The 230,686-nt window shown below is 68.9% G+C and carries 204 protein-coding genes, 5 tRNA genes, 1 other RNA gene and 1 pseudogene (1 of these 211 cut by a window edge); 136 read left to right on the forward strand and 75 right to left on the reverse strand.

The window, feature by feature from the left end; genetic code table 11:
- The coding region (locus VHB92_RS09030) for a helix-turn-helix transcriptional regulator (protein ID WP_325453419.1) at positions 1-188 on the reverse strand (188 nt) is incomplete at its 3' end.
- Between the two features lie 439 nt (positions 189-627).
- Between VHB92_RS09030 and VHB92_RS09035 the strand changes: the two genes are divergently transcribed.
- The gene (locus VHB92_RS09035) at positions 628-1,086 is read left to right on the forward strand and encodes a hypothetical protein (RefSeq protein WP_325453420.1); all 459 of its coding nucleotides are present in this window, start codon (positions 628-630) and stop codon (positions 1,084-1,086) included.
- Positions 1,087-1,584: 498 nt separating this feature from the next.
- On the opposite strand, the gene VHB92_RS09040 is transcribed toward VHB92_RS09035, so the two are convergent.
- Positions 1,585-3,345, reverse strand: a complete 1,761-nt coding sequence (locus VHB92_RS09040) for a hypothetical protein (RefSeq protein WP_325453421.1) — start codon at positions 3,343-3,345, stop codon at positions 1,585-1,587.
- An 803-nt stretch (positions 3,346-4,148) separates the two neighbouring features.
- Here VHB92_RS09040 and VHB92_RS09045 point away from each other — a divergent pair.
- The 3 genes from VHB92_RS09045 (at position 4,149) to VHB92_RS09055 (ending at position 5,534) form a co-directional block, all read left to right on the forward strand.
- A complete protein-coding gene (locus tag VHB92_RS09045; RefSeq protein WP_414653087.1) occupies positions 4,149-4,490 on the forward strand; it encodes a pilus assembly protein in 342 nt (113 codons plus the stop codon).
- A gap of 97 nt (positions 4,491-4,587) precedes the next feature.
- Positions 4,588-4,995: a hypothetical protein gene (locus VHB92_RS09050; RefSeq protein ID WP_325453423.1), complete on the forward strand. Its 408-nt coding sequence runs from the start codon at positions 4,588-4,590 to the stop codon at positions 4,993-4,995.
- Between the two features lie 134 nt (positions 4,996-5,129).
- Positions 5,130-5,534, forward strand: a complete 405-nt coding sequence (locus VHB92_RS09055) for a pilus assembly protein TadG-related protein (protein ID WP_325453624.1) — start codon at positions 5,130-5,132, stop codon at positions 5,532-5,534.
- 178 nt (positions 5,535-5,712) lie between these two features.
- On the opposite strand, the gene VHB92_RS09060 is transcribed toward VHB92_RS09055, so the two are convergent.
- The gene (locus VHB92_RS09060; RefSeq protein ID WP_325453424.1) at positions 5,713-7,077 is read right to left on the reverse strand and encodes a right-handed parallel beta-helix repeat-containing protein; all 1,365 of its coding nucleotides are present in this window, start codon (positions 7,075-7,077) and stop codon (positions 5,713-5,715) included.
- A 75-nt stretch (positions 7,078-7,152) separates the two neighbouring features.
- A complete protein-coding gene (locus VHB92_RS09065; protein ID WP_325453425.1) occupies positions 7,153-8,445 on the reverse strand; it encodes an MFS transporter in 1,293 nt (430 codons plus the stop codon).
- 217 nt (positions 8,446-8,662) lie between these two features.
- Between VHB92_RS09065 and prfB the strand changes: the two genes are divergently transcribed.
- The 4 genes from prfB to smpB all read left to right on the forward strand — a co-directional run bounded on the left by prfB (position 8,663) and on the right by smpB (position 12,834).
- Entirely contained in the window at positions 8,663-9,772 is a 1,110-nt protein-coding gene (gene prfB / locus VHB92_RS09070) for a peptide chain release factor 2 (RefSeq protein WP_325453426.1), read from the forward strand.
- Positions 9,773-9,910: 138 nt separating this feature from the next.
- Positions 9,911-11,293 carry a cell division ATP-binding protein FtsE gene (gene ftsE, locus VHB92_RS09075; protein WP_325453427.1) on the forward strand — a complete coding sequence of 461 codons (1,383 nt, stop codon included), beginning with the start codon at positions 9,911-9,913 and terminating at the stop codon, positions 11,291-11,293.
- On the forward strand, positions 11,290-12,204 hold the full coding sequence (gene ftsX / locus VHB92_RS09080; protein ID WP_325453428.1) for a permease-like cell division protein FtsX: 915 nt from the start codon (positions 11,290-11,292) through the stop codon (positions 12,202-12,204). Before ftsE ends, ftsX begins: the two co-directional genes overlap by 4 nt.
- A 153-nt stretch (positions 12,205-12,357) precedes the next feature.
- Positions 12,358-12,834, forward strand: a complete 477-nt coding sequence (smpB, locus tag VHB92_RS09085) for an SsrA-binding protein SmpB (protein WP_325453429.1) — start codon at positions 12,358-12,360, stop codon at positions 12,832-12,834.
- 107 nt (positions 12,835-12,941) lie between these two features.
- Here the strand turns inward: smpB and VHB92_RS09090 are convergent, their stop codons facing one another.
- Together VHB92_RS09090 and clpS are read right to left on the reverse strand one after the other, a co-directional pair.
- Positions 12,942-13,478, reverse strand: coding sequence for a DUF2017 family protein (locus tag VHB92_RS09090; RefSeq protein ID WP_325453430.1), 537 nt, complete (start codon positions 13,476-13,478; stop codon positions 12,942-12,944).
- On the reverse strand, positions 13,475-13,738 hold the full coding sequence (clpS, locus tag VHB92_RS09095) for an ATP-dependent Clp protease adapter ClpS (protein ID WP_414653095.1): 264 nt from the start codon (positions 13,736-13,738) through the stop codon (positions 13,475-13,477). Before clpS ends, VHB92_RS09090 begins: the two co-directional genes overlap by 4 nt.
- A gap of 173 nt (positions 13,739-13,911) precedes the next feature.
- Here clpS and ssrA point away from each other — a divergent pair.
- Positions 13,912-14,304: a transfer-messenger RNA gene (gene ssrA / locus VHB92_RS09100) on the forward strand.
- Between the two features lie 78 nt (positions 14,305-14,382).
- Here the strand turns inward: ssrA and VHB92_RS09105 are convergent.
- The gene (locus VHB92_RS09105; RefSeq protein ID WP_325453432.1) at positions 14,383-15,045 is read right to left on the reverse strand and encodes a VOC family protein; all 663 of its coding nucleotides are present in this window, start codon (positions 15,043-15,045) and stop codon (positions 14,383-14,385) included.
- A gap of 246 nt (positions 15,046-15,291) precedes the next feature.
- Here VHB92_RS09105 and VHB92_RS09110 point away from each other — a divergent pair, with 246 nt between their 5' ends.
- Positions 15,292-15,624 (forward strand): hypothetical protein, encoded by a 333-nt coding sequence (locus VHB92_RS09110; RefSeq protein ID WP_325453433.1) that lies wholly within the window; start codon positions 15,292-15,294, stop codon positions 15,622-15,624.
- 170 nt (positions 15,625-15,794) lie between these two features.
- Positions 15,795-17,237 carry an NAD(P)/FAD-dependent oxidoreductase gene (locus tag VHB92_RS09115; protein WP_325453434.1) on the forward strand — a complete coding sequence of 481 codons (1,443 nt, stop codon included), beginning with the start codon at positions 15,795-15,797 and terminating at the stop codon, positions 17,235-17,237.
- A gap of 15 nt (positions 17,238-17,252) precedes the next feature.
- Here VHB92_RS09115 and VHB92_RS09120 read toward each other — a convergent pair whose 3' ends face one another.
- The 4 genes from VHB92_RS09120 to VHB92_RS09135 all read right to left on the reverse strand — a co-directional run bounded on the left by VHB92_RS09120 (position 17,253) and on the right by VHB92_RS09135 (position 19,919).
- Positions 17,253-17,639, reverse strand: coding sequence for a TraR/DksA family transcriptional regulator (locus VHB92_RS09120; protein ID WP_325453435.1), 387 nt, complete (start codon positions 17,637-17,639; stop codon positions 17,253-17,255).
- A gap of 15 nt (positions 17,640-17,654) precedes the next feature.
- Positions 17,655-18,920, reverse strand: coding sequence for an Nramp family divalent metal transporter (locus VHB92_RS09125; protein WP_325453436.1), 1,266 nt, complete (start codon positions 18,918-18,920; stop codon positions 17,655-17,657).
- A gap of 230 nt (positions 18,921-19,150) precedes the next feature.
- The gene (locus VHB92_RS09130) at positions 19,151-19,528 is read right to left on the reverse strand and encodes an SHOCT domain-containing protein (RefSeq protein ID WP_325453437.1); all 378 of its coding nucleotides are present in this window, start codon (positions 19,526-19,528) and stop codon (positions 19,151-19,153) included.
- Between the two features lie 13 nt (positions 19,529-19,541).
- Positions 19,542-19,919, reverse strand: a complete 378-nt coding sequence (locus tag VHB92_RS09135) for an SHOCT domain-containing protein (RefSeq protein ID WP_325453438.1) — start codon at positions 19,917-19,919, stop codon at positions 19,542-19,544.
- A 199-nt stretch (positions 19,920-20,118) separates the two neighbouring features.
- Here VHB92_RS09135 and VHB92_RS09140 point away from each other — a divergent pair, with 199 nt between their 5' ends.
- Together VHB92_RS09140 and VHB92_RS09145 are read left to right on the forward strand one after the other, a co-directional pair.
- Positions 20,119-22,686 (forward strand): LuxR C-terminal-related transcriptional regulator, encoded by a 2,568-nt coding sequence (locus VHB92_RS09140; RefSeq protein WP_325453439.1) that lies wholly within the window; start codon positions 20,119-20,121, stop codon positions 22,684-22,686.
- 148 nt (positions 22,687-22,834) lie between these two features.
- Positions 22,835-23,035 carry a hypothetical protein gene (locus VHB92_RS09145; RefSeq protein WP_325453440.1) on the forward strand — a complete coding sequence of 67 codons (201 nt, stop codon included), beginning with the start codon at positions 22,835-22,837 and terminating at the stop codon, positions 23,033-23,035.
- Between the two features lie 19 nt (positions 23,036-23,054).
- Here VHB92_RS09145 and VHB92_RS09150 read toward each other — a convergent pair whose 3' ends face one another.
- Positions 23,055-23,849 carry an inositol monophosphatase family protein gene (locus tag VHB92_RS09150; RefSeq protein WP_325453441.1) on the reverse strand — a complete coding sequence of 265 codons (795 nt, stop codon included), beginning with the start codon at positions 23,847-23,849 and terminating at the stop codon, positions 23,055-23,057.
- Between the two features lie 96 nt (positions 23,850-23,945).
- Complete coding sequence (locus tag VHB92_RS09155; RefSeq protein ID WP_325453442.1) at positions 23,946-24,488, reverse strand: AAA family ATPase; 543 nt, start codon at positions 24,486-24,488, stop codon at positions 23,946-23,948.
- Between VHB92_RS09155 and VHB92_RS09160 the strand changes: the two genes are divergently transcribed.
- The gene (locus VHB92_RS09160) at positions 24,487-25,050 is read left to right on the forward strand and encodes a DUF6790 family protein (protein ID WP_325453443.1); all 564 of its coding nucleotides are present in this window, start codon (positions 24,487-24,489) and stop codon (positions 25,048-25,050) included. The genes VHB92_RS09155 and VHB92_RS09160 overlap by 2 nt on opposite strands.
- Here the strand turns inward: VHB92_RS09160 and VHB92_RS09165 are convergent.
- A complete protein-coding gene (locus VHB92_RS09165; protein WP_325453444.1) occupies positions 25,047-25,370 on the reverse strand; it encodes a helix-turn-helix domain-containing protein in 324 nt (107 codons plus the stop codon). The two genes, VHB92_RS09160 and VHB92_RS09165, sit on opposite strands and share 4 nt — an antisense overlap.
- Positions 25,367-25,771, reverse strand: coding sequence for a VOC family protein (locus tag VHB92_RS09170; protein ID WP_325453445.1), 405 nt, complete (start codon positions 25,769-25,771; stop codon positions 25,367-25,369). Before VHB92_RS09170 ends, VHB92_RS09165 begins: the two co-directional genes overlap by 4 nt.
- Before the next feature lie 105 nt (positions 25,772-25,876).
- Here VHB92_RS09170 and proS point away from each other — a divergent pair, with 105 nt between their 5' ends.
- The 3 genes from proS (at position 25,877) to VHB92_RS09185 (ending at position 29,001) form a co-directional block, all read left to right on the forward strand.
- Complete coding sequence (gene proS / locus VHB92_RS09175) at positions 25,877-27,298, forward strand: proline--tRNA ligase (protein WP_325453446.1); 1,422 nt, start codon at positions 25,877-25,879, stop codon at positions 27,296-27,298.
- Positions 27,299-27,827: 529 nt separating this feature from the next.
- Positions 27,828-28,145, forward strand: coding sequence for a hypothetical protein (locus VHB92_RS09180; protein WP_325453447.1), 318 nt, complete (start codon positions 27,828-27,830; stop codon positions 28,143-28,145).
- Positions 28,146-28,533: 388 nt separating this feature from the next.
- Positions 28,534-29,001 (forward strand): hypothetical protein, encoded by a 468-nt coding sequence (locus tag VHB92_RS09185; RefSeq protein WP_325453448.1) that lies wholly within the window; start codon positions 28,534-28,536, stop codon positions 28,999-29,001.
- Positions 29,002-29,021: 20 nt separating this feature from the next.
- Here VHB92_RS09185 and VHB92_RS09190 read toward each other — a convergent pair whose 3' ends face one another.
- Positions 29,022-30,191: an acyl-CoA desaturase gene (locus VHB92_RS09190; RefSeq protein WP_325453449.1), complete on the reverse strand. Its 1,170-nt coding sequence runs from the start codon at positions 30,189-30,191 to the stop codon at positions 29,022-29,024.
- Positions 30,192-30,666: 475 nt separating this feature from the next.
- Between VHB92_RS09190 and VHB92_RS09195 the strand changes: the two genes are divergently transcribed.
- Positions 30,667-31,170 (forward strand): DUF1269 domain-containing protein, encoded by a 504-nt coding sequence (locus VHB92_RS09195; RefSeq protein ID WP_325453450.1) that lies wholly within the window; start codon positions 30,667-30,669, stop codon positions 31,168-31,170.
- Between the two features lie 35 nt (positions 31,171-31,205).
- Here the strand turns inward: VHB92_RS09195 and VHB92_RS09200 are convergent, their stop codons facing one another.
- The 6 genes from VHB92_RS09200 to VHB92_RS09225 form a co-directional block, all read right to left on the reverse strand.
- Positions 31,206-32,177: a DMT family transporter gene (locus VHB92_RS09200; protein WP_325453451.1), complete on the reverse strand. Its 972-nt coding sequence runs from the start codon at positions 32,175-32,177 to the stop codon at positions 31,206-31,208.
- Between the two features lie 40 nt (positions 32,178-32,217).
- Positions 32,218-32,379 (reverse strand): hypothetical protein, encoded by a 162-nt coding sequence (locus VHB92_RS09205; RefSeq protein WP_325453452.1) that lies wholly within the window; start codon positions 32,377-32,379, stop codon positions 32,218-32,220.
- 336 nt (positions 32,380-32,715) lie between these two features.
- A tRNA-Lys gene (locus VHB92_RS09210) sits at positions 32,716-32,791 on the reverse strand.
- 132 nt (positions 32,792-32,923) lie between these two features.
- Positions 32,924-33,706, reverse strand: coding sequence for a class I SAM-dependent methyltransferase (locus tag VHB92_RS09215; protein WP_325453453.1), 783 nt, complete (start codon positions 33,704-33,706; stop codon positions 32,924-32,926).
- A 56-nt stretch (positions 33,707-33,762) separates the two neighbouring features.
- A complete protein-coding gene (locus tag VHB92_RS09220; protein ID WP_325453454.1) occupies positions 33,763-34,491 on the reverse strand; it encodes a VIT1/CCC1 transporter family protein in 729 nt (242 codons plus the stop codon).
- Between the two features lie 82 nt (positions 34,492-34,573).
- Positions 34,574-36,406: a glycoside hydrolase family 15 protein gene (locus tag VHB92_RS09225; RefSeq protein WP_414653088.1), complete on the reverse strand. Its 1,833-nt coding sequence runs from the start codon at positions 36,404-36,406 to the stop codon at positions 34,574-34,576.
- Between the two features lie 30 nt (positions 36,407-36,436).
- Here VHB92_RS09225 and VHB92_RS09230 point away from each other — a divergent pair, with 30 nt between their 5' ends.
- Together VHB92_RS09230 and VHB92_RS09235 are read left to right on the forward strand one after the other, a co-directional pair.
- Positions 36,437-37,813: a glucose-6-phosphate dehydrogenase gene (locus VHB92_RS09230; protein WP_325453455.1), complete on the forward strand. Its 1,377-nt coding sequence runs from the start codon at positions 36,437-36,439 to the stop codon at positions 37,811-37,813.
- 75 nt (positions 37,814-37,888) lie between these two features.
- Entirely contained in the window at positions 37,889-39,412 is a 1,524-nt protein-coding gene (locus VHB92_RS09235; protein ID WP_325453456.1) for an ATP-dependent DNA ligase, read from the forward strand.
- Between the two features lie 200 nt (positions 39,413-39,612).
- On the opposite strand, the gene VHB92_RS09240 is transcribed toward VHB92_RS09235, so the two are convergent.
- Positions 39,613-40,275 (reverse strand): hypothetical protein, encoded by a 663-nt coding sequence (locus VHB92_RS09240; protein ID WP_325453457.1) that lies wholly within the window; start codon positions 40,273-40,275, stop codon positions 39,613-39,615.
- 365 nt (positions 40,276-40,640) lie between these two features.
- The gene (locus VHB92_RS09245; protein ID WP_325453458.1) at positions 40,641-40,829 is read right to left on the reverse strand and encodes a hypothetical protein; all 189 of its coding nucleotides are present in this window, start codon (positions 40,827-40,829) and stop codon (positions 40,641-40,643) included.
- Between the two features lie 386 nt (positions 40,830-41,215).
- Here VHB92_RS09245 and VHB92_RS09250 point away from each other — a divergent pair, with 386 nt between their 5' ends.
- The 8 genes from VHB92_RS09250 to VHB92_RS09285 all read left to right on the forward strand — a co-directional run bounded on the left by VHB92_RS09250 (position 41,216) and on the right by VHB92_RS09285 (position 52,047).
- Entirely contained in the window at positions 41,216-42,730 is a 1,515-nt protein-coding gene (locus VHB92_RS09250; RefSeq protein WP_414653096.1) for an alpha,alpha-trehalose-phosphate synthase (UDP-forming), read from the forward strand.
- Complete coding sequence (otsB, locus tag VHB92_RS09255) at positions 42,727-43,497, forward strand: trehalose-phosphatase (protein ID WP_325453460.1); 771 nt, start codon at positions 42,727-42,729, stop codon at positions 43,495-43,497. Before VHB92_RS09250 ends, otsB begins: the two co-directional genes overlap by 4 nt.
- Before the next feature lie 251 nt (positions 43,498-43,748).
- Positions 43,749-45,443, forward strand: a complete 1,695-nt coding sequence (gene ilvD, locus VHB92_RS09260) for a dihydroxy-acid dehydratase (protein WP_325453461.1) — start codon at positions 43,749-43,751, stop codon at positions 45,441-45,443.
- Positions 45,444-45,492: 49 nt separating this feature from the next.
- On the forward strand, positions 45,493-47,313 hold the full coding sequence (locus VHB92_RS09265; RefSeq protein WP_325453462.1) for an acetolactate synthase large subunit: 1,821 nt from the start codon (positions 45,493-45,495) through the stop codon (positions 47,311-47,313).
- 3 nt (positions 47,314-47,316) lie between these two features.
- Positions 47,317-47,826, forward strand: a complete 510-nt coding sequence (gene ilvN, locus VHB92_RS09270) for an acetolactate synthase small subunit (protein WP_146318913.1) — start codon at positions 47,317-47,319, stop codon at positions 47,824-47,826.
- A 48-nt stretch (positions 47,827-47,874) separates the two neighbouring features.
- Complete coding sequence (ilvC, locus tag VHB92_RS09275) at positions 47,875-48,957, forward strand: ketol-acid reductoisomerase (protein ID WP_325453626.1); 1,083 nt, start codon at positions 47,875-47,877, stop codon at positions 48,955-48,957.
- A 310-nt stretch (positions 48,958-49,267) separates the two neighbouring features.
- A complete protein-coding gene (locus tag VHB92_RS09280) occupies positions 49,268-51,169 on the forward strand; it encodes a 5'-nucleotidase C-terminal domain-containing protein (RefSeq protein ID WP_325453463.1) in 1,902 nt (633 codons plus the stop codon).
- Between the two features lie 110 nt (positions 51,170-51,279).
- Complete coding sequence (locus VHB92_RS09285) at positions 51,280-52,047, forward strand: copper homeostasis protein CutC (protein ID WP_325453464.1); 768 nt, start codon at positions 51,280-51,282, stop codon at positions 52,045-52,047.
- Here the strand turns inward: VHB92_RS09285 and VHB92_RS09290 are convergent.
- The gene (locus tag VHB92_RS09290) at positions 52,020-52,478 is read right to left on the reverse strand and encodes a GNAT family N-acetyltransferase (protein WP_325453465.1); all 459 of its coding nucleotides are present in this window, start codon (positions 52,476-52,478) and stop codon (positions 52,020-52,022) included. The two genes, VHB92_RS09285 and VHB92_RS09290, sit on opposite strands and share 28 nt — an antisense overlap.
- The gene (locus VHB92_RS09295) at positions 52,475-53,398 is read right to left on the reverse strand and encodes an NAD(P)-dependent oxidoreductase (protein ID WP_325453466.1); all 924 of its coding nucleotides are present in this window, start codon (positions 53,396-53,398) and stop codon (positions 52,475-52,477) included. The genes VHB92_RS09290 and VHB92_RS09295 overlap by 4 nt, the downstream gene beginning before the upstream one ends.
- A gap of 256 nt (positions 53,399-53,654) precedes the next feature.
- On the opposite strand from VHB92_RS09295, the gene serA reads away from it, so the two are divergent.
- Positions 53,655-55,250 carry a phosphoglycerate dehydrogenase gene (gene serA / locus VHB92_RS09300; protein WP_325453467.1) on the forward strand — a complete coding sequence of 532 codons (1,596 nt, stop codon included), beginning with the start codon at positions 53,655-53,657 and terminating at the stop codon, positions 55,248-55,250.
- Between the two features lie 13 nt (positions 55,251-55,263).
- Complete coding sequence (locus VHB92_RS09305; protein WP_325453468.1) at positions 55,264-56,103, forward strand: PhzF family phenazine biosynthesis protein; 840 nt, start codon at positions 55,264-55,266, stop codon at positions 56,101-56,103.
- A 114-nt stretch (positions 56,104-56,217) separates the two neighbouring features.
- Here VHB92_RS09305 and VHB92_RS09310 read toward each other — a convergent pair whose 3' ends face one another.
- The gene (locus VHB92_RS09310) at positions 56,218-56,472 is read right to left on the reverse strand and encodes a DUF6458 family protein (protein WP_325453469.1); all 255 of its coding nucleotides are present in this window, start codon (positions 56,470-56,472) and stop codon (positions 56,218-56,220) included.
- A 257-nt stretch (positions 56,473-56,729) separates the two neighbouring features.
- On the opposite strand from VHB92_RS09310, the gene VHB92_RS09315 reads away from it, so the two are divergent.
- The 4 genes from VHB92_RS09315 (at position 56,730) to VHB92_RS09330 (ending at position 60,277) form a co-directional block, all read left to right on the forward strand.
- Complete coding sequence (locus VHB92_RS09315; protein WP_325453470.1) at positions 56,730-57,779, forward strand: 3-isopropylmalate dehydrogenase; 1,050 nt, start codon at positions 56,730-56,732, stop codon at positions 57,777-57,779.
- A 93-nt stretch (positions 57,780-57,872) separates the two neighbouring features.
- Entirely contained in the window at positions 57,873-58,982 is a 1,110-nt protein-coding gene (locus VHB92_RS09320) for a branched-chain amino acid aminotransferase (RefSeq protein ID WP_325453471.1), read from the forward strand.
- Between the two features lie 4 nt (positions 58,983-58,986).
- The gene (locus VHB92_RS09325; protein WP_325453472.1) at positions 58,987-59,760 is read left to right on the forward strand and encodes a fumarylacetoacetate hydrolase family protein; all 774 of its coding nucleotides are present in this window, start codon (positions 58,987-58,989) and stop codon (positions 59,758-59,760) included.
- Positions 59,761-59,788: 28 nt separating this feature from the next.
- On the forward strand, positions 59,789-60,277 hold the full coding sequence (locus tag VHB92_RS09330; RefSeq protein WP_325453473.1) for a hypothetical protein: 489 nt from the start codon (positions 59,789-59,791) through the stop codon (positions 60,275-60,277).
- A gap of 80 nt (positions 60,278-60,357) precedes the next feature.
- On the opposite strand, the gene VHB92_RS09335 is transcribed toward VHB92_RS09330, so the two are convergent.
- Entirely contained in the window at positions 60,358-61,401 is a 1,044-nt protein-coding gene (locus tag VHB92_RS09335; RefSeq protein ID WP_325453474.1) for an aminotransferase class V-fold PLP-dependent enzyme, read from the reverse strand.
- Positions 61,402-61,482: 81 nt separating this feature from the next.
- On the opposite strand from VHB92_RS09335, the gene VHB92_RS09340 reads away from it, so the two are divergent.
- From VHB92_RS09340 to VHB92_RS09350, 3 genes are all read left to right on the forward strand, one after another.
- Positions 61,483-62,451 (forward strand): LysR family transcriptional regulator, encoded by a 969-nt coding sequence (locus VHB92_RS09340; RefSeq protein ID WP_325453475.1) that lies wholly within the window; start codon positions 61,483-61,485, stop codon positions 62,449-62,451.
- 53 nt (positions 62,452-62,504) lie between these two features.
- On the forward strand, positions 62,505-64,040 hold the full coding sequence (gene gltX / locus VHB92_RS09345) for a glutamate--tRNA ligase (protein WP_325453476.1): 1,536 nt from the start codon (positions 62,505-62,507) through the stop codon (positions 64,038-64,040).
- Between the two features lie 169 nt (positions 64,041-64,209).
- A tRNA-Gln gene (locus VHB92_RS09350) sits at positions 64,210-64,281 on the forward strand.
- A 78-nt stretch (positions 64,282-64,359) separates the two neighbouring features.
- Here VHB92_RS09350 and VHB92_RS09355 read toward each other — a convergent pair.
- From VHB92_RS09355 to VHB92_RS09370, 4 genes are all read right to left on the reverse strand, one after another.
- Positions 64,360-64,755 carry a ChaB family protein gene (locus VHB92_RS09355; protein WP_325453477.1) on the reverse strand — a complete coding sequence of 132 codons (396 nt, stop codon included), beginning with the start codon at positions 64,753-64,755 and terminating at the stop codon, positions 64,360-64,362.
- Positions 64,756-64,869: 114 nt separating this feature from the next.
- Positions 64,870-65,202, reverse strand: coding sequence for a hypothetical protein (locus VHB92_RS09360; RefSeq protein ID WP_325453478.1), 333 nt, complete (start codon positions 65,200-65,202; stop codon positions 64,870-64,872).
- A gap of 81 nt (positions 65,203-65,283) precedes the next feature.
- On the reverse strand, positions 65,284-66,816 hold the full coding sequence (locus tag VHB92_RS09365; protein ID WP_325453479.1) for an SLC13 family permease: 1,533 nt from the start codon (positions 66,814-66,816) through the stop codon (positions 65,284-65,286).
- Positions 66,817-67,021: 205 nt separating this feature from the next.
- The gene (locus VHB92_RS09370; protein WP_325453480.1) at positions 67,022-68,674 is read right to left on the reverse strand and encodes a thiamine pyrophosphate-binding protein; all 1,653 of its coding nucleotides are present in this window, start codon (positions 68,672-68,674) and stop codon (positions 67,022-67,024) included.
- Positions 68,675-68,935: 261 nt separating this feature from the next.
- Between VHB92_RS09370 and VHB92_RS09375 the strand changes: the two genes are divergently transcribed.
- The gene (locus VHB92_RS09375) at positions 68,936-69,571 is read left to right on the forward strand and encodes a histidine phosphatase family protein (RefSeq protein ID WP_325453481.1); all 636 of its coding nucleotides are present in this window, start codon (positions 68,936-68,938) and stop codon (positions 69,569-69,571) included.
- 72 nt (positions 69,572-69,643) lie between these two features.
- On the opposite strand, the gene VHB92_RS09380 is transcribed toward VHB92_RS09375, so the two are convergent.
- From VHB92_RS09380 to VHB92_RS09395, 4 genes are all read right to left on the reverse strand, one after another.
- Positions 69,644-70,990 (reverse strand): NAD(P)/FAD-dependent oxidoreductase, encoded by a 1,347-nt coding sequence (locus VHB92_RS09380; protein WP_325453482.1) that lies wholly within the window; start codon positions 70,988-70,990, stop codon positions 69,644-69,646.
- Positions 70,987-72,801 carry a glycoside hydrolase family 15 protein gene (locus VHB92_RS09385; RefSeq protein ID WP_325453483.1) on the reverse strand — a complete coding sequence of 605 codons (1,815 nt, stop codon included), beginning with the start codon at positions 72,799-72,801 and terminating at the stop codon, positions 70,987-70,989. Before VHB92_RS09385 ends, VHB92_RS09380 begins: the two co-directional genes overlap by 4 nt.
- A 2-nt stretch (positions 72,802-72,803) precedes the next feature.
- Positions 72,804-73,571: a glucose 1-dehydrogenase gene (locus tag VHB92_RS09390; protein ID WP_325453484.1), complete on the reverse strand. Its 768-nt coding sequence runs from the start codon at positions 73,569-73,571 to the stop codon at positions 72,804-72,806.
- Positions 73,572-73,727: 156 nt separating this feature from the next.
- On the reverse strand, positions 73,728-74,366 hold the full coding sequence (locus VHB92_RS09395; RefSeq protein WP_325453485.1) for an MBL fold metallo-hydrolase: 639 nt from the start codon (positions 74,364-74,366) through the stop codon (positions 73,728-73,730).
- 93 nt (positions 74,367-74,459) lie between these two features.
- Between VHB92_RS09395 and VHB92_RS09400 the strand changes: the two genes are divergently transcribed.
- The 5 genes from VHB92_RS09400 (at position 74,460) to VHB92_RS09420 (ending at position 79,175) form a co-directional block, all read left to right on the forward strand.
- A complete protein-coding gene (locus VHB92_RS09400; RefSeq protein ID WP_325453486.1) occupies positions 74,460-76,634 on the forward strand; it encodes a heavy metal translocating P-type ATPase in 2,175 nt (724 codons plus the stop codon).
- Between the two features lie 141 nt (positions 76,635-76,775).
- A complete protein-coding gene (locus VHB92_RS09405) occupies positions 76,776-77,714 on the forward strand; it encodes a diacylglycerol kinase family protein (RefSeq protein WP_325453487.1) in 939 nt (312 codons plus the stop codon).
- 133 nt (positions 77,715-77,847) lie between these two features.
- Positions 77,848-77,920, forward strand: a tRNA-Glu gene (locus VHB92_RS09410).
- 326 nt (positions 77,921-78,246) lie between these two features.
- Entirely contained in the window at positions 78,247-78,609 is a 363-nt protein-coding gene (locus VHB92_RS09415) for a TA system antitoxin ParD family protein (RefSeq protein WP_325453488.1), read from the forward strand.
- Entirely contained in the window at positions 78,606-79,175 is a 570-nt protein-coding gene (locus VHB92_RS09420) for an AAA family ATPase (RefSeq protein WP_325453489.1), read from the forward strand. The genes VHB92_RS09415 and VHB92_RS09420 overlap by 4 nt, the downstream gene beginning before the upstream one ends.
- A gap of 177 nt (positions 79,176-79,352) precedes the next feature.
- On the opposite strand, the gene VHB92_RS09425 is transcribed toward VHB92_RS09420, so the two are convergent.
- Complete coding sequence (locus VHB92_RS09425) at positions 79,353-80,459, reverse strand: NAD(P)/FAD-dependent oxidoreductase (protein ID WP_325453490.1); 1,107 nt, start codon at positions 80,457-80,459, stop codon at positions 79,353-79,355.
- An 84-nt stretch (positions 80,460-80,543) separates the two neighbouring features.
- Here VHB92_RS09425 and VHB92_RS09430 point away from each other — a divergent pair, with 84 nt between their 5' ends.
- Together VHB92_RS09430 and VHB92_RS09435 are read left to right on the forward strand one after the other, a co-directional pair.
- Positions 80,544-80,996 carry a MarR family winged helix-turn-helix transcriptional regulator gene (locus VHB92_RS09430; RefSeq protein WP_325453491.1) on the forward strand — a complete coding sequence of 151 codons (453 nt, stop codon included), beginning with the start codon at positions 80,544-80,546 and terminating at the stop codon, positions 80,994-80,996.
- 162 nt (positions 80,997-81,158) lie between these two features.
- Positions 81,159-82,343 (forward strand): AI-2E family transporter, encoded by a 1,185-nt coding sequence (locus tag VHB92_RS09435; protein ID WP_325453492.1) that lies wholly within the window; start codon positions 81,159-81,161, stop codon positions 82,341-82,343.
- Between the two features lie 230 nt (positions 82,344-82,573).
- Here the strand turns inward: VHB92_RS09435 and VHB92_RS09440 are convergent, their stop codons facing one another.
- On the reverse strand, positions 82,574-84,007 hold the full coding sequence (locus VHB92_RS09440) for a lipase maturation factor family protein (RefSeq protein ID WP_325453493.1): 1,434 nt from the start codon (positions 84,005-84,007) through the stop codon (positions 82,574-82,576).
- Positions 84,008-84,239: 232 nt separating this feature from the next.
- On the opposite strand from VHB92_RS09440, the gene VHB92_RS09445 reads away from it, so the two are divergent.
- The 16 genes from VHB92_RS09445 (at position 84,240) to VHB92_RS09520 (ending at position 107,682) form a co-directional block, all read left to right on the forward strand.
- The gene (locus tag VHB92_RS09445; RefSeq protein ID WP_325453494.1) at positions 84,240-85,391 is read left to right on the forward strand and encodes a TerC family protein; all 1,152 of its coding nucleotides are present in this window, start codon (positions 84,240-84,242) and stop codon (positions 85,389-85,391) included.
- A complete protein-coding gene (locus VHB92_RS09450; protein ID WP_325453495.1) occupies positions 85,357-86,172 on the forward strand; it encodes a PP2C family protein-serine/threonine phosphatase in 816 nt (271 codons plus the stop codon). Before VHB92_RS09445 ends, VHB92_RS09450 begins: the two co-directional genes overlap by 35 nt.
- A gap of 63 nt (positions 86,173-86,235) precedes the next feature.
- Positions 86,236-87,732 carry an FHA domain-containing protein gene (locus VHB92_RS09455; protein ID WP_325453496.1) on the forward strand — a complete coding sequence of 499 codons (1,497 nt, stop codon included), beginning with the start codon at positions 86,236-86,238 and terminating at the stop codon, positions 87,730-87,732.
- A complete protein-coding gene (locus VHB92_RS09460; protein WP_325453497.1) occupies positions 87,729-89,486 on the forward strand; it encodes a protein kinase domain-containing protein in 1,758 nt (585 codons plus the stop codon). The genes VHB92_RS09455 and VHB92_RS09460 overlap by 4 nt, the downstream gene beginning before the upstream one ends.
- Positions 89,474-90,181, forward strand: coding sequence for a hypothetical protein (locus VHB92_RS09465; RefSeq protein ID WP_414653090.1), 708 nt, complete (start codon positions 89,474-89,476; stop codon positions 90,179-90,181). The genes VHB92_RS09460 and VHB92_RS09465 overlap by 13 nt, the downstream gene beginning before the upstream one ends.
- Before the next feature lie 186 nt (positions 90,182-90,367).
- The gene (locus VHB92_RS09470) at positions 90,368-95,671 is read left to right on the forward strand and encodes an Ig-like domain-containing protein (RefSeq protein WP_325453499.1); all 5,304 of its coding nucleotides are present in this window, start codon (positions 90,368-90,370) and stop codon (positions 95,669-95,671) included.
- A gap of 53 nt (positions 95,672-95,724) precedes the next feature.
- Complete coding sequence (locus VHB92_RS09475) at positions 95,725-96,693, forward strand: MoxR family ATPase (protein WP_325453500.1); 969 nt, start codon at positions 95,725-95,727, stop codon at positions 96,691-96,693.
- Between the two features lie 23 nt (positions 96,694-96,716).
- Positions 96,717-98,009 (forward strand): DUF58 domain-containing protein, encoded by a 1,293-nt coding sequence (locus VHB92_RS09480; RefSeq protein WP_325453501.1) that lies wholly within the window; start codon positions 96,717-96,719, stop codon positions 98,007-98,009.
- A gap of 77 nt (positions 98,010-98,086) precedes the next feature.
- Positions 98,087-100,384 (forward strand): transglutaminaseTgpA domain-containing protein, encoded by a 2,298-nt coding sequence (locus VHB92_RS09485; RefSeq protein ID WP_325453502.1) that lies wholly within the window; start codon positions 98,087-98,089, stop codon positions 100,382-100,384.
- Positions 100,385-100,429: 45 nt separating this feature from the next.
- On the forward strand, positions 100,430-100,915 hold the full coding sequence (locus tag VHB92_RS09490) for an FHA domain-containing protein (RefSeq protein WP_325453503.1): 486 nt from the start codon (positions 100,430-100,432) through the stop codon (positions 100,913-100,915).
- Between the two features lie 282 nt (positions 100,916-101,197).
- Complete coding sequence (gene leuC / locus VHB92_RS09495) at positions 101,198-102,694, forward strand: 3-isopropylmalate dehydratase large subunit (protein WP_325453504.1); 1,497 nt, start codon at positions 101,198-101,200, stop codon at positions 102,692-102,694.
- Between the two features lies 1 nt (position 102,695).
- Positions 102,696-103,295 (forward strand): 3-isopropylmalate dehydratase small subunit, encoded by a 600-nt coding sequence (gene leuD / locus VHB92_RS09500; protein ID WP_325453627.1) that lies wholly within the window; start codon positions 102,696-102,698, stop codon positions 103,293-103,295.
- Entirely contained in the window at positions 103,295-104,665 is a 1,371-nt protein-coding gene (gene murA / locus VHB92_RS09505) for a UDP-N-acetylglucosamine 1-carboxyvinyltransferase (RefSeq protein WP_325453505.1), read from the forward strand. The genes leuD and murA overlap by 1 nt, the downstream gene beginning before the upstream one ends.
- A gap of 96 nt (positions 104,666-104,761) precedes the next feature.
- Positions 104,762-105,580 (forward strand): lysophospholipid acyltransferase family protein, encoded by an 819-nt coding sequence (locus VHB92_RS09510; protein WP_325453506.1) that lies wholly within the window; start codon positions 104,762-104,764, stop codon positions 105,578-105,580.
- 25 nt (positions 105,581-105,605) lie between these two features.
- On the forward strand, positions 105,606-106,694 hold the full coding sequence (locus tag VHB92_RS09515) for an NAD(P)H-dependent glycerol-3-phosphate dehydrogenase (protein WP_325453507.1): 1,089 nt from the start codon (positions 105,606-105,608) through the stop codon (positions 106,692-106,694).
- A complete protein-coding gene (locus VHB92_RS09520) occupies positions 106,597-107,682 on the forward strand; it encodes a D-alanine--D-alanine ligase family protein (protein WP_325453508.1) in 1,086 nt (361 codons plus the stop codon). The genes VHB92_RS09515 and VHB92_RS09520 overlap by 98 nt, the downstream gene beginning before the upstream one ends.
- 24 nt (positions 107,683-107,706) lie before the next feature.
- On the opposite strand, the gene VHB92_RS09525 is transcribed toward VHB92_RS09520, so the two are convergent.
- Positions 107,707-108,252, reverse strand: a complete 546-nt coding sequence (locus VHB92_RS09525) for a DUF3515 family protein (protein WP_325453509.1) — start codon at positions 108,250-108,252, stop codon at positions 107,707-107,709.
- 69 nt (positions 108,253-108,321) lie between these two features.
- Between VHB92_RS09525 and VHB92_RS09530 the strand changes: the two genes are divergently transcribed.
- Positions 108,322-109,362 (forward strand): thiamine-phosphate kinase, encoded by a 1,041-nt coding sequence (locus tag VHB92_RS09530; protein WP_325453510.1) that lies wholly within the window; start codon positions 108,322-108,324, stop codon positions 109,360-109,362.
- Here VHB92_RS09530 and rsmD read toward each other — a convergent pair.
- A complete protein-coding gene (gene rsmD / locus VHB92_RS09535; protein WP_325453511.1) occupies positions 109,332-109,925 on the reverse strand; it encodes a 16S rRNA (guanine(966)-N(2))-methyltransferase RsmD in 594 nt (197 codons plus the stop codon). The two genes, VHB92_RS09530 and rsmD, sit on opposite strands and share 31 nt — an antisense overlap.
- Before the next feature lie 90 nt (positions 109,926-110,015).
- Here rsmD and VHB92_RS09540 point away from each other — a divergent pair, with 90 nt between their 5' ends.
- From VHB92_RS09540 to mutM, 9 genes are all read left to right on the forward strand, one after another.
- The gene (locus VHB92_RS09540; protein WP_325453512.1) at positions 110,016-112,286 is read left to right on the forward strand and encodes an ATP-dependent DNA helicase RecG; all 2,271 of its coding nucleotides are present in this window, start codon (positions 110,016-110,018) and stop codon (positions 112,284-112,286) included.
- Between the two features lie 129 nt (positions 112,287-112,415).
- The gene (coaD, locus tag VHB92_RS09545) at positions 112,416-112,898 is read left to right on the forward strand and encodes a pantetheine-phosphate adenylyltransferase (RefSeq protein WP_325453513.1); all 483 of its coding nucleotides are present in this window, start codon (positions 112,416-112,418) and stop codon (positions 112,896-112,898) included.
- Positions 112,895-113,926: a MoxR family ATPase gene (locus VHB92_RS09550; RefSeq protein ID WP_325453514.1), complete on the forward strand. Its 1,032-nt coding sequence runs from the start codon at positions 112,895-112,897 to the stop codon at positions 113,924-113,926. Before coaD ends, VHB92_RS09550 begins: the two co-directional genes overlap by 4 nt.
- 10 nt (positions 113,927-113,936) lie before the next feature.
- A complete protein-coding gene (locus VHB92_RS09555) occupies positions 113,937-115,283 on the forward strand; it encodes a DUF58 domain-containing protein (RefSeq protein WP_325453515.1) in 1,347 nt (448 codons plus the stop codon).
- Positions 115,276-117,660 (forward strand): DUF3488 and transglutaminase-like domain-containing protein, encoded by a 2,385-nt coding sequence (locus tag VHB92_RS09560; protein ID WP_325453516.1) that lies wholly within the window; start codon positions 115,276-115,278, stop codon positions 117,658-117,660. Before VHB92_RS09555 ends, VHB92_RS09560 begins: the two co-directional genes overlap by 8 nt.
- Positions 117,661-117,813: 153 nt before the next feature.
- Positions 117,814-118,326, forward strand: a complete 513-nt coding sequence (locus VHB92_RS09565) for a DUF177 domain-containing protein (protein WP_325453628.1) — start codon at positions 117,814-117,816, stop codon at positions 118,324-118,326.
- A 4-nt stretch (positions 118,327-118,330) separates the two neighbouring features.
- Positions 118,331-118,534, forward strand: coding sequence for a 50S ribosomal protein L32 (rpmF, locus tag VHB92_RS09570; protein WP_325453517.1), 204 nt, complete (start codon positions 118,331-118,333; stop codon positions 118,532-118,534).
- 70 nt (positions 118,535-118,604) lie between these two features.
- On the forward strand, positions 118,605-119,324 hold the full coding sequence (rnc, locus tag VHB92_RS09575) for a ribonuclease III (RefSeq protein ID WP_325453518.1): 720 nt from the start codon (positions 118,605-118,607) through the stop codon (positions 119,322-119,324).
- Positions 119,302-120,252, forward strand: coding sequence for a bifunctional DNA-formamidopyrimidine glycosylase/DNA-(apurinic or apyrimidinic site) lyase (gene mutM, locus VHB92_RS09580; protein WP_325453519.1), 951 nt, complete (start codon positions 119,302-119,304; stop codon positions 120,250-120,252). Before rnc ends, mutM begins: the two co-directional genes overlap by 23 nt.
- Here mutM and VHB92_RS09585 read toward each other — a convergent pair.
- Genes VHB92_RS09585 through VHB92_RS09595 form a run of 3 tightly spaced genes read right to left on the reverse strand, consistent with a single transcriptional unit; the run spans position 120,249 to position 123,434 of the window.
- Positions 120,249-121,268, reverse strand: a complete 1,020-nt coding sequence (locus VHB92_RS09585; protein WP_325453520.1) for an NADPH:quinone reductase — start codon at positions 121,266-121,268, stop codon at positions 120,249-120,251. The genes mutM and VHB92_RS09585 overlap by 4 nt on opposite strands.
- A gap of 9 nt (positions 121,269-121,277) precedes the next feature.
- On the reverse strand, positions 121,278-122,699 hold the full coding sequence (locus VHB92_RS09590) for a HAMP domain-containing sensor histidine kinase (RefSeq protein WP_325453521.1): 1,422 nt from the start codon (positions 122,697-122,699) through the stop codon (positions 121,278-121,280).
- A 9-nt stretch (positions 122,700-122,708) separates the two neighbouring features.
- The gene (locus tag VHB92_RS09595) at positions 122,709-123,434 is read right to left on the reverse strand and encodes a response regulator transcription factor (protein WP_325453522.1); all 726 of its coding nucleotides are present in this window, start codon (positions 123,432-123,434) and stop codon (positions 122,709-122,711) included.
- Positions 123,435-123,585: 151 nt separating this feature from the next.
- Between VHB92_RS09595 and VHB92_RS09600 the strand changes: the two genes are divergently transcribed.
- Complete coding sequence (locus VHB92_RS09600) at positions 123,586-124,413, forward strand: hypothetical protein (protein WP_325453523.1); 828 nt, start codon at positions 123,586-123,588, stop codon at positions 124,411-124,413.
- Between the two features lie 4 nt (positions 124,414-124,417).
- On the opposite strand, the gene VHB92_RS09605 is transcribed toward VHB92_RS09600, so the two are convergent.
- A complete protein-coding gene (locus VHB92_RS09605) occupies positions 124,418-125,473 on the reverse strand; it encodes a GNAT family N-acetyltransferase (protein WP_325453524.1) in 1,056 nt (351 codons plus the stop codon).
- Positions 125,474-125,721: 248 nt separating this feature from the next.
- Between VHB92_RS09605 and smc the strand changes: the two genes are divergently transcribed.
- A complete protein-coding gene (gene smc / locus VHB92_RS09610) occupies positions 125,722-129,279 on the forward strand; it encodes a chromosome segregation protein SMC (protein ID WP_325453525.1) in 3,558 nt (1,185 codons plus the stop codon).
- 159 nt (positions 129,280-129,438) lie between these two features.
- Here the strand turns inward: smc and VHB92_RS09615 are convergent, their stop codons facing one another.
- Entirely contained in the window at positions 129,439-130,800 is a 1,362-nt protein-coding gene (locus VHB92_RS09615; RefSeq protein WP_325453526.1) for an FAD-binding oxidoreductase, read from the reverse strand.
- Between the two features lie 239 nt (positions 130,801-131,039).
- On the opposite strand from VHB92_RS09615, the gene ftsY reads away from it, so the two are divergent.
- From ftsY to ffh, 3 genes are all read left to right on the forward strand, one after another.
- On the forward strand, positions 131,040-131,912 hold the full coding sequence (gene ftsY, locus VHB92_RS09620) for a signal recognition particle-docking protein FtsY (protein ID WP_325453527.1): 873 nt from the start codon (positions 131,040-131,042) through the stop codon (positions 131,910-131,912).
- 11 nt (positions 131,913-131,923) lie between these two features.
- Positions 131,924-132,424 (forward strand): DUF2004 domain-containing protein, encoded by a 501-nt coding sequence (locus VHB92_RS09625; protein WP_325453528.1) that lies wholly within the window; start codon positions 131,924-131,926, stop codon positions 132,422-132,424.
- A gap of 158 nt (positions 132,425-132,582) precedes the next feature.
- On the forward strand, positions 132,583-134,172 hold the full coding sequence (gene ffh / locus VHB92_RS09630; RefSeq protein WP_325453529.1) for a signal recognition particle protein: 1,590 nt from the start codon (positions 132,583-132,585) through the stop codon (positions 134,170-134,172).
- A gap of 74 nt (positions 134,173-134,246) precedes the next feature.
- Here ffh and VHB92_RS09635 read toward each other — a convergent pair whose 3' ends face one another.
- Complete coding sequence (locus tag VHB92_RS09635; protein ID WP_325453530.1) at positions 134,247-135,380, reverse strand: glutamate--cysteine ligase; 1,134 nt, start codon at positions 135,378-135,380, stop codon at positions 134,247-134,249.
- Between the two features lie 246 nt (positions 135,381-135,626).
- On the opposite strand from VHB92_RS09635, the gene aroA reads away from it, so the two are divergent.
- From aroA to rimM, 7 genes and pseudogenes are all read left to right on the forward strand, one after another.
- Positions 135,627-138,782: a 3-phosphoshikimate 1-carboxyvinyltransferase gene (gene aroA / locus VHB92_RS09640; RefSeq protein ID WP_325453531.1), complete on the forward strand. Its 3,156-nt coding sequence runs from the start codon at positions 135,627-135,629 to the stop codon at positions 138,780-138,782.
- Complete coding sequence (locus VHB92_RS09645) at positions 138,779-139,930, forward strand: acyl-CoA dehydrogenase family protein (RefSeq protein ID WP_325453532.1); 1,152 nt, start codon at positions 138,779-138,781, stop codon at positions 139,928-139,930. Before aroA ends, VHB92_RS09645 begins: the two co-directional genes overlap by 4 nt.
- 112 nt (positions 139,931-140,042) lie before the next feature.
- Positions 140,043-140,861, forward strand: a complete 819-nt coding sequence (locus VHB92_RS09650) for an SDR family oxidoreductase (RefSeq protein WP_325453533.1) — start codon at positions 140,043-140,045, stop codon at positions 140,859-140,861.
- Between the two features lie 10 nt (positions 140,862-140,871).
- Entirely contained in the window at positions 140,872-142,959 is a 2,088-nt protein-coding gene (locus VHB92_RS09655) for an FAD-dependent oxidoreductase (RefSeq protein ID WP_325453534.1), read from the forward strand.
- A 222-nt stretch (positions 142,960-143,181) separates the two neighbouring features.
- Positions 143,182-143,595 (forward strand): 30S ribosomal protein S16, encoded by a 414-nt coding sequence (gene rpsP / locus VHB92_RS09660; protein ID WP_325453535.1) that lies wholly within the window; start codon positions 143,182-143,184, stop codon positions 143,593-143,595.
- Positions 143,596-143,599: 4 nt separating this feature from the next.
- Positions 143,600-143,827 (forward strand): RNA-binding protein, encoded by a 228-nt coding sequence (locus VHB92_RS09665; RefSeq protein WP_325453536.1) that lies wholly within the window; start codon positions 143,600-143,602, stop codon positions 143,825-143,827.
- A gap of 7 nt (positions 143,828-143,834) precedes the next feature.
- Positions 143,835-144,449: pseudogene (rimM, locus tag VHB92_RS09670) on the forward strand (ribosome maturation factor RimM); the annotation flags it as partial.
- A 147-nt stretch (positions 144,450-144,596) separates the two neighbouring features.
- Here rimM and VHB92_RS09675 read toward each other — a convergent pair.
- From VHB92_RS09675 to nirB, 9 genes are all read right to left on the reverse strand, one after another.
- A complete protein-coding gene (locus VHB92_RS09675; protein WP_325453537.1) occupies positions 144,597-146,708 on the reverse strand; it encodes a molybdopterin oxidoreductase family protein in 2,112 nt (703 codons plus the stop codon).
- Positions 146,705-148,318: an FAD-dependent oxidoreductase gene (locus VHB92_RS09680; protein WP_325453538.1), complete on the reverse strand. Its 1,614-nt coding sequence runs from the start codon at positions 148,316-148,318 to the stop codon at positions 146,705-146,707. The genes VHB92_RS09675 and VHB92_RS09680 overlap by 4 nt, the downstream gene beginning before the upstream one ends.
- 30 nt (positions 148,319-148,348) lie before the next feature.
- Positions 148,349-149,782, reverse strand: coding sequence for an MFS transporter (locus VHB92_RS09685; protein ID WP_325453539.1), 1,434 nt, complete (start codon positions 149,780-149,782; stop codon positions 148,349-148,351).
- Between the two features lie 220 nt (positions 149,783-150,002).
- Positions 150,003-150,269 carry a DUF6457 domain-containing protein gene (locus VHB92_RS09690; protein WP_325453540.1) on the reverse strand — a complete coding sequence of 89 codons (267 nt, stop codon included), beginning with the start codon at positions 150,267-150,269 and terminating at the stop codon, positions 150,003-150,005.
- Positions 150,266-151,138, reverse strand: a complete 873-nt coding sequence (gene mobA, locus VHB92_RS09695; protein WP_325453541.1) for a molybdenum cofactor guanylyltransferase — start codon at positions 151,136-151,138, stop codon at positions 150,266-150,268. Before mobA ends, VHB92_RS09690 begins: the two co-directional genes overlap by 4 nt.
- Entirely contained in the window at positions 151,135-152,352 is a 1,218-nt protein-coding gene (glp, locus tag VHB92_RS09700) for a gephyrin-like molybdotransferase Glp (RefSeq protein WP_325453542.1), read from the reverse strand. Before glp ends, mobA begins: the two co-directional genes overlap by 4 nt.
- Positions 152,352-153,491 (reverse strand): uroporphyrinogen-III synthase, encoded by a 1,140-nt coding sequence (locus VHB92_RS09705; RefSeq protein ID WP_325453543.1) that lies wholly within the window; start codon positions 153,489-153,491, stop codon positions 152,352-152,354. The genes glp and VHB92_RS09705 overlap by 1 nt, the downstream gene beginning before the upstream one ends.
- Positions 153,488-154,279 (reverse strand): uroporphyrinogen-III C-methyltransferase, encoded by a 792-nt coding sequence (gene cobA / locus VHB92_RS09710; RefSeq protein ID WP_325453544.1) that lies wholly within the window; start codon positions 154,277-154,279, stop codon positions 153,488-153,490. The genes VHB92_RS09705 and cobA overlap by 4 nt, the downstream gene beginning before the upstream one ends.
- On the reverse strand, positions 154,276-156,942 hold the full coding sequence (nirB, locus tag VHB92_RS09715; protein WP_325453545.1) for a nitrite reductase large subunit NirB: 2,667 nt from the start codon (positions 156,940-156,942) through the stop codon (positions 154,276-154,278). The genes cobA and nirB overlap by 4 nt, the downstream gene beginning before the upstream one ends.
- A gap of 351 nt (positions 156,943-157,293) precedes the next feature.
- On the opposite strand from nirB, the gene nirD reads away from it, so the two are divergent.
- The 13 genes from nirD to VHB92_RS09780 all read left to right on the forward strand — a co-directional run bounded on the left by nirD (position 157,294) and on the right by VHB92_RS09780 (position 169,160).
- Positions 157,294-157,695 carry a nitrite reductase small subunit NirD gene (nirD, locus tag VHB92_RS09720; RefSeq protein WP_325453546.1) on the forward strand — a complete coding sequence of 134 codons (402 nt, stop codon included), beginning with the start codon at positions 157,294-157,296 and terminating at the stop codon, positions 157,693-157,695.
- Positions 157,692-158,462, forward strand: a complete 771-nt coding sequence (locus VHB92_RS09725; RefSeq protein WP_325453547.1) for a sirohydrochlorin chelatase — start codon at positions 157,692-157,694, stop codon at positions 158,460-158,462. The genes nirD and VHB92_RS09725 overlap by 4 nt, the downstream gene beginning before the upstream one ends.
- Before the next feature lie 186 nt (positions 158,463-158,648).
- Complete coding sequence (locus VHB92_RS09730) at positions 158,649-160,286, forward strand: acyl-CoA dehydrogenase family protein (protein WP_325453548.1); 1,638 nt, start codon at positions 158,649-158,651, stop codon at positions 160,284-160,286.
- Positions 160,287-160,334: 48 nt separating this feature from the next.
- Positions 160,335-161,024, forward strand: a complete 690-nt coding sequence (trmD, locus tag VHB92_RS09735; RefSeq protein ID WP_325453549.1) for a tRNA (guanosine(37)-N1)-methyltransferase TrmD — start codon at positions 160,335-160,337, stop codon at positions 161,022-161,024.
- A gap of 81 nt (positions 161,025-161,105) precedes the next feature.
- Entirely contained in the window at positions 161,106-161,600 is a 495-nt protein-coding gene (locus tag VHB92_RS09740) for an MFS transporter permease (protein WP_325453550.1), read from the forward strand.
- A gap of 198 nt (positions 161,601-161,798) precedes the next feature.
- Positions 161,799-162,146: a 50S ribosomal protein L19 gene (gene rplS, locus VHB92_RS09745; protein WP_325453551.1), complete on the forward strand. Its 348-nt coding sequence runs from the start codon at positions 161,799-161,801 to the stop codon at positions 162,144-162,146.
- A gap of 200 nt (positions 162,147-162,346) precedes the next feature.
- On the forward strand, positions 162,347-163,084 hold the full coding sequence (gene lepB / locus VHB92_RS09750; protein WP_325453552.1) for a signal peptidase I: 738 nt from the start codon (positions 162,347-162,349) through the stop codon (positions 163,082-163,084).
- Positions 163,085-163,094: 10 nt separating this feature from the next.
- Positions 163,095-164,021, forward strand: coding sequence for a ribonuclease HII (locus VHB92_RS09755; protein ID WP_325453553.1), 927 nt, complete (start codon positions 163,095-163,097; stop codon positions 164,019-164,021).
- Positions 164,022-164,033: 12 nt separating this feature from the next.
- Complete coding sequence (locus tag VHB92_RS09760; RefSeq protein ID WP_170024148.1) at positions 164,034-164,357, forward strand: DUF2469 domain-containing protein; 324 nt, start codon at positions 164,034-164,036, stop codon at positions 164,355-164,357.
- Positions 164,358-164,706: 349 nt separating this feature from the next.
- Positions 164,707-165,072 carry a YraN family protein gene (locus VHB92_RS09765; protein ID WP_325453554.1) on the forward strand — a complete coding sequence of 122 codons (366 nt, stop codon included), beginning with the start codon at positions 164,707-164,709 and terminating at the stop codon, positions 165,070-165,072.
- Positions 165,072-166,607, forward strand: a complete 1,536-nt coding sequence (locus VHB92_RS09770) for a YifB family Mg chelatase-like AAA ATPase (RefSeq protein ID WP_325453555.1) — start codon at positions 165,072-165,074, stop codon at positions 166,605-166,607. The genes VHB92_RS09765 and VHB92_RS09770 overlap by 1 nt, the downstream gene beginning before the upstream one ends.
- Positions 166,604-168,016, forward strand: coding sequence for a DNA-processing protein DprA (gene dprA / locus VHB92_RS09775; RefSeq protein WP_325453556.1), 1,413 nt, complete (start codon positions 166,604-166,606; stop codon positions 168,014-168,016). Before VHB92_RS09770 ends, dprA begins: the two co-directional genes overlap by 4 nt.
- A 220-nt stretch (positions 168,017-168,236) precedes the next feature.
- On the forward strand, positions 168,237-169,160 hold the full coding sequence (locus VHB92_RS09780) for a tyrosine recombinase XerC (protein ID WP_325453557.1): 924 nt from the start codon (positions 168,237-168,239) through the stop codon (positions 169,158-169,160).
- 12 nt (positions 169,161-169,172) lie between these two features.
- Here the strand turns inward: VHB92_RS09780 and VHB92_RS09785 are convergent, their stop codons facing one another.
- On the reverse strand, positions 169,173-169,730 hold the full coding sequence (locus tag VHB92_RS09785; RefSeq protein ID WP_325453558.1) for a murein hydrolase activator EnvC family protein: 558 nt from the start codon (positions 169,728-169,730) through the stop codon (positions 169,173-169,175).
- 206 nt (positions 169,731-169,936) lie between these two features.
- Between VHB92_RS09785 and VHB92_RS09790 the strand changes: the two genes are divergently transcribed.
- The 10 genes from VHB92_RS09790 (at position 169,937) to VHB92_RS09835 (ending at position 179,849) form a co-directional block, all read left to right on the forward strand.
- On the forward strand, positions 169,937-171,433 hold the full coding sequence (locus tag VHB92_RS09790; protein WP_414653091.1) for a sugar porter family MFS transporter: 1,497 nt from the start codon (positions 169,937-169,939) through the stop codon (positions 171,431-171,433).
- 338 nt (positions 171,434-171,771) lie between these two features.
- Positions 171,772-172,761 carry a 30S ribosomal protein S2 gene (gene rpsB / locus VHB92_RS09795; RefSeq protein WP_325453560.1) on the forward strand — a complete coding sequence of 330 codons (990 nt, stop codon included), beginning with the start codon at positions 171,772-171,774 and terminating at the stop codon, positions 172,759-172,761.
- Between the two features lie 52 nt (positions 172,762-172,813).
- Positions 172,814-173,641, forward strand: coding sequence for a translation elongation factor Ts (tsf, locus tag VHB92_RS09800; protein WP_325453561.1), 828 nt, complete (start codon positions 172,814-172,816; stop codon positions 173,639-173,641).
- 196 nt (positions 173,642-173,837) lie between these two features.
- A complete protein-coding gene (pyrH, locus tag VHB92_RS09805) occupies positions 173,838-174,551 on the forward strand; it encodes a UMP kinase (protein WP_325453562.1) in 714 nt (237 codons plus the stop codon).
- A gap of 172 nt (positions 174,552-174,723) precedes the next feature.
- Positions 174,724-175,278 (forward strand): ribosome recycling factor, encoded by a 555-nt coding sequence (gene frr / locus VHB92_RS09810; RefSeq protein WP_325453563.1) that lies wholly within the window; start codon positions 174,724-174,726, stop codon positions 175,276-175,278.
- A 5-nt stretch (positions 175,279-175,283) separates the two neighbouring features.
- Positions 175,284-176,282, forward strand: coding sequence for a phosphatidate cytidylyltransferase (locus VHB92_RS09815; protein ID WP_325453564.1), 999 nt, complete (start codon positions 175,284-175,286; stop codon positions 176,280-176,282).
- Between the two features lie 85 nt (positions 176,283-176,367).
- Positions 176,368-176,910 (forward strand): DivIVA domain-containing protein, encoded by a 543-nt coding sequence (locus VHB92_RS09820; protein ID WP_325453565.1) that lies wholly within the window; start codon positions 176,368-176,370, stop codon positions 176,908-176,910.
- 163 nt (positions 176,911-177,073) lie between these two features.
- Entirely contained in the window at positions 177,074-177,688 is a 615-nt protein-coding gene (locus tag VHB92_RS09825) for a lytic transglycosylase domain-containing protein (RefSeq protein ID WP_325453566.1), read from the forward strand.
- A gap of 68 nt (positions 177,689-177,756) precedes the next feature.
- A complete protein-coding gene (locus VHB92_RS09830; RefSeq protein ID WP_325453567.1) occupies positions 177,757-179,493 on the forward strand; it encodes a sodium:proton antiporter in 1,737 nt (578 codons plus the stop codon).
- A 59-nt stretch (positions 179,494-179,552) separates the two neighbouring features.
- Positions 179,553-179,849 (forward strand): hypothetical protein, encoded by a 297-nt coding sequence (locus tag VHB92_RS09835; protein ID WP_325453568.1) that lies wholly within the window; start codon positions 179,553-179,555, stop codon positions 179,847-179,849.
- Between the two features lie 9 nt (positions 179,850-179,858).
- Here the strand turns inward: VHB92_RS09835 and VHB92_RS09840 are convergent, their stop codons facing one another.
- A complete protein-coding gene (locus tag VHB92_RS09840; RefSeq protein ID WP_325453569.1) occupies positions 179,859-180,899 on the reverse strand; it encodes an AI-2E family transporter in 1,041 nt (346 codons plus the stop codon).
- 22 nt (positions 180,900-180,921) lie between these two features.
- Entirely contained in the window at positions 180,922-182,370 is a 1,449-nt protein-coding gene (locus VHB92_RS09845; RefSeq protein ID WP_325453570.1) for a DivIVA domain-containing protein, read from the reverse strand.
- A 332-nt stretch (positions 182,371-182,702) separates the two neighbouring features.
- Here VHB92_RS09845 and VHB92_RS09850 point away from each other — a divergent pair, with 332 nt between their 5' ends.
- On the forward strand, positions 182,703-184,607 hold the full coding sequence (locus tag VHB92_RS09850; RefSeq protein ID WP_325453571.1) for a hypothetical protein: 1,905 nt from the start codon (positions 182,703-182,705) through the stop codon (positions 184,605-184,607).
- Positions 184,604-185,554 (forward strand): tetratricopeptide repeat protein, encoded by a 951-nt coding sequence (locus VHB92_RS09855; RefSeq protein ID WP_325453572.1) that lies wholly within the window; start codon positions 184,604-184,606, stop codon positions 185,552-185,554. The genes VHB92_RS09850 and VHB92_RS09855 overlap by 4 nt, the downstream gene beginning before the upstream one ends.
- Positions 185,555-185,642: 88 nt before the next feature.
- On the opposite strand, the gene glgB is transcribed toward VHB92_RS09855, so the two are convergent.
- The gene (glgB, locus tag VHB92_RS09860) at positions 185,643-187,907 is read right to left on the reverse strand and encodes a 1,4-alpha-glucan branching protein GlgB (RefSeq protein WP_325453573.1); all 2,265 of its coding nucleotides are present in this window, start codon (positions 187,905-187,907) and stop codon (positions 185,643-185,645) included.
- Positions 187,908-187,918: 11 nt separating this feature from the next.
- Positions 187,919-189,985, reverse strand: coding sequence for an alpha-1,4-glucan--maltose-1-phosphate maltosyltransferase (locus tag VHB92_RS09865; RefSeq protein ID WP_325453574.1), 2,067 nt, complete (start codon positions 189,983-189,985; stop codon positions 187,919-187,921).
- 116 nt (positions 189,986-190,101) lie between these two features.
- On the opposite strand from VHB92_RS09865, the gene glgP reads away from it, so the two are divergent.
- Positions 190,102-192,660 (forward strand): alpha-glucan family phosphorylase, encoded by a 2,559-nt coding sequence (glgP, locus tag VHB92_RS09870; RefSeq protein ID WP_325453575.1) that lies wholly within the window; start codon positions 190,102-190,104, stop codon positions 192,658-192,660.
- 57 nt (positions 192,661-192,717) lie between these two features.
- Here the strand turns inward: glgP and ybaK are convergent, their stop codons facing one another.
- Positions 192,718-193,272 (reverse strand): Cys-tRNA(Pro) deacylase, encoded by a 555-nt coding sequence (ybaK, locus tag VHB92_RS09875; protein WP_325453576.1) that lies wholly within the window; start codon positions 193,270-193,272, stop codon positions 192,718-192,720.
- 2 nt (positions 193,273-193,274) lie between these two features.
- The gene (gene glgX / locus VHB92_RS09880; RefSeq protein ID WP_325453577.1) at positions 193,275-195,323 is read right to left on the reverse strand and encodes a glycogen debranching protein GlgX; all 2,049 of its coding nucleotides are present in this window, start codon (positions 195,321-195,323) and stop codon (positions 193,275-193,277) included.
- 19 nt (positions 195,324-195,342) lie between these two features.
- Here glgX and VHB92_RS09885 point away from each other — a divergent pair, with 19 nt between their 5' ends.
- Complete coding sequence (locus VHB92_RS09885; protein ID WP_325453578.1) at positions 195,343-196,626, forward strand: cysteine desulfurase family protein; 1,284 nt, start codon at positions 195,343-195,345, stop codon at positions 196,624-196,626.
- Between the two features lie 137 nt (positions 196,627-196,763).
- Positions 196,764-197,870: a tRNA 2-thiouridine(34) synthase MnmA gene (gene mnmA, locus VHB92_RS09890; protein ID WP_325453579.1), complete on the forward strand. Its 1,107-nt coding sequence runs from the start codon at positions 196,764-196,766 to the stop codon at positions 197,868-197,870.
- A gap of 181 nt (positions 197,871-198,051) precedes the next feature.
- Here the strand turns inward: mnmA and VHB92_RS09895 are convergent, their stop codons facing one another.
- Positions 198,052-198,588 carry an RBBP9/YdeN family alpha/beta hydrolase gene (locus tag VHB92_RS09895; protein WP_325453580.1) on the reverse strand — a complete coding sequence of 179 codons (537 nt, stop codon included), beginning with the start codon at positions 198,586-198,588 and terminating at the stop codon, positions 198,052-198,054.
- Between the two features lie 85 nt (positions 198,589-198,673).
- On the opposite strand from VHB92_RS09895, the gene ligA reads away from it, so the two are divergent.
- The 9 genes from ligA to VHB92_RS09940 all read left to right on the forward strand — a co-directional run bounded on the left by ligA (position 198,674) and on the right by VHB92_RS09940 (position 210,313).
- A complete protein-coding gene (ligA, locus tag VHB92_RS09900; protein WP_325453581.1) occupies positions 198,674-201,097 on the forward strand; it encodes an NAD-dependent DNA ligase LigA in 2,424 nt (807 codons plus the stop codon).
- A complete protein-coding gene (locus VHB92_RS09905; protein WP_325453582.1) occupies positions 201,094-203,064 on the forward strand; it encodes an alkaline phosphatase family protein in 1,971 nt (656 codons plus the stop codon). Before ligA ends, VHB92_RS09905 begins: the two co-directional genes overlap by 4 nt.
- A 220-nt stretch (positions 203,065-203,284) precedes the next feature.
- Positions 203,285-203,584 (forward strand): Asp-tRNA(Asn)/Glu-tRNA(Gln) amidotransferase subunit GatC, encoded by a 300-nt coding sequence (gene gatC, locus VHB92_RS09910; RefSeq protein ID WP_325453583.1) that lies wholly within the window; start codon positions 203,285-203,287, stop codon positions 203,582-203,584.
- On the forward strand, positions 203,584-205,137 hold the full coding sequence (gatA, locus tag VHB92_RS09915; protein WP_325453584.1) for an Asp-tRNA(Asn)/Glu-tRNA(Gln) amidotransferase subunit GatA: 1,554 nt from the start codon (positions 203,584-203,586) through the stop codon (positions 205,135-205,137). The genes gatC and gatA overlap by 1 nt, the downstream gene beginning before the upstream one ends.
- Entirely contained in the window at positions 205,137-206,633 is a 1,497-nt protein-coding gene (gatB, locus tag VHB92_RS09920; protein ID WP_325453585.1) for an Asp-tRNA(Asn)/Glu-tRNA(Gln) amidotransferase subunit GatB, read from the forward strand. Before gatA ends, gatB begins: the two co-directional genes overlap by 1 nt.
- A 179-nt stretch (positions 206,634-206,812) precedes the next feature.
- Complete coding sequence (locus VHB92_RS09925; RefSeq protein WP_325453586.1) at positions 206,813-207,139, forward strand: YciI family protein; 327 nt, start codon at positions 206,813-206,815, stop codon at positions 207,137-207,139.
- Positions 207,140-207,276: 137 nt separating this feature from the next.
- Entirely contained in the window at positions 207,277-208,896 is a 1,620-nt protein-coding gene (locus VHB92_RS09930) for a DUF7059 domain-containing protein (protein WP_325453587.1), read from the forward strand.
- Between the two features lie 36 nt (positions 208,897-208,932).
- On the forward strand, positions 208,933-209,364 hold the full coding sequence (locus tag VHB92_RS09935; protein WP_325453588.1) for a DUF3054 domain-containing protein: 432 nt from the start codon (positions 208,933-208,935) through the stop codon (positions 209,362-209,364).
- Between the two features lie 7 nt (positions 209,365-209,371).
- Positions 209,372-210,313, forward strand: coding sequence for an oxygenase MpaB family protein (locus VHB92_RS09940; protein ID WP_325453589.1), 942 nt, complete (start codon positions 209,372-209,374; stop codon positions 210,311-210,313).
- Positions 210,314-210,419: 106 nt separating this feature from the next.
- On the opposite strand, the gene VHB92_RS09945 is transcribed toward VHB92_RS09940, so the two are convergent.
- The 4 genes from VHB92_RS09945 to VHB92_RS09960 form a co-directional block, all read right to left on the reverse strand.
- On the reverse strand, positions 210,420-211,073 hold the full coding sequence (locus VHB92_RS09945; protein ID WP_325453590.1) for a DUF1345 domain-containing protein: 654 nt from the start codon (positions 211,071-211,073) through the stop codon (positions 210,420-210,422).
- Positions 211,074-211,153: 80 nt separating this feature from the next.
- Positions 211,154-212,872, reverse strand: coding sequence for a long-chain-fatty-acid--CoA ligase (locus VHB92_RS09950; protein ID WP_325453591.1), 1,719 nt, complete (start codon positions 212,870-212,872; stop codon positions 211,154-211,156).
- A 94-nt stretch (positions 212,873-212,966) separates the two neighbouring features.
- Entirely contained in the window at positions 212,967-213,710 is a 744-nt protein-coding gene (locus VHB92_RS09955) for a TIGR03086 family metal-binding protein (RefSeq protein WP_325453592.1), read from the reverse strand.
- Between the two features lie 34 nt (positions 213,711-213,744).
- Positions 213,745-214,431 (reverse strand): SDR family oxidoreductase, encoded by a 687-nt coding sequence (locus VHB92_RS09960; protein ID WP_325453593.1) that lies wholly within the window; start codon positions 214,429-214,431, stop codon positions 213,745-213,747.
- A gap of 85 nt (positions 214,432-214,516) precedes the next feature.
- On the opposite strand from VHB92_RS09960, the gene VHB92_RS09965 reads away from it, so the two are divergent.
- The 3 genes from VHB92_RS09965 to VHB92_RS09975 are packed head-to-tail and all read left to right on the forward strand — an operon-like array spanning position 214,517 to position 215,937.
- Positions 214,517-214,867 (forward strand): hypothetical protein, encoded by a 351-nt coding sequence (locus tag VHB92_RS09965; protein ID WP_325453594.1) that lies wholly within the window; start codon positions 214,517-214,519, stop codon positions 214,865-214,867.
- Positions 214,864-215,235, forward strand: coding sequence for a gamma-glutamylcyclotransferase family protein (locus VHB92_RS09970; RefSeq protein ID WP_325453595.1), 372 nt, complete (start codon positions 214,864-214,866; stop codon positions 215,233-215,235). The genes VHB92_RS09965 and VHB92_RS09970 overlap by 4 nt, the downstream gene beginning before the upstream one ends.
- A 51-nt stretch (positions 215,236-215,286) precedes the next feature.
- Complete coding sequence (locus tag VHB92_RS09975) at positions 215,287-215,937, forward strand: hypothetical protein (protein WP_325453596.1); 651 nt, start codon at positions 215,287-215,289, stop codon at positions 215,935-215,937.
- Positions 215,938-216,124: 187 nt separating this feature from the next.
- On the opposite strand, the gene VHB92_RS09980 is transcribed toward VHB92_RS09975, so the two are convergent.
- Positions 216,125-217,129: an aldo/keto reductase family protein gene (locus VHB92_RS09980; RefSeq protein ID WP_325453597.1), complete on the reverse strand. Its 1,005-nt coding sequence runs from the start codon at positions 217,127-217,129 to the stop codon at positions 216,125-216,127.
- A gap of 82 nt (positions 217,130-217,211) precedes the next feature.
- Between VHB92_RS09980 and VHB92_RS09985 the strand changes: the two genes are divergently transcribed.
- A complete protein-coding gene (locus VHB92_RS09985; protein WP_325453598.1) occupies positions 217,212-218,540 on the forward strand; it encodes a DNA polymerase IV in 1,329 nt (442 codons plus the stop codon).
- Positions 218,541-218,639: 99 nt separating this feature from the next.
- Here the strand turns inward: VHB92_RS09985 and VHB92_RS09990 are convergent, their stop codons facing one another.
- Positions 218,640-219,560: an endonuclease/exonuclease/phosphatase family protein gene (locus VHB92_RS09990; RefSeq protein ID WP_325453599.1), complete on the reverse strand. Its 921-nt coding sequence runs from the start codon at positions 219,558-219,560 to the stop codon at positions 218,640-218,642.
- Between the two features lie 138 nt (positions 219,561-219,698).
- Here VHB92_RS09990 and VHB92_RS09995 point away from each other — a divergent pair, with 138 nt between their 5' ends.
- The gene (locus tag VHB92_RS09995; RefSeq protein ID WP_325453600.1) at positions 219,699-220,040 is read left to right on the forward strand and encodes a hypothetical protein; all 342 of its coding nucleotides are present in this window, start codon (positions 219,699-219,701) and stop codon (positions 220,038-220,040) included.
- A 69-nt stretch (positions 220,041-220,109) separates the two neighbouring features.
- Here VHB92_RS09995 and VHB92_RS10000 read toward each other — a convergent pair whose 3' ends face one another.
- Positions 220,110-220,319 carry a hypothetical protein gene (locus tag VHB92_RS10000; RefSeq protein WP_325453601.1) on the reverse strand — a complete coding sequence of 70 codons (210 nt, stop codon included), beginning with the start codon at positions 220,317-220,319 and terminating at the stop codon, positions 220,110-220,112.
- A 315-nt stretch (positions 220,320-220,634) separates the two neighbouring features.
- Here VHB92_RS10000 and VHB92_RS10005 point away from each other — a divergent pair, with 315 nt between their 5' ends.
- From VHB92_RS10005 to VHB92_RS10025, 5 genes are all read left to right on the forward strand, one after another.
- Positions 220,635-221,255: an ECF transporter S component gene (locus VHB92_RS10005; RefSeq protein WP_325453602.1), complete on the forward strand. Its 621-nt coding sequence runs from the start codon at positions 220,635-220,637 to the stop codon at positions 221,253-221,255.
- The gene (locus VHB92_RS10010; RefSeq protein WP_325453603.1) at positions 221,252-222,733 is read left to right on the forward strand and encodes an ABC transporter ATP-binding protein; all 1,482 of its coding nucleotides are present in this window, start codon (positions 221,252-221,254) and stop codon (positions 222,731-222,733) included. Before VHB92_RS10005 ends, VHB92_RS10010 begins: the two co-directional genes overlap by 4 nt.
- Positions 222,730-223,509, forward strand: coding sequence for an energy-coupling factor transporter transmembrane component T (locus tag VHB92_RS10015; RefSeq protein WP_325453604.1), 780 nt, complete (start codon positions 222,730-222,732; stop codon positions 223,507-223,509). The genes VHB92_RS10010 and VHB92_RS10015 overlap by 4 nt, the downstream gene beginning before the upstream one ends.
- Positions 223,496-224,068, forward strand: a complete 573-nt coding sequence (locus tag VHB92_RS10020) for an ATP-binding protein (RefSeq protein WP_325453605.1) — start codon at positions 223,496-223,498, stop codon at positions 224,066-224,068. The genes VHB92_RS10015 and VHB92_RS10020 overlap by 14 nt, the downstream gene beginning before the upstream one ends.
- A 66-nt stretch (positions 224,069-224,134) precedes the next feature.
- On the forward strand, positions 224,135-224,395 hold the full coding sequence (locus tag VHB92_RS10025; protein ID WP_325453606.1) for a hypothetical protein: 261 nt from the start codon (positions 224,135-224,137) through the stop codon (positions 224,393-224,395).
- 13 nt (positions 224,396-224,408) lie between these two features.
- Here the strand turns inward: VHB92_RS10025 and VHB92_RS10030 are convergent, their stop codons facing one another.
- Positions 224,409-224,756: a metallopeptidase family protein gene (locus VHB92_RS10030; RefSeq protein ID WP_325453629.1), complete on the reverse strand. Its 348-nt coding sequence runs from the start codon at positions 224,754-224,756 to the stop codon at positions 224,409-224,411.
- A gap of 257 nt (positions 224,757-225,013) precedes the next feature.
- Between VHB92_RS10030 and VHB92_RS10035 the strand changes: the two genes are divergently transcribed.
- Entirely contained in the window at positions 225,014-226,375 is a 1,362-nt protein-coding gene (locus VHB92_RS10035; RefSeq protein WP_325453607.1) for a protein kinase domain-containing protein, read from the forward strand.
- A 232-nt stretch (positions 226,376-226,607) separates the two neighbouring features.
- Here VHB92_RS10035 and VHB92_RS10040 read toward each other — a convergent pair.
- Positions 226,608-226,680: transfer RNA gene (locus VHB92_RS10040), tRNA-His, on the reverse strand.
- A gap of 35 nt (positions 226,681-226,715) precedes the next feature.
- A complete protein-coding gene (gene orn, locus VHB92_RS10045) occupies positions 226,716-227,336 on the reverse strand; it encodes an oligoribonuclease (protein WP_325453608.1) in 621 nt (206 codons plus the stop codon).
- Between the two features lie 76 nt (positions 227,337-227,412).
- Between orn and VHB92_RS10050 the strand changes: the two genes are divergently transcribed.
- The 5 genes from VHB92_RS10050 (at position 227,413) to nadE (ending at position 229,489) form a co-directional block, all read left to right on the forward strand.
- Positions 227,413-227,673, forward strand: a complete 261-nt coding sequence (locus VHB92_RS10050; protein ID WP_325453609.1) for a thioredoxin family protein — start codon at positions 227,413-227,415, stop codon at positions 227,671-227,673.
- A gap of 33 nt (positions 227,674-227,706) precedes the next feature.
- A tRNA-Arg gene (locus tag VHB92_RS10055) sits at positions 227,707-227,779 on the forward strand.
- 204 nt (positions 227,780-227,983) lie between these two features.
- Positions 227,984-228,436 carry a hypothetical protein gene (locus VHB92_RS10060; protein ID WP_325453610.1) on the forward strand — a complete coding sequence of 151 codons (453 nt, stop codon included), beginning with the start codon at positions 227,984-227,986 and terminating at the stop codon, positions 228,434-228,436.
- A 3-nt stretch (positions 228,437-228,439) separates the two neighbouring features.
- Positions 228,440-228,598 carry a hypothetical protein gene (locus VHB92_RS10065; protein ID WP_325453611.1) on the forward strand — a complete coding sequence of 53 codons (159 nt, stop codon included), beginning with the start codon at positions 228,440-228,442 and terminating at the stop codon, positions 228,596-228,598.
- Between the two features lie 54 nt (positions 228,599-228,652).
- Complete coding sequence (gene nadE, locus VHB92_RS10070; RefSeq protein WP_325453612.1) at positions 228,653-229,489, forward strand: ammonia-dependent NAD(+) synthetase; 837 nt, start codon at positions 228,653-228,655, stop codon at positions 229,487-229,489.
- Between the two features lie 149 nt (positions 229,490-229,638).
- On the opposite strand, the gene VHB92_RS10075 is transcribed toward nadE, so the two are convergent.
- Both VHB92_RS10075 and VHB92_RS10080 read right to left on the reverse strand, forming a co-directional pair.
- Positions 229,639-230,367: a hypothetical protein gene (locus VHB92_RS10075; protein WP_325453613.1), complete on the reverse strand. Its 729-nt coding sequence runs from the start codon at positions 230,365-230,367 to the stop codon at positions 229,639-229,641.
- A gap of 96 nt (positions 230,368-230,463) precedes the next feature.
- Positions 230,464-230,686, reverse strand: the 3' portion of a protein-coding gene (locus VHB92_RS10080; RefSeq protein ID WP_325453614.1) for an aldo/keto reductase. 785 nt of this gene lie beyond the right edge of the window; 223 of the gene's 1,008 nt are visible here — the last part of the coding sequence; its start codon lies beyond the right edge, outside the window; the stop codon is at positions 230,464-230,466.

The raw sequence follows: 230,686 nt of genomic DNA on the forward strand, positions 1-230,686 counted from the left end.
GGAGGACGGTCGAGTTTCTTGGATAGCAACGTGAGTTGCCGGTACGTCGGCTCGACTTCACCGGCTTCGAATGCCTCGACCTGGGCCGCGGAAACGCCAGCGGCCTTCCCAACCTCCACGGTGTCAAACCATGCGAGTTCCCGCGCCCAGCGCAACGTGTCCCCCTGAATGGGTACCCGTACGTTCACTCGCTCGCCTCCGCTACTCGTTGAGACTCTAGGGGAACCGAGCGACATGCCGCAGCCACCTTGTGCGACCAAAATGCGGGTCAACCTTACGTGGCGCACTCGTTAGAAGCGTCCAATTCTCCGGGTTCGCGACGGTGCAGGCGACAGGCTGCAGAGGTTCGAGAACCTTGTCGTCACGCTCAAAGACTCAATCGCGCAACAGGTGCCACCCACGCGCCATGCTCGAACGGCGGTCGGGTGTGCTGCGGGATCTCCAGTCATGTAGCTCAACGCCGATCCGGTTCGGTTGGGCAGTCGGCGAAGTGGCACGCGTCCCCGATATAGGTCGCAATGGCTGGGAGCCTCTGGTTGTCATACTAGAGGAATCCTCAGTATCAAACCACCGGCACTGGCTGGGTGTTCTTCAGGGACGCTTTGCGGCCGTCGCTAGATTGAGCGCATGAATGTAGGTGTCATCGGTGCGCTCGGCGTACTCGCGGGTGCGCTTCTCACCGTCGCCGGTGGCCTCATTGGAGCATGGATCCAGGGGCGGCGCGAGCATCGCAGATGGCTGCGCGAGCGACGCTACGCGGCGTTCGTGACCGTTCTTACGCTGATCAACCAGATGGAGGACATCGACGCCGATGTCCGTCGAGTACGAGAGGAAGCGATCGAACTTCCGACAGCGGCTCGCAAGGCAGAATTGGACAGTATCGAGAACCGCCTCCGCAAGGTGGCGGATGGGTTTCACGCATGCGCTGCCGAATTCACCGTGCTCGGGCCTGACTCGGTTGAGGGATCGCTGAACCGGGTGGCTTCAGCGATGAGGGGTCGCAAGGCCGTCGAGGAGGCTGTTGCGGCCAGAGGAGAACTCAAGTCGGTGATGCGTGCCACGATTGGGACTAGCCGTAAGCGCTAAACCGAGGCGTCACAAGCCTTCTTGATGGACTCGCCTTACAGACCCCGAGCGCCGCTGCCCGCTGTTCCGAGTGATCCTTGCACCCCCATGCACACGTGCGCTCCATTGAACTCGCATCCTCGCCCGCATAGAAAGACTTCTGGGCGGCAGATGAACGCTCAATTCTCCCCGAGGCGTCAGGTGGGCGCATGGCTCACCGGACCACGTGTTCCATGGACTAGCCGCGCGGAATAACTGACCGGGCGTCCACGCCCTTAGCCCCGAATCGGGCCGATGAATACGGGCTACGGTGCGATGGCGGTTCACGCGAGTGAATAACCGTTCGAGGCTCACGCTTGCTGCCAGTGAGGGCTGGTCCGGGCCGTGAGCTAGCCGAAGTGCCGTGAACTGACGCGCGATCCCGACCCCAGCTCATTGACGGAGTCGATTGAGCCGCGACAGACCGCTTGTCGGGCGATGATCCCGAAGCACCCGTCCCGTCGGAAACTGGGGGGCTATTCATGCCCAGCCAGCCCAGTTCCTGAGGAGAGTCCACAACCAACCAAGGACACTGTTGCCGCTGAGCTCCGATAGAAGGACCGTTGCCACGGCGACGACGAGGGACACTATGGCGACCCACAGGGCGATACGACCTAGCTTGAAGCTGTCCGCTGAGGCCCCCAGCGAGGCAACGGTCGAGAGGATATCGCGGTAGTCACGGTCGGCCGCGATCAGCCGAGCAAACTCTTTCTCCTGTCGCTCCTTGAGATCAGCGTTGTAATCGATCGGATCGTCAATTTTGCGTCCGGCTTTGCGATCCATCGCCTTATATCGAGGAGCGACGTTGTACGTGAACTGGGCATCACCGTCCCACCGCCAATTACGGCTCCAGAAGTCGCTCACGTCAGGCTGCACGCTCGACAGGTTCAAGCTCAACGTGAGGAAGCTCTTGCGAAGCTCGCGGAGAGCCCTCGGACGAAACTTGCCGTGCCTCGTGCTGGCACGATCTCTGAGCACCGCGTACTTCTTGCCAGTCACATGAAGAAACTCCGACACCGCCAGCATGACGAACAGATTGAACATGTTGTCAACGAGCCGAGAGGCGATTGCTCGATTCGTATCTGTACCCCCGTAACCGGCAAGCCCTCCTTCGCCCAGAGCCTTCACGACGGCGTCTCGTCTGCCCCATAGAGTCCACGTCGGTGCCTCACCCAGAGCCCCATGCATCCGACCGTCGAGCGGTGAGAGCACGAGCTTTGGCAGGTCCGGCGACGTTGCCTGGTAGTACTCGTGAGTGGAGATACCTAGCGCACGGTAGGCATCTTCGCGGGCGACCGCCTTTTCCCGAGACAAGTTCGCCGGCGGAGCGGTCGTCGGGTCAATCTTGTCGAATAGCATCAAGTCAAGCAATGGAAGTTGCTCTCCGTTCGATGTGAAGAATCCCGGCAGCTTGTCGGTGAGCCACTCCCGGGCCGCTGAGTGCAACTGCCTTCGCTTCGACTGAACCCGCCAGTACGCGGCTTCCTTCCGATTGAGAGACCTCCAGCGGGGCTTCCCCCGCATCAATATCGGCTCGTGCGTCTTGTGCCACTCGCCGTCGAGAGCCGTGGCCGCCTCGTCTGTGAGGTGAAACTCTGCAATGACCGCAGTCAAACTGGGACCGATCTGGACCGCTCGAAGCTCGATCATCGTGAACTCATCGGGCAACCTTGTACGAATACTGTCACCACCAGACAGCCAGTTCGAGTCCCAGTCCATGAGGTCGGCGAGCCGCCACCACATCAGCCCCGATGCCGCCCGAGCCTTGGATAGTTTCTCCCGATTGTTTCCATCGAGCGGCATGGTCAGGGGCTTCTTGTTCCAACCATTCCGATCGAGAGCGGCCTCCAGCGAGGGCAGCTCGGTCGGCGGGAACAACTCCACGAGCCAGATGCCCGCGACATTCACATGCTCGTCTTCGGCAACGAAGATGTTCCTGAGCCAGTTTTCCCGACTCCATACCTTGTTACGGTCATGCTCATTGAAGGGGATGAGCCAGCTAAGCCCTCGCCAGACGCGCGTGCCGAACGCTCGCGGATAGAGCCTTCGCCGCCAGCCCGTACCAAACCAGTACAGGAACCGATAGGGCCAGTCGTACCAGCGATAGCCGTTGCCGAGTTCCGGCACCAAATCGTATGCGTCGGAGACGTCCTTGTGAATTTGAGTCTCCGTGGGCTCCCTTGCCGGACGCGGCTTTCGACGCCGCTGGCGATACTGTTCGCGTTCACCGAGATCCGCCATAGCCGCTACTCCTCGTTATCGCATAACCCGCAAAGTCCCCAGATAGAGCGAGATCGCTCATCGCTGGCGGGAATCCGACCATCACCGCATTCGTAAGCGGGGCGTCCGCGTCTCCGCTGGCAAGTTGCAGTTCCATCATGATGCAGCCCCTGTCTGCCGCGAGCTTCAGCAGGTTCTTGGACTGCTTGGTCGGGTGCGCGATGCCGTTGGAGGTCAACGCACCAAAGATGGCTCTTGTAAGCCCGGCAAGCGCAGCCCACCGCTGCCGTTCGCGTCCGGAACGTCGCGAATCCATGGGACAACGACACTCGCGACAATCGAGGCTGCCGGACCAATAGAACGCCTTGTCAGCGCCGCGGTTCCGGTATTCACGCATCGCACCCTATCGGCCGAATTCGGCGGACCGCCGCCCCCTGTGCGAGGGCCGATCGGCCCTCGCCGGCGACACTCGGACACAAAATCCCAAGCGCCGCCGAACCCGCTTGTGTGTGCGTTCCTCGCACGCACACGCATACGCGCGCACGCGGCTACGCACGCACTCCATTCAATTCGTCCGCTCACCTCGCATCGAGGCGCTTCCTGAGCACGTAGACGAGCGCCCACCGCTCCATCCATCGCGCCGCCGTTGCCGTCGTTTGAACTAATTCCCCACTAATAAGTACAACTAATCTCGTCATCATCATCTGGGGCTTGGCGGGTCCGGCGCTGAGCGGCGTCTTCCAGCAGGCGATCGATCGCGTCACGTCATTCTGACCGTGACCGGGTGGCGTGATGATCGGGGCTCGGCACCGGCGGAGTTCGTCATGGTCGGCGCGCTCCTCACCGTGCTCACAGTCGCCGTGCTGCAACTGGGACTCGCGCTCCTCGTGCGGAACACCCTCATCGACGCGGCGGCCGAGGGCGCGCACATCGCCGCGCTCGCTGACAACACGCTCGCCGACGGAAGGCAGCGCACCAGGGACCTCATCGGCTCTGCTCTGGGAGACGGGTACGGCCGAACCGTGTCTGCCGCCTATGGAAGGTACCGAGGAGTGCCGTCCGTCACGGTCACCGTCCGCGCCCCGTTGCCGGTGGCAGGTCTCCTCGGTCCGGACCACGCGCTGGAGGTGAGCGGCCATGCTCCCGTGGAGACGCTCGGCCGGTGACGACAGCGGCGTCGCGGGATCGAAGCGAGGAACGGCTCCCGGCGTCCATCATGGCGGGATGACGCGGAGGCTGGCGTCCGAGCGAGGTACGGCTGCGTTGGAATTCGTCACGGCCGGTCTGATCCTGTTGGTGCCGACGGTGTATCTCATCGTGGCGCTCGCCGGCATCCAGGGCGCCGAACTCGCCGCAGCGGGGGCGGCGCGTCAGGCAGCAAGGGTCTACGTGCAAGCGGACGACGAGGCGGATGCCGCGGCGGAGGCGTCGGCGGCGGTCGCCTTCGCCCTCGCCGACTTCGGACTGCCGAAGGACGCCGCCGACGTGCGCGTCGACTGTTCGCCGAAGCCGGATGCCTGCCTCACCCGTCTGGGCATCGTCTCCGTCACCGTCCGGGTGCGAGCGCCGCTTCCGCTCGTGCCCGACGTGCTCGATCTGCGCCGCGACGCGTCCGTCACCGTGCAGGCGGCGAGCACGAATCGAGTCTCACGACTGTGGGGCGCCCGTTGATCGCCCTGAGTGGCGTGCGAGCGGGACGACTCGCTGGCAGCTCTCCTCAATGGCAAGCGTTAGAGCGGACAGGCGTCCCGCACGCCGACCGGTGGCGGGCGAGTTCCACACGTCTCCGGGAGGAGACCGGATCCATCCTTCCGCTCGTGGCCTTCTACGCGTTCCTCTGCCTCGTGCTCGTGTTTCTCGTGTCTGCCGTGACGTCGCTCTACCTGGATCGGGAGCGCCTGTACTCGGTGGCCGACGCCGCAGCGCTCGCAGGAGCCGAGGCGTACGACCTCGCCGCCGTGCAGGTGGTCGAGGGCCATCCGAGACCCGTACTGGAGAGTTCGTCCGTGCGGTCGGCGGTGTCGGACTTCCTCGCAACCCCCGTCGCGGGCGGAATCGAGGGGCTCGAGGTCGAGCAGGCAATCAGCTCGGACGGCCGCAGCGCGACGGTGCGCCTGTCCGCGATGTGGCGCCCACCTGTGGTGTCGATGCTGGTTCCGGCCGGGCTGCGCATCGGCGTGACCTCCACAGCGCGCAGCGTGTTCTGGTGAGGCGAAGCCCGCGGTGTGCGCTGTGCGGAGTGCGCTGTGTGGCTGTGCGCTCACGCCGTCGGTTCTCGGACCCGTGCACGTGGCAATCAGTGCACTTCGCAATCAGTGCATGTGCCGATCAGTGCTCATTGATCAGTGCCCATTGATCGGTGCACGTGGCGGTCAGTGCCCATTGCCATCAGTGCACGTTGCGGCTGCGTCGGATGGCGTACAGCACGCCGCCCGCGCAGACGACGAGCAGAAGGGACACACCGACGGTGACGAGAACGGAGCCCAGCGCCGACGGCAGATCGATCCCGGACGGACCGCCGCCTTCGCCGTGGTCGGCGCTCGCCGGGGCGGTCGCGGGGGGAGTGGTCGGGAGGGCCTGCCCGCCCGCTACGGAGCTGCTCGGCGCCGTCGAGCCGGAGAACGACTGCCGTGTCGAGGGGGAACCGCTCCCGCAGTTGTCCGCCCGATACGAGACCAGGAGCTGCGGGTCGGTCACGGTCGCTCCGCCCCCGTCGTAGCCGTGGTCTGGAGCCCGGGGTCCGCAGCCGCCGAAATAGTCGCCGATGCTGGCATCCACGGTGCCGCCGGCAGACGGCGACGCGTCGATCGCGGCACCCCTCACACCGGAGAACGTGCTGCCGATTACGATCACCTCCGCGCTGATGGCACCCGCATCGATCTGCAGACCGGTCGCGAAGTGGGCGAAGTCCGTGTCTTCGATCGTGACCATCCACGAAGGCCCGGCCACCGCCGACAGCCGGATCGCTGCCGCATCGCCGCTTCCTTCGCCGGAAGGATTGAGCCGCGCGATCTCGGAAGCCCGGCTGTCGCTGATGAACACGGCGGGCCCGCGCGCGCCGATCACGATCGTGCCGTGCACCACGGCATTCGTCACCGAGGTCAGCGAGACGGCGGTGCCGACGCCGGTGAACGTGTTGGCATCCACGAGCGGCGCCGTCGTGCCGTCGATGGCGACTCCGGTGGCGACGCTGTCGAACATGTTACTCAGCATGGTGAGACCGTCGGCTCCACTGGCCGCGACACCCGTCGATGAGCGGCCCGCGGCATCGCCTCCGAGCAGCGCGTCGCCTTGAAGGTAGGCGTCCTTCGCATGGTCGAGGACGATGCCGGTCTGGCATTGCAGCACGGGAGAGTCCACGATGCGCACATGATCGGCGGTCACGCGGATGCCCTGCGAACCGGCGCCTTCCGCGCACGAGATCGCCACCGAATCCACGGTGACGCCGTCGGCGGTGATCGAGATGCCCGTTGTGCCCTTGGGTGCGTCGATCGTCGCGCGGTCCCCGGTGAGGGTGAGCGCCTTGTCAACCCGCACGTCACCGCGGTAGCGTCCGGGGCTCAACACGATCGTGTCGCCCGCCCCGGCCTGTGCGACCACGGCGTTCAGGTCGTCGCCCGGACGCACGACGAAGCTCGTGGCCGCGTGGGGAACGGCATCCGCGGCCGCGCCGGGCTCCGGAGCGATCGTGAGGGCAGAGCACAGCGCCACGACGACCACAGCGAGTGCGAACGGCTTTGTCTGCACAGGCACGCCACCTCCTGCCAGAGGACTCGCCTCCAGAATGCGCTTGCGGCCGCAACGCGACAAGCGGCAGGATGCTGAGCCTCAGCCGCCAGCGAGCACGCGCTTGCGCGGCACGTACTTCGGAACGTAGCGCACGAGCATCCCGGCGCCGATCAGCCCGAGCACCCCCATCGTGACGGATGCCGCCGCGAGCGAGAACAGCGCGGTGACGCCGGAGACAAGCAGCGGAGCGCCCGCCTGACCGACATCGTTCGTGAAGCGCCACGCCCCGAGGAACGGAGCGGGGTCCGTTCGCGGAGCCAGGTCGGCACCGAGGGTCATGAGGATGCCGCTGCCCACCCCGTTCGTCACCGCCATGGCGACCGCGACCACCGTGAACCAGGTCTGGTCCATCACGAAGGCGAGCGCGATGTGCGTGATGCTCAGCCCCAGCATCGACGGCAGTGCCGACCAGAGTCGTCCGAAGCGGTCCATGATCTGACCAGAGGTGTAGAACAGCGCGAAGTCGACGGCGCCGGCGATGCCGATGATGAGCGCCGTGTTGGCCGCAGGGAGCCCGATGGCGACGGCGGCGAGAGGCAGAATGACGGTTCTCGACGACCGCAGGGCCGAGATGAGCGACGCGCACGTGCCCATGCGCAGCAGCACGGCCCGGTTCGTCCAGATGGTTCGGAACAGTCCAGCGGTGCGCTCTCTCGCCTCCTCGCGGCCGACATCCGGAAGCGCGGTCGCTCCTGTCGCCACCATGGTCTCGGACCTGGCGCCGTTCGCGCCTGCCGTGGTCGTCGCGACGATCTTCTCGGTGGGATCCGGCACCACGATGAGCACGACGGTCGCGGCGAGACACATCACGATGTGCACCCAGAACACGGCGTGAGGGTTGCCGAACAGGGCGATCACGCCGGCGCTGATGAACGGGCCGACGAACCAGCCTCCGCGGAAGACACCGCCCAGGGTCGACAGCGCCCGCGCGCGGTAGCGCTGGGGCACGTATCCCGTCATGAAGGCGTGCCTGGCCAGCGCGAAGACGCTCGTGGCGAGGCCGATCAGGAAGACGCCGATCGTCAGCATCAGATCGCCGGGCGCGAGTAGGCAGATGACCAGCCCCACGATGCAGAGGAGCGCCGATCCGATCATCGATCTGCGCTCGCCGAACCGCGACACGACCCAGCCGCTCGGGATGTCGCCGATCATCTCACCGACCATGATCATGCCGCCGATGAAGCCCGCCAGAGCAAGCCCTGCCCCGAGGTTGTGCGCGAGCACGGGGATGATCGGGATGACGGCGCCCTCGCCGATCGAGAACAGCGCCGTGGGCAGGAACGCGGCAAGGGCGATGTCGCGGATGCTGAAGGGCGCGTCGCTCGAGGTCATGGCGCGTCCCAGCCTACGGCGTTGGTATACCAACTCGTGCCGCCCTGAACCCGCCCTGAACCCGCTCTGAACCCGCTCTCAGGCGGCTGGGTGCGAGCGGCGCCCACCCTTCGCACCTCTGTTGTTCGCGGCTGCGGCGCTCGGCGGCTCAATCGGCTCGGCCTTGACTGCTCGCATTCAAGGCACTCACCTCAATCGCCATTAGGCTTGGGCGGTCATGATCGAACTGGACCTGAGCGCACAGATCGCCGACGCGCGCGCCACTTTCGCCGACATCCGCGCGGTCGTCGACGTGGAACGGCTGCGTGCCGACATCGAACGGCTGAGCGAGGAAGCCGGCGCGCCCGACCTGTGGGACGACCCCGAGAAGGCGCAGAAGGTCACCAGCGCACTCAGTCACCGCCAATCCGAGCTGTCGCGACTGAACAACATCCAGCAGCGCCTCGACGACCTCGAGGTGCTCGTGGAGCTCGCCAACTCCGAGGGCGACGACGAGTCCGCCGACGAGGCCCGCAACGAGTTGCAGGAGCTTCAGAAGACGATCGGCGAGCTGGAGGTGCAAACCCTTCTCGACGGCGAATACGACGAGCGGCCCGCTGTCGTCACCATCCGAGCGGGCGCGGGCGGTGTGGATGCCGCCGACTTCGCCGAGATGCTCCTTCGCATGTACCTGAGGTGGGCGGAGCAGCACGGATACTCTGCTCGCGTCATGGACACGAGCTACGCGGAGGAGGCGGGCATCAAGTCCGCCACGTTCGAAGTGGATGCCCCGTACGCGTTCGGCACGCTCTCCGTGGAAGCCGGAACGCACCGTCTGGTGCGGATGAGCCCCTTCAACTCGGCAGGCAAGCGGCAGACCTCGTTCGCGGCCGTCGAGGTGATCCCGTTGATGGAGGAGACCGAGTCCATCGACATCCCGGAGAGCGACATCCGGGTGGACGTGTTCCGTTCGTCGGGTCCTGGGGGTCAGTCGGTGAACACGACGGACTCCGCCGTGCGCATCACGCACCTGCCGACCGGCATCGTGGTGTCGATGCAGAACGAGAAGTCGCAGATCCAGAACCGTGCGGCCGCCATGCGGGTGCTCCAGTCCCGCCTGCTCCTGTTGCAGCACGAGGCCGAGGCTGCGGCGAAGAAGGAGCTCGCCGGCACGATCACCGCGAGCTGGGGCGACCAGATGCGCTCCTACGTGCTCGCGCCGTACCAGATGGTGAAAGACCTGCGCACGGAGCACGAGGTGAACAACCCGCAGGCCGTGTTCGACGGCGACCTCGACGGGTTCATCGCTGCAGGCATCCGCTGGCGCAAGCAGAAGCCGGTCGACTGATCGGTCGCCGCGGCGCGTCCGCATGTCGACGGAGGCGCGAGTGTCGGCAGCGGCGAGCGGATTCGGCTTTCGGCTCCCTCGAAGTGAGGTGAGTCGCTGGGTCGCATGCGGGTGGCGAGTGCTTAGGCTGAGCGGGTCATGATCCGATTCGACCACGTCAGCAAGAGCTACAAGGGAACCTCCCGTCCAGCCCTCGACGACATCACGACCGAGATCCTCCGCGGCGAATTCGTGTTCGTCGTCGGTGCATCCGGCTCCGGCAAGTCCACGTTCCTGCGCCTGATCCTCCGAGAGGAGCGTCCTACGCGGGGCAAGCTGCACGTGCTCGGACAGAACCTCGGGAGCATCTCGAACCGCAAGGTGCCGTACTTCCGCCGCAACGTCGGCGTGGTCTTCCAGGACTTCCGCCTGCTCACCAACAAGACCGTGTTCGACAACGTCGCCTTCACTCTCCAGGTGATCGGCAAGTCGAAGGGATTCATCCACGAGGCGGTGCCCGACGTGCTGGCGATGGTAGGCCTCGAAGGCAAGGCGCACCGTTTTCCCCACGAGCTCTCCGGCGGTGAACAGCAGCGCGTCGCGATCGCCAGGGCCGTCGTGAACAAGCCGCAGATCCTGCTGGCGGACGAGCCGACGGGCAACCTCGACCCTGCAACGAGCGCAGGCATCACCGCCGTGCTCGAACGCATCAACGCCGCGGGCACCACCGTGCTCATGGCGACGCACGAGGCGGGGCTCGTCGACCGCATGCAGAAGCGCGTCATCGAGATCGTGGGCGGCAAGCTCGTTCGCGACGAGCGGCACGGCGGCTACGGGTTCACGGCTGCCATCCCCGTGCTCGACCCTCGTGAGGACGCGCAAAGCCACGAGGCCGCTCGCGCGGCATCGGTGGCGGCGCCGGCTGAGCAGGCGGTCGCGGCATCCGGCATCGATGCCGGCCGTAGGCTGGCGGATGCCCCGCCCGTCGAGCGGAGCACGTCCAAGCCCACCCGCGCCGAGCGCAAGGAGGAGAAGAGGGCGGCCAAGCACGCGTCTCGCCGCGGCTCCGACCGGCACGCCGCAACGGTCACGACGGTGGCGACCGGTGCTTCCCAGGCCCAGGTGCCTCCCGCAGCGGTCCCCGAGCCCGCCGCAGCGACGCAGCCGGCCGCTGTGGCAGCCCAACCGCCTGCGCAGCAGCATCAGGTGGCTCAACCCGTGCAGACGACACCGCTCGTCGCGGCACGACCCGCGCAGTCGGATGAGGCGCAGGGACGCCCTGCCGCCCCGCCGCCTCCGCAACAGGGCGAGCGGCCGCGCGTGGAGCGGGAGCCGGTAGCGGCAGCGGTGCCGCGCGACGCATCCGCCCGGCCCGAGTCCGTGCTCGACGGCCATTTCGCGAACCCGCCGACGGCACCCGTTCGCCGGTCGGAATCCTCCGACGTCGCCGAGCTGACACTCGCCGAGCGTCTCGGTCTGCGCGCGCCGGGCAAGCACGACCATGAAGACGACTCCAACCAGGATGTGGGGCCGGTGTCATGAGATTCGCACTCGTCTTGTCCGAGGCAGGAAGCGGCCTCAAGCGCAACCTCTCGATGGTGATCTCCGTCGTGCTGGTGACGTTCATCTCGCTCACCTTCGTGGGCACGGCCATCCTCATGCAGATGCAGATCGGCCAGATGAAGACGTACTGGTACGACAGGGCCCAGGTCGCGGTGTACATGTGCACCGAGACCGACGTGAGCACGACCTGTCAGGGGCAGGATGCCACCAGCGACCAGATCGCGGCGGTCAAGGCCAAGCTGTCGTCGTCGGCCCTGGCGCCGTTCATCGAGAAGTTCTACTTCGAGAACCACAAGCAGGCGTACGCCGACTTCAAGAAGCAGTTCAAGGGCAACCCGGTTGCGGACTACGTCACGCCCGAACTCCTCAATCAGACGTTCTGGATCAAGCTGAAGAACCAGACGCAGTCGGATGTCATAGCCCAGAGTCTGAGCGGTGTGGCGGGCGTGCAATCCGTGACGGATCAACGAAGTTATCTGGACCAGATCTTCCGCATCCTCAACGCGGCGAGCCTGACCGCCATCGCCATCGCCGTCGTCATGCTCGTCGCGGCGGCGCTGCTCATCGCCACCACCATCAGGTTGTCCGCGTTCTCCCGAAGACGGGAGCTCGGCATCATGCGGCTGGTGGGGGCCTCGAATGGATTCATCCAGACCCCGTTCGTGCTCGAGGGAGTTCTGGCGGCGCTGATCGGCTCGTTGCTCTCGGTGGGCGCCGTCTTCGCGATCGTCCAGTTCTTCGTGCGCGGCTACCTGTCGCAGAAGATGCAACTGACGTCGTTCGTCGGACTGGACAGCGCCTGGATTGTGGCCCCGATCCTCGTGGTGGTGGGCATCGGACTGGCCGCGCTCGCGTCGAGCGTCGCGATCAGGCGTTACCTCCGCGTCTGACGCGGCGTACCCGCCCGGCCGCGGCCCGGCACCTCGGAGGACGCGCGTCCTGACAGACCGCCGGTCGCGGTAAGCTGGTGGGCTGCCGCGCTCGGTCGAGCGAGGCATCCGAGGTCGGCGTCCGTCGGCTCCAGTTCAGACGAGAGGTGACCCATGCCCCGGGAACGTGGCCAGAAGGTGGTGGCGACGAACCGCCGCGCCCGCCACGACTACCTGATCGAGGACACCTACGAGGCGGGCCTCGTGCTGACGGGCACCGAGGTGAAGTCGCTGCGCGAGGGTCGCGCGTCTCTGGTCGACGGATACGCGTTCGTCGACGGGGGAGAGGCGTGGCTGGACGCCGTCTACATCCCGGAATACCTGGATGGGACGTGGAACAACCACGCGCCGCGGCGTAAGCGCAAGCTCCTCCTGCACAAGCAGCAGATCGTGAAGATCGCGAACAAGATCAAAGACGGCGGGTACACGATCATCCCGTTGCAGCTCTACTTCTCGGATGGGCGGGCGAAGGTCGAGATCGGTGTCGCCAAGGGAAAGCGGGAGTACGACAAGCGTCAGGCGCTGCGGGAACGCCAGGACAAGCGCGAGGCCGACCGGGCCATGGCCAGCAGGAATCACCTGGGCGAGTAGTCCCTAGGCGGCTGATCGACGCCCGCGCGCAGCGGGCGAACTAGTGCGCCGCTGCCCTCTGCCGTGGTGGGGCCCGTTCGTGAGTTATGGCCCTGGGAAGCGCCGGTTCACCGGTCTTCGGCGCCGAAAGCGTCGGCCGCCAGGGCGGTCACGAGCCGCTCTTGCGTCTCGCCCAGCCACCAGTACACGATGCGGTCGCCCGTGTCGCCGCTGCTGCCGTCGTCGTCATCGCTTTCGATGCTCAGCCGGTCGGCGATCATCAGCCTGAGGTCGGTCAGGTTGCGCATGAGGGCGAGCGACAGATCGGCGTCGGCCGTGATCGTGCGGGATGCGCTCCGTCGCCAGAGCGATCCGGATGGCTGCGCCTCTGCCCCGACGAACGCCGTCATCACGCTGCGGGCGGCCTCGCTCTTCGCCGTGACGAGATCGACGTCGGTGAGTGAGTGGAATTCTGCAGCGGCCTCCGCGTCGTCGCGGTAGGCATCCGGGAACATCCGGTCGACGCCGGCGACGCCGTCCGCGACGGCCGTGAGCCGATCGGCGAGCGCCCCGAGCAGATCGGCCTCGAGCCGAGAGAGCGTGATGAACTCGTTGTCCGAGATCGTGACCGTGAGCTCACCATCGGAACGGCGGATGCGCGTCACTTCTCGGCCCTGTCGACGGTCGCCGAGAGCCCGTAGCCGTGCATGGCGTGCACGTGCGCCTCCATCGCCTCGCGGGTGCCCGTGGCGACGATCGCCCGCCCCTCGTGATGCACTTGCAGCATGAGCTGGGTCGCCTTCTCGCGACTGAACCCGAAGTAGCTGCGGAAGACGTAGACGACGTAGGACATGAGGTTGACGGGGTCGTTCCAGACGATCGTCCGCCACGGCGTGTCCAGGCTGTGGCGGGGCGTCAGGTCCAGTTCCTCGTCGGTCCGCTCGAGAGTTCCCGGCGCTGAGTTTGAGGAAGCCACGAAACCAGATTCGCACATCCGGGCATGACATGCGCCCGGCCGTTGTTGTAGTCTTTAGAGCCGCCGTCACGGCGGATGCATCTCATCACAATTCGACAGCGCGCAACAGCGGCCCGCCTCATGGGGATGATCGGTTTCGACATCGTCTGCGAGATTACGAGAAGCGGGTCGAGGATGCAGGGTTATCTCGCTAACGCTCCCTGCAAAAAATAAGTGCCAATTCCAACAGCACTGTCTCCGCTAAGGCCCAGGTCGCTCTCGCGGCCTAGTCGTACTTAGCGACTCAAGAGACCGTCAGCCCGGGAATGCTCTCTACCCGGATCCTGGCGTCAGCTAGAGAGATTGCTTCTACGTATCGTCATGGGGCGTAGAGGGACTCCAACCGTGACTGGGTTCGTCGGATCAGCTGCCAGTGGCAAGTTCCGGAACCGAGTAAAGCGTCTTCACTGGATACGCCCGTAGAAGGCGTATGACCACAGCGATGGACGGGGGTTCAATTCCCCCCATCTCCACACGACTGAGCGTGAGGCGCGAGGCGCCTCCACCACCATTGGGTCGTTGTTGCGCGCTGCTCGAGTGTTCTCCGGTGATGCTCACCAGCCCGACCAGGTGTCGGGCCACGGCGCGATGTCCACCTCATTGCCCTCCGGGTCGGCCAGTGTCCACCATTCCGGGCCGTGGTCCCGCACGACCGAGCCGCCGGCCGCGAGTGCCGCGGCGATCCGGGCCTCCGCCTGATCGGCAGGCACGTAGAGGTCGATGTGGATGCGGTTGCGCTGGGGACGGGCGGCATCCATCTGCTGGAACCAGAAGTTCGGTGCGAGGGCGTTCTGGTCGAAGAGGTCTTCCTCGGTCGCCGTTCTCCCCAGCACAGCGGCCCAGAACGCCTGCACCTTGGGGATGTCCAGCGCATCGATCGCGATCTGGAGCGTCAGCACCTCACCGGGGTCGCTGGCGATCCCCAGCTCCTGAGCGACCTCGGAGATGCGAGCCGCGAGGCTCGCGTCGCGTTCACTCAGCCACGCGTTCGGCATCATCTCGTGCGTCATGAGCTTGACGAGCACCGCGGAGTAGCGGAGACCGATGTCGGGATGGTGGTCGGCCGCATCCGCCAAGGCGCCGATCCGGTTCACGAACTCGAGCCCCTTCGCGAACGAGCCGGTTCTGAAGTACGCGGTCGCGCCATCCGAGAGCACGCGCCAGTCGGCGACGCCAGGGAACTCGTGGAACTGCCGGGAGGTGATGGGCTCGACCATGGCCCGGAGCGTACGGCCGCACGTGTGCAGCGTCAAGCATCCTGTGCACCGCCAAGCAGCCGGGGCAGGCCAGGGAGTCTGGACAGCGGCAACCAGTCGGGCAGCGTCTACCAGTCGGGTGTTCAAGGATGCCACGTCGCGTGAGCCCGCGCCAGGCCCTTATGCCCGGCAGGTGCGCACTGTTGAATATCCGTCGAGCGGTCGGCAGTGTGCACTTCGTCGTCGATCGGAAGACGGACGGAGACCATGAAACAGCTTCTCGTCGCCACAGCCCGCATCAGCGCAGAAGACGCCGTGGCGGATGCCGTACTCGACTACGAGTGCGTGCTCCTCGAGCACCGCCGTACCGCCCGGGTTGTGATTCCGGTCTTCATGAACGAGGGCGACACGTACTGCGAGCTGATCCTCGGCAGGGGAGCGATCGATGGCTGCCTGGCGTTGCCGAACACGTCAGGCCGTCGCGTCGCAGGGTCCGAGGATGCCGTGCAGCACCTGCAGGAGCGGGCGCGCGCCGTACGCGAGGAGTTCTCGGGACCGTTCGAGGATGACTGGTACGACGAGTCGACCCACGCGGACTGAGACTTGCCCGGCCGGCGCGCATCGCGATTCCGACAGACAGCGCGGTCGTGATCGGCTAGAACGGAGGAGACGCACCGTGCGTGCGGTTTGGGGTGCGGTCTGAGGATCCCGGCGGGGACGCTCTGCGCCTCGAACGCGATTGGGAAGGACAGCCGTCGGGAAGGACAGCCGTGGAAGACGCCGTGGTCGTGGGCTCGGGACCGAATGGTCTCGCCGCGGCGGTGACGCTGGCGCGTGCCGGGCTGTCCGTGACCGTGATCGAGGGAGCCGATCGCATCGGCGGGGGGAGCACCTCGGCCGAGCTCACGGTTCCCGGCGTTCTGCACGACGTGTGCTCGGCTGTTCATCCGATGGCCCTGGCGAGCGAGTTCTTCCGCCGGTTCGAGCTCGAACGTCGGGTCGAGCTCATCGTTCCGGAGATCTCCTACGGCCATCCGCTCGAGGACGGGCGGTCCGCCATCGCCTACCGGGACCTCGAACGCACGGCGGAAGGGCTCGGCGCCGACGGGGCCGCATGGCGCCGCCTCTTCGCGCCGCTGATCGCGGACGGCGGAGCCGCCCTGGCTCATGTCATCGCGGAGCCGCTCGTGCGCGTTCCGAGGCATCCGCTCGCGCTCGCGCGGCTGGGCATCCGTGCCCTCTCGCAGGGCAGCGCACTGTGGAACAGGGCGTTCGAGACCGAGGGTGCCGCCGCACTGCTCACGGGCGTGTTCGCCCACACCATCCAGCGCATGCCGTCGCTCGGCTCCGCCGCGCCAGGGCTCGCACTCGCCGCGTTCGGCCACGCAGGAGGATGGCCCGTTCCCCGCGGCGGCAGCGGGGCGATCGCTTCGGCGCTGGCAGACGATCTCATCGGGCACGGTGGCCGCATCGAGACCGGAACCTGGGTGCGGCGTCTGGAGGAGCTGCCGCCCGCGCGGGCAACGCTGCTGGATGTCACGCCGCGCGCGTTCCTGCAGTTGGCCGGCGATCGCATGGCACGGCCGGGCCCGTACCGCAGGTTCCGCTACGGGAACGCGGCGGCGAAGGCGGACTTCGTGCTGTCGGACCCGGTGCCGTGGCGCAACGCCGAGCTGCGCGAGGCGGTGACCGTGCACGTCGGCGGCTCGCGGGAACAGCTCGCGGCGGCCGAAAGCGCGGTGGCGGCCGGTCGCCATGCCAGGCATCCGTACCTGCTCACCGCACAGCCGACACTGGTCGACCCCGACCGTGCGCCAGGACGGCACGTGCTGTGGGCGTACACGCATGTGCCAGCAGGCTCCGTCGACGACCCGACGGAGGCGATCGTGTCACGCATCGAGGAGTTCGCGCCTGGTTTCAGAGACACGATCGTCGCCAGCGCCGGCCGCAGCGCACTGCAGCTGCAGGCGCACAACCCGAACGATGTGGCGGGAGACATCTCCTCGGGCTCCGTGAACTTCCAGCAGTTGATCGCGCGTCCCACGTTCGGCCCGGATCCGTGGCAGACGCCGCTGCGCGGCGTGTACCTGTGCTCGGCGTCGACTTCGCCCGGGCCTGGTGTGCACGGGCTCTCCGGATGGAACGCGGCGCGGCGCGCGCTGCGGCGCGAGTTCGGCATCTCGAAGGAACCAGACCTCTCGCTAGGGTCCTGAGACGCACGCGAGCGGTCAGTGCGCCTCGAGGGCCTTGGCGCAGTCGATGCACAGCTCCGCGTAGGGACGAGCACGCAGCCGCGCGACGCCGATCGGCTTGCCGCAATTGACGCACACGCCATACGTGCCGGCCTCCAGGTGCGCGAGCGAGTGGTCGATGGCCGCGAGCTCCACCTCGAGGTCGTCGTGCAGCCCGGTGAGCTGCGACCAGGTCGCGGCCATCGTCGGGCCCTCCGGATCGTGCTCGTCGTCGGCCTGTCCGCCCGAGCGGGCTTCACGCGCGTCGCTGAGCGAGGCATCCAGCCTGCCCTGCCTGGCCAGCACCTCTCGCCGCCGCGCATCGAGCGCGTCGTGGAACTCGCGTCGCTGAGCGGCCGTCAGGCTTCGTCGCACGGAGGGCACGCGCTGATCGTAGTCCTAGACCGCGCCGGTGGCGGTGAGTGCGATCAGCGCGCCGTTCAACGCGACGATCGCGATGACGGCCGCGATCGCTGCGAGTCGGAGTGGCATCCGGTTCGCGAATGTGCCCATCGTTCCGGTGCCAGACGTGAACCAGACCAGCGGGATGACGGCGAACGGGATGCCGACGCTCAGCACGACCTGGCTGACCACGAGGGCCCAGGTCGGGTTCACACCGATCCCCAGAACGATCAGCGCGGGCACCAGCGTGATGGCACGGCGGGCGAGCAACGGGATGCTCATGCGCAGCAGCCCGGACATGACGGATGCGCCCGCGTAGCATCCCACCGAGGTGGACGCGAGGCCCGAGGCCAGCAGGCCGATGCCGAACACCACCCCGATGGCCGGTCCCAGCGCCTGCGTGATGGCCTGGTGGGCGCCCTCGATGCTGCCGGTGCCGCTGACACCGGGAAGGCTCGCGGCGGCGAGCAGCAGCATCGCGATGTTCACGGAACCGGCGACGACGAGCGCGAAGATCACGTCCCAGCGGTTCGCGCGCAGAAGGCGGCCGATTCGCCGCGGGTCGTCCGAGGCCCCGTGCCTGTCCAACGCCAGAGCCGAATGCAGGTAGACCGCGTGCGGCATGACGGTCGCGCCCAGCATGCTGGCGGCCAGCAGTATCGACTGCGAGCCTTCGAACCTGGGCACGATGCCGGCGGCGGCCGCGCCCCAGTCCACCGGACTCACGGCGAGCGACGCCACGAATCCGATGGTGATCACGGCCAGCAGCCCCATCATGACGAACTCGAACGTGCGTTGTCCTCGTCGCGACTGCACGGCGAGGATGCCCATCGACACCAGCCCCACGACGAGGCCGCCCGCCAGAAGCGGCAGCCCGAAGAGGATCTGCAGCGCGATCGCGCCTCCGATCACCTCGGCCATGTCGGTCGCCGCCGCGATGATCTCCGCCTGCGCCCAGTAGAGGAGACGCGCGGTGCGCGGCATCCGCCTGCCCAGCAGCTCGGGGAGGCTGCTTCCCGTGACGATGCCGAGCTTGGCGGAGAGGTACTGCACGATCACGGCCATGACGTTGGCGGCGATGAGCACCCACACGAGGAGGTAGCGGAACTCGGCGCCCGCGGTGAGGTTGGCCGCCACGTTCCCGGGGTCGACGTAGGCGATGGCCGCGACGAACGCCGGTCCGATGAGCCACAGGAGCCGGCGTTCCTCCGGTTTCGAGGAACGGGTGGCGCCGTCCACGCGTCGCACGGACTCCTGGGTCATCGCCACCGGCCTCACCTGGTACGTGGAAAGTTAGATTGGTCTAACTCTTTAGGTATAACAGGCTGAACGCGGCCGTGCGACCGTGAACCCGATGGTGCCTCCGGTGCTGGGATGCGCGAGCGGCGCTGCCGGAGCAGGTGCGGCCCGGGCGGATCCGACGGCCTGCCATGGCGAAGTCCGAGGGGACCGCGACGAAACGTCCCGGTCCCCTCGAGCGCACGCTGGGTGGTTCAGTACCTGCCGGTGAGCGCCTTGTTCTTGATTGCCTCGAACTCGCCCTGCGAGATGGCTCCCTGATCGAGGAGCGCTTGCGCCTGCGCGATGTCGCTCGCCGGGTTCGCCGACGGCCGTGGCCGATACGAGTCATCCTCGGGTACGACGCCCCGACGGCGGCGTGCGCGCTCCGCCATGCCGCGGCCCCTGACCACGATGTACACCAGCGCGGTGAGGAACGGCACGAAGACGAGGAAGATGATCCAGAGCGCCTTCCACCAGCCGTTGAGCGTGTGGTCGGAGAACAGATCGAACAGGATGTAGAAGACCGCGATGAGGTACGCGGCGAAGAACAGGATGTCGAGCGACATCCAGAACAGGGTCCAGAACGTCATGTCGCTGCTCCCGTCAGGCGAGGATCTTGGCCTTCAACGAGGCGTACTCGTCTTGGGTGATGGTGCCGTTGTCGAGCAGCTGCTTCGCCTTGGCGATCTCGTCGGCAGGTGACGCACCGGCGACCTGCTTGATGTAGTCATCCGTCGCCCGCTGCACCTGCCGCTGCTCTCTCGCGCTGCGCTCGGCCATGCCGCGCCCTCGCGCAATCAGGTAGACGAGCACCGTGAGGAACGGGACGAAGATCAGGAACAGGATCCACAGCGCCTTCCACCATCCGTTGAGCTTGTGATCGCGGAACAGGTCGGCGACGATCGCGAACAGCGCGAACAGATACGCGACGAACGCGAAGCTCCAGAAGATGATCCAGATCACGTTCCAGAAGTTGTCCAACGCACAGGTCCTTTCTCCACACCCGAGGGGTACTGACACAGTCGCCGCGCCTGCGGCCCGACTCAGTAAACCGTCAGGAGAGCGGCCGAGGTACACCTCGTTCGGGTGATCTCTGCGCGCGGTCGTGCGAATCCGGCTCTACCTGCACACCCCGGCGTGCGGATAGTGTGGCGGTGTTCATGCCGGCAGGGGGAGTCGCATGTCGACGAGCAGAGAACGCGCGGCCGGATCGGCCATATCAGCACAGTCACCAGACGCGACTCGCGTCGCTCCTGACCTCTCCGGGCTTCCGTCCGAGGTGCTGTTCGAGATCGAACGTCCGCGCCTGGACGAGCCCATGGCGCAACTGGCACGTGGCGACCGACACACCCTCGCCGTCTGGGCGGCAGCGGGGGCAGGCAAGACCGTGCTGATGGCGCACTGGGCCCGGGCTCTCGCCGCGCGCGGCGAGCTCGTGCACTGGATGCACGGCGGCGGTCTGCCCGACGCGGCCGGCAGCCTGCACACGGCATCGAGTCCCGTCTTCCTCTTCATCGACGACGCGCATCGCATCACGTCCACCAGGGCGAGGGCGGCTCTTACCGCCCTCCTTGACGACTCGACGGGACGGATCCGCGTCGTCGTCGGCGGAAGATACGCTCCGGTACCGGGTCTCGCGCACCTGCAGGCATCCGGGCGCCTGCTCGAACTTCGTACCGATGACCTCGCCTTCGACAGCGATGAGGTCGCGCTGCTCGCTTCACGCTGCGGCGTTCCTTTGGAGGAGCCGGCCGCCAGCGCCCTCGCTACCCGCACAGCGGGCTGGGCCGCCGCGATCGGCCTCGCGATGCCGTGGCTCGCCCGGACTCCCGACTCCTCCGCGGCGGTCGAGGAGTTCACGGGAGACGACGGCGCGGTCGCCGACTTTCTCATCTCGGAGGTGCTCGCCGGCCTCGACGAGACGACCAGGAGCATGCTGACGGCCGTGGCCGTCGATCGGTACGTGCCGTTCGAACTCGCCTCGCGGCTCTGCAACAGCGGCGAGGTCGCGGAGGTCGCTCGCCGCGTTGCGGCATCCCACGCGCTCATCACCATCAGCGCCAACGGCATGAACTTCCACCCCGTTCTGCTGGCGTTCCTCCAGGCCGAGGCGCGCAGAGCGGATCCTGCAGCTGCAGTCCGCACACGCACGATCGCCGCCTACTGGTACGCCGCACACGAGCGCGCGGCCGACGCGCTGCAGCAGGCGATCGACTCCGGCGACCTCGAGGTGCTGACCGACATGCTGTCCAGAGTCGGGCTCGAGCTCGCTCTTGCCGGGCACAGCAGGCTCATCGCCGCTGCGCTTGCCGGCCTCGCTCAGGAGGACGAGGAGCCCTTGGTCTCGCTCGTGCTCCGGCTGCTTCTGGATGCTCCGACCTTCGCGGATGCGCGGCGCGCGCACCATCTGGTGGCACAGGCGGAGAAGGCGGCGGCCGGGCCGCTGGGTCCGGGTGGCGGCGCGTGGGTGGTCGCGCTCGACGCCGTTCGGTGCTTCATGGGCGTGCGGGAACGGCCCTCGTTTGCCGGCGCGTCGAGGCTGATCGACGCGACGGCGATGCGCGAACGGCAGACGAACCTGGGCCTGGACCTGCTGTGCGCCACGGCCGAGGGATGGCTGCTGGCCACGATTGGAGAATCCGAGCGGGCCAACGGCGTTCTCCACGACGTACGGGTCTCGGCGCACCGAGCCGGTCTCACTTGGCTGTTCCTCGTCGCGAGCGAGTTCTCCATCGGCATCCTCAGCGAGCTCGGCCGATGGGACGAGGCCGTCGTGATCGAGGACCGGCTGGTGGAGGCCGCCGACAGGTTCACCTCACCCGCTCGCGACCGGGTGCGGCGCAGGGTGGAGGTGGTGGCCGCCAAGCGGAGGTACCTGCGGTGCGCCGAGACCGACTCGCTGGCGCTAGGCGAGGTCGCGGCATCCGATCCCCTCGGCCTCGACCCCGAGCTGAGCGTGGCGGCGCGCATGTTCGAGCTGCTTCCGCAGCTCGACAGAACCCGCAACCCCCGACGCCCTCTTGACGAGATCGAGCGTCTGATGCGCGAGACGGGACCCTACGTGCCGCGCATCCTCGCGCTCGCGGCGCCCCGCATCGTCGCGACGCGACTGGGCCTCGACGGCCGCGCACGTGCGAAGGAGGCAGCGGAGGTCGTCAACTCGGTTCTCGGCGCCGACTCTCTGGAGGCCGCCATCGCTCGTTACGTGCTCGCCGCGCCGTCGCGCACCACGGACCAGGCGGCACGGCAACTGGAGGATGCCGCGGCGAGCACGCGCGCATGGCATCCCGCCTCGTTCGTCACCGCCGCGTTGCTGCTCGCGCGCTCTGCCGAAGAGAACGGACGCACGGGCGAAGCGGATGCGCTGACCACGCGTGCCATCGAGCTCGCCGTACGCTACCGGACCGAGCGGCCGTTCCTTGCGCCCGCTGTCGACGGGATCGGACTCGTGCGCGCCCGCCTCGGCAGGTTCGGGCATCTCGAGGACGAAGCGAGACGCATCGCGGCGTGCGCTCCGCCGGAGACCCTGGGCTACCCGACCGACGCACTCGTGATCGAATCGCTCACGGCGAAGGAACGCGAGGTGCTGGCCGAACTCCCCGTGCATCAGTCGGTCGCCGAGATCGCGCAGCGTCACTCGTTGAGTGTGAACACCGTCAAGACGCACCTGCGCAACATCTACCAGAAGCTGGGCGCATCCGACCGCAGTGAGGCGGTCGCGGTGGCGCAGAGCCTCGGGATCATCTGAGCACCTGCAGATTCCGGCACCGTGGGGGAGACCGCGGCCTCGTTACCCCTCGATGGGAGCGCCACCGACCGGTCAGCGGGAATCACCCGCGCTAGGTGACGCGTGCGTTCCCGCGCTGCGTCAACCTGAACACACGGGGAGGTGCGGAGTGAAGCGCTACGAGATCCGTCTTCCCTATCCCCGAAGCGACCGCCTCGCCGCGGCGTTCCCTGAGATGGAGGCCGTGCAGCTGGGGCCCAAGACGACCGTCCTGGTCGGCACGCTCTGCGACCAGACCCAACTGCACGGGCTGCTTGCTCGCATCGCGGACCTCGGCCTGGAGATCGTCGAGGTGCGGCAGGACGGCTGAGCCTTCGCTCGGCTGCCGTCTACTCGGCCAGAAGCCCTAGCACCTCGTCGTGCACGGCTCCGTTCGTCGCGACCGCACTGCCGTCCCACAGCACGTCACCGCCCTCGGCAGCCGTGAAGCGCCCTCCCGCCTCCTCGACGATGGGCACGAGGGCGGCGACGTCGTACGGATGCACGCCGAACTCGGCGACCACCTCGATGAGTCCTTCCGCCAGCAGGGTGTAGGCCCAGACATCCCCGTACGCACGGTCGCGCCACACGATGCGGCTCAGCGCGATCAGGTGGTCGAGGTGGCCGGAGCGATCCCACTGCTGGATGCTCTGAAAGCTGATCGCCGCCTCCGCGAGCGCACGGATGCCCGACACGCGCAGCCGTACCGGCTCGCCCCCCGTTTCGGCCGCCCACGCCCCACTGCCGGTCGCCGCCCACCAGCGCTTGCCGAGAGCGGGGGAGCTGGCCACGCCCACAACCGGTCTGCCGTCGACGACCAGCGCGATGAGCGTGCCCCACATGGGAAGGCCGCGCTCGTAGCTGTGGGTCCCGTCGATCGGGTCGATGATCCAGCTGCGGTGCGCCGCCCGCGGGTCGTCGCCCGCGTCGCCGTACTCCTCACCGAACACGGCATCGCCCGGACGTTCCGTGCCGATCAGCTCGCGGATGGCGCGCTCGACGGACCGGTCAGCATCGGTCACGTGGGTGCGGTCCGGCTTGGTCGTCACATGCAGGTCGTTCGCTCTGAAACGGGCCGCGGAGACGGCGTCGGCGGCATCCGCGAGCCGGAGGGCGAACTGCAGGTCGTCGTCGAGTTCGGGCACGAGCGCAAGCCTATCGAGCGGAAGGGCCGCGTCATCCGGTGCGCCGGGCGCAAGGGCCGGAGTCGCGATGCGCGCGAAGCGTCGGCGCCGTGCGCTTCACCCGTCCGCGTCAAGGAGGTCGAGGATGAGGCCCGTGGTCTCAGCAAGCGACCCTCCGGCGTCGACCCACACGGCCTTCGGGCGAGATGTCCGAAGGCCTTCCAGCGATTTCGCGAGGCGCACGGCGTCGGCAGGGCCGACGAGGCGATTGTTGACGTCGTGCTCCGGCCGGTCAGCTCTGATTCGACGTGCGCTGAGACGTGCCGCGAGCGTGGCGGCATCCGCGTCCAGCACGAACTCGTGGAACTGCGCGCCGCAGTCGTGTGCGACGTGCTCCAGCTCCTCGATGAAGGCGGTTCTCGGGAGGTATTGCCCGATCACGACGTCGAATCCGGAGGCCAGCTGTTCTCGCGTGAGCGCGACGGCCAGGCGTCGCGCCTGGAGCCCCGAGCGGACCGCATCCTCGTCCCAACGCTCGAGTGCGTGCTTGAGCACATCCACGTCGAGTGCGAGCGTCAGCGCCTTCTCTCTGGCGACGGCGCTCGCCAGAGAAGACTTGCCCGATCCCGGGGCCCCGTTGATGAGGATCAGGTTCGGCATGACGACGAGCGTAACCACGGATTCGACGGCGGCGCGGTCTGCGCCGCTCGGCGTGGGAGCGTTCGTCGAGGAGACTGGCGCCATGGGCTACTTCATACTGGTGAGTGCGCAGACGATCGTTCTGCCCATCGTCTGCAGCGTCATCGAGCTTGCGACGGTCGGAGGCGACGACCCCGTTCTGGTCTTCGGCAAGTGGTGGGTGTTCTGGGGAGTGGGCACGCGTCTGCTGGTCGCGGGAGTGGCGCAGATATCGGGGCGGGCGCCCACGTCGGCCATCCTCGGGGCGGCACAGCCCAGCGTTCAGGAGAAGCAATTGACGCGCGAACTCGGCTCGGCGAACATCGGCATGGGAATCGCCGGGCTCCTCGCACTCGTGCCCGGATGGGAGCTGCCAGCGGGAGTCGCGGGAGGCGTGTTCCTCCTCACCGCGGGTGCGATGCACTTGGCCAAGAAAGTTAAGAATCCGATGGAGACTTTCGCCACCTTGACCGACCTGATCGTCGGCGGTGTGGTCGTCGTTCTCGGGGTCGACGTCGTCATCCGGGCGATCGTGGCCCACTAGTCGTCCGCGGTCCTCCCGGCCTCCCGCGCCGGGCCGTACGGCACCCCGTCGCGGCCCCAGCGTGCCAGCGCGACGATCGCTTCGCGCAAGGCGCGACCACGATCGGTCAGGGCGTAGGCCCTGGTGTTGTGCCGCAGGGGCAGACGGATGAGCACCCCGGCCTCTTCGAGCTCGCGCAGACGAAGGGCGAGCATGTGCGTTCCGACGCCGAGGTCGCGCTGCAGATCGCCGTACCGCTGTGGCCCGTCGAGCAGCCGCTCGACGATGAGCAGCGCCCACCGAGCCCCCACGATCTCGAGGGCCGCGGCGAGATCGCTCACGCGGTGGGCTCGGCGTCGACCTTCATGCAGAACGGCGAGTAATGGTAGCCGTCGGGGTCGTCGAACTGCCGCTGGTACATGAAGGGATAGTCGTCGGTGTCACCGATCCGGCCGCCGGCGGCGCCGGCGCGCTCGATGAGCTCGTCCACCGCCTCCCGGCTGCCGAGATCGAACGAGACGGTGACCTTGGATGGGGTGTCCGGTCCGCCGATCAGCTCCTCGACGCCACCGACGCTGGCGTACATCTCGCGGCTGCCGAGCATGACGTACTGCTCCGGCGCGATCGCGAAGCAGGACACGTTGTGGTCGGACATCTCGGCGTTGAGAGTCCACCCGAGGGCTGTATAGAAGGCGGTCGCCCGTTCGACGCTCTCGACCGGGCAAGTGATGAAGAGGTTCATGGGGCTCACACTTCCAAAATGGAAGTGTGAAGGCAAGGGGCGTTCGGACTCGGATGGCTGAGCCGGGCCGCGTGGTGCTCGGAAGCTGTCCGTTAGCGTTGCCTGATGGCAGCGAACCGGTCGAGCGTGCTCACGTCTCAGAAGGATGATTTCCCGCGGTGGTACCAGGACGTCCTGGAGAAGGCCGAGTTGGCTGACAACGGGCCCGTCCGCGGCACGATGGTGATCCGGCCGTATGCGTACGGGTTGTGGGAGCGGATGCAGGCCGAGGTCGACGCTCGCATCAAGGCAACAGGAGCCGAGAACGTCTACCTGCCGCTGTTCATCCCGCAGTCGTATCTGGAACGGGAGGCCGAGCATGTCGAGGGCTTCAGCCCGGAACTGGCCGTCGTCACCCACGCTGGCGGCAAAGAGCTGACGGAGCCTGTCGTCGTTCGACCGACAAGCGAGACCATGTTCGGTGAGCTGATGTCCAAGTGGATCCAGTCGCATCGTGATCTCCCGATGCTGCTGAATCAGTGGGCGAACGTGGTGCGCTGGGAGATGCGTCCGCGGCTGTTCTTGCGCACGTCGGAATTCCTCTGGCAGGAAGGGCACACCGCACACACCAGCCGTGCGGACGCAGCGGCTTACGCCCTGCGCATCCATCTCGACGTTTACCGGGACTTCTTGCAGAACATCTTGGCGATCCCGGTCCTGGTCGGGGTGAAGTCGCGGCGGGAGCGCTTCGCCGGTGCGATCAACACCATGACCTGCGAAGCGATGATGGGCGACGGTAAGGCGCTGCAGATGGCCACCAGCCATGAGCTGGGCCAGAACTTCGCCACCGCATTCGACATCACCTACACCGGATCCGCCGGGCAGGTCGAGACGTGCTGGACGACGTCATGGGGAGCGAGCACCCGGATGGTGGGCGGTTTGATCATGGCGCACGGTGACGATCAGGGCATCCGGATTCCGCCGAGGGTGGCACCGGTCCAGGCCGTCGTCATCGCGGTGAAGGACGACACTCGGACGACAGCGGCGGCCGCACAGATCGTCGAATCGCTCTCGGGCGTAGGAGTCCGCACGCGTCTCGATGCCCGGACGACGCAAGGCTTCGGCCGGCGCGCCACCGAATGGGAGCTCAAGGGAGTCCCGTTGCGCATCGAGGTCGGCCCCCGAGACCTTGACGCAGAGCAAGCAACGGTCGTGCGTCGCGACGGCGGCGACAGGTCGGCGGTCTCGCTCGGCTCGATCGCGCACCGCGTACCGCTCCTGCTCGAAATGATGCATACCGAGATGATCGAGAGCGGGCACCGGCGTCTTGCTGCCAGAACGACGGACGTCGCTTCCGTTCAGGAAGCCCTGGAGGCAGCTCAGGGCGGTTTCGCCCGGATCCCATGGGAGATCCTGGGCGAGGAGGGGGAGACTACGCTCAACCGTCGAGCGGTGAGTGTGCGATGCCTCCAGACAGTCGATGGTTCGGTGCCCACAGCGTCGGCGGCAGATGATGACCTGATGGCGATTGTCGGTCGGAGCTATTAACTCTCCCACGGCCGGAAATCCGGCCCGAGCGCGCGCCCTCAGGCGATGACCTGCGCACGTCGGCCATGAGGTGGTGCACCCCCAGGGACTTGAACCCTGATCCAGCATCGCAGGTCTGTCATGTGGGACGAAAAACCACGGGAAACCGAGGACCCGGGATCACAGTAAGCGCCTCCGCTGACCGCCGAGTTGGTTCAAGTGTGGGCAAACCGAGGCCGGGGACGACCCGCCGTGGCTGTCTTGTCTCAAGACATCGGTGACAGTTCTGCACCAGGGCATCGGTGAAAGTTGGACAGTTCGTGAGCTTCGCCGCTCAGCGAGCCGTTGCTGACCACTGTGGTCTGTGGTCGCCGACTCTGGACAGGAGCCTGTCAACGCAGCTACAACTAGGCAGCCGCGCCGGCCGATCCCGATTCGGTCATCGCATCGCACGTGCCAATCGATGTCGAGCTCCGGCCGTGGCGCCCTGCCTTCCGGCAGGGATGTCAACCCGTCAGGGCGCTCGTGGCGAACCCGGTATCTTGGCTGGATGAAAGAGCTGGTGTTTGCCGGCCGTTCGCTGTTCATAGGGGATGCCGCGGCCGATGCGGTGGTGGATTACACGGCGGTACTGGCCCGGACGGCCAGCGCCGACACCGTAGAGCTTAGAGCGGTTACCGAGGCCGGCAATCGGGTAGAGGCGTATCTCGTGCTGGACTCCGCGGCTCCCGTCATGGCGCAGACCGCGGATCACGACGAGCCGGAGCCGGACAACGCGCAGGTCGTCAGCTACATGCGTGCGGCGATCCACCGGCTCAACCCGGACGCCGTGGACTACGTTCTCGGCGCGCTCGACCCGCTCGAATAGTGCTCGACGCGCTGGAATGGATGGCTTCCGAGCGGGCGTTGGAACACTGAAATCGACACTCGAAAAGTGTCGCCCAGTCGCTGTGAGACTTTGTACCTGAGACAGGCACCTCCACCGGGGCCTGCCGTATGCCTTCACGCGTCCTTTACAGCGAACGGCGATGTGGGTGACCGCGGCGAAAGCGGTTGCCGCGAGGATGCCACCATCAGCTCTTCGGTCCCGATGGTCCGTGCGCTGACAGCGACTGCTGCGGCCAGCGCAACGACCGCCCCCACCTTGTCGGCAATCATCCAGTTGAGGCCATCGCTGCCCCGTGCGGGCTGGATGTTTGGACGTTCGAACACTGCGGTCGCATGGTTTGCACAGCCGGCCGGCGTAACGTCCGACCATGAATACGACTACAACAGCGGATGATGGGGATGTCGGCGTTCTTGGTCTGCGAACGGTGCTCGTGGGTTCGTTACCTCCGGCGCTTCTGACCGCAGCGGCGCCGGATCGGTACACAGTGGAAGCAGTCTTCACGCGTCGGCCTCAGCAGGACGAAGTGGCCGAGATCCTTGGCAACGACACCCGGTCCTTTCTGAGCGAGCATGGTCATCCAACCGTCGAATTGACCGTCTCCGATCGGCGACTGGGCATTGCGAACACGAACCTGCAGGAACTGCGCGACGGGCTCGCCAGCCTCATCGCCGTACGTCTGGCCGACATCAGTGCGCAGGTCAAAACGAAGCATGTGATCGCCGCCGCCCAGTCCAAAATCGCATCCGAACTTGAGTTGGACCGTGCGGCAGAAGTCGTCAGGCTCGCCGAGTCGGTGGATTTCTCGGTGCCTTCCTCACCTGCATCCACGGACTGAACGGGCGCATCCGGCACGGGTCACCGCTGTGTTGGTTTTGCGACCTCGATAGTCCCCTGCTGTCGTGCGGTGAGCAGCGGGCACTCGAAAGGGTAGCGCTCGCCGAGCCCGACCCGGTCGATGTAATGCAGCACGATTCCGTACGACTCGAAAAGCCCCGTTTGCGTATAGGGGACATCGTGCGCGGAGCAGTAAGCCCGAATGATGGGCGCGGCGCGGCGGAGGTGCGGCCGCGCCATGGAGGGGAACAGGTGGTGCTCGATCTGGTAGTTCAGACCGCCCATGGCGGTATCCAGGAGCGGGTTCCCCCTGATGTTGCGACTCATCATCACCTGGCGACGCAGGAAGTCCAGGCGCAGATGTGGCGGCACTAAAGGCATGCCCTTGTGGTTGGGCGCGAAGGACATGCCCATGTAGAACCCGAAGAGGCCGAGCTGTACGCCGAGGAAGGCGCACGCTATGCCCGGGGAGAGCACTAAGAACACCAGGGTCAGATAGCCGCCGATCCTGACGAGGATGAAGGTGATTTCCGCCCAGCGGTGGTCGATGTGGCCGCGGCTGAACATGTGCCTGACGCTGGAGGCATGCAGCGAAAGCCCTTCCAAAGTGAGGATCGGGAAGAAGAACACGCCCTGATTCGCGATGACCCAGCGGGCGAGGACGTTGCGGGCGAAAAGGCTGCGTCGCCGAGCGGCCTGCTCAGGCGTGAAAGAGATGACCGGAAGGTCAACGTCGGGATCTGAGCCGATCTTGTTCGGGTTCGCGTGATGCCGGGTGTGCTTATGCTGCCACCAGCTATAGCTCATCCCGATAAACAGGCCACCGAGAATGAGGCTAATCCAGTCATTCCACTTCCCAGATCGGAACATCTGCCGGTGCGCGGCATCGTGTCCCAGAAAGCCGATCTGAGTGAACACGATGCCGAAAGCGGCAGCGATGACCAACTGCCACCACGAGTCGCCCACGATCAGGAAAGCGGCGACACCACACGCGCAGACTACAGGGACGGCACAGAGTTTCGCCCAGTAGTAGCCATAACGTCGACGCATCAACCCGGCCTCGCGCACCTGACGGGCCAGCTCGGTGTACTCGCTCGCACTGCCAGCCGAAATTGCGGTGCTTCGTGATGATGTGCTTCGTATCCGGCCGCGGTTGCTGATGACCGGTTGTCCGGAATCGGTGACGTCCACAGGGACCGCCCCCTCAATTCACTTAGTGGTCGGCGCCGGAGACGCCCAACTCTCAAGCTACGCTGCGCGCCCGGATACCGGTTCTGAACTCACACTCTTCGCAGACTGCGTAGCCTGACGACTATGGCGGGCGACGATGCGGAGCGGCGATCGTGCCGCAGGCTGCCGTTGTGTTCAATCCAGTCAAGTTGTCCTCCACCAACTTGGATGCGCTGAAGGACGCTGTCAGCCGTCACGAGGTGAAACTCGGGTGGGGTACGACCACCTGGCACGAGACCTTCAGCCGATGAGGGCGGGCGAGTGTCGCGTGAAGCGAGTGCGTGTCATCCGAGTCCCGGAACCACCCTCCTGACCGGAGAGCGCAGACAAGCGCGTCGATGCTCAGGAACCCCTTGAACGCATGCAGTGCAAGGGGAAAGCTCGAAGTGACGGCCGAGGGCGGGTCGCAATAGTCCACGCCGGGAAGGGGAAGCGGATGACCGTATCGGTTCTGATCAGCGGCACGTTCGATGATGAAGAGACGGCACGTCGGGCGTTCGACGGTTTTCAGAGGTTGCACGGCGCCGCCCTGCTCAACCTCACCGGGCTCGCGTTGATCTTCGTCTCACGGGATGGGCATCTGGAGGTGGTAACGGCGCCGCACGATCCGGTCGCTCCGGAACGCGAAAGGGATGTTGTTTCCTTCGGGCAGATCCTCGGCGCTCTGCTCGCGGCTCCGCTGCTGGGCGGGACGGTGGGCGGCACGGCCGAAGCAGTGGCCGGCAAGGTCACCAGGAGCGACCTTTCCGCAAAAGGGCTGCGCAAGCATGCCGGAAAGATTCTGGCGCCCGGCAAATGGGCTGTCGTCGCGTACGCTTCGCAGGTGGCCGAGCAGGCGATCCGCACTGACCTCGAGAAGGACGCACCGAATCTCGCATTCTGGGAGGTCGAGGACGCAACCGCGGACACGATGTCATCAGACGCCGGCGTCCGGCCCTGAGTAACAGCACACAGGTGAGGATTGCTGGTAGGGCTTCAGACGAGTCCGCCGCTTGAACCGGCTCGTGGCATAGATGCCGCTTGCGGTTGGTGCCGGGAGAGCTGGATGACACCGTAGACGGCGAGGGCGCCGGCAATGAAGAAGACGATGTCGGCCCAGAGGGGTGCTCCCGCCGCTTCGCCGAGGACGATGATCCCGATGCTGACCCCGACGAGAGGATCGATGACGGTCAGGCCCGCTACGACCAGTTCCGGCGAGCCGGACGCGTACGCGATTTGTACGAAGTAGGAGCCGAGTACGGCCGCGGCGATGAACCCGGCGAGGCAGACGATGGTCAGCCAATCGGCTGGGCTGAGACGGAGCCCGTTGTCGATGATCGTCTGCACGCGGGTGATGAGCACCTTGGCGAGCGTCGCGACAAAGCCGAAGAGCACGCCCGCACCAGCGATATAGAACAGGCGGGTGAATCTGGCGCGGAAGAGCACAAAGCCGAGACCGAACAGCAGCAGGACTGCGGCCAGGATGATCGCCACGATCAGCAGCTGAGCAGCCGCGATCGGGATGGTCGTGGTGGTCAGCGCGGCGACCGCCACGAAGAGGCCCACGCCGCCTATGCAGTAGAGGATCGCGCGGATCGCTGGCAGCTTGAGGCGGATTCTGGTCAGTCTCGCGGTGATCAGGGCCGTGACAACCAGAGCGATCGCGCCCAGTGGTTGCACTACGGTCAGCGGCGCAAGGTACAGGCTGAAGAGCTGAAAGACGGTGGACAGCCCGAGCATGAGTGTGCCGATCAGCCAGGACGGCCGCCGGGCGAGCGCTGTCAACTGCCCCCAGCCCAGACCGGAACTGCGCGGGTCGGATCGCCCGTGGCTGGCCGCCGCCTCCCCTGCCTTAGTGACACCGTGCTGCTGGAGCTCGGCCCCGACGGCGAGGAATACCGAACCCACCAGCGCGACGGGGATGCCCGGAGATTGTGCCGGGGTCAGCGACACCACAACGATGCTCACCGGACCCGCTTCCCCGTCGATTCAGTGCTGCTGAACGCGTTCAGCGCCTCTTCGAGGCAGCCCGCCGGATGAACCCGATGATTGCCGTCGCGATGAAAAGCACGATGCCGATGATCGCCAGCCAGAGCAGACCCTTGAACGCGAATCCCACCACGGCGATGATCAACCAGATCACCAGCAACACGACCAGCAGTATCAACATGGGCACAACACTAAGCGAACAAAACCACGGCCACGAGGGCTGGACGCGCGCAAGGAGCCGTGCATACTCAACGAACCTCCGCTTCGAAAAAGCCACCCCAAACTGGTGTACAACCAAGCGACACGACACGCTCACTCTGCGTGTCCGCGGGGTCTGCTCAAACGAGGAATCCTGTAGTCGGCGCCCCGGATCCTGCCCAGGAGGGCACTGCCATTGAATCCGCCTAGGTCAACGGCAACGTGCTCCCACTCGCCCGTCGCCTTGGGGAGTGGTCGGCGAAGCGTTCCTCGAGACTGAGCCAACGGTAGAGGGGCGAAGACGACGGTGACACCACCATGGTGCACCCCCAGGGACTTGAACCCTGAACCCACTGATTAAGAGTCAGTTGCTCTGCCGATTGAGCTAGAGGTGCATGGTGCAGCTTCCACGAGATCAGCCGAACCGAAGCACAACGATAGCATCCGGCGAGGGTCGGGTGCCAATCGAAGCGGACCTGACGGCGGCCGCGATGCGAGAGGGTCAGGCGACGATCACGCCGGCGCGCTCATGTCGCCGACGCGTCCCCTGCCGGCTTGCTCGCGACCAGAGCCGGCCTGCTCGCGACCAGAAGCCTGGTCGGAAACCACGGGCCCGTCCACCACATGCGCCAGCCGAGCGGGCGCGCCTGCTCGACGTCCATTCCCGCCTCGCGCACGACGGCGAGGTACTCCGGCACCCGTTCGATGTCGACGATCACCAGTCGCCCATCCGGGCGCAGCACGCGCAGCGCTTCGAGCACTGCGCGTCGGCGCCCATCCTTCGTGCGTATGTTGTGGATGGCGAGGCTCGCCGTCACGAGGTCGAACGACTCGTCAGCGTAGGGGAGCGCTGTCATATCGCCGGTGTCGAGCGTGATGCGGGCATCCACACCGTTCGCGACGGCGTTGCGCCGCGTCGCCTCCTCCGAGTTGCCGGACTGGTCGACGCTGCGCCACAGGTCGATACCGGTCACGTGGCCGTTGGGCAGCTGCTTGGCCAGCATCACGGCGACAGAGCCGTGTCCGCAGCCGAGGTCCAACGCCTGCTCACTGCCGTTCAGCGCGAGCCCGTCGATGACCTTCTGCCAGATCTCGAACTTTCCCAGGAACGTCGCGCGCAGATAGAGGACCGTGCCGATGGCCGAGACCACGGCCAGCACGCCAAGATAGATGGAGAGCCCGATCGACCACCCGGCGCCGATCGGTGCGAACACGATCGCGAGCACGCCGCACACGACGGCCAGGGCGCCCCACGTCCACGGCACGCCCGGGGCATCGACACCGTACGCACCGCTCGGACGTGCAGACATGTGCTCTCCCTCGGTCGGCTCGAGAGCGATTCTGGCACGGCGAGGCGCTGGCACGGTCAGCTCGCCTGCACGCCCAGAAGATGACCGATGAGGTAGGTCGCGGCGACCGCTATCGCGCCGAACACGAGCTGCCGGACGGCTCCGCGCCACCACGCCTTGCCCGTGAAGTAGGCGGCGAACGCGCCGGCGACCAACAGGCCGATGCCTCCAATGGAGAGACCGAGCCACAGCTCGGCTGAGCCTAAGAGGAACGACAGCAGCGGAATCACCGCACCGACCGAGAACATCACGAATGACGAGACGGCGGCGATCCACGGTGAGGGCTTTGCATCCGGGTCGACGCCGAGCTCCTGCGTGACGTGCACGCGAAGAGCACGATCCGGGTTGTCGTGTACTTCGGCTGCGGCCTTGCTCGCCGTCTCGACGGACATCCCCATCTCCTGGAACATGCCGGAGAGCTCGTACATCTCGCCTTCGGGATTGCGGTCCAGCGCCTTGCGCTCGATCGCTGCTTCCTTCTCCACCTGCTCGTTCTGCGTGGTCACCGACGTGTACTCGCCGAGCGCCATCGAGAACGCGCCGGCGACGAGGCCCGCCATGCCGGTCAGGATGATCGTGCCGCGCGACGCCTCAGCAGCGCCGATTCCGGCGATCAGGGCGATGTTGGTGACAAGACCGTCCATGGCGCCGAAGACCGCGGCTCGCAGCCATCCGCCGGAGACGTCCGAGTGGCGATGGTCGTAGTCGTGGGGGTTGGCGAAGGCAGGGACGAGCGGATCAGGCACCGAAACAGCCTAGGCCGTCGGGCGAGCGCACGGGCGGGCGAGCACACGGGCAGGCGAGGGACGCGCGCGCCGGTGGCACTGGCTAGTCCTCGACCGCGTCGAGCCGCCGCGAGGGGCTGCCTCCTCCGACCATCGCCTGGCCGTGGCCCTCCGCCCTGGCGATCGCATCCGCCGCCCGGACCAGCGCCAGATGCGACAGCGCCTGCGGCGTGTTGCCGGCCTGCCGCCCGGACGCCGTCGAGTACTCCTCGCTCAAGAGCCCGACGTCGTTCGCCACGCCGCACACCCGTTGCATCAGTTCGTGCGCCCGATCGATGCGACCGGAGCGCGCGTACTGCTCGACCAGCCAGAACGAGCACGCCACGAACGGGTATTCGCCCTGCGGAAGGCCGTCCAGTTCCGGTGTCGACCGGTAGCGCAGCAGGAATCCACTGTGCATCAGGTCGTTCTCGATGGCCTCGACGGTGCCGAGCATCCGCGGGTCGTCGGGCGCGATGAAGCCGACCTGCGAGAGCTGCAGAAGCGAGGCATCCACTTCGGCCGTGTCGAAGTGCTGTGTGAACGTGTTGCGCCGCCGGTCGTAGCCCTTGCGCTCGATCTCGTTCCGCAGCCGCGCCCGGCATTCGCGCCACTTCTGCACGGGCCCCTCGAGACCGAACTCCTCCGCGCCGCGGATGGCCCTGTCGTACGCGGCCCAGACCATCACCCGCGAATGCGTGAAGTTGCGGGCGGGGCCCCGGATCTCCCAAATCCCCTGGTCGGGCTTGTGCGCCACCTCGTCAAGTCGTCCGATCAAGGCGCGCTGCAGCGACCACGAGAAGTCGGTCTCCTGGATGCCTGCAAGCCGGGCATCGTGCAGGGCGATCATCACCTCGCCGATCACGTCGGCCTGGAACTGCTTCGCCGCCGCGTTGCCGATCCGCACGGGGGAGGCGCCGTGGTATCCGGGCAGCGACGTGATCTCGTATTCGGGCAGGAAGCGCTCACCACCCAGGCCGTACATGATCTGCACGTCACCCGGGTCGCCGGCGAGCGAGCGCAGCAGCCACCACCGCCAGTGATCCACCTCGTCCTTGTAGCCGTGCGCGAGCAGTGCGCTCAGCGTCTGCGACGCATCCCGCAGCCACACGTAGCGGTAGTCCCAGTTGCGGGTGCCGCCGAACTCCTCGGGAAGCGACGTGGTCGCTGCCGCCGCGACGCCACCTGTGTCGGCGTGTGTCAGCGCCCGCAGCACGAGCAGCGAGCGCAGCACCTCGTCGGCGTAGGCGCCGCGGTGCGTGAACGTGGCGGCCCAGGCATCCCACCACTTCGCCGTCTCGAGAATGCCTTTGTCGACATCGATCGCGGGCGGCTGCGGCTTGTGGGATGCGTACCAGACGAGGCTGTGGTCGAAGACCTCGCCTTCGTGCACCGTGAACGTGCCCTCGTGCGAATGGTCGGCGGCGTCGAGCTTGACGCCTCGGATGACGAGGGCGTCGGGCCCGGCGACCGCGAGCAGCGTGTTCGACTCGTCGTGCGACTGCCGCACCCACGGCACGGTCGACGCGTATCCGAATCGCATGCGAAGGTCGACGCACATCTCGACTTCGCCCGACACGCCGCGCACACGCCGAACCAGGTTCGCGCTGTGCTCGGTTCTGGGCATGGCGTCCACCACCTCGACCACGCCGGTCGACGTGGTCCAGGTGGTCACGAGCACGAACGACTCCCCGCGATAGTGGCGCTCGCTGACCGCGTTCGGGTCGGTGGGAGCCAGCAGCCACCTGCCGTGGTCCCGCGTTCCGAGCAGCGCTCCGAAGATGGATGCCGAGTCGTAGCGAGGCAGACACAGCCAGTCGATGCTCCCGTCCTTGCCGACCAAGGCGCCGGTGTAGCAGTCGCTGATGAGTGCATAGTCTTCGATCGCCAACGCCATTTCGCCATCCTCCCAGGTAGCGTGAGGTTCATGGTTGAGGCGGTGCGGACTCTTATCATCCTCGGGGCGGACGGGGATCTCACATCGAGACTCCTGCTTCCGGCGCTCGGTCAGCTGCTCACGCGAGACGACAAGCGCACGGTCACGCTGCTCGGTGCTGGCATGCACGACTGGGATCGCAAGCACTGGCGCGGCGTGGTCGAGGAGTCGTTCGGGACCGTGGATGCGAAGGGCCCTGCGGTCGACGCGTTGCTGAAGGGCACCGACTTCATCCCGGGAGACGTGACGGATTCCGAACACCTCAAGGAGCTGCTCGCGCGCGCCGACGGAACGCCCGCCCTGTACTTCGCGCTGCCTCCCGCGATCACGAAGGAGGTCTGCGCGACTCTGGCCGGCATCGACCTGCCCGAGGGCCTGCGGCTCGCGCTGGAGAAGCCGTTCGGCACCGACAAGCGCAGCGCGGCAGCGCTGAACCGCAGGCTCACGCAGCTGGTTCCGGAAGACCAGGTGCACCGCATCGACCACTTCCTGGGCAACTCGACCGTGCAGAACCTGTTCGGGCTTCGTTTCGCCAACCGCATCTTCGAGCCACTGTGGAACAGCGACCAGATCGCGCGGGTGGACATCGTCTTCGACGAGACCCTCGGCTTGGAGGGCAGGGCCGGCTACTACGACCACTCGGGCGCGTTGGTCGACATGCTCCAGAGCCACCTGCTTCAGGTGCTCGCCGTGACGGCCATGGAACCGCCGTCCACGATGAGTGCCGAAGACATCCGGGATGCGAAGGGCATCGTGCTTCGCGCGACGCACGTCTGGGAAGACGACCCGGTGGCGAACAGCCATCGCGGCCGGTACACGAAGGGCCGCGTCGACGGACGCGAGCTCCCGTCCTATGTGGACGAGAAGGGCGTCGATCCCGCGCTCGGAACCGAGACGCTGGCGCAGGCGACGTTCGGCATCGACACGTGGCGCTGGGCGGGCGTGCCGTTCACGCTGCGCTCAGGCAAGGCGATCGGGCGCCAGCGGCACGAGATCGTGATCACCTTCCGCGACGCGCAACGAGTGCCCAAGGGGCTGCGCGGGGCGGCGCATCCGACCAGGCTGCGCATCCGCCTCGGGCCGGACGAGATGATCCTCGAGCTCAACACGAACGGCCCGGGCGACCCGCGCTACCTGAGCAGGGCGACGCTGGAGGCCGAGTTCGGTCCTGGCAGCCTGCTCGCCTACGGCGAGGTGCTCGCCGATCTCTTCGACGGCGATCCGTCGCTGTCGGTGCGCGGCGACACCGCGGAGGAATGCTGGCGCATCGTCGCGCCGGTGCTGAAGGCGTGGGCCGACGGCGAGGTGCCTCTGGACGACTACGAGGCGGGGTCGGAGGGGCCGGCCGACTGGCCCGTCATCCCGTGACAGGGCCGACGTGAGCTCGTCGTATGGTCGGGCGCGTGAGGCAGGGATGTCGGCGGTCGCTGGGATGCTTGACCCATGCTGCTGAGCGAGCTGGCCGCCACCGACGGGGTCGTGTCGGCCACCAGGTCGCGCCTGGCCAAGGTCGATGCGATCTCGCAGCTGCTCGGCCGATTGGACCGCGACGAGGTGGCGCCGGCGCTCGGACTGCTGATGGGCGCACCTGTTCAGGGCAGACTCGGCGTCGGCTGGCGATCCCTGACCGGCGTGACCGTTCCGGCGGCGGAGACGCCGACCCTCACGGTCACCCGGGTCGACGAACTGCTGAGCCGGCTCGCCGCGACGGAGGGCACCGGATCGGCGGCGGCCCGCACAGCCGTGCTCGTCGAGCTCCTGTCGGCGGCGACGGCGTCCGAGCAGGCGTTCCTGGTTCGTGTACTGCTCGGCGAGATGCGCACGGGTGCGCTCGAAGGCGTGCTCGTCGATGCGATCGCCCGCGCCGCCGAGGTGTCGGGCGAAGGGGTGCGGCGAGCTGTCATGCTCTCGGGCAGCCTGGGCGAGACCGCGGCGCTCGCGCTGTTCGACGGTGCTGACGCGCTCGCTCGGGTCTCCCTCACGGTCGGCCGACCGGTGCGGCCCATGCTCGCGTCGTCGGAGCCCACGGTCGGCCAGGCGCTCGGCGTTACAGGTGAGGCGTCCGTGGAGTACAAACTGGACGGCGCGCGCATCCAGGTGCATCGCCGCGGCGACGACGTGAGGATCTTCACGCGCAGCCTGGCGGAGGTGACGCATCGGCTGCCCGAGGTCGTGGAGGCGGTCAGACGGCTCCCGTTGCGTGACGCCATCTTCGACGGCGAGACGCTGACACTCGACGAAGAGGGGGCGCCGCGCCCGTTCCAGCAGACCATGTCGCGGTTCGGGGCCGATGCGTCGAGAGAGGCTCTGCTGAGTCCGTGGTTCTTCGACGTTCTGCATCTCGACGGCCGCGACCTCATCGACGAGCCTCTTTCGACGCGGCGTGAGATTCTGCGCCGCGTGGCTTCCGAGTACGTGATACCCGGCGTCGTCACCGACGACCGCGAGGTCGCGGAGGCGCTCTCGGTGGAAGCGCTCGCCAAGGGCCACGAGGGCGTCGTGGTGAAGGCGATCGGATCCCCGTACACCGCGGGGCGTCGTGGGTCGAGCTGGGTCAAGGTGAAGCCGGTTCACACGTACGACCTCGTGGTGCTCGCTTGCGAGTGGGGGTCGGGACGCAGGCGCGGATGGCTGTCCAACCTGCACCTCGGCGCCTACGACCCCGAAGGCGAGTTCGGCGAGCCCGGCGGGTTCGTCATGGTCGGCAAGACGTTCAAAGGCCTCACCGACGAACTGTTGCGCTGGCAGACCGAACGCTTCCAGCAGATCGAGGTGCGCCACACGGCGGGAACCGTGTGGGTGGAACCGATCACCGTGGTGGAGATCGCCATCGATGGGGTTCAGGCCTCCCCGCGATACCCGGGCGGCATCGCCCTGCGGTTCGCGCGCGTCAAGCGCTATCGGGACGACAAGCTGCCCGCCGAGGCGGACACCATTCAGACGCTACGCGCGTTGCTGCGTTCCTGACGGAGTGACGGCCCGGACCGGAGTCGGAATCTGCTCCGTATGGAACAGGGGCTGAGCACTTCGCGCCGCTCGCTCGAACGCGGCGTGAGACATGATCGAGGTCGGGCAGGGGAGCGGAGAGACGGACCGCTCAGCGCTTGGGCATGACTCTGCGAGCGTTACGGGGCGAGCATGAACGGCCGGGAGTCAGCGGGCCAGCGTCAGCGACTGGGCGTCACCAGGTCGGACGACGACAGCTGCATGGCGATCGGTCCCGTGACCGGCCGCTTGAGATCCGTCCAGACCGTGATCGGGGCCGGCTCCCACTGCAGTGCGATGGCATCCTCGTCGAGCTCCGCCTCTTCGTCGGCCTCTGGCTCGTCGTGGCGATGAGCGGGGCCGTCGTCGTTGCGCAAGAGAAAGGTGTCGCCGGACTCATCGGACCCTGCCGTCTCCGAGCGGTCGTCGAGGCCTGCAGGGGCGAAAACGCCGGTGGCGTCATCCGAGGCCGTCGCGTCTGTCGGGGAAGCGGTGGCGTCGGACGCGGCACCCGTTCCGGTTGTCGAACGCAGCACCATCGCGCCTTCGCGCGTTGCCACCGTCAGCGGCTCTCCGGCCTCCAGCTGCAGCTGCGCGCTGTGCAGGGCGGCCGTCACATCCAGCGCGACCTGGTGGGCGAGCACGGTGCGGAAGAGGTCGTCAGTGTCCTCGGGCGTGCGCCGTCGCACGACCCATTCGCCGCCCTCTCCGATCGCCGCGGCGATGCGAGTGTGCACCAGCTCGAAGATCTGCTCTTCGGCAAGGCGAGGGCGAACCGTCACGGTCTCCGCGACCGTGACGATGGGGGCCGCTGCTGGTGCAGCATGCCTCCGGCGACCGAACATGACGCGCTTCTCCCTGTGACGTGGAGCGAACCTGTGACGTGCGGCGAACCGCGCTCACAGTCTGACGGATGCCCGCCCCAGGCCCCCCAGGACACGCCGCCTCACGGGAGGGCCGAAGTCTGCGCGCGCATCCGGTGGACTCACCCGCCCGCGACCCCCGCAGCCCACGAAAACAGGCAGGAAAGCGCCTGCCTCCCGAAAACCGGCAGATCTGGCCTGTTTTCACGCGAAGTGCCTGTTTTCAAGCGTGCCGCGGCGGCGCGAGTGCCTGTTTTCGAGCGCGCCGCGGCGGCGCGAGTGCCTGTTTTCAGCGCGGGCGGGTCGCGAGGTGCCTGTTCCTACAGGCGGACCGCGGCCGGGCCGGCTCAGCGCTTGGTCTCGACCTGCTTGGAGTGGTCGTGCACGGTCGTGATGACGACGGCGAGCGACAGCATCCAGCTGGCCCACGCGAGCAGGAGACGCCAGTCGCGCGGGCCGGTGCGCGTGGTCTGGATGACCGAGACGACTCCGAGCGCCGTGCTCACGACGCCCCAGTTCAACAGGTACTTGCGCATCGCATCCCCTTCGCTCGCTGCCCGTGCCGTCGGTGCACGCGCGGTGCCATCCCGCAGACCGTCGATCGCGGGGCATCCCGCTGTCTGCACGGATGGCGTGTTCTCACGGTACACAGCGACCGGCGCGCAGGGAGGGGGTTGCGGCTTTCGCGGCGATGCGGGATGGGAAGAACGACCCGGATGTCAACCGTCCGCCCGCCTTCGATGCCCGGCATGGCCTGCTGGTAACGTTCTTCACGCCGACCAGGCGTTCAGGCGAGGAGGCACTCATTCTTCCGAAGTCCGCTCACGACGAGTCCGAATCCGGCGGCGGGGGGAAGAAGGCGCCCGCAGCCGGTCGCGATGGACGATCCACGACCAAGCACCGCACCTACGATCTGGTGATCGTGTCGAACCGGCTCCCCGTCGACCACGTGTCAGGCGACGGCGACGATGCCGTGTGGCGTCCGTCGCCCGGTGGCCTGGTCGCCGCGCTCGAGCCGATCATGAAGCGCGAAGACGGCGTCTGGATCGGATGGGTGGGCATCCCGGATGCCGAGTTCGAGCCCTTCGAGGCGGACGGCATCGACATCAGGCCGGTGTCGCTGAGCGCGCAGGACGTCGAGTACTACTACGAGGGCTTCTCCAACGACACCCTGTGGCCGCTCTACCACGACGTCATCGCGCCGCCGAGCTTCCACCGCGAGTGGTGGGACGCGTACGTGCAGGTGAACCGCCGGTTCGCGGATGCCGCACTCGAGGCGGCAGCGCCCGGAGCCGTGGTCTGGGTGCACGACTACCAGCTGCAGCTGGTGCCGAAGATGCTGCGCGACGCCAGGCCCGACCTCGTGATCGGGTTCTTCGACCACATCCCGTTCCCGGCATACGGCATCTACTCGCAGCTGCCGTGGCGTAAGCAGGTGGTCGAGGGACTGCTCGGCGCCGACGTCATCGGCTTCCAGAGACTCGCGGATGCCGGCAACTTCGCACGCGCCGTGCGCAGGCTGCTCGGCCACGAGACCAGGGGATCGGTGATCGAGGTGCCGCTCGGCGAGGACGAGGGCGTCGGGCACCGGCACGTGAAGACGAACAGGCGAGGAACGCGCGTGCGCACGGTTCTCGCCAAGCAGTTCCCGATCTCCATCGACGCCGCCCGCTACGAGGAGCTCGCGTCGCAACCGGAGATCCAGGCCAGGGCGCAGCAGATCCGCGAGGAGCTGGGCAACCCGAAGACGATCATGCTCGGCGTCGACCGGCTCGACTACACCAAGGGGATCGGTCACCGCCTGAAGGCTTATGGCGAGCTGCTGCGCGATCACGCCGTCGACACCGACGACATCACGCTCGTGCAGGTCGCGAGCCCGTCCCGGGAACGCGTCGAGACGTACAAGCAACTGCGTGACGAGGTCGAACTGACGGTCAGCCGCATCAACGGCGACTACTCGACCATCAGCCACACGGCCATCAGCTATCTGCACCAGGGCTATCCGCGCGAGGAGATGGTCGCCCTCTACCTGGCGGCCGACGTCATGCTGGTCACGGCGCTGCGGGACGGCATGAACCTCGTGGCGAAGGAGTATGTCGCCAGCCGCATCGACAACGACGGCGTGCTCGTGCTGAGCGAGTTCACCGGCGCCTCGGACGAGCTGAAGCAGGCGCTGCTGGTGAATCCGCACGACATCGAGGGCCTGAAGGATGCCATGGTCCGCGCCATCGAGATGCCCAAACGCGAGCGGGCGCGCCGCATGCGAGCGCTCCGCAAGCGCGTGCTGGCCTACGACGTGCAGCGCTGGTCGGCGACGTTCTTCGACGCGCTCACCCACGTCACGGCCGAAGACGACTTCGGCGACCACGAGATCGCCCAGCGTCCCAAGATGGCGACCGACACCCACGGTCAGATCCACGAGCGTGGCGACCGATGATCGATCAGCGACTGCTGGATGCCGTCGACGCGCTCGCCGCCACCCCTCGCCTCCTCGTCGCCCTCGACTTCGACGGCACCGTCAGCCCGCTGGTCGACAACCCTGCCGACTCCCGTGTGCTCCCCGCGGCGCGCACGGCACTGACGACGCTCGAACGGACGCCGGGCACCTGGGTCGCCTTCGTCTCCGGACGCCCGCTCTCCGGCCTGGTCAGAGTGACCGAGGCCGACGATTCCGCGCTGCTCATCGCCTCGCACGGTGCCGAGGTGCGTCTCACGGGCGGCTCCGTTGATGTCGGACTCAGCGACGACGAACGTTCCCGGCTGGATGCCCTGGCCTCCGCTCTGCAGCGGATCGTCGATGCCACACCGGGATCGCACCTCGAGCACAAGCCGGTCGGACTCGGGCTGCACACGCGGGGCATCCCCGCCGAGCAAGCCCGTGCTGCCAACGACGCCGCCCGCGCAGAGGTGGCGGCGCTCGGCGGTGGATTTCTGGAGCGCGACGGCAAGGACATCCTCGAGTTCGCCGTGCGGGACGCCACGAAGGGCGACGGCGTCGAACGTCTGCGCGAGCACGTCGGTGCGACGGGCGTGCTGTATGCCGGCGACGACGTGACCGACGAGGACGGCTTCGCCGTCATGCACGAGGGCGACGTGGGCGTCAAGGTCGGGCCGGGGGAGACGAAGGCGGAGTTCCGGGTGGCGGACCCGGACGCCGTGTCCGAGCTGCTCGGCCGGCTCGCCACGGCCCGCGCTTCGCGCTGACGGAATCCGACCGGCGGGTGCCGCGCATCCAGCCGGCTCCTCGGCGTTCAGGCTTGCTCCGCCGCCCCTCTTCGGTCGCGACTTCGCGGGTCTACGGAGTCGCTCCACCTCGCATCTCCGTGTCACGTCGTCGCTCCCGTCGGGCCGCTCCGCAGTACGGATGCCGGCGGCGCGAGAGCAGGCGCGCACTGGTAGCGAGGCCACCAGGCACGCGTCAAGGCCGGCTCTAGCACAGCCCTAGACTCGACTGCATGCCTGAGATCGACATCAAGCCGCGCAGCCGCGTCGTCACCGACGGGATCGAAGCCACGACCAGCCGCGGAATGCTGCGTGCGGTCGGCATGGGCGACGAGGACTGGGACAAGCCGCAGATCGGCATCGCCAGCTCGTGGAACGAGATCACGCCGTGCAACCTCTCGCTCGACCGGCTCGCACAGGCCGCCAAGGAAGGCGTGCATGGCGGGGGCGGCTACCCGCTCCAGTTCGGCACGGTCTCGGTCTCCGACGGCATCTCGATGGGCCATGAGGGTATGCACTTCTCGCTCGTCTCGCGCGAGGTCATCTGCGACTCCGTGGAGACCGTCATGATGGCTGAGCGCCTCGACGGTTCCGTCCTGCTGGCCGGATGCGACAAGTCCATCCCCGGCATGCTCATGGCCGCCGCGCGACTCGATCTCGCCTCCGTGTTCCTGTACGCCGGCTCGATCGCCCCCGGCTGGGTCAAGCTCAGCGACGGCACCGAGAAGGACGTCACCATCATCGACTCGTTCGAGGCGGTCGGCGCGTGCAAGGCCGGAACCATGAGCATGGAGGACCTCAAGCGCATCGAGTGCGCCATCGCGCCGGGTGAGGGCGCCTGCGGCGGCATGTACACCGCCAACACGATGGCGTCCGTGGCGGAGGCGCTCGGGATGAGCTACCCCGGCTCGGCCGCGCCGCCGTCGGCCGACCGTCGTCGCGACTACTACGCGCACCGCTCGGGCGAGGCCGTCGTGAACATGCTGCGCCTCGGCCTGACCTCGCGCGACATCCTCACGAAGAAGGCGTTCGAGAACGCGATCACCGTGGCCATGGCCCTGGGCGGCTCGACCAACGTGGTGCTGCATCTGCTGGCCATCGCCCGCGAGGCCGAGGTGGAGCTGACGCTCGACGACTTCAACCGCATCGGCGACAAGGTGCCGCACATCGCCGACATGAAGCCGTTCGGCAAGTACGTGATGAACGACGTCGACCGGCACGGCGGCATCCCGGTTCTCATGAAGGCGCTGCTCGACGCCGGACTGCTGCACGGGGACTGCATCACGGTGACGGGCAAGACGATCGCCGAGAACCTCGCCGAGATCGACCCGCAGCCGCTCGACGGCGAGGTGTTGCACACGCTCGACAACCCGCTGCACCCCACGGGCGGCCTGACCATTCTGAAGGGGACGTTCGCGCCAGACGGCGCCGTCGTGAAGACGGCAGGCTTCGACGCCGCCGTGTTCGAGGGCCCCGCTCGCGTGTTCGAGCGGGAGCGCGAGGCCATGGATGCGCTGACCAACGGAGCCATCGACCATGGCGACGTCGTCGTCATCCGCTACGAGGGCCCGAAGGGCGGCCCCGGCATGCGCGAGATGCTCGCCATCACGGCGGCCATCAAAGGCGCGGGCCTCGGCAAGGATGTACTACTCTTGACAGACGGACGATTCTCAGGCGGCACAACCGGCCTGTGCATCGGCCACATAGCACCCGAAGCAGTGGACGGTGGTCCCATTGCCTTCGTGCGCGATGGTGATCTGATACGGGTCGATATCGCTGCTCGCACCCTCGACCTACTTGTCGACGAGTCCGAGCTGGCCTCCCGCCGGGAAGGCTGGGAGCCCTTGCCCCCGCGCTATACCCGTGGCGTTCTCGCGAAGTATTCCAAGCTCGTGCACTCGGCTGCCGAGGGCGCGGTCACGGGATAGCTCTCGCGTCCGTTAGGTCTTTTCGACGCATCGAAGGAACATCGCCCCTATGACTACGGAACCTCGAGCCGTGCCCACCTCGGCAGCGCGCGCTGCCAGGGCGGGCGGCAGCCCGGACAAGCCCGATCTCATCACCGGGTCGGCCGCGATCCTGCGGTCGCTCGCTCACCTCGGCGTCAAGGACGTGTTCGGGCTTCCCGGCGGCGCCATCATCCCGTTCTACGACGAGCTCATGGCGCAGGACGCCATCCGGCACATCCTCGTGCGCCACGAGCAGGGCGCGGGCCACGCCGCAGAGGGATACGCCACGGCAGGACGCCGGGTCGGCGTGGCGATCGCGACCTCCGGGCCCGGAGCCACCAATCTGGTCACCGCGATCGCCGACGCCCACATGGACTCGGTGCCGACGCTCTTCATCACGGGGCAGGTGTTCTCCACCCTGATGGGGACGGATGCCTTCCAGGAGGCCGACATCGTCGGCATCACCATGCCGATCACCAAGCACTCGTTCCTGGTCAGCGACGCCGACGACATCCCGTCGACCATCGCCGCGGCGTACCACATCGCCTCGACCGGACGCCCGGGCCCGGTGCTCGTCGACGTCACGAAGGATGCGCAGCAGAACCTCACCGAGTTCTCCTGGCCGCCCGTCGTCGACCTGCCCGGCTACCGTCCCGTGACAAAGGCGCACGGCAAGCAGGTGCACGCTGCGGCACGGCTTCTCGCCGAGGCGAGCAAGCCCGTGCTGTACGTCGGCGGCGGTGTCGTGCGGTCCGAGGCATCCGACGAGCTGTTCGCTCTCGCCGAGGCGACGGGTGCGCCGGTCGTGACCACGCTCACGGCCCGCGGCGCGTTCCCGGACTCGAACAAGCAGCACCTGGGCATGCCCGGCATGCACGGAACGGTCGCGGCGGTGCTGGCACTGCAGGATGCCGACCTCATCGTCTCCCTCGGCGCGCGTTTCGACGACCGCGTCACGGGCAAGGTGTCGGAGTTCGCTCCGCACGCCAAGATCGTGCATGTCGACGTCGACCCCGCCGAGATCTCGAAGATCCGGCACGCCGACGTCCCGATCGTCGGCGATGCCAAAGACGTCATCGCCGACCTGACTTCCGCCTACGAGCACGAGGTGGCCGCCGTCGGCAAGCCCGACCTGAGCGGGTGGTGGGCCAAGCTCGACGGTCTGCGCACCCAGTTCCCGCTCGGATACACGCCCACGAGCGACGGTCTGCTGTCGCCGCAGGCGGTCATCCAGCGCATCGGGGAGCTCACCGGACCCGAGGGGGTCTACGTAGCGGGAGTGGGCCAGCACCAGATGTGGGCCGCGCAGTTCATCAAGTACGAGCGGCCGAACGCGTTCCTCAACTCCGGCGGTGCGGGCACCATGGGCTACGCGGTGCCGGCTGCGATGGGGGCGAAGGTGTCGCAGCCCGACCGCGTGGTGTGGGCGATCGACGGCGACGGATGCTTCCAGATGACCAATCAGGAGCTCGCCACCTGCACGATCAACGACATCCCCATCAAGGTCGCGATCATCAACAACTCGTCGCTCGGCATGGTGCGGCAGTGGCAGACGCTCTTCTACGACGGACGTCACTCGTTCACCGACCTGGACACGGGCCACGAGACACGCATGATCCCCGACTTCGTGAAGCTGGCCGAGGCGTACGGCGCGCTCGGCATCCGCGTCACGAAGGAAGAGGAGATCGACGACGCGATCAAGCTGGCGCTGGAGACGAACGACCGGCCGGTCGTCATCGACTTCATCGTGAGCCGCGACGCGATGGTGTGGCCGATGGTTCCGCAGGGCGTGAGCAACTCGAACGTGCAGTACGCGAAAGACCATGCACCGACCTGGGGAGAGGAGTAGACCATGTCGACACACGTGCTGTCCCTTCTCGTCGAAGACAAAGCGGGTCTGCTCACGCGCGTGGCCGGCCTCTTCGCCCGCCGCGGGTTCAACATCTCGTCGCTCGCCGTGGGCGTCAGCGAGGTGCCCGGGCTCTCGCGAATCACCGTGGTGGTGGACGTGGAGGATGCCCCGCTCGAGCAGGTCACCAAGCAGCTGAACAAGCTCATCAACGTGATCAAGATCGTGGAGCTCGACACCGATCAGTCGGTGCAGCGCGAGCACCTGCTCATCAAGGTGCGCGTCGACCACACGACAAGATCGCAAGTGCTGGAGGCGGTCAACCTGTTCCGCGCCAGGGTGGTGGACGTGGCCACCGACGCGCTCGTGATCGAGGTGACCGGCGACACCGGCAAGACCGAGGCGCTGCTTCGCGTGCTCGAGCCGTACGGCATCAAGGAGATGGCGCAGTCCGGCCTGCTGGCGATCGGACGCGGCTCCAAGTCGATCACCGACCGCGTCTTCAAGAACTGAAAACCGTGCTCACCGCGTCTTGAGCCTGTCGAAAGGCGCACACATCCCATCCGGGCCCTTCGACACGCTCAGGGCACGAATCACAAGGAGAAACAACACCCCATGGCTGAGATCTACTACGACAACGACGCCGACCTGACGATCATCCAGGACAAGAAGGTGCTCGTCGTCGGCTACGGCTCGCAGGGCCACGCACACGCCCAGAACCTGCGCGACTCGGGCGTCGAGGTGCGCATCGGCCTGCAGGAGGGATCGAAGTCCACCCAGCGCGCCCAGGAGGCGGGCTTCCAGGTCGTCACACCGGCCGAGGGAACCTCGTGGGCCGACGTGATCGTCATCCTCGCACCTGACCAGGTGCAGCGCCACCTGTACGCGGACGACATCGCTCCGAACCTCGGCGACGGCAAGGCCCTCGTCTTCGGCCACGGCTTCAACATCCGCTTCGGCTACATCCAGGCTCCCGAGGGCGTGGACGTCATCATGGTCGCCCCCAAGGGACCCGGTCACACCGTGCGCCGCGAGTACGTCGCCGGCCGCGGCGTTCCGGTGATCGTCGCCGTCGAGAACGACGCGACCGGCAACGCGTGGCCGCTCGCGCTCAGCTACGCGAAGGGCATCGGCGGTCTGCGCGCGGGTGGCATCAAGACCACGTTCACGGAGGAGACAGAGACGGACCTGTTCGGCGAGCAGGCCGTGCTGTGCGGCGGTGTCTCGCACCTCATCCAGGCGGGCTTCGAGACGCTCACGAAGGCCGGATACCAGCCGGAGATCGCCTACTTCGAGGTGCTCCACGAGATGAAGCTCATCGTGGACCTCATCTGGGAGGGCGGCATCTCGAAGATGCGCTGGAGCGTCTCGGACACGGCCGAGTACGGCGACTACGTCTCCGGCCCGCGCGTGATCGACGACCACACGAAGCAGGCGATGCAGGGCATCCTCGACGACATCCGCTCCGGCGCCTTCGCCGAGCGCTTCATCGCCGACCAGGATGCCGGTGCGCCGGAGTTCCTCGCCGCTCGCAAGGCAGGCGAAGACCACCCCATCGAGTCGACCGGTCGCGAGCTGCGCAAGCTGTTCGCGTGGAACTCGTCGGATGACGACGACTACGTGGACGGCGAAGTCGCGCGCTGACCCAAGCCGACTCAACCGACGGTTGAGCGTGTCGAAACCGCCGGGGCTGACCGTTCTATCGCGGGTTGAGCTTGTCTAAACCGCCTGGGTTGTACCTAGCCCGGTTTCGACAAGCTCAGCCGGCGGTGTCGCCGGTTTCGGTGGCGGGTTTCGACGGGCTCAACCCGCGGTGTGCGGCCGCGGCGGGTTTCGACAGGCTCAACCCGCGGTGTGCGGCTGCGACCGCGGCGGCGCGCAGAGGAGCGAGTACCGGAAGTTCACCCGATCGTCCCTTGTTCGGGGGCCACGTGCTGTGGTCGCATGGGGAGCCATGAACGTACCTACAGGCACCCATGGCCACTCCCACTACAACGAACCCTCACCGCGCTGGTGCTCGTGCGCAGTACCGGATGACACGACGGCCGAGCAGAGCGGAGGCGCGCGCCGCGGGATCAGCCGTCGCGGCCTGATCACGGGAGCCTCGGCGGCCGGCGTGCTCGCCGCTGCCGGCTGGCCGGGCGCGGCGCAGGCGGCCCAGCCCGCGCACGGCGGCCCGGGCAAAGACGTGACGATCACGATCATGGGCACGTCCGACATCCACAGCAACGCGATCAACTGGGACTACTACAAGGACGGCCCGTTCAGCGACGCGACCGGTGACGTCGTCGGGCTCGCGCGGGTGTCGAGCCTCGTCAACCAGATCCGGGCCGATCGCGGCCGCGACCACACGCTGCTCTTCGACGCCGGGGACATCATCCAGGGCACGCCGCTGGGCTTCTACTACGCGACGGTGGAGCCGACGACGAAGACGGGTGCCGTGCATCCGATGGCGCTGCAGATGAACGCGATCGGATACGACGCGGTCGTGCTGGGAAACCACGAGTTCAACTACGGACTGGAGTTCCTCGACCACTGGGTCTCGCAGATGCAGGCACCCGTGCTGGCCGCGAACGCCGTGCACCCGGGCACCAAGATCCCGAAGTACAAGCCGTACGTCATCAAGACGATGAAGCTCAAGGGCATGCCGCCGCTGCGTGTCGGCGTGCTGGGCCTCACCAATCCGGGCGTCGTGATCTGGGACAAGGCGAACGTCAGCGGCAAGCTCGACGTGCTGGATGTGATCGAGACGGCAGCGAGCTGGGTGCCGAGGATGCACAGGGACGGCGCCGACATCGTGGTCGTGAGCGTGCACGCCGGCGACAGCGGGCTCTCCTCGTACAGCGGCGACATCCCCGTGGAGAACGCGGCGGCGATGCTGGGGGAGCAGGTGCCGGGCATCGACGCCATCCTGTTCGGACACGCGCACATCGACGTTCCGCAGCGGTTCGTGACGAACTCGGCAACCGGCGAGCAGGTCGTGATGAGCGAGCCGAAGTGCTGGGGCGAGCGGCTAAGCGTGTTCGACCTGTCGCTGTCGTTCGAGCGCGGCACGTGGAAGGTGACCTCCAAGTCGGCGATCACGGTCAACACCAACACCGTGGCCGACGACCCGAAGCTCGTCGCGATCGTGAAGTCCGAGCACGACGCGGTGGTCGCGTACGTGAACAAGCCGGTGGCGACATCCACCGAGACCATGTCGGCCGCGGATGCCTGCTGGCAGGACACCGCCATCCTCGACTACATCAACGTGGTGCAGACGGCCAAGGTGACGGAGGCGATAGCGGGAACATCGTACGCATCGCTGCCGGTGGTCTCGATCGCCGCGCCCTTCAACCGCGCAGCGACCTTCCCTGCCGGCTCCGTCACGATCAAGGACGTCGCCGGGCTCTACATCTACGACAACACGCTGCTCGGATCCGTGCTCACCGGTGCCCAGATCAAGGACTACCTGGAGTACTCGGCCCGCTACTACAAGCAGGTGGCGGCGGACGCGCCGGTAGACCCCGCATCGTGGACGAACAACCACGACCTGCCGGACTACAACTACGATCAGTTCTCGGGCGTGGTGTACGACATCGACCTCACCCGGCCGGAGGGGTCGCGGATCACCGGGCTGAGCTACTCGGGCACGCCTGTGACCGACGACCAGCAGTTCGTCGTGGCGGTGAACAACTACCGTCAGTCCGGCGGAGGCGGCTTCCCGCACATCGCCGAGGCACCGGTGGTCTACAACGCTCAGGTGGCCATCCGTGAGGCCATCGTCGCCTACGCGACGGCGCAGGGCACGATCGACCCCGCCGAGTTCCACGTGGAGAACTGGCGGCTCGTGCGCGGCGCTACACCGGTGTTCTGAGCGGAGGTCGGCAGACAGTCGGCGGCGGAGGCTGCCCGCCGGTAGCGTTGCGAGCACGCAGGGCGCCGAGACGTCCCGTGCGACGCCGTTGAGCCGGGGAGGACCATCGCATGCAGACCGGCACTCTCGCGCCCGAGATCGAACTCGCAGTGCAGGATCTTGCGGGAGTTCGCATCGCGCTCGCGGAGGGCGCGGACCGGGTCGAACTGTGCTCGGCGCTCCGGGTGGGAGGGCTCACCCCGAGCGCCGGGCTCATCGAGCGGGCGATCGAGCTCGGCAGGCAGGCCGACAGACCGGGGTTCGTCCACGTGCTGATTCGTCCACGCATGGGTGGGTTCTTCTACTCCGACGACGAGCTCGAGGTGATGCTCCGCGACATCCGGCAGGCCAGGGAGCTCGGTGCGGGCGGCGTCGTGGTCGGGCTCGTGGACGAGCGCGGGCGCGTGGACCTCGAGTCCACCGCAGCGCTGGTGGATGCCGCAGGGCCGCTCGCCGTCACGTATCACCGTGCCATCGATGTGGTGCGTGACCCGGTGGCGGCGGTCCCGGCGCTGGCGAGGATCGGCGTGCGGCGCATCCTCACGTCGGGAACGGCGCGGCGCGCGATCGACGGCATGCCGACGTTGCGAGAGCTCGTGCGCCGTGCGGCCGGTGGCATCCAGGTGATGGCCGGCGGCGGCATCAAGGCGGAGCACTACGGGGAGCTCGCGGCGACGGGCGTCGACGCCGTGCATCTGTCGGCGCGGATGACCGTGACCGGGCAGGCGAGCGGACCGGGCGGCGGGCATCCCGAGTACGAGACGACGGATGCGGGCGCCGTGCGCGCGATGATCGCGGCACGGCGGGCGCATCAACCCTCTGCCGGCTCGAGGTCGTAGACCACCCAGCGCACGGATGCGACGCTGTCGTACAGCCGTCGCGCCGTCGCGTTGCCCGGCGCGGTGAGCCAGCGGACCTTGGTTGCACCCTCCCGCGCAGCGACGGCGGAGACCCCGTCGATCAGCGCCCGGCCCACGCCCTGCAACCGTGCCGCCGGAGCCGTGAACAGGTCGTCGAGGAAGATGCCGGATGCTCCGGTGCTGGGCCGCGCGAACGTGCGGTAGTGCGCGATGCCGACGAGGTCGCCGTTCGCGGGATGCGCGGCGACCAGCGCGCGCACCTCGTGGCCGTCATCCATCAACCAGTCCCACACCGTGTCGACGACGGCGTCGCCCTCGTCGAGTTCATAGAAATCGCGATAGGCGGCGAACAGCGCGGCCCACGACGGGCGGTCTTCCTCTGCCACCGGCCGGACGATCCACTCGGTCACGACACCCTCGATTCCGCCGCACCGGTCGTTGTATCGGGAGACGCTGCTGTGCCGGCCGGTACCGCAACCCCGCCGTCCGGTGCCGTGAATCCCTGACGCCAGGACGCGAAACGCGGCCTCCAGCCCAGGCTGCGCGCGAGGGCATTCGACGCCGGTCGCCCGTGCGGAAGGCCGGTGGGGACGGCCGGGGCGGGCGCGCCGAGCGCGTCGGCGAGCACGGGGAGCCACTCCTCGGCCCTCGCCGGCTCGTCGTCCACGATCTGCACCACACCGCGCGGCCAGTGGAGTGCGAGCACCGCTGCGGCCGCGGCATCCGCCACGTGCACGAAGCTGCCGATCTCGGTGGTCGCGGTGAGCGCTCGCCGAAGCGCGGCATCCGATTCCGCCGACCGGGCGCTATGCCACGTGCCAGGTCCGTAGAGCTGGCCGTACCGCAGCACGACGCCGTGCGGCAGCTCGAGCACGGCGGCCTCCAGCTCGGGAACGCCAGGTGTGACGCCATCGCGGAACGGTTCCTGCTCGGTGCCAAGTGAGTCGCCGTCGGGAACGACCCAGCTGATGCTCTGCGCCACCATGCGCTGCACGCCGTGCCGCCGGGCGGCGTCGACGAGCGCCTGCGTTCCCTCGATCCTGATCCGGGCGTTCGCGGCGACGTCGTAGTCAGCGAGGTCGGTGAGCTGGTGGATGACGGCATCCGGCCTGGACGCCACGAACGCCTCCTCCACGGTCTGCGGCAGGTAGACATCCATGACGAGCGGATGCGCGCCCTCGCCCTCGATGTCCGCCGCCTTCACTGCCGACCTGCTGGTCGCCCACACCTCGTGTCCTGCCGCCACCAGCATGGGCGTGAGCTCTCGTCCGATAGCGCCTGCACCGCCTGCCACGAGGATGCGCATCCCGTCTCCTTCACAAATCGTCACGTTGACCGCCAGCGTACGAATCCTCCGATCGGGCCCGCCGGTCCAATCCGCGACAGATCGAACGGGCCGTTCCGGTCGCGGACGCGTGCATGCCACTCCCGCACCGCACTCCGGCGTGCGCTCGGTGCTCTGCTCACGTGCGCAGAGCACCCCCGGGCTCGCACTAGGGTTGAGGTGACCGCGCCCCGATGGCCGTGGCGTGCGGGCTCACGCGCCCACGCCTCCCACCGCTCACTCTCGTCGAAGGGTCCCTTTCGTGTCGAAACCGGTCGTTCTGATCGCCGAAGAACTCTCGCCCGCCACCGTCGAAGCTCTCGGGCCCGACTTCGACGTCCGCTCGGTGGACGGCACGGACCGCTCGCAGCTGCTGGAGGCGTTGTCCGACGCCGACGCTGTGCTCATCCGCTCGGCGACGAAGATCGACGCCGAGGCCATCGCCGCAGCCCCGAAGCTCAAGGTCGTGGCGCGAGCCGGGGTCGGACTCGACAACGTCGACATCAAGGCGGCGACCGAAGCCGGCGTCATGGTGGTCAACGCGCCCACGTCGAACATCATCTCGGCGGCCGAGCTCACCATCGGGCACATCCTGTCGCTGGCCCGTCACATCCCGGCGGGCAACGCCTCGCTGACGGCGGGGGAGTGGAAGCGCTCCAAGTACACCGGAACCGAGCTGTACGAGAAGACCATCGGCATCATCGGACTCGGTAGGATCGGCGCGCTCATCACCGCGCGCCTGCAGGCCTTCGGAACGACGATCATCGCGTACGACCCGTACGTCACCTCGGCCAGGGCGCAGCAGCTCGGCGTGCAGCTCGTGAGCCTGGACGAGCTGCTGCAGCGGGCCGACTTCATCACCATTCACATGCCGAAGACGCCCGAGACGATCGGCATGATCGGCGACGACCAGCTCGCGCTCATGAAGAAGACGGCGTACATCGTCAACGTGGCTCGCGGCGGCCTCATCGATGAGGAAGCGCTGTACCGCGCACTGACGAGCGGAACCATCGCGGGCGCGGGGCTCGACGTGTTCAGCACGGAACCGCCGCTGTCGTCCCCGCTGCTGCAGCTGGAGAACGTCGTGGTCACGCCGCACCTGGGCGCCTCGACCGCCGAGGCGCAGGAGAAGGCCGGCGTCTCCGTCGCCCGGTCCGTTCGCCTGGCGCTGTCGGGAGAGCTCGTTCCGGATGCCGTCAACGTCGCGGGCGGCGTCATCGACCCGTACGTGCGCCCCGGCATCCCACTGCTGGAGAAGCTCGGTCAGGTCTTCAGCGGACTGGCGAAGAACAGCCCCATCACGAGCGTCGACGTGGAGATCAGGGGCGAGCTCGTCGACTACGACGTGAGCGTGCTCAAGCTGGCCGCGCTCAAGGGCATCTTCACGAACATCGTCAGCGAGAACGTCTCCTACGTGAACGCGCCGCTCCTCGCCGAGCAACGCGGCATCGAGGTACGCCTGCTCACGGATGCCGAGAGCGAGGACTACCGCAACGTGTTGACCCTGCGCGGCGCGCTGGCCGACGGCTCGCAGATCTCCGTATCGGGAACCCTCACCGGCCCCAAGCAGATCGAGAAGATCGTGGCGATCGACGGATACGACGTCGAGGTGCCGCTCGCCCAGCACCTCATCGTCATGGTGTACGACGACCGGCCGGGCATCGTCGCGGTGTACGGCCGCGAGTTCGGCGACGCCGGCATCAACATCGCCGGCATGCAGATCGCGCGCACCACGGCGGGCGGCAAGGCCCTGAGCGTGCTCACGGTCGACTCGCCGGTGCCCGACGGCATCCTCGAGTCCGTGCGAGCCGCGATCGATGCCGACGTCATGCAGGCGATCGACATCGCCGAGTCCTGAACGGTCGCCCGTGATGTCCGACGCACGGCGGTTCGCGCAGGTCGATGTCTTCGGCGCCGAGTCGCTGAAAGGCAATCCGGTCGCCGTGGTCGTGGATGCCGACGGGCTCGGCGACGACGACCTGGCAGCGTTCGCCCGCTGGACGAACCTCTCCGAGACCACGTTCCTGCTGCCGCCGGTCGATACGGCGGCCGACTACCGGCTGCGCATCTTCACGCCGGGCGGTGAGCTGCCGTTCGCGGGACACCCGACGCTGGGGAGCGCGCACGCCTGGCTCGAGGCGGGCGGAGTGCCGAAGAACGCCGGAAGCGTGGTGCAGGAGTGCGGTGTCGGGCTCGTGGAGCTGCACAGAGACGGGGAACGCCTCGCCTTCGAAGCCCCGCCGCTCCTTCGCTCCGGCGCCGTGGACGACGACACGATCGCGCAGGTCGCCGGCGCGCTGCGCATCCGCCGCGACGAGATCGTCGCCATCGAATGGGTCGACAACGGGCCGGGATGGCTGGGCGTGCTCCTGACCGACGCCGAGGACGTTCTCGCTCTCACCCCCGACTTCGCGGTGATGGACGACCTGAAAGTCGGCGTTGTCGCGCCGCAGCCGGAGGATGCCGAGACCGACTTCGAGGTGCGCGCTTTCGTGCCGTCGCTCGGCATTCCGGAGGACCCGGTGACCGGGAGCCTGGGCGCCGGTCTCGCCGTCTGGCTGATCGGCTCGGGACGGGCGCCTGAGCGCTACGTCGCTGCGCAGGGCACGGCGCTCGGCCGTGCCGGCCGCGTGCACGTGGAGAAGGTGGCGGGCCGCCACTGGATCGGCGGCGCGACCAGAACCCTCATCGACGGCCTCGTGCGGCTCTGAGCCGGTCCGCTGAGACGCCGACCGGCCGAGACACGGGCGCGCGCCGCCCGCAATCAGCGCGGACATGATGATGGGGCGGATGCCGTCCGGCATCCGCCCCACCCTCGCGTCGTTCTAGTACACGTTCGGGTCGTCGCGGCGAGTGGTGTCCACTTGCTGACCCGTGTTCGGGTCGATGGTGGTGCTCCTCGTCACCCGCGACGTGCGCTTGCGCGTCAACAGGATGATGCCGAGGATCGTGATGATGATGCCGGCGATCAGGCAGATGTAACCCACCATGTGCAGATCGATCCATCCGACGTTCACGTTCAGCGCGAAGGCCAGGATGGCGCCGACCACGATCAGGAAGATTCCGCCTCCAAGACTCACGTGCTCCTCCTCTCCTCGTCCTCGACCGCGACAGTGGCCTGTGCGACCAGTGGCCTGTGCGACCGAGCGACGTCACGACGTGCACCGATCGATGCAGTCGGCGCCAGGTTAGGCGCATCCGGTGGCGGCGGGCAGGGGCTCGACCACGGGCGCCGAGTGGTGTAGGCCGCCTCCGCCCGCCGATACGCTAGGTGGTATCCCACGTCGGTGTGCCGTTGCGCAGTGAGCACGGATGCCGACCCGCGCGAAGGAGTCCCATGTCACGTCTGGTCAGGCTCGCCGTCATCCCAGGTGACGGCATCGGTCCCGAGGTCGTCGCCGAAGGCGTCAAGGTGCTGGATGCCGTCGCCGATCCTGACCGGATCCGCTTCGAGAAGACCTACTTCGAGTTGGGCGCTGCGCGTTACCTCGCCACGGGCGACGTGCTGACAGATGCGGATCTCGAGGCCATCGCGGCACACGACGCCATCCTGCTCGGAGCCGTCGGAGGCAAGCCGGGCGACCCCAGACTCGCCGGCGCCAACATCGAACGCGGACTGCTCTTGAAGCTGCGGTTCGCGCTCGACCATTACGTGAACCTGCGGCCCACGGTCATCCTGCCCGGCGTCGTCAGTCCCCTGAGCGACCCGGGCGAGGTGGACTTCGTCGTCGTGCGAGAGGGCACGGAAGGGCCGTACGTCGGAAACGGCGGGTCCATCCGCGTCGGCACGCCGCAGGAGATCGCGAACGAGGTGTCCGTGAACACGGCGTTCGGCGTGGAGCGGGTCGTGCGCTACGCGTTCGACCAGGCCGAGAAGCGACGCAAGAAGCTCACGCTCGTGCACAAGACCAATGTGCTCGTGAACGCCGGGGGACTCTGGAAGCGCATCGTCGACCAGGTGGCGGCCGAGCATCCGGAGGTCACGGTCGACTACCTGCACGTCGACGCGGCGACGATCTTCATGGTGACCGATCCTGCTAGATTCGATGTCATCGTCACGGACAACCTCTTCGGCGACATTCTGACCGATCTCGCGGCCGCGATCAGCGGCGGCATCGGTCTCGCGGCATCCGGCAACATCAACCCGGACGGGGCGTTCCCGAGCATGTTCGAGCCGGTGCACGGCTCGGCGCCTGACGTCGCAGGAGAGGGCAAGGCTGACCCCACCGCCGCCATCCTCTCCGTCGCCCTGCTGCTCGACCACCTCGGCGAGACGGATGCCGCCGACCGCGTTCGCGCGGCCGTCACCTCCGACCTCGCCGACCGTGCCGGCCAGCGGAGCACGTCCGAGATCGGCGACGCGATCGCCGCTCGGCTCGCCGGCTGAGACGCCCCTTCGGGCGGTCAGTCGGCTGACGTAACCTGTTCTCGACGCGGCGCAGCCTGAGGCGCGTCGACCGACCTCGAAGGGGATCTTTCGATGACCATTCCGCTTACTGACATCACGCCGCTCCTGTGGCAGGTGACGCCCAACCCGGCGCCGCGCAGCTCGGCGGAGCGCGAGGAGATTCTGGCCGACCCGGGCTTCGGGCAGTACTTCACCGACCACATGGTCGACATCTGCTGGTCGGAGAAGGGCGGATGGCACCGGCCCCGGGTCAGCCCGTACGGTCCCATCCAGTTGGAGCCGTCGGCGGCCGTGCTGCACTACGCACAGGAGGTCTTCGAGGGTCTGAAGGCGTACCGCCACTCCGACGGTTCGATCTGGACGTTCCGCCCCGAGGCCAACGCGCGCCGGATGCAGCGCTCCGCCCACCGGCTTGCTCTGCCGAAACTGCCCGTCGACTACTTCGTCGAGGCCATCAGGCGCCTGCTCGCGGTCGACGGAGACTGGGTGCCCTCGGCGCCGGAGACGAGCCTGTACCTGAGGCCGTTCATGTTCGCCAAGGAGGCGTTTCTGGGCGTCCGGCCGGCGGCCAAGGTGGCGTTCTACGTCATCGCCAGCCCGGCGGGCGCGTACTTCAAGGGCGGCATCGCGCCCGTGTCGATCTGGCTGTCTGAGGAGTACTCGCGCGCCGGGGTCGGCGGAACCGGTGCTGCGAAGACTGGAGGCAACTACGCGGCGAGCCTTCTGCCGCAGGCCGAGGCCTACGAGCACGGATGCGCGCAGGTGCTGTTCCTCGACTCCGTGGAGGGCAAGTTCATCGAAGAGCTGGGCGGCATGAACGTCGTGCTCGTCTACCGCGACGGCACGCTGGTGACGCCCGCGTCGGACTCCATCCTCGAGGGCGTCACGCTGGACTCGATCCTGCAACTGGCCCGCGACCGTGGTCACCGCGTCGAGCAGCGCCCCGTGTCGATCGACGAGTGGCGTGCCGGCGAGGCATCCGGCGACATCGTGGAAGCGTTCGCGTGCGGAACGGCCGCCGTCGTCACGCCGATCGCGCAGCTGAAGTCGCGTGACTTCAGCATCGGTTCGGCGGATGCGCCGGCAGGGGAGCTGACGATGTCGCTGCGGCAGGAGCTGACCGACATCCAGTATGGGCGTGCGGAGGACCGGCACGGCTGGCTGACCCGCATGGACGCCTGAGCCCGTGAAGATCGCACGCTTCAGCCACGGCGGCGCGCTCGCCTTCGGCATCCTCGACGAGGAAGAGCGCGAGTGGGTCGTGCTCTCCGGCGACCCCATGTACGCGGGATACGAGACGACGGGGGAGCGGGTGAAGCTCACGGATGCGACGCTGCTCGCGCCCGTGCTTCCCCGCTCCAAGGTGATCGGCATCGGCCGCAACTACCGCGACCATGCGGCGGAGATGGGGTCGGAGGCGCCGGCGGAACCGCTCATGTTCCTGAAGCCGAACACGTCGGTGATCGGCCCGGATGACGCCATCGTGCTGCCGCCCCAGTCTTCCAGGGTCGAGCACGAGGGTGAGCTTGTGGTCGTGATCGGCCGCATCACCAAGGACGTCGCGGTCGAGGATGCTCTCGGTTCCGTGTTCGGGTACACCGTCGGCAACGACGTCACCGCGCGCGACCTGCAGCGCTCTGACGGCCAGTGGGCGCGCGGCAAAGGGTTCGACACGTTCTGCCCGCTGGGGCCGGTCATCGAGACCGAGTTCGACGCCGAATCCGCCACGATCGAGACGAGCGTGAACGGCGAGGTGCGGCAGTCCGGACGGATCGCCGATCTCATCCACGGCATCCCTGAGCTCGTCGCGTATGCCGCGAGCGTCTGGACGCTGCTGCCCGGCGACGTCATCATGACGGGCACACCGGCGGGCGTCGGACCGCTCGTCGCGGGCGATCGCGTGGACGTGACGGTGAGCGGCATCGGCACGTTGTCGAACCCCGTGCGGGCGAAAGGCTGACCGACCCGTCGGGCCCTAGACTTCCGGCATGACCGAGGGGTGGAACGAGTTCTACGTCGCCGTCGCCGGCGCGGCAGCGGCCCTGGCCGGGCTCATCATCGTGGCCATGAGCGTCACGATCAAGGAGATCCTGGCGTCGAAGAGTCTGCCCTCCCGCGCGGCGGCGACGATCAGCTCGATGGCGCTCATCCTGCTGCTCGCCATCTTCGGTCTCATCCCGCACCAGACGGATGTGCTGTTCGGCATCGAGATCATCGTGGCCAGCGCCGTCGGAATGATCCCCGTGCTCGTCATGTCGCAGCGAGTGCTGACCGACACGGAGTTGCCAACGGCGAGCTCGACCCGCTGGTTCCGCGTCTTCGCCGGCATTCTCCCGGTGGCGTTGTCGCTGGTCGGCGGCGTTCTCGTCGTCGCCGGGTCATCCGCCGGTCTGGTGCTCGTCGCCGCGACCATCGCGATCGTGTTCGTGACGTCGATGCTCAACGCATGGGTGCTGCTGGTGGAGGTGCAGCGCTGACCATCGCCGGCGTGGAGTGTCCGGCGGTGGCCTGACTGGCCTGTTCCGGCGCGCGACGATCAGTGCCCCTTGGCTGTTTGTCAGTGGCCGACTGCGGCGGCCGCTCGATCGACGTCGTTCTCGTCGTTCCACACGTGGAACGCCACCCGGGCGCGGCCGGCTCGGCCGGACGCCACCAGCCCGGCGTCGGTCAGCGCGGCGAGGTCGTGCCCGTCGGCATCCGGCCAGGTGAGGATGGCGCTGCCTCGCGCCTCGAGGCCCAGTCGCTCCGCCAGCGCGTCCGCGAGCACCACGTCGTGGTCGTGCACGGCCTGGATGTCCGCGCCGGCGAACAGCTCGAGCGCCGGCGCTGCTGCGGCCATGGCCTGCCACGCGGGGGACACGTCGAACCGGCGCGCCGACGACGCCAAAGGTGCGGACGGGCCGTAGCACGACACCCAGGGATCCTCACCGGCATACCACCCGACGTTGATCGGCGTGAGCTCCTCCGCGAACGCCGGCGTGACGGTGAGGAAGCAGACGCCGCGGGGCGAGCACAGCCACTTGTAGGCGTGGCAGATCGTGGCATCCGCCGTGTCCGCCTCCAGCGGCAGCCACCCCGCGGCCTGCGTGGTGTCGCAGAGCACGCGCGCTCCCACCCGATCGGCTGCCGAGCGGATGGCCCGGGCATCCGCGCGCTCGCCCGTCGCCGACTGCACGAGCGAGTACACGACGAGCCAGGTGTCGTCGCCAATGGAGTCGGCCAGGAAGTCGAGCGGCACGTGCCGCACCCGAACGCCCCGACGCTCGTGCTGCAGGAACGGGAAGACGACGGAGCTGAAATCGCCGTCGACGCACAGCACCTCGGTGCCGTCAGGAATGGAGGCGGCGATCATGCCCGCGAACACCGAGCTCTGCGATCCGATCGAGACGCGGTCTATGCCGACGCCGGCGATGCGTGCGAACGCGTCCCGCGCCCGTGCCACCGACGTGTCGTAGTACGCAGGGCCGGCGGCACCGGCGCGCCACCGCTCGAGGTCCTGGCGCATCGCGTCGGCCGCGACGGCAGGCGGCAGGCCACCCGTGCACGCCGCCAGGTAGCCGGCGCCTGTTCCCTCGAACTCGGGGCGGAACTGTTCAAGCACATTCCGAGCCTGCGCTGCCCCCGTGCATTGCACAATCGCAGGTGTTCGATCGGACGCATAACGTGCGGTTATGCTTCCGCCATGACCCTGCAACAGGATGCTGCGACGCCGCTCGAACTGGACGCGCACACGTTGCGCATCGTGCGCGCGCTCGTCGAGCACGGATCCATCACCGCTGCCGCCGGTGCGCTCGGATTCAGCCAGCCGGCCGTGAGCCAGCATCTGCGCCGGGCGGAGGCACGCATCGGCATGCCGCTCATCGCGAGGTCGGGGCGCGGCGTGCGTCTCACCGAGGCAGGCCGGGTGCTGGCCAGACACGCCCGCACGATCACGATGGCACTGGATGCCGCGGCGGGCGAGCTCGCCGAGCTGTCCGGCCTGCGTGCGGGCCGGGTGCGGCTCGCGGCGTTCCCGACCGCGTCGTCGACGCTCGTGCCCCAGGTGCTCCGCATGCTCCAGTCGAAACACGCCGGCATCTCGATCGGCTACCTCGAGGCCGAGCCGCCGGAGGCCGTCGAGGCTGTGCGGTCGCAGCAGGCCGACCTCGCCATCACGTTCGGATACCCCGGCGACCGCGTCGACCCGCACGCCGACGGTGCACGCGGGCTCGTCGTCATCCCGCTGTGGCGCGACGAGATGATGCTGGCCCTGCCCGCCGATCATCCCGCGGCGGCGTCGGAGACCGTGGACCTGAGGGCGTTGAACAATGAGAACTGGAGCGCCGGATGCCCGCGGTGCCGAGGCCATCTGTTGCAGCTCGCCGAGGCATCCGGCTTCGTCCCGCGCATCGGCTATGAGACGGACAATTTCACGGCGGTGCTCGGCATGGTGTCGGCGGGGCTCGGCGTCGCGCTGATCCCGTCGCTCGCGCTCGCGGTGTCGACGCTGCCGCCGGATGTCGTCATCCGGCCGACCGCTAACCACGACCACCGCACCATCCACCTCGTCGCGGCGCCCGGAAGCGATCAGGTGCCGGCGATCGCGGCGGCTGCCTCGGCCATCCTGCACGTGGATGCCGAGGCGTGGTCCCTCACGCCGGCCGACGCCTGAGGGCGCCCGACCGCGCCAGGGTGTGGACAGCCCGGACCGTAGACTGGGCGACGATGTCCGAGACCTCTTCAGCGGCCGCGTATCCGTTCAGCACTGCCACCGGAAGCGACGTGCGCGTGCGCTTCTGCCCATCGCCCACCGGAACGCCGCACGTAGGGCTCATCCGCACGGCGCTCTTCAACTGGGCGTACGCCAGGCACACCGGCGGCAAGCTCATCTTTCGCATCGAAGACACCGACGCCGCGCGCGACTCGGAGGAGAGCTACGAGCAGCTCCTCGACGCGCTGACCTGGCTCAAGATCGACTGGGACGAGGGCGTCGTGAAGGGCGGCCCGGACGGCCCGTACCGGCAGTCGCAGCGCAGCGAGATCTACGCTGCGGTGCTGGACCGGCTGATCGACTCGGGCCACGTGTACGAGAGCTACTCGACGCCTGAGGAGATCGAGGCGAGAAACCTCGCTGCGGGCCGGCCCAAGCAGCACGGCTACGACAACGGCGACCGGGATCACACCGAGGAGCAGCGCGAGGCGTTCCGCGCCGAGGGGCGCCAGCCGGCGCTGCGACTGCGTGTGCCCGACACGGAGCTCGACTTCGATGATCTTGTGCGCGGGCCCATCACGTTCCCGGCCGGCTCGTTCAGCGACTTCGTCGTCGTGCGACCCAACGGCCAGCCGCTCTACACGTTCGTGAACCCCGTGGACGACGCGTTGATGCGCGTGACGCACGTGCTGCGCGGCGAGGATCTCCTGCCTTCGACGCCGCGTCAGATCGCGCTGTACCGCGCGCTCATCGATATCGGTGTCGCCGACTTCATCCCGCAGTTCGGGCACCTGCCTTCGGTGCTCGGCGAGGGCAACAAGAAGCTGTCGAAGCGTGACCCGGAGTCGAACCTGTTCCACCACAGGGAGCGTGGCTTCATTCCCGAGGGTCTGGACAACTATCTGGCCCTGCTCGGCTGGGGATACTCGCACGACCGCGACGTGTTCTCCCTCGATGAGATGGTGCAGAAGTTCGATGTCGCCGACGTGAATCCGAATCCGGCGCGTTTCGACTTGAAGAAGGCCGAGGCGATCAATGCGGACCACATCCGCAGGCTTGACGTGGCCGACTTCACGCAACGCACGATTCCGTACCTGGTCGAGGCGGGCATCCTGACCGAGCCCCTCACCGACCGGCAACGCACGATTCTGGATGCCGCGGCGCCGCTCGTGCAGGAGCGCGTACAGGTGCTGGGGGAGACGCCGGGCATGCTCGGGTTCCTCTTCCGGGATGCCGCCTCCCTGCACTACGACGAGGATGCGCTGGGCACGCTTCCGGACAACGCCGCGGAGGTGTTGCGCGACTCACTGGCCGCCCTGGAGCGGCTCGGCGAGCACCTCTGGACGCACGACGGCATCGAAGTCACGCTGCGCGCCGCGCTCATCGAGGTGCTCGGGCTCAAGCCGCGCGTCGCGTTCGGACCGCTGCGAGTGGCCGTGAGCGGTCGCCGCGTCTCGCCGCCGCTGTTCGAGTCGATGGAGATCCTCGGCAAGCCCGAGACGCTCGCCCGTGTGGAGCGCCTGCTGCAGCACGTCAACGCCGCAGCGTGACCCACCTCGGTCGTCGACTCGGCCACGCCGCGGCACCACGCCGACGCGACTCAGGCGTTTTGGCCGCTTCGCCTCGCGTCCGGTAAAGTAATCACTCGTGCCGCTTTCGTGCGGCGCGATCCGGGACTCGCCTCCCGGGCCTTCGGTTCCGCCCTCCGGGGTAGACCGGTGGGGTATGGTGTAATTGGCAACACGGCTGATTCTGGTTCAGTTGTTCTTGGTTCGAGTCCAGGTACCCCAGCTTTGCAGACCTCGGTTCTCCGGGGTCTTTTGCTTTGCACGGCTCCGTCACTCCATCCGCAGAGCCCTCGCCGCGCCCTCAGGACCGGCTCTTCGCCGTCGCCCGGTTGTTGGCCTTCTCGATCGCCTTGACGAGTTCGTCCTTGTTCATCGAGCTGCGTCCCGAGATGTCCAGCTTGCGGGCGACATCCATCAGGTGCTGCTTCGAAGCGTTCGCATCGACACCGCCTGCCGTGCGCCGGTTGGTGCCACGACCGCCTTCGGCCTGCTTGTCCGACGGGCCGCGCTTGCCCTTGCGCTCCCAGTGATCGCCGACCTTCTCGTATTCGTTCTTCAGCGCGGCGAACGCCGTGCGGTGCGACCGCTGACCCTCGCCGTATTCCTTGACGGCCGAATCGTGAGTCTTCGACCACAGGTCCTGAGCGTGCTTGTCGGAGCGCTGGATGGTCGACGGCATGACTTCGCGTCCTGGCATGGAAATCTCCTCTCCGGTGTGCCGTAGTCCACTCCTGGACGGCGCAGAGGCCTAGGGCTTGACACCCAGACCGAGACGGCCCGCGCCGACGTGGTGCTCAGAGCGGGCCGCCGGTCACGCTTCGGTTTCCGGTTCGGGGAGCATCCTCAGGGTTCCGGATGCCGCAGAGCTGCCGAGAAGCTCGAGCCAGTCCCTTCTCAACGGCTCGGTCATGGAGGACTCGTAGCTGAAGTAGAGCGACGAGCTGGGCGAGATCCACACCGCACCGTGCAGACCTCGTCCCTCCGCTTCCGTGCTGTCGTCGCCGCCGACGTCCGGCTCATCGTCCCACGCGAAACAGCACGACTCGTGGCGCCGCAAGCGCCCGATGATCACGGCTTGCAGGTGCCGCAGTGCTCTGTCCCGAATGGTCAGCGCGGGTGCGACCTCGTAGATCATCGATCCCATCTCGTGGCCTCGTCTTTCGCCTCTCATGGGCCCCGTCGGTGTGCGGGCCCTGTCACACCACCAGCCGCGACAGGGGCCCTGTCACACCACCAGCCAGAGCAGCAGCACGAAGATGAGGCCGAGAACGGAGATGAGGGTCTCCATCACCGACCAGGTCTTGATGGTCTGCCCGACCGTCAGGCCGAAGTACTCCTTCACGAGCCAGAATCCCGCGTCGTTCACGTGCGAGAAGAACAGGGATCCGGCGCCGATCGCGAGCACGAGCAGCGCGAGCTGGGCGGGGGAGAGGTGCGACGCGAGCGGGGCGACGATGCCGGCCGCAGTGACCGTGGCGACCGTCGCGGAACCGGTGGCGAGGCGGATCAGCACCGCGACCATCCAGGCCAGCACGACGATGGAGAGACCCGTGGCGACCGCGATCTTGGCGATCGCAGTGCCCGTTCCGCCGTCGACCAGCACCTGCTTGAACCCGCCGCCTGCGCCCACGATGAGCATCACGCCCACGATGGGCAGCAGGCTGGCGCCGATCTTCTTGGTCAGGGAGGGCAGCGAGAATCCGACCGTCGTGCCGAACGTGACCATGGCCAGCAGAACCGCGATCAGCAAGGCGGTGACCGGGTCGCCGATGAAGTCGAGCACGTTGCGTGTCGCGGATCCGGACGGCAGCCAGATGTCGGATGCCGCCTTGGCGAGCATGAGCACGACGGGCGACAGGATGGTGATCAGCGTCCACGTGAAGCTCGGCGTGCGCGTGGCATCCGGGTCTTGCGCGCGATGGTCGGAACCGGCCTGGTCGGCGTCGACGTCGGAACCCGCCCCGCCGGAAAGCCGCCTCCGTGCGCCGGCGTTCTCGGTGCCTTCGCGGCGTCCGACGCTGTCGATGATGCTCTCACCGGCCGAGCCGACCGTGACGGCCAGGGCTGCACCTGCCGCCTCGACCGGAACCCAACGTGCGGCGAGTCGGCCGAACAGCGGTCCGGCGATCACGACGACCGGGATGGCGATCAGCAGCCCGAACGCGAGAGTGACACCCACGTTCGCGTGCAGCAGGCCGATCGCGGCGAGCGGTCCCGGGTGCGGCGGGATGAATCCGTGCAGCACGGAGAGACCGGCCAGCGCCGGGATGCCCAGCAGCATCGCCTTCGTCTTCGCGCGTCGCACGGCGAGCATGACCACCGGGATGAGCAGCACGAGGCCGATCTCGAAGAACATCGGGATGCCGATGATGCCGGCGATGAGCGCCATCTTCCATGGCAGCGTGGCCGGGCGGCCGCGCAGCAGGGTGTCGACCACCCGGTCGGCGCCTCCCGAGTCGGCCAGCAGCTTGCCGAGCATCGCACCGAGCGCGATCAGCACCCCGACGTAGCCGAGTACACCGCCGACGCCCGTCTCGTACGAGGCGGTCACTTTGTCGATCGCGATGCCGGATGCCAGGCCCACGAACAGCGCCGCGATCGTCAGCGCGAGAAAGGCGTGGAACTTCGCCCACACGATCAGCACGACGACGATCGCGATTCCGATCGCCGCGACGACGATCACCTGAGTGTCGTGCCCTGTCCACGGTTGCTGCGCCGCGTTGGACGTCGTATCGGCTGCCAGACCGGCCACCGCCATGGTGCGATCGAGGATCGCGATCGTTTCCTCCCCTTCAGGTGCTGCGACTCACGCGGTCCGAGTGACGCGACGGCCGGCACCATGCGACGGTCTACACCCCGGGGGTCGCGCGTGACAACGGGTGTCCGATCGCTCGGGTTTGTGGGTAACGGGTGGCGACGGCCGGCTTGAAGCCGGTGCGCGAGCGGCGCGGCCGCGGGCTCCGCTACGAGTTCACGCGGATGACCTCGTGCTGATACGGCGAGATCACCTCGTGCGTGATGCGGCAGTCCAGCAACAGGAACGGGCGTTCGTCGACGGGCGCCGACGCCCAGGAGTGCAGGCGTTCCAGGTCGTCGAGCGCGCGTACCACCACACCCTCCGCGCCGACGGCACTGGCGAGCGCGGCGAAATCGACCTCGGGAATGAGCATGGGCGATCGTGCGAGGCCCTTGAGGCCGTACAGGTTCACCTCCGCGCCGTAGGCCGCATCGTTCCACACCACGGCCATGCCGCGGCCGCCGGCGACGCGCACGGCGGACTCGAGGTCGGCGAGCGCCATCAGACCGCCTCCGTCTCCCGTGGTGAGCACGACGGTCGCCTCCGGCCGGGCGAGGGCTGCGCCGACGACGGACGGCATGCCGAGGCCGATCGACTGGAACGCCGTTCCGACCATGATCATGCGGTCGGGGGAGGCGACGGGCCAGTACATGTTCGCCCAGCCGATGAAGTGGCCGCCGTCGGAGACCACCACTCGCTCGTGCGGCAGCAGCTCGCCGATGCGCTTGGCGACAGTGCGCGGGTCGAGGCGTCCGTCGCGGGCGACGCCGTCGCCATCCGGATGACGCGTGAGTGCCGCGAAGTCGAGCGACTCGCGCCATCCGCTCGGCTTCGCCTCGATGTCACGCAGCGTGGTGACGAGTTCGCGGGCGACCAGCCTGGCGTCGCCTCGGATGAAGCCACCGACGTTCGGATGCGTCGCCGCCGGCGCGATGTCCACCTGGACCACCTGGGTCTGCGGCGCGAACAGGTGCCCGAACCGCATGGTGAACTGGTTGAGGGATGCCCCGAACACGACGGCGACGTCGGCCTCCCGCACGAGCGCCATCGCGGCATCCGCTCCGAAGCCGCCGGTCACGCCGAGGTCGAACCGCGCGTCCGGGAAGACGCCCCGGCCGAGCGCCGTAGATGCCGTCACCGCGCCCGCCGCGGCGGCGAGCTCCCCGAGCGCCTCGCCGGCTCCGGACAGCCATGCCCCTCGGCCGGCCAGCAGGAACGGGCGCTCCGCCGCCGCCAGCGCCTGCGCCAGCCGTGCGATCCGCGACCTCGTGAATTCGTCGTGCGGGGCGAGCGGGTCGGGCAGCTGCGGTTGTGGCGCCTCCGGCACCGGGCCGGCGTCGATCCGTGCCACGTCGTACGGGATGGCGAGCACGGTCGGCACCTTGTAGGCGAGGGCGTGCTCGACGGCGATCGCGGTGGTGGCCGCGGCATCCGCTCGTCCCACCGTGTATGTGCGGGCTCCGACGGCGGAGGCCAGCGCGATCTGGTCCACATCCCACGGCCGCGGACCGGAGGTCGGCTCGTCGCCGACCACGAGGATGAGCGGCACGTGCGCCTGCACCGCCTCGGCGAGGGCCGTGAGCGTGTTCGTGAAGCCCGCGCCGTACGTCGTGGTCCCCGCCGCGATGCGCCCCGAGGCGCGGAAGTGCGCGTCGGCGGCCACGACCGCGCCAGCCTCGTGTCGCACGGCCGTGTACCGCACGGTCGTCTGGCGTTCCAGCGCGTCGAGGAAGTAGGCGTTGCCGTTGCCCATCACACCGAACACGTTGTCGAGGTGCGAGGCGAGCGTGATGGCGACGTGAGCGGAGACGGAGGGCATGAGTGTGCCTTTCGAGACGGACGGATGAGGTTTCCGTATGTGTCTCGCCCACCGCGCAAGCGGCGGCTGCGTGCCCCTTTTTCGAGCACCGGCCGGTCCGCGCGAGGCGCCGGTCCAACCGGACGACAACGAGAATATCGGCCCGGCTCCTGTTCCCGTCCGTCATCGCCGCGCTGCGGCGTCGGTTCCGTGGTCGGAGCCCGTGGTCCGTGCGCGGCGCATCTGACAAGGTGGAGGCAGAACCGCGAACGGGGAGGGCTGATGTCTGACGGCGATACCGATCGGAACGGACGACTGGTGCTGATCAGGCACGGCGAGACGCCATGGAGCCGCGTCGGCCGTCACACGGGCGTGACGGATCTGACGCTCACCGAGCGAGGCGAACAGCAGGCGCGCGACCAGGGCTCGATGCTGCGCGGCCACCGGTTCGCCATGGTGCTGTGCAGCCCACGGATGCGGGCGCGGCGCACGTCGGCGCTCGCCGGGTACGCGCATCCCGCGATCGACAGCGATCTCGTCGAATGGGACTACGGCGGATACGAGGGCATCACGACGCCGCAGATCGTCGCCTCCCGGGGCGGCACGCCGTGGGACCTCTGGCACGACGGAGTGATCCCGGGGGAGACGCCGGGCGAGACCGCAGAGCAGGTGCAGGAGCGTGCGCAGCGGGTCATCGACAAGTGCACCGACTCGCTGATGAACGGCGAGGACGTGCTGCTGGTCTCCCACGGGCACTTTCTGCGGATGCTCGCCGTCACCTGGGCGAACCTGCCGATCACGGCGGGCGCGGTGATCCGGCTCGACACCGGAAGCGTGTGCGAACTGGGCTACGAGCACGAGCGGCAGGCCGTGCTGCGCTGGAACTGCCCGCCGGATCCGCGCACCGACTTCAGCTGACGCGGCCTTACGCCGACTCGCCGCGTCGGCCTCGCCGGTGTGCGCCACCGACGAGGCTGACGGTGCCCTGCGTCAGTGGTGAGCCTGGTGCGCCTTGGCAGCGGCCAGCGCCTCCTGGAACGGCTTGCGCGGGCTGCGCACCGCTGACGTGGACGTGAGATCCCGCCGCGCGAGGGTGTTGGCGATCCATCCTGTGGCCAGCCGTACCCTGCGGCTCATGCTCGGCATCGCGAGCGCGTGGTACACCTTGTCGACGGCCCACGCCGGCAAGCCCTTGAGCTTGATGCCCATCACGACCGCGGCGCCCTGATGGGCTCCATAGCTGGCCAGGGTGCCGAGAGACTTGTGCCGGTAGGGCAGGGGTGGCTCGCCGAGCTGCGCACCGAGGATGTTCTTCGCCAGCACCTTCGCCTGACGCAGGGCGTTCTGCGCGTTCGGCGCGTAGTACTCGGGCTTGTCGCCGGAATCGGGCTTCGGCACCTGGGCGTCGTCACCCAGCGCCCACGCGCCCTTCACGACCTTGCCGTCGTCATCCACCACCTGAAGGCACTCGTTCACCTGAACGTGGCCCTTGGCGCCCAGCGGAACGCCCAGCCGCTCGAGGAGCGGGTTCGGCGCCACACCCGCCGACCACACGATCGTGTCGGCGGGATGCGTCTCCCCGTTGCTCAGCTGAACGATGCCGTCTTCGCAGGTCTTCATCTCGGTCTTCAGCAGCACGGAGATGCCGCGGCGCCGCAACGTCTTCAGCGTCCACTGCGACAGCTCGGGGCCCACCTCGGCGGCGATGCGGTCGGCGGCCTCGACCAGGAGCCACGTCATCCGCTTGCCGTGCAGCGTGGGGTAGGTGGCGATCTGGTGCCGCGCCAGCTCGTGCAGCTCGGCGATGGCTTCCACGCCGGTGTACCCGCCGCCCACGAAGACGAACGTGAGCGCCCTGTCGCGCTCCGCCTGGCTGTTCGTGGTTGCGGCGTAGCGGATGCGGTCCAGCACGTGGTTGCGCAGGAACACCGCCTCTTCGAGCGTGCCGAATCCGACGGCGTTGTCCTCGAGCCCGGGTATCGGCAGAGCCTTGGTGATGGAACCGAGCGCGAAGACGACGTGGTCGTACGACAGCGCCCGTTCGACTCCGCCTTCCGCCTGCACGATGGCGGTGCGCGCGTCGGCATCGAGGGACATCACCTGTCCGGCGACCACCTTGGCGGGCTTGAGCGCTCGCTGCAGCGTCACCGTAGCGTCGCGCGGCTGAGTCTCTCCTCCCGCCACCTCGGGCAGCAGGGGTTTGTAGGTGAGATACGGCTCGGGTTCCACCACCGTGACGCGCACGCGTCCGGTTCTGATGCCGTGCTTGAGCTGATGGGCGACATGGAATCCGGCGTAACCGCCGCCGAGCACGAGAACGTGTGCTGTGTTGGTCATCGGTTCTTGCCTCCTTCCGGGGCGATGAACATGGGGGTGTCGCTCGTCGCGGAATCGCCGGCGAGCAGATGGAAGCCGCTGCGCACGAGGGCGAAGTGGCTGAAGGCCTGCGGGGTGTTGCCCAGCTGGCGGTGGCTCTTCGGATCCCATTCCTCGCTGAGGATGCCCACGTCGTTGCGCAAGGTGAGAAGGCGTTCGAAGAGCTTTGTCGCCTCGTCCCGTCGTCCGGCACCGATGAGCGCGTCCACCAGCCAGAACGAGCAGGCCAGGAACACGCCTTCGCCTCCCGGCAGGCCGTCGTCCGCCGCCTGTGGTCGGTAGCGGAGGACGAAGCCGTCCTCGGTGAGGTCGCGCTGGATGGCCTCGATCGTGCCGATCACGCGGCGGTCGTCGCCTGGCAGGAAGCCGACGCGCGGGATCTGCAGCAGCGCGGCATCCAGCTCTGTGCTTCCGTACGACTGCACGAACGTGTTGCGGTCGGCGTTGTATCCGTTCTTCAGGATGTCGCGCCGCACGGCCGTGCGCAGCTTCTTCCACTCGTCGACGGGGCCAGGCAGTCCGTAGCGCTCCACCGCGCGTACCATGCGGTCGGCGGCGACCCAGACCATGACCTTGGAATGCGTGAAGTGGCGCCGCGGTCCGCGCATCTCCCACAGTCCGTTGTCCGGCTCATGCCAGATCTTGCGCACGTGCTCGATGAGCGCGCACTGCAGGTCCCAGGATTCGTCGTCGCCGTTCTTCACGCTGGCGCGTGTCAGGGCGAGGCCGTCCAGCACCTCGCCCCAGACATCCAGCTGCAGCTGGTCGGCGGCAGCGTTGCCCACCCGCACCGGCGTCGAGTCGGCGTAGCCGGAGAGCCAGTCGAGCGCCGCCTCTGGCAGCCTGCGGGTGCCGTCGAGGCCGTACATGATCTGCAGCGTGGCCGGGTCGCCGGCGACGGCACGCAGCAGCCAGTCACGCCAGGCTTTGGCCTCGCTCGTGTAGCCGGCCGTGAGGAGCGATTGCAGCGCCAGCGTCGCATCACGCAGCCAGCAGTAGCGGTAGTCCCAATTGCGAGGTCCGCCGAGCTGCTCGGGCAGCGAGGTGGTCGCGGCGGCGACGATGCCACCGGTGGGAACGTAGGTGAGAGCCTTGAGCGTGATCAGCGACCTCTGGACCGCTTCGCGATGCGGCCCGTTCGCCTTGGAGGCGCGAGACCAGGTGTCCCAGAAGCCGTCGGTCGACTCCAGGGCGTTGAGCGCATCGACGGACGACGGGGGCCGCAGATGGCTCGGATACCACGTCATCACGAACGGGATGCGCTCGCCTTCGTCGACCGTGAACTCGCTCACGGTGTGCATGTCGCGACCTTGCAGCGGTGCGGGAGTTGTGACCACAACGGCGTCGGGGCCGGCGACGGCGCGGATGCCCCGCTCGTCGCGCGTGACCCAGGGCACGACGTGGCCGTAGTCGAAGCGCAGCACCAGGTCCGACTCCATGCGCACCGTTCCGCTGAGTCCTTCGACCACCCGCACCAGGTCGGCGGCTTGATCGCGCACGGGCATGAAATCCGTGACCCGCACGCTGCCGGAGTCGGTTTCCCACTCGGTCTCGAGGATGAGGGTGTCCGGCCTGTATCGTCGTCGCGTGCACCGTGTGGCACCGGCGGGCGCGACACGCCACCTGCCGTTGTCCTCGTCGCCGACGAGCGCGGCGAAGCACGCGGGCGAGTCGAACCGCGGAAGGCACAACCAGTCGATGGATCCCTCGGTGCTCACCAACGCGGCGGTGTGCAGATCGCCGATGATCGCGTAGTCCTCGATGCCCGCCACGGTCAGAGGCCCACGCTGGACTGCATGATGCCGCCGTCGACGAAGATGGTGGTGGCGGTGATGTAGCGGGCGGCGTCGGAGGCGGCGAACAGCACGGCATCCCCGATCTCGGACGGCTCTGCCACCTTGCCCAGCGGGATCGCATCCTCGAGCTTCTGCTTCTGCTCCGGATCGTTCAGCGTCTTCGTGTTGATCGGTGTCGCCACGGCGCCCGGCGCGATGTTGATGACGCGGATGCCTTGCGGCCCGAGCTCCACGCCCGCCGTGCGGGTGAGCATCCGCATACCGCCCTTGGCCACGCAGTACGAGATGTTGCCCGGCATCGGCCAGTCCTCGTGCACGGACGACACGTTGACGACGACGCCTCCGCCGCCCTGGGAGACGAACTGCTTCGCGGCGAGCTGTGTGCCGAAGAACGCGCTCTTCAGGTCGACGGCGACCACGAGGTCGAAGCTCTCCTCGTCGGCATCCAGAAGGCTGTGGCGTTTCTCGATGCCCGCGTTGTTGACCATCACGTCGAGCCGTCCGTATTCGTGCACGGCGGAGTCGATGAGCTTCTGGATCTCGGTGGGTCGGGAGACATCGGCTTCGACGCCCATGGCCTTGCCGCCTGCGGTGGTGATGTCTTTCACGAGGTCTGCCGCGTCATCCGGTTTCGCCACATAGTCGATGACCACGTTGGCGCCCTCGCTGGCGAGGCGCCGCACGATCGCCTCGCCGATTCCGCTGTTGCCGCCCGTGACGATGGCGGTCTTGTTCTCGAGTTGCATCTGATCGCTTCCCCGTTGCACTACTCATCGGATTGCACTTCGTCGGATGTTCGACATTGAACGCCATTTCGTGGTGATCGCAATCACCTGCGCAAGATGAGGATGCGTGGTAAGGGGCCAATTGGTGGGCGCCGAATATCGGCGCCCACCCACCGATCAGATCTGGTACGAGTCCCCAGGCTGCAGGTCGAGGAACTCGCCTCCGCCCTGTTCCGTCGCCCACTCGATGCGGCCGTCGGCCATCTGCTTGCCGACGACGGAGCTGACCATCTCGTGCGTGGAGAACGAGTGCTTCGGCTTGACGTCGAGCACGTAGTCGATGAACTCCGACGCCTTCAGCCACGGGGCGGATGACGGCACGGCCAGCACGTCGACCTCGGGCAGGTCGGGCTTGGCGAAGGAGTCTCCCGGGTAGACGAGCGTGTCGTCGACGATGACGCCGACGTTGTCGACGACCGGGATCGACGAGTGGATGACCGCATGCTGCCCGCCGAAGAAGCGCAGGGTGAACGGGCCGGCCTCGACCGTGTCGCCCGCGTGCACGACGCGCACCGAGAAATCGGCCGCGGCCTTCGCGACACCCTCAGGACCGAGGATGACGGCGTCGGGGCTCTGGTCGAGGATGCGGCGCAGCTGCTCGGGCGTCCAGTGATCCGCGTGCTCGTGGGTGATCACGACGGCGACGGTGCCCGCGGCCTCCGTGATCGGGGTGGTGAACGAGCCGGGATCGATGAAGAGCCGGGACCCGTCGTTTTCGAGGACGAGAGCGGCGTGTTCGAGCTTGGTCAGTTTCATGTCACCATTCTGGTCGGCCGGCACGAGCCGAGGCGAGCCGGGAATACCGCCGTCGATGGATCGTTGATACCCCTAGGGGGTATCATGAATCGCATGCACCAGCACACGGACGACCTCAGCGAGCACACCGCACTCGACCACGCCGGGCATCGGTCAGATCGCGGTCACAGCCAGGAAGACCACGCCGGGCACGGAATGGACGCGGGCGAGCACGGTTCGCATGAGCACGGGGCTCACGACCACGGCGGCCACGACCACAGCGCTCACGACCACAGCGCTCACGACCCTGCCCAGTTCCGTCGCAAGTTCTGGTGGAGTCTTGTACTCACCATCCCGACGATGGTGTTCTCGACCGGGCTTCAGGACATCCTGGGCCTGAGCGGGCCGCGGTTCCCCGGCAGCCAGTACATTCCCGCCGTGTTCGGCATCGCCGTGTTCCTCTACGGCGGACTCGTCTTCGTGCGAGGCGCCGTCGCCGAGCTGCGATCGCGCCGTCCTGGCATGATGACGCTCATCGCCCTCGCTATACTCGTCGCGCTCGGCTACAGCCTCGCGGTCACAGTCGGCCTCAGCGGCATGGACTTCTGGTGGGAGCTCGCGACCCTGATCACGATCATGCTGCTCGGTCACTGGATCGAGATGGCCTCGGTGATGGGTGCTCAGAACGCGCTCGGCGAGCTCGCCACCCTGCTCCCCGACACGGCCGAGCTGCTGGACGGGCAGCAGGGCGCCGACGACGGCCGCCGTTCGCGGTCGGTGCCGACCTCCGAGCTGCGGGTCGGCGACCGAGTTCTCGTTCGGCCGGGCGCAAGCATCCCGGTCGATGGCGTCGTCGTCGACGGATGGTCGGACGTGAACGAGGCGCTGCTCACTGGTGAGTCGGCAGCGGTCGTCAAGCAGGCGGGGGCGTCCGTGGTCGCCGGCAGCGTGAACGGCAGCGGGTCGCTCACCGTCGAGATGACGAAGGAGCAGGATGCGTCGGCGCTGGCGGGCATCATGCGGCTCGTCGCGCAGGCTCAGGCGAGCAAGTCGGGTGCCCAGCTGCTCGCCGATCGCGCGGCCGGATGGCTGTTCTACGCGGCGCTCGCGTCCGCGGCGGTCACGCTCGTGGCCTGGGTGCTGCTGCGCCCGGACGACCCGAACTTCGTGCTGGAGCGCGTCGTGACGGTGCTCATCATCGCGTGCCCGCACGCGCTAGGGCTGGCGATCCCGCTCGTTGCGCAGATCGCCACGTCGCTGGGCGCGCGCGCCGGCATCCTCGTGCGCGACCGCGCCGCGCTCGAAGACGCGAGGCTGACGGATGTCGTGCTCTTCGACAAGACGGGAACGCTCACCGAAGGCCGGCAGGGCGTCGTTCAGGTGGTGACAGCGGACGGCGTGGACGAGGCGTCGGTGCTGTCGCGCGCGGCGGCCGTCGAAGCCGACGCGGAGCATCCGATCGGCGCCGCGATCGTGGCTGCGGCCCGCGAGCGAGGGTTGCACGTGGGCCGCGCCGATCGCTTCGAGGCGCTCGCCGGGCGCGGGGCGACCGGCATCGTGTCGGGCGACCGCGTGACGGTAGGGTCGCCACGGGTCGTGGGGGAGCGCGGCACGGAGGTGCCGCCCGCGATGGCGGACGCCGCCGCCCGTGCTCAGGCCTCGGGCAACACCGTCGTCTTCGTCGTCGCCGACCGCGATGGCCGTGTCCAGGTGGACGGGATGATCGTCGTCGCCGACGTGGTGCGCGCAGAGTCGAAGGATGCCGTCGCAGCGCTTCGCTCCATGGGTGTGCGTGTGGCGATGCTCACCGGCGATGCCCGGGCCGTGGCAGACGCCGTCGCCGCGCAGCTCGGCATCGACGAGGTGATCGCCGAGGTGCTTCCGGATCAGAAGGCCGGTGCCGTCTCCTCGCTGCAGCGTGACGGCTCGCGCGTGATGATGGTCGGCGACGGCGTCAACGACGCGCCCGCGCTCGCGCAGGCCGACGTGGGCGTCGCCATCGGCGCAGGCACCGACGTCGCCATCGAGTCGGCGGGAATCGTGCTGGCGTCCAGCGACCCGCGCGGAGTGCCGATGACCGTGCGGCTCTCCTCGCGCACGTACCGCAAGATGACGCAGAACCTCTGGTGGGCCGCCGGCTACAACATCGTGGCGATCCCGCTCGCCGCGGGGGTTCTCGAGCCGTTCGGTGTCGTCGTCTCGCCCGCGCTCGGCGCCGTACTGATGAGCGTCTCGACCATCGTCGTCGCGGTCAACGCGCAGCTGCTCCGCAGGGCCCGGCTGAGCTGATCGCGGCTCGCTGACCTCGTCGATCGTCTCGTCGTGATCGGCAAGGCCAGGCGCCCGGCTCTCGTCGTGGTCCGTACGGCGGCGCGCGCGGCCTGCGTCGACGAGCGGTGAGCGCCGCCACGTCGGCCATAATCGGGAGCTATGAGCACGGCGCCGGGAACGGCCTCCCCGGGCGGGGTGCAGCGCAGCATGCGCCTCGCGGTCGCGATCAACCCTCAGGCGTCGTTCGGCAAGCGGCGCGCGGTCGGTCCCGCCGTCGTGAGCGCGTTGCAGGCATCCGGTCACGACGTCATCGTGCTGGCGCAGCCGAACTACGAGCTGCTGCGTCGCGAGACGGCTCGGGTCGTCGAGGAGGGCGGCGTCGACGCGCTCGTGGTGGTCGGCGGCGACGGCATGATCAGCCTCGGTGTGGGCATTGTCGCAGAGACGTCGGTCGGGCTCGGCATCGTCGCCACCGGCACGGGCAACGACATGGCGAGAACGCTCGGGCTTCCGATCGACGACGCGGATGCGTCCATCGCCGCCCTCCAGGCCGCACTCGCCGCTGACCCACGCCGCATCGATCTCGGCCGCGTACGGCACGGCGAGCTGACCACCTGGTTCGCCTGCGTTCTCTCGGCCGGGTTCGATGCAGTGGTCAACGAGCGGGCCAACCGGATGACTCGCCCGCGCGGCTCGCACCGCTACACGATCGCCATGGTGCGCGAGCTGCTGTCGTTCCGACCCGTCACCTACCGGCTCAAGATCGACGGTGTGCCCCAGACGACCGAGGCGATGCTGGTCTCCGTCGCCAACGGGCGTTCGATCGGCGGCGGCATGAAGATCGTGCCGCAGGCGGAGGTGGACGATGGGCTCCTCGACCTCTTCGTGGTCGACCGGATGCCGCGGCATCGCCTGCTCCGCGTCTTCCCGCGGGTCTTCCGCGGCGAGCATCTCTCCTTGCCCGAGGTGCACATCACGCGAGTGCGTACGGTCACCCTCGACGCCGAGGGGATCGTCGCCTACGCGGACGGCGAGCGCGTCGGCCCCCTGCCCGTCGAGGTGTCCGTCGCACCGGCGGCGCTGCTGCTCTACGCGTGAGCTCTTGCTGCCGCCGTCTGACCCGTCGGCGCTCGCTGGCTGCGCAGCGGACACCGCCGGACGGGTCGTCAGGATTTGGGCGGGCATCGAGCGGTATGGCATACTCGATGAGTTGCCTTTTACGGCACAGACCGGCCCCATCGTTTAGCGGCCTAGGACGTCGCCCTCTCACGGCGGTAACGCGGGTTCAAATCCCGCTGGGGTCACAATCAGCCCGCTTCCCTAGATTCGTCTCGGGAAGCGGGCTTTTTGCTTCGCGTGCCTGCGTTGCCGTGAGTCACCGCTGGCCGCCCCTTCGGCCGGTGCAACATTTTGGCAACGTCCTTCGTGAGTTGAGTGGTTGTCTTCGTTTCGAAGAAGCGTCGCTATTGGGCCCGGGCCCTACTTCGCCGATGTGAAATGGTGTTGCGGTTGAGGTGCCCTTACGTGCATTTTCACCGTGCGGGTCTTAAGTGAGTGGCCCTCGTCGTGCCGATGGACGACGGTCAACCACTGAGGCCCGTTGCTGTAGCAGGCTGCTACAGTGGGCCCTATGGGATCCTCTCCTACTCGGATCGACGGCGATCTCTTCCTGGCCGCCCAGGCAGTCGCTCAGACGCAGAGCCGCAGCGCAGCGCAACAGATCGATCACTGGGCACGTATTGGCCGCGAGCTCGAGGCTTCGCCGCGAGTGACCAACGAGGCCGTTCGGCTCGTGCTTGCAGGGCAGGCGTCGTATGACACTCTCTCCGAGGAGTCGCAAGCTGTGGTGCGAGCGACATGGGAGGAGCGGATCGCCGAGCAACTCGACCGTCTCAATCTCACGGCTGAACTGACGGCGGTCGGTGATCCGTGGGTCGAGGGGGATGCCGCTGGTGAGATGGTCGTGAGGCGGCCGCGTTCGACCAGGCCGTGAGCACTCCGGTCCTGCACGTGCTCGCCGGGCCGAATGGCGCAGGAAAGTCCACCTTCGTCGACAAGATTCTCGCCCCTTCGACGCGTCTGCGGTTCATCAACGCTGATCTGCTGGCGGCAAAGACGTGGCCTGGCGAAGAGGAAGGGCACGCCTATGAGGCGTCCAGCCTCGCCGCAATCGAACGCCAGACTGCACTGCTGAATCAGCGCTCCTTCATCACGGAGACGGTTTTCAGCCATGCCAGCAAGGTCGATCTTGTTCAGCAGGCTGTCGATTACGGCTACCTTGTCACACTTCACGTGATCCTCGTCCCCGAGAGTGTGGCGGTTAGTCGCGTCGGTTACCGGGTCGACCACGGGGGACACGCCGTTCCGGAGGACAAGATACGCGCGCGATACCGGCGTTTGTGGGCGCTCGTGGCCCGGGCGCATACCGTTGCGCATCGGGCGGTGTTCTATGACAACAGCACGGCCGCCGCTCCCTTCAGAAGGATCGCCGTCTACGAGCACGGAAGCCAGGTCGGCGAAGCGAGGTGGCCGAGCTGGACCCCTCAAGAGCTGCTGTAGGCGGAGCCCTGCCCGCAGTGCGTGAGCAGGAGTGCGTCCTCTATTCGTATTGGCAAGAGTTGCAGCAGATTCCGTGACCACCCGCTAGCGCTGATCCTGGGCTAACCGATCATTCGAGGCGAACCGGACGACGGTTGCGGCGCGTCGCCTGGACGCCGTCTCTCGTCGCCGCCGCTTTCACTCGGTTCCCTGGAGCCCGAACCTCTCGGCGAACCTGCTCGCGAACAGATCCCGGCCCTTGCGTTCGATGACGGCGTCGAGTGGGGCGGGGATCGGGCCGTCGGGCGTGGGAAGTTGTCCGACGCCGCTACGGGATCCGAGCGGGAGGAAGATCCGCGGCATCGCGGCCGGCTGGTAGGTGACGCTTGGGTGCCGGCCTTCGAGCTGAGCCGCGAGGTTGTCGATGACGACGGCCGCCTGCGTCTGGGCGTGGGTGGCCATCTTGGCGTCGGGTAGGTCGGCGATGTCTCCCAGCGCGTACACATTCGGATGGCCGACGACGGCGAGGTGTTCATCGACAGGGACCAGGCGCTGCGCAGTGAGTTCGACGAGCCGGGCGTCGGCAAGGTAGTCCGTGTTGACGCGAGACCCGAAGGTGCGGAACCAGATGTCGGCCGTGATCGTCCTGCCATCGGTGGTGGTCACGGCGAACGGCTGCGCGACGGCGGGCGGAACGGATGGCTCGTCGGAGAGCCGCGTGCCGAGCTGCAGGTCGATGCCGAGTCGATCGAGCTGGGCGCTGAGCTCGTCGCGTACTTCGGGAAGGTAACCAGGGAGCAGCGCCGTGCTCGGGCTGACGACGGTGATTTCCATGTTCGACCACGCCTCGCGGATCTCGCCGGCGAGCTCCAGTCCGACCGGACCCGAGCCGAGGATGAGGACCCGCTTCGCTTGCGCGAGCTCGCGACCCGTCGCGCGAAGCTGAGCGGCGGCATCCTGTGCGACGGTCGTGTCCGGTCGCGGATGAGCGGGGTAGGCGTAACTGGATCCCGTCGCGAGGACGAGATAGCCGGCATCCAGCCTTCGACCGCCCGACAGGCGGACGCCCCGGCCGTCGACCGACACCACGGTGCCGCGCACGACGGCGCCGTGCTTCAGGAGCGCTCCGTAGGAGAAGAACGGAGCCTCCGCCCAGTCCTCGCGAACCATCGCCCTCAGCGAGGCCGAGTAGTTGACGAAGGAGTCTCGTGAGTCGACCAGCGTCACCGAGGCGCGGTCATCCAGTTCCTTCGCTACCAGCGTGCCGGCATACCCGCCACCGACCACGAGCACATCGCTCTTCATCTGTTTTCCTCTCATGCTTGCCAGAAGTTGACACGACAACTCTAGATAATAGTTGATGTGTCAACTTTGCGGTACCATCGTCAGGTGAGTGACGAGGCGAGCCTGACGGCGGAGGAGTGGGCGTTCTGGGACCGCTGGATGCGCGCTCAACGGCTCTTGGTGCGAGAGGTCGATCGCGTGCTGCAGACCGAGTTCGGCCTCTCGAAGCCCGAGTTCTCGATCCTCGTGCAACTGCGTTCCGCGCAGGGCGGGGTGATGCGCGTCGTCGAGCTCGCCGACTCCCTGGACTGGGACAAGAGCCGAGTGGCCCACATGCTCACCCGGATGGAGAAGCGCGGGCTCGTCGACCGTGCCGGATCATCCGAGTCGGGCCGTCGAACCGGCATCGCACTGAGCCGAGCGGGAGCGGACCTCGCCGACTCCGCCATCCGGACCCATGGGCAGACGATCCGAAGGGTGGCGCTGGACGGGCTGAAGGGCCGTGAGAAGGCGGCTATCGAGAACTGGAGCGGCCGTCTGATCGAAGAGCTGAGCTGAGCGCACGGAAAGTGCCGCCAGCTCCCCGTGTAAGACCGAGTCGGAGGCTCCGACGTCAACCGGTGCAGCGCGATTCGGGCTCGATGCGGTGAGTCCGCATATCCTGCACGATGCGGCCACCGCGAGCGATCGGCTCGGGGAGACGCCGGAAGGAAGCGCGTGATGGACGATCTCGAGAAAGCCCAGGCCACGCCACCCGTGAGCGGCGGGCTGCCCCGCGGAGTCCGGGTGGCATCCGAGTGGGCGTGGCGGCTGCTCCTCATCGTGGCGCTGGCCGGCGTGGTGGTGTACCTCGTGATCCTGTTCCAGGACATCGTGGTGCCGCTGCTGGTCGCCCTCCTTGTGTGCGCGCTCGTCGCTCCCACCGTCGCGAGGCTCCGCCGTCATGGCTGGCCGAAGTGGCTCGCGATCGTCGTGTGCCTGGTGGCGCTGGCCGTGATCGTCGGCGGACTCGTGCTGCTCGTCGTCTGGCAGGTGCGGATGGGCATCCCACAGCTTCAGAGGGAGTGGACCGCCGCATACGACAGGGTGCGCGAGGCGCTGCGACAGCCGCCGTTCAGCATCAGCGACCGCGATCTCGCCGGCTACCTGAAGGATGCCCCGGCGTTCGTGCAGAAGGATTCGTCCACCATCCTGGGTGGAGCGCTGAAGGTCGGGACCGCGACAGGTCATGTGCTGACGGGGTCGCTCATCGCCCTGTTCGCCACCATCTTCATGCTCATCGACGGGGAAGGAATCTGGCGCTGGATCGTGCGCCTCTTTCCGAAGAGCGCGAAGCCGGGCCTGACCGCGGCGGGAACGGCCGGATGGCGCACGCTCAGCAGCTTCGTGCGCGTGCAGATCGTCGTCGCATTCGTAAACGCGGTCGGCATCGGCCTCGTGGCGTTCTTCCTCGGACTGCCGCTCGCGGTGCCCATCGCGGTGATCGTGCTGCTCGCATCGTTCATCCCCGTCATCGGAGCCATCGTCTCGGGCATCATCGCGGTGGCGATCGCCCTGATCTTCGGCGGGCCGCTCCAGGCGATCATCATGCTCGCCGGCGTGCTCGGCGTGCACCTGCTGGAGGCGCACGTGATGCAGCCGCTGCTGGTCGGGGGAGCCGTGAAGGTGCATCCGCTGGCCGTCGTGGTCGGAGTGGCGGCGGGGACGGGGCTGGCCGGTGTGCCAGGCGCTCTCTTCGCCGTGCCGTTCCTCGCTGTCGCTAACGCCATGATCACGGCGATGCTTCATTCGCACGATCGCCCTGCGGTGGTCGACGAACATGGCGAGACAGAAGGGGCTCCGCATCACGAGAGCGAGGTCACCGAGCCGCCCGACGCGCTCGACGAGGGCGAGGAGCGCTCCTGAGAAGCCCGGGCGTGTGCGGCGAGCACAGCGTTCCGAAAGAACCGGGGCGATGCTGACGGAATGCCGCGTCCCCAACGGACGGGACTGGTTCCTCACCGGCTGAAGCGTCCCCGTCTTGGGGTCCGCGGGCCACCGACACCGCTCCATGACCCGTCAGCGCCCGGCCCCGCCGGTGCCGAACCAGTCGGCGTCTGGCCGTCAGCGCCGAACGCATCAGCGTCCCGAATCGGTCAGCGTCGCGAGCTGCTCAGCGTCACCGGCGGAAGCAGTTCCGCCACGCGTTCGCGCACCCACCACACATGGTCCCTGCGCAGCTCGCGCCAGCTGGAGAAGCGGTACAGGTACAGCGACGCTCGCACCATCGCCGGTCGCTCGGAGCCGAACGGGGCGCTGCGCAGCATCCGCAGTGTCGCCGGGTCGGCCTCCAGGAGCTTCTGCAGCAGGGGGTAGAACCAGCTCTCGCCCCGGGAACCGAGCGCGAGGAACCACATCAGCCAATCCAGTCGCAGATGGTACGGCGCGAACTGGCGGGGCCAGCGGTGCGGATCGCCCGGCTTGCCCTTGAACTCGTACTCCCGCCATACGGCGGTCGCGGCGTCCGTGGCATCCGTCGCCTCGACGATCACCTCGTAGCGCTCCTTCGTCACCGACCCGAACGCACCGTACGCGTTCACGAGGTGCCACCTGTTGAAGCTGGCGTTCATCAGCTGTCGCCGCGCGAACAGGTTCTTCAGAGCGGGCCAGCTCAGGGCCAGCAGCAGCAGACCGACCACGCAGATGACCACGAAGAACCAGATGGGCGTCACCTCGTGGTCGGTGTGCGCGGGCACGGCAGGGATCACCGCATGCGCCACGGGGTCGGAGACCGCGCAGAACGCCAGGATGATCGTGATCACGTTGAGCCAGGCGAAGTTGCCGGATGCGACGAGCCACAGCTGCGTGAGGATCACGACCCCCGCCGCGATGCTCGCCACCGGCTGCGGCGCGAACAGGAAGAACGGCACGACCAGCTGTGCGAAGTGATTGCCGAGCACCTCGAGCCGGTGGAACCAGCGCGGCAGATGGTGGAAGAACCAGCTGAGCGGACCAGGCATCGGCTGCGTCTCGTGGTGGTAGTACAGCGCGGTCAGATCCCGCCACGACCGGTCGCCGCGCACCTTTATCATTCCGGCGCCGAACTCGAGCCGGAACACGAGCCAGCGGAAGAACACGATCATCACGATGGGCGGCGCCTGGTCGTTGGATCCGAGGAATGCGGCGGCGAAACCCGCCTCGAGCAGCAGGCTCTCCCAGCCGAACGCGTAGAACGTCTGCCCGATGTCGACGATGGAGAGATAGCCGAGCCAGATCAGCAGGAACGCGGCCATCGTGGCCCACGACGGTGCGAGCTGTGGAAGCCCGGCGACCAGGGATGCCGCGATCAGCGCGCCCACCCCTGCGACCGTCAGAAGCAGGCGGTCCGAGTAGCGCCAGCGGAACAACGTCGGCGAGACGCGATCGCCCATGCGGCGCAGGAACGTCGGGGCCGGCTGGAGTCCGCGCTCGCCCAGCAGCACCCTGAACTGCGCCATCGTCGAAAGGAACGCGATGAGGTACACCGCGGCGACGCCCCGTTCGAGCACCTGCCGCGCGAACTCGTACTCGGTCGCGTCGAACCAGCCCATGATGCGCCAAGGCTAAGCCGCAGTCGGCCGGCCGGCATCCGGTCGCGGCGACCGGCTTGTGGCCGATAGACTTGTGCTCGCGAGGGGGAGTATCCCACCGGCCGCATCGTCGGTCGGCAGCACGGTCGTCATCACGGGCATCGCGCCCCGGTCGTGCAGCGCGTCAAGCGCGGGAGAGACTCTCGTCGCGAGGCGTATCCGTTTCGCGACGAGACCTCAGAAAGCTCGCTCGATGCCCGCCCTCCCGCTCTGGTTCGAGATCACGTCGATCGTGGTGCTCTGCCTCATCCTTGCCGCCGACCTGCTTGTCGCAGTAAAACGTCCGCACGTGCCCAAACCCGCGGAGGCGGCAGGGTGGATCGCCTTCTACTCGGCGTTGGCCGTGCTGTTCGCGCTGCTGCTGTTCTGGATGGGCGACTCCGAGCACGCCGGGCAGTTCCTGGCCGGCTGGCTCACCGAGTACAGCCTGAGCATCGACAACCTCTTCGTGTTCATCGTGATCATGGCCAGGTTCGCCGTTCCGGTGCGGTACCAGCAGGAAGCGCTGATGGTCGGCATCCTGATCGCGCTCGTGCTGCGGGGCGTGTTCATCGTGATCGGTGCTGGGCTCATCGACAACTTCAGCTGGATCTTCTACCTCTTCGGCGCGTTCCTGCTCTACACCGCGTACACGCAGGCATTCGGGCACCAGGCGGAGGAAGGCGGCAACGATTCGCGCTTCGTGCGCTTCGCGCGCAGGCACCTCAGGGTGCACGACGAGTTCGACGGCGGCAAGCTCCGCGTCACGGTCGGCGGCCGACGCTTCTTCACGCCGATGATCCTCGTCTTCCTCGCCCTCGGCACCACGGACCTGCTCTTCGCGCTGGACTCCATCCCGGCCATCTTCGGCATCACGACCAGCCCGTTCCTGGTGTTCGCGGCCAACATCTTCGCGCTGATGGGGCTGCGGCAGCTCTACTTCCTGCTCGGACACCTCGTCGAACGGCTGGACTACCTGAAGTACGGCATCGCCGCCATCCTGGTGTTCATCGGCGTCAAGCTGGTCCTGCATGCGCTGCACCAGAACGAGGTTCCGTTCATCAACGGCGGCCACCCGATCGAATGGGCGCCGGAGATCGGCACGTGGGCGTCGCTCGGATTCATCGCCGTCGCCATGCTTGTCGCTACCATGGCAAGTCTGATCAAGATGTGGCTGGACCGCCGCGCCGGAGTGCTTCCCGAGGAGAACCTCACAGCGCTTCCGAACGAGGGGGACGCCGAGGATCGCGACGCGGCATCCGACCACCAGGCGGGCGCTGCGACGCAGGCGTCGTCCGGCAATCAGGAGACAAGGCAGGAGAACGCGTTCGGTGAAGCTGACGCTGGCGGTGAGCGCGCGCACTGACGTCGGTGCGGTACGCGCGGTCAACGAAGACGCCGTGCTGGCGCGCGATCCGTTGTTCGTCGTGGCCGATGGCATGGGCGGCCACGCGAGGGGGGATCTCGCCAGCAGTTCCGCCGTTCAGGTCATGGGGGAGCGCATCCCCGCCGACTCCGAGGTGACGGCGAACGACGTGCTGGATGCGATCGCCGCCGCCAACGACGCCGTGCGAGCGCTGTCGACGGAGGGCGACTCGGGCGTGGCGGTGGCCGGAACGACGCTGGCCGGAGTCGTGGCGGTGAACGGCAGCGACAACGGATCCCGCTACTGGATGATCGTGAACATCGGAGATTCCCGCGTCTACAGCTGGGACGGCGCGCGGCTCACCCAGCTCAGCGTCGACCACTCTGCCGTGCAGGAGCTGCTCGACGCCGGCCTCATCAGCGCGGCGGAGGCGGGCGGGCATCCCGAGCGCAACGTCATCACGCGCGCGCTCGGCGCCGCCGACGATGTGGACGTGGACGTCTGGATGCTGCCGGCCGGCGGAGAGCAGACGTTCCTCATCTGCTCGGACGGCCTCAGCAAGGAGCTCTCGGACGACGACATCGCCGCGCTGCTCAGGGAGAACCCGCACGACGAGCGGCTGGCCGACGTACTGACCGACGCGGCCATCGCCGCGGGAGGCAGGGACAACGTGACGGCGCTCGTCGTCTCGTCGTGGCCGACCTCGGGGGAGGCCGAGCAGGATACCGTGGAGCGACTCGAGCATCGCCGGTATCTGGAAGACACCCGGCCGCGTGTCTGACCTGGCGGTGCCGACCTCGCAGCGCCGACCTCGGCCGACAACGACGATCGAAGGATGACCAACGTGCTCACAGCCGAACTCACGGCCCCAGGGGGCTGGCTCGCCGCCGTGATTCCCGGACGACTCGCGGTGGTGCATCTTCCCGACCCGGATGCCGACTCCATCGCGCGGCTCTGGGCTGCGCTTTCCGACGACGACGGCATGCGCCGCGTTCTCGACGAGCTCACCAGAAATGGACTCGCGGCGACTCCGCGCTTCGTGCTGGCCGAGTGGACCGGTGAGGGCGACGCCGTCGACGGACGGTTCATCGTGCGCGGCGAGGCGGGCGTGGCGATGGAGACCGAGACCGGTACCGAGGACATCACCGCCAGCGGAGTCTCCACGTGGGTGGAACGGCCGGTCAGCGGCGTGCGCGGGTTCCGCGTCGAGTGCGTGCCGGCAGAGCCCGTTGCCGCTCCGGCACTGCCGATAGCAGTGGGCGCCGTGTGGGTGAGCGCCATCTCGTTCCGGCCGGCCGCAGGTGGGCCGGCTGCCGCACCCGACGACATCCGCAGCACGCAGTGGGTCCCCGCCGAGAAGGCCGGCTCGCTCGCGGACGCGAAGGATGGGTCCGCCGGCAGTGCGACCGATGCTGCTGCTCTCGCGTCTCAGCAGGCATCCGGTGGGTCGCAAGCTGCCGCGCCGCATCCGGTCGACGACCTGGATCGCACCATCGCCGATCTCGAAGAGACGGTGGCGGGAGAGGATGCGCCCGAGCCGCCGGATGCGCTCGCCGGATATGACGTGGCGAGCCCGGTCGCGCCCGCCGTCGGCGACGTGCCCCACGAGACCACGGCGTACGACCACCTGTTCGGCGCGACGATGATGCGCAGCGTCGAGGATGCCGCGGCACGCCCGCAGGCGGACGACACGGGCGACCAGTCGTCGGCGTCGAACGGACCGGCGACACCATCCGCTGCGCCCGCGCGGCCTGCTGCGTCGGCTGCGTCGGCCACACCGGAGTCGCCGGTGCCGCCTGTCGCCTCCGCACCCGCGTTCGCTCCCGCACCGCCTGGCGCACCGGCGTCGCAGCAGCTTGGCGATCACGACGGGCTCACCGTGCTGAGCGGCGACCTGCGGGCCCTGCGCGAGACGGCGGGCGACCAGCAGGCGGCGAACGGGGAACGGGAGCCGGGCGCGGGGTCGATCGCGGCATCCTCCTCGTTCGGAAAGCAGGAGGACCGCGGCTTCACCCTGAAGCTGCCCGACGGGCACACCGAGCCCATCGACGGCATGGTCGTGGTGGGACGAGCGCCGAGCGTCAGCAAGATGGGCGGCGGCCGGGTTCCGCGGCTCGTGACGGTCGACAGCGTCGAGCACGACATCTCGCGCAACCACGTGCAGCTCACGGTGGAGGGCGGGACGGTCGTCGTGACCGACCTGCACTCCCGGAACGGCACGCTGATCGCACTGCCGGGCAAGGCGCCGCAGAAGCTGCGGGCGGGAGAGCCCACGTCCGTCATCGCGGGCACCGTGATCGACCTCGGCAGCGGGGTCACGTTGGACGTCGTGCAGGCATGACCAGGCGGGTCGCATCCGAAGCGCCCGACCTGCCGGGCTACAGTTACGAGCGCCTGCTGGGCTCCGGCGGGTTCTCCGACGTCTTCCTCTACGAGCAGAAGCTGCCGCGGCGCAAGGTCGCCGTGAAGGTGCTGCTCACCGACGAGCTCGATCAGCAGTCCAGAACGCATTTCGTGGCCGAGGCGAACGTGATGGCGCAGCTGTCGGCGCATCCGTACATCGTGACCATCTATCACGCCGACGTGTCTGCGGATGACCGTCCGTACTTCGTCATGGAGTACTGCTCGGGTCCGTCGCTGGCCGAACGCTACAAGCGCGAGCGGTTCGAGGTGGAAGACGCGCTGCGCATCGGCGTGCGGGTCGCGAGTGCCGTCGCCACGGCGCATGCTGCCGGCATCCTGCACCGAGACATCAAGCCCGCGAACGTGCTGACGAACGACTTCGGATGGCCGGCACTCACCGACTTCGGCATCTCATCCACGCTCGAGGACGAGCTCCCGATGCACACGACCACGACGCTGTCGCGGCTGCCGCAGGCCGGCGCCGACACCACCACGAGGCAGTCCGTCGGACTGTCGGTGCCGTGGTCACCGCCCGAGATGTTCGAGGACGACCCGAAGCCCGACGTGCGCAGCGACGTCTTCTCCCTCGCGGCGACCATCTACACACTGCTGGCCGGGCACACGCCGTTCGAGATCCCCGGCCGCTCCAACGGCACACTCGACCTCATCGGCCGCATCGAACGAGGCGCCATCACCCCGCTGAACCGGCCGGATGCCCCGCGCACGCTGGTCGCGGTGCTCGCCAAGGGCATGGCGTCGCGTCGCGAGGACCGCTTCGCGTCGGCCGTCGATTTCGCCAGGGCGCTGCAACGCGTCGAGCTGGAGCTCGGGTACGCGCCGACCGGCATCGAGGTGCCGAACCTCTCCGTCGCCTCCTCCCGTACGCAGTCCGCCGACGGCACCGACGCCGCGGACGAGACGCGCGTGCGCCAGGTTGCGACCGTCGTGGCCCAGCCGCCGGCGCCCCGTCCGGCGCCCGCTGTCGCCCCGCCCGCTGTCGCCCCGCCCGCGCCTGCCCCAGACAGGCAGAGGCCGTCGATGTCCGCGCAGCAGCAGAACGCGGCACCGGACGCGGATGCCACGAGGCTGCGCGACGTGCAGAGGGTGCGGCCGCAGGCATCCGCAGTGCACGGCAGCACCGTGCTGCGCGGGGCGGACAACACCGTCATCCGACGTGCACCCGCGCAGCCTTCAGCGCAAGCAGAGGCGTCGCCGCACGCGGAGCCGCTCTCGCCGGCAGCGCACGAGGAAGCCGAACGTGAAGCGGGTTCCCAGCGCAGGCGCCCCCCGCTCGTCGTCGCGCTCGTTCTCGCCTGCCTCATGGTGGTCGGCGGAGGCATCACGGTTGCCGCGCTCCTCCTGCCGCACGGCTCGCCATCCGCTCAGCCGTCTGATGCGCCGGGAGGCGACGACGGCCAGATCGCCGTCTCGTCCGTGCCGGATCCGGTTTCGCCTGCCGCCGTGCGCAGCGCCGACGGCACGAGCGTGACGTTCACCTGGAAGAACCCGAAGCCGAAGGCCGACGACTCGTACCGCTGGCAGCAGGAGGGCACGACGCACGGTCCCACCTCCACGTCGAAGCCGCAGGCGACGGTGACGGGCCTCGCGCCCGGCTCGAGCGTGTGCATCGACGTCGCCATCGTGCGGGACGGCCGCACCTCGCCCAATCCGTTGAAGGCATGCTCCCCGTGAAGTCCGTGACCATCGAGTTCTGCGGTGAGGAGTACCGGGTGGACAGCCCCGGCGACTTCTCGATCGGTCGCGAGTCCGACCTCACGCTCGACGACAACCCGTATCTGCACCGTCGGTTCCTGCGCGTGTTCGACGAACACGGCATGTGGTGGCTCGCCAACGTCGGAACGCTGCTCACCGCAACCGTGACCGACGGCACGGGGGGAGTCCAGGCGTGGCTGGCGCCCGGCGCGCGTCTTCCGATCGTGTTCGAGACCATGCATGTGATGTTCAGCGCCGGTCCGACGACGTACGACTTCACCATCCAGAACGCCGAAGATCTCTACTCGACGTCGCGCATCCTGCAGGAGACCGGCGGATCGACGACGATCCTGCCCGTCACGCTCACGACCAGCCAGCGTCAGCTCATCGTCGCGCTCGCCGAGGGCGTGCTTCGCCAGCAGGTTCCCGGTCGCGGCACCGTGCCCACGTCGGCGGATGCCGCCGCACGGCTCCGCTGGTCGATCACCACGTTCAACCGCAAGCTCGACAACGTGTGCGACAAGCTCGACAAGCTTGGTGTGGCGGGGCTGCGCGGCGGTGCGGGCAAGCTCGCCACGAGCAGGCGCGCCCGGCTCGTCGAGTACGCCGTGGCGACGCACCTCGTCGGCCAGGAGGATCTGGCTCTTCTCGACCGCGACCACGACGCGGAATAGCGGCGCCGTCGGGTATGCCGCTCCTCGGCCGACGTCTCTCGGTCGGGGAGGACCGACCGTTCTATGCAGCACGTGCAACCGGTTTCCTTCGCGTTAATCCCGTGTGCTAGCGTGAACGGGTTTGAGGGCGCCTCGACACCTCTGCTTTCGTGAACGCAAGGATGGAACCGGGAGAACGACGTCATCGTGCTCAGGCCCCTTGCCGCATGGATCCGCTCCCATAAGGCCATCGCCTCCGCCATCGCCATCGCGCTCGTCGCATCCGTTCCGCTGACGTTCGCCGTTCTGCACAAGGGATTCCCGACCGACGACGTCAATCTCGACGCGCGCGACGTGTGGGTGACGAACGGCGAGAAGCTCATGGGCGGGCGCCTCAACCACCAGATCGACGAACTGGATGCCGCGGTCACGGGCGCCTCCAGCGACCTGGACGTGCTGCAGAACGGCTCCGCCTACTTCCTCACCGATTCCAAGAACGGAACGCTCGAACGCATCGATCCGGCGTTCGTGTCGCTCGTCGACCGGGTGAGCATGCCGGCAGGCTCGAAGGTGTCGTACGCGGCGAGCACACTCGCGATCACCGCACCGGACGGCAAGGTGTGGGTGCTCGACGCATCGTCGCGACTCTCGTTCGACGCCTCCAAGACGAAGCCGTCCGCGAAGCTCGGACCGGGAACGCAGACCGTCGTCGCCAGCTCCGGTGCCGCATACAGCGTCTCGCCGACGAAGCATTCCCTCGTGCGGTTCGAGCATCCAGGATCCCAGGGCACGTCGTCGGGCCTCTCGGTCTCGAACTCGTTTCAGCTGTCAGCGGTCGGCGACCAGCCGGTCGTGCTCGACACCAAGCTCAATCGCCTGCTGATCGGCACGGACAAGACCGTGAACCTGCCGTCGAAGGCGGTGCAGCTGCAGCAGCCGGGCGCGGCGAATTCGTACGCTTTGCTCGCAACGGGCAGCGCTCTGATGAAGGCGCCTCTGGACGGCGGGCACGTGTCGATCGTCGGAGCAGGCATCAAGCACGACGTGACGAAGCCTGACCAGGTCTCGGCGCCCGTCTGGCTGAACGGATGCTCGTACGGCGCGTGGGCGGGCGCCGACCGGTACCTCTACGCGTGCGACGGCAAGGCATCCGTGGGTGTCGACATCGCACAGCAGGTGAGTGGCGACGACCTGCGCTTCCGGGTGAACGGCAACGTCATCGCGCTGAACAATCTGCGCAACGGCGACGCGTGGGTCGTCTCAAGCCACATGCGGCTGGTGCAGAACTGGGCGACGCTGAAGCCCAACGACTCGCAGGTGAACGGCGACACCGGCCAGGAGAAGCCCGTGTTGCAGTCGTTCCAGGACACGCTCGCGCATCGCACCTCGCTGAACCATCCGCCGACCGCGGTGGACGACAACTTCGGCGTACGGGCCGGCCGCTCGACGGTGCTGCCCGTGCTCGACAACGACACCGATCAAGACGGCGACGTGCTCACCGTCACCCAGGTCACGCCCGTCCCCTCTGCCGAGGGCCACCTCGACGTCATCCAGGGCGGCCGCGCCGTACAGCTGACGGTGCCCGACGACGTCACCGGCAGCGTGTCGTTCCGATACACGATCGACGACGGACGAGGCGGAACGGCGACCGCGCAGGTCAACGCCACCGTGCATCCCGCGACCCAGAACTCCGCCCCGGTGTCGAAGCGCGAGAGCGACGCCTCGGTCGAGGTCGGCCAGTCCGTCACGTACGACGTGCTGAACGACTGGATCGACCCCGACGGCGACGACATCTCGCTGTCGTCCGCGCAGTCCACGACGGACGACCAGGTGCAGTTCCAGCCGGACGGCAAGATCACGTTCCTGAGCAAGAACGGCCAGACCGGCGTCAAAGAGGTGCGGTACAGCGTGACGGACGGCCACGCGAGCGCGACCGGATCCCTGATGGTCACGGTGAAACCGCAGGGCTCGCTCGACCCGGTGGCCACTCCCGACTTCGCCTCTGGCGTGATCGGGCAGAGCGTGACCATCGACCCGCTCGAGAACGACCTCGCGCCGTCCGGCGACGAGCTGACGCTCGTGGGCGCGAACAACGACTCCGGCCCGTCCGAGCCGACCGTGGTCGCGGATCCTCAGAAGGGCACCGTCACGGTCACGGCCACGACCGCCGGCGAGTTCTACCTGAAGTACACGCTGGGCGCAGGGGCGAAGACCACGACGGGGCTCATCCGTCTGGATGTGGCGGACGGCGGCGGCGACACCGGGCCGATCGCGGTCGCCGACGATGCGTACGTGAGGCCAGGCGAGACGACAACGGTCGACCCGCTCGCCAACGACACCTCTCCCTCAGGGCGGGTGCTGGCCGTACGCACTGTGCAGAAGACGGATGCGTCGGCAGACCTCAATGTCGAGCTGCTCGACAACCAGGTGGTGAAGATCACCTCACCGTCCGTCCTGCCTCAGCAGGTGCAGCTGAACTACGTGGTCTCCGACGGCGTCAAGGAGGCGACGTCGACGATCACGGTAGTGCCGATACCGCCGATCGTGGTGCATCAGCCGCCCGTGGCCGTCGACGACGCCGCCACCGTGCGCGTGGGCGACGTCACGACGGTGAACGTGCTCGAGAACGACTACTCGCCCGACAACGAGCCGTTCAACCTCGATCCCAAGTTGAAGGACACCTCAAACGAGGGCACGGGCGCCACGGCCTTCGTCAGCGGCAAGTCCGTGCGGTATCAGGCTCCGACGACGCCCGGGCAGTACTCCGTGTCGTACTCGATCAGTGACAAGTGGCAGCAGTCGGCAGTCGCGACCGTGACGTTCGTCGTGACGGGCAAGGACGGCAAGGATCAGGCGCCCAAGCCGTCGCCGCTCACCGTGCGCGCGTTCGCCGGGTCGAGCATCCCCGTCACGGTGCCGCTGGACGGCATCGACCCGGATGGCGACTCCGTGACGCTCGACGGCATCGCGAGCCAGCCGAACCTCGGCCGCATCGCGAGCACGAAGTCCGACTCGTTCACGTATGAGGCGTACCCCGGCTCCGGCGGAACCGACACGTTCACGTACAAGGTGACCGACACGTACGGCAAGAGCGCGACCGGGACCGTGCGGGTCGGCGTGGTCCCGCGCTCGAGCAGTCTGCAGCCCCCCGTCGCCGTGAACGACACGGTGGAGGTCAAGCCGGGCAGAACGGCATCCGTTCCGGTGCTCGTGAACGACTCGGACCCGAACGGGTACACCATCTCGGTGCAGAAGAAGCTGGCCGACGTGGATTCCGCGCTCACGGCATCCGTCCACGGCCAGATCGTGCTCGTGCAGGCGCCCGACAAAGAGGGCGTGTACGTCGCGAGGTACACCATCACGAACGGGCAGGGCGGCCAGGACAGCGCGTACGTGCAGGTGATCGTCACCAACGACGCGAAGCCCGTCTACCCGACCGCGATCGACCAGGTCGTGCAGGCGGACCAGGCGGCCGGTAAGAGCTCGGTCAAGGTGAACGTGCTGGAGGGCGCGGTGAACCCCTCCGACCTGGTGAACAAGCTCAAGGTCGGGCTCACGGGCCCGAACGCCAAGTACGGCACGGTCGGCACCGACGGGAACGTGCAGGTCAAGCCGCAGCACGAGCGCATGGCGGTCGCGTACACGCTCACCGACCCGGCGACAGGGCTGGCCGGAGAGGCGTTCATCGTGGTGCCGCCGGCATCCGACGGCACTCCGCCGCCCAAAGTCAAGGTGCCGCAGCAGATCGTGTCGATGAACGGCACGAAGACATGGAAGCTGTCCGAGATCATCGACGTGCCCTCCGGTCGTCCGGCGAAGATCACCGGCCGTGGGGGAGTGACCGCGACACACTCGAGCTCGTCCGGGTATGTGGATGACCAGACGCTGACGTTCACGGCGCAGAAGGACTACCGCGGGCCCGCGTCGATCACGTTCAAAGTGAACGACGGCCGGGAACCAGGGGCATCGGATGACCGCGTCACCTCGCTGGTGCTCCCGATCACCGTGGGGAACCCGGACCAGTCGGATGTCCCGCCCACCTTCACACCGCCCAACGTCACGATCGAGGCGGGGGAGAGCCCGACCACGGTCGACCTGCGCGCGTCGAGCTACCACCCCAACCCCGACATCCTGAACAAGCTGACGTACACCGACTTCTCCGGCGCCTCGGGCGGCATCGTCGCGACCCCGAGCGGATCGACGCTGTCGGTCTCCGCGCCGTTCGGCGTGCAGCCGGGCACCACGGCCACCATCCGCTTCAAGGTGAACTCGCCGACGACCTCGATCGACGGTTCCGTCAACGTGAAGGTCGTGAGCTCGACGCGGCCGCTCGCGCAGCAGAAGGATGCGCCGTACAAGGTCGAGAAGCAGCGTGGTCAGAGCGCAACGTGGACCGAAGCGGCCAGCGATTCCACCTGGGTGAATCCGTTTCCAGGGCATCCGCTACGTGTGACGAACGCGAAGATCGTAAGCGGGCCGACGCAGCCGACCGTGACGTTCACCGATACGTCCATCACCGTCAGCGTGCCCACAGGCTCGACTATCGGTACGGTGAGCGTTCAATACACGGTGGAGGACGCCACCAAGGACCCGGCCAGGACAAAGGCCACCATTGGCCAGTACCAGGTCGTGATTCATGACGTGCCATCGAAGATGGATCCTCCAAGCAAGGTAAGCGCAAGCGATGCGCAAGCCACGATGACCCTTTCTGCCGCGACAGCGAACGGCAAAGTGGTGACGGCGTACCAGATCCGGGCGAATGGTGGAGCGCCTGTGTCCGCGCAGGTAGGGTCCAACACAGTCAAAGGGCTGACCAACGGGACGTCATACACGTTCCAGGCCCGCGCGCAGAACGACGACGGCTGGGGTGCATGGTCAGACTCGTCGTCCCCGGCGGTGACACCGTACGGAACCCCCAGTGCCGTCACCAAGGCAACCATGAAAGATAACGGCTACGCGCCGAATACGTTCACGCTGAGTTGGAACAAGGTCGCCGACACTGGCGGCGGCACCGTCACATATCACTGGTCCTTCAGCGGCGGTGGGTCCGGGACGACGTCCGGCACGTCGGCGACTACGAAGTCAGTGGGAGCAGGAAACTATTCGTTCAGTGTCTACGCGACAAATGATCACAGTGGAAAATCCGGTGGATCGGCTTCGGCAAATGGAGCTATACAGAAGAAGCCGGACCCGCCGGCATCCGCGGCAGTAGCAAAGGGTGCGCCGCAGGGCGGCGGCGCCAACAGGTACTTGTGCGCAACATTCAGCAATCTGCCGAGCGGTTCCTACACATTGTCTGGTCTGTTGAACGGCCGAACTGATTGGGCCGGCTACAACGTGCGCACCGTGAGCCTGAGTGGAAGCGGTCACTACTGCTTCACGTCGTATCTCGGCATCCGGAATTCGGACACGATCGCCGTGCAGTTCAGCGGTCCATGGAGCGGAACAGCGAGTACCAACAACTGGGACGCCATCAGCGGGAACAACTGGCAGCCGGGCCTCAACAACTGATCGAGGGACCGAACAGCGCCTGATTCAAGGCACCGACTTAACGAGGAAAAGAAATGGCAGTAACGCAGGAACAGGCCACCTGGTTCGCGGGCGCCTTCGGGCAGCTGGTCGCGAACGTCGACAAGGCGATCCTGGGCAAGGAGCAGGCCATCAGGCTCGTCGTGTGCGCCATGCTCTCCGGCGGCCACGTGCTGCTCGAGGATGTGCCGGGCACGGGCAAGACCGTGCTGGCGAAGGCGCTGGCCAACACCATCCAGGGCACGCAGTCGCGCATCCAGTTCACGCCCGACCTCCTGCCGTCGGATGTGACGGGCGTCACGATCTACGACCAGTCGACCGGGCGGTTCGAGTTCCACTCGGGTCCGATCTTCGCCTCCGTCGTGCTCGCCGACGAGATCAACCGTGCGTCGCCGAAGACCCAGTCCGCCCTGCTGGAAGTGATGGAGGAGGGCATCGTCACGGTCGACGGCGTGAGTCATCCGGTCGGGACGCCGTTCATGGTGATCGCTACCCAGAACCCGATCGAGCAGGCCGGAACGTACACGCTCCCCGAGGCGCAGCTCGACCGATTCCTCATCAAGACGTCGCTCGGCTACCCGGACCACGACACGACGGTGCGCCTGCTCATGGAGTCGTCGAACCGCGCGCGTGCCGCATCCGTCTCCGCGATCATCGCCTCGGACTCGGTCACAACCATGTCGCAGCTGGCCGCCGATGTGCACACCGACGGCGCGGTGATGGGCTACCTCAGCGAGCTGGTCAGCGCGACGCGCACCGACAAGGATGCCGCGCTCGGCGTCAGCATCCGCGGTGCCCTTGCGCTCGCCCGCGCGGCCAAGACCTGGGCCATCGCCGCCGGTCGTACGTATGTGACGCCGGACGACGTGCGGGAGCTGGCCGTGCCGGTGCTCGCGCACCGCGTGATCGTCGACCCCGAGGCGGAGTTCGCCGGCGTCAAGGCCGAAGACATCGTCGACCGGGCCATCGCCACCGTGAACCCGCCCGTGTACCGAGCGGCCTGACCGACGAGGACGACAGAGCTCAGATGACGACGGCCGAGCGGCAACCGCGCTCGCAGGCATCCTTCGCGCTGCGAGAGCTTCTGCGCGCCCTCGCAGGCGGCTCCCTGCGGCTCTGGCGTGCCGTGCTGCGTGCGCTCGACACGCCGCTGTCGGTGCTGGCCGCGGCGGCGAAGACCGTGACGCCGCTCGGCTGGATCGTCGGCTGTGCCGCGATCGTGTCCCTGCTGCTCGCGTTCCTGCTCGGCTGGGCCGAGTTCGCCTTCATCGGATTCGCGTTGGCCGGCGGGATGCTCGCCGCCTGCGCATGCCTGTTCGGCCGCGCCACCTACCGGGTGGACATCGAGCTGAACCCGCGACGCGTCACGGCAGGCGATCGCGCGATGGGCCGCATGCAGATCGTCAACACGGGCACGCGTTCCGTGCTGCCCACCCGCATGGAGCTGCCCGTCGGAGAAGGCCTCGCCGAATTCGTCGTGCCCAGGCTCACACCGGGTGCCGACGACGAGAGCCTGTTCGCCATCCCCACAGAGCGTCGCGCGCTCATCGTCGCAGGCCCGGCGATCAGCGTGCGCGGCGACCAGCTGGGGCTGCTGCGCCGCACCACGCGGTGGACGGACCAGGTCGAGCTGTTCGTGCATCCCAAGGTCACCCGCATCGCGGCAACGGCACGCGGCCTGGTGAAAGACCTCGAGGGCCAGACCACGAAGGCGATCACCGACAGCGACCTCGCGTTCCACGCCTTGCGCTCCTACGAGCCAGGCGACGACATCCGCAACGTGCACTGGCGCAGCTCCGCGCGAACGGGACAGCTCATGGTGCGGCAGTACCAGGAGACACGGCGCTCGCAGCTGCTGCTCCTGATGAGCGCCGACAGCAGGTTCTACGCGTCGGATGACGAGTTCGAGCTGGCCGTCTCCGCGCTGGCCTCGGTGGCGGTCGAGGTGATCTCGGAGGAGTCGGAGGTCGACGTGCTCTGGGAGAACGCGCGACTGCGCGAGCGCACCCCGATGACGCTTCTGGATGACACCTGCCGCATTCAGCAGGTGGACAGCCGATACGCCAGCCTCCGGGAGTTCGCCCGCACCGTCGGCGCCCGGCTCGCCGAGCCGAGCCTCATGATCGCGGTCGTGGGCAGCGACGTGACCCACAAGGAGCTGCACGGGCTCTCCACGCTCTACCCGTCAGACACACCGGTCATCATCGTGCGCGCCGCCGTGGACGGTGACGCCGGGCTGCGCAAGGTGGGCAACGCGATGGTGGCGACCATCACCAAACTCCCGGAACTCGCCGGCCTGCTGCAGAGGGCGGGCCGATGACCGCGGCGGCTCCATCGGCGCCCCCATCGGTGCCCCCGTCGGTGCGAGAGAGGCCCGCGAAGACGCGACTGTCGCGGATGCCTGCGGTCGCGGCATCCGTCTGGGCCGACGTGGTCGTCGTGGCCGTCCTCACGGTCATCGCCCTGCTCGGGTTCGGCCCGGCGTTCGGACAGCTCGGCTACCTCGTCGCAGGCATCGGGGGACTCGTCGTCGGGACTGCCGTCGCGATGGCGGGCGTGCTGCTGCGACTGCCCCTGGTCGCGACCGTGCTCATCGGCATTGCTGCCTACTTCGTGTTCGGTACGGCGTTCGCCCTGCCGGGTGAAGGCATCGTCGGCGTCATCCCCGGCCTGACGTCGCTGGGCGACCTCGCCACGGGCGCCGTCTTCGGCTGGTCGGATGCCGTGACCCTGCGCGCTCCCCTGGAGGCGCCGTCCTACCTGGCGGTCGTGCCGTTCGCGGCCACTCTCGTGGTGTCGCTGGCCGCCGTGTCGCTGGCCATGCGGATGCCCTCCACCGGCCAACGCGCCACGCTGCGCGCCGCGCTCCTCGTCGCCGGTCCAACGGTCCTGTTCCTGGCCGCCATTCTGCTCGGCACCAGGGACGCCTACTTCGCGGGCATTCGCGGTGTGGCGTTCGCCGCCATCGCGCTCGGCTGGCTGGGATGGCGCATCCGCTCGTCGAAGCGATCCATCGCGCCCGACCCGGGCCTCACGCGTCGCGCGATCGCCGGCTCGGCCGTCATCGTGCTCGTCGCCGTGGTCGCCGGCGGCGTGCTCGGCACGCTCGTCTCGCCTTCGTCGTCGTCGCGCCTCGTCGTGCGCGACGCGGTGCAGCCGCCGTTCAACCCGCTGGACTACCCGGCACCGCTCGCGGGCTTCCGCAAGTACACCAACGATCTGCGCAAGACGAAGCTGTTCTCCGCGACGAACCTGCCGAGTGGAAGCCTCATCCGGCTCGCCACGATGGACAGCTACAACGGCATCGTGTGGAGCGTGACGGGACCGGGCGAGCAGACGGACGGTTCCGGAAGCTTCGAACTCCTGGGCAGCACGATTCCCAGTCCGTCGCTGTTCACGCCGGGCGCGAAGACGGAGTCGAAGTTCAGCGTGCTCGGCTACGACAACGTGTGGCTGCCAAGCCTTGGCTACATGGATGCGCTGCGCTTCGGCGCGCATCCAGGGGACAGCGATCCGCGCGACACGGTGCGCGTGAACACGGCGACCGGCACCACAGCGGTCACAAGCGGCGTCTCGCGGGGCATGACCTACACGGTGGATGCCACGGCGCAGAAGATCCCCAACGACAAGGCGCTGAAGAACGTGCCGGTCGCGAAGGTCGCCATGCCCAGCGTCACCGACGTGCCCGACGTGATCGCAACCAAGGCCGAGCAATACGCTGGCGGCTCGGCCAGCGCCATCCAGAAGCTCCGCAACCTGGAGCGGTCGCTGAAGAAGCTGGGATACCTCAGCCACGGCCGCGCCTCCGATCCCGTTCCATCGCGGGCAGGCGAGGGTGCCGACCGCATGAACGACCTGTTGCAGAAGACGCCCATGGTCGGCGATCAGGAGCAGTACACTTCGGCGTTCGCGCTGATGGCCAGGCACCTCGGCTACCCCGTGCGCATCGTCATGGGCTTCAAGGCGCACACCTCCGGCAAGGGCACCGTGACGTTCACGGGCAACGACATCACGGCGTGGGATGAGGTCGCGTTCCAGGGTGTCGGCTGGATCCCGTTCTTCCCGACCCCGACCAAGACGGATGCCCCGAAGGACCAGACGGTCAAGCCCAAGCTGCAGCCGCAGCCGCAGGTCCGACAGCCGCCTGACACGCCGCCGAAGGCCGACGATCTGCTGACGCCGGTGAAGACGAAGGACAACAAGGCGCCGAAGGACCACCATGCGTTCGTGCTGCCCGTCTGGGTCTACTACGTCGGCGGCATCCTCGTGCTCGTCGCGCTCGCGCTGTTCCTTCCGATGGCGATCGTGGCGATTCGAAAGAGGCGGCGTCGGCTTCGTCGTGCCCGTGGGCCGGGCGACCGGCGGGCCGCGGGCGCGTGGGACGAGCTCGTCGACGGGTTCGGCGAGCTGGGCTACAGCCTCCCGAAGGTCGCGACACGACGGGTCACGGCTGCGACGCTCGAGGCGCAGTCGGTCGAGCAAGGCATCCCGATGCAGGCAGGCACGCTCACCGAGCTCGCCGCGGACACCGATGCTGCCGTTTTCGACGAAACCGACGTGACCGAGGAGCGCAGCTCGCAGCTCTGGCATCGCGTCGAGCAGAGCCTGGAGTCCGTGTCGAACTCGGCAGGGTGGCTGCGGCGACGCATCGCGGCATACCGCTTCGTGAAGCGCCGCTCCGCGACGTCGGACTGACCCCGGCCCCGGGCGTGGATGCTCGCCGCCGGTATAGTGTCGCGCGTGGACTCGTCGGGTTTCATCACGCCGCCGCCGGGCCTTGTCCCGCCCAGGCATGACACCGACACCCGCACGGAACGGATGCCACGCACCGGCCCCGCGCTTCCGGTCTTCAACCCGCCCCCTGCACCGCAGCAGGAGTCGCAGGCCAAACAGCCGCCGACGTGGCTCGTCGTGCTTCCCACCGGCGCGCGCGTGCCCATCGACGGCGCCCTCCTCGTCGGCCGCAACCCGGTGCGGTTCGAGCCCTGGACCAGCGCCGGCCTGCTGCCTGTCGACGATCCGGCACGAAGCGTCTCGAAGACCCATGCCGTGCTGGAAGCGTCCGCGGACGGAGTTCGCATCACCGACCTGCACTCGACGAACGGCGTGAGCGTCATGGATGCCGCGGGTGCGGCAACGCCGCTCGCGCCTGGCGTGGCGACGGCCGCGACAGCGGGCGCCACCGTGCGGCTGGGCAGCTACCGCCTCCAGCTCGTCACCGCCTGACCCACCGTCGGTTGAGCGTGTCGAAATCTCACCTACGGTCGGTTGAGTCTGTCGAAACCGGCTCATAAGTGTCGGGTTTCGACAGGCTCGACCCTCGGTACGTGCGGGTGCCCTGCAGGAACCGCGCGTTCCCGGATGCTAACCTGATGCGGTGCTGGTCGTCTCCCTTCTTCTTCGCCGCCGCGACGAGTCCTAGTTCCTCAGGCCTCTCTCGTCGCGGAGACCTTCGTGGCTGAATTCCCGGGCGCAGCGTCCGGTCGAAACGCAAGGAGAATCGACAGCATGAGCACAGCATCCGATCCGGTGCGCGCCGAGAGCGCGACCGCCGAGGCGCGTCCTCGCACACTGGCCGAGAAGGTGTGGGACGACCACCTCGTGGTCAAGGGCGAGAACGGCAGCCCGGACCTCATCTACATCGACCTGCACCTGGTGCACGAGGTCACGAGCCCGCAGGCGTTCGACGGACTCCGCATGGCCGGCCGGCCGGTGCGGCGTCCCGATCTGACGATCGCGACGGAGGATCACAACACGCCCACGATCGGCATCGACAAGCCGATCGCCGACCTCACGAGCCGCACCCAGATCGAGACCCTGCGCAAGAACGCGCAGGAGTTCGGCATCCGCCTGCACTCGCTCGGCGACCTCGAGCAGGGCATCGTGCACGTCGTCGGGCCTCAGCTGGGGCTGACGATGCCCGGCATCACGGTCGTCTGCGGCGACTCGCACACGTCGACGCACGGAGCGTTCGGCGCCATGGCGTTCGGCATCGGCACGAGCGAGGTGGAGCACGTGCTCGCCACCCAGACGCTGCCGCTGAAGCCGTTCAAGACGATGGCGATCACGGTGGAGGGCGCCCTGCGGCCCGGCGTCACGGCGAAGGACATCATCCTGGCCGTGATTGCGAAGATCGGCACCGGCGGGGGACAGGGCTACGTGCTGGAGTACCGCGGCAGCGCCATCCGGTCGCTGTCGATGGAAGGCCGCATGACCATCTGCAACATGTCGATCGAGGCGGGCGCCCGCGCCGGGATGGTCGCGCCGGACGAGACGACGTTCGCCTACCTGAAGGGCCGCCCGCACGCACCGCAGGGCGAGGACTGGGATGCGGCCGTCGAGTACTGGAAGACTCTGGCCACCGACGACGACGCGGTGTTCGACGCCGAGGTGTTCATCGACGCCGATGCGCTCGAGCCGTTCGTCACCTGGGGAACCAACCCCGGCCAGGGCGTGTCGCTGAGCGACGTCGTGCCCTCGCCGGAGAGCTTCGCCGACCCCAACGCGCGAGCGGCGGCGGAACGCGCCCTGGAGTACATGGACCTCGAGGCGGGCACTCCGCTCAAAGACGTCCACGTGGATGCCGTGTTCATGGGCTCCTGCACCAACTCGCGTATCGAAGACCTGAGGGCCTTCGCCTCGATCATCAAGGGCAAGAAGAAGGCCGACGGCGTTCGCGTCATGGTCGTGCCCGGCTCCGCGCGCGTGCGACTGGAGGCGGAAGCCGAGGGCATCGACAAGATCGTCGAGGAGTTCGGGGCGGAGTGGCGCTTCGCCGGATGCTCCATGTGCCTGGGCATGAACCCCGACCAGCTCGCGCCGGGCGAGCGTTGCGCATCCACCAGCAACCGCAACTTCGAAGGCAGGCAGGGCAAGGGCGGACGCACCCACCTGGTGTCGCCCGTCGTCGCCGCGGCGACGGCCATCCGTGGAACGCTGTCCAGCCCGTGGGACCTCGACCATGCCGACGAGGATGCCCGCGCCGACGAGAAGGTGGGTGCTTGAGATGGAGAAGATCTCGACCCTGACCGGTGCCGCTGTTCCGCTGAAGCGGTCCAACGTCGACACCGACCAGATCATCCCCGCCGTGTTCCTCAAGCGGGTCACCAAGACCGGCTTCGACGATGCGCTGTTCCACGCCTGGCGGCAGGACCCCGACTTCGTCATCAACCAGGAGCCGTACAAGAACGGCGGAATCCTCATCGCAGGCCCGGATTTCGGAACGGGATCCTCGCGCGAGCACGCGGTGTGGGCGCTTCGCGACTTCGGCTTCACGGCCGTGCTCAGCCCGCGCTTCGGCGACATCTTCCGAGGCAACTCCGGCAAACAGGGACTGCTGACCGGAACGATCGCCGAGGACGACATGGAGAAGATCTGGGCCGCCATCGACGCGAACCCGGGAATAGAGATCTCCGTCGACCTGGTTGAGCGTAAAGCGACGATCGCCGACCTCACCGTTGATTTCGATATCGACGATTACACTAGGTGGCGATTGCTCGAGGGGCTGGATGACATCGGCCTCACCTTGCGTGATGAGGCGCAGATCACAGAATTCGAAGCACGCCGCGAATCGTGGCGGCCCAAGACATTGCCGGTGAAAATCTAGTGAACTCACTTCTTCAGGATGCGCAGGCGGCGGGTGCCCGAGTGGGCCTGACTGCAGACAAGATCACCATCAACGGTGGACGTCCCCTCCAAGGGCGCATCCAGTTGAAGGGGGCGAAGAACCTCGTCACGAAGGCGATGGTGGCCGCCCTCCTCGCCGACGGTCCGAGCGAGCTGCGCGACGTGCCAGACATCAGCGATGTGCGGGTCGTTCGCGGTCTGCTCGAGATCCACGGCGTGAAGGTCACGAACGGTCCCGACGATGGAGTGCTGCTCCTCGACCCGACCGGCGTCGAGAGCGCCCACATGGCCGACATCGACGCGCATGCCGGGTCGAGCCGCATCCCGATCCTGTTCTGCGGGCCGCTGCTGCACGCGCTCGGCGAAGCGTTCATCCCCGACCTGGGCGGATGCCGCATCGGCGACCGGCCCATCGACTACCACCTCGAAGTGCTGCGCCGGTTCGGTGCGGTCGTGGAGAAGCTGCCCAGCGGCATCCGCATGACCGCGCCGAACGGCCTGCACGGCGCCAAGGTCGAGCTGCCATACCCGAGCGTCGGGGCGACGGAGCAGGTGCTGCTCACGGCGACCAAGGCCGACGGCATCACGGAGTTGCGCGGTGCGGCCATCGAGCCGGAGATCATGGATCTCATCAACATCCTGCAGAAGATGGGCTCCATCATCACGGTCGACACCGACCGGGTGATCCGCATCGAGGGCGTCGACCGCCTCACCGGGTACAGCCACACGGCGCTGTTCGACCGCAACGAGGCAGCCAGCTGGGCAGCAGCTGCTCTCGCCACCGAGGGCGACATCTTCGTCGGCGGCGCCCGTCAGGCCGAGATGCTCACGTTCCTCAACGTGTTCCGCAAGGTGGGCGGAGCCTTCGACATCCACGACGACGGCATCCGCTTCTACCACCCGGGCGGCGACCTCAAGCCCGTGATCATCGAGACGGATGTGCACCCCGGCTTCATGACGGACTGGCAGCAGCCGCTCGTGATCGCCCTGACCAAGGCGAAGGGCGTCTCCATCGTGCACGAGACCGTGTACGAGCAGCGGTTCGGCTTCGTGGACGCGCTCGTCGACATGGGAGCGACGATTGAGATCCACAAGGAGTGCCTCGGCGGGCACCCGTGCCGCTTCGGTCAGCGCAACTTCAACCACTCCGCGGTCATCTCCGGGCCGACCGTGCTGCACGGCGCCGACATCGAGGTTCCCGACCTGCGCGGCGGTTTCAGCCACCTGATCGCCGCGCTGACCGCCAACGGCAAGTCGACGGTCAGCAACGTGGGCATCATCAGCCGCGGCTACGAGAACTTCATCGGCAAGCTGGAGCAGCTCGGCGCCGACTTCGTGCTCGAGAACTGAGCCGTACCGAACGCCACGGGTCCTGGCCTGCCGCCGCCGAGTCGACGGGCCGGAGTCGCTCCGGTCCGGGCATACGGCATGGCGGATAATGGGCGGGTGCCGAAATCACCCGAAGTTCCGGATGCCGCACCCCGGTCCCGCGACGACGTGACGGACGCGGTCGCCAAGCCTCGCAGAACGCGCAAAGAGACCACTCGTCCGAGCGTCTTCTGGGCGATGGCAGGGGTCGTGGTTCCGCTTGTCGGCTCGATCGCCCGGTTCAAGGTGCACGGTCGCGAGAACCTGCCGCTGACCGGTGCATACATCATCGCGCCGAACCACTACAGCGAGATCGACCCGCTCGTCGTTGGATCGATGATCTGGCGACGCGGCAGGATGCCGCGCTTCCTCGCCAAGGAGAGCCTGTTCTCGGTGCCGGTCGTCGGCTGGTTCCTCAAGCGCTCCGGCCAGGTGCCCGTCAGCCGCAGTCACGGCGGCCGCGGCGCGCCGATCGCGCAGGCCCAGCACATCGTCGACGACGGCAGCGTCGTCATCGTGTATCCGGAAGGCACGCTCACCAGGGACCCCGAGCTGTGGCCGATGCGCGGCAAGACGGGCGCTGCCAGGCTCGCGCTCGAGTACGGCATCCCCGTCATCCCTGTCGCGCACTGGGGCACGCAGCAGATCATGGGCAGGTACTCGAAGAAGGTCAGTGTCTTTCCGCGCAAGACGATCACGTTCTCGATCGGCGCTCCCGTCGATCTGGACGAGTACCGGGGAAAGCCGCTGACGAGGACCGTGCTGACCGGCGCCACGGATGCCATCATGCAGGCCATCACACACGAGCTCGAGAAGCTGCGCGGCGAGAAGGCGCCGCAGACGCGGTGGGATCCTTCGGCTCACGCGCAGAGCGAAACGGGCCGCTTTGAGGGCTAGACCGGCGCCGGCGAGGCGCGTCACGATGCTCGGCGCAGGCAGCTGGGGCACCACGTTCGCGAAGGTGCTCGCAGACGGCGGATCCGATGTGACGTTGTGGGCCCGGCGGCCGGAGGCGGCCCGCGAGATCAGGGAGGCCAGGCGCAACAGCCAGTACCTGCCCGGTATCAACCTGCCGAGGAACCTCACGGCCACGTCCGATCTCGAGGCGGCGCTCGCCGGCGCCGACCAGCTGTTCGTCTCGGTTCCCAGCCAGACCCTGCGCGAGAACCTCATCGCCCTGAACGGTCTGCTGCCGGAGGGCATCCCCGTCGTCAGCCTCATGAAGGGCGTCGAGAAGGGCACCGGCCTGCGCATGAGCGAGGTGATCGCCGACGTGCTGGCTATCGATCCGGAGCGCATCGCCGTGGCATCCGGCCCCAACCTGGCGCTCGAGATCGCGAAGAAGCAGCCGACGGCGGCTGTGGTCTCCAGCACGAGCATGGAGACGGCGCACGAGGTCGCGCTGGCGGCACGCAACCCCTATTTCCGTTCGTTCGTGAACACCGACGTGATCGGCACCGAGTTCGGGGGAGTGCTGAAGAACCTCATCGCGGTCGCCATCGGCATCGTCGACGGGGTCGGATACGGCGAGAACACGAAGGCGTCGATCATCACGCGCGGCCTCGTGGAGATGACGGACTTCGCCGTCGCCCACGGCGCGGAGCGGGAGACGCTCGCGGGCCTCGCCGGTCTCGGCGACCTGATCGCCACATGTCAGTCGCCGCTGTCGCGCAACAACACGGCGGGAAGGCTGCTCGGCCAGGGATACGCGTTCGCCGAGGTCGTGAAGCAGATGAACCAGACAGCAGAAGGGCTGGCATCCGTCGGTCCGATCCTCGCGCTGGCGGCGGCCAAGGGCGTGCAGATGCCCATCGTCGAGCAGGTCGGTCAGGTGCTTGCCGGTACGCTCGAACCCAAGGATCTGGCGCCCCACCTGACCACGGACGACACCCCGCGGGGTGAAAGGACTACGGATGACTCACAAGCGCGTCCTCGTGCTTCTTTTCGGCGGGCGTTCGAGCGAGCATTCGATCAGCTGCGCTACGGCGGGCGGAGTTCTCGGGGCGCTTGACCGCGACCGCTACGACGTCATCCCCGTCGGCATCACCCGCGAAGGCGCGTTCGTGCTCGAGCGCGACGATCCTTCCGCGTTCGGACTCGATCCGGATGCCCTCCCCGAGGTGCGCGACGACGGCAGCCGGGTGCGCTGGCCGGAGTCGACGCTCTCGCGCGAGCTCACCGTGGAGCGCGAGGGCGTCGTGACGTCGCTGGGCGAGGTGGACGTCGTGCTGCCGATCCTGCACGGCCTGTGGGGTGAGGACGGCACGATCCAGGGGCTGCTCGAGCTCACCGGCATCCCGTATGTCGGATCCGGCGTGCTCGGGAGCGCGCTGGGCATGGACAAGCACTTCACGAAGGTCGTGCTGCAGGCCGAGGGCATCGCGGTCGCTCCGTGGGTGACGGTGACGCGCGACGAATGGGAGCGGTCGCAGGATGTCGTCGCCGACCGGGTGCGCGCGCTCGGCTCGCCCCTGTTCGTGAAGCCCGCCAGGGCGGGTTCCAGCGTGGGCGTCACGAAGATCACGTCGGCAGAAGGGCTGGGTGCGGCGCTCGACGTGGCGTTCGCCGAAGACGACAAGGCTCTCATCGAGTCGGCCGTGGTGGGTCGAGAGGTGGAGATCGGGGTGCTGGGCGGTCGCGCAGGAGCTCGGCCACGGGCATCCGTCGCAGGAGAGATCGTCGTCTCGGGCCGCGGGTTCTACGACTTCGACGCCAAGTACCTGGACGCTCCAGGCATCGACCTCGTATGCCCGGCCGACCTCACGGACGAGCAGCTGAAGGAGATGCAGTCGCTGGCCGTGCGCGCGTTCCAGGCCATCGACTGCGCGGGACTCGCGCGGGTGGACTTCTTCCTCACCGACGAAGGCTGGGTGATCAACGAGGTGAACACCATGCCGGGGTTCACGCCCATCTCGATGTTCCCGAAGGTGTGGCAGGCATCCGGATTCAGCTATCCGGCACTGATCGACGAGCTCATCGACCTGGCACTCGAGCGCTGAGGCCGCGCTCGCCGAGGTCGTACCTCAGCCGGACTGCGTGGTGGTCGGCGTGGGCACCGGCGTCGGCACCCCGGTGGGCGAGGTGATGTCGGAGGTTCCGCGGCATTTCTCGTTCTTCTGCTGCGGGATGGCGCCGATCGCGTCCGCGAGCGCGGGGAGCACCGAGGCGTCGGCGACGCCGTTCTTCCCGTGCGCGATGACGACTTCCGTGGCCGGCGTGCGCCCGAACGTGATGTAGCGCAGCGACGGCGACGCCGGATCGTTCTCGAGCACCCAGTCGATGTCGTTCACGGTGATGCACGGCTTGGTCGTGGGGCCGATGGGTGGCACTCCGCATCGCAGCAGCACGACGGCGGGGTCGCCCCACGCGCCCGTCGCCTGCGCGTTCGTCTCGCGCTTGGCCTTGCCGGCGATCGAGTCGGGCAGATGCACGATCACATCGGCGCACCGCGGGTCGTTCGCGTCCGCCGCCGGCTTGAGCGCGACGGCGGGGGCGCACGCGGTCAGCAGCAGGGCGGACGCGCACAGTGCGAGGGCGGCGGAGACGAGACGGCGGGGACGGACGAGCATCCCGTTCAGGCTAGGCCATCTCGCTCGACCGTCGCTGAGTCGTGCCGGGCATGACCTAGCGTGAGAGTCATGGCGGATTCCTGGCGTGGGCAGCACACCGACGGCGAGGCAGAACCGGCGGATGCCGACACGGTGGCGTCCGTCGGCGAGATCGCGACGCTGCGTCGCATCTTCCCGCGGCTGCCGCAGTCGGCGTCCACCATCGTCGGCCCGGGCGACGACGCGGCAGTGCTCGCCGCGCCCGACGGCCGATACGTCGTCACGACCGACATGATGATCGCCGGCCCCGACTTCCGATGGGCGTGGTCCACACCGGAGGACGTGGGCTGGAAGGCCGCGGCCACCAATCTCGCGGACGTGGCCGCCATGGGGGCGGTCCCGACAGCGCTGGTCGTGGCGATCGCCGCCCCGTTCGACATGCCGGTATCGGCGCTCGAGTCCGTCGCCGACGGCTTCCGCGAAGCGTGCGCCGCACTGGCGCCGGGATGCGGCGTGGTCGGCGGCGACCTGTCGGTCTCCGACGCGTTCACCGTCGCCGTGACCGCGTTCGGCGACCTGCAGGGCCGCGAGCCGGTGCTGCGCTCGCGGGCGCGGCCAGGCGACGTGGTCGCCGTCGCGGGAACGCTGGGCCAGGCGGCCCGCGGGCTGCGCGCCCTGTTCGCCGACGCCGTGGACGAGAACGGCGTGCCGGATGCCGTGCGTGCGGCAGACGTGGCGGCCCGCGTCCCCGAGGTGTCGGTGCAGCGTCGCCCGAGGCCGCCCATCGAGGCCGGCGTGGCCGCTGCTCTCGCCGGCGCGACCGCGATGCTCGACGTGAGCGACGGCCTCGCACTGGACGCCGGTCGCGTCGCCGAGGCATCGGGTGTGCGCATCGACCTGCGCTCGGACGCGCTCGGGCCGGACCCGGCCACGGCGCTCAGCGGCGGCGAGGACCACGCCCTGCTCGCGTGCTTCCCGTCCGAAGCATCCGTTCCGCGGCCGTTCCGGGTGATCGGCGCAGTGCTGCCGCGTGACGGGGACGAGCGTCGACGGTTGAGCGTCGACGGCCGGCCGTACGACGGCAGGACAGGATGGGATCCCTACTCCGGCTGGGACGGCGCAGGCGGCTGAGCGAACCAGACGGTGGTCTCGCCGTACGACTTCGACCGCAGCGCCTCGAGACCGTCGGGCCAGCGTGGCTCGGGAGAGCGGGAGCTTCGCTCGACGACCACGACGGCGTCCTGGCTCAGCGACGCGACCAGGTCCGTCAGCACGGTGCCGAGCTCGTCATCCGCCACGTCGTACGGAGGATCGAGGAACACCAGGTCGAACCGGGCCCCGGAGGGCTGGCGCACGTAGGCGTTCACCGAGCTCTGACGAACCGAGATCGCGGGACGACGACCCGGGCTCCGCTCGGCGGCGGCCAGCACAGCTCTCGCATTCGCCCGGCAGACGCCCGCGGCTTGGGCGCTCCGCTCGACGAGCACAGCGGATGCCGCGCCCCGGCTCACCGCCTCGAGGCCCAGTGCCCCGGAGCCGGCATACAGGTCGAGAACGTTCATGCCGCTGACGGCATCCATCGCCTCCAGCGAGGAGAAGACCGCTTCGCGCACCCTGTCGCTCGTTGGGCGGGTGCCCGACCGGGGCACGGTCAGGCTCAAGGAGCCGGCGAAGCCGGAGACGATGCGCGTCATGGATCGAGCGTATCCAGCGCGGGGCGGCACGCGGGACGAACGCCGACGACGTGCGGCCGGAACGTCGGCGCTGCGCCCTAGCCTGGAGGCATGGCGCAGCCCAGAGCACCCCGGTCCGGGTCCGTCGCGCCCTCGACCGCGCGGTCCGACCCGACGGCGGCAAGCGCGTCCCCGTCGTTGCCGCAGGGGAGGGTCTCTCTGCACACGCCCCTCACCGCGGCCATCGGCGAGCGGCAGGCCGCGGCGTTCGCCAGGGCGTTCGGATATCAGAGCGCAGGCGACCTGCTCTCGCACTATCCGCGGCGATACGCCCACCGAGGCGAGCTGACCGCGCTCGCCGATCTGCCGGCGGGCGAAGACGTGACGATCGTCGCCGAGGTGAAGCGCTGCGAGTCGCGCCCCATGCGGCAGCGTCGCGGCTCGATCCTGGAGGTGACCATCTCGGACGGCACTGGCGTGCTGTCCCTGACGTTCTTCAACCAGGCCTGGCGTGCGAACGAGCTGATACCGGGTCGTCGGGGCATCTTCGCGGGCAAGGTCAACCGCTACAAGGGATCGCTGCAGCTGACGCATCCGGACTACGAGCTGTTCGACGACGACGGGATGGGAGCGCCCGGCACCGACGTCGAAGCCTGGCAGAGCCATCCCATTCCCATCTATCCGGCCACGAGCACGCTGCCCAGCTGGAAGATCGCCCGTGTAGTGCGCGAGGTCGTGCCCCGGCTCGGCACGGTCGACGATCCGGTTCCGCAGCACGTCGCGAAGGAGCGGGGGCTGGAGACGTTCGCCGACGCGCTGCGCGGCATCCATGTGCCGACGAGCGACACCGACTGGCGCCGTGCGCGCGACACCCTTCGCTACCAGGAGGCCTTCGTGCTGCAGGCCGCGCTCCTGCAGGAACGGGAGCGACTGCGGGAGACGGCGGCTACGGCGAGGATGCCCGTGCCGGGCGGATACGCCGCCCGCTTCGACTCCCAACTGACGTTCGAGCTCACCGACGACCAGCGCGCGGTCGGGGAGCAGATCGCGCACGACCTCGCGCAGCCGGTGCCGATGAACCGCCTGGTGCAGGGCGAGGTGGGCAGCGGCAAGACGGTCGTGGCGCTGCGGGCCATGCTGCAGGTGGCGGACAATGGCGGCCAGTCCGCGTTCCTCGCCCCGACCGAGGTGCTGGCGTCGCAGCACCTGCGCTCCATCGTCGCCGCGCTCGGCCCGGACCTCTCCGCCGAGCTCATGCCGACGCTCATCACCGGACGACTCACGGCGGCCGAGCGCAAGAAGGCGTTGCTGCGCTCCGTCAGCGGGCAGGCGCAGATCGTGGTCGGTACGCACGCGCTGCTCGGCGAGAACGTGTCGTTCTTCGATCTGGGCCTCGTGGTGGTCGACGAGCAGCACCGCTTCGGCGTCGAGCAGCGGGACGTGCTGCGCGGAAAGGCCTCCTCTCCGCCGCACCAGCTCGTGCTCACGGCGACGCCGATCCCGCGCACCGTGGCCATGACCGTGTTCGGCGACCTCGACGTGTCGACCATCGCGCAGCTGCCCGCCGGGCGGCAGAGGATCGAGAGCTTCGTAGTGCCGCTGGCGGAGCATCCGCGGTGGGAGCAGCGCATCTGGGAACGCGCATCCGAGGAGATCGCGGCCGGCCACCAGGTCTTCGTCGTGTGCCCTGCCATCAGCCCGAAGGAGGTAGAAGAGGACGACCTCGGCGAGCCGCCCGACGACACGGATGCCGACCGCCAGGCGAAGCCCGTCGTCACCGTCGAGCAGACCATCGCCGCCGTGCGCGCGAACCCCCTGCTCGCCGGCGCCCGGGTGGCCGCGCTGCACGGGCGGATGCCGGCAGACGAGAAGGACTCCGTCATGCGCGCGTTCGCCGCGGGCGCCATCGACCTCGTCGTCGCTACGACCGTGATCGAGGTTGGCGTCGACGTGCCAAACGCGTCGGCCATGATCGTGCTCGACGCCGACCGGTTCGGCGTCTCACAGCTGCACCAGCTGCGCGGCCGAGTCGGCCGAGGAAGCGTCGCAGGGCTGTGCCTCTTCGTCACCACGGCCGAAGCGGGAACGCTCGCAAGGGAACGCGTCGAAGCGGTCGCCGCCACACTCGACGGGTTCGCGCTGGCCGAGGCGGACCTCGACCTGCGCAGGGAAGGCGACGTGCTGGGCAGCAATCAGTCGGGAGGACGCTCGTCGCTGAGGCTGCTGCGCGTGGCGCGCGACGGCGACCTCATCGAGACGGCGCGCGCGGACGCCGCGAGCGTGCTGGAGAACGACGGCGGACTGCAGCGGCATCGGGCGCTGGCATCCGCTATCGCCGACCGGCTCACCGATCGTTCCCGCGACTTCCTGGCACGCGCCTGAGCGGAGCGGGGCACCCGACGCAGCCGGGCGGGAACGGTGCGCGCATGGCGAGCATCCGCCGTGCATCCGCTGCGAGTAGCCCTCGAACGGTAACGATCGGGTAACCGCGCCCGGCTATCCTGGAGCCCTATGAGCAGGATCGCCGTTGTCCCTGGTTCGTTCGACCCCGTCACGCTGGGGCACCTCGACGTGATCGCGCGCTCGGCCCGCCTGTTCGACGAGATCCACGTTCTCGTGGTGCACAACCCCGACAAGAGCGCCATGCTGCCCATCGCGCAGCGCGTCTCACTGCTCGAGCGGTCCATCGCCGACGAACGCCTGCCGGGCAACATCATCGTCGCCGCCTGGAGCATGGGCCTGCTCGTCGACTACTGCACGGATGTCGGCGCGAACGCGCTGGTCAAGGGCATCCGCTCGCAGGTGGACGTGGCGTACGAGACGCCGATGGCCATCGTGAACCGCGATCTGGCAGGCGTCGAGACCGTCTTCATGCTGCCCAACCCGGCGAACGCTCACGTGTCGAGCTCGCTGGTGCGTCAGGTCGCCGCGCTGGGCGGCGACGTGAGTCCGTACGTGCCCCGTGCGGTATACGACTACCTGCAGGAATCATGAACACGCTCCCGACGAAACAGCCCACGGATGCCGCGGCAGAGGCCATCGAGGCCGAGCCCGGCATCACCCCAGAGCAATTGCGGCAAGCCGCCGACCAGATCTCCGCGAACGTCGAGGCGGTGATCGACGGCAAGCACGACGCGGTGCGGGTCGCGCTGACGGTGCTGCTGGCCGAAGGCCACCTGCTCATCGAGGACGTGCCGGGCGTCGGCAAGACCATGCTGGCCAAGGCGCTGGCGAAGTCGGTGGACTGCAGCGTGAGCCGCATCCAGTTCACCCCCGACCTGCTGCCCTCCGATGTGACCGGCGTCTCGGTGTACAACCAGCCGGAGCGTCGCTTCGAGTTCAAGCCGGGTGCCGTCTTCGCCAACATCGTCATCGGCGATGAGATCAACCGGGCGAGCCCGAAGACGCAGTCCGCCCTGCTGGAGTGCATGGAGGAGCGGCACGTCACCGTGGACGGTTCGACGTATCCGCTGCCCGAGCCGTTCATCGTCATCGCCACGCAGAACCCCGTGGAGATGGAGGGCACGTACGAGCTCCCTGAGGCGCAGCGCGACCGCTTCATGGCGCGTATCGCCATGGGGTATCCCGACGAGCAGGCCGAGATCGAGATGCTCACGGGCCGCGACACGTCCAGTCCCTTGTCGCGGATCGGCGCCGTGGTCACCAACGACCGGCTGCGGGAGATGATGGCCCTCGCCCGACGCGTGTTCGCCTCCGACGCCCTCAAGCAGTACGCCGTGGCCATCGCGCACGGCACCCGCGACGACGCGGATCTGCGCCTCGGCGCGAGCCCGCGCGCCACTCTGCAGCTGGTGCGCGCGGCGAAGGCCCGCGCTGCGCTCGAAGGCCGGGATTTCGTGCTGCCCGACGACGTCGACGCCCTCGCGGTTCCCGTTCTCGCACACCGGTTGCTGCCGACCAGCCGCGCCATGGGGCAGCACCACGAGCGCGCAGCGGTCCTCGCCGACGTGGTCTCGCGCATCGTCGCCGCCACCCCGGTGCCGACGGGACAACCGAAGTAGCCTGTGCGCCATGAGCGCCACACGCGCCAGGCCGGCAGCGCAGCGGCCACGTCCCACCTGGCGAGGTGCCGGGCTGGCGACGGCAGGCGCGCTCGCGATGGTGGGCGCCGCGCTGTTCGGCCGCGTCGACCTGCTCGTGGTCGGTCTGGTGCTACTGCTGCTCCCGCTGGCGGCGGCGATCGCCGTCACCGTCGACCGGCCGTGGATCAGCGTCACCCGCGTTTTCGAGTCGGATGTCGTGACGGCGGGGGAGCAGGCGCGCGTCGTCGTGACCGTGCGCAACGAGGCGAATCGCCGAGCGCCCAGCCTGCGCTGGCGGGATGCGTGTCCGCCCGCGCTCACGGCATCCGCGCTCGCCCCGCTCCCGTCGCTCGGGGAGCACGCGATCGCCAGCCGCGACCGCTCGGACACGGCCACCGTTCGCTACACGCTGGGCACCAGGATGCGCGGCGTCTTCCCGGTCGGTCCGCTGCTGCTGGAGCGGACGGACCCGTTCGGGTTGGTGCGCTGCGTCTACGCCGTCGGTGCCGCCAAGCCGCTCATCGTGGTGCCGCGTATCGACGACCTCGGGGATGGCGAGTTCGACGTTTCGCGAAGCGAGGGTTACGAGCACGAGCTGGTCAAGCACAGCATCCCGAACGCCGATGAGCTGATCGCCCGCGACTACCGGCCGGGCGACCCGCTGAGGAGGGTGCACTGGCGTGCAACGGCCAGGCACGACAAGCTGATGGTGCGGCAGGAGGAGCCTCGCAGCAATCCCGAGACGTGGATGCTTCTCGACACGGATGGCGGTGCGCGTCTCGAGCACCGGCACCTGCGTCACGACGGCGCAGACGAGAGGTTCGAGACCGCGGTCGACCTCGCGGCCTCGGTCGGATCGCACCTCATCGAGCAGGGCTACGTGCTCGGAGTCGCGGAGTCGGCGCCGCTGCAGCTGCTGGGCCGCGCCGGAACGGGGCGCGCCGGTCTCGCGGGTCTCGCCGTCTCGGCCTACGACCCGCCGGGCGGCGGCAACGCCCTGCTGATCGGTCTCGCCGCCGTCGAGCAGCGCCGGCGGGACAACACGGATGCTGCGGGTGTGCTTGGCGCGGCGCTACGCCGCAATCCTCAGGCCGTGCCGACCTTCGTCGTGGTGGTCGACGGCGACCGGGACGAGCTCGCCGCCGTGGCGTCGCTGCGCATGCTGTGCGATCCGGCAGTGGTGTTCTTCGTCGCCGAACGACCCGAGGTGCGCGAGCATTTCGAGCGGCGCGGATGGACGTGCGTCGACGTAGCGCCCGGGGAGGCGCCGAGCGTCGCCTGGCAGCGTGCCGGCATCCGTGCGGGAACGGCGTCTGCGGCGGTGCGCCGTGGTTGAGACGACCCAGACCCGGCCGGCGCGAGGACCTTCCGCCGAGCAGGACCGAGCGACACCGCCCCGCCTCCGGTCGCCGTCCTGGCGCGCCCGGTTCGACGAGACGCCGGCCGACGTCTCCTCACCGAGCGCCGACCTGCGGCTGACCGCCGCCCTGCTCGCCGTGATGGTGGCGTTGTCCGTCGCCCTGGTCGGACTGATCTCCGGCGCTGCATGGTGGTGGCAGCTGATGCTCGCCTACGTCGTCGTGCTCGGAGTGGCGGCAGGGTCGCGCGCGCTGCGACTGCCGCGCGCGCTCGCGCCCGTGCTGTCGATCGTCGCGCTCCTCTTCCTGGTCACCGCGCTCTTCGCACCGCAGACGGCGCTCCTCGGCGTCATACCGACACCTGCGACGGTGTCCGACTTCGCCGAGCTCATCGCGCGAGCCCGCGTGTCGTTCTACAACCAGGGCGTGCCGGCCGATCCGCTGCCCGAGTTCCTGTTTCTCATCGTGTCGGTCGGCGGGGTGATCGCGTGGGTGTCCGATCTCGTGGCCGTCGTGCTGCGCAGGCCGGCGCTCGTCGGCGTCGTCGTGGTCGCGGCGCTGCTCGCTCCGGCCTCGCTGCTCGACGGCGGCATCTCGCCGCTGGCCATCATCCTGTGCCTCGCCGCCTACCTGCTGCTGCTCCGCGTCGACGTCAGAGCGAGACGCGGAACGGGAGGAGAGCTCGCGGCCTCGCTGTCCATCGCCGCGGGAGCGATTGTCGTCGCGCTCGTGATCGGCACGACGGCTCCGGGATTCCAGCAGGTGGGCAGGCAGGCGATCCCGGCATCCGGCGTGCTGTTCGGACAGGGCGTGAGCACGCTCGTCGACCTCGGATCCGATCTGCGACGGCCCGTGCCCGTCGCGGTCATCGACTACACGACCTCCGCCTCGTCTCCCGGCTACCTGCAGATGACGACGCTCGACGCCTTCTCCGGAGAGGTGTGGCGGCACACCAGGTCGCAGTCCACGTTCTTCAGCTCGTCGACCTCGATCGACGAGGTGCCTGGCCTCGGCAAAGACGTGAAGACGTCGAAGGTCGTCACCGACGTGCAGGTGCACAACATGACGAGCCGGTGGCTTCCCGCCCCGTACCCGGTGGCCAACGTGCAGGGTCTTGACGGCAGCTGGGCGTGGGAGCGCAACGACCTCACCATCTCGGGGCTCACCGCCACCACCGTCGACCAGCAGTACACGGTGACCTCGCGCGCCGTGAAGCCGACGGCGAAGCAACTCCGCTCCGCCGGCACCGACTATCCGAAGTCGGTGCAGGACGACCTCGCGGTACCCCGCGATGCGCCGGGGATCATCAGGGCGACGGCGTTGTCGGTGACGGCCGGCGCCACCACGCCGTACGACATGGCGGTGGCGTTGCAGTCGTACTTCCACGACGGGGACTTCCGCTATTCGCTGGATGCCCCGAAGGACGGCGGCTACGACAACGACACGGCGGGCACGATCGCCACCTTCCTCCAGAAGAAGGCAGGCTACTGCGTGCACTTCGCCGCCGCCATGACGTTCATGGCGCGCGAGCTCGGCATCCCGGCGAGGATCGCGGTCGGATACCTTCCCGGCAACGTGACGGCGTCGTCCGGATCCACGACCCAGTACCAGGTGACGTCGGACGACCTGCACGCATGGCCGGAGTTGTACTTCCCCGGCGTCGGGTGGATCCCGTTCGAGCCCACGGTGGGCAGGGGCAGCATCCCGGACTACAGTGCGAGCACGGCGTCGACGCCCGTGCCGACCGACACGTCGTCCGCGGGCGCCGCGGCGGGGGCACGGCGGGTGCTGCCCACCGATCAGCCCCTGGGAGACGACAGCGCGGCCGGCTCGCCGACCGCTGCGTTCTCCTCCAGCAGCAGCATCGCGGCGGTGGCGCTCATCATCGTTGCACTCCTCATGGCTCCCGCCGTGCTGCGCAGACGGATGCGCACGAAGCGGCTGGCGACGCTGCGTCAGGGCGGCGGCACGGCATCCATGGCGTGGGCTGAGCTGCGCGGATCGGTGCTCGATCTGGGACTGGCGGCACCGCCGACGGAGACGCCGCGCGCCTTCGCCGAGCGGCTGCGGGCGACGTGGCAGGACGCCGCGGGAAGCTCACCGGATGCCGAGGCGCGCGAAGCCGCGTCCGTTGCCGTCGCCGAACTGGTCGACGCCGTCGAGCAGGAGAGGTTCGGACCACCGGGCGGCGCGTGGGCGGATCCCGCGCTCGCCGACGATGTCGTCACCGTGGTGTCGGCGCTCGCCGCCACGGCGGGCCTTGCGCGACGGGTGCGCGCGGTGCTCGTCCCGGTGTCGCTGCTGGAGGGACGCCTGCGCGCCGCCGACCGGGCGGGCGCCGGCGCGCGGGCGTGACAGCGCGGGCCTGACAGCGCGGACCTGACAGCGCAGGCCTGACAGTGCAGGCGTGACAGTGCGGCACGACGCGTACAATCGACGTTCGTGTCTTCCGCCGTTCGCAATCCGTACTCCATCGGCGTACGCGACCTCATCCACCGCCCTGGTGAGATGCGCGAGGAGTCGATAAGCCTCGATGTGCCCGAGAAGCTCGGGGAGGGGCTGCTCAGCGTGGATGCCGGTTCGCGCCTCGAACTCGACGTTCGGCTCGAATCGGTGCACGAGGGCATCCTCGTCTCTGGCGATGTCACGACGGTGGCGACCGGCGTCTGCGGCCGCTGTCTGATCGACATCGCGGAGCCCGTCCAAGTCGACTTCCAGGAGCTTTTCGCGTATTCTTCTGGGGAAGCTTTCGACTTCGAGGTTCACGACGACCACGTGGATCTTGAACCTCTGGTCAGGGATGCGGTGGTGCTGTCACTGCCGTTCCAGCCGGTGTGCCGACCGGACTGCCCTGGTCTCGACCCCGAGACCGGCGAGCGGTTGGCCGATCTGCCGGATCGCGAAACCCCGCAGAACATCGATCCTCGATGGGCTGCGCTCGCTGAGTTCCCCGCTTCCGATGACGCCGCCGGCCGGGGCAGTTCGTCCGAACGAGCCGGCTCCCCAGACAGAGAAGAGTAGAGACATGGCTGTTCCCAAGCGGAAGAAGTCGCGCAGCAACACCCACGCGCGCCGTTCGCAGTGGAAGGCGGAGGTTCCCAACCTCGTCAAGACCGTCGAGAACGGCAAGGTGACGTACAGCCTTCCGCATCACGCGAAGGTGGTCGAGGACTCGGCCGGTACCCCGCTCTTCCTGGAGTACAAGGGCCGCAAGGTCGCCGACGTCTAGTCGCGGATCGCACGTGAGAGAACGTGCGGAATCTCAGGCGCGCACCGTCACGGGTGCGCGCCTGAGTCGCATGCCCGGCGAATCCGCCGATGTGAGCGAGCTGCAGGCCCGGCTGGGCGTGCGGATCGACCCCGAGCTGTTGACGCTTGCGCTGACGCACCGCTCGTACGCGTACGAACACGGCGGCATCCCGAACAACGAGCGCCTCGAGTTCCTCGGGGACTCGATCCTCGGGCAGGCCGTCACGGTGAAGCTGTTCCGCGAGAACCCACGCCTCGACGAGGGCGGACTCGCGAAGCGCCGGGCGTCGCTGGTGAGTAGCGTGGCCCTCGCCGAGGTGGCGAGGGGGATCGGGCTGGGGGAGTTCATCCTGCTCGGCCGCGGTGAGGGCTCGAGCGGCGGAGCGGACAAGTCGTCCATTCTGGCCGACACCGTCGAGGCCATCATCGGCGCCGTGTACCTCGACGCCGGAGGCGACGTCGCGACCGACCTCGTGCTCCGCCTCATCGAGCCGTTGCTGGAGAACCCCGACCGGTTCGGTGCGGCGATGGATCCGAAGACCAGCCTGCAGGAGCTGGCGGCGCGCCACGCCGCTCCGCCGCCGCAGTACGTGGTGACCGACACCGGCCCCGACCACAACAAGACGTTCCACGCGACGGTCACGGTCGACGGCGTCGTCACAGCGACAGGCGAGGGCACGAGCAAGAAGAACGCCGAGATGGCCGCCGCCCTTCAGGCGTGGACCCTGGCCAGCGCGCGCGACGGCCATGCCAGAGCTTCCCGAGGTTGAGGTGGTGCGGGCCGGTCTCGAGCCCGCCGTCACCGGAGCAACCGTCGCATCCGTCGAGGTCATCGACGAGCGAGCCATCACCAGGCACGACCGTTCCCGCGGAGACCTGTCCGCGCTCCTGACCGGCCGTCGGATGCTCGGCGCCGCCCGCAGAGGCAAGTTCCTCTGGCTGCCGCTCGGCCCGCGTCCCGGCACGAGTCCGGCCGCGGGCTCCGCCATCGACGCCGACGCACTGCTTCTGCACCTCGGCATGAGCGGCCAGGTGCTGCTGCGCGAGGCGGGCGCGCCGCTGGAGCGGCACGGCCGCGTGCGACTCGTGGTCGATCATCCCGAGCAAGGCGAGCTGGCCGTGCACTTCGTCGATCAGCGCACCTTCGGCTCACTCGCCCTCGACAGGATGCTGGGGACTCCGGACGGCGCGCCGGGCGGGTTCGGCGTCGACCAGACGATGGTGCCGAGTCAGGTGGCACACATCGCGAGGGACCCGCTGGATCCCGCCTTCAACGACGAGCGATTCCTGCGCGCTCTGGCGTCACGGCGCACGACGGTCAAACGAGCGCTGCTCGACCAGACGCTGATCAGCGGCGTCGGCAACATCTATGCGGATGAGGCGCTCTGGGCGGCCAGGGTGCACTTCGACCAGCCGACGGCGACCCTGTCGAGACGCAAGGCGCGGGAGCTCCTCGCCGAGGTGCGGGCCGTGCTCGCGAAGGCTCTGGCCGAGGGCGGCACGAGCTTCGATGCCCAGTACGTGAACGTGAACGGGGCATCCGGCTACTTCGCCCACAGCCTCAACGCGTACGGCCGAGACGGCCTGCCATGCCCGCGGTGCGGCACGCCCATGGTTCGGGCCTCGTTCATGAATCGGTCGTCGCACTACTGCCCGCGCTGTCAGCGGATCCGGGCTCCCCGGCGCTCCGTCGCCTAGGGCAGCAACACGATGCGGCGCCCCCGAACCAGGCCCGCTTCCACGTCCGCGTGCGCTGCTGCCGTGTCCTCAAGGCGGCGCCGCTCGATGGCGGGTACGGGCAAGGAACCCGATGCCATGGCGGCGCCGATGGCGTCCGCGGCCCTGCCTAGCTCCGCGACGGTGGCGTTGCTGATCGCGAAACCGACGATCGAGCGGTCGTGCGTGTACAGGTCGCCGAACCCGAACCCGTCGTGCCGGCGCATGCCGGCGATCAGCACGATGCGTCCACGGTCGGCGAGCAGGCCGACGGCCTGGGACAGGTCGAGCGAGCCTGACGTGTCGAGCCAGACATCAGCTCCCGTCGCAGCCGGCGCGTCGTCGCCTGAAGCCACTCGCGTGAGCGCGTGCTCCAGACGGGCCACCACGTCGGGATCGTGATAGTCGTAGGCGACGGCACCCATCGCCGCCAACCGCTCGAGTCCGCGGGCGCCTGCCGTGGTGACGACACCGGCACCCATGGACAAGGCGAACGCGACGGCGCACGAGCCCACGTTGCCGCCACCGCCGCCGACGAAGGCGGTGCCGCCCGGCCGGAGCCGGCCGTGCTCGACGAGGCCGAGCCAGGCCGTCGCCGCCGGGTGCGCGAGTGCGACCAGGTCGATCGGGTCGACGCCGTCGGGGATGCGGTACAGCCGCTCTCTCGGCACGGCGGCGAACTGCGCTGCAGCCCCCTGACGGCCGCCGTGGCCGAGGCTGTTGCACCACACCGCGTCTCCCGGGAGCAGGTCGGTGACGTCGGATGCCGTGTGCTCCACGCTGCCGACGAGGTCTCGTCCGACGACGAACGGGAAAGGCAGCGGGGTGCGGTAGGCGCCGCTGCGCACGAACGTGTCGACATGGTTCACGGTCGTGGCGGTCACCCGCACGAGCACCTCGCCTGGCCTCGTCTCCGGAATCGGCAGGTCTTCCACCCGGATGCCGTCGGCCGGCCCGGTCGAGTGGATGACGGCCGCCCGCATGGTCCCACCGCGCATGGGACCAACCTACGGCGTGGTCGAAGAAGCCGACGGCGAGGTCCAGCACGGCAGTTCTACCTGGAACGACGCTCCCCATGGCGTGTTCGCGGTGTCGAGCGCCTGGAGCGTGCCGCCGAGACGTGTGATCAGACGTTGGGCGATGGACAGTCCGAGTCCGGTGCCGACCGCACGCGTCTGGCGATATCTGTCGTGGAGCGCACCGCGGACGAAGGCATCCTGCCGGTCCTCCGGCGTCAGGCCGGCGCCCGTGTCGCTGACGGTGATGGCAATGCGGTTCGAGCCGCCTGCCGGCCGCCACCGGTCGGCGTCGACCGCTCCCTGCACGTGCGCCCCGATCTCCACGACACCATCGGCCGGAGTCACTCGCAGCGCGTTCTCCAGCAGACCGTCGATGATCTGACGCAGCCGGTGCGCATCCGTGTTCGCGACGATCTCGGGGGCCGCGTCGCACCTGAGTTCCACCCCGCCGGCCGCGGCAACGGCACTCCACGCTGCGACGGCCTCGCGGAGAACGATGGCGATGTCGACGGGACCGAGTTCGGCCGTGAAATCGTGAGCCTCCAGGCGAGCCAGCTCAAGAAGGTCGGCGACGAACCGGTCAAGGCGACGCGTCTCGGTGAGCATCGTGGCACCCACCTCGCGCGAGTTCTGTGCATCGACGACGCCGTCGGCGAGAGCTTCCGCGTACCCGCGCAGAGCGGTGAGCGGGGTGCGCAGGTCGTGCGAGATGGAGAGCAGGAACTCCCGCTGCCGCGCCTCGCTCACGCTCAGCGCCTCGTCGAGCTCGTCGAGAGCGCCGACGACATCGGACACCTCGGCAGTTCCCGTCCTCGGCAGTTCCACGTTGCGGTCGCCCCTGGCCAACCGTCGTGCAGCGGCGGCTGTCCTGGACAGCGGGCGTGACACGGCTCCGGCCAGCAGGATGCCCGCGACGATCGCCACAGCAAGCCCGATGGCCAGCGCGATGAGCAGCTGCCCCGTCACCCTCGACGCTGCGGAGTCGACCGAGGTCTGCGTTCTGGCGACGACGACCGTTCCCCCGCTCACTGTCGGGCGCGCCTCGACGATGAATCTCCTGCCGTCCAGCACGACCGTGGTCGACAACGGCGAGTTCTGTGCCAGTCGCTGCCGCACCCTGGGGCGAAGCACGACGCCGATCGTCCCCGTCACGGATCCGTCACTGGCGATGAGCGCGATCTTCGGCGAGTTTCCACCGGCCGACTGGCCCTCGACACGCTGCTCGAGCTGCGCCTCCGGAAGCGCGGCGAGCTCCTCGGCAAGGGTGGACGCCTCCGTTCGGGCGTCGCTGAGTGAGGCCGCGCGCACGAGCCCGAGCGAGACGGCACCGGCCACGACGGCTGCCACCAGCGCGACGGCCACGGTGGTGAACACGATGCGACCCGCGAGTGTGCGGGGGAGGAGGCGCATGCCGTCGACCTACCGGGATGCGCCCGCTCGCGTCTCCGCGTCGGACCGTTGCGGAGAAGGCGGGTCGATCGCGTAGCCGACGCCGCGGACGGTGCGGATGCCGGACAGCGGGCCGAGCTTCGACCGCAGTTGAGCGATGTGCACGTCGACCGTCCTCCCCGAGGCGTAGTCGGCATGACCCCAGACCGAGGACAACAGCTGCTCGCGCGTGAACACCCTGCCCGGGGAACGGATCAGGTGCAGAAGCAGGTCGAACTCGGTGGCCGTGAGCGCCAGCTCCCGACCGTCGAGTGCTGCCATCCTCGTGTCCTGATCCAGCACGAGGGTCCCGAGGCGGACTTCGTGCCGAGTCGGGACTCCGTGCGCGCGCCTGAGCACCACCTTGAGCCTGGTCACGAGCTCGCGCGGCGAGAACGGCTTGGTCAGATAGTCGTCACCACCGAGCTCGAGTGCCACGAGGCGTTCGATCTCGTCGTCTCGAGCCGTGACGAAGATGACGGGCGTCCAGTCGTCCTCCGCCCGAAGCCGCCGGCACAGTTCGATCCCGTCAACGCCGGGGATGCCCACGTCCAGCACGACCGCGACGGGGCGACGGGCGCGGATGACGGCCATGGCGGCGTCTCCGCCGGCGACCACTTCGACGCCGAACCCCGCTCGTGAGAGGTACAGCCGCTCGAGGTCGGCGATGGCGCGCTCGTCCTCCACGACGAGGACCAGTCCGGAAGCGGCATCCATGCACCCCATTCAAGCCGCTCGGGGATGGCGTTGGACGAACCCGATGGGCCTCACAGAGAACGCTTACGTTGCCCGAACACACGCCCCACTCGACGCGCACACGCGCTTGGAATGCTGTCTTCGAACCGAGCAGGAATCGAAGGGAACAGCCATGACGAGATCGCAACCACAGACCGAGAACGCAGGGCTGGGCCACGTCGCGTCCCCGGCGAACACATCGAGCCATCCGGAACGAGAGGCGGGCACGGGGCTCCCGCCGCGAAGGAGAGGGCGGCGGGTCGTCTTCGCCGCGACGGGCCTGGCCGCAGCGGCTCTCGTTCTGGGTGGCGTGGCGTGTGCGACATTGCCGGCTACCGCTGCACCGACGGTCGCCGTTCGCAGCGTCGTCGCACCCGACGCTTTGGCTGCGATGGCGAGCTCCGGATCCGGCAGCGGATCGTGCGGCGGGGTTCTGCTGGTGCTGAAGCACGACTACGACCGACTCCCCGACGCACTGCGCAAGGACGTCGCCTCCGCGGCCCATCAGTCCTCGACGTCGGCACGACACGCAGCGCTGCAGAGTGTGCTGAAGAAGGCTTACTCCGGCGACTACGGTGCCGCAGTCGAGTCCGCAGCACACAACAAGAAGACGCTCGCGGGTGTGAAAGCGGCATGGGACAGGCTTCCGTCAGCGCTCCGCGACGACGTGAAGAAGGCCAGATCGGCGAACGGCGACGCGAGGACCGCCGACATCAAGGCGATCGTCTCGAAGGCGGCGTCAGGTGGATACGGCGAGCGAGTGAAAGACGTCGCTGCCAAAGTGGGTGACCGGCTCGCGAGGTGCGAGGCGCATGCGAAGGGCTCGACGCCCTCGGGAACAGGTACACCCGGTGCGCCGGGAACCAGTGCGCCGGGAATCAGTGCACCGGCGCCGACTGCGCCGCACACGAGCGCCCCATCCACAAGCGCACCGGCTCCCACTCCGACCACGGGTGCCTGAGTGTTCAGTCGCGGTGCTTCTGCCAGTTGCCGTTGAGTGCTGAAGGCACGAAACCGAGAGCGTCGTTGATCGCCAGCATCGGACCGTTCTCGGCGGCGTTCCACGTGAGGATGCGCTCGACGCCCGGAGCCACGGACGTCAGCGCACGCAGATTGGCCAGCTTGACGGCGAGGCCGAGCCGATGACCGCGATGAGCGCCCACCACGAGCGTGTCCCACTGCTCGACCTTCTTCGAGCCCTGGGCGACGAGCAGGATCGTGTAGGCGACGACGTCCCCTGTCGCCTCGTGCACGGCGGCGGCCACGAGCGCCGGTTCGCCCGCCTCGATCCAGCGCTGTTCCTCTTCGCGAACGCGCTCCGCGTCCCAGTGCTCCGGGTCGAGCACGATGCCGTCGTGCGGAACGTCCTCGACCATGCGAGCTCGCGCGGCGGCGTATCCGTCGACGAGTTCGTCTGGGCAGCGCATCCACCACGTCACGATGCGGTAGCCGCCTGAGCGGGAGTCGGCTTCGCTCTGCAGCCGCTCGCGCACGGCATCCGTTAGCGGCAGGCTCAGACGGCTCACGAGCTCGACCTGTCCGAGTCGATAGCCGGAGGCGAGCGCGAAGCGTGTCACATCGTCGGCGGGAAGGCCGGTGGGGCCGGCCTCCGGCGCCACCGTCTGTGCACCAGGCGGGATGTCGGCGATCACATGCTCGGTGAACGTCGAGATGTCGACGCGGCCGGCGTCGGCCACGAGCTCCTCGCCCTGGCGCAGGAGCGCCGTGCCGATGCCGTGCCGCCGGGCGGCCGGGATCACATGCACCTCTACCTCGGCCGTTGTGGCGTCCTCTTCGAGCGGCACGGTGACGATGAGCCGTCCCGTCGGAACGTCGTCGAGGCGCGCGAGATACAGCATCCGAACGCGGAACGGGCTCGGTCGATACCAGGCGAGCTGATCGGCGGGGTCGTACACGAAGTCGTCGTTGTGCCACAGGTGCAGGGCGCAGTCGTTGCCCACGTCGACGAATCCGGCGAACGCGCCGTCGGTGTCGGCATCCATGCTCTCGGGCACCGTCACCCGTTCGATCCTCACCTGCACCGGTGCGCGCCCCCTCTCCTCGCCCGCAACGAGCGAGACCCTCGGTCCCATCCTCGCGAGGAACGGCGTCGCGCGCACCCTCACCTCGATGAGGTCGGCACGTGCGAACCTGGTCCGCCCCACGGCTGCGTCAATCGGCAGACCGGCCTCTTCTCCTGCCGGGAAGCCCGCCCGTGGTCGGGTACCTTAGACACGCGGCCCGCGGCGGGCAGGAGAGGGGGCGCCGGTTGCATCTGAAGAGCTTGACGCTCAAGGGCTTCAAGTCCTTCGCTCAGCCGACGACCTTCGCGTTCGAGCCGGGTGTCACCTGCATCGTCGGTCCCAACGGCTCCGGCAAGTCGAACGTGGTCGACGCCCTCGCCTGGGTGATGGGGGAGCAGGGCGTCAAGACGCTCCGCGGCGGCAAGATGGAGGACGTCATCTTCGCCGGCACATCCACGCGAGGACCGCTCGGACGCGCCGAGGTCACGCTCACGATCGACAACGCCGACGGGGCGCTGCCGATCGAATACTCCGAGGTGACGATCAGCCGCACGCTGTTCCGCAACGGCGGCAGCGAGTACGCGATCAACGGCAAGCAGTGCAGGCTGCTCGACGTGCAGGAGCTGCTCAGCGACTCGGGGCTCGGGCGCGAGATGCACGTCATCGTCGGGCAGGGCCAGCTGGATGCCGTGCTGCACGCGAGCCCCGACGACCGGCGGGGCTTCATCGAGGAAGCAGCCGGCATCCTCAAGCATCGCAGGCGCAAGGAGAAGACCCTGCGCAAGCTCGAGGCGATGCAGACCAATCTCACGCGGCTGAGCGATCTGGCCGGAGAGATCCGCAGGCAGTTGAAGCCGCTCGGCGCTCAGGCCGAGGTGGCGAGAGAAGCGCAGACCATCGCGGCCATCGTGCGCGACGCCAGGGCGCGGTTGCTGGCGGATGAGGTCGTCTCGCTGCGCACCGCGCTCGACGACTACTCTCGCGACGAGTCCCAGCGGCACAGCGAGCGCATCGTGCTGCAGGAGCAGCTCGAGCAGAAGCAGCTGCGGATCGCCCGCATCGAACAGGAGCAGGTGAGCGATGCCGTCGACGCGGCACGACGCACGGCTTTCGCACTCGAGTCCGCGCAGGAGCGGCTTCGCTCCCTGTTCACGCTCGCCAATCAGCGTCTGGCCCTGCTCGGCTCTCAGGGAGACCTGTCGGAATCCGCGCGCACGGTCACGCCCGCGATGATCGAGGAGTCCAGGGCGGAGGCGGCGCTGCTTCGCGACGGTGTCGCCGAGGCCGATGCCGCCGTGACGGCGGCGCAGGCGGCCACTCGGGCGGCACGGTCACGGCTCGACGCGCTCGACGAGCAGATCGCGGCGCAGAGCGCACTCGTGTCCCGGCACGATCTCGAGCTCTCCAAGCTCGCCGGGCAAGCGGATGCCGCCGCTCAGCGCCTTGCCGCCCTCCGGGGCGAGGTGCTGCGTCAGCGGAACCAGCTCGAGGCGGCCGAGCAGCGGCGGACGGCGGCGGAAGAGGCGCTTGCCGACAGCCAGGGGGCCTCACCGCTCGGCCCCGATGCGCAGTCCGAGCTCGCGGAGGCGTACGAGGTGGCGCAGGCATCCGTGTTCGACGCCGAGGCCGAGATCGAGAGGCTTCGAGACGAGCTGCGCACTCTGGAGCGCGAGCGGGATGCGCTGTCCGGACAGGTGAACGCGCTGGGCCGCGCGCTCGAGGCGAGGGACGGCTCGGCTGCGCTCATCGCAGCGGGCCGCCCCGGCGTGGAGGGCCGGGTGGCGGATGCCATCAAAGTCGAACCCGGGTACGAGACGGCCATCGCGGCCGCACTCGGGTCGCTGGCCGACGCCGTCCTCGTGAGCGACAGGGACACCGCCGTGTCGGCCGCCCGGTTCGCGTCCGCCGAAGACCTCGGCTCGATCGAACTCGTCGTCGAGGGCGGAAGCGGTGACCGGAACGGGAACGCGCTCCCGGCCGGCCTCACGCTTGCGCAGAGTGCTCGCACGGCCGACCAGCTGCTCGTCGTGGCGAGCGAAGGCATCCGCGCGCTGCTGCGGCACGTCGTGGTCGTGCCCGATCTGGATGCCGCACACCAGGCGTGGCCGCAGGTGGCCGACACCGATACCGTGCTCGTGACTCGCGGCGGCGAAGTGCTCTCCGCCTACACACTCAGAGGCGGCTACGGTGCCGGCGCCGGCCGCATCGAACTGCTGGCGGAACGGGATACCGCCGCGGCGCGTCTGGAGGAGCTGGACAGGGCGATCGCGACGGCGAAGTCCGAACACGACGGCCAACGCGAGGCGCTTCAAGCGGCGAAGCAGTCGTCTGCCGCCGCCCTCACGCAGCTGCGGGCCTACGACGCCCAGCTCGCCGAGCAGACCGAGAAGACGAGCCGCCTGGCGGCGCAGCTGGAGGCCGCCAACGCGGAAGCGGAGCGGATGGCGCGCGGCATCGCGGAGTCGGAGGCCAAGGTCGACGAGGCCGAGCGCGCTGCCGAAGCCGCTTCTCGTGCGCACGAGGCGCATGCATCCAAGCCTCGCCCGATCCTCGATGTGGGAGAGCGCGACGCCATCGCGGCCGAGCTCGAGGCGTGCCGCGAGGCCGAGGTGCAGGCGCGGCTCGCCGGTGAGACGGCGCGCGAGCGCGTGCGTGCCGAGGAGACGAGAGCCGCGTCCCTGGTCAAGCGCCTCGAGGCCGAGCGTGCGGCCGCCGCAGAGGCGGCACGACGCGAGGTGGTGCGACGCCATCAGGTGCAGGCGGCGGAACGCGTCATCGCGGCGCTTCCTCCCGTGCTCGACTCGGTCGACCGGTCAGTGAGCCAGGCGAGAACGGAGCTCGCCGCTGCCGAGGCGGCGCGGGCCGGGCAGAACGAGGAGTTGCTCGCCCTCCGCCGCGACGAGGCATCCCTTCGCGACCGGCTCCAGGCTGTCAGCGAAAGCGTGCACGGTCTCGAACTGCAGATCTACGAGAAGAAGCTGCACCTCTCGTCGCTGCTCGAGCGGGCGGGCAGCGAGCTGGGCCTCGTCGAGGAGGTGCTCATCGCGGAGTACGGGCCGGAGACGCTCATTCCTTCGGAGACGGAAGGCGGCGAAGGGCGTCCGTTCGTGCGCGAGGAGCAGGAGAGACGACTGCAGGATGCCGAACGCAAGTTCGCCCGTCTCGGACGCGTCAACCCGCTCGCCCTCGAGGAGTTCGCGGCGCTGGAGCAACGCCACAAGTTCCTCACCGAGCAGCTCACCGATCTGACGAACACGCGCAAGGACCTGCTCACGATCATCGCCGAGATCGACGAGCGCATGCAGGGCATCTTCGCCGAGGCGTTCGAAGACACCAGGCGCACGTTCTCCGAGGTGTTCCCCGTGCTGTTCCCCGGCGGAAGCGGCAGCATCAGGCTGACCGATCCTGACGACCTGCTCACCACCGGCATCGAGGTCTCCGTTCGCCCCGCCGGGAAGAAGATAGAGCGTCTCTCGCTGCTCTCCGGCGGTGAGCGGTCGCTGGCGGCCGTCGCCTTCCTGCTCGCCATCTTCAAGGCCAGGCCGAGCCCGTTCTACATCATGGACGAGGTGGAGGCGGCCCTCGACGACGCCAACCTGGGACGCCTGCTCACCACGTTCGAAGACCTGCGGGAAGACAGCCAGCTCATCGTCATCACGCACCAGAAGCGCACCATGGAGATCGCGGACGCGCTCTACGGCGTCTCGATGCGTCAGGACGGCGTCTCGGCTGTCGTCGGGCAGCGCGTCGCCGAGCGGGAAGCCGGGCGCGCGGTCAGCGACGACGCCCGCAAGACGGCCTGAGCCGGCTCTTCCTTCCCGTCCTCGTCGCCCGTCCTCGTCGTCCTTCCGGTCCGCGTCGTCCTTCAGGTCCCGTCGTCGTGTTCTTCGTCGTGTTCGGCGTGTCACGGCGCGGGCGGACTCGCGGAGCCGAGGTCGGCTGGCCGGCACGGCCGGGCGGGATCAACGGTCGAGTTCGCGCGCCGCTCGGATGGTGCCCTGAGGGTCGCGTTCCGCCTTGAGCCGTCGAAGCCGGGCAATGGAGCTCTCGTTGTAGGCGTCGGCCAGCGTCGCGCGGTCGTCCAGCAGCGTGCCGACGTTGCCGGTCGCCGGTGTCGTTCGCACGGCGGTATCCAGCGGGGCGAATGCCGCCGTGGCGCCGCCCAGTTGCGCCGCATCGCTCACGGTCATTCCGGCGCCGACGTAGGCAGGGGCGGCGACAGGGGCGGAGACCGTTCGTTCGTGGTCGCCTGCACGCAGCGCGCCACCGAGCGGTCGCACCTCCATGCGACTCAGCCCGCGCGCGGACCCCTCGCGGAACGCCTCGACCAGGCCCGCGGCCGACGTGGCGTCGTAGCCGCTGGAGGCACTGCTCCAGTCCGCATACGTCATGGGGTCGACCGGCTCGGCCGCCACGGCCGCCAGAGAGCCGATGCCGAACACGCCGATCGTGTCGGCTACCGGCTGCCCGACGGCGTGCAGCGGCTCGACGAGCGGCGCACCCGAGTCGGCGCCGCCGATATGTAGCACGTCCACGGACGCCAGCGTCTTGCCGCGCAGGGCGTCTGGCAGCTGCGGCACGTCGGGAAAGTTGAGCATGCCGAACGCGAGACCGAGGGTCGGCTGCTCGCGCGCGACGTCGAACACGGCGGTGAGCAGGTCGGCGGCGCGGTCGGGGGTGAACGTGAGCTTGCCGCCGTAAAGCTCGTCGCCGTCGAAGAGCGAGAACTCGATCGCCGTGACGACGCCGAACAGGCCTCCGGCGCCCCGAAGCGCCCACATGAGCTCCGGGTCGCGCTCCTCGGTCACCCGCAGGGCCGCACCGGAGGCGTCGACCAGGTCGACCGCCGTGATGGCAGGGGCCTGCAAGCCGTACGTGCGTCCGAACAGCGAGTGACCGCCGCCGAGCGAGTAGGCCACGACGTTGACGGCGGGGTTGCTGCCCGCGAGCGCGATGAGCCCCGTCGCATCCAGCCGCGGCAGCACGGTGCGCCAGTTGACACCGGCGCCGACCCGGGCCGTTCGGCGCTCCACGTCGATCGTGATCTCGTCGAAGGCACGCGGGCGCACCAGGATCACATCGGCGAGGTCGCGTCCTGCGGAGTGCCCGTTCGGCTGCGTCAGAACGCCGAGGCCGGATGCCGCGGCCGCCCGCACGATCGCCTGAACGTCAGGGACATCCGCCGGAATGGCGACCGCTGCGGGTCGCTGATCGACGCCGAGATTCCAGGCGCGCCTGGCCTCGTCGTATCCTGCGTCGGCGGGAAGGAACAGGCTGCCTGAGAGGCGGGAGCGGAGCGCGTCGAGTTCGGATTCCGTCTGCATGGCCCGACGCTATCCGCCACCGCCGACAGCCGCGAGGGTGCACTCGCACATGCCACCCTCAATCACCCCTATCGCGGCTGCGCCGCTCAGGGGACTCAATCGGGTGGCATGTGCAAGCGAGCTCGCACATGCCACCCTCAATCGCCTCTATTGCGGCTGCGCCGCTCAAAGACTCAATCGGGTCGGGCATGCGAGCGAGCTCGCACGCCCGACCCTCAATCGCCTCTACGCTGGAGGGCATGGCTGAACGCTCCTGGTCGCTTGCTGGCGCGCTCCGCGGCATGTTCGCGAAACGCACGATCGACGAGGAGACCTGGGACGACCTGGAGGCCGCGCTCATCACGGCCGACTTCGGCCCCTCGGTCACCGAGGCCATCGTCGACGAGCTGCATCAGAAGGTCGACAGGTACCGCACGACCGATCCGGCCGACCTGCAGCGCATGCTCCGCGAGACCATCGAGGAGCGCCTTGTGCGATTCGACCCCACGCTGAACCTCACCGAGCGCCCGGCCGTGGTGCTCGTCGTCGGGGTCAACGGAGTCGGAAAGACGACGACGATCGGCAAGTTCGCCAAGTTCCTCCGCAACTTCGATCGTTCCGTCGTGGTCGGCGCGGCCGACACGTTCCGTGCGGCCGCCGTCGAACAGCTCGCCACGTGGGCGGGGCGCGCCGGTGCGCAGATCGTGCGGCCGCAGCAGGAGCGGCAGGATCCGGCATCCGTCGCCTTCCAGACGGTCGAGTACGCCAAGAACACCGGCACCGAGATCGTCATCATCGACACCGCGGGCAGGCTGCACACCAAGGGCGGTCTGATGGACGAGCTGTCCAAGATCAAGCGCGTCGTGGAGAAGCAGGCGCCCATCGCCGAGGTGCTGCTCGTGCTCGATGCGACAACCGGTCAGAACGGTCTCGCGCAGGCGCAGGCCTTCATCGAGCACGCCGGCGTGACGGGGCTCGTGCTCACCAAGCTCGACGGGTCGGCGAAGGGCGGCTTCGTGCTCTCCGTGCAGGAACGCACCGGACTGCCCATCAAGCTCGTCGGGCAGGGCGAGGGCATCGGCGACCTCACGGGCTTCACCCCGCACGTCTTCGCACAGCAGCTGGTCGGCTGACGGAGGCTGGGATGGCGATCGAACACGACTTCTTCGGCATCGTCGACGAGGACTCCACCGGTGGTCTGCACTGGAGCGAGACCGTCGACGTGGCCGAGCAGCCGGTGCAGGTCGAGCTGACGGCCCCGAACGCCGACGACGTGGCTGAGAGTGGTCTGGATGCCGCTGCCGCCGTCATCCGGTCGCTCGAGGGGCTGGATGCACGTGCTCGCGACGCGCTCGTCGCCGAACTGAGCGAACGCGGTTCCGTCACGACGCAGTACATCGACCACCAGGTCGACGACATGGGGGAGTCGCTGCTCGATCTGCTCGTGCACAACTCGGGCGACATCGCCATGGACGTGCTGCGGTCGCTGCAGCTGCTCAGCGTCGTGCTGCACCCGGAGGCCACGGAGGACGATGCAGCGTTCGCGGTGTTCACGTACTCGATCGACCCCGACGAGACGGATGCTGTTCTGCAGGTGAGCTTCGACGATCGCGGCGACGTCGTCGGCGTCGACGACGGCGAATAGGTCACCGCTACCGCTGGTTGAGCTTGTCGAAACCAGCCGAACTCGCGGCGTCGGTTTCGACAGGCTCAACCTGCGGTGTGGGGGTGCGGACGGCGAATCGTCAACCGGCGGTGGCGTACGCCACGCGATCAGAGTGCTCCGTTACCATGGACCCCACCATGGCTACCTTCGGCACCCTCTCCGACCGGCTCACCGAGACCTTCAAGAACCTTCGCACCAAGGGCAAGCTGTCCGCTTCGGATGTCGACGGCACGGTGCGCGAGATCCGCCGCGCGCTGCTCGACGCGGACGTCTCTCTCGACGTCGTCAAGCAGTTCACGGCGACCGTTCGCGAGCGCGCGCTCGGAGACGAGGTCAACAAGGCGCTGAACCCCGCCCAGCAGGTGGTGCAGATCGTCAACGAGGAGCTGATCGGCATCCTCGGCGGTCAGCAGCGCCGCCTGGAGTTCGCGAAGAAGCCGCCGACGGTCATCATGCTGGCCGGCTTGCAGGGCGCTGGAAAGACGACCCTGGCCGGAAAGCTCGCGAAGTGGCTCAAGAAGGACGGCCACACGCCCATGCTGGTCGCAGCCGACCTGCAGCGGCCGAACGCCGTGACCCAGTTGCAGGTGGTGGGCGAGCAGGCCGGCGTGCCGGTGTTCGCGCCCGAGCCCGGCAACGGCGTCGGCGATCCGGTGCGCGTCGCCAAGGACGCCGTCAAGCAGGCGGAGCGCCAGCAGTACGACGTTGTCGTGATCGACACGGCCGGGCGCCTCGGCATCGATGCACAGCTCATGAAGCAGGCGTCGGACATCCGCAAGGCGACGAATCCCGACGAGGTGCTGTTCGTCATCGACGCGATGATCGGACAGGACGCCGTGAACACCGCGAAGGCGTTCCAGGAGGGCGTCGACTTCACGGGTGTCGTGCTGACCAAGCTCGACGGCGACGCGCGAGGCGGTGCCGCGCTCTCGATCGCGTCGGTCACCGGCCGGCCGATCATCTTCGCATCGACGGGTGAGACGCTCGACGACTTCGAGCCGTTCCACCCCGACCGCATGGCGAGCCGCATCCTCGACCTGGGCGACGTGCTCACGCTCATCGAGCAGGCGCAGCAGGCGTTCGACGAGGAGGAGGCCCGCAAGGTCGCGGAGAAGTTCGCGACCGACAGCTTCACACTCGACGACTTCTTGAAGCAGATGCAGCAGCTGCGCAACATGGGCTCGATCAAGAAGATGATCGGCATGCTGCCCGGCGCCGGAGCGATGCGTCAGCAGCTCGACCAGTTCGACGAGTCGGAAGTGGTCCGCACCGAGGCGATCATCCAGTCCATGACGCCCGCTGAGCGCACGAACCCCAAGCTGCTGAACGGATCCCGTCGCCTGCGCATCGCCAAGGGCTCCGGCATGACCGTGACGGACGTGAACCAGCTCGTCACGCGGTTCGAGCAGGCCTCCAAGATGATGAAGACGGTCGCCAAGGGCGGCGTGCCGAACGTTCCCGGCATGGGTCCCATCCCCGGTGCCGGATTCGCGGGCCGCAAGCAGCAGCAGAAGAAGAAAGGCAAGTCCTCGCGCTCTGGCAATCCGGCGCGGCGGGCGGCGGAGAACGCCGCACTGGCCTCTGGCGTCAAGCCGGCCGGATCGTCCGCCGGCGGATCCGGATTCGGCCTCGGCGGTCAGAACCCGGCCGGCCAGAACGCGGGCGGCCAGAAGCCGCCGACGGGCGAGGAGCTGGCCGCCGTGCAGAGGCTGTTCGGCCGCGGCTGACCTTTCGGGGTCGCTGCCGCACGGCCGGGCGCGTCCACTCGCGCCTATTCGGCTCGTGCCTGTTCGGCCTGTGCCTATTCGAGGCCGTTGCGCAGCTCCCGGGTGAGCGAGGAGACCACGGCGGGCAGGCTCCCGCCGTTCGCCTGAGCGACGGCGAGCTGTCTCTGATAGCTCACGCCGCGATCCAGGATGCGCTCCACGTCGGCCAGCTCGTTCTCGCATCCGAGCCGCTCCGCGATCGGCGCCAGCTCCGTCACGAGGGCGCGGATGCCGTCGGCGACCCTTCCCTGCGCGCCGCCCGGGTCGAGGATGATGTCGGCGTCGATGCCGTACCTCGCCGCTCGCCACTTGTTCTCGCGCACGAACCACGGCTGCAGTGCGAGCGGCACCTCGCCCTCGTCGAGCTGTGTCGACATCCTCTCCACGAGGCAGTGGATGACGGCGGCCAGCGCGCCCAGTTCGCTCGCCGTCGACACGCCGTCGCACGCCCGCATCTCCACGGTGCCCCAGTGCGGCGACGGCCGGATGTCCCAGCGCACCTCGGTGTAGTCGCGGATGATGTCCGTCGTCACCAGGTCGTCGACGTAGCCCTCGTAGTCGCTCCACCTGCTCATCTGCCACGGGAGACCCGCGGTGGGCAGCTGCTGGAACATGAGCGCGCGATTCGACGCATAGCCGGTCGCGACGCCGCCCCAGAACGGGCTGGACGCGCTGAGCGCCTGCAGGTGCGGATAGAACGTCAGCAGGCCGTTCAGGATGGGCAGGACCTTGTCGCGGCTCTCGATGCCCACGTGCACGTGCACACCCCAGATGAGCATCTGCCTGCCCCACCACTGCGTGCGCTCCAGCAGATGCTCGTAGCGCTCCGACGGCGTGGGCTTCTGGTCGAACCATTGCGCGAACGGATGCGTGCCCGCGCACATCAGCTCGACATCCATCGAGTCGGTCACGGTGCGCACCCGCTCCGTGAGGCGCTGGAGGTCGGCCACGGCATCCGGAACCCTGTGGTGCACACCGCTGACGAGCTCGAGCGTGTTGAGAAGAAGCTCGTGCGTGATCTGCGGATGCTCGCTGCCGTCGCCAGGACCCAGTTTCGGCAGCACCTCCGGCGCGGCCTGCACCAGATCGCCTGTGTCGCGGTCGACGAGCGCGATCTCCCACTCGATGCCCACGGTTGAGCGTTCAGAGGGCGAGAACTCGATCGGCATTGCGCCGCCCCTCTCCGAGCGTGGCAGGCCCGGCGATCACGGAATTCCGCGGAAAGTCCCCTTCAGGGGGACTCGACCGCTAGCCTAGCGTTCGCCGTGGAGTCACGATGACGGCGCGTCGCAGCAGCGTCGAGGCCCGTCGTCCCCGTCTCCTCCGGCAAGGCACAGGCGCCTCGGCAGTTCCTGTCCGTGTCGCACATGCGTGTCGCCACCAAGGGCCGCCGGGCGGAGATAGCGAAGGTGATTATGCGACTGATCGTTCAAGGAACCCGTAACCGGCTGCACGACGAACTGGACATCCCGGTTTCGAAATACCACGCTCATCGCGCACTCGTGCTGGCGTCGCTGGCCGAGGGCACGAGCGTCATCACGGGGCTCTCGGCGACGAGGCAGATCGAATGGACGGTCAGTGTGCTCCGCGCGCTGGGCGCCAGGATCGACGAGACGACCGACGGATACGTCATCCAGGGCGTCGGCAGCCGTGGCTACCGGACGTCGGATGTCGTGGAACGCGGATCCAGCGGCCCGGAGGGGCTCCTGAATGTCGGGTCGAGCGGTACGACGCTGTACTTCATGACCGGGCTCGCCTCGCTCGCCGACAAGCCGATCACGCTCACCGGCATGAAGTACTTCCGGCGTCGTCCGATCAAGGCCCTGCTCGACTCCCTCGAGCAGATGGGCGTGCAGCTGGAGAGCACGAACGACTGCCCGCCGATCACCGTGCAGCCGCGCCGTCCGCGTGGCGGCGACGTGTCCATCGCCGGAACGCTCTCGCAGTGGCTGAGCGGACTGCTGCTGCTCGCGCCGTTCGCGGAGACCGACACCACCGTCCACGTCACAGGCGGCGCGCTCAACGAGCAGCCGTACGTCGACCTGACGGTGCGCATGATGCGCATGTTCGGGCTGCAGGTGGAGGTCTCCGACGACTGGCTGACGTATCGCATCCCCGCCTCGCAGACCGCCCGTGCGGCCGACTACCGCATCCCGCCGGACATCGGAGCAGCCGCGTTCGGGATCGTGGCGGCGGCGATCCACCCCGGCGACGTGCTCTTCAGGGGGATGTCGGCGACGAGCGCGGCCGAGACCGACCATCCGGAGGCGGACTTCCTCGACCTCGCCACCGGCATGGGCGTGCCTATGACGCGCGACGAGAAGACCGGATTCGTGCGCATCGCGCACGACGGTCTGCAGCTGAGGCCGATCGACGTGGACTGCGGTCCGATCCCCGATCTGCTGCCCGCTCTCGCCACGCTCGCGACGTTCGCCGAAGGCACCTCGCGCCTGCACAACGTGCGGCACATCCGCCTCAAGGAGTCCGACCGGGTGGCGGCCATGCTGCAGCTCAACCGGATGGGCGGACGCCTCGAGCAGGACCCGGACGAGCTGCGCATTACGGGCGTGAAGTCGCTCACCGGTGCGTCGATGTCGTCGTTCAACGACCACCGCGTGCTCATGTCGCTCGCGATCGCCGCCTCGACGGCATCCGGCGTCTCCACGCTCACGTATCCGCGGGCGTATCGCATCTCGTATCCGATGTTCCTCGACGAGATGAATGGCGTCGGCCTGAAGATGAACGTCGGCGCCCCCGTCGCCGAGGAGGAGATCGAGGTGCGCGGTTCCACGGCCGCCGAGGTGGAGGCGTCGCTCGCGGATGCGGCGACCCCGCTCGTGCTCACAGAAGCGGTGGCCGAGCGGGTGCAGCATGCACCGGACGAGCCCGCCGTGATGGAGGTCGAAGGCCACGCGCTCAGCACGCTGACCTGGCGTGAGCTGGGGGAGGAGGCCGACCGCGTCTCCGCCCTGCTCCTCGACCTCGGCGTTCGGCGCGGCGAGCCCGTCGCCGTGCAGCTGCCGAACTGGAGCGAGTTCGTGGCGATCGCACTCGGCATCATGCGCGTCGGTGCCGTGGTGACACCGATCATGCCCGTCTTCGGTCCTCGTGAGACCGCCATGACGCTCGCGAGGTCGCGGGCGAGGGTGATGTTCCTGCCTAACTACTTCAGGGGCAGGCAGCCAGTCGTCGAGCTGCTGTCGGCGATCGACGAGGCGGACGCGCAGGGCAGGCGCCTCGCCGTCGAGCACGTCGTGGTCATCCGCAGCGACCACAGGCACGGATCGGATGCCTCGGTGCAGATCCCGCCGATCCCCGGCGACGCCGTCGAGAACGCGAGGGCGACCGAATGGACGTGGCGCTACTACGACACGGCGCTCGCGGCCGTGCAGGTCGACCAGGATGCGATCGCCGCGGCCGCCCCGACGGCCGACGACTACTGCCAGCTGCTGTTCACGTCGGGCACGACGGGCGAGCCCAAGGGCGTGCAGCACACGTACCGCAGCCTCGGGCTCGCGACGGCGATGGAGGTGCGCCACCTCGCGCTGGACGCTTCCGACCGCATCTACGTGCCGTCGCCGCTGGCGCATCAGACCGGCTTCCTCTACGGCATGCTGCTGGCCTGGCGCCTGGGCGTGGCCGTGGTGATCCAGCCGGTCTGGGATGCCGACGTGGCCTTGAAGCGCGCCTTCGCCGAAGCGCGGGCGACGTTCGTGCAGGCGGCGACGCCGTTCCTGTCCGACCTCGTCTCGCGCGTCGAGGCGGGCTCCGCCGTGCCGGAGAGCCTGCGCATCTTCGTGGCGACGGGCGCGGCCGTGCCGCGGGCGCTCGCCGAGCGCGCGACGCGTGTGCTCGGCACGTCGGTGCTCGGCGCATTCGGCACGACGGAGACGTGCCTCGGCACGCTCGCCTCGCCGCAGGACCGGCCGGAGGACGCCTGGGGCAGCGACGGTCGCGCCCTGCCCGGCGTCGACATCCGCATCGTCGACGACGAGGGCTTCGAGGTGGCGGCAGGCGTGGAGGGCAACTACGAGCTGCGCTCGCCGACGGTGTTCGGCGGCTACCTGGAGCGCCCCGACCTCACGGCGGATGTCTTCACCGACGACGGCTGGTACCGCACCGGCGACCTCGCCACGCTGGATGCCGCCGGCTTCCTGCACATCACCGGTCGCGTCAAGGACGTCATCAACCGCGGTGGGGAGAAGATCCCGGTCGTCGAGATCGAGAACCTGCTCTACCAGCACCCGAAGGTCACCGACGTGGCGATCGTGGCCATGCCCGATGCGCGACTCGGCGAGCGGGCGTGTGCGTTCGTCGTGCCGGCTCTCGCCGATTCGGCCCTGACCCTCAAGGAGGTGCAGGATTATCTCGGCCGCCACGGCACATCCAAGTACTACTGGCCGGAGCGGATCGAGCTCGTCGACGCGTTGCCCCGCAACGTCGTGGGCAAGATCCAGAAGAACATCCTGCGCGAACGCGTGACCGCACTGGTGGCGGCCGAGTCGGCCGAACAGGACGGTGCAGGCCGGCGCGCCGAGAAGCATCCTGCAGACAAGAAGGAGAAGGCATGACGCAGGTCGTCGACGAGGAGTTCGAAGCCCTGAAGTCCCGGGTGACCGACTGGGTCACCGGACCGGGTGAAGAGTACGCGGAGCGCATCGAGGCGACGGGAACCCTTCCCGACGAGCTCTTCGGCGAGCTTCGCGACCTCGGATTCCTCAGCCTCGCCGCCCCCGAGCGGCTCGGCGGCGGCGGCATCCCGTTCCCGCAGTACCTCGAGCTGATGGAGATCGTCTCGCGGTCGCACGCGTCGATCCGCATGCTCGTGCACGTGATCAACGGCACCTGGCGGGCGATGGATCCCTTCATGACCGACGAGCAGCGCGAGACGTTCGTGGTGCCGTCGGTGAAGGGCGAGAAGCTCGTCGCGTTCACGCTGACCGAGGCGACGGGAGGCACGGGCGCCGACCTGCGCACCAGCGTGCGCCGCGAGGGCGACACGTACTACCTGAACGGCGAGAAGCACCTCATCACGTTCGGCGTGAAGTGCGACTGGTGGCTGCTCGGCGCGCGCCTGGAGGGCACGAGCGGGAAGGACGGCACCGTGGCGCTCATGGTGCCGAACACCGGCCTGCCCGGCGCCGAGGTGATCGACGACTCGCAGACCATGGGCGTGCACGGAACGGACCACGCGATCCTCAGGTTCCACGACACACCTGTGCCGGTCGCCAACCGGGTCGGCGAGGAGGGCCAGGGGCTCGACGTGCTGCTCGGCGGGTTCCTCCTGCCCAGCCGCGTCTCCGTGGCGATGAGCTGCGTCGGCCTGGCCGAGCGCGCACAGGAGCTGGCCGTGCAGTACGCGCAGCGCAGGGAGACCTTCGGCAAGAAGATCGCGGAGCGGCAGGCCATCCAGTTCCTGCTCGCCGAGAACTACGCCGACATCCAGGCGGCCAGGGCACTCGTGCTCGAGGCGGCCCGCGCCTACGAGAACGGCGAGCCGAACGCCGACGTGTTGTCCAGCGCATCCAAGATGGTGGCCGTCGACATGCTGACCAGGGTGACCGACAAGGCGCTGCAGGTGCACGGCGGTCAGGGCTACTGGAAGCGCAACCCGATCGAGCGCGTCTACCGGGATGCCAGGGCGCAGCGCTTCGAGGAGGGCACGAACGAGATCCAGAAGCTCGTCGTGAGCCGCGCCGTGCTCACCGGTCGCGTCTGACGCGCGACCGCATCCGCACGCGACGCATCCGAGCAGAACACCTCCCGGGCCGGACGCGCACCCGGCCGGCCCGATCGACGAGCACCAGAGAACGACAGGAGCAACCTTCCCCATGACCTCCGATTCACCCCGCGTCACCCTCATCACCGGCAGTTCCCGCGGCATCGGCAGCGTGCTGGCCCTCAAGCTCGCCGCCAAGGGCGAGCACGTGGTGGTCAACTACAAGAAGAACGCCGAGCTGGCCGAAGACGTCGTGCGCCAGGTGCGCGAGGCCGGCGGCGGCGGCATCGCCGTCCAGGCCGACATCGAGGAGCCCGACGACATCGATGCGCTGTTCGAGGCCATCCGTACCGAGTACGGCAGGCTCGACGCGTTCGTGGCCAACGCGGCCGCTGCGGCCTTCAAGCCGGTTTCCGGTCTGAAGCTGCACCACCTCGACCGCAGCTGGGCCATGAACGTGCGCTCCTTCGTGCTCGGAGCCCAGCGCGCCGTCGACCTGATGGACGAGAACGGCGGACGCATCGTGGCCGTGACGAGCTACGGGTCGCTGCGCGCGTTCCCCACCTACGCGTCGCTCGGCGCGGCCAAGGCCGGTGTCGAGGCGTACGTGAAGTTCATGGCCGCCGAGTTCGGCCCGCGCAACATCACGGTGAACGCCGTCAACGGCGGCCTGATCGACACCGACTCGCTCGAGTACTTCTACGAGCGCGTTCCCGGCATGGCGCCCATGAACAGCGTGATCGAGAAGGTCCCGCTCGGGCATCCCGGGACCGCGGACGACATGGCCTCGGCCGTCGAGTTCCTGCTCGGATCCGGCGCAGGCTACATCACCGGACAGACGATCACGGTCGACGGCGGACTCACTGTCGTGGCGCCGCCGTTCTGGGCGGACACGAGCGGCGAGCTTCGGGCCGCCGTCTACGACGACTGAGCACGACCGGATGTCTGCTCCCGCCCTCGAGCGCGCGTTCTCGCCCTGGTCCCTCGGCGGGCTGCGCCTGCCGCACCGGATCGTCGTCGGCAGCATGCACACCGGCCTCGAGGTGCGCGACGACGGCGGTGCGGCGCTGGCGGCGTTCTATCGGGAGCGCGTCGAGGGCGGCGCATCCCTCATCATCACGGGCGGGCTCGCGGTCGCCCCTGAGGGCAGAGGCGGTCCGGATTACGCGGTGCTCGACGATCCCGAAGCCCAGGAGAGGCTGCGGACGGCCGTCGACGAGGTGCACGACGCGGGTGGCCGGATCTGCGCGCAGCTGTTCCACGCGGGGCGCTACGCACTCCTGAACGGCCTGACGGATGCCGACGGCCGGCAACTGCACGCCGTCGCGCCGTCCGCCATCCCCTGGTCGGCGGCGAGGGGAGCCGTTCCGCGCGAGCTGAGCGGCGCGGAGATCGAGGAGACGATCGCCGCGTTCGCGCGGTCGGCGAGCGTCGCGCGGGAGCTGGGATTCGACGCCGTCGAGGTGATGGCGTCGGAGGGCTACCTGATCAACCAGTTCTGCTCGCCCGTCACGAATCTGCGCGACGACGAATGGGGCGGCGACGCGGACCGGAGGGTGCGCTTCGCCGTCGAGGTGGTGCGCGCCGTGCGTGTGGCGGTGGATGCGCTGCCCGTCGTCGTCAGGCTCTCCGGCGACGATCTGATGCAGGGCGTTCCGCACCCGGACGAGTACGCGAGGCTGGCCGTGACGCTGGCGCGTGAGGGCGCCGACGGGATCAGCGTCGGCATCGGATGGCACGAGTCGCGCGTGCCCACGGTGCAGGCGCCGGTTCCGCACGGCGCGTGGCTGGCGGCGGCCGAGCGCATCGCCGCGGCGCTGCACGAGGCGGACACATCGGCTGCTGTCCTGGCCAGCAACCGGTTCACCGACCTGCGCGATGTCGAGGCGGTGCTCGCCAGGGGCACGGTGGATGCCGTCGCCCTCGCCAGGCCTTTCCTGGCGGACCCCCGCATCGTCGAGCGTTCGCGGCTCGGCCGCTTCGCCGCCGTGAACACGTGCATCGGATGCGACCAGGCCTGCATCGACCGTTCCCTGGTGTCCGAGCCGGTCTCATGCCTGGTGAACCCGCGCGCGGGACGCGAGGCCGCGCATCCGCTCACGCTCACCCGCTCGCGCTCGCACGTCGCCGTCGTGGGCGGCGGGCCGGCCGGGCTGGCGGCGGCGCTCGACCTCGTGCGTCGTGGTCACGGCGTGACGCTGTTCGAGTCGGCGCAGAGCCTCGGCGGCCAGTTCGGGCTGGCTGCGCGCATCCCCGGCAAGGAGGACTACGCGGCCACGCCGAGAGCGGCCGCGATCGAGCTCGACCGCCTCGGGGCGAGCATCCTGCTGCAGACCACGGCGACGGCAGACCGGCTTGCCGCGTTCGACGGCGTCGTGCTCGCCTCAGGGGTCCGGCCCCGCACGATCGACGTGCCCGGGGCGGAGCTGCCTCACGTGATCGACTACGAGACCGCCATCCGCGAGGGTGTCGGCGACGGCAAGGTGGCGATCATCGGCGGCGGTGGCATCGGCGTCGACGTGGCGACCATGCTCGTCGAGCCGCACGACGCTCTGGAGCGCGCCAGACGCTTCGCCCCCCGGTTCGGTCTGCCGTGGCCTGCCGATCTGCTGGAGTCGGAGCGAGGGCCGTGGGCCAACCGCCGAGTGGGACGCTCGGCCAGACCGGGGTCGGACGTGACCGTGCTGCGACGCAGCGGCAAGTTCGGCGCCGGCATCGGCATCACGGCCCGCTGGGTGGTGGTCGGCGCCCTGAGGGATGCCGGCGTGAGCATGATCTCCGGCGTGCGCTATCGGGAGATCACGGATGACGGCGTGGTCGTCGAGCGGGAGGACGGCTCTGCCACGCTCATCCCTGCGACGACGGTCGTGGTGTGCGCGGGCCAGGAGCCGCACGCCCCGCTCGCGGCGGAGTTGACGGCGGCGGGCATCCGGTTCGAGCTGGTGGGGGGTGCCCGCGACGCCAGCGGCGTGGATGCCGTGCGAGCCACCTCGGAGGGACTGGCCGCGGCCCGCAGGATCGCAGCCTGACCCCATCAGGGCGCGCCGAGCGAGGCGTCGGCCCCCTCGTGGCGATGCCGGCGGGTGGCGATTATCGGTCACGGCGCAGAATCTGCAAGAATGATCAGTCGAGTTCTCACGGAACGACCCTCTATCAGCCCGTGGGAAAACTCTCCATCAGACCTCCTGCCGCGTGTGCCCCACGCCCTCGGCAGTCAGTTCGCGCGAAACCCATCAACACTACGGAGAATTGTGGCTGTCAAGATCCGCCTCAAGCGGCTCGGAAAGATCCGCGCCCCCTACTACCGCATCGTCGTCGCCGACTCGCGCACCAAGCGCGATGGTCGTGTGATCGAGGAGATCGGCAAGTACCACCCCACGGAGGAGCCCTCGCTCATCGAGGTCGACTCCGACCGCGCCCAGTACTGGCTCGGCGTCGGCGCTCAGCCGACCGAGCAGGTGCTCGCGATCCTCAAGCTCACGGGCGACTGGGGCAAGTTCAAGGGTGACAAGAACGCCGCGAGCACGGTCAAGTCGCCCGAGGCCAAGGCGGCGTTCGTCGCCGACGAGAAGAAGAAGCCGGTGCTCAAGCCGAAGTCCGAGAAGCCGGCCCCGAAGGCCGAGCCGGAGGCCGCAGCACCGGCCGACGAGACGGCCGAGGCGTAAGACCTTGCTCGCTCCCGCTCTGCAGCACCTGGTCGAGGGCATCGTCGACCATCCCGACGATGTGCACGTCGTCGCGAAGGAGTCGTCGCGCGGCGAGGTCCTCGAGGTTCGTGTGAACCCCGAGGACCTCGGCCGGGTGATCGGCCGGTCAGGCCGCACCGCCAAGGCCCTCCGCACCGTCGTGAGCGCGCTGGCGGACGGCCGTCGCGTTCGGGTCGATCTCATCGACTGACGAAACGGTGAGCGAGAAGAGAACGGAGCCGAAACAGCCGAGGCAGCAGCTTCGCGTCGGCAGACTGACCAAGGCCCACGGTCTCAAGGGGGCCATCAAGCTCGAGCTCTTCACCGACGACCCCGAGCACCGGTTCGTGCCGGGAGCGGAGTTCTCGCTTCAGGTGCCCACCGGATCCAAGTGGCACGGCAAGACCATCACACTGTCCGAGCTGCGCTGGTACAACGGGCACGCCGTCGGGTTCTTCGAGGGCGTCGCCGATCGCACGGAGGCCGAGACCCTCGTCAAGGCGATCCTATGGGTGGATCAGGACGACTCCGTCGAGGAGGATGCCTGGTACGACCACCAGCTCGTCGGACTGACGGTGCTGCGCGACGGAGCCGAGATCGGCACGGTCGCCAGGGTCGATCACCTGCCGGCGCAGGACCTGCTCGCCGTTCGCACGTCCAACGGTGAGGTGCTCGTGCCGTTCGTGTCGGCCATCGTGCCCGAGGTCGACGTGAAGGCCGGCACCGTCACCGTCACACCTCCGCTCGGGCTCTTCGAAGAGGTGGACGACGAGCCGGACACCGACCAGCCCAGTGCCGACCAGCCCAGTGCCGACGAGGCCAGCGCCGAAGAGCGCAGCTCCGACGAGCCCAGCGTCGACGAGCCCAGCGCTGACAAGGGCGGCTCGGCGGACGCTGCTGAGGACAGGTCGGACGACGCCGGCACCGGCGCCACCGACGAGGACGGCGCCCAGGCCGCCCGGTAGGCCACGCGGTCAGGACTATGCTGCGGCCCGGATCGAGACGACTGTTCGCTTGAACTCCGGCATCGCGGAGACCGGGTCAGTGGCATCCGATACCAGGATGTTCGCGCTCTCGAGCTCGGGGTAGTGGAACGGCAGAAAGACGGTGTCCGGCCGCACGTCGCGCGTGGTCTGGACGACGGCGAAGACACTGCCCCGCCGGTTGTGCAGCTCGATCCGGTCACCGTCGGCGAGTCCGCGGTCGGCCGCCGTGGCGGGGTGCACCTGGGCGCGCAGGGCCGGCTGGGCCTCGTTCAGCTCGAGAACCCGCCTGGTCTGGCTCCCCGACTGGTAGTGCTCGAGCAGCCTGCCCGTGATGAGCACGAGCTCGTCGCCCTCCGCGGTCGGTTCGGCCGGCGGACGCACGCGCACCGGCACGATTCTGGCGAGTCCGTCGGGTGTGCCGAAGCGGTCGGCGAAGAGCCTGGGCGTTCCCTCGGTTCCCGCCGGATACGGCCAGTAGGCTGCGCGGCCGGTATCCAGGAGCGCGTGGCTGAGCCCCGAGTAGTCGGCGATGCCGCCCTCCGACGCGCGCGCCAGCTCGTCGAAGACGGCCGCCGGCTCGACCTGGTAGACGCCGGGCGCATTCAGCCGGGCGGCGAGCTCGGCGAAGATCCACAGTTCGCTTCTGGCTCCCTGCGGCGGCTCGATCGACTTGCGGCGGCGCAGGACGCGTCCCTCGAGATTCGTCATCGTCCCCTCTTCCTCGGCCCACTGCGTCACGGGCAGCACGACGTCGGCGAGCCTGGCGGTCTCGGAGAGGAAGAAGTCGCAGACCACGAGCAGGTCCAGCCGCTGCAGCGCCGCCCGCACAGAGGCGGCGTCCGGCGCGGAGACGACGACGTTCGACCCGTGCACGAGCAGGGAGCGGATGCCGCCCGGCCTGCCGATCGACGCGAGCAGCTGCACGGCGGGGATGCCGGGGCCTGGGATGCTCGCCTCGTCGACGCCCCACACGGAGGCGACGTGGCGGCGGGCATCCGGGTCGGCGATCGACCTGTACCCGGGCAGCTGGTCGCACTTCTGCCCGTGCTCCCTGCCGCCCTGGCCGTTGCCCTGCCCGGTCATGGTTCCGTAGCCGCCGTTCTGCGAACCGGGCAGCCCGAGCAGCAGCGCGAGATTGATGGCCGCGGTCGCCGTGTCCGTTCCGTCAACGTGCTGTTCGACGCCGCGCCCGGTGAGGATGTACGTTCCGCCTCCCGACGCCAGCCGCCTGGCCACCTCGCGCAGCCGGGCGGCGGGGACGCCGGTGACGGACTGTGTGCGCTCCGGCCACCACGGAGACACGCTGCGCCTGAGCACGTCGAATCCCGTGGTACGCCCGGCGACGTACCCGGCGTCGTACAGCCGCTCGGCGATCACGATGTGCGTCAGCCCGAGCAGGAGCGGCAGATCGGTTCCCGGCAGGGGTTGGAGGTGGATGCCAGCGCCGTCCGACGTGAGCTTCGCGGTCGAGCTCTCGCGCGGATCCACGACGATCAACCCGCCCCGGCTTCGCGCGCCCTCCAGGTGCGACAGGATCGGCGGCATGGTGTCTGCCGGGTTGGAGCCGAGCATCAGCACCGTGTGCGCGTCGTCGAGGTCCGCAACGGGGAAGGGCAGGCCGCGGTCGACGCCGAAGGCGCGGTTGGCCGCGGCGGCGGCGGACGACATGCAGAACCTGCCGTTGTAGTCGATCCGCGAGGTGCCGAGCGCGAGGCGAGCGAACTTGCCGAGCTGGTACGCCTTCTCGTTGGTGAGCCCGCCGCCCCCGAAGACGCCGACGGCGTCGGCGCCGTGCCGCTCACGGCAGGCGGAGAGCCGGGCGGCGATCAGGTCGAGCGCCTCATCCCAGGAGGTGGGGGAGAGTTCGCCGTTCGCGTCGCGCACGAGAGGCTCGAGCACGCGGTCCGCGGAGTCGAGCAGTGCCGCCGACGTCCAGCCCTTCTTGCAGAGTCCGCCCCGGTTCGTGGGGAACGACCGGCCCGCCACGGTGACAGGATCGCCGCCGTCGGCTCGGTCGTCGTTGCGTGTCAGCGTCATGGCGCACTGCAGAGCGCAGTACGGGCAGTGCGTGTCGGTCTGCTGGGGCGTCGGCGTCCGGATGCTCATACCGGCACCTCGTCGGCGTCGGCGAGTCGCTCCAGCAGCTCGCCGATGCGGCCTTTGCAGCCGCCGCATCCGGTGCCGGCCCTCGTCGCCTTGCCGATGCACGCGACGGTGTCGTTGCCGTCCGCCGCCGCGGCCTCGATCTGCGCGACGGACACCCCGTTGCACCAGCACACCGTCGAGTCGGGGGCGAACGCGTCGGCTGCGGCATCCGCCGTGTAGTCGGGCCCGTCGAAGCGCAGCAGCAGCGAACGGTCGGCGGGGAGCTCGCCGCCGCGCTCGAACAGCAGCGTGAGCTCCGCCGACGTGCGGGGCATCCCGACGCTGACGAAGCCTTCGAGGATGCCCGCGCGCGTGATCATCTTCACGTAGCGTCCGTGCTCGGGGTCGGCCCACTGGGCGACGGCCAGCCGCTCGCCGGCTTCGACCGCTGGCGGATCCCACGGGTCGGGGGAGACGTCGCCAGCGGCGACCACGTCGACGTCCTCGCCCTTCAGCATGACGACGGCGGGGCGCTCCGCCGGCGGCTCGTCGCCATGCTCCAGTCCGGCGGCCATCGACGTCAGTCGTGCAGCCAGCCACTCGGCCTGCCGCCATCCCGGTCCGATCAGGCCGGAGGGACCGCCGGGGATGCGACCGTCGGCGCGTGCGTCACCCGGAACGGCGACGTGGGCGCAATCGCCGATCGCGTAGATGGCCGGATCCGACCACGAGCGCAGCTCCGGTGTGACCACGATGCCCGACGCCGTCGTCAGCCCGGCTGCCACCGCGAGCTCCGACCGGGCACCGACCCCGCAGGAGAGCACGAGGAGGTCGCCGTGGATGTGCTTGCCGTCGGCCGTGGCGAGAGCGTCGAAACGGCGCTCGCCGTCGTCGTCGTCGGTGCGGAACACGACGGCCTCCGCCCTGCTGTGCGCGACGACCGCGACACCGGTGCGCCGGAGCGTCTGCGCCAGCACGGTGCCGCCGCCGGTGTCCAGGTTGCGCGGCATCGGAACCGCGCCATGGTGCACCACGCAGGTCTGCGCGCCGGCCCGCGCCGCCAGCAGCGCGAACTCGAGACCGAGCACACCGGCACCGAGCACGATGACGCGACTGCCGGGTCGCACCGCCTCGCGGATGCGTTCGGCGTCGGCCAGGTCGCGGAGTGCGGTGACGCCGCGCGGCAGCACGTCATCCGCTCCGACGATGCCGGCGCCGAGACGTCGAAGGCTGCGCTCGTCGCGTGAGACGCGTTCGACGCCGTCGAGCGTCGGCACGTTGGCGCGTGCCCCGGTGGCGAGCACCAGCCGGTCGTACGCGAGCCGCTCACCGTCGGCGAGAAGCACGCAGGACGCGTCGCGATCGATGGCGACGAGACGCGTCCCCAGCTCGATGCGTGCTCCCGCAGAGCGCACCTCGTCTGCGGAGTGCAGCACCAGGTCGTCCCACTCGGCGTTCCCCACCGCATACTCGGCGACGAGGACCCGGTTGTACGCCTCCGCCGTCTCGGCGCCGATGACCGTCAGATCGATGGCTCCGGATCGCACCGAGGGGAGCAGCTCGTCGACGAGACGAGCACCGACAGGGCCGTAGCCGACCACGATCACCCGCATCGGCGTCCTGCCCGTCACACGAGCCCCGTCCGCAGCACGCAACCCCGGTCAGACACGTCGCCCGCTCCGCGCTGCCGGCACCAGGTACACCGCCACCGTGACGACCAGCAGCACAGCGTAGCCGGCGACGAACCACCACAGCGCGTGCGTGTAGTCCCCGAACCCGGTCTTCGATGCGCCGAGGAGCTGGGGCACGAGGAACCCGCCGTACGCTCCGACCGCGGCGATGATCCCGATGGCTGCCGCCGTCATCCGCAGTGCGCTCACGTCACCGAGGGGGCGTGCGGCTTCCGGACGGCCGCGAGCCGCGAACACGGTGGGGATCATCCGGTACACGGCGCCGTTGCCGACGCCGCTGGCGATGAAGAGCACGATGAAGCACGCGAGGAACGTGGCGAACCCACCGATCGGGAGGGTGAGGATGACGCACACGGTCGCTATCGCCATCACGAGGAACGACGCCGAAGCGACGGCGGCGCCTCCCATCCGGTCGGCGAGCCTGCCACCCCATGGTCTGGCCAGGGAGCCGACGAGCGCACCGAGGAACGCGAGCGAGACCGCCGCGCCGCCCACGTGAAGGGCGGCGAACTGGGGGAACTCGTCGGCGATGAGCTTCGGGAAGACGGCCGAGAAGCCGATGAAGGAGCCGAACGTGCCGATGTAGAGCACGGCGAGCACCCACAGATGCGGCTCCTTGACCACCGCCAGGGATGCCCTGAAGTCGGCCTTCGCACCGCGCAGACTGTTCATGCGGGTGGTGGCGCCGACGATCGCGATGGCGATGAAGGGGATCCAGAACCACCCGGCGATGGGCAGGTCGACCGCTCCTGCCGCAGTCACCGTGATGAGGATCGGCACCAGGAACTGCGCGACGGCCGCGCCCAGGTTGCCGCCCGCTGCATTGAGGCCGAGAGCCCAGCCTTTCATGCGCTGCGGATAGAAGTAGCTGATGTTGGCCATCGAGCTGGCGAAGTTGCCGCCCCCGAACCCCGCGAGGGCCGCGATCAGGAGCATCACGGGGAAGGGCGTCTCCGGGTGCGCCACGGCGATCGCCAGCGCGACCGTGGGGATCAGCAGGAGCGCGGCGGAGACGACGGTCCATGCGCGTCCGCCGAACTTCGGAACCATGAACGTGTAGGGGAGCCGAAGGGTGGCGCCGACGAGGCTCGGCATGGAGATGAGCCAGAAGATCTGCCCGTCGGTGTAACGGAACCCGGCCTCGGGCAGCGCGACGACGACCACGCTCCACAGCTGCCAGACGACGAAGCCGAGGAACTCCGTGAAGATCGACCAGCGCAGGTTTCGCGCGGCGATGGTCTTGCCCCCCGTGGCCCACTGGTGCGGATCCTCGGGGTTCCATCCCTCGAGCCAGCGGCCACGCAGGATCGTCAGCGTCGCGGGCGGCCCGATGCGTGGTCGCTCCGGCGCGGCCGTGAGCGGTGCGGAGTGCTGGGAGGTGCCGGGATTCGAGGTAGCTGTCATGTCACTCTCCGGGAGGGTCGGATGCGGGACGGGCGGGCGACGGCGTCGCCGGTGCAGCAGAAGCGGGGATTCCGCCTGTGGCGACGCTAGAAGAGCCGGATTTCGCTGGACGGCATCCGCGGTGTCTGCGCCGTAACGAAGACCTCTCGGTGCTGTCCGACCGCCGTGAGGTCGCCCCGGGTGCGGGGCAGCGGCACGATCGGCGGTGCCGGGCAGCGGGCTACGCCGACGGATGCCGCCCCGCCGTCGCTCGCGCCTCGAGCAGTGCCGTGGCGCGCCGCCACGCCTCGTCGCCGTCCAGGCCGCGTCCGATCGCTACGCCGACGACGAAGGCGCTGAGCGGGGCGCCCGCGCGCACGACGCCGTGCGCCACATCGCGCGCGAGATCGAGAACGCGCCCGATCGGCACGTCGTCGGGGGCAATCCCGAGGGTGCAGGCCAGCTCGACGACCCATTCCGTCAGCTCGTCGGGTGCGACAGCGCTCATGCTCGCTCCTCGCTCAGTGCAGGGCTCGTTGCAGGGCACTGTGCAGTGCCGCGTACGGGGCTCTGAGCCGCCGACCCGACACCGTCGTCTTTCGCCCACCGCTTCACGTCGACCCAGGTGTCGATGTCGGCCGCGCAGCCTGCTGCCGCGACGCGGTGAAGCCGCAGTCCGCGCATCAGGCAGCGGAGCGACGCGTCGCCGACCCGTCCGTCGAGCTCGTCGATCGCTGACCGCAGTCGCGCGGTGAGATAGGCGCCGGCCAGCCACTGATCCCGGCTCTCCTCGTCGACGAGGATGATGCCGTCCACGCCTGCCGCCCTCTGACCGGACGGCGGAAGGAGCCGGTCCAGGCGCGTGACGATCCGGTCGACGGCGTCGTCCGCGCGGGGCAGATCCGCAGCCAGCAGGAGGGTCACCGGCGCGGTGACGCTCGCCAAGGCCGCCGCGAGAGCGGCGACGGGGCCGCCGAACGGCGGGTCCTCGCGCACCTCGACGAGGCGAGCCGCTTGCACGGCGGATGCCCGGTGCGGCCCGACGAGGATCACCTGCCCTGCTCCGGCCGCGGCCGCGGCCCCGACCGCGTGATCCACGAGCCGGGCGCCGCGGATGACGAGCGACGGCTTGTCGATGCCGCCCAGCCGGGATGCGCGACCTCCGGCCAGCACCACGGCGTCGAGCACGGCGTCCTCCACCGGGGCGGCGGCCGGGTTGGGCTCGGAGGCGGCGTCCGCGGCGGCGTCCGGGTCGGCCTCGGAGACGGCATCGGGGTTGACGTCGCAGGCGGGGCGGCGGACGCCGGTGGGCGGGGTGGCGGCGCCGGGTGCCGACCCCGCGGCATCCACGCGAGTGCGCACAATGGCGTCGCTCATGGCCGCAGCCTCACCGTGACGCGATCGCCGGGAGAGACCTTGACGACGTCCTCAGGGACGACGGCGTAGCCGTTCGCCCGCGCCAGACGGCCGATGAGATGCGATCCGCTGCCGTCGTCCGTCGCCGGCCGCACGTGCAGCGTGCCCTCCACTCGGCGGGTCACGACGGGTGTGAACTGGCGACGGCCGTGAGGCGAGGCCCAGCCTGCCTCCGCGATGGCGTTCTCCGTCTCCGGCTCCGGGCGAAGCCCCTGCAGCACCTTGAGGAACGGCAGCACGAAGACGTCGAACGAGACGGCGGCGGCGACCGGGTTGCCGGGAAGCCCGAACACCGCAGCGCCGCAGACCCGGCCGAACGCTTGCGGCATCCCCGGCCGCATGGCGACCGACGCGAACCCAAGGTCGAGGTGTCTGACGGGGTCGTGCGATCCTGCCCCCACCCCGCCGGTGAGGATGACGACATCGGGACGGCCCGCAACTGCCTCCTCGAGAGCGGTGTGGAGCATCCCCTCACCGTCGCCTGCTCGGCACGCCCGCACGACCAGGGCGCCGGCCGTGGCGGCCAGACCGTGCATCAGGGGCCCGTTCGCGTCGTGGATCGCTCCGAGCGGCAGCGTCGCCCCTGGCGGCCGCAGCTCGTCGCCCGTGGAGATCACGACGACACGCGGTCGCGCTCGTACGCGCACGCGCGCCACGCCCGCAGCGACTGCTGCCGCGACCTCGTACGGTCCCATGACGGTGCCCGCCTTCAGCACGGTCTCGCCTCTGGTGAGGTCCTCGCCGGTCAGCCGGATGTTCGCACCCTGCTCGGGTGCGGCGGCGAACGTCACGCTCGTGGCCGCCCAGTCCGACTCGACGGTGCGTTCGACCGGCACAACAGCGTCCGCGCCGGCGGGAATCGGCGCGCCCGTCATGATCCGGATGGCCGTTCCCCGGCGAAGGACGTGGGCATCTGCGCTTCCCGCCCTCGCCTCGCCTGTGACCGCGAGCACCGCGGGGCGCGCGGCGGCGGCGTGCGACAGGTCCCCCTGCCGCACGGCGTATCCGTCCATGGCGGAGTTGTCGAACCGCGGCGACGGCGACACGCACACCACGTCGGCGGCCAGCACCCTGTCGTACGCGCACTCGACGGGGACCGGCTCGGAGGGGAGGGCCCGCGCTCCGTCGAGCACGCGGGCGAGGTGCTCCGCCACGGTGATCGTGGGTGCTGCCATCAGTCCTCCAACGCCAGCCGGTACCCGCGCTTGACCACCGTGGCGATGAGCCCCGGGGCATCGAGCGTCTGCCGCAGCCGGCTGAGCGTCACCTCGAGCACGCGGTCGTCACGAGCGCCAGGCAGTGAACGCACCAGGGCTCCTCTGTTCACGACCGCGCCTCTGGCGTCGTACAGGCCGCGGAAGACCGCGAGCGTCGTCGGCGTCAGCGCCACCTCGCGCTCGCCCAGCCGTACGACGCTTCCGCGCAGCGACAACGGACCGAACCGGGTCTCGACGACGGCGCGCGACGTCTCCAGATGCTCGCAGACGAGTCGAACCAGCGCCCCCATGCGGAACCTGTCCGGCTGGATGGGCGAGAGACCGGCCGCCACGAGCGGAGCCGCCGTCACCGGGCCGACTGCGGCGGGGATGACGTGGTCGGTCATGGCATCCAGCAGCTCGTCGAGGCTCCCTCTTGCCGCCGCCGCTGACAGCAGGGCGTCGACCGCGGGCGCACTCGTGAACGTGATGCAATCGACGCGGCGTTCGCACGCCGCCTCGATGAGCCGCCGCACGCGGGGGTCGTCGGATCCCGGCTCGTGCCAGCGATAGGGAGCCACGGTGAGCACGCGATGACCGGCAGCGCTCAGACGCTCCAGCTGGGGCCGATCCGTGTAGCCGTGCACTTGAACGGCCACGGTCTGTCCGGCGGGGTAGTGCCGCAGCACGCTTTCGACGAGCGAGGCCGTCGTCTCCTCGTCGCTCATGCCCACGTCGTCGAGGCCGGCGGCGCGGATGCCGCCCCTCGCCTTCGGCCCGCGCACGAGGATGTCGGCGCGGCCGAGCGCCTCGACCAGGTCGTCGCCCAGTCCCGCCGCGTCCGCCAGCTCGAACCACCGCCGGATGCCGTACGCCGTCGTGGCCAGCAGGATGTCGGGGCGCGCGGCCACCACGGCGCGCGTCGCGGCGATCACCGGCTCGTCGGCATCCGTGTTCACCATGCGGATCGTCGGCGCATGGAGCACGGTGGCGCCCCGCCTGGTGAACGCGTCGATGAGATCGCCGCTGCGCCGGTCGCTCGTGACACCGATGCGGAAGCCACGGAGCTGATCGGCGCGGAACCCCGGAACGTCGACGCCTCCAGCGGGCGCACTCATGGCTGCGCCTCCATCGAGGGCCCCAGAAGACCGGCAGAGCTCAGGGTCTGCGCGGCCGCGTCGTCGCCGTCTGCGGCCAGTCGCACCACCTCGCCGATCACGATGACGGCGGGAGAGCTCACTCCTGCCGTCGCTGCATCGACGACGATTCCTGCCAGCGTCGACACGGTCGTTCGCTGCTGCGGCGAGAAGCCGCGTTCGATGGCGGCAACGGGTGTGTCGGCATCCAGCCCGTGCCGCACCAGCCCGGCCACCAGTCCGGGCAGCGTCGCCACGCCCATCAGCAGGACGATCGTGCCGCCCAGGCCGGCGAGATGGCGGTGCTCGTCGTCCGTGAGCGGCGCATGGCCGGACACGACCGTGAAGAGGTGGCTCACCCCGCGGTGAGTGAGCGGGATGCCGGCGGCGGCAGGCACGGCAGTCGCGCTCGTCACCCCGGGGATGACCCGGACGGGCACGCCGGCCGCGCGACACGCGAGCACCTCCTCGCCGCCCCGGCCCAGCACATAGCTGTCGCCGCCCTTGAGGCGCACGACGCGGGATCCGTCGAGAGCGTGCTCGACGAGCATCCGCTCGATCTCGTGCTGTGCGACGGCGTGGTGGCCCGGCCGCTTGCCGACGTCCACCAGCACGGCGTCGGGCGCGAGCTCCTGAAGCCTGTCGTGCGGCGCAAGACGGTCGTAGAGCACGACCTCCGCCCTTCGCAGCGCGTCGAGACCGCCGACGGTCAGTAGGTCGAGGCTTCCCGGTCCTCCGCCCACGAGCGTGACCGCGCCGACCCCGCTCATCGCCGCGCCTCGTGCTCGGCGTGCGGCGCCCCGTGGCCGGCGGACATCGAGGCGGTGTCCGCGTCCGCACTGCTCCTGACCGTCGGCATCCCCAGGGTCACGGCCGATGCACGCTCCCCGGGACGCGCCGGTCGCGGCTGGTCGCGTTCGATCACCCGGGGAAGACCGGTGTCCGGGGCGTCGGGTGCATTCACGAACGAGCGGAACCGCCGCAGACGGTCTGGGTCGGCGAGCGTCGCCGCCCACTCGTCCTGATAGTCGTCGACGTGCCTGAGCATGGTCGCCTCGAGCTCCTTGGCGAGGCCGAGCGAGTCGTCGACGACCACGCTGCGCACGTGGTCGATCCCGCCGTCGAGGTCCTCCATCCACCGTGCCGTGCGCTGCAGTCGGTCGGCGGTGCGGATGTAGTACACGAGATACCTGTCGATGTACCTGATCAGCGTCTCGTCGTCGAGGTCCGTGGCCAGCAGCTGGGCGTGGCCGGGCTGCAGGCCGCCGTTGCCGCCGACGTACAGGTTCCAGCCCTCCGCCGAGGCGATCACGCCCACGTCCTTGCCGCGGGCCTCCGCGCATTCCCGCGCGCATCCGGAGACCCCGATCTTGAGCTTGTGCGGCGCTCGCAAACCTCGATAGCGCAGCTCGAGCCTGATCGCCATGCCGACCGAGTCCTGCACGCCGAACCTGCACCACGTGGAGCCGACGCAGCTCTTCACGTTGCGCAGAGCCTTGCCGTACGCGTGGCCGGATTCGAAGCCCGCGTCGACGAGCTTGCGCCAGATGTCCGGGAGCTGGTGCAGCTGCGCACCGAACATGTCGATGCGCTGGCCGCCGGTGATCTTGGTGTACAGGCCGAACTCCTGGGCCACCTCCGCGATCACGGCGAGCTTCTGCGGGGTGATCTCGCCGCCGGGGATGCGAGGCACGACGGAGTAGCTGCCGTCCTTCTGCATGTTCGCCAGCGCCCTGTCGTTGGTGTCCTGCAGCCCGCCGCGGCCCTCGTCGAGGATGTAGCCGCCGTGCTGGCTGGCGAGCATGGATGCCACGGCAGGCTTGCAGATGTCGCACCCGCGCCCCATGCCGAACCTCGCCACGATCGCGTCGAACGACGTGAGGCCGAGCACGCGAACGCCGTCGAACAGCTCCTGCCTGCTCATCGGGAAGTGCTCGCACAGTGCGTGCGACACCGCCACGCCCGCGGCGGTGAGCTCCTTCTCCAGCAGCTTCTTGACCAGCGGCACGCACGACCCGCACTGCGTGCCCGCGCGGGTGCACGCCTTCAGCTCGCCGAGGTCATGGCATCCCGCGCCGTCGTCGCCTCCGGAGCGCACGGCCTCGCGAACCGTTCCCACCGAGACGTTGTTGCAGGAGCACACGAGGGCGTCGTCCGGCAGGTCGGTGCTCTCCGGCAGCTCGCCGCCCGCGGAGAGGTAGGCGGAGGGCTCGACGGTCAGCTCGCGACCGAGGAGCGGACGCAAGGCGGAGTATGGAGACGCGTCGCCGACGAAGACACCGCCGAGCAGCGTCTTCGCGTCGGGCGTCACCACGATCTTCTGGTACAGGCCGCGTGCCGGATCGGCGTAGACGATCTCGAGCGCATCGCTCGTGGAGCCGAGCGCGTCGCCGAAGCTGGCCACGTCGACGCCGGAGAGCTTGAGGCTCGTGGCGTCGTCGATCGTGGTGAACTCGGCGTCGCCGCCGAGCAGGCGGTCCGCGACGGTCTCGGCCATGGCGTTGGCGGGCGCGACGAGGCCGACGGTGCGTCCCTGCACGTTGGCCACCTCGCCGATCGCGTAGACGTTCGGATCGGAGCTGCGGCAGGCGGCATCCACGACGACGCCTCCGCGACCGCCGATCTCGAGGCCGGCCTCCCTGGCCAGCTCGTCGCGCGGCGAGACGCCGATCGCGAACACCACGATGTCGGCGTCCACGACCCGGCCGCTCGTCAGCTTGACCGCGTGCACGCCGGTCTCGTCGGTGAGGATCTCCTGCGGCCGGGTCCCCAGGTGCAGCGTGATCCCGCGCGCGGCGATCAGCCGCGACAGCGCCTGGCCTGCTCCCTCGTCGAGCTGCGCCGACATGAGCCAGCCGCCGGAGTGCACGACGGAGGCCTCGGCGCCGAGCTGCGTGAACCCTCCCGCCGCCTCGAGCCCCAGCAGTCCGCCTCCGGCCACGAGCACTTTCGGCGGGCGGGCCAGCCGTGCCTCGATCCTGGCGCACTCGGCCACGAGCGCGTCGACGTCGTCGATGGTGCGGTACACCCTCGCGTGCTCTCTGCCACGGATGTCGGGCACCGGCGCACTGGAGCCGGTCGCCAGCACGAGGTCGTCGTAAGGGATCGTCGTGCCGTCGTCCGCGTGCACGACGCCGCGCTCGCGGTCGATGGACGTCGCGCGCACGCCGGTGCGGAGCTCGATGTGGTCGCGGTCCCAGAGCCCGGAGGGCTGCAGCGTGAGGTCCTCTGGCCCGTGCAGGCGGTGACTGAGCGAGACGCGGTCGTACGGCAGACGCGCCTCTTCGCCGAGCACCGTGACGTGCAGCGCCGCCGTGGTGTCACGAGCCGCGACGGCGTCCGCCAGCCGATGCGCGGCCGGTCCTGCTCCGATCACCACCACGCGGCGTCTGCCCTCGCGTTCGAACTCGGCCGACCCGTGTGCGCTCGCCATGGTGCCCCTCCTGTCACGATTCGGGAAGGATGAGCGCGATGCCGCTGCCCGATCCGCGTTCCCGACTGCTGACGAGGCTACGAAGGCGCTGTTTCGGCCTTCTTTCGCGATTGTGAACGGCGATTACACCCCGCATACAGTGCAGGCCGGCCGGTGTGAGCAGGACTTCATCGCCCCGAAACACGCGCGTGAAACGCCGTAACACAGCGCTCATACGCTCGAGCCGAGGCGGTGACCGGATGCGTGCGCGACCTGCGTGACCCGAGCCTGCGCCGGTGCTCGGCCGGCCGCTCCATGAGGTCCGGCCGGCTGCCGCCGCGAGCCGATCACGTCGAGCGAGAGGAACCAGTCATGACCATGACCGTCGACCGGGCAGGGACCGGACGGGCCACCGGGGACGCCCCCTCCGACCAGACGCTCGAGCACCGCCGGTGGCAGCGAGTGTGCCGCGTCGACGAGCTCGAGGCGGGGTGGGGCGAGGCCGTGCTGATCGCCGAGCGGCAGGTCGCACTGTTCCGCCTGGACGACAGCGAGGTGTACGCCGTCGATCACATCGACCCGAAGACCTCGGCCCCGGTGATCGCCAGAGGCATCGTCGGTTCCAAGGGCGAGCGCTGCACCGTGGCGTCGCCTCTCCTCAAGCAGGTGTACGACCTCGCGACCGGCGAATGCCTGAGCGAACCCGGGCCGGCTCTCACCACGTATCGGACCAGGATCGTCGCCGGCTTCGTCGAGATCGAGTCCGCAGCGTGACGTCCACGCGTCCGGTCGCGCTCGTCTCGCACGGCACGTCGTCGCCGAGGGGAAGAACGGCCGTGGCGGCCCTCGTGGACGCGGTCGCGTCCCGCATGCCCGGTCGGCGCGTGGTCTCCGGCTTCGTCGACGTGCAGCAGCCGGATCTGGCCGCCACGCTGACCAGCGCATCGGGAGCGGTCGTCGTGCCGCTTCTGCTGTCGGCCGGCTATCACGTGCATGTCGACATGAGGCAGGCGGTGACGTCTGCCGACCGCGTGGTGGACGCGCCGCTGCTGGCGGCGGCTCTGGGCCCGGACGATCGCCTTGTCGACCTCCTGTCGTCGCGACTCGAGCAGGCAGGCGTCGGAGGCGACGACGTCGTCGTGCTCGGTGCTGCGGGCAGCAGCGACGAGCGCGCCGTCGCCGACTGCAGGGACATGGCATCGCGCCTGTCCTCGACGCTCGGTTCGCCCGTCGACTGCGGATTCATCTCGGCCAGCGCACCGAGGCTCGCGGATGCCGTGCGTCACGCCCGCGCCCGCCATCCGGGCCGCCGCATCGCGGTCGCGACCTATCTGCTGGCTCCCGGCTACTTCGCCGAGCTCGCCGCGGCGTGCGGCGCCGACATCGTGACCGCACCGTTGCTGCGCGACGACGCTCCGACGCCGAGCTCGCTCGTCGACATCGTGTTGGACCGATGCGCCGCCGCCGAGCGGGAAGCCGGCTACCTCGACGGAGCCGCTCGCGCCACCGTGGTTCGCGGGTTCGCCGCCGCTCTCGGCTAGACCCCGCATCCTCCGCTGGGTCGGTTCGCCTCGCGGAGACCTCGCGGGGTCGGCGTGCATCGGTCGCACGCGCGCTGATCCCCGATGACAGGGCCCGATGACAGGCCCCGATGACAGTCCCCGATGACAGTCCCCGATGACAGGATGGTCCTGCCGCCCTCACGACGTGGCGAAAGGACGGTTCTGATGGCGAGACCGGAGCCGCGACTCACGCACGTGGTCACCAATCAGGCGCCCGATCGCGTCGACGTGAACGAGTTCACGACGAACGCGGCGCTTCTCGAGGGCGTCGCGAGGCACGACGCGGCGTGGGCCATCGACGAACTGACGGCCGTCGGCGCTCTGGTGGGCGCAGCCGCGTTTCAGCACGATGCCGAGCGGGCGAACGTGCGGGAGCCCGTGTTACGCGCGTTCGATCGTCACGGCATCCGCATCGACGAGGTGGACTACGACGAGTCGTACCACCGGATCATCGGCAGCGCGGTCGTACACGGGGCGCACAGCGCCGCGTGGTCCGCACCGCGCCCAGGAGCGAACGTCGCGCGTGCGGCCACGTTCATGCTCTTCGCCCAGGTCGAGCCGGGTCATGCGTGCCCGATCTCGATGACGCACGCTGTCGTGCCGGCCCTGCGTCACCAGCCGGACCTCGCGGAGCGCTGGCTGCCGAAGGTGCTCAGCCGCGAGTACGACGGCAGGCTTCGCCCTGGAAAGGCGGGGGCGCTGTTCGGCATGGCCATGACCGAGAAGCAGGGAGGCAGCGACGTCCGGGCCAACACGACGGTGGCGACACCCGCCGGCGACGCCTGGCACCTCACGGGCCACAAGTGGTTCTGCTCGGCGCCGATGAGCGATGCCTTCCTCGTGCTGGCCAGAACGGATGCCGGCATCGGCTGCTTCCTCGTTCCTCGCGTGCTCGACGACGGCACGCGCAACGTGTTCCGCATCCAGCGGCTCAAGAACAAGCTCGGAAACCGGTCGAACGCGTCGAGCGAGGTGGAGTTCGACGGCACGGTCGGGTTCGCGGTCGGGGAGCCGGGCCGGGGCATCCGCACGATCATCGAGATGGTCGCCCGCACCCGCCTGGACTGCGTGCTCGGCACCGCTGCCGGCATGCGGCAGAGCGTCGCCGAGGCGGCGTGGCACGTGCGGCACCGAGCCGCGTTCGGCCACACCCTGATCGACCAGCCGCTGATGCGGAACGTGCTGGCCGACCTCGCCGTCGAGTCGGAGGCCGCGACCGCGCTCGCGCTCCGACTGGCAAGGGCGCACGACGACGACGCCACGGAGTCCGAGGTGGCGTATCGCAGACTCGCGACGGCCGTGGCCAAGTACTGGATCTGCAAGCGCGGCCCTGGCCACGCATACGAGGCGCTCGAATGCCTCGGCGGCAACGGATACACCGAGGACTACCCGCTCGCCAGGCGCTACCGGGAGCAGCCCGTGATGGCCGTGTGGGAGGGGTCGGGCAACGTGATCGCGCTCGACATCCTGCGCGTCATCGCGCGAGAGCCGGATGCCGTCGCCGCGGTGCGCGACGAGCTCACCACCGCCGCGCCCGCCGATCGACGACTCGCGCAGTCGCTGCGCTCGATCGACGCGCGACTGAGCCAGGCATCCGCACGCGAACCCGACGAGGTGACGTTCGACGCGCGCAGGCTCGCCGAAGACCTCGCCATCGCGCTGCAGGCCGCGACGCTCCTCGCCGGTGCGCCGGACGCCGTCGCCGACGCGTTCTGCTCCTCGCGCCTGGCACCCGACCGAGGCGCGCTGTACGGGACGCTGCCCTCCGGCGTCGACGTCGAGGCCGTGCTCTCTCGCGCCTGACGCCGGGCGCCACCGATTGCACCGACGGTGCTGCCTAGACTTCACGGTGTGCGTATCGACATCGTGACGATCTTCCCCGCGATCTTCGACGCGCTCGACATCTCGCTGCTCGGCAAGGCGAGGCAGAACGGGCTCATCGATCTGCGGGTGACCGACCTGCGCACGTACACGCACGACAGGCACCGCACGGTCGACGACACCCCGTACGGCGGCGGTGCCGGCATGGTGATGAAACCGGAGCCCTGGGGCGAGGCGCTGGATGCCGCACTCGCGGACGACGACGATCCGGTCGTCGTCTTCCCCTCGCCGGCCGGCGAGGTGTTCACCCAGCGGCTCGCCAGGCATCTGTCCGAGGAGAACCACCTCGTGTTCGGCTGCGGCAGATACGAGGGCATCGACCAGCGCGTCTTCGACGAGACGGCATCCAGGGCGCGGGTGCGGCTCATCAGCCTCGGCGACTATGTGCTGAACGGGGGAGAGGTCGCAGCCATGGCCATGATAGAGGCCGTCGCCAGGCTCATCCCCGGTGTCGTCGGCAACCCGCAGAGCCTCGTCGAGGAGTCGCACGAAGACGGTCTGCTCGAGTACCCGTCGTACACGAAACCGCCGGTGTGGCGTGGACGCGAGGTGCCGCCCGTGCTGCTGAGCGGCAACCACGGGGCGATCGCGGCGTGGCGGCACGAGCAGCAGCTGGAGCGCACGCGCCGTGTGCGGCCCGACCTGCTCGGCGAGGACTGAGGCATTCGCGCCATCAGCAAAGGGGCGCACCGGAGCGGATGCTCCCAGCCGACGCGCATGGCCGGCGCCTAGGCTGACGACATGGTGCTGCGCAGAGCGATTCTGAGATGGCAGTTGTTCGCCATCCCGGTGCTTCCGCTGTGGCTTCTGGTGGGTTTCGGCGTCTTCGGCGGTGGTGCAGGGGGCTTCTTCCTGCTCTTCATCGCCGCAGTCGTGCTGTTCGCGTTCCTCGCTGTTATCGCCGGCCTCACCAGGCTGCGGCCGCCGGTTCGCGACACCCGCGCCGTCGGCGTATGGGATGCCGCCGCCACGATCGCTTTCCACGTCGCCCTCGTCGGCCTGGGCTTCTTCGGCGCGACGGGCGTCGCGTTCGGCGTCGCCGCCGTACTGCTCGGTCTGACGACGTTCTGGCTCACCGTGTGGGAGCTGACCCGTGAGTGGCGGGACCGGGTCTCGGGCGCTGTCGCCCGGGCATCCGCTCGCGTCGATCGCGCATCGCGGAGCAGCGTGCGGCCCGGCCCACGCCGCGGACGGGATGACGGCGACACGATCATCGTGCACGAGGCAGGGCACTGACCCACGCCCCGTCGCGATCCCGCTGGTTTGGCGGGGCATGCGCTTCATGGCAGAATAGAAGACCGTGCCGCGGCACGTGCTCTGCCTCCGGGGAGTTACGCTCTGCGCTCACGCTCTCGTCAGCGCGAGCGGCACGAAACCATTCTTCATCCACTTGATCCGCGTTCGACCGGTGGCGGGCGCAGAGAGCGAATCATCATGCACATCCTCGACGCCGTCGACGCCGCCTCGCTGCGCACCGACATCCCCGAGTTCCGTCCGGGTGACACCGTCAAGGTGCACGTCAACATCACCGAGGGCAACCGCTCCCGTATCCAGGTCTTCCAGGGCGCCGTGATCTCGCGCTCGGGCGAGGGTGTGCGTGAGACCTTCACGGTCCGCAAGGTGAGCTTCCAGGTCGGCGTGGAGCGCACGTTCCCCGTGCACTCGCCGGTCATCGACCACATCGAGGTCGTCACGCGCGGCGACGTTCGCCGGGCCAAGCTGTACTACCTGCGCGAGCTGCGCGGCAAGAAGGCCAAGATCAAGGAGAAGCGCGAGTCCTAGATCCAGCTCGCCCTCACGCACCGTCGGGCTTCTGAGCTCCCGACCCCACCATCGCGGCTACGCCGCTCATCGGATTCATAGGTTCGCCAGCACGAGCGCACTCGTGCAATGCCCGCCTCTGTCGCCGATATGCTGGGGCGGGAGCTCAGGCGGTTAAGGACCGGGCTCGAGCGGTTCAAGGGGCGGGATCTCATACACGAATGACTGACGAATCTCTGCCAAGGCGCTCGGACCGCGTCGCGTCGGAGAAGAAGACGAAGCAGCGAAGCCTCAAGCTCTTCCTCCGCGATCTGCTCATCATCTTCCTGGTCGCGATCCTCGTCTCGTTCCTCATCAAGACGTTCATCGTCAGGTCGTTCTACATTCCGTCGGGGTCGATGGAGAACACGCTGCAGATCAACGATCTGATCATCGTCAACGAGCTCGAACCCAACCTCATGCCGATCAGCCGCGGCGACGTCGTGGTGTTCACCGATCCGGGCGGATGGCTCCCGCCGTCCAGCACAACGACGAAGACGAACCCGATCGAATGGGCGCTCTCGCTCATCGGCCTCGCGGCGCCGGACAGCGACGACCACCTGGTGAAACGCGTCATCGGGCTGCCAGGCGACCACGTCTCGTGCTGCAACGCGCTCGGACAGCTGAGCGTGAACGGCTCGCCGCTGAACGAGCCCTACATCAAGCTCCCAGTAGGCGAAGAGGAGGCGGCTTCCCTGCACTTCGACGTCACGGTGCCCAAGGGCAAGCTGTGGGTGATGGGCGACAACCGCTGGGACTCCCAGGACTCCTCGCGCAACCAGAATCTGCCTGGCAAGGGCTTCGTACCCGAGAAGGATGTCGTCGGCCGCGCCATCGTCATCAGCTGGCCGATCAGCCACTGGACGTGGCTCTCCAACTATCCGGAAGTCTTCCGTGGCGCCGAGGACGACAAGCACTAACGTCGAAGGCGTGGCAGTGAAGCAAGTCGAGGTGCGCGCGCCAGCGAAACCCGCTCGCAGGCGCAAGCGTCAGGTCGTGCCCAACTACAAGTTCGAGACCGAGTTGCACTCAGCAGGCAACGTCACGGTCATCGGATGCGACGAGGTCGGCAGGGGAGCGCTCGCCGGTCCCGTGGCCGTCGGCATGGTGGTCGTCGACGCGCAGGTCGGCCGCTGGCCGAAGGGCTTGAGAGACTCCAAGCTGCTGCTCGAGCCCAAGCGCGAAGAGCTCGCGCCGCTGTGCATGCGGTGGGTGCGTCATCACGCGGTGGGGCTGGCCTCGGCGGAGGAGATCGACGCGTACGGCATCATGGCGTGTCTCGGCATGGCGGGCGCGCGGGCGTTCGCGTCCTTGCAGCAGGCGGGGGCGCCGCTCACGGCGAGCACGATCATCCTCGACGGCAACTACGACTACCTCAGCAGAGCGCTGCCCGTGCGCATGCCGGTGGTGCCGCGCATCAAAGCCGACCAGTCCTGCGCATCCGTCGCCGCCGCATCCGTGATCGCCAAGGTGCATCGCGACGCCATCATGATCGAGCAGGATGCCGTCATCCCCGGCTACTCCTGGGCCAGTAACAAGGGGTACTCGAGCGAGGCGCACTTCGAGGCCATCGGCAGGCTCGGGCCGAGCCCGCTGCACCGACTCACGTGGCTGAAGCGCTGGCGCGAGGAGGGTGTGGCCCAGCCGGAGCTGGACCTCGGGATGGATCTGGATCTGGATGCCGTCGACCCGGAGCTGCACGGCGGTATGGACGCCGAGGGGCGCGGCAGCTCGGACCCCGAGCTGGGTCTCGGCATCGACCCCGAGCTAGGCCTCTCCGACGCGGCGGCCGAGGAACTGCTCGCCGCGGGGGAGCAGCGTTCGCTCGGCGACCGATCCGCTGAGTCTGCAGCGTAGACTTTTACGGAAATGGACGAAGACGAATTCGACGACTACGACCGCGAGGTCGAGCTTGCCCTGTACCGCGAGTACCGCGACATCGTCTCGCAGTTCAAATACGTGATCGAGACCGAGCGCCGGTTCTACCTGGCCAACGAGGTGGAGTTCGTGCGTCGCGACACGGCGAACGACTTCTACTTCGAGATCACCATGCACGACGTCTGGGTGTGGGACGTGTACCGCGCCGACCGGTTCGTGAAGTCCGTCCGGGTGCTCACGTTCAAAGACGTGAACATCGAGGAGCTCTCGAGCAAGGAGTTCGAGCTCCCGAAGGAACTCGCCCTCGACGAGTGATCGCCGCCACCGCCTGCGGTCTTCCGGCCGGAGGACCTGGAGGCTCGGTCCCCCTCCGCCGCTGAGACCTGGAGACTCCGACCTCCTCACCTCCTCCGCGCGGACCTGGAGAGCCCGTCCTCCTCCACCTCCGCCACGCGGAGTTCAGGATGAGCGGCCTCTTCTTGCGATATGCGGCCGAAGCCCTTCTCGTCCTGAGTTCGGACGCCGAAGATCCTGGTCCTTCCGGCCCTGAGCCGGGCGCCGGCTCTCCCTCCCCAGCGCGACGACACCGCCGTCTCTCCCGATCCCGCCGTCCGCCCGCACCCACCGTCCTTCGGCTCCGGCAGGCTGCTGCCCGGAGGCGGCAATGGCGAAGAAGGACGAGCTGGGCAGACGTGGCGAGGACCTCGCGGCGCGATACCTGATCGCGCGCGGGTACCGCATCGTCGATCGCAACTGGCGCTGCCGAGAGGGCGAGATCGATCTGGTGGTCGAGCGCAGGGGCGAGGTGGCGATCGTGGAGGTGAAGACCCGCTCATCCGTGGCGTTCGGGCATCCGTTCGCTGCCATCACGCCGGTGAAGGCCGCTCGGCTGCGACGCCTTGCGGGGTTGTGGCGTGAAGCCTCGCCGACGCCGCCAGGACCGCTGCGCATCGACGCCGTCGCGGTGATCGCGCCGTCCGGTGTCGCGGACCGTGACGTCGTGGTCGAGCACCTCACCGGAGTGTGCTGATGGCCATCGCGAGAACGAACGGGATCGCGCTCGTTGGCCTCACACCGCACGTCATCGACATCGAAGCGGACATCTCGCCCGGGTTGCCCGGGTTCTGGGTCATCGGGCTTCCGGATGCCGCGCTCGGCGAATCCCGCGGCCGCGTCCGGGCGGCAGCGTCGAATTCCGGCCTGCCCATCACGTCTCGCAAGCTGACCGTGAGTCTTTCCCCTGCCGCGCTGCCCAAGCACGGAGGCGGCTTCGACCTCGCCATCGCTCTTGCCGCGCTCGCCGCGGCGGGAGATGTGCCGACGGAATCCGTGGCCTCGACCGTGCATCTCGGCGAGCTCGGGCTCGACGGCCGCCTGCGGCCGACACCCGGTGTGCTGCCGGCGGTCATCGGTGCGGCACGTGCCGGTCTGCGGCGAGTGATGGTTCCCACGGCGAACGCCGACGAAGCCGCCCTGGTCCCCGACATCGAGGTCGTACCGGTCGCGTCGCTGCGCGAGGCGGCCATCCGCCACGGCGCGGAGCTCGACCCGGTCCCGGTGGATCCGTGGCCGGCCCGGCATGCGACGGAGACGAGCAATGTCGGGTCCGCCGAGCTCGCGGATGTCGTCGGCAACGACGAGGCGATCGAAGCGCTCATCGTCGCGGCGGCTGGCGGCCACCACATGTTCCTCCTGGGTCCGCCGGGCGCGGGCAAGACGATGCTGGCCGAGCGACTTCCCGGCCTGCTGCCGGATCTCGAGACGGACCGTTCGCTCGAGGCCACGTCGATCCGCTCCCTTGCCGGCGGTTCTGTGACCGGACTGGTCACCAGGCCGCCGTTCGAGTCGCCACACCACACGGCGACGGCGGCGGCCATCGTGGGAGGCGGGAGCGGACAGATCAGACCTGGAGCAGCGGTGCGCGCCGCCCACGGGGTTCTCTTCCTCGACGAGGCACCGGAGTTTCCGAGCTCGGTACTCGATGTGCTGCGGCAGCCGCTGGAGTCCGGCGAGATCCGCATCCATCGCGCCAACGCCACGGCCGTCTTCCCTGGCCGATTCCAGCTGGTCATGGCGGCCAATCCGTGCCCGTGCGGGCAGTACGGAGTGGGCGACGCCGAGTGCGCCTGCGCGCCGTCGGCCCGTCGGCGATATCTGGCGAAGATCTCCGGCCCGCTCCTGGATCGGGTGGATATCCGGCTCACCGTTCGGCGGATCACGGCGGCGCAGCTGAAGACGGCGGGGGCCACGCCGCGCATGACGTCGGCCGAGGCGCGGGCGAAGGTGGCCACCGCCAGGGCGCTGGCCGCCGCCCGACTGGCCGACACGCCGTGGAAGACCAACGCGGAGGTTCCGGGCTCGTGGCTTCGGGAACACGCGAGGTCGCTGCCGCACGGTGCGACAGCCGTTCTCGATCGCGCGCTGGAGCGCGGCGCGATCACCATGCGCGGCTACGACAGGTCGCTGCGTCTTGCATGGTCAATCGCGGATGTGGCGGGCTCGGATCATCCGACGGCCGAGCACGTAGGCACCGCGCTGTTCCTCAGAAAGGGAGTGGGAGCATGAGCGTCTTCGGCCTCGAGGCCGGCCAGGTCAGGCACCTCGTCACCGACGTCAGCCCGGGCGTGGAGCTCGATGACAACGACGTCGCGGACCGGTTCGCGCGCGCCGCCTGGTCGGTCATCGCGGAGCCGGGTGACGGAACAGCTGGTGCCCTGGTGGCGCAACTCGGCGCTGCGGAGGCGCTGCGGTTCGTGCTCCTCGAGCAGAGCCGTGCGGACGCGCCCGATCGCAGTGTGCAGCCCTCTGGGTCTGTTGCCGGTGCGAAACCGGTCATCGCTGCCGTCGGCTCCAACGCGGTGGCGGACGATCCGCGTACGCAGGGCGATGTGCGTGCTGGAGCCGCTCAGAACGCGACAGCAACGGCGCCGCAGCCGGGCGCTGAGCCGAGCCGCCTCGCCACCGGCCAGGGGCCGAACGGCGAGCTGGCGGCCGGCATCGAGCGTTGGCGTCCCAGGCTGCGCTCCAGCGCAGTGGAACGCGTGCTCCACCTCGCTGCACGGATCGGCGCCACGTTGATCGTTCCGGGACGCCTGTGCGAACAGCCGTTGCCGTGGCCGACCGGAGTGGATGACCTCGGTGCGCACGCGCCGATCGCGCTGTGGGCGCGTGGCTCTGTCGGCCGGCGGCTCTCGCGCAACCCGCCAGGCGTGGCCTTGGTCGGGGCTCGGGCGGCGACCGGCTACGGTGAGCACGTTGCAAGCGAGCTGTCAGCTGGCCTCGTCGAACTTGGGCTCCCGATCGTGTCCGGCGCGGCGTACGGCATCGACGGAATGGCGCACCGCGCGGCCCTGGCCTCTGGCGGGCTCACGCTGGCCTTCCTCGCCGGCGGTGTCGATCGCTTCTATCCCGCAGGGCACGACGACCTGCTCCGCAGGATCACCGAGCACGGCCTCGTGCTCTCCGAGGTGCCCTGCGGCACGGCACCGACGAAATGGCGATTCCTGCAGCGGAACCGGCTCATCGCGGCGTGCAGCGCGGCCACCGTCGTCGTCGAAGCCGGCGCGCGGTCCGGCTCGTTGAACACGGCGGGACACGCATCGGCTCTGGGCCGTCCGCTGGGCGCTGTGCCCGGTCCGGTCACCTCGCCGGCCTCGGCGGGATGCCACCGCCTGCTCCGCGAATATGACGCGGTGTGCGTCACGAACGCGAGAGAGGTCGCAGAGCTGGTCGGCCCGCTCGCAGTTCCGTCGCCCGACAGCGCCGCCGGCGCCGCGCGTGCGACCCGCGACTCGCCCGAGGCCGTCCGGGTGCTCGACGCACTCGCGACTCGGACCCCGCGAACGCCGGCGGAGCTCGCCGCTCGCTCTGGTCTCGGGCTCGGGCCCGTTCTCGCCGTGCTCGGCACTCTGGAGATCGAAGGTCGCGCCAAGGAGGACGCCGAGGGCTGGCGCGCCGTGCCGCGGTCGCGGTGACCGTCGCGGTGACTCTCGCAGCGTCACCCCCCAGGTGACACCTGCAGGTGACTCTCGTAGGTGACACCGGCAGATGAGACCCGCAGCGACGCCCGGAGCGGTACCCGCAGTGACGCCCGCAGCGGCACCCACAGGTGACACCGGCAGGCCACACCCGCCCGACACCCGCCGGTCGGGGTGTCGGGCCCGCGCCGTGCCCAGGCGGATCCAAGCTGGAGTCATGTCATGGGACGAGGCGATCGCGGACTTCGAGTCGCACCTGGCCGCCGAGCGCGGCTACTCGTCCAGCACAGTGCGCGCCTACCGCTCCGATCTGCGATCGCTCGCCGAGTTCGCCGAGAAGGCCGGTGCCGAGGATCCGTCGCAGCTCGACCTTGCGGTGCTTCGCGACTGGCTCTGGCGTGCGCAGCAGGAGGGGCTGGCGAAGGCATCCAACGCTCGTCGTGCGGCGGCTGCACGAGGCTTCACCTCCTGGCTCCAACGCACAGGCGCCGCTCCCGTCGATGCCGGACGACGGCTGCGGGCTCCGAAGGCCGACCGTCGGCTGCCACGGGTGGTGACGAGGGAACAGGCATCCGGACTGTTCGACGGGTTGACGGCGAGAGCATCGGACGGAGACCCGGTCGCGCTGCGCGACCTCGCCGTCATCGAACTGCTGTACGCGTCAGGACTGCGTGTGTCGGAGCTCACGGGCGTCGACGTCGACGATGTGGACCTGGACCGGCTCACCGTTCGCGTCACCGGCAAGGGCTCCAAAGAGCGTGTCGTTCCGTTCGGCGTTCCCGCCCTGAATGCGCTGGTCGACTATCTGCGCATGGCGCGCACGGCACTGGCCGCACGGGCGGCAGACACCTCCCTGACGGCGACGCACGCCCTGTTCCTCGGGTCGCGCGGCGGCAGACTGAACCCTCGCAGCGTGTACCGGCTGGTGTCCTCCCTGCTCGAGGAGTTGCCGGGATCGGGACCGTCCGGCCCGCACACGCTGCGCCACACCGCCGCGACACACCTCCTCGACGGCGGAGCAGACCTGAGAGCGGTGCAAGAGCTGCTGGGGCACGCGAGCCTCGGCACCACGCAGATCTACACCCATGTCTCGACGGAACGATTGAAGGAGACGTATCAGCGCGCGCATCCTCGTGCGTGAGTCGCACGCGGGTCAGGTCAACGGAAGCAGAACGGCCCTGGGCACCCCGCCGAAGAAGCGCATCGGTGAGACGTACTCGCCGTTCACCCGCACCCCGAGATGGATGCACGCGCCGGCGCAGTGCCCGCCCGTCGCGACGGTGCCGAGGAGCGACCCGCGTTCGACCGCGTCGCCGACCGCATACCTGGCTGCGACGGGCTCGATGCTCAGCAGAATGCCCGCGGAGGTCTGCACGGTGACCGTCGGCCGATCCACCACGACCCCGGCGAACCGCACGGTTCCAGACACAGGTGCGACGACGAGCGTGCCCGCGACGGCCGGGATGTCGATTCCGCGGTGACCGGCCGAGTACCGAGTGGCCGGCGCCTCGTAGCCGCGTTTCACCACTCGGGGGCCGGCGACCGGCCACGCCCATCCCGGATCGGCCGCCTGCCCAACGAGGGCTGAAGCCGAGGAGCCCGGGGGCCTCGCGCTCGCCGGTTCGGGGGTCACGACGAGCGCGAGGGCCAGCGCCGCCGCCGCGACAACGCTCAGCGCTCGGGTAACGGTGAGGAGGTGCGACGACGGCATGCGGAGATCGTCACATGGCGAAGGCCGCGCGCGTCCGGTCCAAAGGCCCGGTTGTGGATGCGTTCCGACGTTCGGCGACGGGGGAGGAGAAGGCCCGGCGCTCGCCGTAGCACGCAGAGGATGTCGCGCGAAAGCCCCGGGGATCCACGGCCAGGCGAACAACCTGTGGGCGTCCGCCTGGTGTTAGCGTGCTACCAGAGGGGGCGATGTCGATGTCTGAGAAACAGTCGAGCGCGCGCAACGGAGTGGATGGCCAGGGGTCGGGAGGCTCGCAATCCGCCATGGGCAACGCCCACCGTGGCAAGGTTCTGGGCGTCACCATAGCCGCGGCTCTGGGCGGTCTGCTCTTCGGATTCGACACGTCGGTCATCAACGGCGCAGTCGACTCGATCCAGCACACGTTCAACCTGGGCTCGGCGGCCATCGGGTTCACGGTGGCCATCACGCTCATCGGTTGTGCGGTCGGCGCCTGGTTCGCCGGACAGCTCGCCGACGCCTGGGGGCGCAAGTCGGTCATGGTGCTCGCCGCCGTGCTGTTCGTGGCCAGCTCCATCGCCTCCGGTCTCGCCTTCGCCGACTGGTTCCTCATGTCGTGGCGGTTCATCGGCGGCCTCGCCATCGGCATCGCCTCGGTGATCGCACCCGCCTATATCGGCGAGATCGCACCGGCGAAGCTGCGCGGCGGGCTCAGCTCGCTCCAGCAGCTCGCCATCACGCTCGGCATCTTCCTGGCGCTGCTGTCCGACGCGGCCCTCGCGGGCTCCAACGGCAACGCCCTCCGTGAGCTGTGGTTCGGACTGCCGGCATGGCGCTGGATGCTCCTGGTCGGCGTGGTCCCGGCCGTCGTGTACGGCATCCTCTCGCTGTCCATCCCCGAATCGCCTCAGTACCTGCTGCGCAAGGGCCGGCGAGACGACGCGCGCGAGGTCGTGCGAGACGTGACCGGCGCCATCGACATCGACCAGCGCATCGACGAGATCGAGGACAGCCTGGAGAGCGAGCGCAGGGCCCGCTACCGGGACCTTCGAGGCAAGGCGCTCGGCGTGCAGCCCATCCTCTGGGTCGGCATCGGCATGGCCGCGTTCCAGCAGCTGGTGGGCATCAACGCGATCTTCTACTACTCGACGACGCTCTGGAAGTCGGTGGGCTTCAGCGCCAGCGACTCGTTCATCACGTCCGTCATCACGTCGGTGATCAACGTCGTGCTCACGTTCGTCGCCATCCTGTTCGTCGACCGCGTCGGCCGCAAGGCGCTGCTCCTCTGGGGCTCGGCCGGCATGTTCGTCGGCCTGGTGCTCGCGGCGATCTCGTTCTCCCAGGCGCATACCTCGGGCGGCGAGGTCACGCTGCCGCAGCCGTGGGGTGTCATCGCGCTGATCGGTGCCAACCTGTTCGTCATCTTCTTCGCCGCGACCTGGGGCCCCGTCATGTGGGTGGTGCTGGGCGAGGTGTTCCCGAACAAGATCCGCGGACTGGGTCTCGGCATCGCCGCGGCGTTCAACTGGGTGTTCAATTTCCTCGTCACGCTGCTGTTCCCTGTGCTCAGCCAGGCCGTCGGGCTCGGATGGGTGTACGCGGGGTTCGCGCTCTTCGCGGCGTTGTCGTTCTGGTTCGTGTTCTCCGCCCTGCCCGAGGTCACCGGCCTCGAGCTCGAGGACAAGTCCAAGCTGGAGCGCCTGCACCGCGAACGCGCCCAGGCCTGAGCATCCCGGCGACTGGACACGGCCGCACTTCCGCTCGCCGCGACCTGATGCCGCGGCATGGCTGCCGACGCCGCATCCCTCCGTCACCGCGAAGGGATGCGGCGTCCTGTTATGATGGTCGCGCACCTCGTCCATCGGGGTGACTACGCGCGCCCATTCGCCGTTGGATGCCCGAAGCTTCGGGCGTCCGAACCGGCACAGGCATCCCACGGTCCTTGACTCCGGTCGGGGCGGATGCCTGTCGGGCGCTAGGCGCGAGGCCGTCCGGCTCTCGCGAAGCAACCGATCAGGCACCGACGCGTCTTCTCCTGCGCGGTGCCGGGAATAGGAGAACGGCCATGGCCGTCGTCACCATGCGCCAGCTGCTCGACAGCGGCGTGCACTTCGGACACCAGACGCGTCGCTGGAACCCGAAGATGAAGCGCTTCATCCTCACGGAGCGCTCCGGCAGCTACATCATCGACCTCCAGCAGTCGCTCGCCTACATCGACAAGGCGTACGACTTCGTCAAGGAGACCGTCGCACACGGCGGAACCGTGCTGTTCGTCGGCACCAAGAAGCAGGCGCAGAACGCCATCGCCGAGCAGGCGCAGCGTGTCGGCCAGCCCTACGTGAACCAGCGCTGGCTGGGCGGTCTGCTGACCAACTTCCAGACCGTGTCCAAGCGCCTCGCCCGCATGAAGGAGCTCGAGGAGCTCGACTTCGAGGGCACCACGAGCGGCTTCACCAAGAAGGAGCTGCTGATCAAGAAGCGCGAGCTGGACAAGCTCCACAAGTCGCTCGGCGGCATCCGCAACCTCAGCAAGACCCCGAGCGCCATCTGGGTGGTCGACACCAAGAAGGAGCACCTCGCCATCGACGAGGCCCGCAAGCTCGGCATCCCGGTGATCGCCATCCTCGACACGAACTGCGACCCCGACGAGGTGCAGTACCCCATCCCCGGCAACGACGACGCCATCCGCTCCGTCGGTCTGCTGACCCGCATCGTGGCCGACGCGGCTGCCGAGGGACTCATCCAGCGTCACCAGAAGCCCGAAGAGGGCGAAGAGCAGGCCGAGCCGCTGGCCGAGTGGGAGCGTGAGCTTCTCGAGACCGGCGACGGCGGTGTGCAGTCCAGCGCCGAGACCGCGCGTCGGGTGGACACCGACCTGGCAGAGGGCAAGGCGGAGGCCGCAGAGGTCGTCGACGAGGCTGCCGAGCAGGTCGAAGCCACCGAGTCCGCCGCGGACGCCGAGGGCGCAGCGGCCGAGCCGGAGGCGGTCGTCGAGGCGAACGAGGCCGCGGAAGCCGCAGCATCCGGCGACGCCGAGGCCGCTTCGGCCGAGTAGCACCCGGTCCTTTCGTTATCCACCCGATTCTTCTTCAGGAGTTCACACCACCATGGCAAACGTCAGCATTGCCGACATCAAGGCGCTGCGTGAGCAGCTCGGCACGGGCATGGTCGACACCAAGAAGGCGCTCGAGGAGGCCGATGGCGACATCGAGAAGGCCACCGAGATCCTGCGCCTGAAGGGTGCGAAGGGCAACGCCAAGCGCGCCGACCGCTCCACCAGCGAGGGTCTCGTCACGGCCCGCGAGCACGGCGGCCGGGCCTACATGCTCGAGCTGAACTGCGAGACGGACTTCGTCGCGAAGAACGACAAGTTCATCGCTCTCGCCGGCGGGGTCGAGGAGGCCGTCGTCGAGGCGGGCGCGACCACGCTCGAGGAGGCTCTGGCCGCACCTGCCGCCACCAAGACCGTCGCCGAGGTCATCAACGACGAGGCGGCGATCCTGGGCGAGAAGGTCGAGCTGCGCCGCTTCGTCAGCCTCGACGGCGAGCACTTCTCGATCTACCTGCACAGGACGTCGAAGGACCTCCCGCCGCAGGTCGGCGTCGTGCTGGCCTACTCGGGAGACGACGCCGAGACGGCTCGCAGCATCGCGCAGCACATCTCGTTCGCGAACCCCGAGTACCTCACGCGTCAGGATGTCCCGACCGAGGCCGTCGAGAACGAGCGGCGCATCGTCGAGGAGATCTCGCGCAACGAGGGCAAGCCCGAGGCTGCTCTGCCGAAGATCATCGAGGGGCGCCTGGGCGCGTACTTCAAGCAGGTCGCACTGCTCGACCAGGACTACGCGAAGGACAACAAGCTGACCGTCGGCAAGGTCGCCGCCGACGCCGGCATCACCGTCACCGGTTTCGCCCGGTTCAAGGTCGGCGCCTAGCACCAGAAGTCAAGGAGTCCGGATCGTCACCCGATCCGGACTCCTTTTCTGTGCCGGGATCCGCATCGCCGCTCGTCCCCGGCCGGCGACGCGGTCCGTTCGCCGGCTGGCCGTCGCCCCACGCACGCAGGCGATGGCAAGCGACGGCCGGGCACCATTACGTTAGATTCCGTATACCTTCGAAGGGACTCGCCACATGCCTACTGCCACGAGACGGAGAGTCCTCCTCAAGCTGTCGGGTGAAGCGTTCGGAGGGGGCGCCCTCGGGGTCAACCCCGACGTCGTGAGCTCGCTGGCGAGGGAGATCGCGCGAGCGGCCGAAGACGTCGAGGTCGCGGTGGTCGTCGGAGGAGGCAACTTCTTCCGCGGAGCCGAGCTCAGCCAGCGCGGCATGGATCGCGGCCGGGCCGACTACATGGGCATGCTCGGTACCGTGATGAACGCGCTCGCCCTGCAGGACTTCCTGGAGCAGGCCGGCGCGGCCACGCGGGTCCAGTCCGCCATCAGCATGACCCAGGTCGCGGAACCGTACATCCCGCGCCGCGCCGAGCGGCATCTGGAGAAGGGTCGCGTCGTCATCTTCGGCGCCGGCGCCGGCCTCCCGTACTTCTCCACCGACACCGTCGCCGTGCAGCGCGCACTCGAGATCGGCGCGCACACCGTGCTGATGGCGAAGAACGGCGTCGACGGCCTCTACAGCGACGATCCGCGCAAGAATCCGGATGCCGTCAAGCTCGAGCGCATCACGTATCAGGATGCGCTCGTGCGCGACCTGAAGGCGATCGACGCCACGGCGCTCAGCCTGTGCCGTGACAACGCGATGCCCATGCAGATCTTCGGCATCGAGCCGGAGGGCAGCGTGACGGCCGCCATCCTGGGCAAGGAGATCGGCACCATCGTCGGCGCCTGACCCATCGCGCCGCCCGGCGGTCAGTGCGTGGCCTGCACCTCGCGACGCCACGGAACACCGCGATGGCGACCGCACGCCCTCGACTCCACGTCCCTCATGGCCGCCGCCGTCACTCCCTGGCCTGCCCGGCGGCCCTAAGCTTGATCTGATCCAACGAACGAAGGAGCCACAGGTGATCGCTGACTCACTGGCCACGGCGACGGACCGCATGACGAAGGCCGTCGAGGTCGCCAAGGACGACTTCTCGACGGTGCGCACGGGCCGCGCCAACCCGCAGCTGTTCCAGCGCATCCTCGTCGACTACTACGGAACGCCGACACCGCTGGCCCAGCTGGCCTCGCTGCAGAACCCCGAGGCTCGCACGCTCGTGATCACGCCGTACGACAAGTCGGCGCTGAAAGACATCGAGAAGGCGATCGTGAACGCCCCGAACCTCGGTGCGACTCCGAACAACGACGGTCAGATCATCCGCGTGACCATGCCGGAGCTCAACGAGGAACGGCGCAGAGAGTACGTGAAGCTGGTGCGGGCGAAGGCCGAGGACGCCCGGGTGTCCATCCGCAACATCCGGCGCAAGGCGAAGGACGAGCTCGACGCACTCAAGTCCGAGGTCGGTGACGACGACGTCGCCCGTGCCGAGAAGGAGCTCGAGACGATCACCAAGAAGCACATCGACCAGGTCGACGAGGCGCTCACCCGCAAGGAAGCCGAACTTCTCGAGGTCTGACCGCCATGACCCAGCCGCCCGACGCCTCCACCGGTTCACCGGACGATGGCGCGCGTCACGGCGAGGTGTCGGCGCTCGGCCGCAAGATGCGGGATCGCCGTGCCGACCTCGAACGGCAGATGCAGGCCACGAAGGCGCAGCTGGATGCCACCAACGAGAAGATCCAGCAGCGCACGGGGCGCAACCTCATCTTCGCGGTCCTGATCGGCCTCGTCGGCGGCGCGCTGCTGCTGGTCAGCCTGATCGTCATCAAAGAGATCTTCATGGTCTTCGCCGCCGGGATCGCCGGCTTCGCCGGCTTCGAGTTCGCCACGGCGCTCCGCATCGCCGGGCTGCGCGTGCCCCGGGTCGCGCTGGCGGTCATCGGCGTCGCGCTCGTTCCCGCCGCCTACTACCTGCATGCGTCGGGGGAGTGGCTGGTGGCGATCGCCGGCATCCTCGTGCTGTGGATCTGGCGCATCGTCGAAGGCATCCCGCGGTCGCGGCGGGCGAGCGGCGCGGCTCTGGTGCGCGACCTCGTCGCATCCGCTCTCGCGCTCCTGTACGTGCCGTTCCTGGCCTGCTTCTCGGTGCTCCTCGTGGCGCAGCCCGATGGCCAGTGGTGGACGCTCGCCGCGCTGATCCTGGTCGTCGTCGTGGACACCGGGGCGTACGCCGCGGGTCTTTCGTTCGGGAAGCACCCCATGGCGCCCACCATCAGCCCGAAGAAGACGTGGGAGGGCTTCGCCGGTGCCGCCGTCACGGCGCTCGTGGCCGGTGTGCTGCTCGCCGTGTTCATGCTGCAGGCGCCATGGTGGTTCGGCTTGATCTTCGGTGCGCTGCTGCTCGTGACGGCCACGGTCGGCGATCTCACCGAGTCGTTGATCAAGCGCGACATCGGCATCAAGGACATGAGCTCGTGGCTGCCCGGTCACGGCGGATTCCTCGACCGGCTGGACTCGATCCTGCCGTCCGTCGCCATCGCTTACGTGCTGTACGTCGTGTTCGAGCCGCTGTTCCGATAGCGCTACCGGCAGGAGGAGCACGGCCGATTCGCCCGAGGTCGCCATGCCGAGCCGCGCACACCATCCGTTTTGAGAGAATGAGCCCGTGGCCACGTTCCCGACCGTCAAACGCAGCAAGCGCGGATACGATCCCGAGGAGGTCGACCGCTTTCTGCGGCTGGCCCGTCGCGCCTACGAGGGCGACCCCGACGTGCCGATGACGGCAGAGGACATCCGGCGCACCGGCTTCACGCTGCAGCGAGGCGGCTACCAGCCCGACGCGGTCGACGGCGCGCTGGAGAGGCTCGAGGATGCCTTCGCGTCACGCGAGCGCAGCGAGGCGCGTCAGTCGATGGGCGACCGCAAGTGGCTCGACGAAGCGCGGGGAACGGCGCAGGTCATCCTCAATCGCCTCGGTCGTCCTGAGGGCGAGCGCTTCGACCGCGCGAGCATCTTCACCATCGGATACAACAAGCGCGAAGTCGATCGGTTCGCCAAGCGTCTCATCAGGTACTTCAGAGACGGCATCCCGATGTCGGTCGACGAGGTTCGCACCGTCGTCTTCCGGCAGCAGAGGCACGGCTACCGTGAGGCGCAGGTCGACCTCCTGCTCGATGCCGTCGTCGACGTGATGCTCGCCGTCCGATGACACAGGCAGCCTGGCTTTTCCCTGAATCGACGTCATCGACTTTGGCCGCACGGCCGATCTTCGTTATCGTTGTGTGATCGTGGGTAGGCGAGTACGACATCTAGCAGAGCCTCCGACACCGACCCGAAGCGCGGTGCAGGCGGTTGTTCCCCGACCCCGCAGGATGCGTCGTGGCACGCGCCCCGTCGTCGTCGGCGTCGCCTTCCTCGCCTCGATCGGGTTCTTCCTGGTCAACATCGTCGATCCCTACTCGGGGGCGACGGCCTCACCGGACTTCGCCTCGCACTCCCGGTTCCTCGACCAGCCGGTGCAGAAGCTCGACGTGTCCGCGAAGACCGACGAGCAGACGGTCAGCGTCGACACCTTCGGCTCGAAGGAGGCGCCCAAGCCCGTCGTCGTGCCTGCTGCCAAGTCATCCTCGTCGTCGTCCTCAGGCAGCACTCACTCGGGAGCGCCCGCGGCCGGGACACCGGATCCCGGAAGTGCTCAGGCCTACGCGCAAGGCGTGCTGGCGTCTCAGGGCATGGGCGACGACCAGTTCAACTGCCTCGTCGCGCTCTGGAACCGCGAGTCGCACTGGAACGTGTACGCGTACAACTCCAGCAGCGGGGCCTACGGCATCCCTCAGGCGCTCCCCGGCAGCAAGATGGCGTCCGCCGGTGCGGACTGGGCCACGAGCTTCGCGACCCAGGTGAACTGGGGACTGGGCTACGTCGAAGGGCGATACGGCACGCCGTGCGGCGCGTGGGACCACTCGGAGTCGACCGGCTGGTACTAGGGCAGGGTTGCGCGTCGGCACGTGCCGGGTGGGCGGACACCGCACCGGCTGCTCAATAAGCTGACGGGATGGAGTACGCGCTTCTCGTCATCGCCGGCATCCTCGTGCTCATCGCCGCCGCCGCGTTCTCGAAGAAGCTCGGCATCGCGACGCCGATCCTCCTGCTCATCATCGGCATCGCGTACTCGTTCGTTCCGCACGCGCCCCATCTGACGCTCGACCCCGAGGTGGTGCTCGACCTCCTCCTTCCGCTGCTGTTGTACGCGGCGGCCGTGCAGGTGCCCATCGTCGACTTCCGGCGCAACCTCGGCGGCATCACGACGCTCTCGGTCGTGCTCGTCATCGTCTCGGCGATCGTGATCGGGTTCATCCTCTTCGCCCTGCTGCCGCAGCTGAACCTGGCGGCGGCCATCGCGTTGGGCGCCGTCGTGAGCCCGACGGACGCCGTTGCCGCGACGGCCGTCGCCAAACGACTCGGGCTGCCGGCCAGGGACGTCACGCTTCTCGAGGGCGAGAGCCTGGTCAACGACGCGACGGCGCTGGTGCTCCTGAAGTCCGCGATCGCCGCGACTGCGGCATCCGTCAGCCTGTGGAGCGTTGTCGGCGACTTCGCGAGGTCCGTCATCGTGGCGATCGTCGTCGGCCTGATCGTCGGCCTCATCACCGTGTGGGTGCGCTCCAAGTTCTCCCAGCCCGTGCTCGACACGGTTCTCTCGTTCGTCGTTCCGCTGCTCGCGTTCATCCCCGCCGAGGCGCTGCAGGCATCGGGGGCGCTGTCCGTGGTGATGGCCGGCCTCTATTCCGGACATCAGGCGGCCAGGAAGTTCAGTGTGCAGTCCCGCATGAGCGAGCAGCTGAACTGGCGCGTGATCGCCTTCGTCATCGAGAACGGCGTGTTCCTGATCATGGGTGGTCAGCTGACCGGGCTCGTGGCGAAGGCGGTTCAGCATCCCGAGATGGGCCTGCCGGAGACCATCGCGCTGGGCCTGCTGGTCGTCGTCGTGCTGCTCGTGGTGCGCGCCTTCGTGGTCGCGCCCGTGCTGTGGCGCATCCGCAGCGCCGCGAGCAGGGCGGATGACGGCAGGGAGCGGCTCTCCACCATTCGGGAGAGCATCAAGTCGTGGCGAAGCAGGTCGGACGACAACAGGTCACGCGAGCGCGTGGAACGTGCCGAACACCGCATAGCGCAACGCGACGCCGACATGGTCGATCTGCAGAAGAACCCGGTGGGGTGGCGGGACGGCGTCGTGCTGAGCTGGGCGGGGATGCGAGGCGTGGTCACGCTCGCGGCGGCCCAGTCGCTGCCGGAGGACACCCCGTATCGTCCCCAGCTCGTTCTCATCGCGTTCGTCGTCGCGATCGTCTCGCTCCTCGCCCAGGGCGGAACGCTGCCGTGGATCATTCGGCTCACCGGGGTTCGCGGAACGGATGCGGCCGCCGACGCCCGCGAACTGGCGTCGCTCCTCGACGAGATCGCGGACGCCGCCGACCGCGCCCTCGAGGAGCCGCAGATCGACCTTCCTGATGGGCAGGAGCTGGACGAGACGGCGTTGCAGCGCCTTCGAGACGACATCGGCGTGCTGGCCGAGTCGGCGTGGGAGCGAGCGGCCATCCATGACGGCGCCACGCCGGCGGGGCCACATGCCCAGTACGGCATGCTGTTGCGCATCGCGATGGACGCGGAGCGCGAGGCGCTGCTGCAGGCGCGATCCAAGGGTGCGTATCCGTCGCGGGTGCTCGGCAGGGCGGAGGCACTGCTCGACCGGGAGGAAGCGCGCCTCGAACGGCGCGTGGACGACGAGTGATGCCGGTCGGCGACCGTCGTCGCGGGTCGCCGCACGGCGGCCGATCGTAGAATGGCGGGATGCCGCGCAACAACCGTCCCCGCAGGCGCGGCTCCGTCGGGCACTCGGAGCCAGACGACCTGAGTCGGCTGATGACGGGCTGGCGCCGCACCGAGACGCGACGAGGTCGCGAATGGAATGTGCAGCCCGTGAGTTCCGCGGCCGCGGTGAAGGAGTACACCTGCCCCGGCTGCGGTGGGCTCATCACGCCGGGCGTCGCGCACGTGGTGGTGTGGCGAGCGGACGGCGTGCTGGGAGACGCGGCCGACCTCGACGCCAGGCGGCATTGGCACTCCGGATGCTGGCGGATCGCCTGACCGCGGAGGCTACAGCTCGTTCTGCCGCGGAATGACGACCTGCTTGATGATGAGCAGCATCGATGCCGCGACCGGGATGGCGATCAGCGCCCCGAGGATACCGAGCAGTGAGCCTCCCGCCAGGGCTGCGATCACGACGACGGCCCCCGGTACCGACACCGCGCGGTTCATGATGCGTGGGCTGAGCACATATGCCTCGACCTGCATGTAGATGACGTAGTAGATGGCCGCGACGAGGGCGGTGAGCGGTGAGGCGAGCAGCAGCGACAGCAGCACGATGAGGATCGAGCCGGAGATGGTGCCGATGAGCGGGATCAGCGAGAAGAGGAACGCGATGACGGCGAGCAGGACGGGGAACGGCGCGCCGATGATGGTCAGGAAGATGGCGCTCAGCACGCCGTTGACCAGCGCGAGCCCGACCTGTCCCATGACGTACTTGCCAACGGAGTCGGTGATCTGCTCGGAGATGTCGGCGAATCGGCCGCGCTTGCTGGCAGGCACGAGCTCGTATGCGGCGCGCTTGATGTTGGGAAGCGATGCCGTGAAGTAGATCGTCAGGATGACGACGATGAGCGCGCCGAAGACGCCGGAGACGATGCCGAGGCCCACGGATAACAGCCCGGCGCCGATGCTGCCTGCCGACTTCTGAATGGAGCCCCAGATCTGCTGCAACGACTTGTCGAAGTCGATGGCGGGGAACTGCCTCTGCAGCCAGTCGTACCATTCCTGGTACGTGCCCTTCTCGACGAACGACGTGATCTGCTTCACGAGGCTCGTGCTCTGACTCACGATGATCGGGATGATCGCCCAGAGCAGGAGGCCGAGCAGCACGAGCAGCACGATGAGCACGATGAGGATCGCCGCCCAGCGCGGCACTCTGCGGCGCTCGAGGAAAGCCACGATCGGCTCGATGCCGAGGGCGAGGAAGAGTGCTGCCCCGATGTACGTGAGGATCGTGGAGAGGGAGACGATCGACGTGAGGATCAGAACGCCGAGTCCGACACCGAGGGTTCCGATCAGTCCGACTCGGAATGCGTTCTGGATCTTCACCTGTCACCCTTCACGCGCACCGTCACTCGCTGTCGGCTGTCACCTGTTCCGCCTGGGTGAGAACGCTGCGAAGGCTCTCGAAGTAGCCGGCGACGGCCTCACGCTCGATCCTAATCTGCGACAGGCGCTCTTCCGCGTCGGCGACGAGCGTGCGTGTCCGCTCCTCGGCCTCCGCGATGATCGCTGCTGCGCGGTCTTCCGCCGAGCGCACGATCTCGCGAGCGGAGTTCTCCGCGTCTTTGCGCGCGGCCTTCACCTCCGTCCGCATCTCCTTCTCGATCGCCTCGCCGTCCGAGCGCACCTCGTTGGTGCGGCGGGTGACCTCCGCCAGCTCGGCATTGGCGTCATCGAGGTACTTCTGCGTCTGCGCGACGGCCTCCTGGTGCCTGGCCAGGTGCTCCTGTTCCGCCTCGTCGCGACGGGCCTTCAGCTCGACCTCGAGCTCCATGCGGGCGCGCTCTGCCTCGTGTGCGAGCCGTTCCGACTCGGCGGCGACGTCGGAGCGGATGCCTGTGAGCTCCTCCTCGAGCTCCTTGCGGGCCTTGTCGGCAGAACGCTGAAACGCCTTGCGCTCCTGCTCGGCCTCCGCCTCCGCCTCGGCCTTGCGCTGGTCGAGTTCCCTGGCGAGAGCCGCGCGTCCCTGTTCGATCTCGTTGGCCAGATCGATGCGCGCCTGCTGGGTGTCGGCAGCGAGGTCGCGCCTCGCCTGGGCGATCTCGTCGTCCAGCGCCGCCCGGCGATCGGCGAGCTCGGCCTCGACCTCTGCGCGCCTGGCTTCGACCTCGCGCGCGAGCGCAGCGCGGGTCTCCTCGACCTCACGACTGAGACCGTCGGCATCCGCCCGCGCCTCTGCGGCCTCGCGGGCGGCCGCAGCCTTCACCTCGGCCGCCTCGTGCTCGGCCTGCGCGTGCACCGCCGCCGCCTCGCGCTTGGCCGTCGCACGCAGCTCGGCCACCTCGGTGGCGACCGACGTGCGCACGGCCGCAGCCTCGCGCTGCGCCTCCTGGCGCATGGTCTCGGCAGCGGCCCTCGACTCGCTCACCAGCTCGTTCGCCTCGATGCCGGCGTCCTGAAGCGTGGTGTCGGCCTGCGCGTGCGCCTCGGCGAGGATGCGCTGTGCCTGCTCCTCTGCGGTGCGGCGGGTGCGCTCCACCTCCGCGGCGACGGTCGCGCGCAGCTTCTCGGCATCGATGTCGGCCTGGGCGATCATCCTGGTCGACTGCTCTTCGGCGACCCGCAGCGTGTTCTCGAGCTTGGTTCCGAGGCCGGAGAACGTGGGACTGCCGACCTCTTCGATCTCGGCGTTGAGCTCGTCGATCCTGGCCGCCAGGCGCTTGATCTCCTTGGCCGACTCGGCGTTCTGCGTGTTGGCCTGGATCAGCTCGCGCCGCAGGTCCTGGATCGCCTTGTCGACTTCGTCCTTGTCATAACCGCGGAAGACTTGAGTGAACTCTGTCTCTTCGGGGGCCACAGGCTTCTTCTCTCCGGGAGTGGTATCGGGGGTGACTGTTCGCGACCGGGCTGCCGAAGTGGGGGGAGTGGGCAGGCTGCGCGTGGCCGCGCGGCGTCGCGCGGGCGTTTCGAGTGTAGCGGCGCAGGGCATCCGATGGCACGCCCCCGATACCGCCGCCGACCCGCCGTTCAGCGCGCTGGGAGCCGGTTCTCAGGCCGGTTTCGGTATCGTTGGGTGCCTGCCGGACGCCGTGCACGGCGACCGGCACCCGAAAACGTCATTCTTGGCGCGCCCTGCGCCGGCGTCGCGCGAAGGCACGAGCCTGCTGGCGCGACAACGAAGGAGAGCTCGTGCGATTCCTGATCGCCATCCTGGCCTTCATCGCCGCGGCCGTGCTGATCGGCGTGGGGATAGCCCAGCGCACCATCTGGATCCCGTCATCGAACATCGTCACGGGGCTCGTGGTCAAGGGCGGCCAGCCGTTCACGGTCATCGACGGCTCCGTGCTGCGCGCGCGGCCCGGACAGCAGACGCTGACTGTCTCCGGGAGCAGCAAGCCGTTCGTGGCCTACGGTCGCACGTCGGATGTGCTGGCCTGGCTCGGAACCGAGAAGTACGCGAAGATCTCCTACAACGCGGCCTCGAACACGCTCTCCTCCCGAGTGGTGACGCCGAAGCCGCGCTCGAGCTCGACGCCTGAGCCGTCGGATACGGCCACGGCGACACCCACGCCGGCCGCAACGCCCAGCGCCAATCCGACGGCCGGTGCGACGAGCGGCTCCGGCTCCGGCAAGTCCGGTGCCCACAAGGGTCCGGACCCGGCAGGCTCCGACCTGTGGCTCGAGGAGTTCAGCGGAGACGCCGCCTCGATCACCAAGATGAACGTGCCGAGCACCGTCAGCGTCATCATCGCGAGCGACGGCACCAAGCCGGCGCCGGACAGGGTGACCATCAACTGGCCGCTCGACAGCCGGACGCCGTGGGCCGGCCCCCTCATCGTCGGCGGCATCGTCGTCGCGGCATTCGGCGTGTTCATGTACTTTCTCGCGATCCGTCATCTTCGCCGTTCGCGCGGTCCGCGTAGGGGAGGCGGGAAGCCGCCCAAGCTGCCCCGTGGTTCCCGACGCTCGAAGGCGGCGATCGATCCGGCCGTGCCCGAGGTCGAGGCACCGGCGAAGGGCAGGCGCTCGATCGGACGCGCATCCGTCGCCGTGCCCGTCGTGCTGGTGGGCACGCTCGTGCTCGCGGGATGCTCATCCGACTACTGGCCTCAGTTCGGCGCGGCTTCGACGGCGACGCCGACGTCGACCCCGTTGGCCACCGACCTTCCCGGACAGGGCAAGGAGACGCCGCCGCCCGCCGTGACCGGGCCTCAGCTCGACAACATCATCGGCTCCATCTCGAAGACCACGACCAAGGCCGACGCATCGCTGGATGGGACGCTGGCCAAGACGAGGTTCAGCGGTCCAGCACTCCAGGCGAGGCTGGGAGACTACGCGCTGCGCGCGAAGAAGTCGGACGCGCCCGCCGAGCAGGCGATTCCGAGCGGTCCGGTGTCGCTCGCGCTGCCGGAGGCCACGAACGACTGGCCGCGCGTGGTCAGCGCCGTCGTTCACGACCCGAAGGACTCGAAGGCGGCGCCGCTCGACCTGGTGCTGATCCAGGATTCTCCGCGCGACAACTACACGGTGGAGTACGCGATCTCCCTGGAGGCGAACGCCGACGTTCCAGGTCTGCCGCCGGCCAACATCGGCACCTCGATCGTGCCGCCCGACTCGAAGCTGCTGTCGGTCGCTCCGAACAAGCTCGCCACCTACTACGGCGACGTGCTGCAGAACGGCGACAAGAGCAAGTACAGCGACCTCTTCGACACGAAGTCCGACAAGCTCGCTCCACAGGTCGGCGCGGCGTACAAGGCGTCGCAGATCGCGAACCTTCCGAAGACGGCCTCCCTGACGTTCACGAACCATGACGGCCCTGACGGGCCGATCGCCATGGCGACGAACGACTCCGGAGCCATCGTCGCCACGAGCCTCGACGAGGTGTCCACGCTCAAGCCCGTCGAGGCGGGAGCGACGGTGTCGACCAGCAACCCCAATGTGCAGGCGCTCACCTCGGTCACGGACAGCACGAAGGGCCTCGAGACCACCTACGGTTACCAACTACTGTTTTACGTGCCGCCGGCTGAGTCGAAGAAGAAGATCGTGATGCTCGGATTCACGCAGGCGTTGCTCGGTGCGAAGGAACTCGGATGACCAACACTCCTGACGCCGCGTCGTTGCGCGGCGCCGTCGACCTCTCGGCCCTGGCGAATCGCTCAGCGGCACAACCCGCGCAGACGGATGCCGCCGCGCAGCAGACCCTTCCCGGCCTGATCTACGACGGCACAGACCAGAACTTCACGCAGTTCATCGAGCTGTCGAACACGGTGCCCGTCATCGTCGACCTCTGGGCCGAGTGGTGCGGACCGTGCAAGCAGCTCTCGCCGGCGCTGGAACGCGTCGTGAACGACTACGCCGGGCGATTCGTGCTGGTCAAGGTCGACGTCGACGCGAACCCGCAGCTGGCGCAGGCGTTCCAGGCCCAGTCGATCCCGACGGTCGTCGCGATCATCGGCGGCCGGCCCGCGCCGCTGTTCGTCGGGGCGATCCCCGAGCAGCAGGTGCGCGAGGTCTTCGAGCAGGTGCTGCAGATCGCCGAGCAGAACGGCGTCACCGGCAGCGTGAGCGTCGAGGGCGGCGATCGAGCGGATGCGGGGCAGGAGGCATCCGAGCCGGAACCCGAGCCTCTTCCTCCGCATCACCAGGAGGCGTACGACGCCATCGAGCGCGGCGACTACGCCCAGGCCATCGCGGAGTACCGGCTGGCGATCGCGCAGAACCCCGCCGACAGCCTGGCCGTCGCGGGACTTGCTCAGGTCAGCCTGCTGGAGCGCCTGTCGACGGCCGACGCGGCTAAGGTGCGCGAGGCGGCAGCCGAGCACCCGCTCGATGTCGACGCCGCGCTCGCGGTGGCCGACCTCGATCTGTCCGGCGGACACGTCGACGACGCGTTCTCGAGGCTTCTCGACCTGTTCGCGACGGCAGATCCGGCAGCGCGCGACGTCATGCGCACGCGTCTCGTCGACTACTTCGAGATCGTGGGCGTGGCCGACCCGCGCGTCATCAGGGCACGCGGCCGCCTGGCGAGCCTGCTCTACTAGCGCCCTTCCAGAGCGTTCGCCACCAAGAACGCTCGCTGCGACCTCTCATTGAGACCGCTCGCCGCACCGTTCACCCCCGGGAGCCGGGCTACCGCGCCGGCCCCGATCGATCCGGGCGCAGCCAGAGCGCCCCGAGCGGCGGGAGATCGAGCACGGCCGACGCCGGCATGCCGCCCCACGGGGCGTCCGTCGCCTGCACGCTGCCCAGGTTGCCGACGCCGGACCCGCCGTACTCGAGTGCGTCGGTGTTGAGCAGCTCCTCCCAGTCACCGGCGAACGGCATGGGCAGCCGGTAGCCGAGGTGCGGAACTCCGGAGAAGTTGACGACGCACACGACCGGGTCGCCGTCGGCCTGCCGTGCGAAAGCCACGACGTTGCCCTGCGCGTCTCCGCCCTCGATCCAGCGGAATCCGCGCGGATCCTGGTCGTAACGCCACAGGGCCGGCTCGGCGCGGTACACGGCGTTGAGTTTCGCAACCAGATCCCACAGCCCGCGGTGGGCCGGCTGGTCGAGGATCCACCAGTCCAGTCCGCGGGCCTCGCTCCACTCGGACGGCTGCCCGAACTCCTGCCCCATGAACAGCAGCTGCTTGCCGGGGTGGGCCCACATGAATGCCAGGTAGGCCCGCACGTTGGCGAGCTGCTGCCAGTGGTCGCCTGGCATCTTCGCCAGCAGCGATCCCTTGCCGTGCACGACCTCGTCGTGGCTGATCGGCAGCAGGAAATGCTCGCTGAACGCATAGACGAACGAGAAGGTGATCTCGCCGTGGTGGTACGAGCGATACATGGGGTCCTCGTGCATGTACTGCAGCGAGTCGTGCATCCACCCCATGTTCCACTTCAGCCCGAATCCCAGACCGCCCGCGCTCGTCGGCGCCGTCACGCCCGGGTACGCCGTCGACTCCTCGGCGATCATGACGATGCCTGGGTTGCGCTTGTACGCCGTCGCCGTCGCCTCCTGCAGGAACGCGATCGCCTCGAGGTTCTCCCGGCCGCCGTGGATGTTCGGCAGCCATTCGCCCTCGTTGCGTGAGTAGTCGAGGTAGAGCATCGAGGCGACGGCGTCGACGCGCAGGCCGTCGACGTGGAACTCCTCCAGCCAGTACAGCGCGTTGGCGACCAGGAAGTTGCGCACCTCCGGCCTGCCGAAGTCGAACACGTAGGTGCCCCAGTCCTTCTGCTCGCCTCGGCGCGGATCGGGATGCTCGTAGAGCGCCTCGCCGTCGAAGCGGGCGAGCGCCCAGGCGTCCTTCGGGAAGTGGCCGGGCACCCAGTCCATGAAGACGCCGATGCCCGCGCCGTGCAGACGGTCGATGAGGTAGCGAAGGTCGTCGGGATGCCCGAACCGGCTGGTCGGCGCGTAGTACCCGGTCACCTGGTAGCCCCAGGAACCGCCGAACGGATGCTCGGCCAACGGCAGGAACTCGACGTGGGTGTACCCGAGCGGAATCAGGTAGTCGATCAGGGCGTCCGCCGCCTCGCGGTAGCCCAGGCCGGGCCGCCACGAACCGAGATGCAGCTCGTACACGCTCATCGGCCCGGTGTGCGGATTGCTGGACGCGCGTGCGCGCATCCAGTCGTCGTCGCCCCACTCGTAGCTGCTCTCGCCGACCACCGATCCGGTGGCGGGCGGAAGCTCCGTGAAGCGTGCTATCGGATCCGCCTTCATGCTCCACTGGCCCTGCTTGTCGCGCAGCTCGAACTTGTACACGGCGCCGGGGGACACGCCGGGGAGGAACAGCTCCCACACGCCGCTGGCGCCCATCGAGCGCATCGCAGAGCCGGAGCCGTTCCAGTCGTTGAAGTCGCCGACCACCCGCACGGCAGTGGCGTTCGGAGCCCACACCGTGAACGCCGTGCCCGCGACACCCTCGTGCACGCGCACGTGGGCGCCCAGCGCATCCCACAGGCGCTCGTGCCGCCCCTCCCTGAGCAGATGCAGGTCGAGCTCGCCGATGGCGGGCGTGAACCGGTACGGGTCCTCTGCGACCCAGACGGATCCGTCGTCGTACAGCGCCTCGACGAGATACGGCTGCGGTCCGAGCACGCTGATTCCCTGCCAGACCCCGTGCGCGACGTGCGCGAGGGACACCCTGGCACCCGTCGCGAGCACGGCCGTGACGGCCTTGGCCAGGGGACGCACCACCCGGATCACCGTGACGCGGTCCGCGACGCCGGGGGAGGCGACAAGATGCTGGCCGAGCACGGCGTGCGGTTCGTGATGACCGCCCTCGGCAACGGCCAGCAGCAGCTCGTCGTCCAGTCGTGGTGCCTCGATGGCGGCGGATCCGTCGGCGTGGCGCACGGCACCGTCCTCCGCGTGCGTCGTGGATGGGCGCTCTTTCTGTGGCATCGGGGTCACCTTCACGTTGGGTTGTTGACACTGAGGATGTGCACGGGCTCGTTGAACGGATCCAGGCGCACGTAGTTCACCTCGCCCCAGGACCAGGTCTGGCCGGTTACGGCATCCGTGACGTCGTACCGGGATCCCGGCTCGAGTCCGATCGAGGGCAGGTCGAGACGCACGAGCGTCTCCCGGACGGCGTGCGGATCGACGTTGGCGACGACGATGACGGCGTCGGCGGCCCCCGTTCCGGTGAACTCCGCAGGCAGAAGCTTGCTGTAGACGAGCACGGCCTCGTCGTCGCTGGCCTGCAGGCGCAGGTTGCGCAGCTGCCGCAGCGCAGGATGCGCGCGCCGCACCGCGTTGAGCATCGTGAGGTAGGGCGCAAGCGAATCGCCTCTCGCCTCCGCCGCCGCGAAATCGCGGGGCCGGTACTCGAACTTCTCGTTGTCGACGTATTCCTCGGCGCCCGCTCGGGCGACCGATTCGAACAGCTCGTAACCGGAGTAGACGCCCCACAGCGGAGCGGCCGTTGCGGCGATCGCCGCGCGCACCTTGAACGCTCCGCGCCCGCCGAACTGGAGGTACTCGGTCAGGATGTCCGGCGTGTTCACGAACAGGTTCGGCCGCATGAAGGCGTCGGTCTCGTGCGAGATCGAATCCAGGAACTCCTCGAGCTCCTCCTTGGTGTTGCGCCAGGTGAAGTAGGAGTACGACTGCTGGAAACCCGCCTTGGCGAGCGTACGCATGACGGCAGGCCGGGTGAACGCCTCGGCGAGGAAGACGGCATCCGGCTCCTGCGCGTTCACGGTGTGGATCAGCCACTCCCAGAACGCGACCGGCTTCGTGTGCGGATTGTCGACGCGGAAGATGCGGATGCCCCTGCGCATCCAGAGCCGGACGATGCGCAGCACCTCCGCCCTGATGCCCTTCGGATCGTTGTCGAAGTTGATCGGGTAGATGTCCTGGTATTTCTTGGGCGGGTTCTCGGCGTAGGCGATCGAGCCGTCCGGCAGCCGGGTGAACCATTCCGGATGCTCGCGCACCCACGGGTGGTCGGGCGACGCCTGCAGGGCGAGGTCGAGCGCCACCTCCAGGCCTTCCTTCCTGGCCGCGGCGACGAAGTGCCGGAAGTCGGCCTCCGTTCCCAGCTCGGGATGGATCGCGTCGTGCCCGCCTTCGGCGGAGCCGATGGCCCACGGCGATCCCGGGTCGTTCTCGCCGGCCTCGAGGGAGTTGTTCGGGCCCTTGCGGTACGCGCGGCCGATCGGATGGATCGGCGGCAGGTAGACCACGTCGAACCCCATGGCCGCGATGTCGCGGAGCCGGGACTCCGCCGTGCGGAACGTGCCCGACGACCACGACCCGTCCTCGTGCCGCACGGCGCCGACCGACCGGGGGAAGTACTCGTACCACGACGCCACCCCGGCCCGTTCGCGTTCGGCGAGCACCTCGTACTCGCGGGACTCGGTCACCAGGCTGCGCAGCGGGTTGCTCGTCAGATAGTCGAGAACGCCATGCTCGTCGAGGGCATCGAGCCTCGCGGTCGCGGGCCGTCGCCCCTTGGTCAGCGTGGTCGCCTCGTCCCTCAGCCAGGCGGCTTCGTCGGCGGTGCCGCACGCGTCCGCGGCACGCTCCAGCAGCTCGGCACCCATCGCGAGCATGAGGTCGACGTCGATGCCTGCCGGCACCTTGATCGTCGCCGCATGCCACCACGTCGCGACATCGTCGGCCCACGCCTCGACGTGGAACCGCCACGTGCCGTGCTCGTCGAGCAGGGCAGTGGTGCACCAGCTGTCGGTTCCTGGGTTGACCGGCGACATCCTGCGCCGGATGCTCGTGCCCGACGGCGACGTGAGCAGCAGCTCGACGCCGATCAGGTCGTGCCCTTCGCGGAAGGCCACGGCAGAGAACGGGACCACCTCGCCCGCGAACGCCTTCGCAGGCCATGCGCCGTTCTCCACGACGGGGGAGACCTCGAGGATCGGGAGGCGACCGAGCACCGGCCGGTAGGCATCGGCGGCCGGCCGCTTCGCTGCGCGCGGCGCTCGCTGAGGACTGGAGGAAGGTGACGACGTGGCCGGCATGCTCCGACGGTAGCGCGCCGACTGGTCGAAATCTCGGCCTTGCGCTCCGCCGGGGAGATGGTGATGCGAGACGGGTGTTCACACAGCCGACACGCGGCATGGGTAGGGTGGCGCGAGTGAAAGCCTTCCGTCGATTCACGGTCCGTTCCGCCATCCCCGACGCGCTGCAGGCACTCGACGAGCTGGCCTCGAACCTGCGCTGGTCATGGCATGAGCCCACGAGAGACCTGTTCCGCCACATCTCGGAGAACCTGTGGCGGAGCACGAACCACGACCCGATCGCGCTGCTGGGTGCCGTGAGCCCCGAGCGGCTCGCGGAGCTCGCCGACGACGACGGGTTCGTCGGCTGGGCCAACGGTCTTCGCGACGACCTTCACAGGTACATCGCGGAGCCGCGCTGGTATCAGACGCTCGAGAACGCCCCGCAGTCGATCGCGTATTTCTCGCCCGAGTTCGGCATCGCTGCGGCACTGCCTCAGTACTCGGGAGGCCTGGGCATCCTCGCCGGCGACCACCTGAAGAGCGCCTCGGATCTCGGCGTCCCCCTCACCGGCGTCGGCCTCTTTTACCGCTCCGGCTACTTCGAGCAGTCCCTGACTCCCGACGGCTGGCAGCAGGAGAGCTATCCGGCGCTGGACCCGGACGGCACGCCGCTGTCGGTGCTCCGCCACGCCGACCGGGCACCCGCCATCGTGTCCCTCGCCATGCCGGATGGCCGCACCCTGAACGCGCGCATCTGGACGACGCTCGTCGGACGCGTGCGTCTGCTGCTGCTCGACACCAACATCCCGGAGAACGACGACGATCTGCGGAGAGTGACCGACCGGCTGTACGGCGGCGGCGGGGAACACCGGCTGCTGCAGGAGCTGCTGCTCGGCATCGGCGGTGTCCGCGCCCTCAGAGTGGCGACGAGTCTGCTCGGGGGACCGGCGCCCAGCGTGTTCCACACCAATGAAGGGCACGCCGGCTTTCAGGGGCTCGAGCGCATCGCCGAGCTGATCGGCGACGGCCTGACGTTCCCCCAGGCGCTGGAAGCGGTGCGCGCCGGCACCGTGTTCACGACGCACACGCCGGTGGCGGCGGGCATCGACCGGTTCGAGGCGCAGCTGGTTCGGCGCTACTTCGAGCGGCACGAACTTCTGCCAGGGGTCGACGTGGGCAACGTCATGCGCCTCGGTGCTGAGGACTATGCCGGCGGCGACCCCGCCGTGTTCAACATGGCGGTCATGGGCCTTCGCCTGGCTCAGCGCGCGAACGGCGTGTCGAAGCTGCACGGCGCCGTGTCACGGCACATGTTCGCCGGGCTCTGGCCGGGATTCGATCCCGACGAGGTGCCGATCGGTTCGGTGACGAACGGTGTGCACGCACCGACGTGGACCGATCCGCTCCTGACCGAGCTGGCGCAGAACAGCCTCGGAACGGCCGACACGACGCACGCCGACTGGCTCTCGCCGCAGCTGACCGACGAGCAGCTGTGGTCGGTTCGCGACCGGATGCGCGAGAACCTGGTTCAGGATGCCCGCGCCCGTCTCACCGCCGAGCTGCGGCAGCAGCGCAGGGATGCGATCACGCCGGCCTGGCTGTCGACAGTCCTCGACCCGCACGTGCTCACGATCGGATTCGCGCGTCGCGTCGCCACGTACAAGCGGCTCACGCTCATGCTGCACGACAAGGACCGGCTCACGCGCCTGCTCAACGATCCGGAGCGCCCGGTGCAGCTCGTGATCGCGGGCAAGGCGCATCCGGCCGACGACGGCGGCAAGCGGCTGATCCAGGAGCTCCTCGAGTTCGCGGCGGCGCCGGAGGTGCGTCACCGCCTGGTGTTCCTGCCCGACTACGACATCACGATGGCGCAGACGCTGTACCCGGGGTGCGACATCTGGCTGAACAACCCGCTGCGACCGCTCGAGGCGTGCGGCACGAGCGGCATGAAGGCGGCGCTGAACGGCGCGCTCAACCTCTCCATCCTCGACGGGTGGTGGGCCGAGTACTTCGACGGCGAGAACGGCTGGGCGATCCCGTCCGCCGACGCGGCGGGCGATGGCGCCGAGCGTGACGCACTGGAGGCGAACGCGCTCTACGACCTCATCGAGCACCAGATCGCGCCGCGCTTCTACGACAGGAGCGAGAACGGGGTGCCCTCCGGCTGGCTGCAGCAGGTTCGGCACACGCTGAAGACCCTGTCGCCGGAACTGAGCGCCGACCGCATGGTGCGACAGTACGTCGAGGACCTCTACGTCCCGGCCTGCCGCGAGTCCGCGGAGCTCGCGGCCCAGCAGTACCAGAAGGCCAGGGAATTCGCGCAATGGAAGGCGCGCGTGACGCAGGCATGGCCGGAGGTCTCCGTGGTGTACGTGGAGTCGGGTGGCGTGGATGCCGTGCCGCAGGTGGGCGACCGGCTGCGCCTTCGTGCCCATGTCGCTCTCGGCTCGCTGACGTCGTCAGATGTCACGGTCGAGGTCGTGCACGGCCTCATTGATCAGACGGACCAGCTCGTGGGCGTTCGACGGGAGCGGCTGCAACCGCGCGACGGCGGCACGGACGGGACGGTCGCCTTCGAGGGAGTCGTTCCCCTGGATCGCTCAGGCGCGTTCGGGTACACGGTGCGCGTGGTGCCTGACAACTCTGCCATGGCGAGCCCGGCGGAGCTGGGCCTCGTCGCCACGGCGCACTGAGCTGCGTGCCGGCGCGCCCGCCTCAGCGAACGATGAAACCGTGGCGGCGCGCCCGCGTCAGCGGGCGATGAGCGCCAGGCGTCCGCCGGTGATGGCGAGCAGGTCGGCCGGGGCCAGCTCCAGGTCGAGGCCGCGTCGGCCGCCGGAGACGTAGACGGTCTCGTGAGCGGATGCCGAGGCATCCAGCACGGTGGAGAGCCGGCTCTTCTGTCCGATGGGGGAGATGCCGCCGACGACGTAGCCGGTCTTGCGTTCCGCCGCAGCAGGATCCGCGAGCGCGGCCCGCTTGGCTCCGACGGCCGTCGCGAGAGCCTTGAGATCCAGCTGCCGGGAGACCGGCACGATGCCGACGACGAGCCTGCCGTCGGCATCCGCCAGCAGCGTCTTGAACACGCGTGCTTCGTCGACGCCGAGCTCGCGCGCCGCCTCGGCGCCGTAAGCGGTGACGGCGGGGTCGTGCTCGTACGCGTGCGACGTGAACGGGATGCCTGCCCTGCTGAGCGCCGTCGTCGCCGGTGTCGCCGCCGCCCCGGCGCCACGGGCGGCACCTCGCCCGGAGCCGGGGCGTTTGGTCTGGCCGGGGCGGTTCGCACCCGGTGTGCGCTTCGACACGGTCAGCCGTGGGCCCGGAACAGCTTCATCGACGTCGGCTCCATCGTGACGCTGTGCCCTGGCGGGAACTCGCCGTCTGCCGGCGTGACGGTCTCCGACGCGCTGTCCCAGAGCAGCGTGTAGCACGCGACGCCCTCGTGCGACGGGAGGGTGACGGTCGTCGGGGTCTCCAGGCCGTGCACCACGAGGAGGATCCTGTTGAACTCCTCGAACTCGGGCGTGGATGCCGCCAGATACTGCAGGGTGCGGTTCTCGGGCGAGTCCCAGTCCTCCTCGGCCATGGTGTTGCCGCCAGCGTCGTACCAGTCCAGCTGGCTGGCGCTCGGCACGGTCTCGCCGAATCTGCCGAACCGCACCGGCCGCAGGGCGGGGTTCTCCCTGCGCAGCCGGATCAGCTCGGCGGTGACGGCCGCGAAGTCGCGCTGGCGCTCGTCCCAGTCCCAGCTGAACCAGGTCAGCTCGTCGTCGTGGCAGTACGCGTTGTTGTTGCCGGACTGCGTCCTGCCGTACTCGTCGCCCGCCGTGATCATCGGGATGCCTGCGGAGAGCAGCAGGGTGCCCATGAGGTTGCGAGCGGCCTTGCGACGCACGGCGAGGATGCCTTCGTCATCGGTCGACCCCTCCACGCCGTGGTTGAACGAGCGGTTGTCATCCGTTCCGTCGCGGTTGTCCTCGCCGTTGCCGAGGTTGTGCTTGGTGTCGTACGAGACGAGGTCCTCGAGCGTGAACCCGTCGTGCGCTGTGACGAAGTTCACCGAAGCGAGCGGACCCCGCTGCGGACTGAACAGGTTCGACGAGCCGGCGAGCCGGGTGGCGAACGACCCGATGCCGGTGGGCGCCGATCCGCTCCGACGCGCCTCGGCGATGTCGGTCAGCCAGAACGAGCGCACCCGTCCGCGGTAGCGGTCGTTCCACTCGTGCCAGCCGTCGGGGAACCCGCCCGTTCGCCAGCCGCCTTCTCCGACATCCCACGGCTCGGCGATGAGCTTGACGCCTTCCAGGTACGGGTCGTCGACTATGGCGTTGAGCAGGGAATGGTCCGCGTTGAACTCGCCCGTGGCGTCGCGACCCAGCGTGGCGGCCAGGTCGAACCTGAAGCCGTCGATCTGCACGTCGTCGGCCCAGTAGCGCAGCGAGTCGAGCACGAGTCGCTCGGCGACGGGCTGCCCATAGTCGATGGTGTTGCCGACGCCCGTGGTGTCGATGTACGACCCGTCGGCGTTGTGCCGGTAGTAGGTGGCATTGTCGATGCCGCGCAGGCTGGTCGTCGGCCCGCCCAGCCCCTCTTCCGCCGTGTGGTTGTAGACGACGTCGAGGATGACCTCGAGCCCCGCGGCATGCAGCAGGCTGACCATGCCCTTGAACTCGTGCAGCACGGCATCCGGTCCGGATGCCTGAGCCTGCTTCGTCGCGTACGGCGCGTGCGGCGTGAAGAAGTTGAGCGTGTTGTAGCCCCAGTAGTTCGTCAGTCCCAGACGCGCGAGGCGCTCCTCGGTGACGAACGCCTGCACCGGGAGCAGTTCGATGCTCGTGACGCCGAGGCGGTGGAAGTGCTCGATCGTCGCGGGATGCGCGAGGCCGGCGTACGTGCCCCTCAGCTCCTGTGGCACCGCCGTGTTGAGCGCGGTCAGGCCCTTGACGTGCGCCTCGTAGATCACGGTGTGGTCGCGAGGCACGCGCGGCTTGGTCGTGCCCGCCCAGTCGAACGCGTCATCCATCACGACGGAGCGCCACTCCTTGGCGCCGGAGCGCAGGAGCCCGCGGGAGTACGGTTCGATGAGGAGCTTGCGCTCGTTGAAGTGGTGCAGTGGTCCGCGCGGCCCCCAGCAGCGGATGTTGTACCGCGTGCCGGCCCTCAGGTGCTCGGACGTGGCCGTCCACACGTCGCCGTTCCCACGCACGAGCGGCACGCGCTCGATCAGCCAGTGCTGATCCGAGTCGTCGAAGACCAGCAGCTCCATCCCCGTGGCGTTCTTCGAGTACACCCCGATGGTGCCGCCGTCCGGGCCGCTGTGTACGCCGAGCTGGGACAGAGGATCCTCGCTGGGCATGCGTCCTACAGTAATTCCTATGCCGGTCTACCTTGACCACGCCGCAACCACGCCCGTTCTGCCCGAGGCCATCGAGGCGTACACGCGCGCGCTGACCGCGGTGGGCAACCCGTCGAGCATCCACACGGCAGGTCAGTCGGCCAAGCGCATGCTCGAAGACGCCAGGGAACGCGTGGCCTCCGCCCTGGGCTGCGAGAGCATCGAGGTCGTTTTCACGTCGGGCGGTACCGAGGCGATCAACGCCGGCGTGAAGGGACTGTACTGGGCGGGCGCACGGCGCGGTGCCACACGCATCCTCGTGCCGGAGGGCGAGCATCACGCCACGCTCGACACCGTCGAGTGGCTCGAGGCGTACGAGTCGGCACAGGTGGAGTGGATACCGCTCGACAGGGACGGCTTCGTGCGCCTCGACGCGCTCCAGGAATCGCTCGAACGCGAGCCCGGCACCATCGCGCTGCTGACGTTCCTGCTGGCCAACAACGAGGTCGGCACGGTGCAGCCCACAGAGCGCATCATCGCGCTCGCCGCGGCGGCCGGCGTGCCCGTGCACGTCGACGCCGTCTCCGCCTTCGGGCATCTTCCGCTCGACTTCGCCGGGATGCGTGCCGGAACGGGCTCCGTAGGAGACCGCGGCCTCGTCGCGCTCAGCGTGTCGGCGCACAAGGTCGGCGGTCCGGTCGGTGCGGGCGCGCTGGTGCTCTCCCGCAGCGCCACGATCGTGCCGCTCATCCACGGCGGCGGACAGCAGCGCCAGGTGCGAAGCGGCACCCAGGACGTGGCGGCGGCCTCGGCGTTCGCCGTCGCAGCCGAGGCGGCGGAAGCGGGCCGAGTCGCCGAGAGCCTGCGGCTCGCCGGCCTGCGGGACCGGCTCATCGACGGCGTGCGGCGTCTCGTTCCCGACGCCGTCCTGAACGGACCGGATCCGGCACCCCGTCCGTGCGAGTCTGCGTCTTCCGAGCCGTCCGCGCGTTCCGGACGGGACGGCGGCGACGTGCGCCTGCCCTCGAACGCGCACTTCACCTTCCCCGGATGCGAGGGCGATTCGCTCCTGTTCCTCCTGGACGCCGCCGGCGTCGAGGTGTCCACGGGTTCGGCGTGCCAGGCGGGAATCCCCGAGCCCTCCCACGTGCTCCGCGCGATGGGACGCGGCGAGGACGAGGCCCGTGGGGCGTTGCGCATCACGCTGGGCCGCACGTCGACGGAGGCGGACGTGGACGCGTTCCTCGCGGCGCTGCCTGCGGCCTATGCGCAGGCATCCAGAGCGGGTCTCGCCACTCGCGCTTCCGCGCTCGGCGCTCGCTGACGGCTCTCGGGGACGCCGAGGGTTCGCCCGGACGTTCGCCGCCTCTCCGGATCAGGCTCTACGGGGCGACTGCCTGACGAGCTGTCTCCGCTCGCACCGCCGCCGGCACCCAGGCGCCATTTCGTAGACTGGGGCCCATGCGAGTTCTGGCGGCGATGAGCGGGGGAGTGGACTCCGCGGTGGCGGCGGCACGGGCCGTGGACGCAGGTCACGACGTGGTCGGCGTGCACCTGGCGCTCAGCCGCATGCCCGGCACCCTGCGCACGGGAAGCCGCGGATGCTGCACCATCGAGGACTCGATGGATGCCCAGCGGGTCGCGAACCTGATCGGCATCCCGTACTACGTGTGGGACTTCTCCGAGCGGTTCAAGCTCGACGTCGTCGACGACTTCATCGCGGAATACTCGGCGGGCCGCACTCCCAACCCGTGCCTGCGCTGCAACGAGAAGATCAAGTTCGCCGCTCTCCTTGAGAAGGCGCTCGCGCTCGGATTCGACGCCGTCTGCACCGGCCACTACGCGAGCATCGTGACCGATGCCGACGGCAACCGCCAGCTTCACAGGGCCGCGGCGTGGGCCAAGGACCAGTCCTACGTGCTCGGCGTGCTGACGGCCGAGCAGCTCGCGCACGCGATGCTCCCGCTCGGTGCGACTCCGTCGAAAGACCTGGTGCGGGCCGAGGCCGCCGAGCGCGGCTTCACCGTCGCGAAGAAGCCGGACTCGCACGACATCTGCTTCATCCCCGACGGCGACACCCGCGGATGGCTGGCGGAGCACGTGGGCACGGCCCCCGGCGCGATCGTGGACCGCGAAGGCTCCGTCGTCGGCAGCCACGAGGGTGCCCACGCCTACACGGTGGGTCAGCGGCGGGGACTGGCGCTGTCCGTGCCTGCACCGGATGGCCGTCCGCGCTTCGTTCTCGAGGTGCGGCCGAAGGAGAACACCGTCGTGGTGGGTCCGAAGGAGGCGCTCGACATCGCCGAGCTCGCAGGCACGCGCATCACGTGGGCCGGGCTCCCGCCCGAGGATGCCGGCAGTCCGTTCGCCTGCGAGGTGCAGATCCGCGCGCACGCCGACCCGGTGCCCGCCACCGCCTTCGTGCGAGACGGCGAACTGGTCATCCGGCCCGAGACGCCCATCAACGGGGTCGCGACGGGACAGAGCGCCGTCGTCTACCTCGGCACGCGGGTGCTCGGCCAGTGCACCATCGAGCGCACGGTGAGCGCCGTGCCCGCCGGCGCGTAGAACCCCGGCAGCTTCTCGCGCTCCTCGCTCTGCCGCCCCAGCGTGTGGGCGAGGGGGCAAAGGAACGAGGACACAGAGCGGCGCGGCCGGCCCGCCGTGACCCAGGACCTTGTCTCAGGACCTTGTCTCAGGACCGTGTCTCAGGACCGTGTCTCAGGACGCGTGTCTCGGGATGCCTGTCTCAGGACGGCAGGGCTGCTCCGGTTCCGGCAGCGAACGCGGTGAGGAGCCTTCTGCCCTCCTCCCACTCGCCGAGCCTGCTCGCCCGGTTGAGGTGTCCGTGCGGCCCGACGTTCACGATCGGGGAGCCCCACCACCTGCCGAGCTCGTCGAGGTGCTCGAGCGAACTGTACGGATCGTCGGCGGAGGCCACGATGACGGACGGGATGGCGAGGCGGCTGTGCGGAGCGGCGAAGCCCGTCGCCTGGGCAGGGAAGACCGGCCCGTTCTCGTCGGGCGGCGCCACGAGGAACGCGCCGGCCGCGCGTCCGCCGCGAGCGATCCACGATGCGGCGGCCAGGCATCCGAGGCTGTGCGCCACCAGCATGTCGGCCTCGTCCGTGATGCGGTCGATGGCCGCTATCCAGTCCTCGCCGTCCGGCTCGACGAACGATGCGGGAGCGATGCGCACCGCCGTCGGCCCCAGCGAGTGCTGCCAGATGGACTGCCAGTGGTCGTGCGGCGAGTCGTCGATGCCCGGCACGATGACGATGCGCATGCGTCCCCTCCTGCTCACGGCGACGGATCCTGCGGGTTGCGCCGCAATGCCCTGTCGCGTCGGTGGCCGCTCTTAGTATGGCGAGGTGACGGACATCCCCGCTGACTTCGACTCCGCGCGCACGGAGTCCGAGGAATTGCGCGAGCGCATCGAACGCAACCGCGTCGCCTACTACGAGGGCGGCAGCCTGATCAGCGACGCGGAGTACGACGCGGACATCCGCCGACTGGAGGCCATCGAACGCGAGTTCCCGCTGCTCGCTGCCCAGGACAGCCCGACCCAGACGGTCGGCGCCGAGGTGGCATCCGCCGGGTTCCCGCCGCATCAGCACGCCGAACGGATGCTCAGCCTCGACAACGTCTTCAGCGTCGACGAGCTGCGCGACTGGGCGGCGAAGACGGCGGATGCCTCAGGCCATCCGGTGCGGTGGCTCACCGAGGTGAAGATCGACGGCCTGGCGATCAGCCTCGCGTACCGCGACGGTGTGCTCGAGACGGCCACCACGCGAGGCGACGGAACCGTCGGCGAGGACATCACCGAGAACGTGGACTGGATACCGGTCATCCCCCGGCGGCTCGAGGGCAGCGGCTGGCCGGCGTTCTTCGAGGTGCGCGGCGAGGTCTTCCTCAAGACGGTCGACTTCGAGTTCCTCAACGAACGCCAGCATCAGCTGCAGGAGCAGTACGCGGCCGAGCAGCGAGCGAAGGGCAGGTCGGAGGAGGAGATCAAGACCCGCTACCCGGAGTTCGCCAACGCGCGCAACACGGCGGCCGGAAGCCTGCGTCAGCGCCGGGAGAACAAGTCGCCGCAGGAGATCGAGCTCATGCGAGAGCGCCAGGGCCGGCTGTCGCTGTACCTGCACGGCATCGGCGCATGGAACGACCCGCCCGTGGCGACACAGTCGGAGATCTACGATCTGCTGCGCGGATGGGGCCTGCCGGTGTCGCCGCACAATCGCGTTCTCGACGACGTCGAGGAGGTGTTCGCGTACATCGCGGAGATGGGGGAGCGACGCCACTCGCTGGAGCACGAGATCGATGGTGTCGTCGTCAAGGTCGACGATCTGGCGACGCACGACGAGCTGGGCGCCACCAGCCGCGCACCACGGTGGGCGATCGCCTACAAGTACCCGCCTGAGGAGGTGTTCACGAAGCTGGTGGACATCCTCGTCGCGATCGGCCGCACCGGTCGAGCCACGCCGTACGCCGTGATGGAGCCCGTGAAGGTGGCGGGCAGCACGGTGCGCCAGGCGACTCTGCACAACCAGGAGGTCGTCAAGGCCAAGGGCGTGCTGATCGGCGACACGGTCGTGCTGCGCAAGGCCGGAGACGTCATACCCGAGGTGCTCGGGCCCGTTCTCGAGCGGCGCGACGGCAGTGAGCGGGAGTTCGTGATGCCGAAGGACTGCCCGGAGTGCGGAACCGAGCTGCGGCCTGCGAAGGAAGGCGACATCGACCTGCGCTGTCCCAACGCGAGGTCCTGCCCTGCCCAGGTGCACGGGCGCCTGGAGCACATCGGGTCGCGCGGCGCGCTCGACATCGACGCGCTCGGCGAGGTCACGGCGGCGGCGCTCACGCAACCCGCTTTCCCCGCCGAGCCTCCGCTCATCACGGAGGCCGGACTGTTCGACCTCACAGAGGAGCAGATCGTTCCGATCCAGGTCGTCGTGCGCGACGTCGAGACGGGCGAGCCGAAAGTGGATGAGACCACCGGGCTTCCGGTGCGTCGCGCCCCGTTCCAGAAGGTCACGCTCACCTATCCGCCGGGAACGGCCGAGCTGTCGCCGGCAGAGCGTCGCAAGGCAGGGGTGAAGAAGGACTACCGGCTCGTCGCACCGTCTGAGGCCGCTGTGACGCTGCTCGCGGAGCTGGAGAAGGCGAAGCAGAAGGAGCTGTGGCGCTTTCTCGTCGCGCTCAACATCCGGCACGTCGGGCCGGTGGCCGCCAGAGCCCTGGCGTCGTGGTTCGGCTCGCTGGATGCCATCCGCACGGCGACCAGAGACAAGCTCGCCGCCGTCGACGGCGTCGGCGGCATCATCGCCGACGCCGTGCTCGACTGGTTCGAGGTCGACTGGCACCGCGAGATCGTGGACCGCTGGGCGGCGGCCGGCGTGCAGTTCGCGGTGCCCGGGCATCCGGGCCCCGGAAAGGCGGGTGACGCCTCGGGCCCGCTGGCCGGTCTGACGGTCGTCGCGACCGGGTCGCTGGAAGGCTTCAGCCGCGAAGGCGCCATCGAGGCCATCATCGCCGCCGGCGGCAAGTCCGCCTCGAGCGTGTCGAAGAAGACCGACTATGTCGCGGCCGGGCCGGGCGCAGGGTCGAAGCTCACGAAGGCCGAGGAGCTCGGGGTGCCGATCCTCGATGCCGCCCAGTTCGCGCTGCTGCTCTCCGGTGGTCCTGCCGCGCTCGTGGGCGCAGGTGCGGACGACGCGGCCGACGGGGACGCGCCCGATGGGCAGAACACGGTGGAGAACAGCGAGTCGGTCGACCCTGACGGACAGACGCTGTGAGCGGCGAAGGCGAAGGCCGCGGCGTCGCGCCAGAAGGCGATGACCGGCTCGCGAACAACGCTGCACCCGGGAATGACGCCACGAATGACGCCACCGTGCCGCCCGTGTCGGGCGAGGAGGGCGAGTCGGGCGCCGAGGCTGCAGGTGAGGGCCGCAAGACCCCCACGTCCCGTCGTGCCTTCCTGCGCGGCGCGGGGATCGCAGCGGCAGGTGCCGCTGCCGGCGGTGTCGTGGGCGGCGTGATCGGCGGTGTCGTGGGTGCGGCAGCGGGTCGCGGGAGCGTGCATCCGGAGATCGAGCGTGAGCTCGGGCTGCTTCCGGTGCCGTCGAAACCAGGCTTCGATCACCTCATCGTGATGATGTTCGAGAACAGGTCATTCGACAACATCCTGGGATTCCTCTACGCCGACGAGAAGCCGCCGAGGGCCCAGCACTACGAAGGGCTCGACGTGCGTCGCGATATGAATCGCGATCCGCTCACCGGCCAGGACATCCCGGTGCACGTCTACAACGGCACGACCGACTTCGTGATGAGCCAGCCCAACCCCGACCCGGGGGAGGAATACCCGTTCGTCAACCAGCAGCTGTTCGGCACCGTCGACCCGCCGGCGAACGCGGGCAAGTTCTTCTGGCAGATGGAGCCCCCGTTCAACGCCCCGCCCGCCGGCGCCAAGGCCGACATGAGCGGTTTCCTGGCGGACTACATCGACCACCTGCGCACAGAGCGCCGCGGCGTCACACCCGACATCGACGAGTACCGGCACATCATGGGCGCGTTCGATCCCACCATGCTCCCCGTCTTCTCCACGCTGGCCCGCGAGTTCGCGGTGTACGACCACTGGCACTGCGCCGTGCCGTCGCAGACGTTCTGCAACAGGTCGTTCTTCCACGCGGGAACTTCGCACGGCTTCGTCACGAACAACGGCGGCCGCGGCTTCCGAAAGTGGTTCGATGTGCCGGCCGACGTGCCGACCATCTTCAACCGACTGGAAGACGCGAAGATCAGCTGGGCGATCTACTTCGACGACAACCAGTTCCTCTCGATGACCGGATTCATCCACGCCCCGGCGCTCGAGCCGTTGTGGAAGACGGACCACTTCCGCACCATGACGCGCTTCTACGACGACGTGAAGCGCGGCGAACTGCCCGCCTACTCGTTCATCGAGCCGCGCATGATCTACGACCACAACGACATGCATCCGCCCGTGGGTCCGATGACGAGGACGGATGTCGACGGCCAGATCATCCAGGGCGGCGCGATCTCCGACGTGCGGGCGGGCGAGGCACTGCTGCACAAGGTGTACACGGCGGTGCGGACGAGTGCGACCCTGAACGGCTCCAACGCCATGAACACCATGCTGTTCGTCACGTTCGACGAGCACGGCGGCCTGTACGACCACGTGCCGCCGCCCGCGGCCACACCGCCCTCCAGGCGGATGGGACGCACCGAGATGGGCTTCGGGTTCGATCGCCTCGGTGTGCGGGTTCCCGCTCTGGCCATCTCGGCGTGGACGGCCAAGGGTCAGGTGATCAGCGAGACCATGCACCACTCCAGCGTCATCGCGACCCTCGAGAAGAAGTACAAGCTCGAACCCCTCACGAGGAGGGATGCCGGAGCGCCGACGATCGACAACGCCATCACGCTGACGCGCCCGAGGCAGCCTGCCACCTGGCCCCAGACGCATCCGCAATGGGTGCCGCCGAACCCGGAGGCCGGGCCGCCCGTCGTCGGACCGGACGGCGACCGGCCCCTCGGGTCGCCCGGCGTCGGGCTTCTCGGCATGCTCATCGCGCACTACGGCGCGGACGAGATGGCCGTGCCCCGCACGTATCGCGAGGCGTACGAACTGATCGAGGTGTCGGGCAAGGGACTGTTCGGCACGGGGCCCAGGCCGGCGGAGCCGCTGCTGCCGCCGCTCACTCCCGCACCGACCCCCACTCCCGGCCCGACGTCGACGAGCGGGTGATGCCGGGGCCCACGTCGACGAGCGGGTGATGCCCGGCCCGAGTGTGGTGATGCCCCACGTCGACGAGCGGATGATCCTGGCCCGATGTCGCAGATCGCGGGCCGCCGGGCCTCTCGGGCGTCCGCTCGGCGACAACGGTCACGTAGAGCGCGCCGAGCCGGTCGCGCCCGCCGAATAGACTGGAGGGCATCCCTCGAACCCCACTGAGCGACGGAGACCCATGCCCGACATCAGCGCCGACCAGGTGCGGCATCTGGCCGAACTGGCCCGCATCGACCTCAGCGAAGCCGAACTGACGAACCTCACGGCGGAGCTCGTGCAGATCGTGGATTCCGTGGCGAAGGTGAGCGAGGTGGCCACGCCCGACGTGCCGGCCACGAGCCACCCGATCCCCATGACGAACGTGTTCCGCGAAGACGAGGTGCGGCCGGGACTGACCGTCGAGCAGGCGCTGTCCGGCGCGCCGGATCGCGAAGGCGATTACTTCCGGGTGCCGCCGATCCTGGATGAGGAGGCGTGATGTCCGACCTGACACGGCTCACCGCAGCACAACTGGCCGACGAGCTCGCCTCGTCGCAGGTCTCGAGCGTGGAGGCGACACGCGCGCACCTCGACCGCATCGCGGCCGTCGACCCCGACGTTCATGCCTTCCTGCACGTCGCATCTGAGCGGGCGATCCGCACCGCGGAGTCGGTGGATGCTCGCAGAGCAGCAGGCGAGGAGCTCGGCCCGCTCGCCGGGGTGCCCGTGGCGATCAAAGACGTGCTGTGCACGTACGACATGCCCTCCACGTCGGGTTCGAAGATCCTCGAGGGCTGGATCCCGCCGTACGACGCGACGGTCGTGCGCAGACTGCGGCACGCCGACCTCGTTCCGCTCGGCAAGACCAACATGGACGAGTTCGCCATGGGTTCGTCGACCGAGCATTCCGCGTACGGTCCCACCCGCAACCCGTGGGACCTCGAGCGCATCCCTGGCGGATCGGGCGGCGGCTCAGCCGCTGCCGTCGCCGCGTTCGAGGCTCCCGTCGCGCTCGGCAGCGACACAGGAGGATCGATCCGGCAGCCGGCGGCGGTCACCGGATCCGTGGGCGTGAAGCCGACGTACGGAGGTGTGAGCAGGTACGGCGCGATCGCCCTGGCGAGCTCGCTCGACCAGGTGGGGCCGGTCGCCCGGACCGTGCTGGATGCCGCGCTGCTGCACGACGTGATCGCCGGCCACGACGCGCTCGACTCCACGTCGCTCGACCACCGGTGGCCTTCGATGGCGCAGGCGGCGAAGGCTGGGCTCGAGGATGACGCGCTGAAGGGCCTGCGCTTCGGCGTGGTCAAGGAGATCTCGGGAACCGGCGAAGGATTCCAGCCCGGCGTGAAGCAGCGCTTCGACGAGACCGTCGCCCTGCTCACCGCTGCCGGCGCCGAGGTCGTCGAGGTCTCGGCACCCAGCTTCGAGTACGCGGTCGCCGCCTACTACCTGATCCTGCCGGCGGAGGCCTCGAGCAACCTCGCCCGGTTCGACTCCGTGCGTTTCGGTCTGCGCGTCGCACCGCAGAGCGGCCCGGTGACCAGCGAACGGGTCATGGCAGCCACGAGGGATGCCGGCTTCGGTCCCGAGGTCAAGCGCCGCATCATCCTCGGCACGTACGCGCTGAGCGCCGGCTACTACGACGCGTACTACGGCAGCGCGCAGAAGGTGCGCACGCTCATCCAGCGCGACTTCGCCGACGCGTTCGCCAAGGCCGACGTGCTGATCAGCCCCGCTGCGCCGACGACGGCGTTCAAGCTGGGCGAGAAGATCGACGATCCGCTGGCGATGTATCTCAACGATGTGACGACGATCCCGGCGAACCTGGCCGGCATACCGGGCCTCGCCCTTCCGGTCGGGCTCGCCCCGGAGGACGGTCTGCCGGTCGGCCTGCAGATCATGGCTCCGGCGAGGCAGGATGCGCGGCTGTACACCGTGGGCGCCGCCCTGGAGCGGTTGCTGGAGAACGCGTGGGGCGAGCCGCTCCTCGCGCGGGCGCCGCAGCTGGCGCAGACCGAGATGTTCGCGAGCGAGGAGGGAGCGGTCTGATGGCCAAAGACAAGCTGATGGACTACGACAAGGCTCTCGAGCTGTTCGAACCGGTGCTCGGATTCGAGGTGCACGTCGAGCTGAACACGAAGACCAAGATGTTCTGCGGATGCGCCAACGAGTTCGGCTCCGGCGCCAACACCAACACGTGCCCCACCTGCCTCGGCCTGCCGGGCGGACTCCCGCAGGTGAACCACAAGGCGGTCGAGTCGAGCATCCGGCTGGGGCTGGCGCTGGGTTGCGACATCGCGGAGAGTTCACGGTTCGCGCGCAAGAACTACTTCTACCCCGACACGTCGAAGAACTTCCAGACGTCGCAGTACGACGAGCCGATCGCGCACGACGGCGAGGTCACCGTCGAGCTGGAGAGCGGCAGGCAGGTCACGGTGCTCATCGAGCGGGCCCACATGGAGGAAGACGCGGGCAAGCTCACGCATGCGGGCACGACCGGGCGCATCCAGGGAGCCGACTACTCGCTCGTGGACTACAACCGGGGCGGCGTGCCGCTCGTGGAGATCGTCACAAAGATCATCGAGGGCGTCGATACCGACGCGCCAGAGGTGGGACGGGCGTACGTCGCGCACATCCGCGAGCTCGTGAAGGCGCTCGGCGTCTCCAACGCGCGCATGGAGGAGGGCAACGTCCGCTGCGACGCCAACGTCTCGCTCCGGCCACGCGGCTCCAAGGTGCTCGGCACGCGCACGGAGACGAAGAACGTGAACTCGCTGCGCTCCGTCGAGCGCGCCGTGCGGTACGAGATCCAGCGGCAGGCCGCCATCCTGGATGCAGGCGGCACGATCACGCAGGAGACCCGCCACTGGCACGAAGACACCGGCACCACCTCGTCTGGTCGCCCGAAGAGCGACGCCGACGACTACCGGTACTTCCCCGAGCCCGACCTCGTCCCTGTGGCGCCGAGCCGCGAATGGGTCGAGGAGCTGCGCGCGACGCTGCCGGAGCCGCCGTCCGAGCGCAGGGCCCGGTTGCGCGCCGACTGGGGTTTCACCGCTCTCGAGTTCCAGGACGTCGTCAACGGCGACCTGCTGGATGCCGTCGAAGCGACCGTCGCAGAGGGCGCGGCGCCGGCATCCGCTCGCAAGTGGTGGACGGGCGAGATCACCCGCATCGCGAACAGCCGCGGCGTCGCCGCCCCCACCCTGGTGTCTCCGCTGCACGTGTCCGAACTCGTCGCGCTGGTCGAGAGCGGCGACCTCACCGACCGGCTCGCCCGGCAGGTTCTCGAGGGCGTGATCGACGGAGAGGGCTCGCCCACCGAGGTGGTCGAGGCGCGCGGCCTCAAGGTCGTCTCCGACGACGGGGCGCTCATCTCCGCGATCGACACGGCGCTGGCCGCGCAGCCCGACGTGCTGCAGAAGATCCGCGACGGCAAGGTGCAGGCTGCCGGCGCCGTGATCGGTGCGGTGATGAAGGCCATGAAGGGTCAGGCGGACGCCGCGCGGGTGCGCGAGCTCGTCCTGGAGCGCGCAGCCCAGTAGGACGTTTCCGATCGCCTGCCGAACCGTGGCGGTTCGCGCCGGATTCGTTGTGCCGGATTCGTTGTCGCGGATTCGTTGTGCCGGATCCGTTATGCGGATTCGTTGTGTTCGGAGCCTTTATGTCGGATTCGCACGTTGCCGCTCGACGTGTCATCGAGTGAACGACGAAAGGAAAGCTCATGCGATACATGCTTCTGATCTGCACGGACCCCAGCGGTGAGCCGGAGGCGCCAGGCGACATCTCCATCGATGAGTGGGTGGCGGAGACGGACGGCGCGGGCGAGCGGCTTCTCGGCGAGCGGCTGCCTGCTGAGACGGCGAAGGTCGTGCGCCGCAGGGGAGAGCGGCTGCTCATCACGGACGGGCCGTTCGCGGAGTCCAAGGAGCAGATCGCCGGATTCGACGTCATCGAGGCGGAGTCCCTCGACCGCGCTCTCGAGATCGCGTCCCGGCATCCGATGGCGAGGGGCGGCCTGGTCGAGGTGCGCCAGTTCTACACGGAGTAGCGCCCAGGTGTGCCGCTCGCCGGCACGCACGGGCGAGCTCAAGCCCGGAGAAGCCCGGACAGGCGGTGTGCCGCGCGGGTGCAGCCCCGGGGCGGAAGCCTCGCCGGCCCCACCCGCATGCATGGTTGAATGGCGGGATGCCGGACGACGCCACCCAGAGCTCCTCCGTCACCGTGGACCCTACAGATGCCGTGCGCGTCGATGCGGGCCTGATCGCGCGGCTGCGCTCCGACCTCGAGGCGGCCGACTTCAGCGTCGCCGCCCTCGACGCGCTCTGGGGCGAAGAGGCGGCGGCCGCCCTCTTCCGCGGTCATCGCGTCGCGGCACGGAGGGCTCTTGCTCCTCATCTGGCGGGGGGCGAGCCGCTGGCGGCGCTGGCGGCCGGGTTCGTGCTCGGGCTTCCCGTTCCGGAAAGCGCCATGGCCCAGGCGTTGGTGTCCCTCGGCGTGCGGGATGCCATGAACCTCGGTCTCGTCGAGCGCGTGGGCGGCGGACCCTCCGGCGGCCAGGACGCCACGGTGCGACCCCTGATCGATCTGCGTCCCTACGCGTTCTCCGACGCGGCAGGGTCCGGCCAGTGGTGGATCGCGTCCGATCTCGGCGAGCTCGCGCTCGGCTGCGCGCTCCGCGAAGACCACGTGCTCGGCGTCGGCGGCGCCTCGCACACGCTGAGCTCGATCATGATGCGGGACCGCGTGCGAACGGCGCTCGACCTGGGAACCGGATGCGGCATCCAGGCGCTGCACGCCGCAAGGCACGCCGACCTCGTCGTCGCCACCGACATCTCCGCAAGGGCCCTGCTGTTCGCCGAGTTCAACGCCGTGCTGAACGGCGTCGACAACATCCGCTTCCGGTGTGGAAGTCTGTTCGAGCCCGTCGCGGGAGAGTCGTTCGACCACATCGTGTCGAATCCGCCGTTCGTGATCACGCCGCGCGTCGCCGGCGTTCCCGAGTACGAGTACCGGGACGGCGGCCTCACGGGAGACGCGATCGTCGAGGCGGTCGTGCGCGGCGTGCGTGACAGGCTCAACCCCGGCGGCGTCGCCCAGTTCCTCGGCAACTGGGAGTATCGAGGCGAACAGGAGGCCTTCGACCGGGTGCGCGAATGGCTCGGCGACGAGCGGGAGCAGGGCGCGCTCGACGCGTGGTTCGTCGAGCGCGAGCTCCAGGACGCGCCGCAGTACGCCGAGACGTGGATCCGGGACGGCGGCACGCGGCCGGGCACCGAGGACTTCGAACGGCTCACGGATGCCTGGCTCGACGATTTCGCCGCCCGCGATGTCCGGTACGTCGGATTCGGCTACGTGACCCTGCGCCGCCCGGCGGACGGCGTCGTGACCTTGCGGCGGTACGAGTCCGTCGAGTCGAGCGGCTCGCAGGAGAGCGGGCTCGGCGCTCACCTGGCGCGCGGGCTGCGTGTCGGCCGGTGGCTGGCATCCGTCGACGACGAGCAGCTCGGCCTCGCCACGCTGATCGCCGCCCCGGATGTGACGGAGGAGCGGCACTACTGGCCGGGCAGCGACGATCCCGCCGCGCTCGCACTCGTGCAGGGCGGTGGATTCGGCCGTCGCACGGCGGTCGAGACCGGACTCGCGGGCTTCGTGGGCGCGTGCGACGGCGATCTCCCCGTCGCGGTCATCGTCGGCGCGCTTGCCGACCTGCTCGACGTCGACGCGGCAGATCTCGCCGCCGAGCTGCTCCCGCGCGTGAGGGAGCTCGTGTTCACCGGGGTGCTGGAGCCCACCGCTCTGGACTGAGCCGGTCGGCGGCGTCGCATCCCTAGACTGGCGTTCGTGACCGATCGCTCAACCGCTCCCGCTCGACCGACCACTGCCGCCATCGTCCTGGCCGCCGTCATCGACGTCGTGCTCGTGCTCGCGTTCGTGCTGATCGGGCGCGGCAGCCACGGCGAGAACGTCGTCGGCGGAGCGCTCGTCACGTTCTGGCCGTTCGGTGCAGGGCTCGTCGTCGGATGGCTCGCCTGCGCGGCTTGGCGCCGGCCTCAGGCCGTGTGGCTGACCGGGGTCGTCGTCTGGGCGGCCATCCTCGTGGTCGGCATGCTGTTGCGCGTCGTCAGCGGTCAGGGGATCGCATCGTCGTTCGTCGTGGTGGCGGCGATCGTGCTCGCGGTCTTCCTCATCGGGTGGCGCGCGGCGGCGCTGCTCGTCCGCCGTGTCGCCTCGCGTCGTCGCGACCGCGCGGCCGTTGCGGGCCACCGCGGCTGAGCGTTCCGTGTCGCGTCTCACCGAACCGCTTCGCGCCAGGCTCCAGGAGACCCTGAGCGGCCAGCAGACCGGCGTGCCGGAGTGGGTGCGAGAGTTCGAGTCGGGCACCGATCGCGGCTTCTTCGGTCCTGACTCGGCCGTGTGGGCGGTGCACGGCGGGATGCCGACGCTCGTCGCCGGCATCCGCGCTCTGCTCATGCAGGCCCTCCACCCCGGCGCGCTCGCGGGCGTGTACGACCGATCGAGGTTCAGGGAAGACCCGCTCGGACGGCTGAACGGCACCATCCGCTGGATCTTCACTGTGAGCTACGGCGACACCACCCAGGCCGTCGCCGGATCGAACTGGGTGAAGCGCCTGCACGAGCACGTCGTCGGCGACTATGTGGACGGCCACGGACGGCCGGCGCGCTACGCGGCGAACGATCCCCACCTGTCGACGTGGGTCCATCTGGCCTTCACCGACGCGTTCCTGACGGCGCACGAACGGTGGGGCGGCAGGATCCCCGGTGGCTCGGACGCCTATGTCGAGCAGTGGGCGAAGGCCGGCGAACTGATGGGTGTGCCGGATCCTCCGCGGAGCAGGGCCGAGCTCAAGGCGGGTCTGCACGGGTTCGCCGATGCAGGGGAGCTGCGCTGCGACGACCGCACGCGCGAGGTGGTGCACTTCGTGCGTCACGCGCCCGTTCGGCGCAGCCTGCGGCCCGCTTACGCCGTGCTGTTCGCGGGCGCCGTCGCGTCCCTCGAGCCCCGTTTCCGTGACCTGCTCGGCCTGCGGATGCCCAGGCTCGGCCCGGTCCCGCTCCCGGTCTCCTCTGCCACAGGTGTCGTGCTCGCGGCGGCCGGTGGCCTGCTCGGGCCGCAGACGGCGGGAGAGCAGGCCGCGCTCGTGCGTCTTGGTCGGCTGGATCGGCTGGATCGGCTGGGCCGGCCGGATCGGATGGACGGCTGAGCGGCGGCATCCGCGTCGGCTGTTGCGCGGGGTAGCCGCGCCGGAGGGCGGCGACGGATCCGTCGCCGGCTCGGTGGCGGGTTCCGCCGTGCGATGAGAAGTCGAGTCAGAGCGTGAGCCCCGCCACCAGGTTGACGGTCGAGGCGAGCACCACCGATCCGAACACGTACGAGAGCAGCGTGTGGCGGAGGATCACGGAGCGCAGCTGCGTCGTCCTGATGGTCGTGTCCGAGACCTGGAACGTCATGCCCAGATCGAAGGACAGGTACGCGAAGTCCACATAGCGCGGGTCCTCGTCGTTGTTGAAGTCGATGCCGCCGACCGGCTCCGTGTAGTAGATGCGCGCGTAACGCAGCGTGTACAGCGTGTGCAGCAATGTCCAGGAGAGTCCGACGCTGAGCACCGCCGCTGCCGCTCCGGCGCCCTGCGCCACGCCGTGCGTCTTGCTCGTGTGCACGAGCAGCACGGCGACCGCGAACAGGCTCGCCACCGCGATGAGCAGGATGAGCAGTTCGCTCATCCCGCTGCGAGGGTCCTCGCGCGTGGCGTGCAGTCTCGTCGTCGCGCCGTCGAAACGCCCGATCACGAGCCACACCCAGGCGATGTAGACGGCGCAGGCGGCAGCCCATCCGCCGACTGCCGCGTACCACCAGGAACCGGTCAGTCCGATGGCCGTGCCCACGACGACCCCGACGATGAGCATGACGATGAACCGGTCCGTCGAGCGGTTGCGACCGTTCGGGTCGAGCTTGGCTGCCACGGCATCATGGTGTCATCGCGCACACGATCGTCTGTGCTCGGCGCGCCGCGCAACGCGCGAGGCTCGCCGGCGCCGGCAGGTCAGCTCGACGAGCGGGCGGGAGGGTCCGACTCGAGTCGCGCGGTCAGCTGCTCCACCACCTTGCGACGCAGCACCTTGCCCACCATGGAGCGCGGCAGCTCGTCGACCTGGAAGACCCGGCGAGGAACCTTGTACGGCGTCATCGCCGAGCGAGCGTAGGCGCGGATGGCCGCCTCGTCGAACGGTGCGCCCGGCTTCATGATCACGACCGCCACCACGTCTTCGCCACCGCGAGCATGCGGCAGCCCCACCACGCAGACGTCCGCGACACCGTCGCACGCCCTGAGCTCCTCCTCGACCTCGGTCGGCGAGACGTTGAAGCCGCCGGTGATGATGAGCTCCTTGATGCGGTCGACGATGCGCACGAAGCCCTGCTCGTCCATGGTGACGACGTCGCCGGTGCGGAACCAGCCGTCGGCATCCAGCACCTTCGACGTCTCCTCGGGTTTGCGCCAGTAGCCGCGGAACACCTGCGGCCCTCGCGCCTGAAGCTCACCGGCTTCACCGAACGGAAGCACCCGATCCCGGTCGTCGGGGTCGACCACCCTGATGTCCGTGCTGGGCAGCGGCAGTCCGACGGTGCCTGCCTTCCGCGTGGACCCGACGGGATTCGCCATCAGCACGGGGGAGGTCTCGCTCAGCCCGTATCCTTCGACGAGATACCCGCCCGTCTCCTTCTCCCACAGGTCGACGATGCTCTGCGGCAGGCTCATCGCCCCCGAGATCGCGATCCGGATGCCCGCCAGCGGCACGTCCCTCTTCTTCGCCGCCGCGACCAGACGTTCGTAGATCGGCGGCACGGCGGGCAGGAACGTGGGCGGCCGCTTGCGCACCACCTGCAGCACCATGTCGGGGTCGAACGAGGGGAACAGCACCAGCCTCGCACCCATGCTCATGGCGAACGTGAGGCAGAGGGTGAGGCCGTAGGCATGGAACAGCGGCAGCACGGCATAGACGACGGATGTGCCGCGAGGCACGGTGGGAATCCAGGCGCGTGCCTGCGCGGCGTTGGCCACCAGGTTCGCGTGACTGAGCATGACGCCCTTGGGCGAGCCGGTCGTTCCGCTCGTGTACTGGATGAGGGCGAGGTCGTCGACCTCGGGACGGGGCACGGCCGCCGGCACGGGTTCGGCTTGCGACAGCGACCTCCACCTCACGACGTCGCTCACCCTGGCCCGCAGCCGCTCACGCGACTGGCGCGCCTTCTTCAGCGGGAGCCGAAGCGCGAAGCGGATCCTCGCGGGCATCGCCTCCACGATGTCGACCGCGACGATGCGTCTCAGCCCGATGTCGTCAGGCAGGTCCTGCAGGGTCGCGACCACGTTGGTCCACGCGATCGCCACCGTCGCCCCGTGGTCCTCGAACTGGTGGCGCATCTCACGCGGCGTGTACAGCGGGTTGTGCTCGACGACGACGGCCCCGAGACGCAGCACCGCGTAGAACGCGACCACGTGCTGCGGGCAGTTCGGCAGCACGAGCGCCACCCGGTCGCCCGCCTTGACTCCGAGCGCCGCGAGTCCGCCCGCGACGCGGTCGATCGCCTCCCCGAGCTGCCGATACGTGGTCGTCTTGCCGAAGAACTCCAAGGCGACATGGTCGGCGTACGCTGCGACGGACTCCTCGATGAGGTGCGGCAGCGCACCCCGAGGAGCCTCGATCTCAGCGGGAACGCCCTCCGCATAGCTGGACAGCCACGGGCGTTCGGCGGAATCGCTCATGCTCACAGCGTAGGTGCGCACGGCCGGCGCTCGCAGGACGAAGGCGCGCCGAGGCGTCGCCCTTCACCGGGTGCGACCGCCTCTACGGTCGGGGTCAGGCCGCGACGCGGTCGTCACGCCCGGTCAGTGCGAGAAGCCGCGACTGCAGCGGGGCATTCTCGTCGATGGGCACGGGCGACTCGAACAGACCGCTGGCCTCCAGGGTGTCTTTCTGGGGCTCGAACACCGTCCATGCGGCGGCGACGAGCGTCTCACCGAGATCTTCGTCTGCCCCGACGGCCCTCGCGAGGTCCCAGGTGTGCACGATGACGTCGGATGCCTGCTCTCGCAGATACGCGCTCGCCGGCACTCGGTCGTACGACAGGTTCACCCGGGCATCGGGATCGACCGCCGCCCATGCCTGGGTCGCGGCCGCGGAGTAGCGGCGCCACTCGGCGGCGAGGTCGTCGCTCAGCGGCTGAAGCCTCGAGCGCGCCTCCCCGACCGTGCGTCCTGCCAGAAGCAGCGGCACCCACTGCTGCTCCTCGATCACGTGCCGGACGAGCGCGGCGACGTCCCAGTCGGTGTCGGGCGTCGGCGCGCTCCAGTCGCTCACCAGCTCGAGACGCTCGCTGAAGGCCGCGTGCGCCTGTTTCTGAACGTGAAGCCAGTCGGCGAATGTCATCTTGTGGCCTTTCTTCTCGGTCACGTCGGAAGCAGCGGCATCCGCGTCGCCGGCGCTGGACGATCCGGCGGCGTGCCCCTCCCTGTCGTTCGGCTCTCGTCTGTTCGGGTTCTCTGCGCTGTCGCGCAGCGCTTCATCGTGCGTGTTCCAGAACCGGGGATCGCGCTCGTTCATTCCTGCTCCGCCCACTCCGTCTCGGTTGCCGCCGTCAGTCGTCGGACGCCGGGCCGTTCGACCCCGGTGCCACGCCGGCAACGGCCACGTCGATGGGCGTCTGCCCGGAGATCACATCGAACTGGGCATGCACGGTGGCGGGGGTGCGCAGGGCGGCGGAGATCACCCGGGCGACATCCTCGCGCGGGATCGATCCGCGCTGCAGCCGCCCGCCCACCTCGACGAGGCCCGTGCCGTCGTCGAGCGTGAGGGAGCCGGGCCGGATGATGGTCCAGTCCAGTCCGCTCCCGCGCAGTTCGGCATCCGCGTCGCGTTTCGCCGCGACATACGCCGTCCAGGACTCGTCAGAGCCATCCTGCACCGGGTCGTCGACGCCCATGGCGGAGACCTGGATGAACCGGCGCACGCCGGCAGCCTGCGCCGCCTTCTGCGACTTCACCGATCCCTCGAAGTCGACCGTCGTCTTGCGCTGCGGGCCCGAGCCCGGTCCAGCACCGGCGGCGAACACGACCGCGTCGACGCCTTCGATGGCGTGCGCGAGGTCGTCGGCCTGCGCCTGCTCGATGTCGAGCAGCACGCCCTCGCCGCCGAACCGGTAGATGTCGTCGGCGTGGTCCTCGTTCCGTACGACCCCGATGAAGTCGTCGCCCTCGTCGTACAGCACTCGCATGAGCTGCTGCGCCACCTTGCCATGTGCACCGATGATCGCCACGCGTGTCATGTACCCATCATGCTCTCCCTTGCCGTCGCGCGCAGGCGCAGGCCGTCCGCCGGAGGACGTGGCGGGAGTAACGGCGGATGGGACAATGGCACGCGTGTGGAGGCGACGGGACAAGAGCGATCAGGTCGACGCCGAGGGCTCCTTCGGCGTCGGCGTACAGGTGCACGTCATCGACGACGAACGTCAGGGGCCCAAGGGCTGGGTCGGCGATCCGACCGGCGTGATCGTGGCCAGCGCATCCTCGCTGGCGCACGGCGCCTTCGAGGTGGAGGCCCTGTCCGGCAGGGTGTGGACGGTGGCCTTCGACGAGCCGCAGTTCCGGGCGGACGGAACGGGGCCGGTGGAGCGGGCGAACATCCCGGAGTACCTGCTCATGACGGCGCCCGTCGCCGAGGGGTTCGACGGGCAGGCCGACGACCGCGGTGCCGGATCGTGACGCACCTGCTGTTCTCCTACGGAACGCTGCAACTTGCCGCCGTGCAGGAGGCCACGTTTGGCAGGAGGATGCCTGTGCGCCGCGCTCTCCTGCCCGGCTACGTGCTCGACACGGTCGCGATCACCGATCCGCATGTCGTCGAGCTGAGCGGAAGCGCCGAGCATCCGTTCGCCAGGGCGACGGGGAATCCGAGCGACCTCGTGGAGGGCGTCGTGCTGGAGCTGACCGACGACGACCTCGCCGCCGCCGACAGGTACGAGGTGGATGACTATGCCCGCATCGCCGTCCGGCTCACCTCGGGGGAGACGGCCTGGCTGTACGTGGATGCCGCGGGCGCGGGAGCTTCCGCATGCGCGGATCCGAGCTGATTCGCTGTCAATCCCGTATCCGTCTTACGGGCGGGAATCTATGCTTTTCTCATGCTCGTCGAGGGCACACTTCGATGGCGGGTCACGGAAGACTGCCCGTTCGACCTGCTGATCGGTCTGTGCCTGCGCGACCTCGCCGGGCTCGAAGGCGTGGGCGACCCTGTGCTCCCCGCGGTGGTGCCCGCCGTGCAGCGCGAGCCTGCCTCGCACCGCGTGCTGGCCAAGGCCGCTTCGACCGGATGGGAAGCCACGGCACCGGCGGCGCTTGCTCAACTGGGCGAGGAATGGACGCGCTGGTGGCGCAGGGCGGTCGTGCATGCCAACGCCGTCGCATCGTGGAGCACGGCGTTCGTGCCTCCGCACTTCGCCGAGTTCGACCGTGAGATCGCGCTGCAAGACCTGGTGATCGAACGCGTCGAGGATGCCATCGCGTGGGCGAAGGAACGCCGCGCCGAGTACGTCGACGACGACCGCGCGCACAGGCTCGAGTACTCGGCCGACATCGTCGACATCGTGCGCGGGCGCGAGCACGAGCTGCGACGGCAGGCCGGCTCGTTCCGCCTCGACATCGAGGCATTGCCGCTCGCGGAACCGGGCGCCTGGGTCGTCGGTCCCGACACCGTGGTGATCAGCTGGAGTCTGCGCGACGACCACGAGGCGTTCCGGCGCTGGCTGGCGCCGCTCGTCGCGGCCCTCGTCTGAGACTTCCGCGCGAACGGCCGTCGCCGGATCGCGCGCTGAACCGCACTGGCTCCGAAGGCGGGCGCGGCGCGCCGCGCTTGGGTGACAGGACTCGGGCGCAGAGGGGGCGAGGTCGCCCTGCCCGCCCTCTCCGGTCAGGCGGCCCCGCCGACGCGGACCACCGGCCCGGAGAGGGCCGGGTCGGCGGTCAGGCGACTCGCGTCTCCGGCGACTTGGTGTGCGACGGGTCGGTCTCCGCAACCGGCAGGATCACCTCGTCGATGCGGGTGAGCGTCTCCGCGTCCAGCTTGACTCCGGCGGCCTTCGCGTTGGAGGCGACCTGCTCGGGACGCGAGGCGCCGACGATGGCACCTGCCACGTTGGGGTTCTGCAGCACCCAGGCAACGGCGAGCTGGGCCAGCGTCAGCCCCGCCTCGTCCGCGATCGGCTGCAGGTTCTGCACCGCCGCCAGCACGTCGTCGTCGAGGAAGCGCTTGATCGCGTTCGCGCCGCCCTTGTCGTCCGTCGCCCGGCTGCCCTCCGGGAACTCCGCGCCGGGCTTGTACTTGCCGGTCAGCACGCCCTGCGCAACCGGCGACCAGACGATCTGGGAGATGCCCAGCTCGGTCGACGCGGGAACCACCTCCGCTTCGATCACCCGCCACAGCATGGAGTACTGCGGCTGGTTCGAGATGAGCTGGAGGCCGAGCTCCGTCGCGAGCGCGTGACCGGCACGCAGCTGCTCAGCGGTCCACTCGCTGACGCCCACGTACAGCACCTTTCCGGCCCGTACGAGATCGGCGAACGCCTGCATCGTCTCCTCGAGCGGCGTCTCGTAGTCGTACCGGTGCGCCTGGTAGAGGTCGACGTAGTCCGTTCCGAGACGCTGCAGCGAGCCGTCGATCGACTCCATGATGTGCTTGCGGCTGAGACCGGTGTCGTTGTGACCGCCGGGGCCGGTCGGCCAGTACACCTTGGTGAAGATCTCCAGAGACTGACGACGCTGGCCTTTCAGCGCGTCGCCCAGCACCGTCTCCGCTGCGGTGTTCGCGTACGCGTCCGCCGTGTCGAACGTCGTGATGCCGGCATCCAGTGCCGCGTGCACCGACGCCGTCGCCGTGTCGTTCTCCACCTGGGAGCCGTGGGTCAGCCAGTTGCCGTAGATGATCTCGGAGATCTTGAGTCCGCTGTTGCCGAGGTACCTGAAATCCATGGGATAACGCTATCCGGCCTGCACCGTGCGCGTGGTCGTCTTCCGCCGGGACGGTGTCGGACGAGGATGCGACACTGGTGCCGTGGGACGCGGCGACGGAAGGGACAGGCAGGTCACCGTCGGGCCCGTCGACGACACGGGCGCGACGAAGCTGCACGTGGACATGGATGCGTTCTACGCCTCCGTCGAGCTGCTCGACCATCCGGAGCTCCGCGGCAGGCCCGCCATCGTCGGGCACGCATCCGGACGATCCGTCGTCTCGAGCGCGACCTACGAGGCCAGGCTGGCGGGCGTGCGCAGCGCCATGCCCGTCGCACAGGCTCTTCGGCTGTGCCCGGACGCCGTCGTGCTGGAGCCGCACTTCGACAAGTACGCGCACTATTCGTCCCGAGTGCTGTCGATCCTCGGCGATGTCACGCCGCTGGTGGAACAGGTGAGCATCGACGAGGCGTTCCTGGATGTCTCGGGGGCCGTGCGACTGCTCGGATCGCCGTCGACGATCGGGGCAGGCATCCGGAGCAGGGTGCAGGCGGAGACCGGGCTCACGTGCTCCGTCGGGGTCGCAGGCACGAAGTTCATGGCGAAGCTCGCCTCGACGAAGGCCAAGCCCGACGGCATGCTCGTCATCCCGGTCGACGAGACGCTGTCGTTCCTGCATCCGCTGCCGATCGGCGCGTTGTGGGGTGTCGGCCCGTCCACACAGGAGACGCTGCACCGTTACGGGCTCCGTACGGTCGGCGATGTGGCCGGGACGCCCCTCGATGTGCTGCGCCGCTGGGTGGGCGACGCGTCGGGCGTGCGGCTGCACGAGCTGGCCAACGGTGTGGATCCGCGGTCCGTCGAGCCGGAGTCGCGGGAGAAGAGCATCGGGCACGAGCAGACGTTCGAGCACGACGTGACGGATGCCGCCGTGCTGAGACGCGAGCTGCTCCGGCTCTCCACCCAGGTGGCCGCCCGGCTGCGCTCGCATCGACTGACGGCCCGTACGGTCGCCCTCAAGCTGCGGTACGCCGACTTCCGCACCATCTCCCGTTCGCGCACGCTCGGCGATCCGACGAACGTCGGGCGCCGCATCTACGAGGAGGCCGTGACGCTGCTCGAGTCGGCGCTGCTGCCCTCCGACGCGATCCGGCTTCTCGGGGTGCGCGCCGAGCAGGTTCTGCCCGACGGCTCGGGAGCCCCTGCGCTGTGGGACCCCGACGAGGACTGGCGCGATGCCGAGCACGCGATCGACCGGGTCGCGGCGAAGTTCGGCGCCGGGGCCGTGACATCCGCCGCGCTGGTCGGGACGCAGCCGCGTCGCGTCGGCGACACGGCTAACGCGCGCGTCATCCGGGAGAGGGACGACAAGTCTGGTCCTCGCAGACGCGAGACGCGAGGCGAACCGGGTCGGCAGGCATCCGACCCGTAGGGGGGCCGGGCGGAGACCTCGCGGCCGCTGGAAACGACTCCCGGGACGCGGCGACGCCCGGCCGCGCGGCGACGGCGGGCACGAGACGTCGCCGTCCGCTCACCGAAGCGCGACGTCGATCGCCCTGTGGTCGCTGCCGTTGGCAGGCAGAACCGTGCTCGACGCGGTGGAGAACCCTCGGGTCAGCACGTGGTCGACGCGAGCGAACGGGAACGATGCCGGCCAGGTGTATCCGAATCCGAAGGTGGTCGTCGGGGATTCGGACACCGTGGTCTCCAGCTGCTGGAACTCGCGATCGGTCGAGGCCGAGTTGAAGTCGCCGACCACGAGGGCACGCGGGTCGCGATCCTCGGACAACACGCCGGCGAGCGAGGAGAGCATCGTGTCCCGCTGCCGGTATTCGCCAGGCCGCACGGATGCCATGTGCACCTCGACGACGCGCACCGGGCCGCCCGGGGTGGAGACCAGAACGCTGAGGGCGCGGTTCCAGCCGAGCCCGAGCTCCAGCGGCTTGCCCTCGCTCAGCGGGGTCTTGCTCCACAGCCCGATCGTGCCGACGACGTAGCTGTGCGGATACGCCGAGGCGAGCGTGTGCTCGGCGAGCGGCCGGGATCGGCCGTCGAGCTCCTGCAGGGCCACGACGTCGGCGCCGCGGGTCAGGAGCGACTCGATCGTGGCCTGAGGGTCGGGGTTGTCGGCATCGATGTTCTCGCTCACCACGCGCAGGCTGGCCTGCCCGGTCCCGTGGTGCGGCAGCAGAGTCGGCACGAACAGCACGAGCCACACAGCCGCGGCGACCAGCGTTCCGATCCAGGCGAACCCCGATCGGCGGATGATGAGCGCCGCGAGCAGCAGCACGGCGATGGCGACCCACAGCCAGGGCAGGAACGTCTCGAGCAGCGAGACGTAGCCGCCGGCATCCGGGATGGCCGAATGCGCAACCAGCACCGCGGCGGTCAGCAGGCCGAGGATGCCGACGACGACCCCCGATCCGGAGGAGCGGCGTCGGCGGGTGGGCATCCGTCGATTATGGCCTGGCCCCCGCGCACGAAGATCGGTATCCGCCGTGAGGATGCGCCGCGATGGCGTGCCCCGGCCCGGCCGTCCTCGTCGCCTGAGCCCTGGTCACGCCCTGCCACTCACGGGTAGCGTTGCAGCATGGCTGACTTCGTGCTGAGGCTCGCTGACTCCGTGAAATCGACCGCAGGCGTGCGCACGGCGTACGGCGAGCCGGTGACGCTCGATGACGTGACGGTCATTCCGGTCGCCCTGGCGTGGTTCGGGTTCGGCGGGGGAGAGGGCCCGCAGGAGCCCGCTCTCGGGTCAGGGGGAGGCGGTGGCGGCGCGAGCGTGCCGATCGGCGCCTACATCAAAGACAAGACCGGCGTGCGATTCGAGCCGAACCCCATCGCCCTGCTCGCCGTCGCCATTCCGTTCGCGTGGGTGGCCACGAGGGGGATCGCGCTCGTCTTCAAAGCTCTGCGCCGGCGTCGACGCTGAGCGCGGGCGTGGCGGCTCCGCGCAAGATCTGAAGCCGCTGTCGCGCAGGCGTCGAGGCGGCCGTCGGCTCTACGCGCCGGCGTCGATTCCGCTGCCCGACTCGAGCTCTCGCGCCCTGCGCGCTGCCGCCTCGTGTGCCGCCCTGGCGGCGGCGAGACGAGCAGCCTCGGCACGGCGTTCGGCGAGGATTCGCTCGAACTTGCGCTGCCGCATGATGAGCAGGCGCAGCATCAGCACGAACGCCAGCGCGACGACGAGCAGCACCCACATGATGAGCATCCGCTGCCTCCTCGCTTTCGCCTGGCCGACACCGACCGTCTGAGACCTGGGTCAACACTACGCGCTCTCCGCGGGCACCTCTGACGCTCCCGGTGCGCGTGCACCCGCGGGGGCCTCGGTCACGCGGGCCCCTCGCTATAATCGGGACTCGAACACGGGAGTCCGGTGAGCCGGGCTGAGAGGAAGGTACTCCAACCTTCGACCGTCGAACCTGATCTGGATCATGCCAGCGCAGGAAGGCCATCTCTGGGGCGCTTCGCACCGTGCGAGGCATCCACCCGTGCCCACGTTTCCTGGAACGAAAGGGCACGAATAGTGCACGCCACCATCACCACCGCCGTCGGCTCCGGCCGACGCGTCTTCCGCTGGCGCGTCGTCGACATCGTCGTCGCCGCCGTCCTCGCCGTCGTCGCGGGTCTCGTCTTCTGGGTATGGGATCAGGCATCCAACCCGGTCGGCGCACCCATCACCGCGGCCCTTCCCGGCCTGCAGGGCATCATCAACGGACCCTGGCTGTTCGCGGGCGTGCTCGGCGGACTGGTCGTGCGCAAGCCGGGGGCCGCGCTCTTCACCGAGCTCGTCGCAGCGACGGTCTCCGCCCTCATTGGCACCCAGTGGGGCCCGCTCACGCTGCTGTCCGGGCTGGTGCAGGGCGCGGGCGCCGAACTGGTCTTCGCACTCGTGCTGTACGCGCGCTGGAACTGGCTGGTCGCTCTCCTGGCCGGCGCGGGCGCCGGCGTCGGTGAGTCCGTCCTCGACCTGCTCGTGTGGTACCCGGGCGCGAAGGCGTCCTTCGCCGTCGTGTACGCGGCCGGCACGATCGTCTCCGGCGCGGTGATCGGCGGGCTCGGCTCCTGGGCCATCGTGCGCGGGCTGGCCAGGACCGGGGCCCTCAGCAGATTCGGTGCGGGGCGCGAGGTGTCGGAGCGGGTGTGACCGGGCGAACGCGCTTTCAGCAGCGGCCGGCCGGAATCCACGCCGCCGGCTGGGGCTGGCGTCATGCCGGTCGTGCAGCGTGGGCGGTTCGAGGGCTCGACCTCGATGTGCAGCCGGGGGAGCGCATCCTGCTGCTCGGCGGATCGGGCTCCGGCAAGAGCACGCTCCTCGGCGGGATCGCGGGTGTGCTCGGCGGTGACGACGACGGAGAGTCGGAAGGTCGGCTGCTGCTCGACGGCGAAGCGCCGTCGGCCGTTCGTGGCAGGGCGGGACTCGTACTGCAGGATCCGGAGACGCAGACCGTGCTCGCCAGGGTGGGCGACGATGTGGCGTTCGCCTGCGAGAACATCGGCGTGCCGCGCGAGCAGATCTGGCCCAGAGTGCGGGCGGCCCTCGACGCCGTGCGGCTCGACGTGGACCTGAGCCATGCCACGTCGGCCCTCAGCGGCGGCCAGAAGCAGCGACTGGCGCTCGCAGGCATCCTCGCCATGCAGCCCGGGGTGCTGCTGCTCGACGAACCGACGGCGAACCTGGATCCGGACGGCGTGGTCGAGGTGCGCGACGCCGTGGCGTCCGCGTTGGAGGCGACCGGAGCGACCCTGATCGTGGTCGAGCACCGGGTGGATGTCTGGCTCGAGCTCGTCGACCGGGTGGTCGTGCTCGACGGGGCGGGCGGTGTCCTGGCCGACGGAGCACCCGACCGGGTGTTCGATGACAGCGCGCGGGAACTGAGAGCGGCGGGCGTGTGGCTGCCCCACCGTTCCGCGCCCGCGCGCCGAGAGCCGACGGCGCAGGGAGCCGCGCTGCTGTCCGGCGAGGGGCTGACCGTGGCGCGTCCCCGCGGACCGCGGATCCCCGTGGGGGACATCACGGTGCGTGCGGGCACGGCACTGGCTCTGACCGGTGTGAACGGCGCGGGCAAGAGCACCCTCGCGCTCGCGCTCGGCGGGCTCCTGCCGCCGGTCTCAGGAACGCTCACGGCATCCGAGGAACTCAGGGCAGGTCTCGGCGCATCGCCGTTCGCATGGCGCTCGTCCGCGCTCGTCAGCCGTATCGGCTCGGTGTTCCAGAACCCGGAGCATCAGTTCGTCGCCGCGACCGTACGGGACGAACTTGCCGTCGGGCCACGCGCTGCAGGCATCCGCCGCCGCCAGACCGATGCCGTGATCGACGATGTGCTCGCGAGGCTGCGTCTCGACTCGCTCGCCCGCGCCAACCCGTTCACGCTCTCCGGCGGCCAGAAGCGCCGGTTGTCCGTAGCGACGGCCATCGTGACCGCTCCGCGGATGCTCGTGCTCGACGAGCCGACGTTCGGACAGGATGCCGTCACGTGGGGCGAGCTCGTCGGCCTGCTCGCGGAGCTGCGCGACGGCGGCAGCGCCCTCGTGTGTGCGACGCACGACGAGGAGCTCGTCCGCGTGCTTGCCGCACAGCGCCGCGAGCTCACCGCTGGAGCGCCGTTGGTGGGCGCGGCATGACGTTCACGCAGCCTCTGCGCTCGACGCGTCTCGCCTCGGTCAATCCCGTCGCGAAGCTGGGCGCGGCGTCCACGATCGCGATCGTGCTGCTGGCGAGCATCGATCAGGTCTCCGCCGGCGTGGCGCTGGTGGTCGAGTGCTTGCTCCTCGGGTTTCTGCGATTCCCGCTCGGAGCCGCGCTGCTCAGGGTGAGCCCGATCCTCGTCGCAGCGGTTCTCGCCGGGCTCACGACGCTCCTGTACGGCCAGTCGTCCGGCCGGGTCTACGCGCACTGGTGGCTCGTCGAGGTGAGCGACGGGTCGATCCGGCTCGCGATCGCGACGGCGCTGCGCATCCTGGCGGTCGGGATCCCCGCCGTGCTGCTGTTCCTCACGGTCGACCCGACCGATCTCGCCGACAGCCTCGCCCAGGTGCTGCGACTGCCCGCTAGGTTCGTGCTCGGGGCTCTGGCCGCGTTCCGCCTGCTCGGGCTGTTCGCCGAGGACTGGCGGGCGCTCGGGTATGCCAGGAGGGCGCGCGGGATCGCGGGACGAGGAGCGGTCCGCCGTTCGCTGGGTCAGGCGTTCACCCTGTTCGTGCTGTCGATCCGGCGAGCGAGCTCGCTTGCGACCGCCATGGAGGCGCGGGGGTTCGGCAGCTCGGCCCGGCGCACCTGGGCAAGACCGTCGCGATTCACCGCACGGGACTGGCTGGTGCTCGGCATCGGCGTGCTGGTCGCGGCGCTCGCCGTCGCCGTCTCCGTGCTCACCGGGAGCTGGCGCTTTGTCATCGGCTGACCGCGTCGACCTGTCGCAGCATGCGCGCACGCTCGTGAGGCAGGCGCTCGATCGTTCCTCGGCACCCGTCGTGCTGATCGACGGTCCGAGCGGCGCAGGCAAGTCCACCTTCGCCGACAGCGTCGTGGCGTCCTGGCCGGATACCACCGTGCGGCTCGTGCGCATGGACGACCTGTACCCCGGATGGGACGGCCTGGATGCCGCTTCGGCCGCCGTGCACGACGAGCTGCTCGGTCCGATGCGAGTGACCGGCATCGGGCGCTGGCGGCGATGGGACTGGACGGCATCGCAACCCGCCGAATGGCACGAGGTCGCTGCCGGCAGTCCGCTCGTGGTCGAGGGCTGCGGATGCCTCAGCCGGCGGGCGGCGCCGCTCGCCGACCTCCGCGTCTGGCTGACCGCCGACGACGGCGTGCGCAAGCGTCGCGCGCTCGCGAGGGATGCCGGAGGCTTCGACGCGCACTGGGACGGGTGGGAGAGGCAGTGGCAGCGTTTCGTGCGACGCGAGTGGCCTCGGCTGCTCGCCGATCTCGTGATCGACACGACGACCACGTCGTGACAGCGATCGGATCAGGCCCGGAAGGCGGCGGTCATCCGGTCGTCCTGGTCGCGGTACCGTTGTGACATGAGCGAGTCTGCAGCCGAGTACATCGTCGAGTACGTGGACGGGCCCCTGGCGGGAACCGTCGATCGTCGGTACCTGATCGGCGGCGAGTTCGACGAGACCGTCAGCGCGTACGCCGCGATCGACGGCATCGAGTCGCAGTTCGAGTACAAGGCGGTCGACAGCCGCGAGGTCCAGGGGCAGCTGCACGTGCGCTACACGTTCGATGCCCCGGACAGTGATCCGTACGAGAGCGACCCCGAGGACGACCCGGCCCGCTGAGCAGAAGGCGCGGTCACGCCCATCCCAGTTCGTGCAGCTGTGCGTCGTCGATCCCGTAGTAGTGCGCGATCTCGTGAACGAGCGTGATGTGCACCTCGCGCCGCAGCTCGCGTTCGTCTGAGCAGAGCGCGAGCAGCGGCTCCCGGTACACGACGATGCGGTCGGGCATCTCGCCGAAGCCGTAGCGGTCGCGCTCGGTGAGGGCGATGCCGTCGTACTCGCCGAGCAGGTCCAGCGAGCCGTCGGCCGGCCGGTCCTCGACGAGGAACGCCACGTTGTCGAGACCGTCCACCATGTCGTCGGGAAGCGCGTCGAGCTCGCTCACCACGAGCCGTTCGAACTCCTCGGCCGGCATGCTCATCACGCGTACCAGCGTGCCATGAGCCGGCCGAGAAGGGCGCCGCATGCACGTTCGTCATCCTGCGTCAAGCCCCAGGGGCCCGTGCAGGAGCAGAGGATACACTCGACCGACCGGTGGCCCCCGCCGGACCGTCTCCGAAAACAGCATTCGGACCCAGCCCGACACGAGGCCTCATGAACCCATCGCATTCTCCCGCGCGCTCAGGTGCGGCCGTCATCACCGGGCCGACAGGCACCGGTCGCCATTCGACAGATGGCATGAGGACCACAGACGGCGGCCTTCGCAGTGTTCCGCGAGCCGCAGGCGGCCAGCCGCCTTCGCGCTACACCATCACCGGCACCCTCGGCGAGGGCGGCACCTCGGTGGTCTACTGCGCCGTCGACGAGCACCTCGGTCGCGAGGTCGCGGTGAAGGTGTTCAAGCACGCCATCTCCGGCGAGGACTCAGCGCGCCAGGAAGCCGAGATCGACGTTCTCGCCGGTCTCAGTCATCACGCGATCGTGACCCTCATCGACGCGGGCATCGCGCCCGACCCCGACGGCATCCCGCACCGCTACCTGGTGCTCGAGCGCGTCGACGGCATCGACCTGCGTCACCGGCTCGACGATGCACCGCTGTCACTGCGGCACATCGCGGAGATCGGATGCGACCTCGCCGAAGCGCTGGAGTACGTGCACACCCGCGGTGTCATCCACCGCGATCTGAAGCCCGGCAACATCCTCGTCGTCTCGGACGAGGAGAACAGCGGGCGGATGGGTGCTCGGCTCACCGACTTCGGCATAGCTCTCGCGGACGGCATGGAACGCGCCACGATGGAGGGTGTCACGACGGGCACGGCGGCCTATCTGAGCCCCGAGCAGGCCCGCGGCGACGCGCTCTCCGGTGCCAGCGACGTGTATGCGCTCGGCCTGGTGCTGCTGGAGTGCCACACGCGAACGCTCGCCTTCCCCGGCAATCCCGTGCAGTCCGCTCTGGCGCGCCTGAACGGCGACCCGGCGATCCCCGACGACCTGCCGGAGGCGTGGCGCATGCTCCTGCGCGCCATGACGGCGCGGGATCCCCGCGATCGTCCCGTCGGCCGGGAGCTCGTCGAGGCGCTCCGCCAGCTCGAGATCCGCGAGAGCAGCAGGCATCGCGCCGAGCCGGCCGCAGCCATCTCGGAGCCGACCGTCGAGCACGCGTTCCACCGCATCACGGCTATCGCGGCTCGCACGTTCGGCGTGCCGGTTTCCGTGCTGAGCGTCGCGATGGACGACTCGGTTCGTTTCCTGTCGCATCACGGCGTGAGCGGCGCGGACGCCGGCCGGTGGGAGGACATCTGCTCGCAGGGCGAGGCATCGCTCGGCTCGCCGCTCGTCGTCGAGGACGCATCGCTCGAGCCCGGGCTGCGCGACCACGAACTGGTCAGGGGCGAGGCAGGGCTGCGGTTCTACGCGGGCGTTCCCATCCACTCGGCCGACGGTGCCGTGATCGGCACGCTGTGCGTCGCCGATTCCGTCGCGCACCGGATCGACCAGGATCACGTGGACACGCTTCGCGATCTCGCCGGCCTGGCGTCTCTCGTGCTCGGCTGGGACTCGGATGCCGCATCCGACGAGAAGGCGGAGCCGCGAGAGTAGACGCGAAGCGCGCGGAGACGCGACGAGGTTTCTAGCCGAGGTCCCTAGAGGCGGGATCTTGCGCTGGGATACCTAGAGGCGATCTCGCGCCGAGACTCGCATTGACGCGATCGTGCGCTGGGATTCCTGGAGCCGCCATTTCGCGCAGAGCTTCCTAGAAGCGCGATTTCGCCCCGAGTTTCCTGGAACCGCGGTTGCAGTCGCTGTCGCACGCTGCGACTCCCGCTCTGAGGGTGAGTGACGGGGCTTGAACCCGCGACCTCCTGGACCACAACCAGGCGCTCTACCAACTGAGCTACACCCACCATGCCGCCCGCACACGGGCAACCACACGATTGTATTACATGCGGGGGGCCCAGATTTTCACCACGTCGTCGGCGATCGCCTGGCACTGCTCGGAGGTCAGCCCTGGTTCCGGCGTGAAGACGGCGCGGCGGTAGTACTCCAGCTCCCTGATGGACTCGCGGATGTCGGCGAGCGCTCGGTGGCCGCCGTTCTTCGCGGGTGCGTGGTAGTACACCCTGGGGAACCAGCGCCTCGCCAGTTCCTTGATCGACGAGACGTCCACGTTCCGGTAGTGCAGGTGCGCGTCGAGCCGCGGCATGAACTTGGCCAGGAACATCCGGTCGGTGCCGATCGAGTTTCCTGCCAGCGGCGCCTTCTGCTCGTTGGGCACGAACCGGAGGATGTACTCCATCACCTCGTACTCGGCCTCCGCCAGGCTCGTGCCGTTCGGGATCTCTTCGATCAGCCCACTGGTCGTGTGCATCTGCCGCACGAACTCGCCCATGTTCTCCAGCGCGCTCGGGTCGGGCTTGATCACGATGTCGATCCCCGGGTCGAGCGGCACCAGGTCGAAGTCCGTGACCACGACCGCGATCTCGACGAGCTCGTCCTTCTCCAGGTCGAGTCCGGTCATCTCGCAGTCGATCCACACGAGGGCGTCGTTCGCTGTCGGCATGCGGTGAAGTCTATCCGCGGGCCCCGACGCATCCTCACGTCCGCTGTTCGTGCCCGGCCATCTAGACTCGCGGACTGTGGAGCTGCACCTGTACGCGTCGGCGTTCTGCGAACCCTGCATGCAGACCAGGGGAGTGCTCGCGGAGGCGGAGCGGCTGGTGCCCGACGCCACCGTGCGGGAGTTCGACGTGGTGCGCAACGAGGAGCGCGCGCAAGCCGCGGGCATCCGTTCCACACCGACGGTCATCGTGATGAACGCGGCAGGCGACGAGGTGTTCCGCGCAGAGGGAGTGCCGAGCCTGGCGCAGGTTCTCGTGGCAGCAGCCAAAGCCGTCTGACCGGCCGCCTACGGTAGCCTAGATGCCTGCCCGGCCCCCGTAGCTCAGCGGATAGAGCAGGAGCCTTCTAATCTCTTGGTCGCAGGTTCGATTCCTGCCGGGGGCGCTCGCTTCAGGTCCTGGGTGCCTTCAGGGCCGAACGTGTCCTCGCGCCGGGCGTCAGGTGCGTGAGATCGCCCATCGGTCGCCCGTGTGCGCATCGGCGGGGCCCGGGTCGCGCGCTGGCGCTGCAGCAGCACCGGAGCCGAAGCAACACGGCGGCCCGAGCATCACCGCGACCATCGAAGCACCGAGAGCGGAAGGTGGACGAATGCCTGAGGGCAACCGGGTGACACCGACCGGCGACGTCGTGGCGATAGCGCTGCGTGGCGCCTGGACCGGCAACCGCGGCAAGCTGCATGAGGGGCACGAGATCGTGCGCTTCCATTCCGGCAAGCTCTGGATCGTCTGCGAGCTCGAGTTCCGCGGTCGCTGGCAGCCTCAGTGGCAGCCGCATCACTACACGTACCTGTTCTTCCACGACGAAGCCGTGGCGTTCGCGGCCGGACATCGCCCGTGCTCCGAGTGCAGGCATAAGGCCTACGTCGCCTATCTGGATGCCTGGGCCGACGCGTCGGGCGGCCAGAGGCCGACGGCGGCACAGGTCAATGACCGCCTGCACGACGAGCGCCTGCACCCTGGCACCCACCGCCGGCGTCTGCACGAGCTCGCGTACCCGGAGCTGCCGGATGGCGCCTTCGTCCTCGGGGAAGGCAGGCCGTGACTCGTGCTGGGCGACGCCCTCGTCGAATGGACCTCGAACGGATACGGGCAGGCGACCGTCCGTCCTCGAACAGGCACGGCGACCGTCATCACCCCGCCGTCCACCGTTGGAGCGCTCCGAGCCGGCTACCCGGTGCAGATCGACGGCACCGCGCGCCGGTGACGGCGATGTCGACCCGTTGCGTGCTCGAAACATCCCGGGCATAAAGTGCAGAACATGCGTGAACTTCAGGCGGAGATCATCCGCGAGCTCAATGTGAAATCCTCGATCGAACCGGCAGCCGAGGTGGAGGCGCGCGTCGCCTTCCTGGTCGACTACGCGCGGGCTTCGCACGCGAACGGCTTCGTCCTCGGCATCAGCGGCGGCCAGGATTCCTCCCTCACGGGCAAACTGTGCCAGCTCGCCACGGAGCGCTTGCGAGCATCCGGAATCGATGCCGAATTCGTCGCGGTCCGGCTGCCCTACGCCGTGCAGGCCGACGAGGCCGACGCCAGGCTGGCGCTCGAATTCATCGCCCCGGAGCAGGTCGTCACGTTCAACGTGCAGCGCGGAGTGGACGGCGTCGCGGACGAGTACGGCGACGCTCTGGGCCAGCCCATCCTGGACTTCACCAAGGGCAACGTGAAGGCGAGGATGCGCATGGTCGCCCAGTACGCGATCGCGGGCCAGCGCGGGCTGCTCGTGGTGGGAACGGACCATGCCGCCGAGGCCGTGACGGGCTTCTACACGAAGTATGGGGATGGCGGTGTCGACCTCACTCCGCTCACCGGGCTGACGAAGAGCCAGGGTCGCCAGCTGCTCGAGCATCTCGGGGCTCCCGCGCGACTGTACGAGAAGTCCCCGACGGCCGATCTGCTCGACGACACTCCTGGCCAGACGGATGAGGACAACCTCGGCATCGCCTACCGGGACATCGACGCCTACCTCCAGGGGCAGGACGTCGCGGATGGCGTGGCCGACGTCATCGAGGCCAAATACCTCGCGACCCGGCACAAGAGGAACCTGCCGGCGACGCCGTTCGACACCTGGTGGCGGGCGGCCGACCCGGCCTGACGCCAGGCGCCAGCACCGCTGCCGGCGACGCGGCCCGGCCTGCGCGGAGAGCTTCGATGCTCTCGGATAAGACACGCATCCCGGGCGAAGACGCAGTGAGGGCCGCCACATCGCGTGGCGGCCCTCACCTCTCGATCGCGGTCGGGCGGTCAGTCTTCTTCGAGGCCGGTGGGCTTGCGGGAGGAGTACGCGCCGACCGGGCTGGGGATGCCCGCGTAGTCGTCGAGCACGGCCGTCTCGTCGGTGACGGCTTCGCTTTCACCCGCTGCTGCCGGCACGTCGGAGCTCTCGGACGATGCGGAAGTGCTCGAGGCGTGCCGCTCATGGTGCTGGCGTGCCACCCAGGCATCCTGGTCGGCGTATGCGGCCGAGTCGCTCGTCGTGCGCTCGAAGCGCCACCGTTCGAGGTCGTCGAGGAAGAGCCGACGCGCGCGCCGCGGCTTGTTCTGCCACTCCACGAGCCGGTCGCGGAACTCGATGATCGCCGGTTCCAGGCTGTAGCCGTAGGTGGCCGAGTTGCGCTTCAGCTCAGCCAGCTGATGTGCAGCCCAGTCGGCGGCGATGCCTGCTCCCTTCAGCGGAAGCAGTCGCACGAGGATGTCCGCCTGCCCGACGGACCGGTCGGAGAGCACCTGTTCTGCGGGCGTCAGGGAGTTCCACACCGACGCCTCGACGGCGGCATCCACGAGGGCGGCGACGGCGGCGGCCTTCTGCTCGCGCTCTGCACGCGAGAGGAGTCCCTTGATGGCGCCGCGGGCGATCCACGCCGCCAGCAGCCCGGCGACGATGATGGAGACGAGCAGCACGGCAGCGGTGAAGATCACCGGTTGCGCGTCCTGCGAGGTGAGCCATTCCCAGAAGTCATTCCACCACTGCATGCAGCGGACACTACCCGCGCACGACGCGATCGCAGCGCAGCCATGCCGGGGTTCGGCGACTGCCCTCCGACGTGAGTCCGTCGCGCTCTGCGCCGATCAGCTCCGGCCGGTGCCGTCGACGGCGAGCGGCTCGATGGCGGCCAGCTCGTCGTCGGTCAGCGGGGCGGCGTGCACCGCCGCGACGTTCTGCTCCAGCTGCGCCACGCTGGACGCACCGATCAGCGCGCTCGTGACCTGCGGATGCCTGAGCACCCAGGTCAGCGCGAGTTGCGCGAGCGACTGGCCCCGTGACGCGGCGATCTCGTTCAGCGCCCGGGCC

It is taken from the genome of Humibacter sp., assembly GCF_035547335.1.
Classification (GTDB): Bacteria; Actinomycetota; Actinomycetes; order Actinomycetales; family Microbacteriaceae; genus Humibacter.

Excerpts from the sequence above, each read along its gene's own strand:
- VHB92_RS09405 (WP_325453487.1), top strand. The coding sequence starts at position 76,776 with ATGAGCACGGCGCCGGGAACGGCCTCCCCGGGCGGGGTGCAGCGCAGC.
- gatC (WP_325453583.1), top strand. The coding sequence starts at position 203,285 with ATGCCCGACATCAGCGCCGACCAGGTGCGGCATCTGGCCGAACTGGCC.
- gatA (WP_325453584.1), top strand. The coding sequence starts at position 203,584 with ATGTCCGACCTGACACGGCTCACCGCAGCACAACTGGCCGACGAGCTC.
- VHB92_RS09690 (WP_325453540.1), bottom strand. The coding sequence starts at position 150,269 with ATGAGCGCTGTCGCACCCGACGAGCTGACGGAATGGGTCGTCGAGCTG.
- VHB92_RS10015 (WP_325453604.1), top strand. The coding sequence starts at position 222,730 with ATGACGTTCACGCAGCCTCTGCGCTCGACGCGTCTCGCCTCGGTCAAT.
- mobA (WP_325453541.1), bottom strand. The coding sequence starts at position 151,138 with ATGAGCGACGCCATTGTGCGCACTCGCGTGGATGCCGCGGGGTCGGCA.
- VHB92_RS09600 (WP_325453523.1), top strand. The coding sequence starts at position 123,586 with ATGACGAGATCGCAACCACAGACCGAGAACGCAGGGCTGGGCCACGTC.
- gltX (WP_325453476.1), top strand. The coding sequence starts at position 62,505 with ATGTCCGAGACCTCTTCAGCGGCCGCGTATCCGTTCAGCACTGCCACC.
- ffh (WP_325453529.1), top strand. The coding sequence starts at position 132,583 with ATGGCTACCTTCGGCACCCTCTCCGACCGGCTCACCGAGACCTTCAAG.
- VHB92_RS09645 (WP_325453532.1), top strand. The coding sequence starts at position 138,779 with ATGACGCAGGTCGTCGACGAGGAGTTCGAAGCCCTGAAGTCCCGGGTG.
- tsf (WP_325453561.1), top strand. The coding sequence starts at position 172,814 with ATGGCAAACGTCAGCATTGCCGACATCAAGGCGCTGCGTGAGCAGCTC.
- VHB92_RS09465 (WP_414653090.1), top strand. The coding sequence starts at position 89,474 with ATGCTCCCCGTGAAGTCCGTGACCATCGAGTTCTGCGGTGAGGAGTAC.
- VHB92_RS09305 (WP_325453468.1), top strand. The coding sequence starts at position 55,264 with ATGTCCGACGCACGGCGGTTCGCGCAGGTCGATGTCTTCGGCGCCGAG.
- prfB (WP_325453426.1), top strand. The coding sequence starts at position 8,663 with ATGATCGAACTGGACCTGAGCGCACAGATCGCCGACGCGCGCGCCACT.
- VHB92_RS09125 (WP_325453436.1), bottom strand. The coding sequence starts at position 18,920 with ATGACCCAGGAGTCCGTGCGACGCGTGGACGGCGCCACCCGTTCCTCG.
- VHB92_RS09975 (WP_325453596.1), top strand. The coding sequence starts at position 215,287 with ATGCTCGTCGAGGGCACACTTCGATGGCGGGTCACGGAAGACTGCCCG.
- proS (WP_325453446.1), top strand. The coding sequence starts at position 25,877 with ATGGCAGCGAACCGGTCGAGCGTGCTCACGTCTCAGAAGGATGATTTC.
- ilvN (WP_146318913.1), top strand. The coding sequence starts at position 47,317 with ATGTCGACACACGTGCTGTCCCTTCTCGTCGAAGACAAAGCGGGTCTG.
- VHB92_RS10025 (WP_325453606.1), top strand. The coding sequence starts at position 224,135 with ATGAGCGAGTCTGCAGCCGAGTACATCGTCGAGTACGTGGACGGGCCC.
- VHB92_RS09280 (WP_325453463.1), top strand. The coding sequence starts at position 49,268 with ATGAACGTACCTACAGGCACCCATGGCCACTCCCACTACAACGAACCC.
- VHB92_RS09615 (WP_325453526.1), bottom strand. The coding sequence starts at position 130,800 with ATGCAGACGGAATCCGAACTCGACGCGCTCCGCTCCCGCCTCTCAGGC.
- VHB92_RS09340 (WP_325453475.1), top strand. The coding sequence starts at position 61,483 with ATGACCCTGCAACAGGATGCTGCGACGCCGCTCGAACTGGACGCGCAC.
- rnc (WP_325453518.1), top strand. The coding sequence starts at position 118,605 with ATGCCCGGCGAATCCGCCGATGTGAGCGAGCTGCAGGCCCGGCTGGGC.
- VHB92_RS09855 (WP_325453572.1), top strand. The coding sequence starts at position 184,604 with ATGACCAACACTCCTGACGCCGCGTCGTTGCGCGGCGCCGTCGACCTC.
- VHB92_RS09885 (WP_325453578.1), top strand. The coding sequence starts at position 195,343 with ATGCCGGTCTACCTTGACCACGCCGCAACCACGCCCGTTCTGCCCGAG.
- VHB92_RS09475 (WP_325453500.1), top strand. The coding sequence starts at position 95,725 with ATGGCAGTAACGCAGGAACAGGCCACCTGGTTCGCGGGCGCCTTCGGG.
- VHB92_RS09425 (WP_325453490.1), bottom strand. The coding sequence starts at position 80,459 with ATGAAGAGCGATGTGCTCGTGGTCGGTGGCGGGTATGCCGGCACGCTG.
- VHB92_RS09365 (WP_325453479.1), bottom strand. The coding sequence starts at position 66,816 with ATGGCGGTGGCCGGTCTGGCAGCCGATACGACGTCCAACGCGGCGCAG.
- VHB92_RS09435 (WP_325453492.1), top strand. The coding sequence starts at position 81,159 with ATGGACGATCTCGAGAAAGCCCAGGCCACGCCACCCGTGAGCGGCGGG.
- VHB92_RS09595 (WP_325453522.1), bottom strand. The coding sequence starts at position 123,434 with ATGGATGCCGCTTCCGGACTGGTCCTCGTCGTGGAGGACGAGCGCGCC.
- VHB92_RS09930 (WP_325453587.1), top strand. The coding sequence starts at position 207,277 with ATGCCGGACGACGCCACCCAGAGCTCCTCCGTCACCGTGGACCCTACA.
- VHB92_RS09130 (WP_325453437.1), bottom strand. The coding sequence starts at position 19,528 with ATGACGTTCTGGACCCTGTTCTGGATGTCGCTCGACATCCTGTTCTTC.
- VHB92_RS09170 (WP_325453445.1), bottom strand. The coding sequence starts at position 25,771 with ATGAACCTCTTCATCACTTGCCCGGTCGAGAGCGTCGAACGGGCGACC.
- glp (WP_325453542.1), bottom strand. The coding sequence starts at position 152,352 with ATGGCAGCACCCACGATCACCGTGGCGGAGCACCTCGCCCGCGTGCTC.
- rpmF (WP_325453517.1), top strand. The coding sequence starts at position 118,331 with ATGGCTGTTCCCAAGCGGAAGAAGTCGCGCAGCAACACCCACGCGCGC.
- VHB92_RS10075 (WP_325453613.1), bottom strand. The coding sequence starts at position 230,367 with ATGCAGTGGTGGAATGACTTCTGGGAATGGCTCACCTCGCAGGACGCG.
- VHB92_RS09565 (WP_325453628.1), top strand. The coding sequence starts at position 117,814 with ATGCGCGAGGAGTCGATAAGCCTCGATGTGCCCGAGAAGCTCGGGGAG.
- VHB92_RS09355 (WP_325453477.1), bottom strand. The coding sequence starts at position 64,755 with ATGCCAGGACGCGAAGTCATGCCGTCGACCATCCAGCGCTCCGACAAG.
- VHB92_RS09555 (WP_325453515.1), top strand. The coding sequence starts at position 113,937 with ATGAGCGCCACACGCGCCAGGCCGGCAGCGCAGCGGCCACGTCCCACC.
- VHB92_RS09540 (WP_325453512.1), top strand. The coding sequence starts at position 110,016 with ATGGCGCAGCCCAGAGCACCCCGGTCCGGGTCCGTCGCGCCCTCGACC.
- VHB92_RS09780 (WP_325453557.1), top strand. The coding sequence starts at position 168,237 with ATGTCATGGGACGAGGCGATCGCGGACTTCGAGTCGCACCTGGCCGCC.
- VHB92_RS09960 (WP_325453593.1), bottom strand. The coding sequence starts at position 214,431 with ATGACACGCGTGGCGATCATCGGTGCACATGGCAAGGTGGCGCAGCAG.
- VHB92_RS09835 (WP_325453568.1), top strand. The coding sequence starts at position 179,553 with ATGCCGCGCAACAACCGTCCCCGCAGGCGCGGCTCCGTCGGGCACTCG.
- ftsE (WP_325453427.1), top strand. The coding sequence starts at position 9,911 with ATGATCCGATTCGACCACGTCAGCAAGAGCTACAAGGGAACCTCCCGT.
- VHB92_RS09360 (WP_325453478.1), bottom strand. The coding sequence starts at position 65,202 with ATGGGATCGATGATCTACGAGGTCGCACCCGCGCTGACCATTCGGGAC.
- VHB92_RS09390 (WP_325453484.1), bottom strand. The coding sequence starts at position 73,571 with ATGCAACTCGAGAACAAGACCGCCATCGTCACGGGCGGCAACAGCGGA.
- VHB92_RS09245 (WP_325453458.1), bottom strand. The coding sequence starts at position 40,829 with ATGCGCAAGTACCTGTTGAACTGGGGCGTCGTGAGCACGGCGCTCGGA.
- VHB92_RS09785 (WP_325453558.1), bottom strand. The coding sequence starts at position 169,730 with ATGCCGTCGTCGCACCTCCTCACCGTTACCCGAGCGCTGAGCGTTGTC.
- VHB92_RS09195 (WP_325453450.1), top strand. The coding sequence starts at position 30,667 with ATGACCGTATCGGTTCTGATCAGCGGCACGTTCGATGATGAAGAGACG.
- VHB92_RS09180 (WP_325453447.1), top strand. The coding sequence starts at position 27,828 with ATGAAAGAGCTGGTGTTTGCCGGCCGTTCGCTGTTCATAGGGGATGCC.
- glgB (WP_325453573.1), bottom strand. The coding sequence starts at position 187,907 with ATGCCACAGAAAGAGCGCCCATCCACGACGCACGCGGAGGACGGTGCC.
- VHB92_RS09230 (WP_325453455.1), top strand. The coding sequence starts at position 36,437 with ATGGTTGAGGCGGTGCGGACTCTTATCATCCTCGGGGCGGACGGGGAT.
- VHB92_RS09035 (WP_325453420.1), top strand. The coding sequence starts at position 628 with ATGAATGTAGGTGTCATCGGTGCGCTCGGCGTACTCGCGGGTGCGCTT.
- ftsY (WP_325453527.1), top strand. The coding sequence starts at position 131,040 with ATGGCTGAACGCTCCTGGTCGCTTGCTGGCGCGCTCCGCGGCATGTTC.
- orn (WP_325453608.1), bottom strand. The coding sequence starts at position 227,336 with ATGCCGACAGCGAACGACGCCCTCGTGTGGATCGACTGCGAGATGACC.
- VHB92_RS09955 (WP_325453592.1), bottom strand. The coding sequence starts at position 213,710 with ATGAACGAGCGCGATCCCCGGTTCTGGAACACGCACGATGAAGCGCTG.
- VHB92_RS09040 (WP_325453421.1), bottom strand. The coding sequence starts at position 3,345 with ATGGCGGATCTCGGTGAACGCGAACAGTATCGCCAGCGGCGTCGAAAG.
- VHB92_RS09865 (WP_325453574.1), bottom strand. The coding sequence starts at position 189,985 with ATGCCGGCCACGTCGTCACCTTCCTCCAGTCCTCAGCGAGCGCCGCGC.
- VHB92_RS09675 (WP_325453537.1), bottom strand. The coding sequence starts at position 146,708 with ATGAGCATCCGGACGCCGACGCCCCAGCAGACCGACACGCACTGCCCG.
- VHB92_RS09265 (WP_325453462.1), top strand. The coding sequence starts at position 45,493 with ATGACTACGGAACCTCGAGCCGTGCCCACCTCGGCAGCGCGCGCTGCC.
- VHB92_RS09445 (WP_325453494.1), top strand. The coding sequence starts at position 84,240 with ATGCCCGCCCTCCCGCTCTGGTTCGAGATCACGTCGATCGTGGTGCTC.
- lepB (WP_325453552.1), top strand. The coding sequence starts at position 162,347 with ATGACTGACGAATCTCTGCCAAGGCGCTCGGACCGCGTCGCGTCGGAG.
- VHB92_RS09235 (WP_325453456.1), top strand. The coding sequence starts at position 37,889 with ATGCTGCTGAGCGAGCTGGCCGCCACCGACGGGGTCGTGTCGGCCACC.
- VHB92_RS09105 (WP_325453432.1), bottom strand. The coding sequence starts at position 15,045 with ATGGTCGAGCCCATCACCTCCCGGCAGTTCCACGAGTTCCCTGGCGTC.
- VHB92_RS09110 (WP_325453433.1), top strand. The coding sequence starts at position 15,292 with ATGAAACAGCTTCTCGTCGCCACAGCCCGCATCAGCGCAGAAGACGCC.
- VHB92_RS09815 (WP_325453564.1), top strand. The coding sequence starts at position 175,284 with ATGACCCAGCCGCCCGACGCCTCCACCGGTTCACCGGACGATGGCGCG.
- VHB92_RS10000 (WP_325453601.1), bottom strand. The coding sequence starts at position 220,319 with ATGCTCATCATGTGGGTGCTGCTCGTCGTCGCGCTGGCGTTCGTGCTG.
- VHB92_RS09160 (WP_325453443.1), top strand. The coding sequence starts at position 24,487 with ATGACGACGAGCGTAACCACGGATTCGACGGCGGCGCGGTCTGCGCCG.
- VHB92_RS09375 (WP_325453481.1), top strand. The coding sequence starts at position 68,936 with ATGTCTGACGGCGATACCGATCGGAACGGACGACTGGTGCTGATCAGG.
- VHB92_RS09530 (WP_325453510.1), top strand. The coding sequence starts at position 108,322 with ATGGCGGATTCCTGGCGTGGGCAGCACACCGACGGCGAGGCAGAACCG.
- VHB92_RS09925 (WP_325453586.1), top strand. The coding sequence starts at position 206,813 with ATGCGATACATGCTTCTGATCTGCACGGACCCCAGCGGTGAGCCGGAG.
- VHB92_RS09625 (WP_325453528.1), top strand. The coding sequence starts at position 131,924 with ATGGCGATCGAACACGACTTCTTCGGCATCGTCGACGAGGACTCCACC.
- VHB92_RS09650 (WP_325453533.1), top strand. The coding sequence starts at position 140,043 with ATGACCTCCGATTCACCCCGCGTCACCCTCATCACCGGCAGTTCCCGC.
- VHB92_RS09225 (WP_414653088.1), bottom strand. The coding sequence starts at position 36,406 with ATGGCGTTGGCGATCGAAGACTATGCACTCATCAGCGACTGCTACACC.
- VHB92_RS09770 (WP_325453555.1), top strand. The coding sequence starts at position 165,072 with ATGGCCATCGCGAGAACGAACGGGATCGCGCTCGTTGGCCTCACACCG.
- mutM (WP_325453519.1), top strand. The coding sequence starts at position 119,302 with ATGCCAGAGCTTCCCGAGGTTGAGGTGGTGCGGGCCGGTCTCGAGCCC.
- VHB92_RS09730 (WP_325453548.1), top strand. The coding sequence starts at position 158,649 with ATGGCGAGACCGGAGCCGCGACTCACGCACGTGGTCACCAATCAGGCG.
- VHB92_RS09380 (WP_325453482.1), bottom strand. The coding sequence starts at position 70,990 with ATGACCAACACAGCACACGTTCTCGTGCTCGGCGGCGGTTACGCCGGA.
- VHB92_RS09330 (WP_325453473.1), top strand. The coding sequence starts at position 59,789 with ATGACCGAGGGGTGGAACGAGTTCTACGTCGCCGTCGCCGGCGCGGCA.
- VHB92_RS09140 (WP_325453439.1), top strand. The coding sequence starts at position 20,119 with ATGTCGACGAGCAGAGAACGCGCGGCCGGATCGGCCATATCAGCACAG.
- VHB92_RS09990 (WP_325453599.1), bottom strand. The coding sequence starts at position 219,560 with ATGCCCACCCGCCGACGCCGCTCCTCCGGATCGGGGGTCGTCGTCGGC.
- VHB92_RS09515 (WP_325453507.1), top strand. The coding sequence starts at position 105,606 with ATGCTCGGCGCAGGCAGCTGGGGCACCACGTTCGCGAAGGTGCTCGCA.
- nirD (WP_325453546.1), top strand. The coding sequence starts at position 157,294 with ATGACCATGACCGTCGACCGGGCAGGGACCGGACGGGCCACCGGGGAC.
- VHB92_RS09705 (WP_325453543.1), bottom strand. The coding sequence starts at position 153,491 with ATGAGTGCGCCCGCTGGAGGCGTCGACGTTCCGGGGTTCCGCGCCGAT.
- VHB92_RS09285 (WP_325453464.1), top strand. The coding sequence starts at position 51,280 with ATGCAGACCGGCACTCTCGCGCCCGAGATCGAACTCGCAGTGCAGGAT.
- VHB92_RS09765 (WP_325453554.1), top strand. The coding sequence starts at position 164,707 with ATGGCGAAGAAGGACGAGCTGGGCAGACGTGGCGAGGACCTCGCGGCG.
- rpsB (WP_325453560.1), top strand. The coding sequence starts at position 171,772 with ATGGCCGTCGTCACCATGCGCCAGCTGCTCGACAGCGGCGTGCACTTC.
- VHB92_RS09460 (WP_325453497.1), top strand. The coding sequence starts at position 87,729 with ATGACCAGGCGGGTCGCATCCGAAGCGCCCGACCTGCCGGGCTACAGT.
- rsmD (WP_325453511.1), bottom strand. The coding sequence starts at position 109,925 with ATGACGCGCATCGTCTCCGGCTTCGCCGGCTCCTTGAGCCTGACCGTG.
- VHB92_RS10060 (WP_325453610.1), top strand. The coding sequence starts at position 227,984 with ATGCCTGAGGGCAACCGGGTGACACCGACCGGCGACGTCGTGGCGATA.
- VHB92_RS09045 (WP_414653087.1), top strand. The coding sequence starts at position 4,149 with ATGGTCGGCGCGCTCCTCACCGTGCTCACAGTCGCCGTGCTGCAACTG.
- VHB92_RS09830 (WP_325453567.1), top strand. The coding sequence starts at position 177,757 with ATGGAGTACGCGCTTCTCGTCATCGCCGGCATCCTCGTGCTCATCGCC.
- VHB92_RS09205 (WP_325453452.1), bottom strand. The coding sequence starts at position 32,379 with ATGTTGATACTGCTGGTCGTGTTGCTGGTGATCTGGTTGATCATCGCC.
- VHB92_RS09415 (WP_325453488.1), top strand. The coding sequence starts at position 78,247 with ATGGGATCCTCTCCTACTCGGATCGACGGCGATCTCTTCCTGGCCGCC.
- VHB92_RS09185 (WP_325453448.1), top strand. The coding sequence starts at position 28,534 with ATGAATACGACTACAACAGCGGATGATGGGGATGTCGGCGTTCTTGGT.
- VHB92_RS09240 (WP_325453457.1), bottom strand. The coding sequence starts at position 40,275 with ATGTTCGGTCGCCGGAGGCATGCTGCACCAGCAGCGGCCCCCATCGTC.
- pyrH (WP_325453562.1), top strand. The coding sequence starts at position 173,838 with ATGCCTACTGCCACGAGACGGAGAGTCCTCCTCAAGCTGTCGGGTGAA.
- ftsX (WP_325453428.1), top strand. The coding sequence starts at position 11,290 with ATGAGATTCGCACTCGTCTTGTCCGAGGCAGGAAGCGGCCTCAAGCGC.
- VHB92_RS09895 (WP_325453580.1), bottom strand. The coding sequence starts at position 198,588 with ATGCGCATCGTCATCGTGCCGGGCATCGACGACTCGCCGCACGACCAC.
- VHB92_RS09550 (WP_325453514.1), top strand. The coding sequence starts at position 112,895 with ATGAACACGCTCCCGACGAAACAGCCCACGGATGCCGCGGCAGAGGCC.
- VHB92_RS09995 (WP_325453600.1), top strand. The coding sequence starts at position 219,699 with ATGGCTGACTTCGTGCTGAGGCTCGCTGACTCCGTGAAATCGACCGCA.
- cobA (WP_325453544.1), bottom strand. The coding sequence starts at position 154,279 with ATGAGCGGGGTCGGCGCGGTCACGCTCGTGGGCGGAGGACCGGGAAGC.
- aroA (WP_325453531.1), top strand. The coding sequence starts at position 135,627 with ATGCGACTGATCGTTCAAGGAACCCGTAACCGGCTGCACGACGAACTG.
- dprA (WP_325453556.1), top strand. The coding sequence starts at position 166,604 with ATGAGCGTCTTCGGCCTCGAGGCCGGCCAGGTCAGGCACCTCGTCACC.
- nirB (WP_325453545.1), bottom strand. The coding sequence starts at position 156,942 with ATGGCGAGCGCACACGGGTCGGCCGAGTTCGAACGCGAGGGCAGACGC.
- VHB92_RS09790 (WP_414653091.1), top strand. The coding sequence starts at position 169,937 with ATGTCGATGTCTGAGAAACAGTCGAGCGCGCGCAACGGAGTGGATGGC.
- rplS (WP_325453551.1), top strand. The coding sequence starts at position 161,799 with ATGCACATCCTCGACGCCGTCGACGCCGCCTCGCTGCGCACCGACATC.
- coaD (WP_325453513.1), top strand. The coding sequence starts at position 112,416 with ATGAGCAGGATCGCCGTTGTCCCTGGTTCGTTCGACCCCGTCACGCTG.
- mnmA (WP_325453579.1), top strand. The coding sequence starts at position 196,764 with ATGCGAGTTCTGGCGGCGATGAGCGGGGGAGTGGACTCCGCGGTGGCG.
- VHB92_RS09825 (WP_325453566.1), top strand. The coding sequence starts at position 177,074 with ATGCGTCGTGGCACGCGCCCCGTCGTCGTCGGCGTCGCCTTCCTCGCC.
- VHB92_RS09965 (WP_325453594.1), top strand. The coding sequence starts at position 214,517 with ATGGCACGCGTGTGGAGGCGACGGGACAAGAGCGATCAGGTCGACGCC.
- VHB92_RS09155 (WP_325453442.1), bottom strand. The coding sequence starts at position 24,488 with ATGCCGAACCTGATCCTCATCAACGGGGCCCCGGGATCGGGCAAGTCT.
- VHB92_RS09635 (WP_325453530.1), bottom strand. The coding sequence starts at position 135,380 with ATGCCGATCGAGTTCTCGCCCTCTGAACGCTCAACCGTGGGCATCGAG.
- otsB (WP_325453460.1), top strand. The coding sequence starts at position 42,727 with ATGATCGATCAGCGACTGCTGGATGCCGTCGACGCGCTCGCCGCCACC.
- VHB92_RS10035 (WP_325453607.1), top strand. The coding sequence starts at position 225,014 with ATGAGGACCACAGACGGCGGCCTTCGCAGTGTTCCGCGAGCCGCAGGC.
- VHB92_RS09740 (WP_325453550.1), top strand. The coding sequence starts at position 161,106 with ATGGTGCTGCGCAGAGCGATTCTGAGATGGCAGTTGTTCGCCATCCCG.
- VHB92_RS09525 (WP_325453509.1), bottom strand. The coding sequence starts at position 108,252 with ATGCTCGTCCGTCCCCGCCGTCTCGTCTCCGCCGCCCTCGCACTGTGC.
- nadE (WP_325453612.1), top strand. The coding sequence starts at position 228,653 with ATGCGTGAACTTCAGGCGGAGATCATCCGCGAGCTCAATGTGAAATCC.
- VHB92_RS09315 (WP_325453470.1), top strand. The coding sequence starts at position 56,730 with ATGTCACGTCTGGTCAGGCTCGCCGTCATCCCAGGTGACGGCATCGGT.
- VHB92_RS09065 (WP_325453425.1), bottom strand. The coding sequence starts at position 8,445 with ATGACCTCGAGCGACGCGCCCTTCAGCATCCGCGACATCGCCCTTGCC.
- VHB92_RS09480 (WP_325453501.1), top strand. The coding sequence starts at position 96,717 with ATGACGACGGCCGAGCGGCAACCGCGCTCGCAGGCATCCTTCGCGCTG.
- smpB (WP_325453429.1), top strand. The coding sequence starts at position 12,358 with ATGCCCCGGGAACGTGGCCAGAAGGTGGTGGCGACGAACCGCCGCGCC.
- VHB92_RS09395 (WP_325453485.1), bottom strand. The coding sequence starts at position 74,366 with ATGAAACTGACCAAGCTCGAACACGCCGCTCTCGTCCTCGAAAACGAC.
- VHB92_RS09685 (WP_325453539.1), bottom strand. The coding sequence starts at position 149,782 with ATGACAGCTACCTCGAATCCCGGCACCTCCCAGCACTCCGCACCGCTC.
- VHB92_RS09980 (WP_325453597.1), bottom strand. The coding sequence starts at position 217,129 with ATGGATTTCAGGTACCTCGGCAACAGCGGACTCAAGATCTCCGAGATC.
- leuC (WP_325453504.1), top strand. The coding sequence starts at position 101,198 with ATGAGCACAGCATCCGATCCGGTGCGCGCCGAGAGCGCGACCGCCGAG.
- VHB92_RS09440 (WP_325453493.1), bottom strand. The coding sequence starts at position 84,007 with ATGGGCTGGTTCGACGCGACCGAGTACGAGTTCGCGCGGCAGGTGCTC.
- ilvD (WP_325453461.1), top strand. The coding sequence starts at position 43,749 with ATGCCTGAGATCGACATCAAGCCGCGCAGCCGCGTCGTCACCGACGGG.
- gatB (WP_325453585.1), top strand. The coding sequence starts at position 205,137 with ATGGCCAAAGACAAGCTGATGGACTACGACAAGGCTCTCGAGCTGTTC.
- VHB92_RS10030 (WP_325453629.1), bottom strand. The coding sequence starts at position 224,756 with ATGAGCATGCCGGCCGAGGAGTTCGAACGGCTCGTGGTGAGCGAGCTC.
- leuD (WP_325453627.1), top strand. The coding sequence starts at position 102,696 with ATGGAGAAGATCTCGACCCTGACCGGTGCCGCTGTTCCGCTGAAGCGG.
- VHB92_RS09215 (WP_325453453.1), bottom strand. The coding sequence starts at position 33,706 with ATGTCTGCACGTCCGAGCGGTGCGTACGGTGTCGATGCCCCGGGCGTG.
- VHB92_RS09485 (WP_325453502.1), top strand. The coding sequence starts at position 98,087 with ATGCCTGCGGTCGCGGCATCCGTCTGGGCCGACGTGGTCGTCGTGGCC.
- VHB92_RS09950 (WP_325453591.1), bottom strand. The coding sequence starts at position 212,872 with ATGAGCGATTCCGCCGAACGCCCGTGGCTGTCCAGCTATGCGGAGGGC.
- VHB92_RS09585 (WP_325453520.1), bottom strand. The coding sequence starts at position 121,268 with ATGCGCGGTGGGACCATGCGGGCGGCCGTCATCCACTCGACCGGGCCG.
- VHB92_RS09655 (WP_325453534.1), top strand. The coding sequence starts at position 140,872 with ATGTCTGCTCCCGCCCTCGAGCGCGCGTTCTCGCCCTGGTCCCTCGGC.
- glgX (WP_325453577.1), bottom strand. The coding sequence starts at position 195,323 with ATGCCCAGCGAGGATCCTCTGTCCCAGCTCGGCGTACACAGCGGCCCG.
- VHB92_RS09400 (WP_325453486.1), top strand. The coding sequence starts at position 74,460 with ATGCACCAGCACACGGACGACCTCAGCGAGCACACCGCACTCGACCAC.
- VHB92_RS09520 (WP_325453508.1), top strand. The coding sequence starts at position 106,597 with ATGACTCACAAGCGCGTCCTCGTGCTTCTTTTCGGCGGGCGTTCGAGC.
- VHB92_RS09760 (WP_170024148.1), top strand. The coding sequence starts at position 164,034 with ATGGACGAAGACGAATTCGACGACTACGACCGCGAGGTCGAGCTTGCC.
- VHB92_RS09590 (WP_325453521.1), bottom strand. The coding sequence starts at position 122,699 with ATGCGCCTCCTCCCCCGCACACTCGCGGGTCGCATCGTGTTCACCACC.
- VHB92_RS09370 (WP_325453480.1), bottom strand. The coding sequence starts at position 68,674 with ATGCCCTCCGTCTCCGCTCACGTCGCCATCACGCTCGCCTCGCACCTC.
- VHB92_RS09320 (WP_325453471.1), top strand. The coding sequence starts at position 57,873 with ATGACCATTCCGCTTACTGACATCACGCCGCTCCTGTGGCAGGTGACG.